Source organism: Massilia sp. Mn16-1_5 (genome assembly GCF_004798585.1).
GTDB lineage: Bacteria > Pseudomonadota > Gammaproteobacteria > Burkholderiales > Burkholderiaceae_D > Telluria.
In genome coordinates this window covers 1-230,686 of record NZ_PPXQ01000003.1, presented here as the reverse complement: position 1 = coordinate 230,686, position 230,686 = coordinate 1, and the positions used below count along the sequence as shown (strand labels likewise).

The 230,686-nt window shown below is 65.5% G+C and carries 187 protein-coding genes, 1 tRNA gene, 1 other RNA gene and 1 pseudogene (1 of these 190 cut by a window edge); 102 read left to right on the top strand and 88 right to left on the bottom strand.

The window, feature by feature from the left end; all coding sequences use genetic code 11:
* Positions 1–768: the 5' portion of an HlyD family secretion protein gene (locus tag C2862_RS04825; protein WP_136218974.1), read on the bottom strand. The gene continues 372 nt to the left of window position 1, outside the view; the window shows 768 of its 1,140 coding nt (coding positions 1–768); it begins with the start codon at positions 766–768; its stop codon lies off the left edge, out of view.
* A 112-nt stretch (positions 769–880) separates the two neighbouring features.
* Between C2862_RS04825 and C2862_RS04820 the strand changes: the two genes are divergently transcribed.
* The 7 genes from C2862_RS04820 (at position 881) to crtB (ending at position 8,054) form a co-directional block, all read left to right on the top strand.
* Positions 881–1,537 carry a TetR/AcrR family transcriptional regulator gene (locus C2862_RS04820; protein ID WP_136218973.1) on the top strand — a complete coding sequence of 219 codons (657 nt, stop codon included), beginning with the start codon at positions 881–883 and terminating at the stop codon, positions 1,535–1,537.
* A gap of 134 nt (positions 1,538–1,671) precedes the next feature.
* On the top strand, positions 1,672–1,857 hold the full coding sequence (locus C2862_RS04815) for a hypothetical protein (protein WP_136218972.1): 186 nt from the start codon (positions 1,672–1,674) through the stop codon (positions 1,855–1,857).
* A gap of 271 nt (positions 1,858–2,128) precedes the next feature.
* Positions 2,129–3,106: a polyprenyl synthetase family protein gene (locus C2862_RS04810; RefSeq protein WP_136218971.1), complete on the top strand. Its 978-nt coding sequence runs from the start codon at positions 2,129–2,131 to the stop codon at positions 3,104–3,106.
* Positions 3,107–3,130: 24 nt separating this feature from the next.
* On the top strand, positions 3,131–4,423 hold the full coding sequence (locus C2862_RS04805) for a glycosyltransferase (RefSeq protein WP_136218970.1): 1,293 nt from the start codon (positions 3,131–3,133) through the stop codon (positions 4,421–4,423).
* Complete coding sequence (gene crtY, locus C2862_RS04800; RefSeq protein WP_136218969.1) at positions 4,416–5,615, top strand: lycopene beta-cyclase CrtY; 1,200 nt, start codon at positions 4,416–4,418, stop codon at positions 5,613–5,615. Before C2862_RS04805 ends, crtY begins: the two co-directional genes overlap by 8 nt.
* A complete protein-coding gene (locus tag C2862_RS04795) occupies positions 5,602–7,089 on the top strand; it encodes a phytoene desaturase (protein WP_136218968.1) in 1,488 nt (495 codons plus the stop codon). Before crtY ends, C2862_RS04795 begins: the two co-directional genes overlap by 14 nt.
* The gene (gene crtB, locus C2862_RS04790; protein WP_136218967.1) at positions 7,086–8,054 is read left to right on the top strand and encodes a 15-cis-phytoene synthase CrtB; all 969 of its coding nucleotides are present in this window, start codon (positions 7,086–7,088) and stop codon (positions 8,052–8,054) included. The genes C2862_RS04795 and crtB overlap by 4 nt, the downstream gene beginning before the upstream one ends.
* Here the strand turns inward: crtB and C2862_RS04785 are convergent.
* A complete protein-coding gene (locus C2862_RS04785; protein WP_136218966.1) occupies positions 7,969–8,484 on the bottom strand; it encodes a sterol desaturase family protein in 516 nt (171 codons plus the stop codon). The genes crtB and C2862_RS04785 overlap by 86 nt on opposite strands.
* An 84-nt stretch (positions 8,485–8,568) precedes the next feature.
* Here C2862_RS04785 and C2862_RS04780 point away from each other — a divergent pair, with 84 nt between their 5' ends.
* Positions 8,569–8,982 (top strand): DUF2141 domain-containing protein, encoded by a 414-nt coding sequence (locus C2862_RS04780; protein ID WP_136218965.1) that lies wholly within the window; start codon positions 8,569–8,571, stop codon positions 8,980–8,982.
* Positions 8,983–8,993: 11 nt separating this feature from the next.
* Here the strand turns inward: C2862_RS04780 and C2862_RS04775 are convergent, their stop codons facing one another.
* The gene (locus C2862_RS04775) at positions 8,994–9,317 is read right to left on the bottom strand and encodes a hypothetical protein (RefSeq protein ID WP_136218964.1); all 324 of its coding nucleotides are present in this window, start codon (positions 9,315–9,317) and stop codon (positions 8,994–8,996) included.
* Positions 9,318–9,518: 201 nt separating this feature from the next.
* On the opposite strand from C2862_RS04775, the gene aqpZ reads away from it, so the two are divergent.
* Positions 9,519–10,286, top strand: a complete 768-nt coding sequence (gene aqpZ / locus C2862_RS04770) for an aquaporin Z (protein ID WP_136218963.1) — start codon at positions 9,519–9,521, stop codon at positions 10,284–10,286.
* Between the two features lie 7 nt (positions 10,287–10,293).
* Here aqpZ and C2862_RS04765 read toward each other — a convergent pair whose 3' ends face one another.
* The 4 genes from C2862_RS04765 to aceE all read right to left on the bottom strand — a co-directional run bounded on the left by C2862_RS04765 (position 10,294) and on the right by aceE (position 17,305).
* The gene (locus C2862_RS04765; protein WP_136218962.1) at positions 10,294–11,166 is read right to left on the bottom strand and encodes an NAD(P)-dependent oxidoreductase; all 873 of its coding nucleotides are present in this window, start codon (positions 11,164–11,166) and stop codon (positions 10,294–10,296) included.
* Between the two features lie 155 nt (positions 11,167–11,321).
* A complete protein-coding gene (gene lpdA, locus C2862_RS04760) occupies positions 11,322–13,178 on the bottom strand; it encodes a dihydrolipoyl dehydrogenase (protein WP_136218961.1) in 1,857 nt (618 codons plus the stop codon).
* Between the two features lie 12 nt (positions 13,179–13,190).
* The gene (gene aceF / locus C2862_RS04755) at positions 13,191–14,534 is read right to left on the bottom strand and encodes a dihydrolipoyllysine-residue acetyltransferase (protein ID WP_136218960.1); all 1,344 of its coding nucleotides are present in this window, start codon (positions 14,532–14,534) and stop codon (positions 13,191–13,193) included.
* 77 nt (positions 14,535–14,611) lie between these two features.
* Positions 14,612–17,305, bottom strand: a complete 2,694-nt coding sequence (gene aceE / locus C2862_RS04750; protein WP_136218959.1) for a pyruvate dehydrogenase (acetyl-transferring), homodimeric type — start codon at positions 17,303–17,305, stop codon at positions 14,612–14,614.
* 467 nt (positions 17,306–17,772) lie between these two features.
* Between aceE and folD the strand changes: the two genes are divergently transcribed.
* The 5 genes from folD to C2862_RS04725 all read left to right on the top strand — a co-directional run bounded on the left by folD (position 17,773) and on the right by C2862_RS04725 (position 23,032).
* On the top strand, positions 17,773–18,681 hold the full coding sequence (gene folD / locus C2862_RS04745; RefSeq protein WP_136218958.1) for a bifunctional methylenetetrahydrofolate dehydrogenase/methenyltetrahydrofolate cyclohydrolase FolD: 909 nt from the start codon (positions 17,773–17,775) through the stop codon (positions 18,679–18,681).
* Positions 18,682–18,701: 20 nt separating this feature from the next.
* Positions 18,702–20,786, top strand: a complete 2,085-nt coding sequence (locus C2862_RS04740) for a M3 family metallopeptidase (protein ID WP_136218957.1) — start codon at positions 18,702–18,704, stop codon at positions 20,784–20,786.
* 92 nt (positions 20,787–20,878) lie between these two features.
* Positions 20,879–21,304: a DNA polymerase III subunit chi gene (locus C2862_RS04735; RefSeq protein WP_136218956.1), complete on the top strand. Its 426-nt coding sequence runs from the start codon at positions 20,879–20,881 to the stop codon at positions 21,302–21,304.
* Entirely contained in the window at positions 21,301–21,678 is a 378-nt protein-coding gene (locus tag C2862_RS04730; protein ID WP_136218955.1) for a hypothetical protein, read from the top strand. The genes C2862_RS04735 and C2862_RS04730 overlap by 4 nt, the downstream gene beginning before the upstream one ends.
* Before the next feature lie 223 nt (positions 21,679–21,901).
* Positions 21,902–23,032, top strand: coding sequence for a branched-chain amino acid ABC transporter substrate-binding protein (locus tag C2862_RS04725; protein ID WP_136218954.1), 1,131 nt, complete (start codon positions 21,902–21,904; stop codon positions 23,030–23,032).
* 78 nt (positions 23,033–23,110) lie between these two features.
* On the opposite strand, the gene C2862_RS04720 is transcribed toward C2862_RS04725, so the two are convergent.
* A complete protein-coding gene (locus tag C2862_RS04720; RefSeq protein WP_136218953.1) occupies positions 23,111–23,419 on the bottom strand; it encodes a c-type cytochrome in 309 nt (102 codons plus the stop codon).
* Positions 23,420–23,591: 172 nt separating this feature from the next.
* Here C2862_RS04720 and C2862_RS04715 point away from each other — a divergent pair, with 172 nt between their 5' ends.
* A complete protein-coding gene (locus tag C2862_RS04715) occupies positions 23,592–23,813 on the top strand; it encodes a TIGR04438 family Trp-rich protein (RefSeq protein ID WP_136218952.1) in 222 nt (73 codons plus the stop codon).
* An 81-nt stretch (positions 23,814–23,894) separates the two neighbouring features.
* Positions 23,895–25,067, top strand: a complete 1,173-nt coding sequence (locus C2862_RS04710; protein WP_136218951.1) for a HAMP domain-containing sensor histidine kinase — start codon at positions 23,895–23,897, stop codon at positions 25,065–25,067.
* A gap of 4 nt (positions 25,068–25,071) precedes the next feature.
* Here C2862_RS04710 and ilvD read toward each other — a convergent pair whose 3' ends face one another.
* Positions 25,072–26,757, bottom strand: a complete 1,686-nt coding sequence (gene ilvD, locus C2862_RS04705) for a dihydroxy-acid dehydratase (protein ID WP_136218950.1) — start codon at positions 26,755–26,757, stop codon at positions 25,072–25,074.
* Between the two features lie 116 nt (positions 26,758–26,873).
* Between ilvD and C2862_RS04700 the strand changes: the two genes are divergently transcribed.
* A complete protein-coding gene (locus C2862_RS04700; RefSeq protein WP_136218949.1) occupies positions 26,874–27,764 on the top strand; it encodes a LysR family transcriptional regulator in 891 nt (296 codons plus the stop codon).
* Position 27,765: 1 nt separating this feature from the next.
* Positions 27,766–28,593 carry a prolipoprotein diacylglyceryl transferase gene (lgt, locus tag C2862_RS04695; protein ID WP_136218948.1) on the top strand — a complete coding sequence of 276 codons (828 nt, stop codon included), beginning with the start codon at positions 27,766–27,768 and terminating at the stop codon, positions 28,591–28,593.
* 56 nt (positions 28,594–28,649) lie between these two features.
* On the opposite strand, the gene C2862_RS04690 is transcribed toward lgt, so the two are convergent.
* The 7 genes from C2862_RS04690 to C2862_RS04660 form a co-directional block, all read right to left on the bottom strand.
* Positions 28,650–29,453, bottom strand: coding sequence for a sulfite exporter TauE/SafE family protein (locus tag C2862_RS04690; RefSeq protein ID WP_136218947.1), 804 nt, complete (start codon positions 29,451–29,453; stop codon positions 28,650–28,652).
* Positions 29,454–29,614: 161 nt separating this feature from the next.
* Complete coding sequence (locus C2862_RS04685; protein WP_136218946.1) at positions 29,615–30,007, bottom strand: hypothetical protein; 393 nt, start codon at positions 30,005–30,007, stop codon at positions 29,615–29,617.
* The gene (locus tag C2862_RS04680) at positions 30,004–30,318 is read right to left on the bottom strand and encodes a metalloregulator ArsR/SmtB family transcription factor (protein ID WP_136218945.1); all 315 of its coding nucleotides are present in this window, start codon (positions 30,316–30,318) and stop codon (positions 30,004–30,006) included. The genes C2862_RS04685 and C2862_RS04680 overlap by 4 nt, the downstream gene beginning before the upstream one ends.
* A 173-nt stretch (positions 30,319–30,491) precedes the next feature.
* Positions 30,492–30,959: an EVE domain-containing protein gene (locus tag C2862_RS04675; RefSeq protein WP_136219072.1), complete on the bottom strand. Its 468-nt coding sequence runs from the start codon at positions 30,957–30,959 to the stop codon at positions 30,492–30,494.
* A 76-nt stretch (positions 30,960–31,035) separates the two neighbouring features.
* Positions 31,036–31,217, bottom strand: a non-coding RNA gene (gene ssrS, locus C2862_RS04670) — 6S RNA.
* Positions 31,218–31,263: 46 nt separating this feature from the next.
* The gene (locus tag C2862_RS04665) at positions 31,264–31,575 is read right to left on the bottom strand and encodes a cell division protein ZapA (RefSeq protein ID WP_136218944.1); all 312 of its coding nucleotides are present in this window, start codon (positions 31,573–31,575) and stop codon (positions 31,264–31,266) included.
* Complete coding sequence (locus C2862_RS04660; protein WP_136218943.1) at positions 31,572–31,817, bottom strand: hypothetical protein; 246 nt, start codon at positions 31,815–31,817, stop codon at positions 31,572–31,574. The genes C2862_RS04665 and C2862_RS04660 overlap by 4 nt, the downstream gene beginning before the upstream one ends.
* Before the next feature lie 376 nt (positions 31,818–32,193).
* Between C2862_RS04660 and groES the strand changes: the two genes are divergently transcribed.
* The 3 genes from groES (at position 32,194) to C2862_RS04645 (ending at position 34,681) form a co-directional block, all read left to right on the top strand.
* Positions 32,194–32,484, top strand: coding sequence for a co-chaperone GroES (gene groES / locus C2862_RS04655; RefSeq protein ID WP_056341632.1), 291 nt, complete (start codon positions 32,194–32,196; stop codon positions 32,482–32,484).
* 35 nt (positions 32,485–32,519) lie between these two features.
* Complete coding sequence (gene groL / locus C2862_RS04650) at positions 32,520–34,166, top strand: chaperonin GroEL (protein ID WP_136218942.1); 1,647 nt, start codon at positions 32,520–32,522, stop codon at positions 34,164–34,166.
* A gap of 95 nt (positions 34,167–34,261) precedes the next feature.
* Entirely contained in the window at positions 34,262–34,681 is a 420-nt protein-coding gene (locus C2862_RS04645) for a UPF0158 family protein (protein WP_136218941.1), read from the top strand.
* 88 nt (positions 34,682–34,769) lie between these two features.
* Here C2862_RS04645 and C2862_RS04640 read toward each other — a convergent pair whose 3' ends face one another.
* Positions 34,770–35,147: a DUF5329 domain-containing protein gene (locus tag C2862_RS04640; RefSeq protein WP_136218940.1), complete on the bottom strand. Its 378-nt coding sequence runs from the start codon at positions 35,145–35,147 to the stop codon at positions 34,770–34,772.
* 148 nt (positions 35,148–35,295) lie between these two features.
* Between C2862_RS04640 and C2862_RS04635 the strand changes: the two genes are divergently transcribed.
* Positions 35,296–36,393 (top strand): NAD(P)-dependent alcohol dehydrogenase, encoded by a 1,098-nt coding sequence (locus C2862_RS04635; protein WP_136218939.1) that lies wholly within the window; start codon positions 35,296–35,298, stop codon positions 36,391–36,393.
* Positions 36,394–36,423: 30 nt separating this feature from the next.
* Here the strand turns inward: C2862_RS04635 and C2862_RS04630 are convergent, their stop codons facing one another.
* Entirely contained in the window at positions 36,424–38,034 is a 1,611-nt protein-coding gene (locus C2862_RS04630) for a methyl-accepting chemotaxis protein (protein WP_136218938.1), read from the bottom strand.
* 231 nt (positions 38,035–38,265) lie between these two features.
* On the opposite strand from C2862_RS04630, the gene C2862_RS04625 reads away from it, so the two are divergent.
* The 5 genes from C2862_RS04625 to C2862_RS04605 are packed head-to-tail and all read left to right on the top strand — an operon-like array spanning position 38,266 to position 43,963.
* Positions 38,266–38,676 (top strand): GntR family transcriptional regulator, encoded by a 411-nt coding sequence (locus C2862_RS04625; protein WP_136218937.1) that lies wholly within the window; start codon positions 38,266–38,268, stop codon positions 38,674–38,676.
* 10 nt (positions 38,677–38,686) lie between these two features.
* Positions 38,687–39,598, top strand: a complete 912-nt coding sequence (locus C2862_RS04620) for an ABC transporter ATP-binding protein (RefSeq protein WP_136218936.1) — start codon at positions 38,687–38,689, stop codon at positions 39,596–39,598.
* A gap of 7 nt (positions 39,599–39,605) precedes the next feature.
* Entirely contained in the window at positions 39,606–41,450 is a 1,845-nt protein-coding gene (locus C2862_RS04615) for a hypothetical protein (protein ID WP_136218935.1), read from the top strand.
* Positions 41,451–41,461: 11 nt separating this feature from the next.
* A complete protein-coding gene (locus C2862_RS04610) occupies positions 41,462–43,450 on the top strand; it encodes a prolyl oligopeptidase family serine peptidase (protein WP_168710005.1) in 1,989 nt (662 codons plus the stop codon).
* Positions 43,451–43,504: 54 nt separating this feature from the next.
* Positions 43,505–43,963 (top strand): hypothetical protein, encoded by a 459-nt coding sequence (locus C2862_RS04605; RefSeq protein WP_229467290.1) that lies wholly within the window; start codon positions 43,505–43,507, stop codon positions 43,961–43,963.
* A gap of 116 nt (positions 43,964–44,079) precedes the next feature.
* Here C2862_RS04605 and C2862_RS04600 read toward each other — a convergent pair whose 3' ends face one another.
* Both C2862_RS04600 and C2862_RS04595 read right to left on the bottom strand, forming a co-directional pair.
* A complete protein-coding gene (locus C2862_RS04600) occupies positions 44,080–45,927 on the bottom strand; it encodes a glucokinase (RefSeq protein ID WP_136218933.1) in 1,848 nt (615 codons plus the stop codon).
* The gene (locus C2862_RS04595; RefSeq protein WP_136218932.1) at positions 45,927–47,567 is read right to left on the bottom strand and encodes an alpha-glucosidase family protein; all 1,641 of its coding nucleotides are present in this window, start codon (positions 47,565–47,567) and stop codon (positions 45,927–45,929) included. The genes C2862_RS04600 and C2862_RS04595 overlap by 1 nt, the downstream gene beginning before the upstream one ends.
* Positions 47,568–47,809: 242 nt before the next feature.
* Here C2862_RS04595 and C2862_RS04590 point away from each other — a divergent pair, with 242 nt between their 5' ends.
* Together C2862_RS04590 and C2862_RS04585 are read left to right on the top strand one after the other, a co-directional pair.
* Positions 47,810–49,405, top strand: coding sequence for an oligopeptide:H+ symporter (locus C2862_RS04590; RefSeq protein WP_229467289.1), 1,596 nt, complete (start codon positions 47,810–47,812; stop codon positions 49,403–49,405).
* Positions 49,406–49,539: 134 nt separating this feature from the next.
* On the top strand, positions 49,540–52,266 hold the full coding sequence (locus tag C2862_RS04585; RefSeq protein WP_136218931.1) for an alpha-1,6-glucosidase domain-containing protein: 2,727 nt from the start codon (positions 49,540–49,542) through the stop codon (positions 52,264–52,266).
* On the opposite strand, the gene C2862_RS04580 is transcribed toward C2862_RS04585, so the two are convergent.
* The 3 genes from C2862_RS04580 to C2862_RS04570 all read right to left on the bottom strand — a co-directional run bounded on the left by C2862_RS04580 (position 52,263) and on the right by C2862_RS04570 (position 57,351).
* On the bottom strand, positions 52,263–53,942 hold the full coding sequence (locus C2862_RS04580) for a response regulator (protein WP_168710004.1): 1,680 nt from the start codon (positions 53,940–53,942) through the stop codon (positions 52,263–52,265). The genes C2862_RS04585 and C2862_RS04580 overlap by 4 nt on opposite strands.
* Positions 53,932–55,377, bottom strand: coding sequence for an ATPase domain-containing protein (locus C2862_RS04575; protein ID WP_136218929.1), 1,446 nt, complete (start codon positions 55,375–55,377; stop codon positions 53,932–53,934). The genes C2862_RS04580 and C2862_RS04575 overlap by 11 nt, the downstream gene beginning before the upstream one ends.
* 123 nt (positions 55,378–55,500) lie before the next feature.
* Positions 55,501–57,351 (bottom strand): sensor histidine kinase, encoded by a 1,851-nt coding sequence (locus tag C2862_RS04570; RefSeq protein ID WP_136218928.1) that lies wholly within the window; start codon positions 57,349–57,351, stop codon positions 55,501–55,503.
* 210 nt (positions 57,352–57,561) lie between these two features.
* Between C2862_RS04570 and C2862_RS04565 the strand changes: the two genes are divergently transcribed.
* Positions 57,562–57,945 (top strand): DUF1622 domain-containing protein, encoded by a 384-nt coding sequence (locus C2862_RS04565; protein WP_136218927.1) that lies wholly within the window; start codon positions 57,562–57,564, stop codon positions 57,943–57,945.
* Positions 57,946–57,981: 36 nt separating this feature from the next.
* Here the strand turns inward: C2862_RS04565 and C2862_RS04560 are convergent.
* Positions 57,982–58,179 (bottom strand): annotated as a pseudogene (locus C2862_RS04560) (hydrolase); the annotation flags it as partial.
* A 62-nt stretch (positions 58,180–58,241) separates the two neighbouring features.
* Entirely contained in the window at positions 58,242–59,108 is an 867-nt protein-coding gene (locus C2862_RS04555; protein WP_136218926.1) for a pirin family protein, read from the bottom strand.
* A 111-nt stretch (positions 59,109–59,219) separates the two neighbouring features.
* On the opposite strand from C2862_RS04555, the gene C2862_RS04550 reads away from it, so the two are divergent.
* Positions 59,220–60,140, top strand: a complete 921-nt coding sequence (locus C2862_RS04550; RefSeq protein WP_136218925.1) for a LysR substrate-binding domain-containing protein — start codon at positions 59,220–59,222, stop codon at positions 60,138–60,140.
* 17 nt (positions 60,141–60,157) lie between these two features.
* Here the strand turns inward: C2862_RS04550 and glk are convergent, their stop codons facing one another.
* The 5 genes from glk to uraH all read right to left on the bottom strand — a co-directional run bounded on the left by glk (position 60,158) and on the right by uraH (position 66,488).
* Positions 60,158–62,011, bottom strand: coding sequence for a glucokinase (glk, locus tag C2862_RS04545; protein WP_136218924.1), 1,854 nt, complete (start codon positions 62,009–62,011; stop codon positions 60,158–60,160).
* A gap of 111 nt (positions 62,012–62,122) precedes the next feature.
* Complete coding sequence (locus C2862_RS04540) at positions 62,123–62,965, bottom strand: outer envelope protein (RefSeq protein WP_136218923.1); 843 nt, start codon at positions 62,963–62,965, stop codon at positions 62,123–62,125.
* Positions 62,962–64,485 carry a nucleobase:cation symporter-2 family protein gene (locus C2862_RS04535; protein WP_136218922.1) on the bottom strand — a complete coding sequence of 508 codons (1,524 nt, stop codon included), beginning with the start codon at positions 64,483–64,485 and terminating at the stop codon, positions 62,962–62,964. Before C2862_RS04535 ends, C2862_RS04540 begins: the two co-directional genes overlap by 4 nt.
* Before the next feature lie 129 nt (positions 64,486–64,614).
* Positions 64,615–65,931, bottom strand: a complete 1,317-nt coding sequence (locus C2862_RS04530; protein WP_136218921.1) for a urate hydroxylase PuuD — start codon at positions 65,929–65,931, stop codon at positions 64,615–64,617.
* Positions 65,932–66,131: 200 nt separating this feature from the next.
* Positions 66,132–66,488, bottom strand: coding sequence for a hydroxyisourate hydrolase (gene uraH, locus C2862_RS04525; RefSeq protein ID WP_136218920.1), 357 nt, complete (start codon positions 66,486–66,488; stop codon positions 66,132–66,134).
* A gap of 133 nt (positions 66,489–66,621) precedes the next feature.
* On the opposite strand from uraH, the gene C2862_RS04520 reads away from it, so the two are divergent.
* From C2862_RS04520 to C2862_RS04505, 4 genes are read left to right on the top strand one after another with little or no spacing between them, the layout of a single operon-like run.
* Positions 66,622–67,335: a GntR family transcriptional regulator gene (locus C2862_RS04520; RefSeq protein ID WP_136218919.1), complete on the top strand. Its 714-nt coding sequence runs from the start codon at positions 66,622–66,624 to the stop codon at positions 67,333–67,335.
* A gap of 26 nt (positions 67,336–67,361) precedes the next feature.
* Positions 67,362–68,306: an allantoinase PuuE gene (gene puuE / locus C2862_RS04515; RefSeq protein WP_136218918.1), complete on the top strand. Its 945-nt coding sequence runs from the start codon at positions 67,362–67,364 to the stop codon at positions 68,304–68,306.
* 2 nt (positions 68,307–68,308) lie between these two features.
* Positions 68,309–70,084: a 2-oxo-4-hydroxy-4-carboxy-5-ureidoimidazoline decarboxylase gene (uraD, locus tag C2862_RS04510; RefSeq protein WP_136218917.1), complete on the top strand. Its 1,776-nt coding sequence runs from the start codon at positions 68,309–68,311 to the stop codon at positions 70,082–70,084.
* The gene (locus C2862_RS04505; RefSeq protein WP_136218916.1) at positions 70,081–71,325 is read left to right on the top strand and encodes a M20/M25/M40 family metallo-hydrolase; all 1,245 of its coding nucleotides are present in this window, start codon (positions 70,081–70,083) and stop codon (positions 71,323–71,325) included. The genes uraD and C2862_RS04505 overlap by 4 nt, the downstream gene beginning before the upstream one ends.
* 251 nt (positions 71,326–71,576) lie before the next feature.
* Here the strand turns inward: C2862_RS04505 and pyk are convergent, their stop codons facing one another.
* The 5 genes from pyk to gcl all read right to left on the bottom strand — a co-directional run bounded on the left by pyk (position 71,577) and on the right by gcl (position 77,872).
* Complete coding sequence (pyk, locus tag C2862_RS04500; RefSeq protein WP_136218915.1) at positions 71,577–73,025, bottom strand: pyruvate kinase; 1,449 nt, start codon at positions 73,023–73,025, stop codon at positions 71,577–71,579.
* 80 nt (positions 73,026–73,105) lie between these two features.
* Positions 73,106–74,380, bottom strand: a complete 1,275-nt coding sequence (locus C2862_RS04495; RefSeq protein WP_136218914.1) for a glycerate kinase — start codon at positions 74,378–74,380, stop codon at positions 73,106–73,108.
* Entirely contained in the window at positions 74,380–75,270 is an 891-nt protein-coding gene (gene glxR / locus C2862_RS04490) for a 2-hydroxy-3-oxopropionate reductase (protein WP_136218913.1), read from the bottom strand. Before glxR ends, C2862_RS04495 begins: the two co-directional genes overlap by 1 nt.
* A gap of 29 nt (positions 75,271–75,299) precedes the next feature.
* Positions 75,300–76,079 (bottom strand): hydroxypyruvate isomerase, encoded by a 780-nt coding sequence (hyi, locus tag C2862_RS04485; RefSeq protein ID WP_136218912.1) that lies wholly within the window; start codon positions 76,077–76,079, stop codon positions 75,300–75,302.
* Between the two features lie 14 nt (positions 76,080–76,093).
* Positions 76,094–77,872, bottom strand: a complete 1,779-nt coding sequence (gcl, locus tag C2862_RS04480; RefSeq protein ID WP_136218911.1) for a glyoxylate carboligase — start codon at positions 77,870–77,872, stop codon at positions 76,094–76,096.
* Between the two features lie 122 nt (positions 77,873–77,994).
* Between gcl and C2862_RS04475 the strand changes: the two genes are divergently transcribed.
* Positions 77,995–78,936, top strand: a complete 942-nt coding sequence (locus tag C2862_RS04475; RefSeq protein ID WP_136218910.1) for a LysR family transcriptional regulator — start codon at positions 77,995–77,997, stop codon at positions 78,934–78,936.
* Between the two features lie 15 nt (positions 78,937–78,951).
* Here the strand turns inward: C2862_RS04475 and C2862_RS04470 are convergent, their stop codons facing one another.
* The 4 genes from C2862_RS04470 to C2862_RS04455 form a co-directional block, all read right to left on the bottom strand.
* Positions 78,952–79,812, bottom strand: a complete 861-nt coding sequence (locus tag C2862_RS04470) for an oxygenase MpaB family protein (RefSeq protein ID WP_136218909.1) — start codon at positions 79,810–79,812, stop codon at positions 78,952–78,954.
* 90 nt (positions 79,813–79,902) lie between these two features.
* Positions 79,903–81,570, bottom strand: coding sequence for an alpha-amylase family glycosyl hydrolase (locus tag C2862_RS04465; RefSeq protein WP_136218908.1), 1,668 nt, complete (start codon positions 81,568–81,570; stop codon positions 79,903–79,905).
* A gap of 22 nt (positions 81,571–81,592) precedes the next feature.
* Positions 81,593–83,224, bottom strand: coding sequence for an alpha-D-glucose phosphate-specific phosphoglucomutase (locus C2862_RS04460; protein WP_136218907.1), 1,632 nt, complete (start codon positions 83,222–83,224; stop codon positions 81,593–81,595).
* 76 nt (positions 83,225–83,300) lie between these two features.
* Entirely contained in the window at positions 83,301–84,623 is a 1,323-nt protein-coding gene (locus C2862_RS04455; RefSeq protein WP_136218906.1) for an MFS transporter, read from the bottom strand.
* Between the two features lie 231 nt (positions 84,624–84,854).
* Between C2862_RS04455 and C2862_RS04450 the strand changes: the two genes are divergently transcribed.
* Positions 84,855–86,129: an MFS transporter gene (locus C2862_RS04450; RefSeq protein ID WP_136218905.1), complete on the top strand. Its 1,275-nt coding sequence runs from the start codon at positions 84,855–84,857 to the stop codon at positions 86,127–86,129.
* Between the two features lie 18 nt (positions 86,130–86,147).
* Complete coding sequence (locus tag C2862_RS04445) at positions 86,148–86,999, top strand: alpha/beta hydrolase (protein ID WP_136218904.1); 852 nt, start codon at positions 86,148–86,150, stop codon at positions 86,997–86,999.
* A gap of 173 nt (positions 87,000–87,172) precedes the next feature.
* On the opposite strand, the gene C2862_RS04440 is transcribed toward C2862_RS04445, so the two are convergent.
* Both C2862_RS04440 and C2862_RS04435 read right to left on the bottom strand, forming a co-directional pair.
* Positions 87,173–88,996, bottom strand: coding sequence for a DEAD/DEAH box helicase (locus tag C2862_RS04440; RefSeq protein ID WP_136218903.1), 1,824 nt, complete (start codon positions 88,994–88,996; stop codon positions 87,173–87,175).
* 165 nt (positions 88,997–89,161) lie between these two features.
* A complete protein-coding gene (locus tag C2862_RS04435) occupies positions 89,162–91,897 on the bottom strand; it encodes a TonB-dependent receptor (protein WP_136218902.1) in 2,736 nt (911 codons plus the stop codon).
* A 570-nt stretch (positions 91,898–92,467) separates the two neighbouring features.
* On the opposite strand from C2862_RS04435, the gene C2862_RS04430 reads away from it, so the two are divergent.
* The 3 genes from C2862_RS04430 to C2862_RS04420 are packed head-to-tail and all read left to right on the top strand — an operon-like array spanning position 92,468 to position 99,523.
* Positions 92,468–94,309, top strand: coding sequence for a glycoside hydrolase family 13 protein (locus tag C2862_RS04430; protein WP_136218901.1), 1,842 nt, complete (start codon positions 92,468–92,470; stop codon positions 94,307–94,309).
* Positions 94,306–96,627 carry an amylo-alpha-1,6-glucosidase gene (locus C2862_RS04425; RefSeq protein WP_136218900.1) on the top strand — a complete coding sequence of 774 codons (2,322 nt, stop codon included), beginning with the start codon at positions 94,306–94,308 and terminating at the stop codon, positions 96,625–96,627. The genes C2862_RS04430 and C2862_RS04425 overlap by 4 nt, the downstream gene beginning before the upstream one ends.
* Positions 96,628–96,640: 13 nt before the next feature.
* The gene (locus C2862_RS04420; protein WP_136218899.1) at positions 96,641–99,523 is read left to right on the top strand and encodes an esterase; all 2,883 of its coding nucleotides are present in this window, start codon (positions 96,641–96,643) and stop codon (positions 99,521–99,523) included.
* Between the two features lie 6 nt (positions 99,524–99,529).
* Here the strand turns inward: C2862_RS04420 and C2862_RS04415 are convergent, their stop codons facing one another.
* The 4 genes from C2862_RS04415 to C2862_RS04400 form a co-directional block, all read right to left on the bottom strand.
* Complete coding sequence (locus C2862_RS04415; protein WP_136218898.1) at positions 99,530–100,678, bottom strand: glycerate kinase; 1,149 nt, start codon at positions 100,676–100,678, stop codon at positions 99,530–99,532.
* Between the two features lie 62 nt (positions 100,679–100,740).
* Positions 100,741–101,697 carry a diacylglycerol kinase family protein gene (locus C2862_RS04410; protein ID WP_136218897.1) on the bottom strand — a complete coding sequence of 319 codons (957 nt, stop codon included), beginning with the start codon at positions 101,695–101,697 and terminating at the stop codon, positions 100,741–100,743.
* Positions 101,698–101,795: 98 nt separating this feature from the next.
* A complete protein-coding gene (locus C2862_RS04405) occupies positions 101,796–102,320 on the bottom strand; it encodes a GNAT family N-acetyltransferase (RefSeq protein WP_136218896.1) in 525 nt (174 codons plus the stop codon).
* 63 nt (positions 102,321–102,383) lie between these two features.
* On the bottom strand, positions 102,384–103,658 hold the full coding sequence (locus C2862_RS04400; protein ID WP_136218895.1) for an amidohydrolase family protein: 1,275 nt from the start codon (positions 103,656–103,658) through the stop codon (positions 102,384–102,386).
* 217 nt (positions 103,659–103,875) lie between these two features.
* On the opposite strand from C2862_RS04400, the gene C2862_RS04395 reads away from it, so the two are divergent.
* From C2862_RS04395 to C2862_RS04385, 3 genes are all read left to right on the top strand, one after another.
* On the top strand, positions 103,876–104,556 hold the full coding sequence (locus C2862_RS04395) for a phasin family protein (RefSeq protein ID WP_168710003.1): 681 nt from the start codon (positions 103,876–103,878) through the stop codon (positions 104,554–104,556).
* A 106-nt stretch (positions 104,557–104,662) separates the two neighbouring features.
* Positions 104,663–106,414: an ABC transporter ATP-binding protein gene (locus C2862_RS04390; protein WP_136218893.1), complete on the top strand. Its 1,752-nt coding sequence runs from the start codon at positions 104,663–104,665 to the stop codon at positions 106,412–106,414.
* Positions 106,401–108,191, top strand: coding sequence for an ABC transporter ATP-binding protein (locus C2862_RS04385; protein ID WP_267873517.1), 1,791 nt, complete (start codon positions 106,401–106,403; stop codon positions 108,189–108,191). The genes C2862_RS04390 and C2862_RS04385 overlap by 14 nt, the downstream gene beginning before the upstream one ends.
* 18 nt (positions 108,192–108,209) lie before the next feature.
* On the opposite strand, the gene C2862_RS04380 is transcribed toward C2862_RS04385, so the two are convergent.
* Both C2862_RS04380 and C2862_RS04375 read right to left on the bottom strand, forming a co-directional pair.
* Positions 108,210–109,439: a sensor histidine kinase KdpD gene (locus C2862_RS04380; RefSeq protein ID WP_136218891.1), complete on the bottom strand. Its 1,230-nt coding sequence runs from the start codon at positions 109,437–109,439 to the stop codon at positions 108,210–108,212.
* A complete protein-coding gene (locus C2862_RS04375; RefSeq protein WP_168710002.1) occupies positions 109,436–110,992 on the bottom strand; it encodes an ATPase domain-containing protein in 1,557 nt (518 codons plus the stop codon). The genes C2862_RS04380 and C2862_RS04375 overlap by 4 nt, the downstream gene beginning before the upstream one ends.
* Before the next feature lie 361 nt (positions 110,993–111,353).
* On the opposite strand from C2862_RS04375, the gene C2862_RS04370 reads away from it, so the two are divergent.
* Complete coding sequence (locus C2862_RS04370) at positions 111,354–113,387, top strand: diguanylate cyclase (RefSeq protein WP_168710001.1); 2,034 nt, start codon at positions 111,354–111,356, stop codon at positions 113,385–113,387.
* Positions 113,388–113,405: 18 nt separating this feature from the next.
* Positions 113,406–113,978 carry a hypothetical protein gene (locus C2862_RS04365; protein ID WP_136218888.1) on the top strand — a complete coding sequence of 191 codons (573 nt, stop codon included), beginning with the start codon at positions 113,406–113,408 and terminating at the stop codon, positions 113,976–113,978.
* Between the two features lie 30 nt (positions 113,979–114,008).
* Here C2862_RS04365 and C2862_RS04360 read toward each other — a convergent pair whose 3' ends face one another.
* The 6 genes from C2862_RS04360 to C2862_RS04335 form a co-directional block, all read right to left on the bottom strand.
* Entirely contained in the window at positions 114,009–114,362 is a 354-nt protein-coding gene (locus C2862_RS04360; RefSeq protein ID WP_229467288.1) for a hypothetical protein, read from the bottom strand.
* A 50-nt stretch (positions 114,363–114,412) separates the two neighbouring features.
* Positions 114,413–115,162, bottom strand: a complete 750-nt coding sequence (locus tag C2862_RS25190) for a hypothetical protein (protein ID WP_168709995.1) — start codon at positions 115,160–115,162, stop codon at positions 114,413–114,415.
* Positions 115,163–115,237: 75 nt separating this feature from the next.
* On the bottom strand, positions 115,238–118,876 hold the full coding sequence (locus C2862_RS04350) for a tubulin-like doman-containing protein (RefSeq protein WP_136218887.1): 3,639 nt from the start codon (positions 118,874–118,876) through the stop codon (positions 115,238–115,240).
* Positions 118,877–118,885: 9 nt separating this feature from the next.
* Positions 118,886–119,311 carry a hypothetical protein gene (locus C2862_RS04345; RefSeq protein WP_136218886.1) on the bottom strand — a complete coding sequence of 142 codons (426 nt, stop codon included), beginning with the start codon at positions 119,309–119,311 and terminating at the stop codon, positions 118,886–118,888.
* Positions 119,312–119,329: 18 nt separating this feature from the next.
* Positions 119,330–120,871, bottom strand: coding sequence for a hypothetical protein (locus C2862_RS04340; protein ID WP_229467287.1), 1,542 nt, complete (start codon positions 120,869–120,871; stop codon positions 119,330–119,332).
* Positions 120,811–122,292, bottom strand: coding sequence for a hypothetical protein (locus C2862_RS04335; protein WP_136218885.1), 1,482 nt, complete (start codon positions 122,290–122,292; stop codon positions 120,811–120,813). Before C2862_RS04335 ends, C2862_RS04340 begins: the two co-directional genes overlap by 61 nt.
* A gap of 199 nt (positions 122,293–122,491) precedes the next feature.
* On the opposite strand from C2862_RS04335, the gene C2862_RS04330 reads away from it, so the two are divergent.
* Entirely contained in the window at positions 122,492–123,568 is a 1,077-nt protein-coding gene (locus tag C2862_RS04330; protein ID WP_136218884.1) for a hypothetical protein, read from the top strand.
* Positions 123,569–123,629: 61 nt separating this feature from the next.
* Here the strand turns inward: C2862_RS04330 and C2862_RS04325 are convergent, their stop codons facing one another.
* On the bottom strand, positions 123,630–124,019 hold the full coding sequence (locus C2862_RS04325; RefSeq protein WP_136218883.1) for a response regulator: 390 nt from the start codon (positions 124,017–124,019) through the stop codon (positions 123,630–123,632).
* Between the two features lie 221 nt (positions 124,020–124,240).
* Here C2862_RS04325 and C2862_RS04320 point away from each other — a divergent pair, with 221 nt between their 5' ends.
* The 3 genes from C2862_RS04320 (at position 124,241) to C2862_RS04310 (ending at position 127,045) form a co-directional block, all read left to right on the top strand.
* Entirely contained in the window at positions 124,241–124,603 is a 363-nt protein-coding gene (locus tag C2862_RS04320; RefSeq protein ID WP_168710000.1) for a response regulator, read from the top strand.
* A 278-nt stretch (positions 124,604–124,881) separates the two neighbouring features.
* On the top strand, positions 124,882–126,444 hold the full coding sequence (locus C2862_RS04315; protein WP_136218881.1) for a DUF4331 domain-containing protein: 1,563 nt from the start codon (positions 124,882–124,884) through the stop codon (positions 126,442–126,444).
* A gap of 22 nt (positions 126,445–126,466) precedes the next feature.
* Positions 126,467–127,045, top strand: coding sequence for a PEP-CTERM sorting domain-containing protein (locus tag C2862_RS04310; RefSeq protein WP_136218880.1), 579 nt, complete (start codon positions 126,467–126,469; stop codon positions 127,043–127,045).
* A 54-nt stretch (positions 127,046–127,099) separates the two neighbouring features.
* Here C2862_RS04310 and C2862_RS04305 read toward each other — a convergent pair whose 3' ends face one another.
* Positions 127,100–127,804: an anti-sigma factor domain-containing protein gene (locus tag C2862_RS04305; RefSeq protein WP_136218879.1), complete on the bottom strand. Its 705-nt coding sequence runs from the start codon at positions 127,802–127,804 to the stop codon at positions 127,100–127,102.
* On the bottom strand, positions 127,801–128,373 hold the full coding sequence (locus C2862_RS04300; RefSeq protein WP_136218878.1) for a sigma-70 family RNA polymerase sigma factor: 573 nt from the start codon (positions 128,371–128,373) through the stop codon (positions 127,801–127,803). Before C2862_RS04300 ends, C2862_RS04305 begins: the two co-directional genes overlap by 4 nt.
* A 257-nt stretch (positions 128,374–128,630) precedes the next feature.
* Between C2862_RS04300 and C2862_RS04295 the strand changes: the two genes are divergently transcribed.
* The 9 genes from C2862_RS04295 to C2862_RS04255 all read left to right on the top strand — a co-directional run bounded on the left by C2862_RS04295 (position 128,631) and on the right by C2862_RS04255 (position 141,203).
* Positions 128,631–130,127 (top strand): DUF4331 domain-containing protein, encoded by a 1,497-nt coding sequence (locus C2862_RS04295; RefSeq protein WP_136218877.1) that lies wholly within the window; start codon positions 128,631–128,633, stop codon positions 130,125–130,127.
* Between the two features lie 12 nt (positions 130,128–130,139).
* A complete protein-coding gene (locus C2862_RS04290) occupies positions 130,140–130,406 on the top strand; it encodes a hypothetical protein (protein ID WP_136218876.1) in 267 nt (88 codons plus the stop codon).
* A 59-nt stretch (positions 130,407–130,465) separates the two neighbouring features.
* Positions 130,466–131,638: a tetratricopeptide repeat protein gene (locus C2862_RS04285; protein WP_136218875.1), complete on the top strand. Its 1,173-nt coding sequence runs from the start codon at positions 130,466–130,468 to the stop codon at positions 131,636–131,638.
* Positions 131,635–132,762, top strand: a complete 1,128-nt coding sequence (locus C2862_RS04280; RefSeq protein WP_136218874.1) for a HupE/UreJ family protein — start codon at positions 131,635–131,637, stop codon at positions 132,760–132,762. Before C2862_RS04285 ends, C2862_RS04280 begins: the two co-directional genes overlap by 4 nt.
* A gap of 190 nt (positions 132,763–132,952) precedes the next feature.
* Entirely contained in the window at positions 132,953–135,349 is a 2,397-nt protein-coding gene (locus C2862_RS04275) for a M1 family metallopeptidase (RefSeq protein WP_136218873.1), read from the top strand.
* Positions 135,350–135,505: 156 nt separating this feature from the next.
* Complete coding sequence (locus C2862_RS04270; protein WP_136218872.1) at positions 135,506–137,872, top strand: M1 family metallopeptidase; 2,367 nt, start codon at positions 135,506–135,508, stop codon at positions 137,870–137,872.
* Positions 137,869–138,360 carry a DUF6702 family protein gene (locus C2862_RS04265; protein WP_229467286.1) on the top strand — a complete coding sequence of 164 codons (492 nt, stop codon included), beginning with the start codon at positions 137,869–137,871 and terminating at the stop codon, positions 138,358–138,360. The genes C2862_RS04270 and C2862_RS04265 overlap by 4 nt, the downstream gene beginning before the upstream one ends.
* Positions 138,361–138,367: 7 nt before the next feature.
* On the top strand, positions 138,368–140,401 hold the full coding sequence (locus tag C2862_RS04260; RefSeq protein ID WP_136218871.1) for a TonB-dependent receptor: 2,034 nt from the start codon (positions 138,368–138,370) through the stop codon (positions 140,399–140,401).
* Between the two features lie 64 nt (positions 140,402–140,465).
* Positions 140,466–141,203, top strand: a complete 738-nt coding sequence (locus C2862_RS04255) for a 2OG-Fe dioxygenase family protein (RefSeq protein ID WP_136218870.1) — start codon at positions 140,466–140,468, stop codon at positions 141,201–141,203.
* 261 nt (positions 141,204–141,464) lie between these two features.
* Here the strand turns inward: C2862_RS04255 and C2862_RS04250 are convergent, their stop codons facing one another.
* Positions 141,465–141,800, bottom strand: a complete 336-nt coding sequence (locus C2862_RS04250) for a hypothetical protein (RefSeq protein ID WP_136218869.1) — start codon at positions 141,798–141,800, stop codon at positions 141,465–141,467.
* A gap of 124 nt (positions 141,801–141,924) precedes the next feature.
* Here C2862_RS04250 and C2862_RS04245 point away from each other — a divergent pair, with 124 nt between their 5' ends.
* A complete protein-coding gene (locus C2862_RS04245) occupies positions 141,925–143,061 on the top strand; it encodes an efflux RND transporter periplasmic adaptor subunit (RefSeq protein WP_136218868.1) in 1,137 nt (378 codons plus the stop codon).
* Positions 143,062–143,071: 10 nt separating this feature from the next.
* Complete coding sequence (locus C2862_RS04240) at positions 143,072–146,185, top strand: efflux RND transporter permease subunit (RefSeq protein ID WP_136218867.1); 3,114 nt, start codon at positions 143,072–143,074, stop codon at positions 146,183–146,185.
* Between the two features lie 194 nt (positions 146,186–146,379).
* Here C2862_RS04240 and C2862_RS04235 read toward each other — a convergent pair whose 3' ends face one another.
* On the bottom strand, positions 146,380–147,309 hold the full coding sequence (locus tag C2862_RS04235; protein WP_229467285.1) for a hypothetical protein: 930 nt from the start codon (positions 147,307–147,309) through the stop codon (positions 146,380–146,382).
* Between the two features lie 90 nt (positions 147,310–147,399).
* A complete protein-coding gene (locus tag C2862_RS25670; protein ID WP_229467284.1) occupies positions 147,400–147,855 on the bottom strand; it encodes a YqjD family protein in 456 nt (151 codons plus the stop codon).
* Here C2862_RS25670 and C2862_RS25665 point away from each other — a divergent pair.
* Entirely contained in the window at positions 147,833–148,309 is a 477-nt protein-coding gene (locus tag C2862_RS25665; RefSeq protein WP_229467283.1) for a hypothetical protein, read from the top strand. The two genes, C2862_RS25670 and C2862_RS25665, sit on opposite strands and share 23 nt — an antisense overlap.
* Before the next feature lie 513 nt (positions 148,310–148,822).
* Here the strand turns inward: C2862_RS25665 and C2862_RS04225 are convergent.
* The 3 genes from C2862_RS04225 to pepN all read right to left on the bottom strand — a co-directional run bounded on the left by C2862_RS04225 (position 148,823) and on the right by pepN (position 152,679).
* Positions 148,823–148,898 (bottom strand) — tRNA-Thr (locus C2862_RS04225).
* 103 nt (positions 148,899–149,001) lie between these two features.
* Entirely contained in the window at positions 149,002–150,003 is a 1,002-nt protein-coding gene (locus tag C2862_RS04220; RefSeq protein ID WP_136218865.1) for a class 1 fructose-bisphosphatase, read from the bottom strand.
* A 30-nt stretch (positions 150,004–150,033) separates the two neighbouring features.
* Positions 150,034–152,679, bottom strand: coding sequence for an aminopeptidase N (gene pepN, locus C2862_RS04215; protein ID WP_136218864.1), 2,646 nt, complete (start codon positions 152,677–152,679; stop codon positions 150,034–150,036).
* 197 nt (positions 152,680–152,876) lie between these two features.
* Here pepN and C2862_RS04210 point away from each other — a divergent pair, with 197 nt between their 5' ends.
* Positions 152,877–153,524: a DUF4136 domain-containing protein gene (locus C2862_RS04210; RefSeq protein ID WP_136218863.1), complete on the top strand. Its 648-nt coding sequence runs from the start codon at positions 152,877–152,879 to the stop codon at positions 153,522–153,524.
* An 88-nt stretch (positions 153,525–153,612) separates the two neighbouring features.
* Here the strand turns inward: C2862_RS04210 and C2862_RS25185 are convergent, their stop codons facing one another.
* From C2862_RS25185 to C2862_RS04195, 4 genes are read right to left on the bottom strand one after another with little or no spacing between them, the layout of a single operon-like run.
* Positions 153,613–153,756, bottom strand: a complete 144-nt coding sequence (locus tag C2862_RS25185; RefSeq protein ID WP_168709999.1) for a hypothetical protein — start codon at positions 153,754–153,756, stop codon at positions 153,613–153,615.
* Complete coding sequence (locus tag C2862_RS04205) at positions 153,753–154,727, bottom strand: quinone oxidoreductase (RefSeq protein ID WP_136219065.1); 975 nt, start codon at positions 154,725–154,727, stop codon at positions 153,753–153,755. Before C2862_RS04205 ends, C2862_RS25185 begins: the two co-directional genes overlap by 4 nt.
* Complete coding sequence (locus tag C2862_RS04200) at positions 154,727–155,119, bottom strand: methylglyoxal synthase (RefSeq protein ID WP_136218862.1); 393 nt, start codon at positions 155,117–155,119, stop codon at positions 154,727–154,729. The genes C2862_RS04205 and C2862_RS04200 overlap by 1 nt, the downstream gene beginning before the upstream one ends.
* 23 nt (positions 155,120–155,142) lie before the next feature.
* Positions 155,143–156,069 (bottom strand): DMT family transporter, encoded by a 927-nt coding sequence (locus C2862_RS04195; RefSeq protein ID WP_136218861.1) that lies wholly within the window; start codon positions 156,067–156,069, stop codon positions 155,143–155,145.
* Between the two features lie 227 nt (positions 156,070–156,296).
* Between C2862_RS04195 and C2862_RS04190 the strand changes: the two genes are divergently transcribed.
* The 13 genes from C2862_RS04190 (at position 156,297) to pepA (ending at position 168,856) form a co-directional block, all read left to right on the top strand.
* Positions 156,297–157,100, top strand: coding sequence for a DUF2182 domain-containing protein (locus C2862_RS04190; protein WP_210735882.1), 804 nt, complete (start codon positions 156,297–156,299; stop codon positions 157,098–157,100).
* 179 nt (positions 157,101–157,279) lie between these two features.
* Positions 157,280–158,005, top strand: coding sequence for a YebC/PmpR family DNA-binding transcriptional regulator (locus C2862_RS04185; RefSeq protein WP_136218860.1), 726 nt, complete (start codon positions 157,280–157,282; stop codon positions 158,003–158,005).
* A gap of 12 nt (positions 158,006–158,017) precedes the next feature.
* Positions 158,018–159,283, top strand: a complete 1,266-nt coding sequence (gene purD, locus C2862_RS04180; protein ID WP_136218859.1) for a phosphoribosylamine--glycine ligase — start codon at positions 158,018–158,020, stop codon at positions 159,281–159,283.
* A gap of 162 nt (positions 159,284–159,445) precedes the next feature.
* The gene (gene hemF, locus C2862_RS04175) at positions 159,446–160,357 is read left to right on the top strand and encodes an oxygen-dependent coproporphyrinogen oxidase (protein WP_136218858.1); all 912 of its coding nucleotides are present in this window, start codon (positions 159,446–159,448) and stop codon (positions 160,355–160,357) included.
* On the top strand, positions 160,354–161,013 hold the full coding sequence (locus C2862_RS04170; protein WP_136218857.1) for a nicotinate-nucleotide adenylyltransferase: 660 nt from the start codon (positions 160,354–160,356) through the stop codon (positions 161,011–161,013). Before hemF ends, C2862_RS04170 begins: the two co-directional genes overlap by 4 nt.
* Positions 161,013–161,705, top strand: coding sequence for a ribosome silencing factor (rsfS, locus tag C2862_RS04165; RefSeq protein WP_136218856.1), 693 nt, complete (start codon positions 161,013–161,015; stop codon positions 161,703–161,705). The genes C2862_RS04170 and rsfS overlap by 1 nt, the downstream gene beginning before the upstream one ends.
* 6 nt (positions 161,706–161,711) lie before the next feature.
* A complete protein-coding gene (gene rlmH / locus C2862_RS04160; protein WP_136218855.1) occupies positions 161,712–162,182 on the top strand; it encodes a 23S rRNA (pseudouridine(1915)-N(3))-methyltransferase RlmH in 471 nt (156 codons plus the stop codon).
* 13 nt (positions 162,183–162,195) lie between these two features.
* On the top strand, positions 162,196–162,816 hold the full coding sequence (locus C2862_RS04155; protein ID WP_136218854.1) for a nucleoside triphosphate pyrophosphatase: 621 nt from the start codon (positions 162,196–162,198) through the stop codon (positions 162,814–162,816).
* A 307-nt stretch (positions 162,817–163,123) separates the two neighbouring features.
* Entirely contained in the window at positions 163,124–164,587 is a 1,464-nt protein-coding gene (gene rng / locus C2862_RS04150; protein WP_136218853.1) for a ribonuclease G, read from the top strand.
* 220 nt (positions 164,588–164,807) lie between these two features.
* The gene (locus C2862_RS04145; protein WP_136218852.1) at positions 164,808–165,695 is read left to right on the top strand and encodes a sensor histidine kinase; all 888 of its coding nucleotides are present in this window, start codon (positions 164,808–164,810) and stop codon (positions 165,693–165,695) included.
* A gap of 127 nt (positions 165,696–165,822) precedes the next feature.
* Entirely contained in the window at positions 165,823–166,215 is a 393-nt protein-coding gene (locus tag C2862_RS04140) for a hypothetical protein (RefSeq protein ID WP_136218851.1), read from the top strand.
* Complete coding sequence (locus C2862_RS04135) at positions 166,212–167,666, top strand: ATPase domain-containing protein (protein WP_136218850.1); 1,455 nt, start codon at positions 166,212–166,214, stop codon at positions 167,664–167,666. Before C2862_RS04140 ends, C2862_RS04135 begins: the two co-directional genes overlap by 4 nt.
* Positions 167,667–167,983: 317 nt before the next feature.
* Positions 167,984–168,856: a flocculation-associated PEP-CTERM protein PepA gene (gene pepA / locus C2862_RS04130; protein ID WP_136218849.1), complete on the top strand. Its 873-nt coding sequence runs from the start codon at positions 167,984–167,986 to the stop codon at positions 168,854–168,856.
* A gap of 55 nt (positions 168,857–168,911) precedes the next feature.
* Here pepA and C2862_RS04125 read toward each other — a convergent pair whose 3' ends face one another.
* From C2862_RS04125 to C2862_RS04100, 6 genes are all read right to left on the bottom strand, one after another.
* Positions 168,912–169,607: an ATP-binding cassette domain-containing protein gene (locus tag C2862_RS04125; RefSeq protein WP_136218848.1), complete on the bottom strand. Its 696-nt coding sequence runs from the start codon at positions 169,605–169,607 to the stop codon at positions 168,912–168,914.
* Positions 169,604–170,311, bottom strand: a complete 708-nt coding sequence (locus C2862_RS04120) for an ABC transporter permease (RefSeq protein WP_136218847.1) — start codon at positions 170,309–170,311, stop codon at positions 169,604–169,606. The genes C2862_RS04125 and C2862_RS04120 overlap by 4 nt, the downstream gene beginning before the upstream one ends.
* Positions 170,312–171,181: a formate dehydrogenase accessory sulfurtransferase FdhD gene (locus C2862_RS04115; protein ID WP_136218846.1), complete on the bottom strand. Its 870-nt coding sequence runs from the start codon at positions 171,179–171,181 to the stop codon at positions 170,312–170,314.
* A complete protein-coding gene (fdhF, locus tag C2862_RS04110; RefSeq protein WP_136218845.1) occupies positions 171,178–173,979 on the bottom strand; it encodes a formate dehydrogenase subunit alpha in 2,802 nt (933 codons plus the stop codon). Before fdhF ends, C2862_RS04115 begins: the two co-directional genes overlap by 4 nt.
* A complete protein-coding gene (locus tag C2862_RS04105; protein WP_136218844.1) occupies positions 173,976–175,691 on the bottom strand; it encodes an NAD(P)H-dependent oxidoreductase subunit E in 1,716 nt (571 codons plus the stop codon). Before C2862_RS04105 ends, fdhF begins: the two co-directional genes overlap by 4 nt.
* A 174-nt stretch (positions 175,692–175,865) precedes the next feature.
* Positions 175,866–177,506, bottom strand: coding sequence for an OFA family MFS transporter (locus tag C2862_RS04100; protein WP_136218843.1), 1,641 nt, complete (start codon positions 177,504–177,506; stop codon positions 175,866–175,868).
* A gap of 118 nt (positions 177,507–177,624) precedes the next feature.
* Between C2862_RS04100 and C2862_RS04095 the strand changes: the two genes are divergently transcribed.
* The 4 genes from C2862_RS04095 to C2862_RS04080 all read left to right on the top strand — a co-directional run bounded on the left by C2862_RS04095 (position 177,625) and on the right by C2862_RS04080 (position 181,208).
* Positions 177,625–178,701: a substrate-binding domain-containing protein gene (locus C2862_RS04095; RefSeq protein ID WP_136218842.1), complete on the top strand. Its 1,077-nt coding sequence runs from the start codon at positions 177,625–177,627 to the stop codon at positions 178,699–178,701.
* Between the two features lie 149 nt (positions 178,702–178,850).
* Entirely contained in the window at positions 178,851–179,408 is a 558-nt protein-coding gene (locus C2862_RS04090) for a PAAR domain-containing protein (RefSeq protein ID WP_136218841.1), read from the top strand.
* Positions 179,409–179,436: 28 nt separating this feature from the next.
* Positions 179,437–180,507, top strand: a complete 1,071-nt coding sequence (locus tag C2862_RS04085; protein WP_136218840.1) for a DUF2515 family protein — start codon at positions 179,437–179,439, stop codon at positions 180,505–180,507.
* Positions 180,504–181,208, top strand: a complete 705-nt coding sequence (locus tag C2862_RS04080; RefSeq protein ID WP_136218839.1) for a hypothetical protein — start codon at positions 180,504–180,506, stop codon at positions 181,206–181,208. The genes C2862_RS04085 and C2862_RS04080 overlap by 4 nt, the downstream gene beginning before the upstream one ends.
* Before the next feature lie 7 nt (positions 181,209–181,215).
* On the opposite strand, the gene C2862_RS04075 is transcribed toward C2862_RS04080, so the two are convergent.
* On the bottom strand, positions 181,216–181,452 hold the full coding sequence (locus C2862_RS04075) for a hypothetical protein (RefSeq protein WP_136218838.1): 237 nt from the start codon (positions 181,450–181,452) through the stop codon (positions 181,216–181,218).
* Positions 181,453–181,697: 245 nt separating this feature from the next.
* On the opposite strand from C2862_RS04075, the gene C2862_RS04070 reads away from it, so the two are divergent.
* Positions 181,698–183,959, top strand: coding sequence for a family 1 glycosylhydrolase (locus C2862_RS04070; RefSeq protein ID WP_136218837.1), 2,262 nt, complete (start codon positions 181,698–181,700; stop codon positions 183,957–183,959).
* Positions 183,960–184,110: 151 nt separating this feature from the next.
* Here the strand turns inward: C2862_RS04070 and waaF are convergent, their stop codons facing one another.
* The 5 genes from waaF to dnaE all read right to left on the bottom strand — a co-directional run bounded on the left by waaF (position 184,111) and on the right by dnaE (position 192,749).
* Positions 184,111–185,139, bottom strand: coding sequence for a lipopolysaccharide heptosyltransferase II (gene waaF / locus C2862_RS04065; RefSeq protein ID WP_136218836.1), 1,029 nt, complete (start codon positions 185,137–185,139; stop codon positions 184,111–184,113).
* Entirely contained in the window at positions 185,136–186,866 is a 1,731-nt protein-coding gene (gene msbA, locus C2862_RS04060; RefSeq protein WP_136218835.1) for a lipid A export permease/ATP-binding protein MsbA, read from the bottom strand. The genes waaF and msbA overlap by 4 nt, the downstream gene beginning before the upstream one ends.
* 8 nt (positions 186,867–186,874) lie before the next feature.
* Positions 186,875–187,903: a glycosyltransferase family 9 protein gene (locus C2862_RS25660; protein ID WP_229467282.1), complete on the bottom strand. Its 1,029-nt coding sequence runs from the start codon at positions 187,901–187,903 to the stop codon at positions 186,875–186,877.
* Positions 187,887–189,173, bottom strand: a complete 1,287-nt coding sequence (locus tag C2862_RS25655; RefSeq protein WP_229467281.1) for an O-antigen ligase — start codon at positions 189,171–189,173, stop codon at positions 187,887–187,889. Before C2862_RS25655 ends, C2862_RS25660 begins: the two co-directional genes overlap by 17 nt.
* 78 nt (positions 189,174–189,251) lie before the next feature.
* Positions 189,252–192,749, bottom strand: a complete 3,498-nt coding sequence (gene dnaE, locus C2862_RS04050; protein WP_136218834.1) for a DNA polymerase III subunit alpha — start codon at positions 192,747–192,749, stop codon at positions 189,252–189,254.
* Between the two features lie 129 nt (positions 192,750–192,878).
* Here dnaE and C2862_RS04045 point away from each other — a divergent pair, with 129 nt between their 5' ends.
* The 17 genes from C2862_RS04045 to C2862_RS03965 all read left to right on the top strand — a co-directional run bounded on the left by C2862_RS04045 (position 192,879) and on the right by C2862_RS03965 (position 214,580).
* Positions 192,879–195,023, top strand: a complete 2,145-nt coding sequence (locus C2862_RS04045) for a glycosyltransferase family 4 protein (protein WP_136218833.1) — start codon at positions 192,879–192,881, stop codon at positions 195,021–195,023.
* Between the two features lie 85 nt (positions 195,024–195,108).
* Positions 195,109–195,999, top strand: a complete 891-nt coding sequence (locus C2862_RS04040; RefSeq protein WP_136218832.1) for a sulfurtransferase — start codon at positions 195,109–195,111, stop codon at positions 195,997–195,999.
* Positions 195,966–196,283: a hypothetical protein gene (locus tag C2862_RS04035; RefSeq protein WP_136218831.1), complete on the top strand. Its 318-nt coding sequence runs from the start codon at positions 195,966–195,968 to the stop codon at positions 196,281–196,283. Before C2862_RS04040 ends, C2862_RS04035 begins: the two co-directional genes overlap by 34 nt.
* A 16-nt stretch (positions 196,284–196,299) precedes the next feature.
* Positions 196,300–199,272 carry a glycosyltransferase gene (locus C2862_RS04030; RefSeq protein WP_136218830.1) on the top strand — a complete coding sequence of 991 codons (2,973 nt, stop codon included), beginning with the start codon at positions 196,300–196,302 and terminating at the stop codon, positions 199,270–199,272.
* 88 nt (positions 199,273–199,360) lie between these two features.
* Positions 199,361–200,350 (top strand): hypothetical protein, encoded by a 990-nt coding sequence (locus C2862_RS04025; protein WP_136218829.1) that lies wholly within the window; start codon positions 199,361–199,363, stop codon positions 200,348–200,350.
* Between the two features lie 10 nt (positions 200,351–200,360).
* Positions 200,361–203,402 carry a glycosyltransferase family 1 protein gene (locus C2862_RS04020; protein ID WP_136218828.1) on the top strand — a complete coding sequence of 1,014 codons (3,042 nt, stop codon included), beginning with the start codon at positions 200,361–200,363 and terminating at the stop codon, positions 203,400–203,402.
* 89 nt (positions 203,403–203,491) lie between these two features.
* Entirely contained in the window at positions 203,492–204,292 is an 801-nt protein-coding gene (locus C2862_RS04015; RefSeq protein WP_136218827.1) for an ABC transporter permease, read from the top strand.
* Between the two features lie 8 nt (positions 204,293–204,300).
* Positions 204,301–205,044 (top strand): ABC transporter ATP-binding protein, encoded by a 744-nt coding sequence (locus C2862_RS04010; protein ID WP_136218826.1) that lies wholly within the window; start codon positions 204,301–204,303, stop codon positions 205,042–205,044.
* Position 205,045: 1 nt separating this feature from the next.
* Positions 205,046–206,497 (top strand): FkbM family methyltransferase, encoded by a 1,452-nt coding sequence (locus C2862_RS04005; RefSeq protein WP_136218825.1) that lies wholly within the window; start codon positions 205,046–205,048, stop codon positions 206,495–206,497.
* Complete coding sequence (locus C2862_RS04000; protein WP_136218824.1) at positions 206,494–207,132, top strand: acetyltransferase; 639 nt, start codon at positions 206,494–206,496, stop codon at positions 207,130–207,132. The genes C2862_RS04005 and C2862_RS04000 overlap by 4 nt, the downstream gene beginning before the upstream one ends.
* 18 nt (positions 207,133–207,150) lie before the next feature.
* Entirely contained in the window at positions 207,151–208,257 is a 1,107-nt protein-coding gene (locus C2862_RS03995) for a DegT/DnrJ/EryC1/StrS aminotransferase family protein (protein ID WP_136218823.1), read from the top strand.
* Positions 208,254–209,288, top strand: a complete 1,035-nt coding sequence (locus C2862_RS03990) for a glycosyltransferase family 4 protein (protein WP_136218822.1) — start codon at positions 208,254–208,256, stop codon at positions 209,286–209,288. The genes C2862_RS03995 and C2862_RS03990 overlap by 4 nt, the downstream gene beginning before the upstream one ends.
* Positions 209,285–210,322 (top strand): glycosyltransferase family 4 protein, encoded by a 1,038-nt coding sequence (locus tag C2862_RS03985; protein WP_136218821.1) that lies wholly within the window; start codon positions 209,285–209,287, stop codon positions 210,320–210,322. The genes C2862_RS03990 and C2862_RS03985 overlap by 4 nt, the downstream gene beginning before the upstream one ends.
* Positions 210,319–211,617: a glycosyltransferase family 4 protein gene (locus C2862_RS03980; RefSeq protein ID WP_168709998.1), complete on the top strand. Its 1,299-nt coding sequence runs from the start codon at positions 210,319–210,321 to the stop codon at positions 211,615–211,617. The genes C2862_RS03985 and C2862_RS03980 overlap by 4 nt, the downstream gene beginning before the upstream one ends.
* Before the next feature lie 42 nt (positions 211,618–211,659).
* Positions 211,660–213,150 (top strand): hypothetical protein, encoded by a 1,491-nt coding sequence (locus tag C2862_RS03975; RefSeq protein WP_136218819.1) that lies wholly within the window; start codon positions 211,660–211,662, stop codon positions 213,148–213,150.
* Between the two features lie 43 nt (positions 213,151–213,193).
* Positions 213,194–214,213 carry a glycosyltransferase family 2 protein gene (locus C2862_RS03970; protein WP_136218818.1) on the top strand — a complete coding sequence of 340 codons (1,020 nt, stop codon included), beginning with the start codon at positions 213,194–213,196 and terminating at the stop codon, positions 214,211–214,213.
* Positions 214,200–214,580 (top strand): GtrA family protein, encoded by a 381-nt coding sequence (locus C2862_RS03965; protein WP_168709997.1) that lies wholly within the window; start codon positions 214,200–214,202, stop codon positions 214,578–214,580. Before C2862_RS03970 ends, C2862_RS03965 begins: the two co-directional genes overlap by 14 nt.
* A gap of 50 nt (positions 214,581–214,630) precedes the next feature.
* Here the strand turns inward: C2862_RS03965 and C2862_RS03960 are convergent, their stop codons facing one another.
* Genes C2862_RS03960 through C2862_RS03930 form a run of 7 tightly spaced genes read right to left on the bottom strand, consistent with a single transcriptional unit; the run spans position 214,631 to position 222,756 of the window.
* Complete coding sequence (locus C2862_RS03960; RefSeq protein WP_210735880.1) at positions 214,631–215,035, bottom strand: GtrA family protein; 405 nt, start codon at positions 215,033–215,035, stop codon at positions 214,631–214,633.
* A gap of 11 nt (positions 215,036–215,046) precedes the next feature.
* On the bottom strand, positions 215,047–216,333 hold the full coding sequence (locus tag C2862_RS03955) for an NAD(P)/FAD-dependent oxidoreductase (RefSeq protein ID WP_136218815.1): 1,287 nt from the start codon (positions 216,331–216,333) through the stop codon (positions 215,047–215,049).
* A 2-nt stretch (positions 216,334–216,335) separates the two neighbouring features.
* Entirely contained in the window at positions 216,336–217,304 is a 969-nt protein-coding gene (locus tag C2862_RS03950) for an NAD(P)-dependent oxidoreductase (RefSeq protein ID WP_136219063.1), read from the bottom strand.
* A complete protein-coding gene (locus tag C2862_RS03945; RefSeq protein WP_136218814.1) occupies positions 217,279–219,288 on the bottom strand; it encodes a hypothetical protein in 2,010 nt (669 codons plus the stop codon). Before C2862_RS03945 ends, C2862_RS03950 begins: the two co-directional genes overlap by 26 nt.
* 2 nt (positions 219,289–219,290) lie before the next feature.
* A complete protein-coding gene (locus C2862_RS03940) occupies positions 219,291–220,046 on the bottom strand; it encodes an SDR family NAD(P)-dependent oxidoreductase (RefSeq protein ID WP_229467280.1) in 756 nt (251 codons plus the stop codon).
* Entirely contained in the window at positions 220,046–221,335 is a 1,290-nt protein-coding gene (locus tag C2862_RS03935; RefSeq protein ID WP_136218812.1) for an FAD-binding oxidoreductase, read from the bottom strand. Before C2862_RS03935 ends, C2862_RS03940 begins: the two co-directional genes overlap by 1 nt.
* Positions 221,329–222,756 (bottom strand): UbiA family prenyltransferase, encoded by a 1,428-nt coding sequence (locus C2862_RS03930; RefSeq protein ID WP_136218811.1) that lies wholly within the window; start codon positions 222,754–222,756, stop codon positions 221,329–221,331. The genes C2862_RS03935 and C2862_RS03930 overlap by 7 nt, the downstream gene beginning before the upstream one ends.
* A gap of 310 nt (positions 222,757–223,066) precedes the next feature.
* Here C2862_RS03930 and C2862_RS03925 point away from each other — a divergent pair, with 310 nt between their 5' ends.
* The 3 genes from C2862_RS03925 (at position 223,067) to C2862_RS03915 (ending at position 226,826) form a co-directional block, all read left to right on the top strand.
* Positions 223,067–223,477, top strand: a complete 411-nt coding sequence (locus C2862_RS03925) for a GtrA family protein (protein WP_136218810.1) — start codon at positions 223,067–223,069, stop codon at positions 223,475–223,477.
* Between the two features lie 17 nt (positions 223,478–223,494).
* Positions 223,495–225,030: a hypothetical protein gene (locus C2862_RS03920; RefSeq protein WP_136218809.1), complete on the top strand. Its 1,536-nt coding sequence runs from the start codon at positions 223,495–223,497 to the stop codon at positions 225,028–225,030.
* Between the two features lie 143 nt (positions 225,031–225,173).
* Positions 225,174–226,826, top strand: a complete 1,653-nt coding sequence (locus C2862_RS03915; RefSeq protein WP_136218808.1) for a histidine kinase famiy protein — start codon at positions 225,174–225,176, stop codon at positions 226,824–226,826.
* Positions 226,827–226,851: 25 nt separating this feature from the next.
* On the opposite strand, the gene C2862_RS03910 is transcribed toward C2862_RS03915, so the two are convergent.
* The 3 genes from C2862_RS03910 to C2862_RS03900 form a co-directional block, all read right to left on the bottom strand.
* Positions 226,852–228,333, bottom strand: a complete 1,482-nt coding sequence (locus C2862_RS03910) for a DEAD/DEAH box helicase (protein WP_136218807.1) — start codon at positions 228,331–228,333, stop codon at positions 226,852–226,854.
* A 321-nt stretch (positions 228,334–228,654) separates the two neighbouring features.
* Positions 228,655–229,851 (bottom strand): RNA-guided endonuclease TnpB family protein, encoded by a 1,197-nt coding sequence (locus C2862_RS03905; protein ID WP_136218806.1) that lies wholly within the window; start codon positions 229,849–229,851, stop codon positions 228,655–228,657.
* Positions 229,845–230,189, bottom strand: a complete 345-nt coding sequence (locus C2862_RS03900; protein WP_136218805.1) for a hypothetical protein — start codon at positions 230,187–230,189, stop codon at positions 229,845–229,847. Before C2862_RS03900 ends, C2862_RS03905 begins: the two co-directional genes overlap by 7 nt.
* Positions 230,190–230,360: 171 nt before the next feature.
* On the opposite strand from C2862_RS03900, the gene C2862_RS25180 reads away from it, so the two are divergent.
* The gene (locus C2862_RS25180) at positions 230,361–230,579 is read left to right on the top strand and encodes a hypothetical protein (protein WP_168709996.1); all 219 of its coding nucleotides are present in this window, start codon (positions 230,361–230,363) and stop codon (positions 230,577–230,579) included.
* Positions 230,580–230,686: the final 107 nt, after the last annotated feature.

The window sequence follows — 230,686 nt, the reverse complement described above, 5'->3', positions numbered from 1 at the left end:
CACGCGCGCGCCCACTTCGACGCTGCGGCGGCCGATGCGGCCGTCGACCGGCGCGACGATGCGGCTGTAGGTGACCTGCTGCTTGGCGTCCTTCAGCTGCGCCTGCAGCACCTTGATTTGCGCTTTCAGCACGTCGCGCGCCGATTGCGCCGCATTGATCTGCGACTTGGCGGCGGCGGCGTTGTCGCGGCGCGCATTCACGTCGGCCGCGGCGGCGGCGCGCGCGGCATTCGCGGCGTCGACTTCGGCCTTCGAGACGGCCTTCATCTGCTTCGTGTAGAGCTGGCCGAAGCGCTCGGCGTCCTGGCGCGCACGCAGGGCCAGGGCCTGCGACTGGCCGACTTGCGCCTGCGCCGCCTGGGCCTGGGCCCGCACCTGCTCGACTTGCGCGTCGGCCTGGATCACCTGCTGCTTGGCGCTGGCGATCTGCGCTTCGATCTGCTCGACGCGTACATGCTGGTCGGCCGGATCGAGTTCGGCGATGACGTCGCCCGCCTTGACGTGCTGGTTGTCTTCCACCAGCACGCGCGTGACGACGCCGGCGATGCGCGCCGACACCGGGTGCACGTGGCCGGCGATGTAGGCATTTTCGGTATCGACGAAGTTATGGCTGCGGTACCACATGCGTCCGCCGGCGGCCAGGGCCGCGATCGCGATCAGGCCGACCACGACGAGGACGCGCTTGTTGGGCGGGGTCTTGCCGGGAGCGGCTGGGGCCACGGAAGGATTACCGAGCGGCTTCTGCTCGAGCGTAGGCGTTTGAGACATGGAGTACTCCGAAAAGGGAATAGGGCAATTTCCCACATTATTCGACAAGCGCTCGGGTTCGTCAAGAAATGAAACGGTTGCATTTCATTTCTGCGTGAATTACAGTGACGCCATGAGCAAATCATCGTTAGCAAGCCGCGTCCCCTGCCTGCGCGGCGCCGGCCGCCCCAAGGCAAGCGACGTCGAAGCCCGCATGCAAGACCTGATCGACGCCGCCGCCCGCCTGTTCCTGACCAACGGCTACACGCGCACCAGCCTGGAATCGATCGCCCGCGCCGCCCGCGTGGCCGTGCGCACCATTTACGTCAAGTTCGGCGGCAAGGCCGGCCTGCTCGAAGCGGTGCTGGTGTCGCGCCGCGAGCAGTTTTTCCAGGTCGGCGACCTGGAACACGACCTGCGCCCTTTCCGCGAGGTGGTCGACGATTTCGCGCACCGTTTTTTCGACCTGCTCTGCGAAGATCAATTGATCGCGATGCAGCGTGTAGTGATCGCGGAAGCCGGCGACAATCCGGAGCTGGCCCACACTTTCTATGACACCGGCCCGCGCATGACGCGCGAGATGCTGGAGCGCTTCTTTGCCCGTCCCGACATCCGCGCCCAGCTGCGCACCGACCTGCCCTTCGAGCAATTGCCCGCCTTTCTCACCAGCTGGATTTCGGGCGACGCCATGCAGCGCTTCGTGTTCCCGCACGATCAGCCGGCGCATGAGGAAGCGCATCGCCAGCTGGCGCAGCGCCTCGAACTGTTCTATCGCGCGGTGCTGAAGTAGGACTGTACTGACGAGCGAATGTGCGGCATCGCACGGACCCGTTATCGATAAAAATGAGAACCTGTCTGCCTTATCAAGGAGGATGTCATGGATCTCAACAAGAACATCGATGCAGGACACTGCAAGGGGGTAGCATGAGCAAGACTTCCCGTTACGAATGGCGCGACCAGCAGGCTGCCCTGCAAGAGCGCATGAAAGGATTTCTCATGAATCCGGGTAATGAACAGCTGGAAGCTGTCGTTGCCGAAATGCGTGCCTATGCCGATGCCGCCAGGTCGGGGCATATCGATATCCCGCAAAGCTGGACCAGTTACGCCTGATTGTCGGCCCAGGCGCCTCGCGCGCCATTGTTCAAATGCCGCCCTGCGCTCGCGCTCGGCGGCATTTCGTTTTCAGGCCTCGCACACGTTACCGGGACAACAGCGGGACATTTACGCCGTTTTTATACACAAATCGCTGGATTTAACGAGAATAGCTAACATCGCCCCGCCGCACGGTTGAAACATTGACGATTACATCAATTCGCTTCCGGTTATGATGAATTACTAATTCATTAATTTTGTCTAACTCTTCAGCATGGGGGATCGGCACATGACTACGATGACTGGACGATTGGACATCCGCGACCTGCGCGGCGATCCGTGGCAGGCCGAGCTGGCCGCCATCCGCCACGAGTTCGAGGAGCGCATGGCCCAGCTGCTGCCCGACAGCGGCAATGGCTCCGACTTGCTCACCGTCGCCATGCGCGCCGGCACCCTCAGCGCCGGCAAGCGCATGCGTCCCCTGCTGCTGATGCTGGTCGCGCGCGACCTCGGCTGCTCCTCTCCCGCGCTGGTCGACATCGCCTGCGCCGTCGAAATGGTGCATGCCGCCTCCCTGATCCTGGACGACCTGCCCTGTATGGACGATGCCAGCCTGCGCCGCGGGCAGCCGACCATCCACGTGCAGTTCGGCGAGGACGTCGCCATCCTCTCTTCCGTCGCCCTGCTCAGCCGCGCCTTTGGTGTGCTGGCAACGGCTCCCGACGTACCGCCCGCGGTACGTGCGCGCTTGGTCGCGAAACTGTCCGAGACGGTCGGCACGGCCGGCCTGGTGCGCGGACAGTTCGAAGACCTGCGCGCCGGCGCCCAGCGCTCGGAGCAGGAAATCGCCACGACCAATGAACTGAAAACCGGCGTGCTGCTGGGCGTCTCGGTCGACATGGCTGCGATCCTGGCCGAGACTGACGACTGCGTCGCCCAGTCGCTGCGCGCTTTTGCCCTGGCCGCCGGCCACGCATTTCAAATCCGCGACGATTTCCAGGACGACGTCGCGATGGACAGCAACGTCACGGGCAAGGACACCGGCAAGGACCTGGGCAAGGCCACCCTGGTCAACGCGCTCGGTTCCGAGGAAGCGAGGAAGCGCCTGATGCGCCACCTCGACGAAGCCGACCGCAATCTGACCGACGCGATCGGCAGCAAGCAGCGCACGCGCCGCTTCGTCGACACCCTGTTCGGACAGGGCGCGGGCTTTCGCTTCGCCGACACGGGGCACGCCGCGGCGGAGCGGCAGCAGGTGCACCATTGATCGTCCGCTAGCCGAGGACAGCCTATGGCCCATTTCGGCGTGGTCGCCCCGGCCTTCTACAGCCATGTCAGCGCCCTGTCGGCGCTCGCAGCGGCTTTGGTCGAGCGCGGCCATCGCGTGACCTTTCTCCAGCGTCCGGACGCGCGCGCCTACCTGAAGGATGCGCGCTTCGGCTTTCATGCTGTCGGCGTTCAAAGCCATCCGCCCGGATCGCTGGCGCAGTCGCTGCGCCGCGCCGCCAACCCCGGCAGTCCGCTCGGGCTGCGCCGCGTCATCCAGGACATGGCCGGCACCACCACCATGCTGTGCGACGAACTGCCCGCCGCCATCGAGACCTTGCGCATCGATGCCGTGCTGGCTGATCAGATGGAAGCGGCCGGCGGCATGGCCGCCGAAGCGCTCGGCCTGCCTTACGTATCGGTCGCCTGCGCGCTGCCGGTCAACCGCGAGCCCGGTGTGCCGCTGCCGGTCATGCCCTTCGACTGGGGCGACAGCGAACGTTCCCTGCACATGTTCGAAGGCAGCACCCGCGTCTACGACTGGATGATGACACCGCACCGGCGCGCCATCGAAGCGGCGTCGCGCCGGCTCGGCATTCCCCTGCGCGGCGCCCTGCACGAATGCCTGTCTCCTTACACGCAGCTGAGCCAGACGGTGGCCGCCTTCGAATTTCCGCGCCGGGAGCTGCCGCCGCACTTCCACCACGTCGGCCCGCTGCGCGCTGCATCGCACGGCGCCCCGGCGCGGACCGACGCGCTGCCGGAAATCGCGCAAGACCGGCCATTCGTCTTCGCGTCGCTCGGCACGCTGCAGGGCCACCGCTTCGACCTGTTCAAACGGATCGCCAAGGCCTGCCGCCGGCTCGACGCCCAGCTCCTGCTGGCCCATTGCGGCGGCCTCGATGCGCGGCAAGTAGCGGCGCTCGAAGGCCTGGGCGCGACCTGGGTATGCGCCTTCGCGCCGCAGGAAGCCGCGCTGGCGCGGGCGGACGCCGTCGTCTCGCACGGCGGCCTGAATACGGTCATGGATGCGGTCGCGACCGACACGCCGATCCTGGCGCTGCCGATCGCTTTCGATCAGCCGGGCGTGGCGGCGCGCATCCGCCACGCGGGCATCGGCCTGTCCGCCTCGCCCCGCTTCACCAGCACCAAGGGCATTGCCCAGCGCCTGCGCCGCCTGCTCGACGAACCGGACTTCCGCCGGCGCTGCGCGCCGCTGGCCGAGAGCGTCAAACAGGCGGGCGGCAGCGCACGCGCGGCGGATATCGTCGAAGCCGCGCTCGGCATCCACACACGCAGCGCGGTGCAGCATGGATAAGCACGTCCTGTATGACCTGATCCTGGTCGGCGGCGGCCTGGCGAACGGCCTGATCGCCTGGCGCCTGCACAGCGCGCGCCCGGAACTGAAGATCCTGCTGCTGGAAGCGGGCGACAGCATCGGCGGCAACCACACCTGGTCCTTCCACGACGGCGACCTCGCGCTCGAGCAGCGCATCTGGATAGCACCGCTGGTCGCACACCGCTGGCCGCAATACCAGGTCCTGTTCCCGAACCATGCGCGTACGCTCGACAGCGGCTATGCGAGCATCGCCTCCAGCGACTTCGTGCGCGTCATCCAAGCGGCGCTCGGCCCTGCCCTGCGCACCGGCGTGCGCGCCGATACCGTCAACCCGACCAGCGTGCGCCTGGAAAGCGGCGAGACCCTGTACGCGCGTGCCGTCATCGACGGCCGCGGCCCGCGGCCCAGCTCGCGCCTGGCGCTCGGCTACCAGACCTTCCTCGGCCAGGAAGTGAGACTGGCCGTCCCACATAAGCTGACATCGCCGGTGATCATGGATGCCGGCGTCGAGCAGCAAGGCGGCTACCGCTTCGTCTACCTGCTGCCCTTCGGGCCCGACCGCGTGCTGATCGAGGACACCCATTACGTCGACACCGGCGTATGGGAGCCGCAGCGTCTGCGCGCCAACATCGCCGCCTATGCGCGCACGCGCGGCTGGAACATCGCCGAGGTGCTGCGCGAGGAACACGGCTCGCTGCCGATCGTGCTGGCCGGCGACATCGAAGGCTTCTGGCAGGACATGCAGGGCCAGCCGGTGTCCGGCCTGCGCGCCGGTCTGTTCCACGCGACCACCGGCTATTCGCTGCCGCACGCGGTGCGCCTGGCCGAGCGCATCGCCGCCCTGCGCGCGCTGAATGCATCCGTACTGTTCGCCGCCATTCGCGATGAAGCGCAGCGGGAATGGCGCGACCAGGGCTTTTTCCGCCTGCTCAACCGCATGCTGTTCATGGCGGCCAATCCGGACCAGCGCTGGCGCGTCATGGAACGTTTTTATCGTCTGCCGGCGCCGCTGATCGCGCGCTTCTACGCCGCGCGCCTGCACCCGCTCGACAAGGCGCGCATCCTCAGCGGCAAGCCGCCGGTGCCCGTGGGCGCGGCGCTACGCGCCGCCTTCTCCAACCCGCAGCGCTCCAACCCCGTCAGATCAGGAATCCAGAATGAATCAAGCTAAAACGGCCGTGGTGATCGGCGCCGGCTTCGGCGGCCTGGCCCTGGCCATCCGCCTGCAGGCCGGCGGCACCCAAACGACGCTGCTGGAAAAGCGCGACAAGCCGGGCGGCCGCGCCTACGTTTACGAAGACCAGGGCTTCGTGTTCGACGCCGGACCGACCGTCATCACCGATCCTTCCTGCATCGAGGAGCTGTTCGCGCTCGCCGGCAAGCGTATCGAGGATTACGTCGAGATGCTGCCCGTCTCGCCCTTCTATCGCCTGTGCTGGGAAGATGGGCGCCATTTCGACTACGCCAACGACCAGGACGCGCTCGACCGCCAGATCCACGACTTCCATCCGGCGGACGTGGCCGGCTACCAGCGCTTCCTCGCCTATTCCAAGGCGGTCTTCGAGGAAGGTTACATCAAGCTGGGCACCGTGCCTTTTCTGTCCTTCCGCGACATGATCGCGGCCGGACCGCAGCTGGCGAAGCTGCAAGCCTGGCGCAGCGTCTACGGCATGGTCTCGCGTTTCGTGCAGGACGAACACCTGCGCCAGGCCTTTTCCTTCCACTCGCTGCTGGTCGGCGGCAACCCGTTCGCGACCTCGTCGATCTACACGCTGATCCATGCACTGGAACGGCGCTGGGGCGTCTGGTTCCCGCGCGGCGGCACCGGCGCTTTGGTGAAAGGGCTGGTGCGCCTGTTCCAGGACATCGGCGGACGCATCGAACTGAATGCCGCGGTGGCGCAGATCGAAACGCGGGCCGAGCGCGCCAGCGGCGTGCGCCTGGCAGACGGCCGCTTCTTCGCCGCCGACGCGGTGGCCTCGAACGCCGACGTGGTGCATACCTACGCGGCGCTGCTGAACCAGCATCCGCGCGGCGAGAGCGAGGCGGCCAGCCTGCGCAAGAAGCGCTTCAGCAATTCGCTGTTCGTCATCTACTTCGGCCTGGACCACCACCACAGCCAGCTGCAGCACCACACCGTCTGCTTCGGCCCGCGCTACCGCGGCCTGATCGACGACATCTTCAAAGGGCCCGCCCTAGCCGAAGACTTCTCGCTCTACCTGCACGCGCCCTGCGTCACCGATCCATCGCTGGCGCCGCCCGGCTGCGGCAGCCATTACGTGCTGGCGCCGGTCCCACACCTGGGCAATGCCGACATCGACTGGGAAGTCGAAGGGCCGCTCTACCGCGACCGCATCTTCGCCTACCTCGAAGAGCGCTATATGCCGGGCCTGCGCAGCCAGCTCGTCACCAGCCGCATCTTTACCCCCTTCGATTTCCGCGACCAGCTCAACGCCCACGTCGGCTCGGCCTTTTCGCTGGAACCGGTGCTGACGCAAAGCGCCTGGTTCCGTCCGCACAACCGCGACAGCGCGCTGGCGAACCTGTACCTGGTCGGCGCCGGCACCCATCCGGGCGCAGGCGTGCCGGGCGTGATCGGCTCGGCCAAGGCGACGGCAGGCCTGATGCTTGGAGAGCCGGCATGAGTGAAGCATTACTGGATCATGCGACAGAGACGATCAAGGTCGGCTCGAAGAGTTTTGCCGCCGCCGCCAAGCTGTTCGATCCCGCCACAAGGCGCAGCGTGCTGATGCTCTATGCCTGGTGCCGCCATTGCGACGACGTCGTCGACGGCCAGGAACTCGGCTTCGGCGCCGTCGCACCGGTCCACGACCCACATGCCGAGCTGGCCCGCCTCCACGACCAGACCCGCCGCGCGTACGCCGGCGAGACGATGCGCGATCCGGCCTTTGCCGCCTTCCAGGAAGTCGCACAGCGCTGCGCCATCGCCCCGCGCTACGCCTTCGACCATCTGGCCGGCTTCGGCATGGACGTCGACCAGGTGCGCTACGAGACCATCGAAGATACCCTGCGCTACTGCTACCACGTGGCCGGCGTAGTCGGCCTGATGATGGCCCAGATCATGGGTGCGCAGGATGAGGCGGTGCTGGACCGCGCCTGCGACCTGGGCCTGGCCTTCCAGCTGACCAACATCGCGCGCGACATCGTCGACGATGCGGCGATTGGACGCTGCTACCTGCCGGCGCAATGGTTGCGCGAAGCCGGCATCCCGCCTGAGGAGCTGGCGCTGCCGCGCCATCGCGTGGCGCTGGCGAAGGTTGCGGCGCGCCTGGTCGAGCATGCCGAACCCTACTACGACTCGGCGCTGGGCGGCATCGCTTCGCTCCCCCTGCGCTCGGCGTGGGCGATCGCCACCGCGCGCCTGGTCTACCGCCAGATCGGAATCAAGGTCAAGGCGCGCGGTCCGGCTGCCTGGGACGAGCGCGTCGGCACTTCGAAGGCGACAAAGTTGCTACTGCTGGCGCGGGGTGGTGTGGACGCGCTGCTGTCGCGCTTGCGACCGCTCAGGCCGCGTCCTGGCGGTCTGTGGCGGCGTCCCGGGATGGACGCCGCGGCGCCCCGCCATGCAGGGCTTGCAGCTGGCGTTTGAGGGTAGCGACGGGCGGCGCGTACAGGAAGCCGAAGGAGACCGCACCGTCCTTGCCCTCGACCGCATGGTGCATGCGGTGCGCCTGGTAGAGCCGCTTGGCGTAGCCGCTGCGCGGCGTGTATTTGAAGGGCCAGCGCTGGTGCACCAGGCCGTCGTGGGCGACGAAGTACAGGAAACCGTAGGCCGTCATGCCGGCGCCGATCCATTGCAGCGGCCAGACGCCCTCGGTGCCGAACCAGATCAGGGCGATGGCCACGCCGGCGAAGACGACGGCATACAAATCGTTCTTCTCGAACCAGCCGGTGCGCGGTTCGTGGTGCGAGCGATGCCAGCCCCAGCCGAAACCGTGCATGATGTACTTGTGCGCCACGATGGAAAAAAGCTCCATGAAGACGACCGTGGCCACGACGATAAGGGTATTGAGCAGCATGGATGCAGCCTACCATAGGGCGCCAGCGCGCACCGCAGCACGCGCAGGGCCGGGCGCGTCAAAACCAGAACAAGGAAAATCTACATGAAACAGCTGTCCCGCATCATCCTGTCCACTGCCCTGTCGCTGGCAGCCGGTACCGCCCTGGCCTCGACTGTCGAGGTGCGTGTCTCGGGCGTCACGGCCAAGGGAAAAGTGAACGTCGCCGTCTGCGACAAGGCGCGCTTCCTCAAGCAATGCGCCTACAGCGCCTCGGTACCCGCCCAGGCCGGGGAAACGACCGTCACGGTCAAGGACGTGCCGCCCGGCACCTGGGCCGTGCTGGCCTACCAGGACAAAAACGGCAACGATGAACTCGACCGCAACCTGATCGGCATCCCAAAGGAAGCCTACGGCTTCAGCCGCGACGCGCGCGGCAAGTTCGGGCCGCCGAGCTTCGAGGACGCCGCCATCGAGGTCGGAGAAACGCCGGCCACGGCCAGCGTGCGCCTGCGCTGAGCCGAAAGCGGTCAGGCAGTCACGGACGCGTCCTGCTGCGCCGGCTGCACGCCGCTGTCGAGTACCCGCATCAGGAAATGCACCTTGCGCGGCGCACGGTGCCGCTCGTGGACGTCGCGGGTCAGGATCTCGACCCGGCGCGGCTGCACGGCCAGCTGGCGCACGTCGATGTGCTCGCCGGCCGCATCGTTGCCGGCAAACTGCGCCGCCAGGTGCTGCGCCACCGTCCCGGTCAGCGTGACCGGCAGGCCGTGCAGCGTCGTGTTGAACTCGAAGGCCCGCGAGGCGGGCAGGACGAACAGCGTCCCGACATATTCAGTGCCATGCTCTTCCATGTCAGTCTCCTGTGACACGCATTGTGCCCGTCCATCATAGCGCGGCTGCGGTCAACCACAACAAGAAAATTGCTGAACGGGCGACAGGCGGGCTGCTGTACGAATCGGCTGGCGTCCAGCGGCCCCGCGCCTAGAATGGAATGGCGGTGCGGGCGCGATTGCCGGCCGCGCCGCTCCCTGCCATTTCCTGGAGGAGTAGCCATGTTGCGCAAGTTGATCGCCGAATTCATCGGCACTTTCTGGCTCGTGCTCGGCGGCTGCGGCAGCGCCGTGCTGGCCGCCGCCTTCCCCGAAGTCGGGATCGGCCTGACCGGGGTCTCGCTCGCCTTCGGGCTGACGGTATTGACCGCCGCCTATTCGCTCGGTCCGATCTCGGGCGGCCACTTCAATCCGGCGGTCACCGTCGGGCTCTGGGCCGGCGGACGCTTCCCGGCCAAGCAGATCGGCCCCTACGTGCTGATCCAGGTCCTCGGCGCCATCGCGGCCGCGGGCGTGCTGTATGCGATTGCCAGCGGCAAGCCGGGCTTCGACGCCACGGCCGGTTTCGCCGCCAACGGTTACGGAGAACATTCGCCGGGCGGCTATGCGCTCGGCTCCGCGCTCATCACCGAAGTCGTGATGACCTTCATGTTCGTGCTCGTCATCCTCGGCGCCACGCATACGCGCGCACCGGTCGGCTTCGCCGGGCTGGCCATTGGTCTCGCGCTGACGCTGGTCCACTTGATCAGCATCCCGGTGACCAACACCTCGGTCAATCCGGCGCGCAGCACGGGACCGGCCCTGTTTGCCGGCACCTGGGCGCTCGGACAGCTGTGGCTGTTCTGGCTCGCACCGCTGCTGGGCGGTTCGCTGGCGGGAGTGCTGTACCGGACCATGCTCGAACACGAGGCAGGCGAGCCGGCGGTGACGGGCGAGCGCCGGCACAGGAGCGGCGAGCGCCGTGGGGCGATGATCCCGGCCCACCGCTAGCACCCGTTCAGGCCGACGGCGGCTTCGACATGCGCGCCAGCCCCGCCAGGTCGAGGTCGCCATCGCCGCGCGCCACGGCTTCCTGCAGCGTTTCGCGCAGCACGGAGCCGAAGCGCAGGCGCAGGCCCTGCGCTTCGGCAGCGTCGTTGGCCAGGCCGACGTCCTTCAGGCCCAGCGAGAGCTTGAAGCCCGCCGGGCTGTAGCGCTCCTCCGCAATCATTGCGCCATAGCCCTTGTAGACCGGCGAGCCGGCGAACAGCGTGCTGGTGATCAGGTCGATGAAACCCGCGGCCTGCACGCCATGGCTGCCCGCCAGCGCCGCGCCCTCGCCCATGGCCTCGATCGCGCAGGCCAGGGTCAGGTTGGAGGCGAGCTTGACGGCGTTGGCCTGTTCCGGCGCCTCGCCGAAGCGCCAGGTCTTCTGTCCCATCAGGTCGAGCAGCGGCTGCACGCGGGCGATCAGCTCGTCGCTGCCGCCGGCCAGGATATTGAGCTTGCCCGCCGCGGCGACATCCACCCGGCCCAGTACCGGCGCGGCGACATAGCCGACGCCCCTCGCCACATGCAGCGCCGCCATCTCGCGCGCAAACGCGACCGAGACCGTGGCCATGTTGACGTGGATGCTGCCGGGGGCCATGGCATCGAGGACGCCTCCGTCGACCAGCACCGAGCGCGTGGCATGGTCGTCGGACAGCATGGTAAACACCACGTCGGCGATGCCGCATTCCGCGGCAGTGGCCGCCGCCTTGGCGCCCTGTTCAGCCAGCGCCTGGACTGGGGCCGGGTCGCGATTCCAGACGTGAACCGGCTGGTTAGAGCGCAGCAGATTGGCGGCCATGTGACGGCCCATGGCGCCGAGGCCGATGAATCCAATGGACATGTCGAATGCTCCTTTGTTTTCAGGTACAGGATGGCGGACGGGGCAGGCCGCCCCAGCGAAAGGGATATTAGACCAGCAATCCCGCCCGCCTGCTGCACGCGAAAAAAAACCGGAACCTCGCGGTTCCGGTTTCGGTGATGACGAAGCGGTGCCGATCAGCGCTTGCGTGCCGGCGGCAGGTCGGTGCAGACGCCCTTGTAGACTTCGGCCGCCATGCCGATCGACTCGCCCAGCGTCGGGTGCGGGTGGATCGTCTTGCCGATGTCGACGCCGTCGGCACCCATCTCGATGGCGAGGGCGATCTCGCCGATCATGTCGCCGGCGTTCGTGCCGACGATGGTGCCGCCGATGATGCGGTGGGTCTCGGCGTCGAACAGCAGCTTGGTGAAGCCTTCGTCGCGGCCGTTGGCGACCGCGCGGCCGCTGGCGTTCCACGGGAAGTGGCCCTTCTCGACCTTGATGCCCTTCTGCTTGGCTTCGTCTTCCGTGATGCCGGCCCATGCCACTTCCGGATCGGTGTAGGCCACCGACGGAATGACTTTGGCGTCGAAGTAGGCCTTCTCGCCGTGCGCGGCTTCCGCTGCGACGTGGGCTTCGTGGACCGCCTTGTGGGCCAGCATCGGCTGGCCGACCAGGTCGCCGATGGCGAAGATGTGCGGCACGTTGGTGCGCATCTGGCCATCCACGCCGATGAAGCCGCGGTCGGTTACCGCCACGCCGGCCTTTTCGGCGGCGATCTTCTTGCCGTTCGGGCTGCGGCCGACGGCCACCAGCACCAGGTCGTACAGCTGCGGTTCCGGTGCGGCTACGCCTGCCTCGGCCGATTCGAAGGTCACCTTGATGCCTTCAGGGAGAGCTTCCACGCCGACGGTCTTCGTTTTCAGCATGATGTTGTCGAAGCGGTGCGCGTTGTACTTCTGCCAGACTTTCACCGCCTCGCGGTCCGCGCCCTGCATCAGGCCGTCCATCATCTCGACGACGTCGATGCGCGCACCGAGGGTCGAGTAGACGGTTGCCATTTCCAGGCCGATGATGCCGCCGCCGATGACCAGCATCTTCTTCGGCACCTGGCGCAGTTCCAGCGCGCCGGTCGAATCGACGATGCGCGGGTCTTCCGGCACGAAGGGCAGTTTCACGACCGCGGAGCCGGCGGCGATGATCGCTTTCGCGAACTTCACGACCTTCTTGGCGCCGTCTGCGCCCGTCACCTCGATGTGGTTCGGGCTGAGGAACTGGCCCACGCCCTGCACCACGTTGACCTTGCGCGCCTTGGCCATGAAGGCCAGGCCGCCGGTCATCTTCTTGATGACGCCGTCCTTGTAGGCGCGCAGCTTGTCGATGTCGACGTCGGGCTTGGCGAAGCTGACGCCCAGATCGGCCATGTGCGCGGTCTCGTCCATGATGTGCGCCACGTGCAGCAGCGCCTTGGACGGGATGCAGCCCACGTTCAGGCAGACGCCGCCCAGGGTGGCGTACTTCTCGACCAGCACCGTGTTCATGCCGAGGTCGGCGGCGCGGAAGGCGGCCGAGTAGCCGCCGGGGCCAGCGCCCAGCACCATCATTTCGCATTCGACGTCGACCTGGCCGCTGTAGCTGGCGGCGTTCGGTGCCGGCACCGCGTTCGGCGCGGCGGCATCGGCCTTATGGGCCGGTGCATAGGAATCGGTCGGACCGGCAGCGGCGGTCGGCGCCACAGCCTGTGCGCCGATTTGCGCGGCAGGCGCAGCAGCTGGTGCGGCGGCCGGTGCAGCAGCAGGAGCCGAAGCACCCGCGCCACTTTCGTCCAGCATCAGCAGCAGCGAACCTTCGTTCACCTTGTCGCCGACCTTCACTTTCAGTTCCTGCACCACGCCGGCGTGGGTCGACGGAATCTCCATCGAGGCCTTGTCCGACTCCACGGTCACCAGCGACTGGTCGACCTTGATCGTGTCGCCCGGCTTGACCATCAGCTCGATGATCTCGACGTCCTTGAAATCGCCGATGTTCGGGACTTTTACTTCAACAGTACTCATGCTCGGCGCTCCTTACAGAAGGGTCTTGCGCAGGTCGGCCAGCACTTCGGCCAGGTAGGCGGCGAAGCGTGCGGCGCCGGCGCCATCGATCACGCGGTGGTCGTAGGACAGCGACAGCGGCAGCATCAGGCGCGGCTGGAAAGTCGAACCGTCCCAGACCGGCTTCATGGCCGACTTCGACAGGCCGAGGATCGCCAGTTCCGGTGCATTGATGATCGGCGTGAAGGCCGTGCCGCCAATGCCGCCTAGCGACGAAATCGTAAAGGTCGCGCCCTGCATGTTGGCAGGCGAGAGCTTGCCTTCGCGTGCCTGTGCGGACAGCTCACCCATCTCGGTGGCGATCTGCGACACCGTCTTCTTGTCGGCATCCTTCACGACCGGGACCACCAGGCCGTTCGGGGTGTCGGCCGCGAAGCCGATGTTGTAGTACTGCTTGAGGATCAGGTTGGCGCCGTCTTCGCTCAGCGAGGCGTTAAATTGCGGGAACTTCTTCAGCGCGGCGACCGATGCCTTGATCACGAAGGCGAGCATGGTCAGCTTGACGGCGGACTTCTGCTTGGCCAGCGCGGCGTTCGAATCGACGCGGAACTGTTCCAGGTCGGTCACGTCGGCTTCGTCGAAGGTCGTCACGTGCGGGATCATGACCCAGTTGCGGTGCAGGTTCGGGCCGGAGATCTTCTTGATGCGCGACAGCGGCAGCAGTTCGGTCGGGCCGAACTTCGAGAAGTCGAGGGACGGCCATGGCAGCAGGTCCAGGCCCACGCCGGAGCCGCCCTTGGCTGGTGCGGCGGCGGTCGGGCCGGCGGACATCACGCCCTTGACGAAGTTCTGCACGTCCTGCTGGGTGATGCGGTTCTTCGGACCGGTGCCCGGCACGCGCGACAGGTCGACGCCGAGTTCGCGCGCGAACTTGCGGATCGATGGCGATGCGTGGGCTTTGCTTGCATCGCCGGCTGGTGCAGCGGCTGGTGCTGGTGCTGGTGCTGGTGCTGGTGCTGGTGCCGGTGCCGGCGCAGGAGCGGCCGCAGGCGCCGGTGCAGCAGCGGCGGGTGCCGGGGCCGGTGCAGCCGCAGGCGCGGCTTCAGCAGCCGGTGCAGGCGCGGCAGCGGCGCCACCTGCCGCTTCCTCGAGCATCAGCACGAGCGAACCTTCGGCGACCTTGTCGCCGACCTTGACTTTCAATTCCTTGACCACGCCCGCATGGCTGGACGGGATCTCCATGCTGGCCTTGTCGGATTCGACGGTGACGAGCGACTGGTCGACCTTGATCGTATCGCCGACTTTCACCATCAGTTCGATGACTTCGACTTCCTTGAAGTCGCCGATGTCCGGGACTTTGACTTCCACAATGCTCATAGTGTTAGCTCCGTTATTTTTTGTATGCGTGCACTGACGCGCACCCACCAGCAGGCAGGCACGCAGTCACGAGCAAATTACTGGGTCACAGGATTCGGCTTGTTCGCATCGATGCCGTACTTGGCGATCGCCTGGGCCACGATCGAACGATCGATCTTGCCTTCGTCGGCCAGCGAACGCAGCGCGGCAACCGTGATGTAGTAACGGTTCACTTCGAAGAACTCGCGCAGCTTGACGCGCGAATCCGAGCGGCCGAAGCCGTCGGTGCCCAGCACCTTATAAGTGCGGTCCTTCGGCATGTAGGCGCGGATCTGCTCGGCGAACATGCGCATGTAGTCGGTGGTCGCCACGATCGGGCCGGTGGTGTCCTGCATCAGCGAGGTCACGTAAGGCACGCGCTGTTCAAGATCCGGGTTGACCATGTTCCAGCGCTCGCAATCCTGGCCGTCGCGCGCCAGCAGCGTCAGCGACGGTGCGGACCAGACGTCGGCGGCGACGCCCCAGTCGGCCAACAAGAGTTCGGCGGCGAAGATCGATTCGCGCAGGATCGTGCCGCAGCCGATCAGCTGGACGCGGTTTTCCGTTTCGCCACCCTTCTTGAGCAGGTACATGCCCTTCAGGATGCCCTCTTCGGTGCCGGCGGTGAGACCAGGCTGCTCGTAGTTCTCGTTCATGATGGTGATGTAGTAGAACACGTCTTCCTGTTCTTCCACCATGCGGCGCAGGCCGTCACGGATGATCACCGCCACTTCGTGGCCAAAGGTCGGGTCGTACGGCAGGCAGTTCGGGACCGTCGCCGCGATGATGTGGCTGTGGCCGTCTTCGTGCTGCAGGCCTTCGCCGTTCAGCGTCGTGCGGCCGGCGGTGCCGCCCATCAGGAAGCCGCGCGCACGGATGTCGCCCGCCAGCCAGACCAGGTCGCCCACGCGCTGCATGCCGAACATCGAGTAGAAGGTATAGAACGGGATCATCGTGCGGTTGTTCGACGAGTAGGACGTCGCCGCGGCGATCCACGAGCTCATGCCGCCCGCTTCGTTGATACCCTCTTGCAGGATCTGGCCGGCCTTGTCTTCGCGGTAGTACATGACCTGGTCTTTGTCCACCGGCTCGTACAGCTGGCCCTGCTGGTTGAAGATGCCGATCTGGCGAAACAGGCCTTCCATGCCGAAGGTACGCGATTCGTCGACCAGGATCGGGACGATGCGCTGGCCCAGGCTCGGGTCCTTCAGCAGGCTCGTAATCACGCGGACGTAGGACTGCGTGGTCGAGATCTCGCGGCCAGGCGCGGTCGGCTCGAGCACGGCCTTGAACGATTCGAGCGGCGGCACGACCAGCTGCTCGTCCGCCTTCTGGCGGCGCTGCGGCAGGTAGCCGCCGAGGGCCGCGCGGCGCTCGTGCAGGTACTTCATTTCAGGCGCATCGTCGGACGGCTTGAAGAACGGGATCTCGGCCAGCTTGTCGTCCGGGATAGGAATGTTGAAGCGGTCGCGCATTTCGCGGATCGCCTCGTCGTCCAGCTTCTTGGTCTGGTGCGCGGTGTTGCGCGCCTCGCCCGACTTGCCCATGCCGAAGCCCTTGACGGTCTTCACCAGCAGGACGGTCGGCGAACCCTTGTTCTCTTGCGCGTTCTTGAAGGCCGCATAGATCTTGTGCGGATCGTGGCCGCCGCGGGTCAGGCGCCAGATGTCGTCGTCGCTCATGTTGGCGACCATCTTCAGCAGCTCAGGATGCTTGCCGAAGAAGTGCTTGCGCACGTAGGCGCCGTCTTTCGCTTTGTAGTTCTGGTATTCGCCGTCGACGGTTTCCATCATCACGCGCTGCAGGATCCCGTCCTTGTCCTTCGACAGCAGGGCATCCCACTGCGAGCCCCAGATGACTTTCACCACGTTCCAGCCGGCGCCGCGGAAGTCCGCTTCCAGTTCCTGGATGATCTTGCCGTTGCCGCGCACCGGACCGTCCAGGCGCTGCAGGTTGCAGTTGACGACCATGACCAGGTTGTCGAGCTGCTCGCGCGCGGCCATGCCGATCGCGCCCATCGATTCCGGCTCGTCCATCTCGCCGTCGCCGCAGAAGACCCAGACCTTGCGATTCGCCGTGTCGGCGATGCCGCGGGCGTGCAGGTACTTCAGGAAGCGCGCCTGGTAAATGGCCATCAAGGGGCCCAGACCCATCGAGACGGTCGGGAACTGCCAGAAGTCCGGCATCAGTTTCGGGTGTGGGTAGGACGAAAGGCCCTTGCCGTCGACTTCGCGGCGGAAGTTGAGCATCTGCTCTTCGCTGATGCGGCCTTCCAGGTAGGCGCGGGCGTAGATGCCCGGCGAGCTGTGGCCCTGGATGTACAGCAGGTCGCCGCCGTGGCCGTCGCTCGGGGCTTTCCAGAAGTGGTTGAAGCCGATGCCGAGCATGTTGGCCAGCGAGGCGAAGGACGAGATATGGCCGCCCAGGTCGCCGTCGGCGCGGTTGGCTTTCACCACCATCGCCATCGCGTTCCAGCGCATCCACGAGCGCAGGCGCTCTTCGTATTCGAGGTTGCCCGGGCAGTTCACGTTCAGGTGCGCCGGGATGGTGTTGACGTAGGCGGTATTGCTGGAGAACGGGATGTGGGCGCCGCGGCGGCGCGCCAGGTCGACCAGGCGCTCCATCAGGTAGTGCGCGCGTTCGGTACCTTCGTTTTCGATGACCGCTTCGAGCGCGTCCAGCCACTCCTTGGTTTCAAGCGAATCGGGGTCATTGGCGGCCTGGGCCGTCAACTGATCGAGTTGAGCTGACATTGGTGCGTCTCCTTGGTTGCGTGGCCCACGTCGATCTCCAGATCGCCGGCGGCGGTTTTGATGAACATGTAATGAGAATTAAGCCATGCGATTCTACCAGTGGAAATGGTCTTTTTCAAATTACGATATATCATTTCATAATATGGAATTGCGCATGCGGACTGCATCTACGACCGGCTTTTTTTACTGTCGCTCCATGTCTGGCATACCCGTAAGGTGGGCGGCTGGCCGCCCACGCGTTCCACTGGTGCCTGCCCAGTGGCGCTGCGAGTTTCATACGTCCGTTAAAGCGTGGGCAGGAGACCCGCCCACCTTACGGTTCCCAGCTATGCGCCCTGGATACGCATGCACCTCATCGCTACCAACTCTGTAAATATGACAACGAACCAGCCGGCGCGGCGCGCGATTCCGCGTGATTCCCCCTGCGCGCCGTATAATTTCATCTTTGTCCAGTGATGAGCCCCACCATGCCTGCCCAACTGATCGACGGAGTCCAACTTTCCCAGCAACTGCGTGCCGAAATCGCCGAGCGCGCAGCCAAACTCACGGCCGCGGGCCAGCAACCGGGGCTCGCCGTGATCCTCGTTGGCGAAGACCCGGCCAGCCAGGTCTACGTGCGCAACAAGGTCAAGGCCTGCGGCGACGTCGGCTTTCACTCGGTCCTGGAAAAATACGATGCGGATCTCACCGAGGCCGCCTTGCTGGCCCGCATCGCCGCGCTGAACGAAGACCCGAGCATCCACGGCATCCTGGTGCAGATGCCCTTGCCGCGCCATATCAATCCGAGCAAGGTGATCGAGGCGATCGCCACCAGCAAGGACGTCGACGGCTACTCGGTACTGTCGGCCGGCGAACTGGTCGCCAACCTGCCGGGCTTCCGCCCCTGCACCCCGTACGGCTGCATGAAGCTGATCGAATCCACGGGCACGGACCTGCGCGGCAAGCACGCCGTCGTGATCGGCCGCTCGAACACGGTCGGCAAGCCAATGGCTTTGCTGCTCTTGCAAGCCAACGCCACCGTCACCATCTGCCATAGCGCGACGCCGGACCTGGGCGTCTATACGCGCCAGGCCGACGTGGTCGTCGCCGCCGTCGGCCGCCGCAATACCGTCACGGCCGACATGGTGAAACCGGGCGCGATCGTGATCGACGTCGGCATGAACCGCGACGATGCCGGCAAGCTGTGCGGCGACGTGGACTTTGCCGGCGTGCGCGAAGTGGCCGCTCACATCACTCCGGTGCCGGGCGGCGTCGGTCCGATGACGATCACCATGCTGCTGATGAATACCGTCGAGTCCGCAGAGCGCGTGCTCGGCAAACGCCAGGAAGTGCTGAACCAGGCCACGGGAATGGATCCAAAGCCTGGCGTTGCATAAACACTTTTGGAAGGAACACCATGAGCATTGATACCAGCAATTCCCTTCTTGATTTCTCGGGCCTGCCACGCTTCGATTCGTTCCACCCGGAACATGTCACGCCGGCCATCGAGCAACTGATCAAGGAAGCCACCGACGTCGTCGCCAGGCTCGAAGCCCCGAGCGACAACGTAACCTGGGACAATTTCGTGGTGCCGCTCGAGGAAGCGACCGAGCGTCTCGGCCGCGCCTGGGGCATCGTCAACCACCTGAACCACGTGGCCGACACGCCGGAACTGCGCGCCACCTACAACGAGAACCAGCCGAAGGTGACCGAGTTCTGGACCACCCTCGGCCAGAACGAAGTCCTGTTCGACAAGTACAAGGCCATCCGCGCCGGCGCCGATTACGACAGCCTGAGCCCGGCCCGTCAACGCATCGTCGAGAACGCCCTGCGCGACTTCCGTTTGGGCGGCGCCGAGCTGCCGGCGGATAAAAAGGAACGCTTTGCCGCGATCCAGGAACAGCATGCGGCGATTTCGACGCGCTTCTCGGAAAACGTGCTCGACGCCACCAACGACTACAAGCTGATCGTCGAGAACGAAAGCGAACTGGCCGGCCTGCCCAAGGACGCCAAGGCCGCAGCGAAAGCCGCGGCGGAAGCGGCCGGCAAGAGCGGCTACCAGTTCACCCTGCACTTCCCCTCCTACTTCCCGGTCCTGCAATTCGCCGACAACCGCCAGCTGCGCGAAACGATTTATCGCGCCAGCGCCACCAAGGCCTCGGACATGGGCGCCGTGTTCAGCGAACTGGAGAAATGGGACAACAGCTCGAACATCGCCCAGCTGCTGAAACTGCGCGACGAGGAAGCGAAATTGCTCGACTACCGCAACTTCGCCGAAGTGTCGCTGGTGCCAAAGATGGCCGAGAGCCCGGAACATGTGATTTCCTTCCTGGAGGACCTGGCGCGCCGCGCGCGTCCGTTCGCCGAGAAGGATCTCGCCGAGCTGCGCGCCTTTGCCAAGGACGAGCTGGGTATCGCGGACATGCAGGCCTGGGACGTGGCCTACGCCTCGGAAAAGCTGAGAGAGAAGCGCTACGCCTTCTCGGCGCAGGAGGTGAAGGAATATTTCCCTGAGCCGAAGGTGATCGAGGGCCTGTTCAAGGTCGTGCAATCGCTGTTCTCGGTAGAGATCCGCCCGGATACCGCGCCGGTCTGGCATCCGGACGTGCGCTTCTACCGCATCGAACGCGACGGCCAGCTGGTCGGCCAGTTCTATTTCGACCTGTACGCGCGTGCCGGCAAGGGCCAGGGCGCCTGGATGGACGACGCGCGCGGCCGCCGCATGACGACGGGCGGCATCGTGCAGACGCCGGTCGCCTATCTGACCTGCAACTTCACGCCGCCGGCCAGCGTCGACGGCAAGCTGCAGCCCTCGCTCTTCACGCATGACGAAGTCACCACGCTGTTCCACGAATTCGGCCACGGCCTGCACCACATGCTAACCGAAGTCGAGGAGTTGTCGGTGTCGGGCATCTCGGGCGTCGAATGGGATGCGGTCGAGCTGCCTTCGCAGTTCATGGAAAACTTCTGCTGGGAGTGGGACGTGCTGCAAGGCATGACCGCGCACTTCCGCACCGGCGAACCGCTGCCGCGCGCGCTCTACGACAAGATGCTCGCCGCAAAGAACTTCCAGTCGGGCATGCAGACCCTGCGCCAGGTGGAGTTCTCGCTGATCGACATGCACCTGCACTACGACTTCGATCCGAACAGCCAGCGCAGCGTGCAGGAACTGATCGACGACGTGCGGAGTAAATTCTCGGTACTGATCCCGCCGTCCTTCAACCGCTTCCAGCACTCCTTCGGCCACATCTTTGCCGGGGGCTATGCGGCGGGCTACTACAGCTACAAGTGGGCGGAAGTGCTGTCGGCCGACGCCTATGCCGCTTTCGAGGAAGCGATCGAAGCCGGCGGTGGAGAACTGTCGGCGGAAACGGGCCGGCGCTTCCAGCGCGAGATCCTGGCGGTGGGCGGTTCGCGTCCGGCGCTGGAATCGTTCAAAGCCTTCCGGGGCCGGGAGCCGTCGATCGACGCTCTGCTGCGCCACAATGGCATGAACGCGTAAGCGTTCGAAGACCTGCGCACCGGCGATAAGTTCGCCGGTGCGCAGCGACGCAAACCAACCGCCTTTCGTCCCTCCGGTTTACAATCTGATCCATGACACGGATCGACTTTCACACCAATATCCCCGACAAGCTCGCCTATGCCTGCCGCCTGGCGCGCAAGGCCTACTCGTCGAAGGCTAAAATCGTCCTGCTGGCCGAGGACGACGCCCAGGCCGCGGCCCTGAACGAGGCGCTGTGGACGCTGTCGAACATCGATTTCCTGCCGCATGTGATGGCCGACGATCCGCTTGCGCCCGAAACCCCGATCATCATCACCGCCAGCGAAGAGGCGGCCCTGCCGCACCACGACATGCTGGTCAACCTCACGCGCCGCACGCCCAGCACCTTTGCCCAGTTCGCACGCGTGTTCGAAATCATCTCCACCGACGAGAGCGACGCCGCCGCCGGGCGCCAGCGCTACGTCGCCTATAAAAAGCAGTCCTATCCGCTCACCCACTTCGTCGCAGGACAATCATGAGCCAGAATCCAGCCTTCGATAGCAGCATTCCCGTGTTGACTGAAGTTGTGCTGGAGCCCGTGGTGACGCCGGCCGAGGCTGGACAGGCCGAGGCGGAAGCGGCGATTGCCGTGGCGGAGGAATTGGCGGAGGCGGAGGCGCCAGTCGAAGCTGCCGCACCTGCAGCCCTGCAGCCGCAGCCCGAACCGAACTGGGACGAGCTCGAAAGCCGCATCGTCGAGCGCGTTGTCGCGCAGCTGCAGCCACAGATCGATGCGGTCGTGCGCAATGCCCTTGCCTCGGCTGGCGACCAGATCCACATCGGCCTGCGCCAGGCGGTCGAGCAGGTCGTCGCCCAGCAAGTCGCAGCAATCCAGTTCGGCCAAAAAAGCTGACCTACGGGCGGTCTCTACGCCCCCCTCAACCGGTGCGCCGGCGTCCAATTTCGCCTTCAAACGGTGCGTGAATTCATGCATACGCACCACGCATGCCCACCCCTCGCAATACCGCTTTCCTCCCTCTCCAAATTGTTGTACCTTTGCTCTGCTGCATCAATCGCAACAGGCGTCCGCCGGCGGTGAATCGGGCGCTCGTCATCCCCACCATTTTGGAGAACGTATGACCACCAAGCTCATTCCCCTCGCCGTCGCGATGCTGTTCGCTGCCAACGCCAGCGCCCAGCAGGTCGTCAAGATCGGCCACGTCGGCCCGGTCTCCGGCCCGAATTCGCACCTCGGCAAGGACAACGAGAACGCCGCGCGCATGGCGATCGACGAGCTCAACGCAAAAGGTTTTGTCGTCAACGGCCAGAAGGTCACGCTGCAGCTGGTGGCCGAGGACGATGCCTCGGATCCGAAGCAAGGCACGGCCGTGGCGCAGAAGCTGGTCGACGCCAAGGTCAAGGGCGTCATCGGCCACCTGAACTCGGGCACCAGCGTGCCTGCATCGAAGATCTACAACGACGCCGGCATCCCGCAGATTTCGCCGGCCACCACCGCCACCCAGTACACCAAGCAGCGCTTCCCGGGCGCCTTCCGCGTGGTCGCGAACGACGCCAAGCTGGGCGGCACGCTGGGCAAGTACGCGGTGGACACGCTGAAGGCGAAGAACATCGCCGTCATCGATGACCGCACGACTTACGGCCAGGGCGTGGCGACCGAATTCCTGAAGGGTGCCAAGGGTCCCGGCGTGAAAATCGTCGGCAAGGAATTCACCAGCGCCACGGCCACCGACTACACGGCCATCCTGACCTCGATCCGCGCCAAGAAGCCGGACCTGGTCTTCTTCGGCGGCATGGATTCGGTCGGCGGTCCGATGCTGAAACAGATGAAGGCGCTCGGCATCGACGCCCGCTTCATGGGCGGCGACGGCATCTGCACCGAATCGCTGGGCCGCCTGGCGGGCGATGCGGTCGGCGAAGGCAAGGTGATTTGCGCCGAGGCCGGCGGCGTGACGGGCGACGAAGAAAAAGCGATGGCCGACTTCCGCGCCCGCTTCAAGCAGAAGACCGGGGTCGACGTGCAGCTGTATGCGCCCTACGTCTACGATGCGGTGATGGTGATGGCGGCGGCCATGCAGAAAGCGAACTCGGTCGAGCCGGCCAAGTACCTGCCGGAACTCAAGAAGATCAACTACAAGGGCGTGACCGGCCAGATCGCCTTCGACCAGAGCGGCGACATCAACAACGGCGCCCTGACCCTGTACACCTTCAAGGGCGGCAAGCGCAGCAAGATGGAGGTGATCCGCTGAGGCGGTTCCGTACTCCTGGAAAACAAAAAGCGCGCCTGGCATTGCCGGCGCGCTTTTTTATCGAGGCTGCCCCTCGGCTTACTTGGTTGCGAGCACCCACTTCACCAGGCTGCGCGCTTCCGCTTCGCTCACCTGTGGATTGGCCGGCATCGGGACCGGGCCCCAGGCGCCGGAACCGCCCTTCATGACTTTGGCGACCAGCTTGTCTTCCGCGCCTTTTTGACCGGCGTATTTAGCCGCCACATCCTTGTAGGCTGGACCGACCAGTTTGGTGCCGACTGCGTGGCAGGCCATGCAATTCTTCGCTTTTGCCAGGTCGGCTTGCGCGAAAGCGCTCGACGATGCCAGGACCGACAACAGACCGCACAAGACCAAAGAACGTTTCATCTGACTCTCCATGTGTAATGCTTGCATTCTACCGCGTTTCCGTCGAGCGAAGACCCTTGTCACACTCTGTAACCTCGCTTACGTTTTGTGGTTGTACGGTTTCCACGGTCCTGCCATATTTTGCCACAGAGCACTATTTTATTTGTAAGATGGCCGGATTCTGGAGAATGACATGCCTTTGATCCTGTTGATTGCCGCGCTCGTCGCGCTGCGTTTTTTTGAAGTCTGGCGCTTTGCCGAGCTGTCCTGGTGGTGGATCGTCGCCCTGATGGTATTCGCCTTCGTTTGGTTCGAATACGTGGAAACCCTGCTCGGCTGGGACAAGAAAAAGGCCCACGACGAGGACGACAAGCGGCGCAAGGCGCGCGTCAAGAATTCCTTCGACAAGCGCTAAATATTACCTGCTAGCAAGCTAAAGCCGTAGCCGATACCGTTTATGTAGAATGAATGACCACGCTACATACGGGAACCGCGCATGCAGGATGTGTTGACCAGCCACTGGACCGAGGAGCAAGCCGCCGCGCTGACGCGCCTTATGCTGGAGGGCACGCAGCAGTACGGCGTGATGTTCTACGACATCGAACGCCGCATTACGGGCTGGAACGAAGGCGCACATACCATCACCGGCTGGACGGCCCAGGAACTGCTGGGCCAGCCGATCGCGACGATCTTCGTGCCCGAAGACCGCGACCGCAAGCTCGACGAACACGAAGCCAACATGGCGCGCCTGCTCGGCGCCGGCGAGGACGAGCGCTGGCACATGCGCAAGGACGGCTCGCGCTTCTGGGCCAGCGGCGTCAGCATCATGCTCAGGGATGCAGCCGGCGAGCCTTGCGGCTTCGTCAAGATCTTTCGCGACGCCACCCACCTGCGCGCGCGCATGAAATACCTGGAAAACATTCTGCAGGAATGCAACGCCCGCCAGAGCGAAAAGGATGTGTTCATCGGCACCATCGCGCACGAGCTGCGCAATCCCCTTTCGCCGCTGAAGACGGCGCTCGAATTGCTCAAGCGCTCGCCCGAGCAGCACGCGCGCTTCGAATACCCGATCAAGATCATGGACCGCCAGGTCGGCTTCCTCGAGCGCCTGGTGGAAGACCTGGTCGACCTGACGCGGGTCCAGGCCGGCAAGATGAGCATCGCCTACGAAACGGTCCAGCTGCAGGCTTTTATCCAGGAAGTGCTCGACAGCTGCTGCCCGGCCGCCCAGGCCAAGGGCCTGCACATCCGCTCGATCGTACCCTCGGTGCCGATCGAGATCGAAGTCGATCCGCGCCGCCTGCAGCAGGTGATGACGAACCTGATGAACAATGCCATCAAGTACACGCCCGGCGGCGGCAGCATCTGGCTGAAAGCCACTACCGACCAGACCCATTTCCTGTGCTACGTGAAGGACAACGGCCAGGGCATCAGCGCCGAACTCTTGCCGCATATTTTCAACGTCTTCACCCAGGCCGAGGACGCGCATGCGGGCCGCGGCGCCGGGCTCGGGATTGGCCTGGCCGTGGTGCGCGAGATCGTCAGCCTGCATCAGGGAACGGTCGAGGTACGCAGCGAAGGGCCGGGCAAGGGAAGCGAATTCAGCATTCGCATTCCCTTGAAGAGGCCGGCGGGATCGGCGCCGGAACCGCTGGACGGGCGCAGATAAGTCTTTACCCCGTCACCGCGCCCTTGCTCGCGCTCGAGGCCAGCGCCGCGAACTTGGCCAGCACCCCGCGCGTGTAGCGCGGGGCCGGCCGGGTCCAGGCGGCGCGCCGGCGTGCCAGCTCCTCGTCCGCCACGTTCAGCTGGATCAGGAGCCGGTTCGCATCGATCGTCACCGAATCGCCTTCCTGCACCAGCGCGATCGTGCCGCCCTCGAAGGCTTCCGGCGAGACGTGTCCGACCACCATACCCCAGGTGCCGCCCGAGAAGCGGCCGTCGGTAATCAAGCCCACCGATTCGCCGAGGCCCTTGCCGATCAGGGCGCCGGTCGGCGCCAGCATTTCCGGCATGCCCGGCCCACCCTTCGGGCCGAGGTAGCGTAGCACCAGCACGTCGCCGGGCCGGATGCGGTCGCCGAGGATGGCGTCCATTGCCGAGTCTTCGTCGTCGAAGACGCGGGCGGGCCCAGTGATCGCGGGATGTTTCAGGCCAGTGATTTTCGCCACCGCCCCTTCCGGCGACAAATTGCCTTTCAGGATAGCCAGGTGTCCCTGGGCATACAGGGCTTGGGAGATGGGCCGGATCACGTCCTGGTCCGCGCGCGGCACGCCCGGCACGTCCGCCAGTTCCTCGGCCAGCGTGCGGCCGGTGATCGTGATGCAGTCGCCGTGCAGCAGGCCGGCGTCGAGCAGCAGCTTCATCACTTGCGGCACGCCACCCGCCTTGTGCAGGTCGGTCGCGACATACTGGCCGGATGGCTTCAGGTTGCAGATCACCGGCACCTTGCGCCGTACGGCCTCGAAATCGTCCAGCGTCCACGGCACGTCGGCGGCGTGGGCAATCGCTAGGTAATGCAGCACGGCGTTGGTCGAGCCGCCGGTCGCCATGATCAGGGACACCGCGTTCTCGATCGATTGTCGAGTGATGATGTCGCGCGGCTTCAGATCGCGTTTCACGGCTTCCACCAGTACGCGCGCCGACTCGGCGCAGGACGCGACTTTTTCCTCGTCCGGATTGGCCATGGTCGAGGAATACAGCAGCGACATGCCCAGCGCCTCGAAGGAGGACGACATCGTGTTCGCCGTGTACATGCCGCCGCAGGAACCGGACGAGGGACAGGCATTGCGCTCGATCCCCTGGAAGTCTTCCTGGCTCATGCGCCCGGCCGTGAATTCGCCGACCGCCTCGAAGCTCGAGACGATGGTCAGGTCCTTTCCCTTCCAGTGGCCCGGCTTGATCGTGCCGCCGTAGACGTAAATGCCCGGCACGTTCGCGCGTGCCAGCGCGATCATCCCGCCCGGCATGTTCTTGTCGCAGCCGCCGATGACGACGACGCCGTCCATCCACTGGCCGTTGACGCAGGTTTCGATGCAGTCGGCAATGACTTCGCGCGAGATCAGCGAAAACTTCATGCCCTCGGTGCCCATCGACATGCCGTCGGAAATGGTCGGCGTGCCGAACACCTGCGGGTTGGCGCCGCTGGCTTTCACCGTGGCGACCGCGGCGTCGGCCAGTTTTTGCAGGCCGGAGTTGCAGGGCGTGATGGTCGAGTGGGCGTTGGCGACGCCAATCATGGGTTTACCGAAGTCTTCTTCCCGATAACCCATCGCGTAGTACATCGAGCGGTTCGGGCTGCGGGCGACGCCTTCGGTGACGTTGCGGGAACGGCTGTTGTAGCGCGGCTGATCAGGCATGGCGACCTCCTCGTAAGCAGTCCTCCGAGAATGCCTTGCGCGCAGGGGAGCGTCAAATATAAGATTGATATGCGAAACATATCAGTCTTCATAAAATCCATGGAAATGCATATCGAATGAATCTTGAACTGCGCCAGCTGCGCTATTTCGTCACCGTCGCCGAAGAGCTGCACTTCGGCCGCGCCGCCGAACGCCTGCACATGACCCAGCCGCCACTGTCGCAGACGATCGCCGCGCTGGAAGAGACCCTGGGCGCGCCCCTGTTCCTGCGCACCCGGCGCCAGGTCGAACTGACGCCGGCCGGCGCCGCCCTGCTGCCCGAGGCGCGCCGCCTGCTCGATGGCGCCGCCGGCCTGCCGGAACTGGTGCGCCGCGCCGCCGCCGGCGAATCGGGGCGCCTCGCGCTGTCCTTCGTCACGCCGGCCGATTACAGCGTCCTGCCCGGCCTGCTGCGCGACTACAGCGCGGCCTATCCGAACGTGCACCTGGTGCTGCAGGAAGCGACGACCGATGTGCAAGTCGACGATCTCCTGCATGAACGCATCGACGCCGGCCTCTTGATCCCGCCGCTGTCGGAAAAGGCGCAGGCCCAGCTGGACTACATGAAAGTGCTGGAAGAACCGCTGGTGCTGTGCGCGCCAGCGGGCCTGCTGCCCGCCGGCGGCAAGCCGGTCGACCTCAAAACGCTGCGCCAGCTGCCCCTGATCATTTTCCCGCGCAAGAGCGCCCCTGCCCTGCACGACGCCATCCTCAGCTGCTTCCACGAGGCGGGCTTGTCGCCAGAAATTGGCCAGGAAGCGATCCAGATGCAAACCATCGTCAGCCTCGTCTCCGCGGGCATGGGCTTGGCACTTGTGCCACAATCCGTGTCGAACCTGATGCGCCCCGGCGTAGAATACCGTGCCCTGGCCAGCGCCACGCCACTCGTGGAACTGGGCCTGGCCTGGCGCCGCGACAAGGTCTCGCCGGTGCTGCGGGGCTTTTTGGAATTAGTGAGGAAAACTTAATATGCTGGTACACCCGAATCCGGACCCGATCGCCTTCTCGATCGGTCCGGTCGACATCCACTGGTACGGCCTGATGTACGTGGTCGCCTTTGCCCAGTTCCTGATGCTGGGCCGCGTGCGCGTGAAGCAGCCGCACATCGCCGCCCAGGGCTGGAAGAACGAGGACCTGGACGATATGCTGTTCTACGGCATGCTCGGGGTCGTGATCGGCGGCCGTCTCGGCGAGGTGCTGTTCTACCAGCCGGCCCATTTCCTTGCGAACCCGATCGAGATCTTCCAGGTCTGGAAAGGCGGCATGTCCTTCCACGGCGGCTTCCTCGGCGTGCTGATCGCGATGGCGCTGTGGGCGCGCAAGGCCGGACGCAACCTGCTCGACGTGTACGACTTCATCGCCCCGATGGTCCCGCTCGGCTACGCCGCCGGCCGCCTGGGCAATTTCATCAACCACGAACTGCCGGGCCGCGTCGCCGACCCGAGCCTGCCGTGGGCCATGCTGTGGCCGAACCCGAACGGCGTCGGCTACCTCGATACCCTGCGCCATCCTTCGCCGATCTACCAGATGCTGGTCGACGGCCTGCTGGTGTTCCTGATCCTGTGGCCGTTTGCGCGCAAGGCGCGTCCGCGCCTGGCGGTCGGCGCGATGTTCACCCTGCTCTATGGCTGCGCCCGCTTCTTTACCGAATGGTTCCGCGTGCCGGATTGGGAAACGACAGTCGCCGGCCTGCCGATCACCTCGGGACAGGTGCTGTCGCTGCCGATGATCGTCGCGGCGCTGGTCATGCTGGCCTGGGCCTACTCGCGAGACGGGAAACAACCGGTACGGGTTTAAACCCAAGACCTGCAAACAACAACAGCGCCGCGGCGCCGTTGTTGTTTGCGGAGATGTTACGTCGCCGCTTTCCAGAACATGTAGGCCGCGAGCGCGTACAGCAGCACCGCAAACACCTTCTGCAGCTGGCGCACCGGCATCCGGTGCGCCGTCCTCGCCCCCAGCGGCGCCGTCATCACGCTGGCCGCGACGATGATCGCCAGCGCCGGCACATAAATGAAACCGAGCGAATAGTCCGGCAAGCCCGGTTCGCCCCATCCATAGAAGACGTTCGCGATCGTGCCCGCGAAGGCGATCGGAAAGCCGAGCGCCGCGCTGGTCGCGACCGCATTATGGATGCGCACGTTACACCAGGTCATGAAGGGCACCGAAATGAATCCGCCGCCGGCGCCGACCAGTCCCGCCAGGATGCCGATCAGGCCGCCCATGCCGAACATGCCGGCCGTGCCGGGCAATTCGCGCGCCGCCGCCGGCTTCTTGTTGATCAGCATTTGCGTGGCCGAGAAGGCGACGAAGGCGCCGAAGAACCAGGCCAGCGTCGACGCATTCATCTGCTTGCCGATCCAGGGTCCGATGACGGAACCAAGCAGGATACCCGGCGCCAGCAGCGCGACGATGCGCCACACCACCGCCCCATGCTTGTGGTGCGCGCGCACCGAGGACAGCGAGGTGAACATGATGGTGGCCAGCGAGGTGGCGATCGCCATGTGCACCACCAGCGCATCGGGCACGCCGCGCGAGGTCAGCACCATGGTGATGAAGGGCACCAGGATCATGCCGCCGCCGATGCCGAGCAGGCCGGCCGCGAAGCCGCCGAAGCAGCCCATGCCCAGCAGGGCCAGGATCAGGAACGGGTCCATGCGGCCTCCCCTGCGGCACGGAGCGCACAGGCACGGCCTGCGGCGGGAGAAAACATCAACGGTGAAGCCATCGGCCAGCCTTATCAAACGGATGAGACCAGCATACTAGCCGAATGTGGGTGCCGCCGTGCGACGTCCTCCCGAATTCGGAGGCCGCTCGCTCAGGCCGTGGCCGAGCGTGCGCCGAAGCAGCGCAGCAGGGCCGCGGCCAGCGCCACGGCCAGCAGCGCGCCCCCGATCAGGTGCATGCTCGCCAATGGAGCGAGCAGCATGGCGAGCATGTAGGCGAGGCCACCCAGCACCAGGCTCCAGCCGGCGAAGCGGCGCGCGGCCTGTTCCGCCTGCGGCGAGCAGCGCAGCCGCGCCAGCTGCGTGAGCGACTTCGGAATCACGTTCGCGTAGAACACGACGATGAAGCCGAGCAGCACACCGGTCAGGCGCTGCGCGCACTCGGGCGACAGGTATGCGGGCGCGGCCCACTTCAGTACGGCAGCGCCGCCGATGACGATTGCTGCGCCCAACAAGGAACGGACCAAGGGGAAAGCTCGCTTCATGACTTCTCCTGTTTCGATTCGACTTCGGGAAGGCCGGATTCCGGCCGCGTGACCTGCAATCCAAACGTTTGCGCAAAAGCGAGCAGCGCTTCTTCCAGCACCGACAACTTCAGGCGGTAGGTGACGTTCCTGCCCTGCTTTTCGGCCTCGATCAGGCCGGCGTTGACCAGCACGGCGAAGTGGGCCGACATGGTCGGCTTCGAGACCTCGAACATGTCGGCCAGTTCCCCCGCGCCGATGGGTCCGGCCTGCAGCAGTTGCAGGACCTTGCGGCGGGTGGGGTCGGACAGGGCTTTGAATACGGTGCTCATGGAATCGATTATTAGCTAAGCATCTAACTATCGTCAAGCGCTTTCGCGCGTGGTCGTGTCAAACCTAACTTAGAGCGTCTTACAAAACTGGCAGGGCAAGGCGAAGCGCCGAAGACAGTACGAGCGTACGGCGAGGCGCTGCAACGCAGCCATGGCAGTTTTGTTAGGCGCTCTTAGTCTTTTGCGCGGACGAACGCGAGGATCGTATTCCACTGCCCGGCGGTCACCGGCGAAATGGAAAGCCTGCTGCCTTTCTGCAGCAAGACCATGTCTTCCAACGCGGGCATCGCGCGCATTTCGGACAATGGCAAATAGCGGCCTTTCTCTTTTGCCCGCACGTCGACCGATATCCAGCGCGGTTGCGCGGGCGTCGCTTTCGGATCGAAGTATTTGCCGGCGCTATCGAATTGGCTGGCGTCCGGATAAGGACCGCTCGCCACTTCCGCAATCCCTGCGACGCCGGGAACGGCGCAACTGGAATGATAAAAGAGGATGCCGTCGCCGATTTGCATGGCGTCGCGCATGAAATTACGGGCCTGGTAGTTGCGCACGCCGAACCAGGCGACGGTCTGTCCGGGCGCTGCGAGAACGTCGTCGAAACTGACTTCATCGGGTTCGGATTTCATCAACCAGTAGCGCATCTGCTCCATACCTTCCAAAATAAGCGGGCATAAAAAAACGGCTGCGTGCATTGTGCCCGCAACCGCTTTTATGGAATGTAGCCCCGCCTGTGCCGTTTTTTGCCGGCATCCCGAACCTGATGGCTCAAGGTGGTCACAGTCAGTCCAATTTCGGGTTCGTCGAACTAGCGACGCTCACGCCCATCAAACACTATCCCGCAACCTATGCATGTAAATGGTTCAAGGAATATATGGCAATCTCGAACACCGCAGGGTGCCTCGCAGTTTACTCGCTTGAAGCCCGGTGTCAAACGAATTTGGCCGCTCAGGACAAATTTTCTTGCGGCGCCAGAGCCTGGTCGAGGACGCTGTGCATCGCCTCGAGTTTTTGTTTCACTTCGAGCATCGTCATGTCCGACAGCGGACCTTGCGGCGACTTGACCGACAGGAATTCGGCGGCCACGCTGAGCGCGGCCATGACGGCGATGCGGTCGTTGCCCTTTACTTTTCCGGAGTCGCGCAGCGCGGTCATCTTGCCGTCGAGGTAGCGCACGGCATCGCGCAGCGTCGCCTGCTCGCCTTCCTTGCAGGCCAGGCGGTAGGGCTGGCCCATGATTGTCACATCCAGGTAAATCATCGGGCGGCCTCGGCATCAACGGGTTCGGCGTCTTCGTCTTCCTCTACTTCCGGCGCGGGCAATTGCTCGATCACGGCTTCGACCCGGTGCTGGACTTCGGTAAGGCGCTCGAGATAGGCCATGTTCTCCTCGCTCAGCAGCTTGTTGGTCTGCTGCAGGAGCGCGTTCTCGCGGCGCAGCGATCCGACCAGCGCAGCAAGGCGCTCGATCTTGTCGGATAGGTCTTGGAATTCGGAAATCATTCGTAACTATAGGTCCGATATGGTTTGACAGTCAACATGATAGCGTGTCATGCGGTTTGACTGGTTTTCTTGATACTTTGATCCCGATCAATCGCCCGCCAACAGTGCGTCAAGTCCTTGTCCATCGGTGCTAGTCTCTCCGCTTTGTCTCTGTGCCATGGCGAACCGGCAAGCCATCCAGCCTGCATGACTTGAGCCTGATCAGAGCGGTGCAGTTTATTTCGCAACATCGCAGCTTGAAATGCCCCATTATCGTCCCTATAATTAGCACTCGTTAGATGAGAGTGCTAACAACCTCTTCCCGCCGCAGCGCAGATGCGAAGCGGCACACAACGCAAACAAAGCTAGTCCAAACCACTGAATAAAGGAGTTTTGCATGAACCTTCGCCCTCTGCACGATCGCGTTATCGTGAAGCGTCTCGACCAGGAAACCAAGACTGCCTCCGGCCTGATCATCCCTGATGCAGCCGCCGAGAAGCCGGACCAGGGCGAGATCCTGGCTGTCGGCAACGGCAAAGTCCAGGACAACGGTCAAGTCCGTGCACTGGAAGTCCAGGTTGGCGACCGCGTCCTGTTTGGCAAGTACTCGGGCCAGACCGTCAAGGTCGACGGCCAGGAACTGCTGGTGATGCGCGAAGAAGACATCATGGCCGTGCTGGTCAAGTAATCCTCCCCTCAGAAACTCTCTCGGAGAAATAAAAAATGGCAGCTAAAGAAGTTATTTTCGGCGACGCAGCGCGCGCCAAGATGGTTGAAGGCGTCAACATCCTCGCCAACGCAGTCAAGGTTACCCTGGGTCCTAAGGGCCGCAACGTCGTGCTGGACCGCGCCTTCGGCGCCCCGACCGTCACCAAGGACGGCGTCTCGGTCGCGAAAGAGATCGAACTCAAAGACAAGCTCATGAACATGGGCGCGCAGATGGTCAAGGAAGTCGCCTCTAAAACCAGCGACAACGCCGGCGACGGCACCACCACCGCGACCGTGCTGGCACAAGCCATCGTGCGCGAAGGCATGAAGTTCGTTGCCGCAGGCATGAACCCGATGGACCTGAAGCGCGGCATCGACAAGGCCGTTGCTGCCACCGTCGAAGAACTGCAGAAGATCGCCAAGCCATGCACCACCTCGAAGGAAATCGCGCAAGTCGGCGCCATCTCCGCGAACTCGGACTACTCGATCGGCGAGCGCATCGCTGAAGCGATGGAAAAGGTCGGCAAGGAAGGCGTCATCACCGTCGAAGACGGCAAGTCGCTGAACGACGAACTCGACATCGTCGAAGGCATGCAGTTCGACCGCGGCTACCTGTCGCCTTACTTCATCAATAACCCGGACAAGCAAGTCGCCATCCACGACAATCCGTTCGTCCTGCTGTGCGACAAGAAGATCTCGAACATCCGTGACCTGCTGCCGGTGCTGGAGCAAGTTGCAAAAGCCGGCCGTCCGCTGGTCATCATCGCCGAAGACATCGAAGGCGAAGCGCTGGCGACCCTGGTCGTCAACAACATCCGCGGCATCCTGAAGACCGTTGCTGTCAAGGCTCCAGGCTTCGGCGACCGTCGCAAGGCCATGCTGGAAGACATCGCCGTCCTGACCGGCGGCCAGGTGATCGCAGAAGAAGTCGGCCTGACCCTGGAAAAGGTCACGCTGGCGGAACTGGGCCAGGCCAAGCGTATCGAAGTCGGCAAGGAAAACACCATCATCATCGACGGTGCAGGTTCGGCTGAGAACATCGAAGCGCGCGTCAAGCAAGTGCGTATCCAGATCGAAGAAGCGACCTCGGACTACGACCGCGAGAAGCTGCAAGAGCGCGTGGCCAAGCTGGCCGGCGGCGTTGCCGTGATCAAGGTCGGCGCTGCCACCGAAGTCGAAATGAAGGAAAAGAAAGCACGCGTGGAAGACGCGCTGCACGCCACCCGCGCTGCGGTTGAAGAAGGCATCGTGCCAGGCGGCGGCGTCGCCCTGCTGCGTGCCCGCGCCAACCTGCAAGTGCAAGGCGACAATCCTGACCAGGAAGCCGGCATCAAGATCGTCCTGCGCGCAATGGAAGAGCCGCTGCGCATGATCGTCCAGAACGCAGGCGAAGAAGCATCGGTCGTCGTCTCGGGCGTGCTGGCCGGCCAGGGCAACTACGGCTACAACGCCGCCAACGGCACCTACGGCGACATGGTCGAAATGGGCGTGCTGGACCCAGCCAAGGTCACCCGCTCGGCCCTGCAGAACGCAGCGTCGATCGCCGGCCTGATGCTGACCACCGACTGCATGGTCTCGGAAGTCGTCGAAGACAAGCCGGCCGGCGGCATGGGCGGCATGGGTGGTATGGGCGGCATGGGCGGCATGGACGGCATGATGTAATAGCCGCATCCGGGCGCCGCTTCGCCGGCGCCTTGCTGCACAATCAAGCCTGCAGGGTTCGCGCCTTGCAGGCTTTTTACTTTTTGGAGAAGACGATGCCTACTGTGGATGCAAACGACCTCGAAGACGCCGTGCTGATCGTATCGGAGTCAGGCACCTCCGATCAGGCCTGGGTATCCCTGGATACGGGCCAGGTGCTGATCCGCTCGGAGATGGTGGACGAGGAGCTGGCGCCTTTGCCGGACGATATCGATACCTCGCCGCGCTACATTCCGGTGCCGCATATGCGTACGCTCGACCTCGGGCTCGAACTGGTCTTCGATTTCGCCGATGCGGCCATGCCGGACGACGCCGATGACGTGCGCCAGATGTTCAAGCGCTCGGAGGCGTATCGCCATTTCTCGGAGCTGGTCGAGGAGCGTGGACTGACGGACCGCTGGCATGATTTCCGCGAGGCGCAGACGCGTGCAGTATTGGCGGGGTGGTGCGAAGAGAACGGCTTGCAGCTGGGCTAAAAATCGGCGGGCATGCCCGCCCTACGATACCCGTGGCCGAGGTGCACCGTAGGGCGGGCATGCCCGCCGAATGTATGGCCGCGAACCGTCACTGGCCCGCCCGCCCCCGAAACCGCGTCAACTCTTCCGTCAAATACGGCCCGCTGGCCACCGCCTTCCCTCCCCCGCACTTTACCTGGTACGGCTTCCCACTCATGCTGCTTTCGGTCGCCGCACGTTCGATGAAGGACTCGGCATTCGGCACCAGATCGCGCTTGAGCAGATAGTCATATTTCTTCTTCAAATGCGCCCGCGCCTCCGCGCCCTCATGCCAACTGCCGTTGCGGTTGAACTGGCAGCCCGGCGTCGCGACGTAGTCGAGCAGGTGCGCGATCTCGGCCTGGGCCTTCGCATCGGGCGCGGCAAAGGCCGCGCCGTGCAGGCCCACGGCGAGCAGGATGATGCCGGCATATCGGTTGAGTCGCATGGTTCCTCCTGATGGCAAGCGATATGCCGAGTCTAGCATTCGTACGATCCGCACCGAATACATTGCGGCTACGCCCTGAGCGCGTCACCTAACAGACGCGAGCGTACGTGCAGCCTATCGTCCCCGCTCCATTCACAGAGGAGCGAACATGATCAAGGTCACCGGCTACGCGGCCAAGCATTCCTACAGCCGCCTGAAACCCTACGAATTCGAGCGCGAGGAAGCGGGCGCGCACGAGGTCGAAATCGATGTGCTGTATTGCGGCGTCTGCCATTCGGACATCCACCAGGTCAAGAACGAGTGGTCGAATACGGTCTATCCCTGCGTGCCCGGGCACGAGATCGTAGGCCGCGTCACGAAAGTCGGCCCGGCCGTGAAGCGCCATGCGGTGGGCGACATCGTCGGCGTCGGCTGCATGGTCGACAGCTGCGGCCAGTGCGAAGCCTGCAAGTGCGGCGACCAGAATTACTGCGGTAGCCCGAACAGCTGGCTGGCGACCTACAACGGTCCGATGATCCCGAAGGCGAAGGCCGGCGAAAACATCTACGGCAAGGACAACACCTTCGGCGGCTATTCGAACGTACTCGTGGTGAAGGAAGACTTCGTACTGAAGATCCCGGCAGCTTTGCAGCCGGAAGTCGCGGCGCCGATCCTGTGCGCCGGCGTGACGACCTACTCTCCGATGAAGCATTGGGGCGTGAAGGCCGGCGACAAGGTCGGCATCATCGGCATGGGCGGTCTCGGCCACATGGCCGCAAAAATCGCCAAGGCGATGGGCGCCGAGGTGACGCTGTTCACGACGACGAAGGAAAAGATCGAGGAAGCGCAGAAGCTCGGCTTCCAGGCGGTGCTGGAGAAGGACAAGAAGGCGCTGGAAGAACTGGAGAAGAGCTTCGACTTCATGCTCTCGACCGTGCCCGAGAAGCACGACCTGAATCCCTTCGTCGAACTGCTCAAGCGCGACAGCGTGCTGTGCGTGGTCGGCGCGCTCGAGCCGCTGGCGCCGACGGACAACATGGCCATGGCGCAGATGCGCCGTTCGGTGGCCGGCTCCCTGATCGGCAACCTGGCCGAGACCCAGGAAATCCTGGACTTCTGCGCCGAGCACGGCATCGGCCCGGAGATCGAGATGATCCGCATCCAGGACGTGAACGATGCGTATAAAAAGGTCGAGAAAGGCGAGGTGCGTTTCCGCTACGTGATCGACATGGCCTCGCTCAAGGAGGAGATCGCGGGCGAACAGTAATCGGCTGCAAAGCGCACCCGCGACGCGTCATTACGCCAGGGCCGGGCGCCGCGCCACCGCGAAGGCGGCGCGTGCCGCCGGCTGCTGCGCGTCGTCGGCCAGCTTGAACACGCTGACCGCCTGCAGCAGCTGGTCCGCCTGTTCGTGCATGGCGTTCGAGGCGGCGGCGGCCTGCTCGACCAGGGCCGCGTTCTGCTGGGTCACCTGGTCCATCTGGCTGATGGCCCCGTTGATCTGGCCGATGCCGGCGGTCTGCTCGTTGGTGGCAACCGTGATCTCGCCGATGATGTCGGTCACGCGCTGGACACTGCCGACGATCTCGTTCATCGTCGCGCCGGCCTGGTCGACCAGCCTGGCGCCATCGTCGACGCGGGTGACCGAAGCATCGATCAGGACCTTGATTTCCTTGGCCGCCGCGGCCGAGCGGTGCGCCAGGTTGCGCACTTCGCTGGCGACGACCGCGAAGCCGCGGCCCTGTTCGCCCGCCCGGGCAGCTTCGACGGCCGCATTCAGCGCCAGGATATTCGTCTGGAAGGCGATGCTGTCGATGACGCCGACGATGTCGGCGATCTTCTTCGACGATTCGTTAATCGCCGCCATGGTCTCGACCACCTGCGACACCACGACGCCGCCGCGGCCCGCCACTTCGCTGGCCGAGGTCGCGAGCAGGCTGGCCTGGCGCGCATTGCCGGCGTTCTGGGCGACCGTCGAGGTCAGCTCTTCCATCGAGCTGGCCGTCTCTTCCAGCGATCCGGCCTGCTCTTCGGTACGCGCCGAGAGATCGAGGTTGCCGGCGGCGATTTCCGAGGAGGCCGTGGCGATCGCATGTGAACCGCTGCGGATCTCCGTGACGAGGCCGAGCAGGTGCTCGTTCATGTCGGCCAGCGCGTCCTGCAGGGCGCCGATTTCATCCTTCGCACTCGCCTGGCGGCGGCTGGTCAGGTCGCCGGCGGCGACGCGGCGCGCCAGGCTGACTGCGGCCTGCACCGGACGCGTGATCGAGCGGGTCAGCCACCATGCGCACAGGGCGCCGAAGGCCACGCTCAGGACACCGAGCAGGACCACCGTGCGGCGGCTGTCTTCCTTGACGTGCTGGATCTGCTGCTGCAGCTCGTCGACCTGCTTGCGCTGCAGGGCCACCAGGGACTGGATGTTGGCCTGGTAGGCCTGGGCGGCCGGGATGTAGACCTTGTCGTGCACCTGCATCGATTCTTCGATCTTGCCCTCGCTCTTCAGGCGCACGGCTTCGGCGCGCCCGCCCGCATACGCGCCGCGCAGCGAGATCATCCTGGCGAAGGTCTCCTTTTCTTCCGGCGTGCTGAGGAGCTTCTCGACTTCCTTCAGGTAGGTCGCCGCCTTGGCGTTGGTTTCCTCGGTGTTCTTGGCGAAGAACTCGGTCAGCGAGGTATCGCTGCTCTTGATGATGGCCGAGGTGCGGATCACGGCGACGGCGATGTTGGCGCTCCAGTCGCTGATCATGCGTTCCTTCTTGACCGGCTGGTCGAGCATCTGCTCGGCGGCATCGGCGACCGCATTCAGTTTCAGGATGCCGATCACCGTGATCAGAATCGACAGGGCCAGCACGACGGCGAAGCCAAGGGCCAGGCGCTGGCCGATCTTCATGTTGGATAACAAATTCATGACGTGTACTTATGTGCTTTCAGTGGAGAGACGCATCGGTTTGACGAGAAACGCCGAATAACCGATATATCGTTTATGAATTACTACGTTCTATTTCATCAATTCTACGCATAAAATCAAATGTTGGCTTAGAGCAACAAGTGTTTTACTTAAATTAACGCGTTTCATATTGCTTGACCCCGGCGCATGTCGGGGCTACTGTACTATCAATACTAGTACAGATAGACAGCCATGACCCGACGCACTCTTCTCCTCATCAACATCAGCCCCGGCGACCCGCGCCCGATCGCACGCCAGATCGTGGACGGCGTCCGGCGCCTGGTCGCCAGCGGCGAGCTGCCGGTCGGCGCCGCCGTGCCCAGCGTGCGCGGCCTGGCGCAGCAGCTGACGATCAACCCGAACACGGTGGCCAAGGCCTATAACGAACTCACCAGCGAAGGCTGGCTCGACGCCCGCCCCGGCCTTGGCCTGTTCGTGGCGCCGCCGCGCCAGCGCCTGTCGGAAGACGAGCGCGCGCGCCGCCTCGACGAAGCGGTGGTGCGTTTCACGGGAGACGTCATCGGCCTGGGTTACGCGCCCGACACGGTGCTGCGCCGCGTCGCCGACGAACTGGCGCAGTGCGCGCCGAAGAAGACCGCGTGAGGAGCGCACGATGTATGCCATCGATACCCGTGCGCTGTGCCTGCGCTACCGCGGCAAGAGCGCGCTCGACCACTTGACGCTGGCCCTGCCGCGCGGCGGCATCCATGCCATTGTCGGCGCCAACGGCGCCGGCAAATCCTCGCTGTTTCGCATCCTGCTCGGTTTTACCGCGCCCACCAGCGGCAGCGCACGCGTGCTCGATTGCGACAGCGGCGCGCTCACGCCGGCCCTGCGCGGCCGCATCGGCTTCGTCAACGAAGAGCACACCCTGCCCGGCTGGATGCGCATCGCCGAACTGGCCGCGATGCAGGCGCGCCAGTACCCGCGCTGGAACGGCGAGCGCTACGCCCAGGTCCTGCGCAACTTCAACGTGCACGCCGACCAGAAGATCGCCCAGCTTTCGCGCGGCGAACGCGCCGGCGTAAACCTGGCACTGGCCCTGGCGCAAAGCCCGGACCTCTTGATCCTCGACGAACCGACCCTGGGCCTGGACGTCGTCGCCAAGCGCGCCTTCCTCGAGGCGCTGCTCTTCATCACGCTCGAAGAAGACGCCACCATCGTCTACTGCTCGCACCAGATGGAAGAGATCGAGCGCGTCGCCGACAACCTGGTGATCCTCGAACGCGGCGCGCTGCGCCACATGTCCCCGCCCGGCGACTTCTGCGAACGTGTGCACCTGTGGGTGGCGGAGTTCCCGTTCCGCGTGCCGGACCTGTCATCCCTGCCCGGCCTGCTCGAGGTGCGCCTCATCGACGGCCTGACGCACCTGATGGTGTTCGACCAGGGCGACGACTTCGGCAGCCGCCTGCGCCTGCTCGGCGCACGCAGCGTGCACCAGTCGGCGGTCGGCCTGGACCGCGCCATCAACGGTTTCCTGGCGCGTGGCCACGTGGCCAATGCCTCCCTTCCCACCGCAGCCTGAGGCTCCCATGAAAGAACTGTTCCTGAGCGAGCTGCGGCGCTTCCGCGCCGCGGCCCTCGTCGCCACCGCCATCCACCTGGTGCTGCAACTGTGCGCCGGCCGCCTGGCGGACCCGCTGCTGCTGTCCTGGCAGCCGCACGCCGTGTTCCTGTTGTTTTATGTGCTGTGCGGCTTCGGCTTCGCCGTCTACCAGTTCGGCACCTACCGCCAGCCCAGCCGCTGGATCTGGCTGCTGCACCGCCCGCTCGCACCGCAGCGCGTGGGCGCCGCCCTGGCGCTGGCTTCAAGCTGCCTGATCCTGCTGGCCATCGGCCTGCCCCTGCTGCTCGCGGTCGGCCTCACGGACGTCCTCAGCACCCGCACGGTCGATGCGCGTCACTATCTGATGGTGCTGTTCGTCGTGCTGTTCTGCCTGAACGGCTGGCTGGCCGGCGCCTACGTCATGCTGAACGGACGCCTGAGCGCGACCGTCGTCGTGCTGCTGCCGGTGCTGCTGATGGGGCGCCTGGCCGCGGGCGCCGACCTGCTGCTGCCCGGCGCGATCTGCACCGCCCTGCTGGCCGGCCTGGCGCTGGGCGCATTCAAACCCGAACGCACGGCGCCGCCGCAGCGCCTGCCGGCCCTGCTGGCGGCCGGCCTGCCCCTGCAGCTGGGCTTTTATTTCACCCTGCTGTGGACCGGCTCGCTGGCCTTCCAGTACGGCGAGATGCTGCTTGGGGTGCATCCGCTGAACCGCCCGGTGCCGCCGGCAGGAGGACACACCGAACTGGCGCGCGCCGACGGCCGCGCCGCCTTCGAGCTCGGGCTGGCGGCATCGACCGACCCGCGCGCCGCGCATTGGGCGCGCCAGGTACCGCTGCTCGACATCGAATCCGTGTCGCCCATGACGCGCCAGTTCCCGGTGCGCCACCAGATCACGAACCTGGACAGCCTGCAGTGGATCGACGAGGAACGCCATACGGCCTGGACTTTCAGCCACGACAGCATGCGCTTCGAAGGCGCCGACCTGCACACCGGCGCCGCGCGCGGCAGCTTCGGTGCCGGCGGCGAAGGCTCGCCGCTGCCCTTCGATGCGGTGCCCTTCGTCTTCGAGAACTGGATCATGACGCCGCATCGCCTGTACCGGCGTGACCCGGTCGCGCGGCGCTTCACCGACGTGCTGTCGGTGCCGGCGCCCGAGACGCTGCTCAGCGCCCCGAAGGAGATCGGCCCGCGCTGGTACGTGCTGACCGACCGCCGCCTGCTGGTGTTCGCGCGCCCCGACGATTCGCTGGCGCAGCCGGTACGCCTTCTTTACAGCATCGCGCTGCCGGGACGCGTCACTGGCCTCGAACGCGTCGACGTCGCCCCGCTGCTGGACGGCACCCTGCTCTCCTTCAACCATGGGCGCAAGATGGCCGAGGGCGAACCCGATGCGCGCCAGACCGTATTGTTCGTGGACGAGGCGGGACACGCGCAGCCGGTCGCGGACCGCGCGCTCACTCACGATTTCGCGGCGCCCTTCGAACACAAGGCCTGGTGGCTGTCGCCGGTGACGCATGCGGTGCTGGCGCTGCCGGCCCTGTTCGAGAACGGCGACGTCGGTGTCCCGCAGCGCAGTGCCTTCGCCGACATCGTCGGCCAGCGCCGTCCGCCGGAGGTGGTTGCCTGGGCCATCGGCGCCGCGCTGCTGTCAAGTTTCGCCGCCTGGACCTGGCTGCGCCGCGCCCGCGTATCGCCGGCGCGCCGCTATGGCTGGACGCTGGCCGTCCTGCTGCTCGGCCTTCCCGGCCTGGGCGTGCTCGCGCTGTTGCAGCCGCGCGGCGCGGCGGCACGTGCACCTGCGCCGGCCGGCGTACCGGTGGCTGCCTGATGCGCCCGGCCATGCGGTTTTTATTCGGCATGCTGTGCTGCCTGGGCGCCGCAAGCTGCACCGCCGCGCCCTCGCTGGCCACGGCCGTCGCGGCCAATGCGCGCCTCGCGCCCGCGCCCCTGTTTGATGCCGAGGATTTCCAGCGGCCGCTGCGGCTGCGTCAGGTGCACCTGTCGCCCGACGGCAGCCGGCTGGCCTATCTGGATGCGCAAGGCGATACGGCGACGCTGATCGTGCTCGACACGGCCACGCGCCAGCCGCGGCGCCTGCTGGCGATCGGCCCCGACACCGAACTGCACTGGTCGCGCGACGGCACCCTCCTGTTCGCAGTCAACGCGTCCGGCGTCTCGGCCCTCGCGCTGACGGACGGCTCCAGCCGGCGCGTGAGTGCCCTCGGCGGCGAACGCGCGCGGCGCTTCGCCGGCGTCGATCCGTCCTTGCCACAGCACCTGCTGCTGCGCGAACGCGATCCGGCCAGCAAGCGCTACCGGCTGCTGCGCATCCAGGCCGACGGCAGCGCGCAACTGCTGCACGAAGACACGCGGCCCATCGACGATTTCCTGGCCGACGCGGCCGGCGCGCTGCGCCTGGTCAGGGTGCGCGACGCGCAGCAGCGCCAACTGGTGCTGCGCCGTGAAGGCGGCAAGTGGATCGAGAACACGCGCTGCCTGCCGTTTCGCGCCTGCGACCTGCTCGCGCTGAGCGGCGACGGCCGGCGCGTCCTGATGCGCACGGTGCAGGACCGGCAAGTGCTGTCCGAGCAGCCGCTTGCCGGCGGCGCAGCGCGCCTGCTGCATGGCGATCCGCAGTCCGTGGCCGACCTCGACACCGTCGTCTTCGATGCGCGCACGGGGCGAGCGCTGCTGGCCGCCTACGACTTGCCGGCACGGCGCCACTACGGCCTCGATCCGGCCGCGCGGCAGGCGGCGGCCGACGTCGCGCGCCTGCTGCCGGGCGCCGCGCTGAGCATCGAAGCGGCCGGCCGCACCTGGCTGCTGGCCGAACGCGGGGCGCGCCTCAGCCAGCCGCGCTTCTGGCTCTACGATACGCAGACGCGCGGCCTCACGGAAATCCTGCGCACCGAAGCTGCCCAGGCGCTGCCGGAAGCGCAACTGGCCGCCAGCATCCCCCTGCAATACAAGGCATCGGACGGGGCCACCGTGCATGGCTACCTGACCCTGCCGCCGGGCCGCGCGGCCGCGACGCTGCCGCTGCTGACGCTCGTGCACGGCGGGCCGTGGAACCATGTCGACGGCGATTATTCGGCGCTGGTGCAGCTGCTGGCCAATCGCGGCTACGCCGTGTTCCAGCCGAATTTCCGTGCCTCGACCGGCTATGGCGAACGCTATATGCGTGCGCCCGGCGCCGACTTCGGCAATGGCCGGGTGCAGGCCGACATCGTCGACGGCGTGCGCTGGCTGCTGGCGCAAGGCGTGGGCGATCCGCGCCGGCTCGGTATCCTGGGTTCTTCCTTCGGCGGCTATGCGGCGCTGCTGGCCCTGAGCCATACCCCCAAGCTGTTCCAGCTCGGGATCGCGCTGCAGCCGCCGCCCGACTTCGCGCGCTCGCTCCAGCTTGCCGCCACGGCCCCGGTACGCGAAGGCGAAGCGCCATTCGGCGCCAGGCTGGCGGAACTCGGCATCCGGCTCGATGACGCGCAGGCGCTGCAGCGCATCGCGGCGGACGCGCCCCTGCTGCACACGAAGGCAGTACGCAAGCCGCTGCTGTTGACGGCCGGCGGCAGCGACGAGAAGGTCGAGATCGGCGCCGTGACCGATTACGTGGCGCGCCTGCTGGGACGCGGCCATCCGGTCAGCCTGCTGGTCGCGCCGGGCGAGGGACACGGTTCGCGCAACGCCCTGGCCCGGCGCGCCCAGCTGCACCTGATCCTGCGCATGCTGCAGCGCCACCTGGGCGGCCCGCCCATACCGGCGCCCGACAAGGAGCTGGCCGACTACCTGGCTCGCAACCTGCGTGCCAACAGGGCGCTGGCGCCTTGATGGAGAGCCTGCACATCGGCTAGTATGGCCCCACGATTTTCACGAGGCCAGACCATGACTCCACGCGGCGCACACCTGCTCACTCTTTTTCTGCTGGCGACGGCCCTGCTTGCCGCCTGCAAGGACAAGCAGCCCGCGCCTCCTCCGCCGCCCGCCAAGCCGGCCGTACAGCAGCAGGCCGAGCCGGCCGTGACGCGCGACCAGGCGATGGCCGCGCTGCTGGCGCTGCCGGAAGTGAAGAGCTGGTCGCAGGAGATCGAAAAGCGCTCGCGCGGCAAGGCGCACGGCGCCATCATCGAAGACGACCCGACGCCGCGCGTCATTAACGGCACCGCTTACTGGCAGCTGAGTTTTGTCGAGAACCGCGCGGACAAGGTGCAGCGGCGCGAGAGTTTTCTGGTGGCGCGGACGGGGAACCAGATTCTGGTCGAGGACACGGCTACCGACACCGTGGTGTCGCTCGACGAGTGGCGCCGTGGAATCCGCCGCGTCGAAACCAAATCCGCCGATTGATATTCGTTGGCCGTGGCGTAACGTAGGGTGGGCATTCATGCCCACGCGGTCGAACGGGTGAACAAACGCGCCGCGTGGGTGCACGCGGTGACCCCGCGTGGGCATGAATGCCCACCCTACGAATCGAGGTGTGAGATCAGCAGCCTACGCTGCTCGGCATCCCCTTCGCGATTCTGCCCATCGACCGACAAGCCCACCGCCATGATGTCGATGAACAGCAGCTGCAAGATCCGCGAAATCATCGACAGGAACACCGTACTGTCCTCCGCGTGATCCACGGCCAGGCAAACACTCGCCTTGCGCGCCAGCGGCGACTGGCTGTTGCCGATCACGATCACGTCGGCCCCGCGCGAGCGGGCGATGTCGACCGCCTGCAGCAGCTCCGGCAAGCGTCCCGAATTCGAGATCGCGATCACCAGGTCGCCCGGCCCCAATAAATCCGCAGCCAGTGCGAACAGGTGCGCGTCGCCATACAAGGCGGTCGGAATCCGGAAGCGGAAGAATTTATGTTGGCCATCGAGCGCCACCACGCGCGCATTGCCCATCGCGTAGAACTCGACGCGGCGCGCGCGGCTCACCAGTTCGATCGCGCGGTCGAGCGTGTGCACGTCCAGGCCGTCGCGGAATTTCAGGATCGCCGAGACCGTGTTGTCGATCACCTTGGCCGACAGATCGTGGGTGCTGTCGCTATTGCGCACCTGGCTGTGGCGCACCGGGATGGCGCCGGTCAGGCTGCTCGCGAATTTCAGTTTGAAATCGGCCAGGCCCAGGAAGCCGAGCGAGCGGCAGAAGCGGATCACGGTCGGCTGCGAGACCTCGGCGCCGCGTGCGATCTCCGCGATCGGTTCGTTCAGCACCAGGCGCGGCTGCTCCAGCACGAGGGTGGCGACGCGCTGCTCGGCGGGCGTGAGTTCGTGGCGCAGCTGCTTGATGCGGTCCATCAGCGTGTTCGCGCCGCTGCGTCCGCGCAGGTGTTCCGAGAGGATGGTCGCCACGCCATGGAAGGCGGGATTCGGCGTGGTGATGACGTAGGTCGGGATGTCGGCCAGGTAGTGCGAGAAGCGCCCCTTGGCTTCGAAGCGCGCGCGGAAGGGAGAGCGTGCGAACCACTCCCCCATCCGTGGCACGATGCCACCGCCAATGAAGATGCCGCCGAAGGCGCCCAGCGTCACGGCGAGGTTCGCCGCGGCGCCACCCAGCATGCCGCAGAAGACCTCCAGCACCTCGCTGCACAGCGCATCGTTTTCATCGAGCGCCGCGGCCAGGATGTCGGCGGCCGTACGGTTCGCAACCTGCACGCCGTTGTGGAGCGCCAGCGCCTCGTGGATCAGCTCCATGCCCGGCCCGGAAATCAGGCGTTCGTTCGACACGTGCCGCCAGGCGCGCCAGGCATGCTGCAGGACGGCGAACTCGCGTTCGTCGCTGGGCGCGAAGTTGACGTGGCCGCCTTCGCTGCCGAGGGTGACGAAGCCGTCGCTGGTCGGGATCAGGCCAGACACGCCCAGGCCGGTTCCCGGTCCGAGCACGCCGATGACGGCGTTCGCCGCCGGCTTGCCGCCGCCGACCTGCAGCAGGTCTTGCGGGGTCAGCACGGGGATCGCCATCGCCAGCGCCGTGAAGTCGTTCACCACCAGCAGCGTCGACAGGCCGAGTTCGCGCCGCAGCGCCTCGGTCGAGAATTCCCAGGCGCGATTCGTCATGCGCACCTGGTCGCCGTTGACCGGATTGGCCACGGCAAAGGCGGCGTGCTGCGGATTCAGGTCCGCGTGCTCGCGCAGGTAGGACCGCACCAGCGCACTCACGCCCTCGAAGTCTTCGCACTTCAGGACGGCGACGTGGCGGAACACGCCCGGCGCCGTCTGCAGCGCGAAGCGGGCATGGGTCGCGCCGATGTCGGCCAGCAGGCGCGGGCCGTCGGCAAAGGCGGTACGCGCCAGTTTCTCCGTCTCGGGCGCGTTACCCATCAAGCCAAGGTACCGAACCAGGCGCCGTAGGCCGGCAGCGTGACGCTGCCGTTGGCGGCTTCGCCCGGCAGGCCGTGGCCCTCGAGCTTCTGCGCGCCGGCGGTTTCCGGCCACTCGATCGTGACAGGCGCGTTCGACAGGTTGAAGGCGGCCAGCACGGTCGCTTCGCCTTCCAAGGTACGGCGCAGCGCCAGCACCGGTTCCGGCGCGTCGAAGAAGGAGATGTCGCCACGGGTCAGCTGCGGCAGGCTCTGGCGCCAGTGGATGATGCGGCGCGCCGCGTTCAGGCTCGAGGCGGAGTCGAACTCCTGCTGCGATACGGATGCCGCAAGATGCGGCACCGCGACCGGCAGCCATGGCGTGCCAGTCGTGAAGCCGGCGTTCGGCGCCGCATTCGTCCACGGCATCGGCGTGCGGCAGCCGTCGCGGCCCTTGAACTCGGGCCAGAAGGTGATGCCGTACGGGTCCTGCAGCAGCTCATACGGCACGTCCGCTTCCGGCAGCGCCAGTTCGTCGCCCTGGTACAGGCAAGGCGTTCCCTTCAGGGCCAGCTGCATCGCCAGCACCATCGACGCAAAGGCGACCGGCGCGTCTTCGCCGCGCCAGCGCGTGACCACGCGGATCGCGTCGTGGTTGCCGACCGACCAGGACGCCCAGCCGCCCTTGACGCGCGCTTCGAATTCTTCCACTTGCGTGCGGATGTGCTTTGCAGTGAATTCCGGCGTCAGCAAATTAAAACTGTAGGCCATGTGCAGCTTGTCGCCGTCGGCCGTGTACTCGGCCATGCAGGCCAGGGCGTCGTCGGCGCCGACTTCGCCGATCGACACGGCGCCGAATTCGTTCAGCAGCGCGCGGATCTGCTGCAGGAAGGCGATGTTTTCCGGACGCGTCTTGTCGTAGATGTGGGCCTGCATGCCGTAGGGGTTGACGTCGGTGACCGAGGCCGTATCACGCGTGGTGGCAGGCGGATTGCTGCGCAATTGCGTGTCGTGGAAGTGGTAGTTGCAGGCGTCCATGCGCACGCCGTCGACGCCGCGTTCGAGCCAGAAGCGCAGCGCCGCCAGGTGGGCCTTCTGCACCTCCGGGTTGTGGAAGTTCAGTTGCGGCTGGCTGACCAGGAAGTTGTGCATGTAGTACTGCTTGCGGCGCGTGTCCCACTGCCAGGCGGAGCCGCCGAAGACCGACATCCAGTTGTTCGGCGGGTTGCCGTCCGGGGCGGCGTCGGCCCACACATACCAGTCGGCCTTCGGGTTGTCGCGGCTGGAACGGCTCTCGACGAACCACGGGTGCGCGTCGGCGGTGTGCGCCATGACCTGATCGATCATGATTTTAAGGCCGAGCGAGTGCGCCTTGGCGACCATCGCGTCGAAATCGGCCAGGGTGCCGAACAGCGGATCGACGTCGCAGTAGTCGGAGATGTCGTAGCCGAAGTCCTTCATCGGCGACTTGAAGTACGGGGACAGCCAGACGATGTTCACGCCCAGGCTCGCGATGTAATCGAGTTTCGCGGTGATGCCCGGGATATCGCCCACGCCGTCGCCGTTGGTGTCGAGGTAGCTGCGCGGGTATACCTGGTAGATGATGGCTTCGCGCCACCATTCGGGCTTTTGCGTAAAGTTTTGCGTGGCGGTCTGGGTCATGGCAAGGTCCGGTTGTTCGATTTTAGGCAATATACAGCAGGATTTTCGATTTTACAATCCGCTCCGCACTGCAATCTGAAGGCATATTTCCTTTGCATTCAACGACTTAAATACAAATAATATTTGCATCGCCTTTCCACAAAGTAGCAAAACTACGAAGCCGCCTGATGAGCTGATTTTTTTAGTTGCAAAGACCCCAACGGCATCATAGGATTGCGCGTTACTTTTTCCAGGACGCGCCCATGAGCCAGCCGACGACGACCGCCAGCAGCGGACGCATGCCCCGCCAGATCCCCTACATCATCGCCAACGAAGGCTGCGAGCGCTTCAGCTTCTATGGCATGCGCAACATCCTCACGCCCTTCCTGATCTCCACGCTGCTGCTGTTCCTGCCGGAGTCCGAGCGCACCGGTGAAGCCAAGCACGTGTTCCACACCTTCGTCATCGGCGTCTACTTTTTCCCGCTGCTGGGCGGCTGGCTGGCCGACCGCTTCTTCGGCAAGTACAACACGGTGTTCTGGCTCAGCCTCGTGTACTGCGCGGGTCACGCCTGCCTCGCCATCTTCGAGGACAACGTCAAGGGTTTCTATCTCGGCCTGGGCCTGATCGCGCTCGGCTCGGGCGGCATCAAGCCGCTGGTCTCCTCCTTCGTTGGCGACCAGTTCGACCAGACTAATAAAGGAAAGGCGAAGATCGTCTTCGACGCCTTCTACTGGATCATCAACTTCGGCTCCTTCTTCGCCTCGCTGCTGATGCCGCTGTTCCTGAAGAACTACGGACCGGCAGTCGCCTTCGGCATCCCGGGCATCATGATGTTCATCGCGACCATGGTGTTCTGGAGCGGGAAGAAGAAGTACGTGCACGTGCCGCCAAGCGCACCGAATCCGCACTCGTTCTCGCGCGTGGCGCGCACGGCGCTCGCGACCAACGGCCCGGGCCGCACCGTCGCCATGGTCGGCCTCTTCGGCGCCATCGCCTCGCTGCTGATGTCGCCCTCGTGGGGCTTCGTGATCGCCGCCTGCACGGCGCTGGTCCTGCTGCTGGGCTTTGTCGGCGCCGGCATCTCGATGCAGCTCGAACGCGCGCGCGGCCTGCATCCGGACGAAGCGGTCGACGGCGTGCGCGCCGTGCTGCGCATCCTGGTCGTGTTCGCGCTGGTGACGCCCTTCTGGTCCCTGTTCGACCAGAAGGCGTCGACCTGGGTGGTGCAGGCCAATTCGATGATCACCACCTTCTCCGTCTTCGGTAAGGAGTTCACGCTGCTGCCGGCCCAGATGCAGGCCCTGAACCCGCTACTGGTGATGCTGCTCATCCCCTTCAACAACCTGGTGCTGTTCCCGATGCTGCAGAGAATCGGCATCACGCCGACCCCGCTGCGCCGCATGACGGCCGGTATCGCCTTCTCGGCCCTGTCCTGGCTGGTCATCGGCACCATCCAGGTCTCGATGGACGCCGGCACGCCGACCTCGATGGCCTGGCAGATCCTGCCGTACGCGCTGCTGACGATGGGCGAGGTGCTGGTCTCGGCCACCGGCCTCGAATTCGCCTACAGCCAGGCGCCGGCCTCGATGAAGGGCGCGATCATGGCCCTGTGGAGCCTGGCCGTCACGGTCGGCAACCTGTGGGTGCTGGTGGTGAACGCGGCCGTCAAGAACGACGCCGTGCTGGGCACCATCGCCACCTCGGGGGTCAGCGTGATCGCCTTCCAGATGTACTTCTTCGCGGCCTTTGCGCTCCTTGCGGCGATCGCGTTCGGGCTCTACGCGAAACGCTACAAGATGGTGGACCATTACCGCAGCATCGAGAGTGCGAAAGCACTGGCGGCCGTCAAGGCCTAAACCAGCAAAGCCCGCCTCGCGCGGGCTTTTTTACATGCTGCCGCCTGCGTTCAAACTAGTCAAATTACACTTTATGGATTCGATTTTTGTGCAATACCGGGCATACTGTAGCTAAACTACGATATGAGACCCGCATGATTTCGTTCCCGCGCCACGCCGCCCTGCTCGCCTTCCTCGGCCTTTCCAGCACCGCCCACGCCGCTATCCCCCTGCAAGCCTGCGACGCTCCCGGGTTCGCGACCACTCTGCATGCGGCACCGACCACGCTGGAAGCCCGCGCCGTCTGGCTCGACCGCCGCCTCATCCAATGGCCCGGCATGGCAAGCGCGGGCCGCTTCCGCCTGTACCACTCCCCTGACGGCGCCATCGTCGCCAGGGCCGGCGCAAAGGTGCAAGGCGCGGCCGGCGCGTTTGAACTCGTGCGGAACACAGGCGCCGTTCCCGCAGCGGCAGCCCAGCGTTTTAAATACGTCGGCACCGGCCCCGTGCTGGCCGTGAACGATGCCGACCTCGCCCAGCTGCAGCGCGAACAACTGGTGCTGGTGCGCGAAGACCTCGATGGCACCGTACTCGCCGCCACCCGCCTGCAAGCGGCCGGCGCCCTCGACGACCTGTACGCGGCCGCGCAGCAGATTCCCGACCTCGGCGTTACACCGCGTGCAAGCGGCACCGGCTTCGCGCTGTGGGCGCCTACCGCGCAACAGGCCGCCGTCTGCGTCTACGACAAACCAGCCGGCCGTGCGCGCGCAATCCACCCGCTGGCCTTCGACGCCACAACCGGCGCCTGGCGCGCCCGTGTGCCGGCCGACCTCTCGGGCCGCTATTACACCTACCTGGTCGACGTCGTCGCCGACGGCACCGGACTGGTGCGCAACCGCGTCACCGATCCGTATTCGGTCAGCCTGAACGCGGACTCGCAGCGCAGCTACATCGCCGACCTCGATGCGGCGAAGCTCAAGCCGGCAGGCTGGGATACCCACAAAGCGCCTGCCACCGTCAAGGCGCAGACGGACATGTCGGTCTACGAACTGCACGTTCGCGACTTCTCGCGCGACGACACCAGCGTGCCCTTGAACAAACGCGGCAAGTACGCGGCCTTCGGCGAAACGCGTTCGAACGGCATGCGCCACCTGCGGGCGCTGGCCCAGGCCGGCCTGACCGACATCCACCTGCTGCCCGTCTACGACATCGCCAGCGTGCCCGAACGCGGCTGCGCCGTACCCAGGCCGGCGGGTGCGCCGGACAGCGAGCGCCAGCAGGCGCTGGTCATGAAGACCGCGCACGGCGACTGCTACAACTGGGGCTACGATCCCTTCCACTACAACGCGCCCGAAGGCAGCTACGCCAGCGACCCGGACGACGGCGCGCGCCGCATCGTCGAGCTGCGCGAAATGGTAATGAACCTGCACCGCGCCGGCCTGCGGGTCGGCATGGACGTGGTCTACAACCATACTTTCGCCGCTGGCCAGCAGGAAAAGTCGGTCCTCGACCGCATCGTGCCCGGCTACTACCACCGGCTCGATGCAAACGGCAAGGTGGCGCAATCGACCTGCTGCGACAACACCGCCACCGAGAACGCGATGATGGGCAAGCTGATGATCGAGTCAAGCGTGCTGTGGGCCCGGCACTACCGCATGGATTCCTTCCGCTTCGACCTGATGGGCCACCAGCCACGCGCCACGATGGAACGGCTGCAGGCGGCGGTAAACGCGGCCACCGGCCGCAGCGTGCAGCTGATCGGCGAAGGCTGGAACTTCGGCGAAGTGGAAAACGGCGCACGCTTCGTCCAGGCCTCGCAGCTGTCCCTGAACGGCAGCGGCATCGGCACCTTCAGCGACCGCGCCCGCGACGCCGCGCGCGGCGGCGGGGCCGGCGATTCCGGCGACGCCGTGCTCAAGCAGCAGGGCTGGATCAATGGTCTCGTCTACGACCCGAATGCCAAAGCGGACCAGCGCCCGCGCAGCGACCTGCTGCAGGCCGCCGACCTGATCCGCCTCGGCCTGGCCGGCACCCTGCGCAGCTACGCCTTCGTGAATGCGGACGGCGTCGCCCGCACGGGCGAACAGATGGCCTATGGCGGCCAGCCGGCCGGCTACGCCAGCGCGCCGGGCGAGACCGTCAACTACGTCGAAAACCACGACAACCAGACCCTGTACGACGCGAATGCCCTGAAGCTGCCGCTCGCCACCTCGAGTGCCGACCGTGCGCGCGTACAAGTGCTGGGCCTGGCCCTGACCGCCTTCAGCCAGGGCGTGGCCTATTACCACGCCGGCTCCGACATCCTGCGTTCCAAGTCGCTGGACCGCAACAGCTTCAATTCGGGCGACTGGTTCAATCGCCTCGACTGGACCTACAAGACTAATTTCTTCGGCACCGGCCTGCCGCCCGCGCCCGACAACGCCAAGGACTGGTTGCTGTTCCAGCCCCTGCTGGCCAATCCTGCCCTTCGCCCGCAACCGCAAGACATCGCCTTCACCCGCGACGCCTTCCGCGACCTGCTGGCAATCCGCGCCAGTTCGACCCTGTTCCGCCTGCGCACGGCGGACGAGGTGGCGCAGCGCCTGCGCTTCTTCAACGTCGGGCCGCAGCAGGAGCCGACCGTGATCGCCGCGCACCTGGACGGCCGCGGCTACGCCGGCGCGGGTTTCGGCAGCATCCGCTACTTCATCAACGTGGACAAGGTCACGCACGTGGTGAGCGACGAGCAGGCGCGCGGCAAGCGATTGCGGCTGCATCCGGTGCACACGGCGGCAAGCGCCGGCGACAAACGTGCGGGCGAGGCGCGTTTCGATGCGGCGAGCGGCAGCTTCAGCATCCCTGCGCGCACGGCGGTGGTCTTCGTCGAGGAGCAGGCGCCTTAACTGGCCCGCCCATCGCGCCCGGCCAGCGCCAGCGCCATCGCGTTGGCCAGCGCCTCGAGCGTGTAGGGCTTGCGCAGGAACTGGACCTGCAGCTTCTCCAGCCGCCCGGGATCGACCATGTAGCCGCTGGCCAGTACGACCGGCATGTCGGGATGATGGCTGGCCAGCCAGTGCACCAGCCCGATGCCGTCGGTACTCCCCGGCATCATCACGTCCGACAGCACCAGGTCGATGCCGCTGAAGTCGGCCGCGAAGGCGGCGTCGGCGCTGTCGACGACGGTGATCTCGGCGTCGAGCACGGACAGCAGCGAAGCCGTCGTTTCAGCCACCACCGGATCGTCCTCGACGCACAGGATGCGCACGCCCTTCAGCGCGTGCAGCTCGCTGGCCGAAGCGCCCCCCTGGACAGCCTGGATTTCCTCGCAACTGCGCGGCAGCAGGATACCGATCGTGGTGCCCCGCTGCTCGCGCCGGATGAAGGCCGTGCCATGGCTCTGGCTCGCAAACCCATACACCTGAGACAAGCCCAGGCCCGTGCCCTTGCCGACCGATTTCGTCGTGAAGAAGGGTTCGAACGCCTGGCGTGCGGTCTTTTCGGACATGCCCTCGCCATCGTCGGTAAGCGTGATGCAGACATACTCGCCGGCCAGGTCTGCTCCTTGCGGCAGCGCCGGGTCGGGCAAGTGGACGTTGGAAGCGGCCAGCTCCAACATGCCCTGTCCGTCCATCGCGTCGCGTGCATTGGTCGCCACGTTGAGCAGCGCCGCGTCGAGCTGGGCGGGATCGACCGATACCGGCCACAGGCCAGGTGGGATCCGCAGGCGCATCGCGATACCGGCGCCGACGGCGCCGCTGAGCAGTTCCGCGCTTGCGTGCAGGTAGAGCGGCAGGTCGAGCGCGACGTTATTCAAGGGCTGGCGCCGCGCGTAAGCCAGCAACTGCTGCGTCAAGGCCGCGCCGTGGCCGGAGGCCCGGCGGATCGCATCGAGCGCACGCACGACGCGCTCATTGGCTTCCTTGGCAAGCAACATCCGCAATAAGGTCTCCGAGCCGGAGATGACCTGCAGGATGTTATTGAAATCATGGGCGACGCCGCCTGTCAGGCGCCCCAGCGATTCCAGTCGCCGTGCTTCGGCCAGGGCACGCTCGACGCGGCGCCGCTCATTCACTTCGCGCTCGAGCGACAGGGTGCGTTCCTTGACCGCACTCTCGAGCGCATCCGCATGCTGCTCAAGTGCGCGCCACTGGTCACGCATGTCGAACTGCAGGCGCCGCGTGCGCAAGGCCGATCGGATCGCCATCAGCAGCACTTCACGCGAGGTCGGACGCTCGATCAGGGTGATGTTGCCGATCCGCGCCAGGCGCGAAAAACGGTTGCTGTCCACCTGTTCGCTGACCGAGCCGGCGAGCGTCAGGATCGGCAGGTTGGACCAGGCGGGCTGGCGCCGCAGGCTGGTATCGAGTCCCTCGAGCGAGCAGCGGTCCAGTCCTTCCTCGGTGACGATGGCACACCAGGCCCGTTCGTCCAGGCAGGCATACAGGCCCTGCGCATCGCGGCAGGCGTGTACCGCGACGCCCTCCTCTTCGAGCAGGGTGCGCAGGGCTGCCGCATCGCCCTCGATCGGCGCAAACACGACCGCGATCGGCGGCGCGGCGTGACCTTCCTCAGGCTTCAAGGGAAGCCACTCCCGACTCGTCGATCGGTACGCCGACTTTCGCGCCGATCTCGATGCCGGCATCGGTCAGGCGGAATTCCCGCACCTCGTGCTCGTGCCGTCCCTGGCGCCGCTTCAGGGCGCAGATGGCCTTGCAGACGACGTTGTCGTGCTCGTAGTAGCGCAGCGAGATGATGTTGTCGGTGATGATGCTGAGGGCATCGGGCTCCTTCGACGTATCCAGGCGTGCCGAATGCGCGCCGATGATGATCGACGTGACCCGCATGTTGCTCAGGTAGGAGAACAGCTCATTCATCTGCAGCAGCAGCGATTTTTCCTCGCGTATCACGTCGAGATAGGAGTTGATGCAGTCGATGATGATCAGGCGCGCACCCACGTCCTCGACGATGCGCCTGACATTCCAGATGAATTCGCCGGGAGAGATGCGCGACGGATTGATGCGGCGGAGATGAAATAGCCGCTCTTCGCCGCTCGCGTGGTCCTCGTTCATGTGCCCGACCATCCGCGAGCGCAAGGTGGTTTCCGATTCGTCGAAAGTGAAGTAGCCGACGTGCTGCCCGCCGCGTACGGCAGCCAGTGCGTATTGCAGGGCCAGCGTCGACTTGCCGACACCGGATGGTCCCAACAGCATCGTCGAGCTGCCCGCCACCAAAGGACCGCCCAGCAGCCGATCGAGGCTATCGACGGTGCTCAGCATGTCGGGGGCAGCGTCGTCGCGGTGATGCTCCTGCGCGATCAGGCTCGGAAAGACCAGGATCTCGTTCTTCTTGATCGCATAGTCGTGCCAGCCGCTCTGGAAATCGCCGCCGCGCAGCTTGACGACACGCAGGCGGCGCCGGGTCGCACCGAAGCTGCGCTCCAGCTGTTCCAGCGTCAGCACGCCGTGCACGGCGCTTTGCAGCTCGAATTCGCGCCCGTCCGAGGTCAGGTCGTCGAGCAGCATGACGGTGGCATGCGTGGCGGCGAGGCGCTGGCGCAGGTCGATGATCTGGCGCCGGTAATGCGCGCTGTCGCGCGCCAGCAGGCGCACCTCGACCATCGAATCGATGACGACCCGGTCGGCCTCGCTGGCAATGATCCTGTCGGCGATCGTGTCCACTAGGGCGGACAGCTCGGAATCGGTGGGCAACAGAATCGTTTGCGGCGATGCGGCGTTCTCGCCCATCGGCGAAATCTCTTCGATGTCGATGCCTTCCAGCGACCAGCCATGGCTGATCGCGGCGGCCAACAATTCCTCGCGGCTTTCCGACAGCGTCAGGTAGAGGCAGCGGTCGCCGACCGACCTGCCATAAATCAGGTAGCGCAAACCCAGTGTCGTCTTGCCGGTGCCGGGCCGTCCTTCGATGAGGTGGACACGCTGGCGAATCAGGCCGCCACGCAGGACGGCGTCGAGCTCGGGAATACCGGTTTGAATACGTTCAATATCAGCGTGCATGGTCGTGCCTTACATGAGAGAGCAAATAGCGCTGCCGTCGACAGGCTCCATGCCGCCGATTGTAAGTTATGCAATCTGCATCTTATGTGGTGTGACTAACCGATGCCGCAAATGGCCGCGAGCTCAGTCGGGCAGCGGGTCTGCTGCCGGCATACCGGGCTCCGCCGCTACCTGGGACGCATCGGCCAGCGGCAGGCGCACGACAAAGCGACTGCCCTTGCCTACCCCCTCGCTGTGCGCCGCGATGGTCCCGCCATGCAGCTCGACCAGCCCCTTCGCGATCGACAGGCCCAGCCCCAGTCCGCCGAGCGAGCGGTCGATCGTGGTCGGGCCCTGCACCAGCGAATCGAAGATGGTCGGCAGCACCTCCGCCTCCATGCCGACGCCGTGGTCGAGCACCTCGATCACCGCCATGCCGTCCAGCGTGGTGTTGCGCACGCTGATCCTGCTGCCCTCCGGCGAATACTTGATGGCGTTTACCAGCAGGTTGTCGAGCACCTGCTCGAGACGCGTCTTGTCGCCCACGACCCAGGCGTCCTCGGTCTGGATGTCCCACTCGTGCGAGGAGGACGTGGCGGCGGTTGCCATGATCCTGGAGTCGCAGCAGAAGCGCACGACGGCACCGACGTTCACGCGCGTCTTCTCGAGCACGACCTTGCCGGACAGGACCCGGCGCACGTCGAGCAGGTCTTCCACCATCCGGGTCAGGTGACGCAGCTGGCGCGTCGCGATCTCCCAGGCCTTGTCGATTTTCGCCGCCGGCATCGATGGCAGGCGGATCACCGAGAGCGCCGCGCTGATGGCGGCCAGGGGGTTACGCAGTTCGTGGCTCAGCATCGAGATGAAATGGTCCTTGGCCTCGCTCTGGGCCTCGGCCTGTTTCCTGGCCGCGCGCTCGCTCTCCAGCAGGCGTTCGCGTTCGCGCTCGAGGCCCTGGCGGGCCGCGCTTTCCTGGGCCAGGGACTGGCTGCTGCGCTGGAGTTCTTCCAGCAGCACGTTGACTTCGTTCAGCTGCGAGCGCGTCGCCGGGGTCACGCGGCCGAGCGCCAGCGCATGGGCCGCCAGGGTGGCATTCCGGAGCGACTTGTCGATGCGATGGCCGAAGAATACGGCGATGCCGACCGCGCCGCCCAGCACGACCAGCAGGGAGGTGGCGGCAAGCCAGGTCGTGACTCGCGCGGCCGCTTCGATTTCCGCGACCGGCACACCGACGGCCACGGTCCAGCCGGTCAATTCCGAGCGCACGAAGGTATCGTAGACCTCGACCCCGTCGCGCGTCAGGTGGCGCACGATTCCCTCGCGCTCGCGGCGCGAAGCCTCGAACAGTTCGGGGCGCACCTTCCCGCCGACCATCTTCTCCGGCTGGCGATTGCGCGCGATCGAGATTCCGTCCGCATCGAACACGCCGACGATCCAGCTGTCCTGCAAGGTGTTCCTGCTGAAGACCTTGTTGAAATAATGCGGATCGAAGATCTGGGCGACGACGTAGCGTTTGCCGGCCGCCGTGGGAGCGGGAACGTTGACGGAGACGACACCACGCTTCGAACGCGTGCCGATGAAATAGCCGCCCACCTTCGTCTTTTGCTGATCGTAGATGCGCGCGGCCCAGTCGCCCGAGCGCCGGGTCAAGGGTGTACCGTAGGGGACCAGCGTGTTGATCACGCCATTGCCGTCGTAGTCGGCAACCAGGGTCCAGGTCAGGGGCGAGGTGGTGGTCGCCGACAGCAGCGTGTGCAGGCGCTCGAACTGGTCGGTCTGCAGGTCGTGCGAATAGGCGATCGTGCGCAGGGAGGCTTCGGCGGCCGCGATTTCGCCGTCGATCAGGAGCGAAGTCGACTTCGCGACTTCCTCGATGCTGCGGAAACGCGACTCCTGCTCGAAGCGCAGCAGCATCGACAGCCCGAGCATCGACAGGCAGGCGACCGGCACGATGATCGCGACCAGCATCAGGAGGAGGTAACTGCGTGTCTTCATCGGTCTCTGGCTACGGGGATGGCATCGCAGCGGGAGCGCAGCTGGATATTGTCATTGTAAAACCGTCCATGTTACCACTCTAGCATGGCCTGGTGCCAGCGTAGCGGCTGACCGGCAAGAAACCCATGTGCGCCATTCCTCCTGCAAGCTTGCTATGCTGAGCAGTCGAGTAATTCCGTACGAATCCGGAGATGCGCACGCGAGGCAGATATGTTTGAAACCATCGAACGCCAGGTGCAGGCCGGCGTCGAGTGGCTGCGCCTGCTGGTCGAGACGCTGGGCGCGCTGGTGATCGCGATCGGCATCGTGGTCGTCGTGGTGGGGCTGGTACGCCATTTCGCGAATGGCCGCGGCAGCAGCTTCGTGCCGATCCGCCTGGCCTTCGCGCGCTACCTGACGCTGGCCCTGGAGCTGCAGCTGGCCGCCGACATCCTCTCGACCTCGGTGGCGCCGACCTGGGACCGGATCGGCAAGCTGGCGGCGATCGCCGTCATCCGGACCGCCCTGAATTACTTCCTCAGCAAGGAGATCGGACAAGAGCAGGAGCGCGACAAGCCTGCCGGGCTGGAGGCCGCCGCGCGCGATGCGAGATGAAGGCAGCCGTTTGCCTTACTCGCTGCGGTCGTACTTCACGGTGGAGTGCACGATCGGCAGCTTGTAGGCGATCGCCGCCTTGGCGCAGCCCACGATGTTGTTCAGCATGAGCTGCCGGTCCATCGATGCGATCGAGTTCACCTGCACCGGCTGGTAGTCGATGATGACGAAGGCCGCGTTCTGCGGCGTCAGGAGCTGGTCGGCCTTCGGGTCACGGATGGTTTCGCTTGCCATGATGATGTCCTTTCATTGATCCTTGCGTCTAAACAGCCCGGCCGGGATGGCCGGGCCACTCCTTACGCCGCTTTGCCGAAGCGGCCCTTGCTGAAGTCGTCGAAGGCCTGGCGGATCTCGTCCTCGGTGTTCATGACGAAGGGACCATGGCCCACGATCGGCTCGTCGATCGGCTCGCCGCTCAGGACCAGCACGGTCGCGTCGCCATCGGCGCGCAGGGCCAGTTCGCCGCCCTCGCGGCTGAGCAGCACCACTTCCGCCGCACCCGCCTGCTCGCTGCCGTTGACGGTCACGTGGCCGCCCAGGACCACCAGCATGGTCGTGTGCCCCTCGGGCACCGGCAGCACCAGGTCGGCGTCCCTGGCCAGGCGCAGGTCCCACATGTTGATGGGCGTGAAGGTGCGTGCCGGTCCCTGCGCACCGAGCAGTTCGCCGGCGATCACGCGCGCCTTGCCGGCGCCGCCGGGCAGCTCGACCACGGGAATGTCGCTCGAGACGATGCCCTGGTAGCCGCCGGGCGTCATCTTGTCCTTCGCCGGCAGGTTGACCCAGAGCTGGACCATCTGGAACGGCCCGCCGGTTTTCGCGAAGGCCGGCGCATGGTATTCCTCGTGCAGGATGCCGGCGCCGGCCGTCATCCACTGGACGTCGCCGGGTCCGATCACGCCGCCGTTGCCGGCCGAATCCTTGTGCTCGACCTGGCCGTCGTACACGATCGTCACCGTCTCGAAGCCGCGGTGCGGGTGCTGGCCTACGCCGCGGCGCTTCGTCGTCGGCTCGAAATAATGCGGGCCGGCGAAGTCGAGCAGCAGGAAGGGGCTGACGTGCTGGCCCAGGTTGTTGTACGAGAACAGTGAACGCACCGGAAAGCCATCGCCTACCCAATGGCTGCGGTTGTTGCCGAAACGTCCGAGAATTGTCTTACTCATCATGATCTCCAATGAACAGCGCGTCGAACTACGACCATGCATTGAGATTACTACGAGGACGATCCCACTAAAAGATTGCAATTCCCGACGCATCGTCCTGATAATAGGACGATGCAAGACCTTAACGATCTTTATTACTTTGCCCAGGTTGTCGAGCACGGCGGCTTTGCCGCGGCGGCGCGGGTTACGGGCGTCCAGAAATCCAAGCTTAGTCGGCGCGTGATGGCATTGGAAGAACGGGTCGGCGTACGCCTGCTCAACCGCTCCTCGCGGCGCTTTTCGCTGACCGAGATCGGCCGTGCCTATTACGAGCGCTGCGTCGCCATGCTGGTGGAGGCCGAGGCCGCCGACCAGGTTATCGCGCAGGTGCAGGCCGAGCCGCGCGGCGTCATCCGCGTGAGCTGCCCGGTCGCGCTGATCAACTTCCAGTTCGGCGAACTGTTCGCGCGCTTCCTGACCGCCTACCCTGCCGTGACCCTGCACCTGGAAAGCACCAACCGGCGCGTCGACGTGATCGGCGAAGGCATCGACATCGCCATCCGCGTGCGCTTCCCGCCCCTCGAGCCGAGCGAGCTGGTGATGCGCAGGCTCGACACCAGCACGCAATGCCTGGTCGCCAGCCCGGCCTTCCTGGCGCAGCGCGCGATCGCCTCGCCCGCCGACCTGCACGGCGCGCCCAGCGTGACGCTCGGGCCGGCACGGCGCGACTACCACTGGGAGCTGCAGCACGCCGACGGCCAGAGCGCGCACCTGTCGCATGCGCCGCGCCTGGTCAGCGACGACATGGCGGCCCTGCGCGAGGCCGCGATCGCGGGCGTGGGGATCGCCGCGCTGCCGACGATGATGGTGTGGCGCCAGATCGAAGCCGGGCAGCTTGTCCACGTGTTACCCGACTGGCGCCCCGCGCCCGGCATCGTCCACGCCGTGTTTCCGTCGCGGCGCGGCCTGCTGCCCTCGATCCGCACGCTGCTCGATTTCCTCGCGGCCGAATGCGCCGAAGCGCGCCGCGTGGCGGCGGGGCCGGCCGGTTGATACGGGAAAGGCGGCGCTTACACGTCCAGGTGCGAAATCAGCAGCTTCCTGGCCTCGATATCCCCATCCTGCTCCGCCTGCGCCCCGAGCGAGATCCCGACCGCCATGATGTCGATCAGGAGCAGCTGCAGGATGCGCGAAATCATCGACAGGAAGGTCGTGCTGTCTTCGGCGTGATCGACCGCCAGGCAGACGTCCGCCTTCTTCGCCAGCGCCGATTTGCTGCTGGTGATGGCGATCACGCTGGCGCCAACGCGGCGCGCGGCGTCGACGGCGGCCAGCAGTTCCGGGGCTTGCCCCGCCGTCGAGATGGCGATGACGACGTCGTTCGGTTTCAGCAGTTCGGCGGCGAGCTGGAACAGGTGGGCGTCGCCGTGGGCCGTGGTCGGGATGCGGAAGCGGAAGAACTTGTGCTGGCCGTCGAGTGCGACGACGCGCGCATTGCCCATCGCGTAGAACTCGACCTTGCCGGCATTGCGCAGGAGTGCGATGGCGCGGTCGATCGCGTGCACGTCCAGCGCGTCACGGAATTTCAGGATGGCGGAGACCGTGTTGTCGATCACCTTGGCCGACAGGTCATGGGTACTGTCGCTCATGCGCACCTGGCTGTGGCGCACCGGGATGGAACCGGTCAGGCTGCCGGCGAATTTCAGCTTGAATTCGGCCAGGCCCTGGAAGCCGAGCGAGCGGCAGAAGCGAATCACGGTCGGCTGGCTGACGTCGGCCAGGCGCGCGATCTCGGCGATCGGCTCGGACAGGACTTTGCGCGGGTGCTCGAGCACCAGGCTTGCCACGCGCTGCTCGGCCGGCGAGAGTTCGTGCTGCAGGTGCTGCACGCGCTCCATCAGGGTATTCGCGCCGCTGCGCCCGCGCAGGTGTTCGGACAGGATCGTCGACACGCCACGCAAGGCGGGATTCGGCGTCATGATCACATAGGTCGGGATCTCGGCCAGGTATTCGGTGAAGCGCCCTTTCGCCTCGAAGCGCGCACGGAAGGGAGAACCGGCGAACCACTGCGCAATGCGCGGCACGATGCCGCCGCCAATAAAAATGCCGCCGAAGGCGCCCAGCGTCAGCGCCAGGTTGGCCGCGGCGCCGCCCAGCATGCCGGCGAAGCACTCCAGCACTTCCAGGCACAGCGCGTCGCGTTCGTCGAGCGCGCAGGCGACGATCTCGGCCGCGGTGCGCACCGGGGCCTGCACGCCGTTGCGTTCGGCCAGCGCGCGGTAGATCAGCTCCATGCCGGGACCGGACAGGATGCGCTCGTTCGAGACGTGCGGCCACTCGCGCCAGGCGGTCTGCAGGATCGCGAACTCGCGCTCGTCGCTCGGCGCGAAGGCGACGTGGCCGCCTTCGCTGCCGAGGGTGACGAAGCCATCCGCGGTCGGGATCACGCCCGACACGCCGAGCCCGGTACCGGCGCCGAGTACGCCCGCCACCGCATGCGGCTGGGCCTTGCCGCCGCCCACCTGCAGCACGTCGCCCGCCTGCAGGCCCGGCAGCGCCATCGCCAGCGCCGTGAAGTCGTTGACGATGACGAGGGTCGACCAGCCCATCGTGCGCCGCACCTCGTCGGTCGAGAACTGCCAGTCGCGGTTGGTCATGCGCACCAGGTCGCCGCTGACCGGATTGGCCATGGCGAAGGCCGCGTGCGTGATGCGCTCGCCCTTCTGCTCGCCCAGATAGGCATTCAGCAGCGGCACGATGCCGTCGTAGTCGTCGCAGCGCAGCACCGCCGTCTGGCGGAACACGCCTGGCGCCGTCTCGAGCGTGAAGCGGGCATGGGTGGCGCCGATGTCGGCCAGCAGGCGCGGGCCGTCGGCGTAGGAGGCACGGCCGGATTTTTGTTCGGTATCTGGTTCGGTGATCATCGGTGCTAACGGCTGGGATACGTCTGGAGCCGCACAGGATAGCATTGTTTGAATGCCATGAGACGGGTATCGGCGGCCGCAGGCCCCAGCCTGGCCGGCGCCGCCGACGTACTAGAACTGGTACTGGGCCTTGACCATCGGCGTGCGCGCAGTCGCACCGGCAATCGTGCGGCTGTCGTTGCCGAATTTGTTGCGCCAGTACTGGTAAGCGAGCCCTGCCCTGAAGCGCTTCGGCTTGGCGTCGACCAGGGTGCCGACGTCATACATCAGCTGCATGTCGATATTGGTCTCCGGCGCCGTGTCCCTGCCGAACTCGTTCTTCCCCTTGGCCCCGATGAAATTGGCATAGCCTTCGAACGACAGCCTGGTCGAGCCCAGCGGGAAGGCCCATACCGCGCCCAGCATGGGATGGGTGTCGTAGCGGTAGCGCGGCGTGCTGACCTGGGTGAACGTGCTGTAGGGGGCATTGCTTTCCCATAAGCCGTAGATGCCGACGTTGAGCAGGCCCGGCACATCGAAGGCGAAGGTGGGCCCGGCGACCAGCATGCGCTTCTTCGAGTTGTAGCCGGCGTCGTTCTTGGTGTTCAGGTCGAAGCCCGCGGTCAGGCCGACGTCGCGCACGGGGCCGAACCCGAGCGCCTTGCCCGTGATCTTGCCCCACTCGAGCGTATGGCGGTAGACGACATAGAACTCCTGGGCGCCCGAACTCGCTCCCTTGGACGAGGGATCGGTTTTATCGGACAGCAGGACGTCGAGATTGACGAAGTTGGTGCCATACGTGTAGCCGCTGGCATGGGTCAACTGGAGGATGTCCTTGCGGATGTCCTCCTGATTGAAAGGCTCGGCGAAGCGGCTGCCGGTGCGGTAGGCCAGCGAGGTATTGCTCCAGTCCGCAGCCTGGCTTGTCGATGCGAAGCCGGCGGCGAGCGCCATCGTGACAATGGCGCGCTTCATGCGGCACCGCCCTGGACCATCGGATGCTCGACGGCGCAGGCTTCGTCGTGGCTCTCGGCCGGGATGTCGCGGGCGCCGTTGAAGAACAGGTTCAGGGCCACCGCGGCCACGGCCGTCAGCAGGATGCCGGATTCGAGCAGCGGATGCAGGCTGTGCGCCATCTGCGCGGCCCAGTGCGGCGCCACCAGCGGAATCAGGCCGAAGCCGATCGACATGGCGACGATGTAGAGATTGAAGCGGTTGGCCTTGAAATCGACCCGGGTCAGGATGCGGATACCGGCCGCCGCGACCATGCCGAACATGACCAGCCCGGCGCCGCCCAGTACGAACTGGGGAATCGCCTCGACCAGTGCCGCCATCTTCGGCAACATGCCGAGCACCATCATGATGATGCCGCCCGCAACGCAGACCCAGCGGCTCTTCACGCCCGTGACCGCCACCAGGCCGACGTTCTGCGAAAAGCTCGTGTGCGGAAAGGTATTCAGGATGCCGCCGAGCAGGGTTCCCAGCCCGTCGGTACGCAGGCCCGCCGCCAGCTGCTTCTGGTCGATGTTCTTGCCCGTCATGTCCGACAGCGCCAGGAACATGCCTGCGGACTCGATCATGACCACGACCATGACGACCGTGAGGGTCAGGATCATGACGATATCGAAGGTCGGCATGCCGAAGGCGAAGGGGGTGACGACGTCGAACCAGGCAGCCTTGCCCAGCTTGGCGAAGTTCATCTTGCCGGCCGCGAAGGCAATCGTGCAGCCGGCCAGGATGCCGACCAGGACCGAGATATTCGAGAGAAAACCACGCACGTATTTCACCAGGCCCAGCACGACCAGCAGCACGAATCCGGCGATCGCCATGTTGTCGAGCGCGCCGTAGGCCGGGTTCGGGTTCATCGGGACCGGGCCCGCCAGTTTCAATACGGGCGGCGCCGCGCCGGCAGGCAGGGTCGACGCGGCCATGGCCGCGCTCGCCTTTGCATCCTCGACCATGGCGGCCAGCTTGGCCACGTCGACGGTTTGCGAGGCCGAGTCCGGACCGCCCATGGCCCAGCTGACGCCGACCCGCATCAGGGTCACGCCGATGACGAGGATGATGCTGCCGGTGACGACCGGGGGGAAGAAGCGCAGCATCCGGCTCATCAGGGGCGCCAGCAGCAAGGCCAGCACGCCGGCGCCGATGCCGGCACCGAAGATGGCGCGCGCGCCCTCGATCCCGGGGACGGCGTTCGCGATCGCCACCATCGGCCCGACGGCCGCGAAGGTCACGCCCATCATCACCGGCAGCTTGATGCCGAACCAGGATGTCATCCCGAAGGACTGGATCAGGGTCACCAGGCCGCAGCAGAACAGGTCGGCGGAGATCAGCATCGTGACCTCTTCGGGCGACAGCTTGAGGGCCCGCCCCACGATCAGCGGCACGGCGATGGCACCGGCATACATCACCAGTACGTGTTGCAGACCAAGTGCGGTCAAGCGCCCGATGGGCAGTTTCTCATCCACCGGATGGCGGCTGTGATGATTCATGCTTGTCTCCTGATTATTTTTGACGAATGTCCGAAACCAAAGAATGCATGCTGCTTGTCGGGCGCCATCCGGCCGCAGGGGGAGCGGGGAGCGCTCCCCCTGCGGTCACCACCTCAGTTACTACCTCACTTACTGGGCCGGTGCTCCCGCTTCGTACCAACGCTTGATCACGTCCCGCTCTCCGGCGGTCATCTGTGTCGCGTTGTTCAGTGGCATGAGTTTCATGACCACTGCCTGCTGGTAGATCTGCTGCGCGTGGCGGCCGATCGCTCCCGCCGCCTCGAAGGAAATGTTCTTGCTCTGCACCTGGGCCGAGTGGCACATGACACAGCGCTGGTCGATCACGCTCTTGACCTGCGCGAAGCCCGTATCCTGGGCGGCGGCGCCGGCCGCGGCCGCAGCTGCACCTGCAGCCGCCATCGGTGCCGCGCCGCCCCCGCCTGGCGCGGCCACGGTGTGGATCGCGCCCTGTCCGCCTGCCCGGGGTGCGGCCGCCATCGCGGGAACTTCGGGTTCCGGCGCCGGCTTGAGCCAGACCATCATGACCAGCAGCGCCAGCACGCCGCCCGCCGCATGTTCCCAGGGCACGCGCTTGCCCAGCACCAGCGCCTTGTGGCGCGCCACGAAACTATGGCGGATCAAGGCGCCGACCAGCATCAGCAGCACCAGCACGACCCAGTTGTGCTCGCCCGAATACAGCCAGCCGTAGTGGTTCGAGAGCATGGCCAGCAGGACCGGCAAGGTGAAATAGGTGTTGTGGACGCTGCGCTGTTTGGCGCGCCAGCCGTAGACCGGATCGACCGGCTGGCCGGCCTTGAGCTGGGCCACGACCTTGCGCTGCCCCGGAATGATCCAGACGAAGACATTCGCGCTCATCGCCGTGGCGAGCATGGCGCCCACCAGCAAGAAGGCGGCGCGGCCCGCGAACAGCTGGCAGGCCAGCCAGGCGGCGAACACGACGAAGACGAACACGCCCGCGCCGACGATCAGGTCGCCGTTCTTCTTGCGCCCGAAGAGCCGGCAGATGGTGTCGTAGACGAACCAGAACGCCACCAGGAAGCCGAGCGCCGCGCTCACGGCGGCGCCGGACGACCAGTCGTGCACCGTCTTGTCGACCATGAAGGTGCCGGCGTTGAACAGGTACAGGACCGTAAACAGGCCGAAGCCCGACAGCCAGGTGGCGTAGCTTTCCCAATAAAACCAGTGCAGGTTCTCGGGCATGGCCTTGGGTGCGACCAGGTATTTCTGCGGGTGGTAGAAGCCGCCGCCGTGCACGGCCCAGAGCTCGCCGTCCACCCCTTTCTTTACCAGGTCGGGAGCGGTCGGCTTGTGCAGCGAGTTGTCGAGGAAGACGAAGTAGAAGGATGCGCCGATCCAGGCGATCGCGGTGATGACGTGGGTCCAGCGCAGCAACAGGTTGACCCAATCGAGCAAATAGGATTCCATAAAGCCTCGAGCGAAGAGAGAGCACCGCGTCATGACGGTGCTGTCCCATCACCACAGCGGGCTCTGTGAAGGGCGAACATCGCAAACCACCGGTGGCAGGACTGGCCTGCAAACCCCGGTGCGCTCCGCGGCGATGCAAAAATAACTGTATACGATCTTTTTATTTTTGCATATGGATTTTTTAACGAATCCGGTCCCGCTCAGGATCCGCGGTAGGTCGAGTAGGTCCAGGGGCTGACCAGCAGCGGGACGTGGTAGTGCCCGGCGGCGTCGGCGATCCCGAACTCGATCGGCACTTCATCGATGAAGGCCGGCTCGGGCAGCGCCACGCCGCGCTCGCGGAAGTACTGTGCCACCGAGAACAGCAGGCGGTAGCGGCCGACTGCCATGCCGCCCGCATCGAGCAGCGGTCCGCCGTCGGTACGGCCGTCCGCATTCAACACGAGCGTCCTGATCGTCCTGGCGCCGCCGGCGTCGAGCGCCTGCAGGGTGACGCGCATGCCGGCGGCCGGGCAGCCGTGCATCAGGTCGAGCACGTGGGTGCTGAGGTGTCCCATCGATTCTCCTTTCGTTGAGAAGAGTGCATACAGGATTGCATACACTTTGTGTTTTCAATTCCAAAAAAAGTGTATACACTTCAAACACGATGTCAACCGTTTATTCTTTTTCCCGCATTCCTTTGCCGATCTTATGACCCGCACGCGCACGCCGCTCAAGATCGTTCCGCCACCTGCCGACGCGCCCGCCGCCAGCGCCACCCAGCGCATCGTCGATTCGATCACCAACGCCATTGCCGAGCGCCGCCTGATGCCCGGCACCAAACTGTCGGAACAGAAGATCGGCGATATCTTCAAGGTCTCGCGCACCGTGGTGCGGCAGGCCTTCAACCAGCTCAGCCGCGACCGGCTGGTGATGCTCGAACCGGCGCGCGGCGCCTTCGTCGCCACCCCCACGGCCGAGGAAGCACGCGACGTCTTTGAAGTACGCAGCATCCTCGAGACGGCCGTGACGAAGCAGCTGTGCGCCGTGATCACCGACGCGCAGATTCGCGAGCTGCGCGCGCACCTGGAACTCGAACGCGCCGCCGTCAACAATGCCGCGGTCCCGGGCCGCACCCGCCTGCTGGGCGACTTCCACATCGTCCTCGCCCAGATGCTCGGCAACCAGGTGCTGGTGCAGATGCTGGGCGAACTGATGACGCGCTCGTCCCTGGTCGCCCTGATGCGCCAGTCGACCCAGTCGGCCGAAGAGTCGCACGACGAGCACGTGGCCATCGTCGACGCCTTCGAGCGGCGCGACACGCGCGCCGCGGTGCGCCTGATCGGCAGGCACTTGGCCAACGTCCAGCACAACCTCGACCTCGACCCGCAGCGCGTCGACCTGGCCAACGTCCTCGATCACTGAATCCTTCATCTGACTAAAGGCGCCCCATGACCCTATCCTATCCACGCGACCTGCAAGGCTATGGCCGCCGTCCGCCGCACGCGGACTGGCCCGGGCAGGCGCGCGTCGCCGTGCAGTTCGTGCTCAATTTCGAGGAAGGCGGCGAGAACAGCGTGCTGCACGGCGACGCCGGCAGCGAGCAGTTCCTCTCCGAGATGTTCAACCCGGCCGCCTTCCCTGCCCGGCACCTGAGCATGGAGGGCATCTATGAATACGGCTCGCGGGTCGGCGTCTGGCGCCTGCTGCGCGAGTTCGAGCGGCGCGGCCTGCCGTTGACCGTGTTCGGGGTCGGCATGGCGCTCGAACGCTGCCCGGACGTCACCGCCGCGTTCAAGGAAGGGGGCCACGAGATCGCCTGCCACGGCTGGCGCTGGATCAGTTACCAGAACGTGGACGAGGCGACCGAACGCGAGCACATGGCGCGCGGCATGGCGGCGATCGAGCGCCTGACCGGCGAGCGCCCGCTCGGCTGGTATACCGGGCGCGACAGCCCGAACACGCGGCGCCTGGTCGCCGACTACGGCGGCTTCGAGTACGACAGCGACTACTACGGCGACGATCTGCCGTTCTGGCTGCGCGTGCGCAAGACCGACGGCACCGAAGCGCCGCAGCTGGTGGTGCCCTATACCCTCGACTGTAACGACATGCGCTTCGCCCTGCCCCAGGGCTTCTCGCACGGCGACCCTTTCCTCTCCTACCTGCGCGACGCCTTCGACGTGCATTACGAGGAAGGCGCCGACCGGCCATCGATCATGAGCATCGGCCTGCACTGCCGGCTGCTCGGCCGGCCCGGGCGCTTCCGCGCGCTGCAGCGCTTCCTCGACTATATCGAACAGCACGACCGGGTGTGGGTCGCGCGCCGCATCGACATCGCGCGCCACTGGAAGCGCCTTTACCCCTTCGACCCAAGCACCGCTTTTCTGTGGGAGTGACCATGCTGACCCTTGACGACCTGAACGCCGCCGACCAGGCGCAATTTACCGCCCTGCTCGACGGCGTGTACGAACACTCGCCCTGGATCGCAGCCGGCGCCTGGCAAGCCCGGCCCTTTACCAGCCTGGCCCAGCTCAAGCACGCCCTGATCGCGGTCCTGCGCGCGGCGCCGGACGAAGCGAAGCTGGGCCTGATCCGCGCACACCCCGAGCTGGCCGGCAAGGCCATGGTGTCGAAGTCGCTCACGGCGGAATCGACCAACGAACAGAACAAGGCGGGACTCACCGACTGCACCCCGGACGAATTCGCCACGATCCAGCGCCTGAACGCCGATTACAACACCAAGTTCGGCTTTCCCTTCATCCTGGCCGTGCGCGGTCCGCGCGGCACCGGGCTGGCCAAGCGCGAGATCATCGCGACGTTCGCGCGCCGCCTGTCCAACGGAGCCGATGTCGAATTTGCCGAAGCCCTGCGCAACATCCACCGCATCGCCGAGATCCGCCTGAACGACAAGTTCGGCGTCGACCCCGTGCTCGGCAACCTGGTCTGGGACTGGGCCGAGCGCCTGGCCGTGCACAGCGACCCCGGCTACGCCGAACGCGGCGAACTGTGCGTCACCTACCTCACCGACGCCCACCGCGCCTGCGCGGCCCAGCTGGCGCGCTGGATGAGCGACGAGTGCGGCTTCGACGAGGTGCACATCGACGCCGTCGGCAATGTCGTCGGCGTCTACCACGGGACCGACCCGCAGGCCCTGCGCCTGCTGACCGGCTCCCACTACGACACCGTGCGCAACGGCGGCAAATACGACGGACGCCTGGGCATCCTGGTACCGATGGCCTGCGTGCGCGAGCTGCGCCGCCAGGGACGGCGCCTGCCCTACGGCATCGAGGTGGTGGGCTTCGCCGAAGAGGAAGGCCAGCGCTACAAGGCGGTGTTCCTCGGTTCGGGCGCGCTGACCGGCGACTTCGACATGAACTGGCTCGAGCAGCAGGATGCCGACGGCATCACGATGCGCTCGGCGATCGAAGGGGCCGGCCTGCGCGTGGACGACATCGCGGCCTTGCGGCGCGACCCGGCGCGCTACCTGGGCTTCGTCGAGGCGCACATCGAACAGGGACCGGTCCTGAACGAGGCCGACCTGCCGCTGGGCGTGGTCACTTCCATCAACGGCAGCGTGCGTTTCATGGGCGAGATCGTCGGCATGGCCAGCCACGCCGGCACCACGCCGATGAGGATGCGGCGCGACGCCGCCGCCGGCGCCGCCGAGCTGCTGCTGTATGCCGAGGAGCGCGCCGCGGCCGAGCCGGACCTGGTGGCCACGGTCGGCATGCTGGAGGTGCCGGCCGGTTCGATCAACGTGGTGCCCGGACGCTGCCGCTTCAGCCTGGACGTGCGCGCCACCACGGACGCCGTGCGCGACGCCTGTGCCCAGGATATCCAGGCCGAGCTGCGCGCACTCTGCGCGCGGCGCGGCCTGCAGTACACGCTCGAAGAAACGATGCGCGCGGCCGCGGCGCCCTGCGATCCGGCCTGGCGCCGGCGCTGGGAAGCCGTCGTCGAGGCGCTCGGCCTGCCGGTCTTCCGGCTGCCCAGCGGCGCCGGACACGACGCCATGAAACTGCACCAGCTGATGCCGCAGGCCATGCTGTTCCTGCGCGGCCTGAATGGCGGCATCAGCCACAATCCGCTGGAGGCGATCACCAACGACGACACCGACCTGTGCGTGCGCGCCTTCCAGACCTTCCTTGACCACCTTGCCACGGATCCGACATGAACCCTACTTCGCCTTACGATCGCCTGGACGCCTGGGTTGACGCCCATTTCGACGAGGAGGTGCGCTTCCTGCAGGAGCTGGTGCGCGTCCCGACAGACACCCCGCCGGGCAACAACGCGCCGCACGCCGAGCGCACCGCGCAACTGCTGCAGGATTTCGGCTTCGAAGCCGAGCAGCATGCCGTACCGGCCGGCGTGGTCGAGGATGCCGGCCTGCAGAGCATCACCAACCTGGTCGTGCGCCGCAGCTACGGCGCCGGCCGCACCGTCGCCCTCAACGCCCACGGCGACGTGGTTCCGCCCGGCGAAGGCTGGACCCATCCGCCCTACGGCGGCGAGATCCACGATGGCAAGCTGTATGGCCGCGCCGCCGCCGTCAGCAAATGCGACTTCGCGACATTCACGTTTGCCACCCGCGCCCTGGAAGCGCTGGCGGGGTCGCGTCCCTCCCCGCTGAAGGGCGGCGTCGAACTGTATTTCACCTACGACGAGGAGTTCGGCGGCGAGCTCGGTCCCGGCTGGCTGCTCGGACAGGGCCTGGTCAAGCCCGACCTCCTGATCGCGGCCGGCTTCAGCTACCAGGTGATCACCGCCCACAACGGCTGCCTGCAGATGGAAGTGACCGTCAACGGCAAGATGGGCCATGCGGCCGTGCCGGAGACCGGCGTCGACGCCTTGCAGGCGGCGAACCTGATCCTGACGGCGCTGTACCGCCAGAACACGCTGTACAAGCAGACCCGCAGCCAGGTCAAGGGCATCAACCACCCCTACCTGAACGTCGGCTTGATCCAGGGCGGCACCAACACCAACGTGGTACCGGGCAAGGTCGTGCTCAAGCTCGACCGCCGCATGATCCCCGAGGAGAACCCGGCCGAGGTCGAGGCGGCGCTGCGCCAGTTGATTGCGGACGCCGTGGCGGACTGCCCGGGCATCACGATCGACATCCGGCGCCTGCTGCTGGCCAATGCACTGCAGCCCCTGCCCGGCAACGCACCGATGGTCGACGCCCTGTCGCGCCACGCCAGCGCCGTGTTCGACGAGCCGATCGAGGCGGCGGGTACGCCCCTGTACACCGATGCGCGCCTGTTCGGCGAACACGGGATTCCGGCCGTGCTGTACGGCTGCGGCCCGCGCACGGTCTCGGAGAGCAATGCCAAGCGCGCCGACGAGCACATCGACCTGGAAGACCTGCGCCGCGCCACCAAGGTGATCGCCCGCACCCTGTTCGACCTGCTCGACTGAGCGTGACGAACAACGGGCGCCGCCAGGGCGCCCGTTGCAACTGAATCACGCCCCGCAACAATGTTAGTCAACTAAGCCGGTAACAGCTGCGCACCGTAGGGTGGGCATGCCCACGCGTGATACGTAGCGGCTCCGACGTCGTACACGACGATCTTGAGGGCACGTATCACCGCGTGGGCATGCCCACCCTACGGTATACAACGGCCAACGAAACAGTTCTAGCTTAACTGGCCGGCATTATGCCTTGCCCCTTATTGCGCCTCTGCCAGCACGTCGCGCACGCGCACCACGTGCAGCAGGTTGGTGGCGCCGGCCTGGCCCGAAGGGAAGCCGGCCACAACGACCACCTGGTCGCCCTCTCCCGCCAGCCCGTGCCGCAGCGCGGCCGCGGCGCCGTCGGCCACCATCCCGCCCAGCGTGCGCGCCTCCTCGAAAGGCAGCGGATGCACGCCCCAGGCCAGCGTCAGGCGGCGCGCGATGGCGGCATGCGGGGTCAGGGCCAGGATCGGCGTGGCGGGGCGTTCACGGCTGGCGCGCAGGCTGGTCGCGCCGCTGCGGGTGTAGGTGACGGTGGCCGCCGGCGCCAGCACGGTGGCGACCCGGCGCAGCGCGCAGCAGATCGCGTCGGCGGTGCTGGCGTCGGCCGCGCTGTCCCGAGGAACGTGGCTGGCATCGAGGCCGGCGCGCCAGCCGGGATCGCGCTCGACTTCGCCGATCACGCTGTCCATCACGGCCACCGCCTCGACCGGATACTGGCCCGATGCCGATTCGGCCGAGAGCATCACCGCGTCCGCCCCCTCGTAGATCGCGCTGGCGACATCGGACACCTCGGCCCGGGTCGGCACCGGCGCCGCGATCATCGATTCGAGCATCTGCGTCGCCACCACGACCGGGCGCCCGGCCGCGCGCGCGGCATGCACGATGCGGCGCTGCAGGACCGGCACCTGCTGCGGCGGCAGTTCAACGCCGAGGTCGCCGCGCGCCACCATGACGCCGTCGGCCACGGCGACGATCTCGTCGAGCATCTCGATCGCGGCCGGCTTTTCCAGCTTGGCCATGATCCAGGCGCGCCCGTCCACCAGGGCGCGCGCCTCGCGCACGTCGTCGGCGCGCTGCACGAAGGAGAGCGCGACCCAGTCGACGCCCAGCTCCAGGCCGAAGGCCAGATCGGAACGGTCCTTGGCGGTCAGCGGAGAAATCGGCAGCAGCACGCCGGGAACGTTGACGCCCTTGCGGTCCGACAGCATGCCGCCGACCAGCACCGTCGTCTCGGCGTGCTCGACGCCACAGGCGTCGACACGCAGGCGCAGCTTGCCGTCGTCGAGCAGCAGTTCGGCGCCGGGCCGCAGCGCCGCGAAGATTTCGGGGTGCGGCAGCTGCACCCGCGCCGCGCTGCCCGCGGCCGGGTCGAGGTCCAGGCGCAGGCGCCCTCCCGCTTCCAGCCAGGCCTTGCCGTCGGCCAGGCGGCCGACGCGCAGCTTCGGCCCCTGCAAATCCATCAGCACCCCGATCGGCCGTCCGAGCGCACGCTCGACTTCGCGGATGGCGCCGTAGCGCGCGGCGTGGTCGGCATGGCTGCCGTGGCTGAAGTTCAGGCGGAATACGTCGGCGCCGGCCTCGGCCAACGCGCGGATGCGCTCGAAGCTGGAACTGGACGGGCCGAGGGTGGCGAGGATGCGGGAACGGCGTTGGCGTAGCATCGGATACTCCTGTCTAGTGCGTGGAAAAAATCAGGCGCGGCGGCGCGGCGCCGCACCCGCAAGGAGGAAACGGCGCCTGATCAGGCGATCAGGATGGCGCGGAAATCGTTGACGTTGGTGAGCGTCGGTCCCGTCACCAGCGAGTCGCCGAGAGAAGCGAAGAAGCTGTGGGCATCGTTGTCGTCGAGGCTGTCGCGCGGGCGCATTCCGTTCGCGCGGGCGCGCGCCAGCGTGTGTGGCGCCATGAAGGCGCCCGCCACCTCTTCCGCGCCGTCGACGCCGTCGGTATCGGCGGCCAGCGCGTGGATCGCGGGACCGGAGCCCGCTGGCTCCCCCAGCGCCAGCGCGAGCGCCAGCAGGAACTCGACGTTGCGCCCGCCGCGCCCGCCCCCGCGCAGCGTCACCGTGGTCTCGCCGCCGGACAGCAGCACGCAGGGCGGCGCCAGCGGCTGGCCATGGCGGCGCACCTGCAGCGCGATGCCGGCCATGACCCTGGCCACCTCGCGCGCCTCGCCTTCGATGCTGTCGCCCAGGATCAGGGGGGTGATGCCGGCCGCACGCGCGACCTGCGCCGCCGCCTCGAGCGCCATCTGGGGCGAGGCGATCAGGTGGGTCGTGACCCGCGCCAGGCGCGGATCGCCCGGCTTGACCGTCTCGCCGGCCCCGCTCTCCAGCAGGCGCTGCGCAGCGGGCGGCAGGACGAGGCCATAGCGGCGCACGATCGCCAGCGCGTCAGCGCAGGTGCTCGGGTCGGCCACGGTCGGGCCGGACGCGATGTCGATCGGATCGTCGCCCGGCACGTCGGAGATCAGCAGGTTCACCACCCGCGCCGGATGGCAGGCAGCGGCCAGGCGGCCACCCTTGATGCCGGATAAATGGCGGCGCACGCAGTTCATCTCGGTGATGCCGGCGCCGGACGCAAGCAGCGCGCGGTTGATCGCCTGCTTGTCTTCCAGCGTGACGCCCTCCCCCGGCAGCGGTAGCAGGGCCGAGCCGCCGCCCGAAACCAGGCAGATGACGAGGTCGTCCTCGCCCAGTCCTTGCACCAGCTCCAGCATCCGGCGGGCGACCGCGAGGCCGGCGGCGTCGGGGACCGGGTGCGCCGCTTCGACGATCCGGATGCGCTCGCAGGGCACGGCATAGCCGTAGCGGGTGACGACCAGGCCGGTCAGCGGCGTGGTCCAGTGGCGCTCGAGCGCCTGCGCCATCGCGGCCGAGGCCTTGCCGGCCCCGATCACGAGGGTGCGCCCTTTGGGCGGCGCCGGCAGGAAGGGCGCGATCCGGTGCGCGGGCTGGGCTGCTTCGACCGCCGCCTTGAACATGCGTTCGAGCAGTTCGCGCGGGACGGTCGTCATCAGGCTTCCTGGCCGATCGTGAAATTGGCCATGATTTCCAGCGCCCGCACCATGGCCGAATGGTCCCAGCCGCCGCCCTCATGGGCCGCGCAGGTGTTGAACAGCTCCTGCGCGGTGGCGGTATTCGGCAGCGCCACGCCGAGCTGGCGCGCGGTGGTCAACGCCAGGTTCAGGTCCTTGCGGTGCAGGTCGATCCGGAAGCCCGGCGCGAAGCTGCGCTTGATCATGCGCTCGCCGTGCACTTCGAGGATGCGCGAGGAAGCGAAGCCTCCCATCAGCGCCTCGCGCACCCGCGCCGGATCGGCGCCCGCTTTGGCCGCCAGCAGCAGCGCTTCGCCGACCGCCTCGATGGTCAAGGCGACGATGATCTGGTTGGCGACCTTGGTGACCTGGCCGTCGCCATTGCCGCCGACCAGGGTGATGTTCTTGCCCATCAGCTGGAACAGCGGCCGCACCCGGTCGAAGGCCGCTTCGCTGCCGCCGACCATGATGGTCAGGGTGCCCGCCTTGGCGCCCACTTCGCCGCCCGACACCGGGGCATCGAGGTAGTCGCAGCCGAGTTCGCGGATACGGCGTGCGAAGTCCTTGGTCGCGACTGGAGAAATGGAACTCATGTCGACCACGACCTTCCCCGCAGAGAGTCCTGCCGCGACGCCGTCTTCCGCGAACAGCACTTCCTCGACCTGCGGCGTGTCCGGCACCATGATGAAGATCACGTCCGCCTGCCGCGCCACCTCGGCGCTGGTCGCGCAGACGGTGGCGCCGGCGTCGACCAGCTCGGCCGGCACCGCGCCGCGCGTGCAGGCGAACAGGCGGTGCCCGTGTTGGATGAGATGTCCCGCCATCGGGGTGCCCATGATGCCCAGGCCGATGAAACCGATCGTTGTCATGTCGTTCTCCTATGTTGTTCTTGAATCGTTCAGCCGGCGAGCGCTTTCATCCAGCCCAGTCCGGCCTGCGTGGTGGTGGCCGGCTTGTATTCGCAGCCGATCCAGCCCTCGTAGCCGAGTTGGTCGATATGCCGGAACAGCCACGGATAGTTGATCTCGCCGCTGCCCGGCTCCCCGCGTCCAGGGTTGTCCGCCAGCTGGATGTGGCCGATACGGGCCAGGTGCCTGGCGACCGTGTTGCCGATCTCGCCCTCCATGCGCTGGGCGTGATAGATGTCGTACTGCAGGAACAGGTTGTCGGACCCGACCTCGTCGATGAGCGCGATGGCCTGGTCGGTGCGGTTCAGGTAGAAGCCGGGGATGTCGCGGGTATTGACCGGCTCGACCAGCAGGCGGATGCCCGCTTCCTTCAGCCTGGCCGCGGCGAAGCGCAGGTTGTCGACGAAGACCGCGCGTACGGCATCGTCATCGGCGTTAGCGGGCGCGATGCCGGCCAGGCAGTTGAGCTGCCCGCAGCCGAGTACGCGCGCATACTCGATGGCGCGTCCCACGCCGTCCCGGAACTCGGTTTCGCGGCCCGGAAGGCAGGCGATGCCGCGCTCTCCTCCTGCCCAGTCGCCAGCCGGCAGGTTGTGCAGGACCTGCACCAGCCGGTGGCGGTCGAGCTGCTCGGCCAGGGCGCCGGCCTCGACCGCATAGGGAAACAGGTACTCGACACCCTTGAAGCCGGCTGCTGCGGCGGCCCCGAAGCGCTCGAGGAAAGGCAGCTCGGTGAACAGCATGGTGAGGTTGGCGGCAAATCGTGGCATGTTCGTGACTCCTTTCAAGGGATGGCGTGGGCGATCGCGGTAGGTGCGTCCGCCTCATGTTCGGCCAGCGCTTCGAACTCGTTGACGGCGTCGATCTCGGTGCCCATCGCGACGTTGGTCACGCGCTCGAGGATGATCTCGACGACGACCGGCACGCGGTGCTCGCGCATCCAGGCCCGCGCCTGCGCAAAGGCATCCTGAATGTCGTCGGCCCGGCGTACGCGGATCGCCTTGCAGCCCAGTCCTTCGGCGACGGCGACATGGTCGACGCCATAGTTCTCCAGCGCCGGCGCATTGATGTTTTCGAACGCGAGCTGCACGCAGTAATCCATGTCGAAGCCGCGCTGGGCCTGGCGAATCAGCCCCAGGTAGGCGTTGTTGACCACCACGTGCAGGTAGGGAAGCTTGAACTGGGCGCCGACCGCCAGCTCCTCGACCATGAACTGGAAATCGTAGTCGCCGGAGATGGCGACGACTTCGCGCTGCGTATCGGCGGCGCACACGCCCAGCGCGGCCGGAATCGTCCATCCGAGGGGACCGGCCTGGCCGCAGTTGATCCAGTGGCGCGGCTTGTACACGTGCAGGAACTGGGCGGCGGCGATCTGCGACAGGCCGATCGTGCTGACGTAGCAGGTCTCGGGACCGAAGGCCCGGTTCATTTCCTCGTACACGCGCTGCGGCTTGACCGGCGTCGTCTCGAAGTGGGACTTGCGCAGCATGGTGCGCTTGCGCGCCTGGCACTCGGCCACCCAGCTGCTCCGGTCGGGCAAGGCCCCGATCAGCTTCAGGCCGCGCGCCACCTCGATCATCAGGTCGAGGGCGGCGCCGGCATCGGACACGATGCCGTAATCCGGGCCGAACACGCGTCCGATCTGGGTCGGTTCGATGTCGATATGGACGAACGTGCGTCCGGCCGTATACACCTCGACCGAACCGGTATGGCGGTTGGCCCAGCGGTTGCCGATGCCGATGACGAAGTCCGAGGCCAGCATGGTGGCGTTGCCGTAGCGGTGCGAAGTCTGCAGGCCGACCATGCCGGCCATGAGCGGATGGTCGTCCGGAATGGCGCCCCAGCCCATCAGGGTCGGGATCACCGGTACGCCGACGATCTCGGCGAACTCCTGCAGGCGCGCGGCCGCGTCGGCGTTGATCACGCCGCCGCCGCAGACGATCAGCGGCCGCTCGGCGGCGCACAGCATGGCGAGCGCCTTCTCGGCCTGGGCGCGGGTGGCGGCGGGCTTGTAGGGCGGCAGCGGTTCGTAGGTGTCGATGTCGAACTCGATTTCCGCCATCTGGACGTCGAACGGCAGGTCGACCAGCACCGGCCCCGGACGGCCGGAGCGCATCAGGTGGAAGGCTTGCTGGAAGACGCGCGGCACCAGGGCCGGCTCGCGCACCGTGACCGCCCACTTGGTGACCGGTTTGGCGATCGATTCGATGTCGACCGCCTGGAAGTCTTCCTTGTACAGGCGGGCCCGGGGGGCCTGCCCGGTAATGCATAGGATAGGTATCGAATCGGCCCAGGCGGAGTAGAGACCGGTGATCATGTCGGTGCCGGCCGGACCGGAGGTGCCGATGCAGACGCCGATGTTGCCGGCGCGGGCGCGGGTATAGCCCTCGGCCATGTGCGACGCGCCCTCGACATGGCGCGCCAGCACGTGATCGAAGCCGCCGTTCTTCTTCATCGCCGAATAAAACGGGTTGATCGCGGCGCCCGGCACGCCGAACACCTTGCTGACGCCTTCCCTGCGCAACACGGCTGCCGCCGCGTCGATTGCCCTCATACGGGCCATAGTCGCCTCTGTTCGAATGATAAATCGGAACCCAGTGAACGGAGGATAGCGACAAAGCGAAAAAGCTTGAATTGCTGCTACTATTCGCTCTGCCGATACTTTAAGTATTGATTGGAGGGTGCATGGACCGACATACCGAGATCCGCAGCTTCGTGCTGGTGACCGAGAAAGGCAGTTTTGCCGCCGCCGCCCTGGTGGAAGGCGTGACGCCGGTCGTGATGGGACGGCGCCTGGACGCGCTGGAACGGCGCCTTGGCGTGCGCCTGATGCATCGCTCGACCCGCGGCTTGGCCTTGACGGCGCTGGGCGAACAGTTCATCGAACCGTGCCGCCAGCTGCTGCGCGATTTCGACATCACCGAGAACAGCATCAGCGCCGGGCGCAATACGGTGCGCGGGCACCTGGTGGTCTCGGCGCCGGCGGCCTTCGGCCGCTCGCATGTCGCGCCGCACGCACCGGCCTTCCGGGCGATCCACCCGGACCTGAAAATGTCGTTCAATTTCACCGACAGCGTGGTCGACCTGGTACGCGAAGGTTACGACATGGCGATCCGTATCGGCGAAGTACAGGACCCGAACTACGTCGCCGTGCCGCTCTTTCCGAACCGCCGGGTGGTGTGCGGCACGCCCGCGTATTTCGAGCGCCATGGCGTTCCCGCGATCCCGGAAGACCTCGTGCGCCACAACTGCCTCGCCTTCAACCTGCAGGGCGGACAGCAGCGCGGATGGACCTTCCAGCGCGACGGCAAGCTGTTCGCGGTACGTGTCGACGGCGACCTCGCCTGCAACGACGGCGAACTGCTGTTCGACTGGGTCAGGCAGGGACTCGGCATCGGCTGGCGTTCGACCTGGGAAATCCAGGCCGAACTCAAGCGGGGGGAACTCGTGACCATGCTCGACGACTATGCGGTACACGACTATCCGATCCAGGCGGTCTATCCCCAGCAGCGCTACCTGCCCGCCAAGATCCGGCACTTCATCGACTACCTGAAGGACATCTACCGGCGGCCGGGGTACTGGGAAAAGCTTGGAGCGGCAGATGGGATCGGGATGGCTGCCCCGTAAGGAAGCCGTCGAGGCTCAGGTGTTCGCGTTCCGCCTTGCCAGACGCCGGGCCGCCTGTACCTGCGGCGTATCGCCCAGCGGCAGCAGCGCGGCCGAACGCGCCAGCCCACGCACCAGCCGCGCCTCGCCGAAGCGCAGGCCTTGCCCTTGCAGCTGCGGCAGCGAGCGCACGGGCTCCGGCGCGATCTCGACGGCGGCGCGCACCAGCAGGCGCTGGAGCGGGCGCAGCGGAGCCGGCAAGATTGGCGCTTCACGCATGATCCGCAGGAAATCGGCGAGGATGTTCGAGCCCTCCAGCGCGGGCGCGGTGGCGCCGAGCAGCGCTTCCCACCCGGCCCAGGTACGCGGCACGCCGGTCGCGCCGTACAGCTGCGCGGCGGGTTCGCCTTCGGCGAAGACCGCATCCTTCTCAAACGGCGACAGGTGCTGCACGTAGGCGTGATAAGCCTCCGCGAATCCGAACACGGCGGTGGCCTGCACCCAGTCGAGCAGGCGCGGATCGTTGGCGTGGTAGGCGGTGCCATCGGGTGTGGTGCCGCGCACGTGCTCGTGCATGCGCACCACGCGCGCGATCAGCTGCTGCGCCGCCGAGCGCGGGCCATACACGGTCATCAGGGCCGCGAAGCCGGTGCGGCGCAGGCGCGTCAAGGGATCGCGCGCGAAGCTGCTGTGGTTCCAGACGCCCGAGCGGACCGAGGGTTCGGCCAGTTCAAGCAGTACCGCCGCCACCCCGCCGATGAACAGCGAGACCGGATTGGCGAACACGCGCCAGGCGACGCTGTCCGGGGATGCGAGTGCGGGCTCGCCCGCCGGCTGGCTGAAATCGAAGGCCATGCCGGGGGGCGGCTGCAGCAGTTCGCGGAGCGCTTTGAGCATTACTGGCCTCCTGCCAATTCATGCGGTGGCTGGACGCGTGGGCGGCGCATACGCTACAGGTCCGCAAGCCGGCGGGTGGAGCCGACCACCCTACTCCTGCCCGATCAGCACCACCGGATTACGCGCATCGAACTGCACCTTGCCGCCCTTGACGATCGCCGTCTTCCCCGAATACCAGTCGCGCACGGTCTGGCCGTCCAGGAAGACGCCGGTCACCGGTACGGCGGTCGGTTTGTCCGTCGGCAGGCCGAGCGCGACAACCACGCGGTCGGTCACGTCGCCCTTCTCGTAGGTGCGCTTGAAGGTGTAGGGATAGTGCTGGATCATGCGGTGCACGCCGGCGCCGACCGCCGGATGGGCCTGACGGAAGCGGCCCAGCCTGGCCCAGTGCTCGCGCACGTCGCGCACGCGGTTCAGGCCGCGCTGGGTGTTGGCGGCCAGCTCGTCCCAGTTCATGAAGGAGCGCAGCGTGGCGTCGCCTTGCGCGCCCTCGATCTGCAGGAGGCGCGCCGTTTCGTCGCCGTAGTAGATCTGCGCCGCGCCCGGCGCCAGCAGCAGTTTATTGGCGGTCTCATAGGGACGCTGGCGCAGCGCGTCGTAGGGCTGGCCGTCGTCGTGCGAGCTGAGATAGTTCAGCACCGACGCCCCCTTCATTGGCCCCTGCAGCGCTTCCGAATAGGTGCTGAACAGCTTTTCGTAGGATTCGACGGCGTCCGTCTTCATCGCGAAGTTGATCATGCTGTCGAAGCCCTGGGCCGGATAATCGACCTTCATGCCGCCGAGGTCGAAGGCGCGGCCGTGCTGAATGGCGTAGTTGTAGACCTCGGCCGTCATGTAGAACGGCGTGTTATCGAGCTTCTTGGCCGGATTCGCCTTTTTCCAGTCCTCGAAGGCGGCACTGGCCACCTTTTTCAGTTCCTTCCACACGCCCGGCTCGGTGTGCTTCACCGTGTCGGCCCTGAAACCGTCGACGCCGAACTTGCGCACCCAGTCGGCATGCCACTTCATCAGGTAGTAGCGCGGCGCGCGCGGATAGCCGGTGCGCTTGAAGAAGGCGTCGAGCTCCTGCACTTCGCGCTCGTAGCGCCCTTCCTTCTTCCACTTCTCGACCAGCGCAGGCGGCAGCGCGACCGGCTTGTTGTCGCCGGTGCGAATGTCCGGCAGGTTCTTGACGAGCGTGCAGTCGATGGTGGTGCGCGCGTCCTTGTAGGTGCAGGTCGGGCTTGTCCGCACCCATTCCGCCGGCCATACCGGATCGCTCCCGGTAACCGGGCCCGTGTGGTTCATGACCACGTCGAACAGCACGCGCAGGCCGTGCGCATGGGCGGTATCGACCAGGGTGCGCAGTTCCCCCTCGGTGCCGAGGTTGGCGTCGATCGCCGTGAAGTCGCGCGCCCAGTAGCCGTGGAAGCCGTAGCTTTTGCCGGTCCCCTCGTCGGTGCCGGCGTGGATCTGCTCGACCGGCGGCGTGATCCATAGCGCCGTCACGCCCAGCTCGGTGAAGTACCCCTCCTTGATCTTGGCCGTGACGCCGGCGAAGTCGCCGCCCATGAAGCCGCGCAGCGTGGCCGCGTCATCCTTGCGGCCGTAGGCATGGTCATTGTCCGGATTGCCGTTGTTGAAGCGATCCGTCAGCAGGAAGTAGACGGTCGCGTTCTCCCACACGAAGGGCTTGGTCGGCGCCGCCCAGGGTGCCGGGGCGGCATGGGCCGCGTTCAGGGCAAACAGCAGGGAGACGGCAAGTGCGGACAATTTCATGCAGGGGTTCCTGTAAGTGGGGTCAGGTGATGACGCTCGGCTGCGCACGGCCGGTGCGCCGACGCAGTTCGGATACGCCGTCGGCGATCGCCACCAGGCCGGACAAGGCCTGCTGGGTCTCGAGATTGTGGCGGCTTGGATCGGCCTCGTAGCGTTCGAGGTAGAGACGGATGGTGGCGCCTTCGGTGCCGGTGCCGGACAGGCGGAACACGATGCGCGAGCCATCGAGCATGACGATGCGCACGCCCTGCCTGGTGGCGATCGAGCCGTCGACCGGGTCGGTGTAGACGAAATCGTCGGCCAGCGCCACGCGATAGTCGCCCAGGGTCTGGCCTGCCAGTTTCGGCAGCTTCTCGCGCAGCGCGGCCATCATGGCGTCGGCAGCGGTCGCGTCGACGGCTTCGTAGTCGTGGCGCGAATAGTAGTTGCGGCCGAAACGGGCCCAGTGCTCGGCCACGATCTGCTCGACGGACTTGCCGGTCGCGGCCAGCATGTTCAGCCAGAACAGCACGGCCCACAGGCCATCCTTTTCGCGCACGTGGTTCGAGCCGGTGCCGTAGCTTTCTTCGCCGCAGAGCGTGACCATGCCTGCGTCCATCAGGTTGCCGAAGTACTTCCAGCCGGTCGGCGTCTCGAAGCAGGACACGCCCAGCGCTGCGGCCACGCGGTCGGCCGCGGTGGAGGTCGGCATCGAACGCGCGATGCCCTTGATGCCGGCCGCGTAGCCCGGCGCCAGCGTCGCATTCGCGGCGATGATGGCCAGGCTGTCGGACGGCGTGACCGCGATGCCGCGGCCGACGATCATGTTGCGGTCGGCATCGCCGTCGGATGCGGCGCCGAAGTCGGGCGCATCGGGCGCGCTCATCAGGCCGATCAGTTCGGCCGCGTTGACCGGATTCGGGTCGGGATGGTGGCCGCCGAAGTCTTCCAGCGGCTCGCCGTTGATCACGGTCCCAAGAGGCGCGCCCAGCACGCCTTCGATGATGGCCTTCGCATACGGCCCGGAGACGGCGCTCATGCCGTCGAATTTCATGGTGAAGCCGCGTTTGAAGAGCGCGCGGATGGCGTCGAAGTCGAACAGGCGTCCCATCAGTTCCGCGTAGTCGGCGACCGGGTCGATCACCTCGACCTGCATGCCCTCGAGCGTGGTCGTGCCGATGTCATCGAGGTTGACGGCGGGCGCGTCGCTGATGCGGTAGGAAGACAGGGTCTGCGTATGCGCGAAGATCGCCTCGGTGACCTTCTCCGGCGCCGGGCCGCCGTTCTCGATGTTGTACTTGATACCGAAGTCGCCGTCCGGTCCGCCGGGGTTGTGGCTGGCCGACAGCACGATGCCGCCGAAAGCGCCGTGCTTGCGGATCACGCAGCTCACCGCCGGCGTGGAGAGGATGCCGCCGCGTCCGACCAGCATGCGCGCCATGCCATGGGCGGCGGCCATGTGCAGGATGGTCTGGATGGCCTGGCGGTTGAAGTAGCGGCCGTCGCCGCCGAGCACCAGGGTGCGGCCGGCGCAGTCGCCCAGGGTCAGGAAAATCGCTTCGACAAAGTTCTCGAGGTAGCCGGGCTGCTGGAACTCGGTCACCTTCTTGCGCAGGCCCGAGGTGCCCGGACGCTGGCCCGCGAATGGCGTCGTTGCCACGGTCTGAATCGTCATGCTTCGCTCCTGTGATCGCATTTGTTTGTTAATAAAACATTACGATACGATAGGAGCGAAAAGCATGGCGCAGGCTTTAGTTACCAGCCTTGTCAGTCACCATCAAGGTCAATACGCCGGCCAGCAGCATGCAGCCGCCACCCAGCGCGAGGGTTTGCACCGTGTGGCCGTTGAAAAATTCGCGCGTGACGAAACCGAGCAGCAGGCCGCTGACGATCTGCGGGATCACGACGAAGAAGTTGAACAGGCCCATGAAATAACCCATGCGCTTGGCCGGCAAGGCGCCCGCCAGGATCGCGTACGGCATGGTCAAAATGCTGGCCCAGGCGATGCCGACGCCAATCATCGGCAGCATCAGCATTTCCTTGGTATCGATGGCGGCGATGCTGGCCAGGCTCACTCCCCCGATGGCGAGGCAGGTGGCGTGCACGATCTTGCGGCTGGTGGCGCGGGCGAACACCGGCAGGATGAAGGCGGCCAGCGCCGACACGCCGCTGTACACCGCGAACATGATGCCGACCCAGTTGCCGGCATCCTGGAAGGCAGCCGACTGGGCGTCGCGGGTGCCGTAGATGGAGTCCGCAATCGCGCTGCCGGTGTAGATCCACATCGCGAACAGGGCGATCCAGGTGAAGAACTGGACAAAGGCCAGCTGCACCATGGTCTTCGGCATCTTCGCAAAACCGCTGAAGATTTCGGTGAAGGCGACGCCCATGCGGCGCGCGTGCTGGCGTTCGCTGTTGAACGAATCCATATCGGCCGGCGGCAGTTCGTCGGCGGTGAACACGGTCCAGCTGACGGCGACGATGAAGACCAGCGCGCCGGCGTAGAAGGAATAGCGCACGGTGTCGGGAATCGTGCCGTCCACCGGCACGTTCGACACGCCCAGGTGCGTGAAGATGGTTGGCAGCAGCGACGCGATCACGGCGCCGCAGCCGATGAAGAAGGTCTGCATCGCATAGCCGGCGGTCTGCTGCGAGACGTCGAGCTTGTCGCCGACGAAAGCGCGGAAGGGCTCCATCGAGACGTTGATTGCCGCATCCATCATCCACAGCACGGCCACCGCCATCCACAGCGCCGAGGAGTTCGGCATCAGGAACATGGCGATCGCGGCGAGCAGCGCGCCGATGAAGAAGAAGGGACGGCGCCGGCCCCACTTCGGGTGCCAGGTGTTGTCGCTCATGTAGCCGATCACGGGCTGCACCAGCAGGCCGGTCACGGGCGCGGCCAGCCAGAACAGGGCCAGGTCGTCCGGGTTGGCGCCGAGCGTCGAGAAGATGCGGCTGGTGTTGGCGTTCTGCAGGGCGAAGCCGAACTGGATGCCGAAGAAGCCGAAGCTCATGTTCCACAACTGCCAGAACGACAGGCGTGGTTTGAGCGCCTTGGTGTGCATGTCCATCTGTGTCCCCAATGGCCCGGCGTCCTGCCAGGCTCGAAGTTATGTGGCGAACGCGCCACCTTGGCGAGTCCCCGCCCCCAGGCCAGAGGACGGACTATTACAGGATAAATTTGTAGCAAAATAACATGGCGTTTTCCGAGTGTCAATCTCGCTAAGTGGTAGTAGAATCACCACGCCCGGCCGTTTGCCGATGGCATTTGTAGTCAAATAACACGACAACACGGAGACACCATGCTCGACATGCAGCGCCGGCTGAGCAATTCCTTTTACGCCCTCACCAGCTTGCCGGCCACGGCCATGGGCTTCGCCCTGTGCATCCAGATTTCGGCCCTCAGCTGGCTGCTGAGCACCAAGTACCACCTCGACACCCACGAGATCGGCATCGTCTGGGCCGCCGGCCCGACGGCTGGCATCCTGGGCCAGGTGATCATCGGCTTCATCAGCGACAAGACCTGGTTCTGGGGCGGACGGCGCCGTCCGTTCATATTGATCGGCGGCGTGCTGGCGGCGCTGTCCGTGTTCCTGCTGCCGCGGATCGAGGTCGTCGCGGATTTGCTCGGCATCGGCAACCTGCTGGTGGTCGCCGTGATCATCGCGCTCACGCTCGACCTGTCGATCAATATCGGCTTCAATCCGACCCGCTCGCTGATCGCCGACGTCACGCCGGATGGCGAAGCGCGCACGCGCGGCTATACCTGGATGCAGACCGTCTCGGGTTTCTGGGGCGTGATGGCCTACCTGATCGGCGCCTTCATCGACAATTACGCGCTGATCTCGGTCGGTGTCGTGCTGGTGCTGGTGTTTTCGATCGTGCCGGCCCTGCTGATCGAGGAACCGCGCGACATCGCCCCGCCCGAGACGGCAGCCGCCTCCATCACCGACTGGCCGCAATTCTGGCGCCTGTGTGCAGCCCATGCGTTTACCTGGTTCGGGGTGCAGGCGATGTTCGTCTACATCATCTCCTTCATCCAGCAGCATGTGGTCACTGCCGGCGCCACGGCTGACCAGGCGGCGGCGCAGTCGGGCCACGTGATCGCGATTTCCTTTGCCGTCATGAACGTGGTCGGCTTCCTGCTGCCGGCCCTGGTGCTGGCGCCGCTGGTGACGCGCTTCGGGCGTGTGCGCACGCAGGCCACCTGCATCGGCATCATGGCCTTGGCCTATTTCGCGATCGCCCTGTTCGCGCGCTCGCCCGCCGCGCTGTATGTGCTGATGGCGGTGGTCGGCATCGGCTGGGCGGCGGTGGTCAGCCTGCCCTTCGCGATCATGAGCGAGAAAGTGGACAAGAGCCGCATGGGTTACTTCATGGGCCTGTTCAACCTGTCGGTGGTGCTGCCGCAGCTGGCCACCACAAGCGTCGGTTTTGTGCTGAACACGGCGGCCGATAAAAGCCTGCTGTTCTTCATCTGCGGCGGCTGCCTGGCCGTCTCGAGCGTGCTGTGGCTGCTGGTGCGCGAGAACACGGCGGCGCTGCGCGCCGCACCCACGCTTGCGGCCTCACATTAACAACAACAGAGACATTTCATGCGATTCTGCTTCCTTCCCCTCCTGCTGGCCGCCTCGCTCGCGTCAGCTGCCGATACGCCTGCGCCTTCCAAAGCGTCGACCGCCCTGCCCGGCGTCAGCCTGCTGCCCGAGCTGGTCGAGATCCCGGCGTTGCACCGCAAGCGCCAGATCCGCCTTTACCTGCCGCCGAACTACGCCACCTCCGGCAAGCGCTATCCGGTGCTCTACATGCACGACGCCCAGAACCTGTTCGACGACGCCACCGCCTTTGCCGGCGAGTGGAAGGTCGACGAGACGCTGGACGCACTGTCAAAAGAGGGCAAGCTGGAACTGATCGTGGTCGGCATCGACAACGGCGGCGACAAGCGCATCACGGAACTGAACGCCTGGGACAACGCGCGCTTCGGGCAAGCCGAGGGCAAGCAGTACACGGACTTCATCGTCAACACCCTGAAACCCGCGATTGACGCCAAGTACCGCACCTTGCCCGACCGCGCGCACACGGCCATCATGGGCAGCTCGATGGGCGGCCTGGCCTCGCACTATGCGATCGCGCAGTACCCGCAGGTGTTCAGCAAGGCCGGCGTGTTTTCGCCGGCCTACTGGACGGCCACGCCTTCCTTCGACTTCATGGCCCGGCACCCGCTGCCCAAGGATGCACGTGTCTACCTGCTGATGGGAGAAAAGGAAGGCGACTCGATGGTGCCGGACGTGCAGCGCATGGCGCAGGTAGTGAAAAAGAGCGGGCATCCGGCGAAGAACACGGTCTTGAAGATCGTGCCGGAGCAGCAGCACAACGAGGCGTTCTGGAGCGGCGAGTTGCGCGAGGCGCTGCTGTGGATGTTTGCGGACCAGAAGGTCTCGCGTTAATCGAGACGGCCGCGCACCCTAGGGTGGGCACTCGTGCCCACGCGGATGCGGCCCGTGCATATCGAAACATCGCCGGGCCACCGGAAACACAATAATGATGGTGCCACGGCTCAACCGGTGAGACCGCGTGGGCACAGAGTGCCCACCCTACGCGACTCACCTTTCGCGAAAGATCAGCCCTTACGCGGCGCCTTTTTAAACCCCGGCTTCTCGTTGAAGCGGCGCTCCGCACCGAACGACTTCTTCGGCCCCGTCTTCTTCGGCGGCGGCGTCTCGCCATCGCGCGTGATCTGCAGCTGCTGGCCCGCCACCCACACCGTTTTCAGGTGGTCGATCAGGTCCGGCGGCAGGTCGGCCGGTAAATCCAGCGTACTGAAGTCGTCGTAGATCTCGATGCGGCCGATCAGCTTCGAATCGATGTTCGCTTCGTTGGCGATCGCGCCGACGATGTTGCCCGGCTTGACGCCGTTGATGTGGCCGACTTCGATGCGGAAGGTGGCCATGCCCTCTTCCGGCGCGCGCATCACGCGCTCCTTCTTGAAGCCCGGCTCGCGGGCCGGGCGCGGCGGACGGTCGTCCCAGCCGCCGTCGTCGCGCGGGGAGCGCGGCGGACGCTCGACGAAGTCGGCGCGCGCCGGACGCTCGTCCCAGGTCGACGCCTTTGGTTCGCGGTCCGGCTTTTCCAGCAGCAGCGGCACGTCGCCGCGGCTCAGTTTTGCCAGCGCGGCGGCGATGTCGACCGCCGGCACATTGGCTTCACGCTCGAATTCCTCGATCAGGTTGCGGAACTGCTCGAGGCCGCCGCCGGCCAGGGTCTGCGCGATCTGTTCCTTGAACCGGGCGATGCGCACGTCGTTCACGGCCTTCACGGTCGGCAGCGTCAGCGGCGCGACCGGTTGACGGGTAGCGCGCTCGATCGCCTTCAGCAGACCGCGTTCGCGCGGGGTGATGAAGAGGATGGCGTCGCCGCTGCGGCCCGCGCGGCCGGTGCGGCCGATGCGGTGGGTGTAGCTTTCCGGGTCGGACGGCACGTCGTAGTTGATCACGTGGCTGATGCGCTCGACGTCCAGGCCGCGCGCGGCGACGTCGGTGGCGACCAGGATGTCGATCTTGCCGTTCTTGAGCTGCTCGATGGTGCGCTCGCGCTGCTGCTGCGCCATGTCGCCGTTGATGGCGGTCGCCGCGAAGCCGCGCGCCTGCAGCTTGGTCGCCAGTTCTTCGGTACCGAGCTTGGTACGCGCGAAGATGATCATGCCGTCGAAAGGCTCGGCTTCCAGGATACGCGTCAGCGCGTCCAGCTTCTGCATGCCGGCCACCAGCCAGTAGCGCTGGGTGATGTTGTCGGCGGTGCCGGTTTTCGCCGCGACCGTGACTTCGCTCGGGTCGCGCAGATAGGTCTTGGCGATGCGTTTAATGGCCGGCGGCATGGTGGCCGAGAACAGCGCAATTTGGCGCTCTTCAGGGATCTGCTGCAGGATCTGCTCGACGTCGTCGATGAAGCCCATGCGCAGCATCTCGTCGGCTTCGTCCAGCACCAGCGTCTTCAGCTGCGACAGGTCGAGCGAGCCCTTTTCGATATGGTCGATCACGCGGCCCGGGGTGCCGACGATGATCTGCACGCCGCGGCGCAGTGCCGACAGCTGCGGGCCGTAGGCCTGGCCGCCGTAGATCGGCAGCACGTGGAAATTCTTCATGTGCGCGGCATAGCTCTGGAAGGCTTCCGCCACCTGGATCGCCAGTTCGCGCGTCGGCGCCAGCACCAGGGCTTGCGGCGCGACCTGCTTGGTGTCAATGCGCGACAGGACCGGCAGCGCGAAGGCGGCGGTCTTGCCGGTGCCCGTCTGCGCCTGTCCCAGCACGTCGCGGCCTTCCATCAACAGGGGAATGGTGGCGGCCTGGATCGGCGACGGCGTTTCGTAACCGACGTCCTTCAGCGCCCTGAGGATGGGCGCAGGGATATTCAGGTCGGCAAACGATGGGATGGGGGTGTCGGACATGGATGACTTTCGAAAGACAAAACTAAAGCGCTAGTTTACTCGCTTGGGGCGGGCTACGTGCGCAATCCCCGGCAAACGGGACAGGCGGCCCTGAATGGATGAGCCAGAAAGAAAAAACCCCGCCGCTGGTGCGACGGGGTTTCCAGGGTAAAAACGCGGTGTGGCTTAGAACTTGTAATTCGCGCCCAGCAGGACGGTGCGGCCGTACTTCTGGTACTCGAGCGGCTGGTCGCGGCGGGCCGCATAGGTCTCGTATGCCGCGTTGGTGATGTTGTTCACCTGCAGCAACAGACCCAGGCCCTTCAGGCTGCCGGTCTCGAAGTTGTAGCCGATCTGGAAGTCGACCACGTTTTCGCCGACCACGTAGCGCAGGCTGCGGTTGCCGTTGAAGTTGCCGATCTCGCCGACGAAGTCGGAGCGGCGGCGCTGGCTGACGCGAGTCTCAAAGCCATTCTTCTCGTAGTACACGGTCAGGTTGGTCACGCGCTTGGACAGACCTGGCAGCGGGATATCTTCGCCGATGCTGCCACCCGGATCCTTGATCGAGATGGTGCTGTCGCTGAAGGTCGCGCTGGCGCTGACGCCGAAGCCGTCGAACATCGGGCTTGCCAGGTTCAGCGGCATCGAACCCGACAGCTCCAGGCCCTTCAGCGTACCACCCTGGCCGTTGTAGGGCGCAGTGTAGTTACCGATCGGGGTCGTGGCGATCGTACCCGGCACGAACTTCGCGAAGTCGTACGAGTCGTTGGTCTGGGTGTAAATGTAGCTCGTCAGCTTCTTGTGGAATGCCGCAGCGGCCAGGTAAGCCTTCTTGCCGAAGTACTTCTCGTAAGAGATGTCGAAGGCATTCGCGCGCCACGGATCGAGCTGCGCATTGCCGCCGCTACCGCCCGGCTTGAAGTTGGTCTTGTCGACGCCGAAGTCCAGTGCCGAACGCAGCTGGTCGACGCGCGGACGCGCTACCTGCTTGGCTGCGGCGAAGCGCAAGGTCTGATCGCCAGGGAACAGCAGCGCCAGGTTCAAGCTCGGGAGCACGTCGGTATAGGTCTTACCGTCGTCGACTGGCTTCACCTGGCTGCCGACTGGTGCGGTGCCGTCCCAGTAGTTCGCTTGCGACGACTGGTCGGTGCGCTGGACTTGCACACCGATGTTACCGCGCAGGCTCACCGAGCCGACTTCATGCTCGATGTTGGCCTTGACGAAGGAGGTCGTGATCTTCTCGTTCACATCCCATGCTTTGGCGATGAGGTAATCTTTCGTGTCGCTCGGCTGGAACACCATGCCGTAGGCGACAACGCCCGGCACGTTCCATGACGGGATGAGGCCGGCGCCGGCGAAGCCCAGGTCGACCGGTGCGTACTGCAGGTCAGCCGGCACCGTGAAGGCAGCACCCTTCAGGGTGATGTCGCCTTCCGGCTGGCGCTTCTTCTTGCTGCGGTCGGAGTAATTGATACCGACGTCCACGCTCGAGAAGAAGGTGGCCATCGAATCCGGCAGCGGGATGTTGGCGGCCAGCTTGGCCGACTTCAGTTCGTCTTCGACGCTCGGAACCTTGCCGTAGCCGGAACCGTAGATCGTGCCGCGCACATACAGGTTGGCCGGATTGCTGTAGTCACGGTTGGCGCGAATGGTCGGGAAGGCGCCACCGGCGAAGGACAGTGCGACACTGTCCAGGAACGGATCGCCAGCGGCATTGGTGAACTGGGTGTTGTTTTCCAGGTTCAGCTCTTTACGCTCGGCCTTCGAGATGCTCAGGTCGGCGTTCAGGGTGACGGTACCGAGCTTGACCAGGTTGTTCCAGCCGGCCGCGCGGATCTTGTCTTCGCGGTCGTTGTACATGCCGCGCACCAGCGGGTACACGTTGTTGATGGTGCCGCCGGTCAGGACGCCGTTGGCGGTGGTGACCGGGTTGAACTGCACGGTAGGCGTATAGTTGCCGTTGTAGCCGCCGAGATTGATTTCGATCTGGTTCGCGGTTTCTTCACGCTGGAACTTCGAGGCGTAGACATCCAGGGTGCTGGTCCACTCTTTCGATGGACGGTATTGCAGCACACCCATGATACCGTCGCGCTTGTTGTCGCCGCTACGGCCGACTGCCTTGATGCCCTCGGTGATGTAGGTGTTCGCAGGCACGCCTGGAATGCCTTGGATTTTCCATGGTTCGTACAGGCCGGTCTCATTGGACAGTACCGGCGAGTCGAGGTGGGCGAAGCCGATCGCCACACCCAGGGTGCGGTTCAGGAACTGGTCGATGTAGCTGATGCTGAAGCGGTTGCCGGTCGATTTCGCGTTCGAGATCGAACCCAGCGAGTTCTTTTCGGCGCGCGCGTTCATGGCCACGGTACGGCCGGCAAAGGACAGCGGACGCACGGTCTGCATGTCGACCGTGCCCGACAGGCCCTGGCCGATCAGTGCCGCGTCAGGGGTTTTGTAAATGGTGACGCCGCTCAGCAGCTCGGATGGATACTGGTCGAATTCGACGCTGCGGTTGTCGCCGGTACTGACCTGCTCGCGGCCGTTGAGCAGCGTGGTCGAGAAGTCGGGGGACAGGCCGCGCACGCTGATGACCTGGGCACGGCCGCCGACGCGCTGGGCCGCCAGGCCTGGTAGGCGCGCGATCGATTCGGCGATGCTGACGTCAGGCAGTTTGCCGATGTCTTCTGCGGAAATGGCTTCGACAATCGAGGTCGAATCCTTCTTGACCGAGATCGCGTCTTCGATACCACGGCGGATACCGGTGACCTTGACGGTCGCGACGCCCGGTTCGGCTTGCTCGGTAGTGGTCTGTGCGGCGGCGTTGCCGGCGATTGCCGACACGAAGATGGCGCAGCCGACAGCGACCGGGCTCAGGTTAAAGACAAGGCCCGTACCAGCGGCGCGCTTGTTTGCGGAGTTATTCATGTGTCCCCTCAGATCGAACATTTAATTTCCCGAAAGACAGACTGCTACGGCACGGGATCCAGAATCAACGTCTTTTTAGACGTTCTGGCAAGAATTCTGTACTAAAACTAGATGCACTGTCAACGGGAGTTCATTTGCACTACGTTCTGCCGGCAATTCCTGCGCTCTTATATAGAATGACACGCCCTTGCGTTGTATTGGAGCTACAAGGGCCATCGTATGGACGTGTAGTCGTACTACATCTTGCTTGCTTTTCACCAATTGGGTGCGGAAATGCACCTTTTTGGTGCAAATTTCCGAATGGTATCGATGTCATTTATTTCGGCGGTAAGTGCACCGCGATTCGGCCAGCAGCGCGCCCTTTGCCGACCAGTCCTGACCGGTGCCATTCCTCTGTTTGTGTATGTACCTAAACTAGAAAAATTAATGAATCCTTATTGCTGAAGATGTCACAGCTTCCTTGCGCGTGATAGAGTGACAAGCTGTGTATTAGCCTGTTTAGCGTGTAGGCAAACTACTAGTTTTTAGTCCGCAGCCCTGCGCCCCATCCTTTTTTAGCCGAGTCCCGCCATGCGACGCTCTTTTGCAACACTTTTCCTTGCTGCCGCCCTGCTCGACCCAGCCATGGCCGCGCCCGCCATCGAGCACCTGGATCCGCCCTTCTGGTGGACCGGCATGCAGCACAGCGGTGTGCAGCTGATGGTGCACGGCGCCGGCATCGGCAAGCTGGCGCCGGCGATCGACTATCCCGGCGTACGCATCGCCTCCAGCACGCGTGTCGCCAACCCCAATTACCTGTTCGTCGACCTCGAGATCGCGCCCAACGCGCAGCCCGGCCGTTTCGACATCGTGTTCGGGGGTGAGGGCACCGGCGTGCGCTATCCATATGAGCTGCGTGCCCGTGCGCCCGGCTCGCGCCTGCGCCAGGGCTTCGGCAATGCCGATGCCATCTACCAGCTCATGCCGGACCGCTTCGCCAACGGCGACCCAAGCAACGACAGCGTGCCCGGCATGCTGGAAAAGGCCGACCGCAGCCACCCGGGCGGACGCCACGGCGGCGACATCGCGGGCATCGTCAAGCACCTCGACTACATCGCGCAGCTCGGTTTCACCCAATTGTGGCCCACGCCGCTGGTCGAGAACGACATGCCGGGCTATTCCTATCACGGCTACGCGGCCACCGATCACTACCGGATCGATCCGCGCTACGGCAGCAACGAGGATTTCGTGCGCTTGTCGAACGAAGCGAAGCGGCGCGGCATCGGCCTGATCCAGGACGTGGTGCTGTCGCACATCGGGAAGAATCATTGGTGGATGAAGGACCTGCCGACGCCGGACTGGGTCAACTTCGGCCGCTACGTGCCGACCGCGCACCACCGCGTCGCCGTGCAGGGCAAGTATGCTTCCCGGGCCGACAGTATCAACTTCACGGCCGGCTGGTTCGGCCCTTCGATGCCCGACCTGAACCAGACCAATCCGCTGGTGGCGAATTACCTCATCCAGAACAACATCTGGTGGATCGAGTACGCCGGCCTGTCGGGACTGCGCATCGATACCTACGGCTATTCCGACGGCGCCTTCCTGACGCGCTACACGCGCCACATCATGGACGAGTACCCGAACCTGAACATGGTCGGCGAGGAGTGGAGCACGCAGGTGCCGACCGTGGCGCGCTGGCAGCGCGGCAAGGTCAACTTCGACGGCTACACCTCCTCGCTCCCGAGCCTGATGGACTTCCCGCTGGTGGACAGCATGCGCAGCGCCCTTTCCGACCCCGACAAGGGTTTCAACGAGGTCTACCAGACGCTCGCGCTCGACTACCTGTACCCGGAACCGGAAAAACTCGTCCTCTTCGGCAGCAACCACGACATGGCGCGCATGTACAGCGCCGTGGGCGAAGACTTCGACCGCTATCGCATGAACCTCGTGTTCCTGATGACGATGCCGCGCATCCCCCAGTTCTACACGGGCGACGAGATCCTCATGACCAGCACCGTCAAGGGCCGCGACGACGCCAGCTACCGGCGCGACTTCCCGGGCGGCTGGGCCGGCGACAAGGTCGACGCCTTCCAGGGCAAGGGCCTCGCTGCCCGCCAGCGCGCGGCCCAGGAACTGGTGCGCAAGCTCGCCACCTGGCGCAAGGGCGAACCCGCCATCCACAGCGGCAAACTCATGCACTTCGGCCCCGAAAACAATACCTGGGTCTACTTCCGCTATAACGAAAACAAACGCATCATGATCGCCATGAACGACAACGCCAAAGAGATGGTCCTGCCCACCGCCCGCTTCCAGGAGATCCTGAAAGGGACAACTGCCGGCACCGACATCCTGAGCGGCCGCGCCATCGACCTGACCCGCGAACTGCGCCTTTCTCCGAAGGCGACGCTGGTGATCGAACTGCCGGGGGCATGATGCGCCGCTGCCTGCTTGCACTCTCCCTCTCCTTGGCCCTGGCATCGGCGGCGGCCGTCGAGAAGCCGGGCGTCGACGCCTTTTTCGACGCGATGGCGATCGAGGCCGCGCCCGGCCAGCAGGCCCGCTTCGTGGCCGGCGACAACCTGGCCGGCTACTTCGAAGGGTTTACGCACGACTATGAGCGCGGGGCCGGCTACGTGTTCAAGAGCGGGACGGTCTTCCGCAACTATATGAGCTACGTCGGCGGCGTGCGCAACGAACGCGACCTGGGGCGCGAACAGGTGCTGCCCTTCGGGCACCGCGTCGCTTATGCCAACGGCAGCGTCGAGGAACTGGTACTGCTCTCGAAAAAGCATGCGCTCGCGCTGCGCGTGACGCACCCGCAGCCGGCGCTGCTGGCCATCCAGCCGCTGCTGAAGACGGCCGGCGTGATCAGTCAGGACCGGGACGTGCTGCTGGTCGCCCCAGGCAAGGGCGCTACCCAGTTCATGGCCCTGGCCGCCGACCGCCCCTTCACGGTGGAGGACGGCATGCTGCGTGCGGACACTCCCACCAAGACCCTGACCGTGGTCGCGGCCTTCGGCACGACGGCTGGCGAGGCGACGCAGCGCGCACGCACCCTGGTGGCGGGCGATCCGATTGGCGATGAGCGCCGCGCCACCTACACAGCGCTGACAACGAGCTACCTCGCCACCAGCGACCTAGAATACAACAAGGCGCTGAACTGGGCCAAGGCGGCATCGAAGCTGTTCGTGGTCGAGGAATACGGCGCCGGCATCTGGGCCGGCCTGCCCTGGTTCCGCGAGAACTGGGGCCGCGACACCTTCATCGCCCTGCCCGGCACCCTGCTGGTCTCGGGCCAGTTCGCCGATGCGCGCGCCGTGCTGGCCAACTTCGCGCGCTTCCAGAACCTCAAGACACCCCGCGACAAGGATTACGGCCGCATCCCGAACCGGGTCTCGCCCGACGAGATCATCTACAACACGGTCGACGGCACGCCCTGGATGCTGCGCGAAGCCTATGAATACATCCGCTACACGGGCGACCGGGCTTTTGCACGCGAGATGTACAAGCTCGCTGTGCCCTACTTCGAGGGCGCGATCGCGAATTACGCCGATGCCGACGGCCTGCTGGAGCATGCGGCATCCGACACCTGGATGGACGCGCGCGTCGAGAATCCGACCCACCAGCCCTGGTCCGACCGCGGTCCGCGCGCCAACGACATCCAGGCGCTCTGGTACACGGCCCTGGACACCGGCGCCTGGCTGGCCGAACAGGCCGGCGACATGCAGCGCGCCGCCGAGTGGCGCGCCCTGGCCGGCAAGGCGCGCGCCAGCTTCCTGCGCCTGTTCTGGGACGGCAGCATCATGGCCGACCGCCTGCGCGCGGACGGCAGCCGCGATATCAAGGTCCGGCCGAACCAGCTGATGCTGGCGACCATTCCCTTCGACGATTTCCTCCCCGGCGCGGTGCAGGCACGCGTCACGAAGAATGCCGTATCGACGCTGCTCTACCCCTACGGCATCGCTTCGCTCAGCCAGGACGATCCTACCTTCCACCCGCGCCACGAGAACCCGGCCTTTCACCACAAGGACGCCGCCTACCACAACGGCACCATCTGGGGCTGGAACGCCGGCTTCACGGTGACGGCCCTGAACCGCTTCGGCTACCAGGATCTGAGCTGGCAGCTGACGCAAAACCTCGGCAAGCAAATCCTTGGCCTGGGCATCGACGGAACACTCGGCAGCATGAGCGAGAACCTCGACGCCCTGCCCCACGAAGATGGACGCCTGAAACCGAGCGGCACCTTCGCCCAGTCCTGGAGCGTGGCCGAGTATGCGCGCAACGGATACCAGGATTACGTCGGCTTCCGGCCCGACCTGCCGCAGGACACGCTCGCCTTCGAGCCGGCCATTCCCGCCGGGTGGTCGCGCTTCGGCGCCCTGCTGCCCTTCGGCGCGGGCGAACAGCTCGCCGTCGATTTCAAACGTGCGAAAGGTGAAGAGCGCTGGACCTTCACCCTGCGCGGCACGCAACCGCGCACGCTGCGCATGGCTTGGCTGAACAAGGATAAAAGCCGCTCGCAGACGGTGTTCACGCTGGCGCCCGGCAAGGCGGTGACGCTGGCGCTCAGCACGCGCCGCGCTACGCTGGACGGCCGCAAGCTGGCGGTGCGGGAGGCGCGTCCTTCCTACGCCGGCATCATCGGCACGCTGCGCTTCGTCCGGCCGCGCGTGTATCGTCCCGAGGACTTCCCGATGCTGCGCGGGCAGGACACGCTGCGCGGCATCATCGAACGACACGAATACCGTTAAATTAAGGCTTCCCATGCATCCGTCCCGCTGGCTGCTGCCCGCCCTCCTCGCCGCCAGCAGCGCGGTCGCCGCCGATCCCGGCCCGCTGCGCGAATCCTTTTATATCCGCGGCGGCTTCAACGCCTGGGGCACGGAGAACGCCCTCCAGTACCAGGGACAGGGCGTCTACCAGGCCGACATCCTGGTCCCGCCGGGGAACCACGGCTTCAAGATCGGCACGCGCGACTGGAGCCGCGAGTGGGTACCAAGCCTGAGCGCCAGCGTCGCCGTCAAACCAGGGCAGCCGCAGCGCCTGGCGACCAGTGCCGGACCGGAAGCGACCCTCTTCGTGCGCAGCACCGCCACCTACCGCTTCACGCTGGACGTGAAGCAGCCCGGCGCGCCGGTCCTGCGCGTCACGCGCCTGGCGGCACGCAAGAGCGGCCCAGCGGTGGATCCGCATGCCGGCCGCGCGCGCGTCGCCACGCTGGCCTTCGCCACCTGGGACGGCAAGCAGGAAACCGCACGCTTCTCGATCGTCGATCCGGAAGCCCAGCTGCGCAGCTATACCCACTCGACGACAATGCCCCTGCGCGACCCGGTGCCGCAGCACGCGACCTATCCCGAGAGCGCGGCCCTGCCTTACCTGCGCAGCGGGAACCTGGCCTTCGACGCCCTGTTCGCGCTGGCCACCAGCGAGATGCGCCAGGATGCGGTGAGCGAGATCCGCGACGGCAATTACAACGCGGGCGCGGCGATCCCCTGCGACTGCTTCGAGACCGGCGAAAAATGGCATTACGTGTGGACGCGCGACCTGTCCTACGCGGCCGACCTCGGCCTGGCCCTGCTCGATCCGCAGCGGGTGCGCAACTCGCTCGACTTCAAGCTGGCCGGATTCCGTACGGGCTTGCCGAAGGCGCCGCAGGTGGCCGGCACGCCGGACGGCCTGCAGATCGTGCAGGACACGGGCAGCGGCGGCAGCTGGCCGGTCAGCACCGACCGCGTCAGCTGGGCCTTCGCGGCCGAGGAAACCCTGCGCATGCTGGCGCCAACCGAGCGCGCCGCCTTTGCCGCACGCGCCCTGGTGGCCCTGACGAACACGATCGAGAACGACCGCATCGCCGCCTTCGACCCACGCGATGGCCTGTACACGGGCGAACAATCCTTCCTCGACTGGCGCGACCAGAGCTACGCCGGCTGGATCGTGGACGACCTGGCCTCGATGGCCGGCAGCAAATCGGTCTCGACCAACGCCGCGCACTACCAGGCCTTAAAACTGACGGCGCGCCTGGCCCGGGAGGCCGGAGACAATGCGCGCGCCACCCGTTACGACGCCTGGGCCGCGCAGCTGAAAGCGGCAATCAACGCCCGCCTCTGGCTGCCCGATGCCGGCATGTACAGCAGCCTCACCGCCGCCCACTTCGACGACGCGCCGCTGCACAAGTTCGACTGGCTGGGACAGTCGCTCGCCATCCTGACCGGCATCGCCGACGGAAGCCAAGCCCGCAGCATCCTGGCGCGCTATCCGCACGGCCCGATGGGCCCGCCCGTGATCTGGCCGCAGCAGCCGGGCGTCCCCGTGTACCACAACCGCGCGATCTGGCCTTTCGTGACCGGCTATGGCCTGAAGGCCGCCGCGATGAGCGGCAACGCGGCCGTCGCCGACGCCGCCTACGATTCGCTGGTGCGCGGCGCCGCGCTGAACGTGTCGAACATGGAAAACCTCGAGTGGCTGAGCGGCCAGCCGCTGCTGCTCGACGAGAAGCATCCGCATTTGATCGGCCCCGTCATCAATTCGCGGCGCCAGTTGTGGTCGGTCGGCGCCTATCTCGGCATGGTGACCGAGAACGTGTTCGGCGTGACGGCGACGGACGAGGGCATCCGCCTGCAGCCCTTCGTAACCACGAAGCTGCGCCGCGACACCTTTGCCGGCACCAGCCAGGCCACACTGCATCACCTGCGCCTGCGCGGTGCGCGTGTCAGCGTGCGCCTGCTGCTGCCGGCCGCCAGCCAGGAACAGGGCTATCACAAGATCGACAAGGTGCTGCTCAACGGCGCCCCGAGCGGCGCCGTCATCCCGTGGACGACTTTGCGCGACGGCGACGTGATCGAGATCGCGCTTGGCGCCGCGGTCAAGGGCGACAACGGGATCCGCCGCGTGAGCGCCGATCCCTACGTCGAAGCACCAAGCGTCTTCGGACCGCGCGAGCCGGTCATCGCGTCCCTCGAACGCGATGCAGGGGGCCATGCACGCCTGCGCTTCGCCGGCAAGGACGAAGGCGCCGTGTACCACATCTACCGCGACGGCAAGCAGGTAGCCACCAACATCAAGGCCGGCGAATGGCGCGACCGCGAAGCGCATCCCTACGCCTGCTATGCCATCGAAGCGCAGTTCAGCGCCAGCGGCAACCGCAGCCACCACAGCGTGCCGCGTTGCCTCGATCCGGCAACGGAGATCGGCGTGCTTGATGCGCGCGTTTCCTCGAACCTCAAGCCAAGCGGCACCGGCACGCCACGCTTGATCGGCTGGGGCGCGCCGCAAGACCGGCTGGAAGTGCGCGAGCTGCGCATCGGGCAGGCGGGCAGGTATGCGTTCCAGCTGCGCTACCGGAACGAGGCGAACCAGATCAACCTCGGCATCAGCGGCGGCGTGAAGTGGATGACACTGGAAGACGCAGCAGGACGCGCGGTGGCGCAAGGCGTGGTCCAGCTGCCGCACACGAAGCCGGGCGGCACGGCGCCCCTGTCGACGCCGCTCACCGCCTCCCTGCAGCCAGGCGCCTACCGCCTGCGCCTGAGCGATTTTTATAACATGAGCTACCTGGAGAGCAATGCCAGCTTCACCGGCACGGGCGGCACGACAGGTCCGTCGAATCGCTTCGACCTCTACGGCGTGCGTGTTCAGCGAACGGAGTAAACCCGCTCAGCCGCGGGCCTTCATGAAGAGCGCGGCGACCTGCCTGGCCGTCTGCTGCAGCAAGGTCCCGGCATTCTGCATCGCATACTCCAGGCTCACCGGCCCGGGCTGGATCGACAGGCAGCCATCGAAGGCCGCTTCCAGTGCCGGATCGAATTCGACCGCGCCCGAGAGCAGCGTCACCGGGATGCCGCTGTCGCGCGCCAGGCGCGCCACCATGGCCGGGCCTTTGCCGAGCAGGGTCTGCGCGTCCGAGCGCCCTTCGCCCGTGATGACCCAGTCGTAGTCGATTGCGCCCGGCACCAGGCGGTGCGCCTCGAGCACGAATTGCGCGCCGGGCCGCAGGCTGCCGCCGAGTACCGTCACGGCGAAGCCCAGTCCGCCGGCGGCGCCGGCACCTGCAGCGCGGCTACGATCCTCGCCCAGCAGCCGCGTGCAGCAGGCGGCGAAGTGCGCCAGCACGCCATCGGCCTGGGCGAGATCCCCGAAACCTTTCTGGCGGCCGAAGATCATGCTCCCGCCTTCAGGGCCGTTCAAGGGACTGGTCACGTCGGTCAGGCCGATCAGCGCGAGTTCAGCCAGCCATTCGCTGCCCGGCCTTCTTTCCACCGAATCCACCTGCATCAGATTGTCGAAGACCGGATCGAGCTCGCGGCCGGCCGCATCGCGGCAAATAAAAGCCAGTTCGGCCAGCAGGCCGGCCCCGGCATCGTTGGTGGACGAGCCGCCCAGGCCGAGCGCGATGGTGCGAAAGCCCCGTTCGTGGATCGCGCGGATCGCCTGCCCCACGCCGCGCGTGCTGCGCGCACCTGGCGGCGCGACGGCGGCCGGCAGGCCGACGATCTCGGCGACGTCGAGGACGGCGAAGCTGCCGAGCGCGGGGCTGGTGCAGGCGGCGAAGGGCATCTCGATCCTGCGGCCGTTGGCGTCCTGCACGGCGACCTGCTGCCAGCTCCCGCCCAGACCCTGTGCGATGGCGCTGGCGGAACCCTCGCCGCCATCGGCCATCGGCGCTTCGGTCACCAGCGCGTCCGGGATGGCGCCGCGCACGCCGGCGGCGATACTGGCGGCCACGCTGCTCGCCGGCAGGCTGCCCTTGAAGGAATCGGGGGCGACCAGCACCCGCAATGGTTTGCGTTCACGCGACGACGTCATGGTGTTCTCCTGGATGGACGCTCGATCATAGCGCACCCGGCGGGAGAAAGAACTCAGCTGCGCTACTCCGCGGCCGGCGACGCGGAGGGCTTCAACAGTTTCAGCCGGCCCTCGACCACCCGGAACTCGAGCGGCATGTCCATGTGCGTGACTTCGCCGTCGGTGGCGACCTTGATGCGTTTGCGCGGCGACAGGCGCGCATGCTTCACCGTCAGGCGCTTGAAAGAAAAGGCGATCACGTTCTCGGCCTCGCCCAGGCGGCCCAGTGCGCCGCGCAGCATCAGGCCGAGCATGGCGAGCTTGCCGACCGAGCGCGGGGCGATGGCCGCCAGTTCGCCGTCCTCGACGGCGTCGGTGAGCGGTTCCATGCCCACCTGCTCCATCTGCAGCCGATTGTTGCCGACGAATAGCGTCGGCGTGCGCAGCTTGCGCGTGATGCCCTCGGTGTCGAGCGTAATGCGCAAGGGGCGGTAGCGTCCCAGCGCCGTTTTCAGGGCCGAGAAAATCGCGACGAAGCGGCTGCGCCCGTACTGGCGCTTGTCCTGCTCGCGCGCTTCCAGCAGCTGCGGGTACAGGCCGACGCTGGCGTTGACGAGGAAGATGCGGTCGTTGACCATCCCGATCTGGACCGGCGTGACGCGCGCGTCGAGCAGCGCGCGCACGGCGTCGGCCAGGTCTTCGGGAATGCCATGGGTGCGGCCGAAATAATTGAAGGTCCCCTGCGGCAGCACGCCGAACAGGCAGCCCTGCCGCACCGCCTCGTGCGCCACGGTGTTGATGGTGCCGTCGCCGCCGGCTGCGACCACGACGCCTTCGTTTTCCTTCGCCTGCCTTGCCATGTGGCGTGCGATCTCGCCCAATTTGGAAGGATCGTCGACGACTTCGAGATGGCAGGTGCGGCCGGCTTCCTGCAGCACGTCACGGATGGTCGACTTGCGCAGTTCGGTTTCGGAATGGCCGGAGCCGGCGTTCATGACGACGTAGAAGGCTGCGTTCGGACCGGGTTCGGCGGAGTACATGGACGTAAGGCTGCTCTCAAGGATGATCGAATTGACAATCTCATCCTACCATTGCACAGAACGCCACGCTGCACCGCAGCCTGACGGAAATACCGGTCTTACTCGTCAGTGGTCGGCCAGTGGTCGGGATCCTGCAAGAGTTGATACATGACATAGGCATCGACGAAGCCCAGGCGCCTGTGGCGGAACGCCTTCGGCAGCGTGCCGACGATGGAAAAGCCGAGCTTCTTCCACAGCATGACGGCCGCCGTATTCGTGCTGACCACGTAGTTGAACTGCATCGCCAGGTATCCCTGGCTGCGCGCTTCCTCGAGGCTGTGCTCCCCGAGCAGGCGGCCCACGCCGACACCCTGCGCCGCCGGGCTGACCATGTAGGAGGCGTTGGCGACGTGGCCTCCACGTCCAAGCTGGTTCGGCACCACGCGGTACATGCCCAGCACGCGGTCGCCGAGCGTGGCGACGCGGCTGGTTACGCCGTTCCCGAACCAGTACATCTGCGCGTTTTCGCGCGTGACGTCGGGACCGAAGGGATAGGTCTCGCCGGCGCTGACGTGGGCGCTGAAGATATGCCACATGGCGTCGAAATCGGCGCTGGTGGCGGGACGGATCTGGATGTCTTTCACGGCTGCTCAATACTTGATGAATCGATAAACAAGCTGGCGATTCTAGCACTCGGCTCGGCGCGTTCAGCGTTCGATACGGAAATCGACCGCGCCGGGCCGTCCGGGCAGATTCAGGCGCGCGGCCGCACGGGGCGCTTCGGCCACCACCGCCCCGCGCCGCACCACGGCACGCCGCGCCGCACGCAGGCGGATCGCCTCCACGGGGTCACGCGCATCGAGCAGCACGAAGTCGGCGTTGCAGCCGGGCGCGATGCCGTAGTCTTCCAGCCCGAGGATGCGCGCCGGCGTCTCGGTGACGGCCAGGAAGCACTGGCGCATGGCCTCCTGCCCCGTCATCTGCGCCACGTGCAGGCCCATATGCGCCACTTCCAGCATGTCGCCGGAACCGAGGCCGTACCACGGGTCCATCACGCAGTCGTGGCCGAAGGCGACGTCGATGCCGGCCGCAAGCAGTTCCGGCACACGCGTCATGCCGCGCCGCTTCGGATACGTGTCGTGGCGGCCCTGCAGGGTGATGTTAATTAATGGATTTGCGATCGCCGCCACGCCCGACTCCTTCATCAGGGGCAGCAGCTTGCTCACATAGTAGTTGTCCATCGAATGCATCGAGGTCAAGTGCGAGCCGGCGACGCGTCCTTGCAGGCCGAGGCGCCAGGTTTCATAAGCGAGGGTCTCGATGTGGCGCGAGAGCGGATCGTCGGTCTCGTCGCAATGCATGTCCACGCGCAGGCCCTTATCCGCCGCGAACTCGCACAGCAGGCGCACCGACTCCGCTCCCTGCGCCATGGTGCGTTCGAAATGGGGGATGCCGCCGACCACGTCCACGCCCATGGCGATCGCCCGCTTCAGCTTATCGAAGGCACCCGGGCTGCGCAGCAGGCCATCCTGGGGAAAGGCCACCAGCTGCAGGTCGAGGTAGGGCGCAACCGTGCGCTTCACCTCGAGCAAGGCTTCCACCGCCAGCAGGCGGTCGTCGCAGATGTCGACGTGGGTGCGGATCGCCAGCAGGCCGCGCGCGACGGCCCAGTCGCAATAATGCAACGCTCGTTCGAGCAAGGCTTCCTGCTCCAGCTGCGGTTTGAGTTCGCCCCACAGCGCAATGCCTTCGAGCAAGGTTCCGGATTCGTTAACGCGCGGCAAACCGTAGCTGAGCGTGGAATCCATGTGGAAGTGGGCGTCCACAAAAGGCGGCGTGACCAGGTCGCCCCCGGCATCGATTTCGCGTATGCCCTGTGCGGACAGGGCAGGCTCGACGGCGGCGATGCGCCCATCCAACACCCCGATGTCGATCCCGCGACGGCCGTCGGGCAAGCTGGCATTGCGAATGACAAGATCCATGGACGCTCCTGTTCAGAACGACCAATTGTAGCGATTTCGCTTCGTTTGGGATGTTGTTTAGCGTGTCAATTTGTAACGGTGCTGCAACGCAATATTACCCTGATGACATAACGGCAAATTTCGCTTTGCAGCGCTCCGGAACGGCACTACACTAGTTATGTTGCAGTGCGCCATAAACGACAAGCCGAACGATAAGCCGAACGATAAGGAAATACCGATGACCTCACTTCCAGAACAGTTCTCCGCAGCCCGCCTTGCCCAGCTCGACAATGGATTCAAGCTGATGAGCAGTTTCAGCGACCAGGCCTTTGACCGCACCAGCCGCGTCCTCGCGCTCCAGTTCGAGGCGTCGCGCACCGCCATCGAACAATCTTCGAAGGCCCTGCGCCAGCTGCTTGAGGTGCGCGACCCGCGCGACCTGCTCGCCCTGGGCGCGCAATCCCAGCACAACCTGCGCACCTTCTTCGACTACGGCCGCGAACTGTTCAGCGTCGCCGCCGGCGCCGGCTCCGCGCCACTGCGCAGCTACAGCGTCGACGCCTTGAACGCCATCACCACGGCAAATGCCGCTGCGGCGCAGCAAACCGTCGACGCGGCGGTGGCCAGCATCACGCCGGCCGCACCGGCGCCGGAAGCCGTAGCCGAGAGCATCCCGGTCGTCACCTCCGACGTCGAGCCGGAAGCAGAGCCGACCGCCATCGCCAAGGCCGCCAGCGAAGTGCTGGACGTGCCGGTCGCGCCGCCGCACCCGGTGGCTGCCAGCGTTCCGGTCGAAGTCTCGGTCGAGATCGAACTGCCGAAGGTCGAGCCGGTCGATGCGACGCCGCCGGTCGTGATCCCGGCCACCACCAAGGTCACGGAAATCCGCGGCACCAAGGGGCGCCGCAAGCAGCCCTGAGCGGTAAGCTGAGGCGCGCTGCGCCTCGCTCCTAAAGACAGTAAACTGGCGGGCTTCGGCCCGCCTTCTTTTTTTGTGCTGCGCGGGCGCTAACGCAAGGAATCATATGAGTTTAGCGAGCCTGGTCGGCGGCTTCGTGCTGCGCCACTGGAAAGCCTATGCGTCGTCGGGGGTGATGCTGATCGGCGTCGCCATCTGCACCGTCTGGATACCGCGCAAGGTCGGCGCCATGATCGACGGCCTGGCCGCGCACAGTCTCTCCAGCCGGGATCTCACCGTCGGCATCCTCCAGCTGCTGGCCCTCGGCGTGGCGATCTACGTGCTGCGCGTGAGCTGGCGCATCCGCCTGTATTCGGCCGCCTACCGCCTCGGCGTCGAGCTGCGCACGCGCCTGTATGCGCGCCTGTCGAACCAGGGCCCTGCCTTCTACCAGAAGCAGCGCACCGGCGACCTGATGGCGCTGGCCACCAACGACATCGACGCCATCGAGATGGCCGCCGGCGAAGCGATGCTGGCCGGCTTCGACGGTACGCTCACCCTGGTGATGGTACTGGGCGTGATGCTGCTCGGCGTCGACTACCGCCTGGCCCTGATCGCGCTGCTGCCCTTTCCGCTCATGGGCCTGGCCTTCTGGTACATCTCGCGCCACATCCACACGGCGGAAACGGATTCGCTAAAACGTTTCTCGGCGCTGAACGACCACGTGCAGGAGTCGCTGTCCGGCGTGCGCACGGTGCGTGCGCTGGGCCTGGAAGCGCGCAGCAGCCAGCAGTTCTCGGAACTGGCCGGCAAGGCGGCCGACGCCAGCCTGAGTGCGCAGAAATGGGAAGCGGCCTATGAACCGGCCGTCGGCCTGACCCTCACCGCGGCGAGCACCTTGACCCTTGGATTGGGCGGCTATCTGGTCTGGCACAACCAGCTCACCATCGGCGCGCTCACCAGTTTCACGATGTACCTCGGCCAGCTGATCTGGCCGATGTTCGCGGCCGGCTGGGTGCTGTCCCTGATCGAACGCGGCCGCGCGGGTCTCGCGCGCCTGCAGCCGATGCTCGATGCGCCACTCACCGTGGAAGACGAAGGCAGCTTGACCCACATCGAGGACGGGCCGCTGGTGCTGCGCGACGTGCGCTTCAGTTACGGCGGCGCCGAGCGCCCGGCGCTCGACGGCGTCTCGGTGGCGCTGCGTCCCGGCATGACGCTGGGCCTGGTCGGTCCGACCGGCGCCGGCAAGTCGACCCTGCTGCGCGTGCTGCTGCGCCAGGCCACGCCGCAACAGGGTTCGGTAAGCTGGGGCGGCCACCCTTTGGAGAACTATAAGCTCGATGCGCTGCGCGCGGCCACCAGCTGGGTGCCGCAGGAATCCTTCCTGTTCTCGGCCAGCATCGCCGAGAACATCGCCCTCGCCCGCCCCGGCGCCAGCCGCAAGGAAGTCGAGCAGGCGGCCGACATGGCGGCCATCCACGACGACATCCTGCGCTTCCCGCACGGTTACGACACGCCGGTCGGCGAAAAGGGCATCACGCTTTCCGGCGGCCAGCGCCAGCGCGTGGCGATCGCCCGCTCGCTGCTGGCCGAAAGTTCGCTGCTGCTGCTGGACGACGCCCTGTCGGCAGTCGACACCGGCACCGAGACGCGTATCCTCGAGCACCTGGCCGAGCTGCGCGCCGCGCGCCCCGAACTGACGGCCATCATCGCCAGCCACCGCCTGTCGGCGGTCGTCAACGCCGATCTGATCGTCGTGCTGAAGGATGGCCGCATCGTCGAATCGGGCGACCACGACGCCCTCATCGCATTGGATGGCTGGTATGCCAGCCAGTGGCGCTACCAACAACTGGAGGCCAGCCTTGACGCAGCCTGACACCATCGAAAAAGCCGGCCGCGCCCAGGTCACGCAAGCCGCTTCGCTGCTACGCCGCGCTGCCTGGCCCGACCGGCGCCAGCTGATGCTGGCCACGCTGTGGCTGATGCTCTCGGCCTTCCTAGAAGTGATCGGCCCGATCCTGGGTAAAGCCCTGATCGACGAGCACCTGGTCCCGCGCCACGCCGACTGGCCGCGCATGGCGCTGCTGCTGGCGGGCGTGCTGGTGACCGGCTGCGCGGCGAGCTGGCTGCGCTACCTGCAGCTGATCCGCCTGTCCGGCATGGCGATGCGCTCGGTGCGCCGCCTGAGGGAGTGGGTGTATGGCCACGTGATGCGCCTGCCGATGGCCTTTTTTGATCGCGCCATCACGGGTCAACTGGTCAGCCGCGTGACCAACGACACCGAAGCGGTGAAGACCCTGTACATCCAGGTGCTGTTCGTGCTGCTCGATTCGACCATCGTCCTGGTCGGCACCATGATCGCCATGGCCTGGCTCGACTGGCGCCTGATGCTGATCGTGCTGGCCCTGCTGCCGGCAGTCCTGATCATCGTCTGGCTCTACCAGCGCCTCTCCGCCCCGGCGGTGACGCGCGCGCGCGCCCTGCGCAGCGACATCAACGGCCAGATGGCCGAATCGATCGGCGGCATGACCGTGCTCCAGGCCAGCAACGCCGCCGGCCGCTTCGGCGAACGCTTCGCGTCCACCAACGACAAGCACTATTACGCGCGCCTGTCCGAGCTAAAGGCGAATGCCTTCCTGCTGCGTCCCGCCCTCGATTTGCTGAACGTGATCCTGCTGGCGGTCGTCATCTTCAGCTTCGGCCAGCGCAACATCGGCGCCGTCGAAGTCGGCATCCTGTATGCCTTCATCAGCTACATCGCGCGCGTGGTCGAGCCGCTCATCCAGATCACGATGCAGTTCAGCGGCCTGCAGCAGGCGGTGGTGGCGACCGCGCGCGTGGCCAGCCTGCTCGACGAAGCCGGCGCCGCCGAACACGCCCACGATCGCGCAGCCGGCTCGCGCCTGGAAGCGCGTCCCGACGCACCGGCCGTGCGCGTACGCGACCTGAGTTTTGCTTACGTGCCGGGTCAGAACGTCCTGCACGACATCAACCTCGACATCCCGCAAGGCGCCTTCTTCGGCATCGTCGGCCACACCGGCAGCGGCAAGTCGACCCTGCTCTCCCTGCTGCTGCGCTACTACCCGGCCGAGAACGGCCGCATCGAGATCTGCGGCGAACCGATCGCCGGCATCGACAACGAGCGCTTCCGAAACGAAGTCGGCCTGGTGCCGCAGGATCCGTTCATCCTGGCCGCATCGGCGCGCGAGAACATCGACATGGGGCGCGGGCTGCCGCTCGACCGCATCGAGGCCGCCGCCCGTGCAGCCCATGCGCACGACTTCATCGCGGCGCTGGAACAGGGTTACGAGACCTCGCTCGGCGAAGGCGGCTCGCGCCTGTCCTCGGGCCAGAAGCAGCTGATCGCGATCGCCCGCGCGCTGGCCGGCGAGCCGCGGATCCTGTTATTGGACGAAGCGACCTCGCGCATCGACAGCGCGACCGAGCAGATCGTGCAGGAAGCGCTGGACGAATTGCGCGGCCATGTGACGATCATCGCGATTGCGCACCGGCTCTCGACGATTCGGGATGCGGATCGGATCGTGGTGCTGAACCATGGGCGGATTACGGAATCCGGGGCGCATGAGGAGCTGATGCGGATCGAGGGGGGCTTGTATCAGAGGTTGTATCTGTTGCAGCAACTGGCGGTGTGAAGCGGCGGCTGCGGGCCCTTATTCGCCCGCAACCGGCAGCCGGATCGCAAACGTCGCTCCCTGCCCGCGCCCCGCGCTGCTGACGCTGAGCGTTCCCGTGTGCAGCTCGACGATCCGGCGCGCGATGTAGAGCCCGAGTCCGAGCCCCGTGGCGTTGCCGTGTTCCTGCAGCGTGAAGGCGCCGAACACGTGTGGCAGGTCCTCGGGCTCGATACCCTGCCCGGAGTCGGCGATGTCGATCGCGACCATGCCGTCGAGGCGCTCGATCATGATGCGGATGACGCCGCCCTCCGGGGTGAACTTGACGGCATTGAACAGCAGGTTCCAGATCACCTGCTGTAGGCGGCGGCCGTCCGCTTCGAGACGGATATGCTCGCCGCAGTCGCTCGGCGTGACAAGCAGGCGGATGTTCTTCGCGTGCGCGGCCGTTTCCACGGTCGAGATGGCGTCGCGCACGACCTGTCCCAGCATGATCGGCGAGCGGGCGATCGACATCTGCCCGGTCAGGGTGCGCGCGGCATCGATCAGGTCTTCGACCATGCCCGCTTCCTGGCGCACGTGCACGCGCATCGCTTCCAGGCCGCTGGCGACCTTCGGCGGCAGGTCGGGCACCGTGCGCAGCAGCAGTTCGATACGCATCGACAGCGCCGACAGCGGGGTGCGCATCTCGTGCGACACGGTGGCCAGGAACAGTTCGCGCGTGCGGTTCACGCGTGTCAGGTCGTCGATGGTTTCGCGCTGGCGGTCGAGCGTGCGCGACAGCGTGCCGAGCAAGGCCGAATAGGTTTCCATGCGCTTTTCGGACACCGGGGCGTCCAGGCGCACCTCGTTCCACAACAGGTGGCCCGGTACGCCGATCTCCCTGGCGATGCGTTCGCACTCGAGCGGCGAACTGAAATCGGCGAAGCGCCAGCCGAACACCAGCACGCCATACACCTCGCCGCGCAGCAGCAGCGGCAGCGCACACACACGCAAGCCGCCAAACTGGTCCGAGGCGGCCTTGCCGTCGGCGCACACCGCCCGCACCAGGGCGCGTTCGAGCGCCGTGCCGGGACCGTCTTCGGCCCACAGCCGCGAACCTGCCAGCAGGCCTCCCAGGCGCGACGCCGTCCGCGGACCGATGCGGCGCATGCCGTCCGTGTCGAAAGCGGAAGTCACCAGGCCTGTCGCTTCCGTGAACTGCTTCAGCGGCGTCTCCCAGTCCTCCCAGTCGACCGGCGCATTGGCCGGCAGCTTGACTGTTATCACCGCGGCTTTTCGGCAGGCAGATCCGCTGACGCAGGCAAAGGAGCGCCGGTGACGACGGCTTCCTCGATCAGCGGACTTTGACGCGACGGGGAGCGCGACAGCAGGCCGTAGTACGAGGAGAACGGCAGCTGCGGTACGGCGCCCGACGCGTCGCTGCCGTCCTCTTCGACCAGCAGCAGGCCGCCGACGCCGATGGTGTACTCGCGCGTGACCTGCGTGTTGCGGCTGCCGCGCACCTTGGGTACGGCGATCGCGCGGCGCAGGACGGTGGACACTTCAACGTAATTGAGCAGGATGATGTTGTCGACCAGGTGCGAGCCCTTGAGTTCTTCGCTGATCTGGGATACGCCCAGCAGCTCCGGGCTCTCGTAGTTGAACAGCGTGGTCGCCAGCCGGTTCTTGAAGAAGGTCGCCAGCGCGTACAGGTAGTCGGCCACTTCGTTGCGGCTGGTCATCTCGTAGACGGCGATCGAATCGAACACCACGCAGTCGATGTCCTGCTCCTCGACCAGCTTGACGATGCGGTCGAAGTGGACATCGAGTTCCAGTTCCAGCGGCGACTCGTAGTGGATGAACAGCTGGCCCGCCTCGACCATGCCTTGCAGGTCGAAGCCGAGCGACTTGGCGTTGCGCATCAACTGCGCCGGGTGTTCGTCCAGGCTCACCAGCAGGGCCTTGTGGCCCTCCCGGATCGCATTCGTCAGGAACTGCACGCTCAGCACCGTCTTGCCGGTGCCGGAGATGCCGCTCACCAGGGTCACCGATCCCTTGTAGACGCCGCCGTCCATCATGGCGTCGATCGATGCGGAACCGGTCGACAGGCGCTCTTCCGAGGTCGGCTGGACCAGCGAACCGAGGGGGCGCGACTGGGCGCGGCGGTAGACATGCACGCCCTTACCCGGCTCGATGCGCATGGTATGGCTGCCTTCAATGAAATCCTGGCCGCGCGACTTCATCACCGTCAGGCGGCGATGCGCACGGCGGCGGTTCTCTTCGCGAGTGAGCGAAATGATGGTGTCGAAGACGAAGCGTTCGTGCGCCAGCACGCCGGTCAAGGACTCGTCCTTCTCGGCCGTGACCATTGTCGTCACACCCAGGCGGGTCAGGCCTTCGATCAGCAGATGCACGTCTTCGCGGAAGGGCTTGTCGTTCACTTCCGCATACAGGCGCAGCGGCGTGAGGCCGTCGATCAGCAGGCGCTTGGCACCCATCGCCACCAGCGAGGCGGCGAAGGCGCCGTCGTCGCTGCGAAATTCGCTCAGCAGCACTGCGGGACTGGTCTGGATGATCTTGATCTTGCCCACGTCGATCAGGCCTTGCAGGTTCCAGTCGAAGCCCGCCGCGTCGCGCAGCAGCTTGGCGGGATCGAGTTCGAAGGAGACGATGGCACCCGGCTCGTCGCAGTCGAGCGCGCCATGGTAGATGAAGCCCAGGCCAAGCGTGGTCTTGCCCGAGCCAGGCGGCCCTTCCACGATCAGGTTGTTGTTGCGAGGAATGCCGCCGTGCAGTATTTCGTCGAGGCCGAGAATCCCCGTCTTCACCAGTTCGTTCATTGCGCATTTCCTTTGTGAATAGCGGGTCAGCTTAACACGCGCGCCGGAATGAGATGGGGCGACAGCTCTTCCATATCGAATCGGGTAACTGGGTAATTGTCGGAGGGAAAATATGGAAGAAGAATCAAACGAACTCATCGTTTTTTTCCGGGACCGATCCTGGCATGACCTATTGCCAACATTGCCCTTTCGGCGTCGCATTTTTGCGATATCCGGCCAAAAAAAACGATATTTCTGTCTTGCAACAAGAATATAATGACAGATGGGCGCGCGTACGTACGCGATACCGACCACCCCATCGAGGACATTTATGCCGGCAGCACGCAAGACCAGACAGCCACGCCGTCGCAGCACGACGCTCATGGCCTCCTTGTTGCTGGCGCTGCCCATGCTGGCAGCCTCGCCTGCCCGGGCCGAGGCCACGCCGAGCCTGACTGCGCGCCTGGCCGAGATCCGCGAGATCAACCGCTTTACCCCCGAACGCGCCCTGCCGATGCTGCTCAGGATCGAGGCGGAGGCGCGTGCGGCATCCGTCGAAGAGACGGGCGAGATGCTGGCGCAGTTGTGCGTCGCCTACCAGAAGGTGGGCAAGCAGGAGCTGGCGCTGGCCACCTGCGACGAGCTGATCGCCTTCGGCCGCGCGCACAAGAATAACGGCGCCCTCGCCAAGGGCCTGGTCCGCAAGGGCTACATCAAGTACGACCAGAACGAGCTGGCCGTGTCGCACGACCTGATCTGGGAAGCGGAGCGCCTGGCGAATACGACGGACGACGTCGAGCTGCGCGTGCGCGTCGGCGTGTCGGCTGCCGAGTCCTTCGCCGAGGACGGCAACTTCCCGCATGCGCTGGAAAAGATGCAGGCGACGCTGGCCTATACGCGCCAGCATGGCGGGCCGGTCCACCTGGTCATCGTGCTCAATTCGATGGCGCGGCTGTATCGCCAGATGCGCGAGTACGACAAGGGCTTCGAAGCGCTCGACGAGGCGCTGGTCGCGGCCGAGAAGACGAATTCGCCGGGCCGCCTGGCGACCCTGAAGGGCACCGAATACGGCCTGGCGGTGGAATCCGGACAGCTGGAGCGCGCCCTGAAGGCGCAGACGGCGGCGCTTGCGCTGGAACGCCAGATCGGCGCCCAGGCGATGGCCGCGCGCTCGCTGGTCAACCTGTCGGACTGCTACCTGCGCATGCGCGACTACGCCCATGCGGCGTCCTATGCCAACCAGGCAATCGCAGCGGCGCTTGCCATCCATGACGAAAACGGCCTGGCGACCGCGCGCATCAACCTGGGCCAGGCCTATCTCGCCACCGGCCGCCTGGCCGAGGGCAAGCGCAGCTTCGAAGCGGGCCTGACGTCCTACGAAAAGAGCGGCGACAAGCCGGAGCTGCAGGCCGTGCTGGCCGAATACGGCGAAGCGCTCGAGCGTGCCGGCGATTACGCCGCCGCGGTCCAGGCCTATCACCGCGAACGCAGCCTGTCGAACGAACTGTTCGAAAAGCGCCGCCAGAAGGCGATGCTCGAACTGCAGGAAAAATACGACGCCGACAAGAAGCAGCGCCAGATCGAACTGCTGGAACGCGAGAACCAGGTCAAGTCGGTCGAGATCGACAACCGCCGCCTGCAGCAGCGCGTCTGGTGGCTGCTGGCCGTGGTGTTCGGCCTGGCGTCGGTCGTGGTCGGCCTCCTGTACCGCAAGGTGCGCCATGCGAATGCCCAGCTGTTCCTGAAGAACCAGGAGCTGAAGCAGCAGAGCGTGCGCGATCCGTTGACGGGCCTGTACAACCGCCGCCACTTCCAGGAATTCATGCGCAATCACCGCGTCGACGAGAAGCGCGGCGCCGGCACCACGGGCGAGGAGATGGTCAGCGCGCTGTTCCTGATGGACGTCGACCATTTCAAGCACATCAACGACACCTGGGGCCATGGCGCCGGCGACGCGGTGCTGATCAGGATCGCCGAGAGCCTGCGCGAGATCCTGCGCGAGACCGACATGATCGTGCGCTGGGGCGGCGAGGAATTCCTCGCCTTCCTGCCGGCGATCCCGCAAAGTGGCCTGGACGAAGTCGCGCGCCGCCTGCTGAACGGCATCAGCGAGACCAGCATCGAATTCCAGGGCACGACGCTGAACGTCAACGTCTCGATCGGCTACGCGCCCTACCCGCTGGCGCCGGGCGGCAAGCCACTGCCGTGGGAGCGCGCCGTCAACCTGGTCGACATGGCGCTGTACATGGCCAAGGGGCATGGCCGTAACCGTGCATATGGCGTGCGCGGGTTTGCCAATTTCGGAAAGACCTCGATGGAAGAGATCGAGCAGAACCTGGAGCAGGCCTGGCGCGCCGGGTTTGTCGATATGGCGATCGTGACGGGTGGGTATCCGGATTTGAGGGCGAGCGCGTAAACGAGCTACCACTGAGCCATGTTCCAGAAACTCGCCCAGCTTCAAACCTGCTGCCCCCCACCCGATTTGCCGCGCGACATCCTCTCCGACCAGGAGTGGAACAGCGAATTCCGCGCCATCGGCACCCGATTGCCCCAGGAACTCGTCCAGCTCAACCGCACTTACGGGACCGGCCATTTCGTCTCGGTCGCCAGTCCTACCAATGGGTCGTTCGGTTTTCGTATGGCGACGGTTTCTGCCTACGCGATCACCCGTCTCGCCGAACTGCGGGAAAAGAAACTGAAACGGAAGAATACCTTCCCTGTACCCCTGTACTTCGAACCCGGTGGCCTGTTGCCGATTGGCTGGATAGGTAGCGGAATCGACCTGTGCTTGCGCACGGATGGCGATAATCCGGACAAATGGCTGGTTTCCTTGCTCTTGGCGACGACTAACCGTGTCGATCACCTGTCGCTGTCAGTACTCGACGTCGCGCTCGCCCTCGTGCGTGGTGAGCTCGAGTCGGAGTTGTTTCCGGCGGCCTTGCCCAGCAAGAAGGGCTATGGTTTTAAGGTTTCTGGTGAACCTCTCAAGGTCTGGCACGCCGGCTGAAATCACGGCGAGTCGGTACACGCATACTAGCTAGCGCGCCGCGTCCTGCATCTTTTCGCCGGCCTGCTCGACCTTTTCGCCGACCTTGCCGGTCACCTTCTGTAGACCACGGCCGGCTTCCTCGGTCGCGTCCTTGATCTTTTCGCGTGCGTCCTCGGTACGTTCGGCGAGCTGGCGCCGTTCTTCCTCGGCGCGCTCGGCCAGTTTTTTCGCGGCCTCGTCCGCTTTTTCCAGCGGGGCGCGCAATTCGCGGGCGACCTTGTCGCCGGCTTCGTCGACGGCCTTGCCGGCCTTTTGCGCCGGGCCCATGCCGTCCTCCTCGCGCGAGCAGCCGGCCGCCAGGGCCAGGACCAGCAGCTCAGTGAACATGGTCGTCGTTTTCATGCTTCGCTCCTGTGATCGTGTTCTTGAGAGCATACACCCGGCGGCGCCGGTCAGCGCGTCACTTCGTCGGCGCGGCGGTGTTCGGGCGCGCGGGTGTCGATCTCGTCCTGCAGCGCGCGCGTCTCCTCGTCCTCGCCCCAGCGCTTGGTAAAGGCGCGCAGGCGGGTACGGGCGCGCTCGAAGGACGACGAGGCCAAGGCCGATTGAATGCCCGGCTTGGCCTCGCGCCACGCCTTGTCGCGCTGGCGCTTGCGGGTGCAGGCGGCGCTGGCTTCGTTGAGCGCCTTCTGCACCTTCTGCAGCTGCTCGGGCGTGGCCTTGGTCTTGCGTAGCGCGATCAGCTCGCTCTGGGCGTCGCGCGCCTTGCATTCGGTCGCCAGCGCGATCGCCTTGTCCATCTGAGCCTCGATGCGCCGGTTCGAGGGTTTGGCGATCAGCCAGATCGCCCACAGCAGGGCCAGCGCCAGCAGCCACCAGCGCAGGCGCACGGGTTCGCGCCTGGGCGGCGCGCCGGCCGCGGAACCGTTGCGCAGGTGCGGCGTTGGCGGCGGTAATGGCGGTGGCGGTGGCGGTGGCGGTGGCGGCACACGTGGTGCGGCAGCCGGTGGCGGGACCGGCGCCGCCGGCTTGGGCGGCTGAACCGGCGCCGGCGGAACCGGAATGGGCGGTGGCACATCGGCAGCCGGCGTCTCCGCGTGCGCCGGCACCGCAGCAACCGGCGGCTGCACGGGCGCCGCTACCGGCGGCACGCGCGTAACACCCTCCCCTTGCGCCGTCCCGCAATACGGGCAGAAATTCACCCGGCGCGGCAGGCGATGCCCGCACGCGGCCTGGATGCAGCGGACTATAGTCTCGTCTTGCAAAACCGTCCCCTGTTATTCCGGATCCGGAACGCCGTCGTCCGGATCGGGTATCGATGGCGCCCCCGCCACCCCGGCGATACCCGGAATGTCCGACACCAATCCCCACTTGCCGGTTTTCGGGTCTTGCGCCATGTTCCAGGCGCGCGTGCCGAGGTCGATCTCGCCGCGCGCCAGCTGCCGCGCCACCTCTTCCAACGTGAACGGCCCGCGCTGGGCGCCTGCCACGAACAGCTTATAGCGCGCGTCGGATGATGCGGGCAGCGGATCGGGAATCGGCACCGCGGTCGAGCCCAGGCCGCGCACTTCCAGCGCCGCCGCCGCGCGCGCTTCGCTGGCCAGGATCTCGGGCTTGACGATGCGCTTGTCGATCGGACGCTCGACTTCCCAGCTGTAGGCGTCCGCAGCCGAATCGGGCACGGTGTCGGTCCACGCCGCGATCGCCGCCAGCGCCGCGTCCACCGCGGCGTTCGACAAGGTCGGATCGAGCGCCTGCGCGCGGCGCAGCCAGGCCTCGAACAGGCGGCGCGCCGTGATGTTGGGCAGCGAAGGCGACGGCAACTGGGCGCCGGTTTCGTCCATCTCGAGGCGCGGCTCGTACACGCGCAGCTGGTAGTGGCGCATCAGCGCGGCCAGCAGCAGCAACTGGTACGGACCCAGTCCGGCCAGGCGATTGCGCACGGCGGCGATCACCTGCTCGCGATAGTAGGGCGGCAGGCCGTTGGAACGGATCGCGTACTCGTTACCAATTTGAAGCCATTCGCCGGAGCCCGGCTCGACCTCGAACAGGTATTGCCCGCGCGGCTGGAAGGCCGCTTCGCGATCGCCCGCATCCCCCTTGCGGCGGATGACGCCGAGCGCGATCGCTTGCAAAAACCACTCGTAGTCGTCGGCCAGGCGATTCAGTTCGTCCATCGAGGGCGAGATCGGATGGCGGAAACGGGTGGAGTCGAAATGCAGGTGGGTCGGGATCTTCGGGTTCTCGATCTGGTAAGAGGCGCGCCAGGTCGGCAGGCCGCGCAGGATCGTCATCGGGAAGCCCGACAGCTCGATGTAGCAGACCGCGCGCCCCGGGATGCCGGTGTTGACCACCGAGACCAGGTCGCCATGAAAATACCCGGTCGGCACGGCGGCGCGGATCTCCCCTTCCATCCTGCGCCAGGCGGCCACGTCGCCGACGCCGATGAAACACTTGAACTGGTCGGCGTTCGGCGTGAACTCGGCCGAGAAACGCGCGTTCACCCAGGGCATGGCACTTCTGATCCATTCGGCGAAGACGCGTTGCCGCTCCTGTGGCGTCATCGCATTCAGGCGCTCGAGCAGCGGGTCGCCCGGCTCGCCCTGCAGCTCCGTGTTCGAGAGCTGGGTCTGGGCGCGCCTGAACAGTTTTAACAGGAGCTCGGCGCGGGTGCGCTCGTCGCCCAGTTGCGGGAACAGTTTTCCGGAGCCGCCGAATTCGAGCAGCACCTCTTCGCTCCAGGCGCTGACGTCACCGGTCAGGCGCACCGGCGCCGGCTGCAGGTCGCCGGCCAGCTTGATGTAGGTGGCGTGCTCCTGGCGCGCATCCGCGCGCAGCTGGCTGATGCGGCCGTCGACCGCGCGCAGGATGTCCTGCACGTGGCGCCGCCCTTCCTGGAATTCGCCGGCGATGCCGCTCCACTGGGCATTGCCGTATTCGTCGGTCGACTGCGGCTCGCCCAGCCAGGCCGACATGCCGCGCATGACCTCGATCGCCTGGCCGGCGGCGACCGCCAGCAGGTGGAAGCGCAGGTAGTCGGCGATGTCGCGTTTCAGGTGCGCCATGACTTCACGCGCCTGCGCATCCTTGCCAAACAGGCGGCCCGCGGCCTGCGACAGGTTGCCCAGCGATTCCTCGACTTGCCGTGTGCGCAGCGCGTCGCGGATGTCGCGGTAACGGCGGCCATTGCGCTCGGCGTGGGCCAGGTCGCGCTGCTGCAGGCGTGCCTTCACCTGCTCGAGCAGCGACAGCACGAATTCCAGCCCGCCCTGCTTGCGATCGTCCAGCAGCGCGTACAGGCGCTCGCGCACCCGCGCCTTCAGGCCGTTGGTGAGTTCGATCGTGTGGCGCTTGATGCGGTCTTCGCTGGTCTCGGCGCTGGCGCCGGCCTCGCGGATGGCGTCGCGCTCGAGGTTGGGCAGCAGCTCGGCCACGCGTTCTCTCCACTGCGGCACGTCGAAGGCGGCCATGATGCGGTCCATCTCCAGGTTCACCTTGCTCTCGACGCGCTCCAACAGCGAGCGCCCTTCCTTGTCGCGCAGGAGCAGGCCGGTCAATGCGTATTCCTGGAAAGGCGTGACGTCCACCGTCCCCTTTTTAAAATCGGGGAATTCGTCGAAGGGCAGCTCGCGCATGTCCATGTGCTCGCGCATGAAGCCGTCGCGCTCCTGGTCGCCGGCACGGCGCGCCAATGCGCCGTCGCGTCCGACCAGGCCGAAGAATTCCTTCACCATCAGCGCCGCCAGCTCGTAGGCGCGGATGTCTTCGCGCAGGCTTTGCTGGGTGTCGAGCACCGATTGGCCGAAGGCCGAATACACCTTCGAATAGGACAGGCGCATGTCGCCGAAGCGGCTTTCCGGCACGCGCGGATTGTAGGGCCCGAGCTTGTGCTGCTGCTGGTTGACCGCGACCGAGCGCTTGCGGTTCGCGAAATCGGCCGAAGCGAAATCCTCGAACAGGGTGTCGGCCACCATCTGGTAGACATCCTTGACGTCCTGGGTCGCCTTGTTGGCCAGGTTCGCCGTGTCGACGAAATAGACGTCGTCGAAAGGCGCGCCGCGGCCCGTGATGCTGTCCGGGTCCATCCATTTCACCTGCGCGTTCATGTCGCGCATGGTGGTTTCCAGCTCCATCATGGTCGCATAGGCGTTGGCCTCGGTGCGTTCCTTGTTGGCCTTGGCGAAACCGGAAGGCATGAACATCACGAGATCGACCTGGCTGTCGGCCACTTCCTGGCGCGCGATGGCTTTCGCCATCCAGCCCAGGTCGATCGCGCTGCCGGCGCCGGTGCCGCCCGCGTTCGAGGCGATGACGACGATGCGGAATTTCGAGGTGTCCACCTGCAGGCCGAGGCGCTGATAGTTCTCCTTGCGCTCGATGCCGGCGTTACTCCCCAGGTAGTTCAGTGCGCCCTTGATGCGGCCGCGCAGTTTTGGATATTTGTCGAACAGGTACAGCCGCGCCACGGCGCGGATCTGCCCTGCCCCTTTCGACGGATCGATGCCGAGCGAGCGCAGTTTTTTCGGGCGCAGCGGCATCCACTTTTCAATCAAGGGAAAGCGCGCCAGGCTGTCGTCGGACTCGTGGTACTGCGGCAGGTCGAGCGGTTCCACGAGCCGCTCTTCGTCGGTCAGCTTCACCAGTTCGTACCAGGGATCGGTGCGCTGCGACTTGCCCTCGTCGATGACGGCGTTCGAATCGAGGTCGAAATGCAGGAAGCGCGCCACCGGGAAGTCGGCGATCGATTCGACGCGGGTCGGATGGTGGCGGTTCCAGACCGCCGACAGAATGCGCCGCCGGATGCGCATCATGACTTCCATGCCGGTGCCGCCGGCGCCGATGAAGAGCGTCGGCCGCAGGTCGACCTTCAGTTCGGATTTGCGGTTGATCTGGTCCGCGGTAGGGATGTCTGCCATGTCGTTTCCTTAGCGGCGGCCGATGACAAGCGCCGCAATCAGCGCCACGATGCCGATCACCACCAGCGGTGCGGTGACGCCAAACGTCAGGTACTTGCTCGCGTTGACGACGGCCAGCACCACCGCGGCCGAGATGAAGGCCAGGCCGACGAAGAGCATCCAGCCGGCGCTGCCCGCGGTAGACGGCGCCACCCGGCGCACGACCATATGGTGCACGTAAGCGTTGCGGACAAAGAAGTACACCACCAGCAGCACCAGGAACACGGCGCCGCCAATCATCACGTCGCGCGTGGAGGTGTCGGTGGCGGGCGGCAGCGCGCCCGGTACCACTTCGACCGGACCGGTGGCCGTCTCGGGCGTGGTCTTCGGCCGCGGGTCGTCGGGCGTGGCTTTGTCTGCGGGGAGTTTGAATCCGGGATCGGTCTGGGCTTGCATCGTGTTTAATCCTTGAAATCAGCGGCCGAGCCGGACTTGCGCACCTTCGCGCAGGTCGATCAGCTGGTGGCCGAACAGGGTGGTCTTCAGGCGGGCCACTTCATTGCCCGCCTTGTCGTAAATCGGTTGAATCGTGCCGGTACGCGCATGCATGGTGCGCTGCTCGTCCTCGACCGTCACCAGCGCGCGGCGCGGACGCATCCAGCCATACGCCGCCGCCGCGCCTGCCGCCAGCAGCGCCAGCAAGGCGCCGCCCGCGGCCAGCAGCGGACCGGAGCCGTAATGCACGCGCACTTCGATCGGCAGCACCGCGGTCGATGCCTGTACCTGGGCGGGCGGCGTGAAGATGTCGGGCAGCGGGTCGCCCGGGAACAGTTCGCGCATGCGCTCCCGAAAACCGTTCGACAGGGCCAGCTGCTGGTCGGCCAGGTGTACTTCGATCGTCCCCGGCAGCACATAGGCGGAACCTGCAGCCTTAAAGGCTGCCATCGACCATTTGCCGGGCAGTTGCGCCACCGGCAGCTGCAGGGTCGAACCCAAGGGCTGCGGCTTGCCCGGCGCCAGCGCCGCGACGCGCGTGCTGGCCAGTGTGACGGGGCGGTTCTCGCCGCCCAGCTTCGAGCGCGCGGACAGCGTGGCGCTGACGATCGTGTACGGGTACATCGTGTTCTCGAGGTGCCAGGCGATCTTCGCATTCGGCGAGCGCGCATCCGGCGCCACGTCGGCACGCAGCACGCCGTTCTGGCCCATGGCAAAGGAAACGCCGGGCGCGTTCTCGACCTTGCGCGGCACCAGGCGCACGGTATTGCGGTCCAGCGGTTTCAGGCGCGCAGGCGGTTCGGTGATGATGCTGCGCACCGCGTTTGATGCCAGCAGGCCGTCGAGCGCGCGCGCCCCGCCTTCTCCGATCGCGAAGGCGTAGACCATCAGGCCGTTGGCGTTGTAGTGCCGGCCCTTGACCGGCATGCGCAGCGGGAAAGCGAGGGCCGTGCGGATCTTGTCGCCCTGGTGGATCAGCTGGTAGAACTCGCGGTTGCGCTGCGCGGTCGCCTGGTCGTTGTTCGGGCTGTTGCGGTTGTTGGTGACGAGCCAGACGATGCCGTCGCGGCCGCCCAGCGCCTGGGTCATGGCGGCACTGACCGCTTCGCCCAGATCGGTGTCGGCCAGCGCACCGCCGGCCTTGCGTGCGGTGTCGAGGCCTGCCAGGGCGCGCGTCACCGCCATGCGCGTACTCTTGTCGACCGTGGTCGAGACCAGCGCCCGCGGCGACGGCGCGTTCGGCTGCGACTGGTTGAAGGCGGCCAGCACCAGGGCGTCGCCCGGCTGCGCCACGCTTAGCGCCAGTTCGGTCACCAGCGGCTTGAATTGCGATTGCGGGTCGCTGTAGAAGGGCTCCATCCAGCCGGAGTTCTGGACCAGGAAGACGTGCGGTGTCGCGCGCGCAAGGGCCGCGGCTCCCAGCAGCACGAACAGCGCGAGGATGCGGAAACGGGCCGCCATCACGTCACGGCTTCCAGGCGCCAGCCGCGCACCGCGTTCCAGTCCGGGTGATGCAGCCACAGCGCGCCGGCGTAGACAAAGGGCACGCACTCCAGCGGCCGCGCCAGGCGTGCGACCTCGTCCAGGATCAGGTTGCGCTTGCCGATCCATTCGATCGTGGTGCGCGCGATCGTGCGGCCGGCCAGCGCTTCCTCGGCGCGCCCGGTGTAGGCGTGGAAGCGCAGCACCAGGCCGCTCGGCTGACTGCGGTTGTTGTTAAAGCTGCGCAGCAGCGGCAGCACCAGGGTGTCGTCCTGCGCCGCGTCTTCGATGTGTTCGGCCGACCAGGGCTGGTCGAGCACCGGATGGCCGCGCCGGAACAGGAAGTTGGCAAAGCCCAGGCGGCCGCCGTCGATCGGTTCGACCTGCGGATTCTCGGCCCCCAGTTCGAGAAATGAATAGGCCTGGCCATCGTGCCCGATGTGCCACAGGCGGCCGTCGCGGCTTTGCGTGGGGCCGCCGAAGTCGAGCTTCGGGGTCCAGCCGCGCGGCCACGGGGTCCAGCGCGGCTCCTCGCCCGGACGCCAGACCAGCTGTCCTTGCGGATGCAGCCAGAACAGGCGGTTGTCGTAGCCGATCGGGCGCGTCCAGCCCGAGGTAGGCGCATCCGGGCATTCCCAGGTGGTGCCGTTGACGAAATCGAGTTGGGCGTCGAGCAGGGTCAGTACGCCATCCTCGACATACAGGCAGCCGACCTGGCGCCGCATGACGCCGGGACTCGAGGCGAGGCGCCCGCCGAACAGCAGCTCGAGGCGGTAGCTTTCGTTGACCGGATTGATCCACAGGCGCGACAGCCCGCTGTCGAGCGGCACGATGCCGACTTCGCCGCGTGCGGGATTCAGCGCGGGCAGCCAGTTGTAGCTGCCGCTGTTGAAGCGCAGCTCGCTGCCGGCCTCCTCGGCGCCCATCACGTGCCACAGTTGGGCCAGCGGATCCCAGTACTGCAGCACGCCGCGCGCCGGAGCCAGCGCCAGCAAGCGCTGTTCGGGAAAGCCGTAGCTGCCGGCGATGAAGACGCAGTGGGCATTCGGCGGCGCCGGCATCGATAGCTCGGCGCGGTTGACGACCGGCGCGGCGGGCCGGCCTTCGAGGCGGTCGCCCAGGGCCAGCGAGGTGACCGGCAAGCCGTGCGGCACGTGGCGCGGCAAGGCCTGGTCGCTGGCGGCGCCCCACCAGTCGGGCTGGTGACCGATGCGCCCTTGCAGGCGTTCGAGCGGCGCGCCGCAAGTCGGGCAAAAACTGAAACCTTCCGGGTAGATGCCGGCGTGGGCGCAGGCGGTCGGGAGCGAGGCGCCGAGCAGGTGGGCGACGTCCGGCAGCCGGCCGCGCGCATGCGCCTGCCAGTCGATCGGGCCCAGGCCTTGCGTGGCCTGCAGCGCGAACTGTCCGCTCGTCTCGTCTTCCAGCCAGGTGCTGGTGGGCGTGTCCCATCGTGTTGCCATCGTGCTGCGCCGCTCCCGGAAGTGATTGAGATATGCATGCCGCCCGGGTATCGCGGGGCGTCATTGCTGTCTAAATCATAACTGCCCCGGGTCCTGAGCGGCGCGCCGTTCGCCCGGTAGCGCCTGGCGGCACCGCAAGGGGCGACGCATGCGCCCGCGGGAAAATTCCGACCGTGAAAAGCGCGCTTGAAACCTTATAATGCCGGGTCCATCCGTGCCCTCTCCCGCCATGACCGCTCCCGCCCTCGCCCCTTTTCCCGACCTGCCCGCGCACGCCGTCGACGCCGCCGCCAGCCACCTGGAAAACGTCCTCGCCATCGCCATCGAACACGGCCCGGCGCAGCATGCGCTGGTCGTCTTCGACACCCGAACGGGCCTGGCGCGCGCGCTGGTGGAGGCATACCGGCGCACGCTGCCGCAGGCCGACTTCCTTGACTTCGACAGCGTCGAACACGCCGAGGTATTGAAACGCTTCCGCGCGCTGGCGCCGCAGGACCTGGTGGTGCTGGTCCAGTCCACCAATTTCCGCCTCGAGGCCTTCCGGATTCGGGTCGAGCTGTTCAAGCTGGGGCTGAAAGTGATCGAGCACGTGCACCTGTCGCGCATGCCCGGCGTGCAGGGCGAGCACTACATCGAAGCGCTGGCCTACGATCCGGCCTACTTCCGCGGCGTCGGCCGCGCGCTCAAGTCGCGCATCGACGCGGCCCCATACGCGCGCGTCTGCGGCGGCGGCGAGGAGCTGCGCTTCGCCTCGAAGCTGGAGCCGGCCAAGCTGAACGTGGGCGACTACAGCGAGATGAACAACGTCGGCGGCCAGTTCCCGATCGGCGAAGTGTTTACCGAGGCCCTCGACCTGGAAGCGGTCAACGGACGCGCGCAGATCCACGTGTTCGGCGACACCTCGTATTTGTCGAACCGGCCCGAGGTGCCGGTGACGATCGTCGTCGAGCGCGGGCGCGTGGTCGCCACCGAACACGCGACGCCCGCCTTCCAGCAGGTCCTCGACAACATCCGCGCCGATGAGGGAGAAGTCTGGGTACGCGAACTGGGCTTCGGCATGAACCGCGCCTTTACCCGCGAGCGCCGCGTCGACGACATCGGGACGTATGAGCGCATGTGCGGCATCCACCTCTCGCTCGGCGCGAAGCACGGCGTGTATCCGAAGCCGGGCTTCAGAAGGAAGGATGCGCGCTACCACATCGACGTGTTCGTGGTGACCGATGCCGTCTACCTGGGCGAGGAATGCGTCTACCGGGATGGGGCCTGGACCGTGTGAAGGGCCTCGTCTGGTATCCGGGCCGTTGCGCTTGCGGCCGCCTTGCGCGACCGTGGATCGCTCACGCGAACCCGAACTGCGCCAGCGCCCGCGTCAGGTCCGCCTTGAACACCGAGTAATCGATGGCCTTCTCGACGAAATCCCCGGCGCCGAGCACGCGCGTGCGCATGCGGTCGGCTTCGTTGCGCGAGCTCGACAGCACGATGACGGGGATATCGGACAGGAAGGGCTTGGAGGAGATTTCCTTGAGGACTTCGAAACCGTCCACCTTGGGCAGCTTCAAGTCGAGCAGGACGACGTCGAAGTCCGGCTCCTTGTTCAGTTCGCGCAGTGCTTCTTCGCCGTCCGAGACCACCACGATTTCATGGTCGTCGGTGCAGCTCTGCAGGACGCGGCGCGTCAATTCGGCGTCGAAGGGGAAGTCATCGACAATCAGGGCTTTTTTGACCATGCTCCATCCTACAGCACCTGTATTGTGTGGTGACGTGACAATGTGAATGTTTTACATAATGCATTGGCGTCGTGCCCGCTCTTTTTTCGTAGATTGCGGCAAAAACCTTGCGTTCGGAGGCAGGCAGCGCCCATACTGGGCTTCGATGTTAACGAGCAGCAATAAGGAAAGGCAATACGATGCTTCCAAGGACATGTGGAGAGCAGCCTTTCCGGATTCTTTTGGCCGACCGCAGCGAGGAAACGCGCGACCTGTTCGCGGCCCTGTTCCTGAGCATGGGCTATGAAGTCAAGACCGTCACCACTGGCACCAAGGCCCTTGCCTGGGCTCCCCTGTTCCGTCCGCACGCCATCTTCACCGCGATTCACCTGCCCGACCAGAACGGCTTCGAGCTGTGCGCGGCACTGCGCCGCATGCCGCAGACGGCGAACGTGTTGATCGTGGCCATCACCGGTCATCTTGCGCGCGACTGCGCCCAACGCGCGCGGGCGGCGGGCTTCGATCATTACCTGGTCAAGCCCGTGAAACTCGAGGCCATCCTGGCGACGATGGGCCCCTGGGCGGCTGAACCAGCCGCCCGCTGACGTCCCTTCCCCGTCCAGCTGTGCCCGCTTCCCCGCAGCACTGTTTCTTTTCATTCCACTCAATTTCCTAGCGCAATTTGTCGGAATCTTTTACAGATGCCCCGCCGATTTCCAGCGTGCTGTAAACGTTTCATAGGCATTCCAGGCCGTGGCACATTTTATGCTCGGGTCTCAAAAAGCCGCAATTTTGGCAAATTCAAGGGATGCATCTCAGCCGGAGACAAAAAAAAAAGCAATATTTGATTATTTGGCACTTAAATTCATCAAGGAGACGCATCATGGTTGACCACGCCGTACGCCGTCCATCGTTCCGTGAATTACTCATCGCCGCAAGCTGTCCTTTCCTGGCCATCGTGGCGGCGCTGCCCGCCCAGGCATCGAGCCACCGCGAAGCGCCCTTCATTACCACCCAGCCGAAAGTCGACGGCACCGATCTCTACGCCTTCAACAGCTATGAACAGGGACGCTCCGGCTATGTGACCCTGATTGCGAACTACCAGCCCTTGCAGGATCCGTTCGGCGGGCCGAATTATTTCAAAATGGATCCGAACGCCCTCTACGAGATTCACGTCGACAATAACGGCGATGCGAAGGAAGACCTGACCTTCCAGTTCCGCTTCCAGAATGTCTTCAACCGCATCGCGCTGCCGATCGGCACCCAAAGCGTACCGATTCCACTGACCCAGGCCGGCCAGGTGCAGGGACCGAATTCGCCGGCGCTGAACGTCAACGAAAAATTCACCGTCACCCTGATCCGCGGCGACCGGCGCAGCGGCCAGGCAGCGGCGCTGGCGCGGGTGGGCAGCGGCGCCACCAGTTTCGACAAGCCGGTCGACAATATCGGCACCAAGACCATCCCGCAGTATGCTGCGTATGCGGCCCAGCACATCTATGACGTGAGCATTCCCGGCTGCTCGGTGCCGGGCCGCGTGTTTGCCGGACAGCGGCGCGAAGGATTTGCCGTCAACCTCGGCACGGTGTTCGACCTGATCAACGCGCCGCTGTCGGTGATCACCGATCCGTCCAAGATCAACGCGGCGCCCAATCCGCTGGCCAACAAGAACGTGACCTCGCTGGCGGTCGAAGTCCACAAGAGCTGCCTGCTGTCGAAGACGACGGCCGATCCGGTGATCGGCACCTGGACCACGGCCAGCATCCGGCAAAGCCAGCTGGTCAATGCGAACCCGCCCTCCGGCCACCAGACCACGGTCAGCTATGGCGGCGCTTTCGTCCAGGTATCGCGTCTCGGCATGCCGCTCGTGAATGAAGTGATCATCGGCCTGCCGGACAAGGATCGCTTCAACAGCTCGCTGCCGCAAAACGACGGCCAGTTCGCCACCTATGTCACCAACCCGACGCTGCCGAAACTCGTGGAGATCGCGATGGGACTGGCGCCGGGCAGCGCCGCGCCGCGCAACCTGCCGCGCCAGGACCTGGTGACCGCCTTCCTGACCGGCATCGCGAACGTCAACCGTCCGCTCAATCCGACGCCATCCGAAATGCTGCGCCTGAACACGTCGATCCCGGCCGTGCCGTTTGCCCAGCAGAACCGGCTCGGCATCGTGGGCAATGTGCTCGCCGGCGGCTCCGACAACGCCGGCTATCCGAACGGCCGCCGTCCGAAGGACGACGTGGTCGACATCTCGCTGGTGGTGGCGATGGGTGGACTGTGCATGGCCAACGGGAACAACAACGCGTTCGGCTTCGGCGCGGCCTGCAACCCGTCCGCCGTACCGCTGGGCGCTACCGCTTTCCGGCTCCACGATGCGGTCGACCAGGCAGTCCAGCCCTTCCTGTCCGGCTTCCCGTACCTGAACACGCCGCTTCCGGGCGCGCAATAAGCGTCCATCACAGGAGACCGACATGAAAAAACTACTTGGAACACTGGCTGCCGCCTGCGCCCTCGGCGCAAGCGGGCTGGCCGGGGCGGCCGTCGTCAACTTCGACAACCCCGCACTCATCGATATCGACAACGCCAGCGGCCGCGCCGTCTACCAGGAAGCCGGCTTCGCCCTGAGCGGCGAGGCCGCCGGCTTCCTCACCATCGACGGCCTGGGCACGGCCATGAGCGGCGCCCTCGTCCTGCTCGACGGCAGCACGGTCAGCCTGATGGCGCAGGGCGGTGGGACCTTCAGCTTCGCCGGCCTGGCGGCCGCCCCCCTCGATCCGCAAGGGAATGCCACGCTGCGCATCACCGGCATCTTCGGCGACAGCAGCCAGCTCAGCACCCTGCTGGCGCTGTCGCAATTGTCCGCGATTCAGGCGCCCATGTGGAGCGGCTTGACCGAGCTGCGCTTCATGGCCGGCGGCGACCTGGTGGTGGACGACATCCGCCTCGCCGCCGGCGAGGTGCCGGAGCCGGCCTCGGCCGCCCTGCTGCTGCTCGGGGCAGGCCTGCTGCTTGGGGTGCGCAGGAGCGCCGCGGTACGCCCGGGAGCGTGACCGACAGCGCTGCCGCGCGCTTCGCGGCAGCGCTGCCGGTACGGCCTGGCGCGCTTACAACAAGTGCGCCCAGCCGCCTTTGTACAGGATCGGGCCGCTTGGTCCGTTCGGATCGGGGGAGCCGCCTTTCGGCTCGAGGCTGACCGCAAGGAGGGCGACGTCGGCGCCGATGGCATGCGCCGGCAGCGGCAAGGTCAGCTCGCGGCCCGCGCCCAGCACGCCGAGCGAGCGCGGCTTGCCGGCGCGCGGCACGGCCCAGAGTTGCAGCGCCTGCTGCGGCGTCAGGGCGACGCTCGCAACGACTTTGACCGTCATCAGCTGGCGTTGACGGTCGGCGCTGACCACCAGGACCGGACGCGCCGCTGCATCGGTCAGGCTGGCGACGTCGCTCACGTGCGCCGTATCGGGCCGCAGGGCCAGCACCGCGACCAGCAGCAATGCGGCGGCGGCCGACGAGGCCAGGCCGAGCGAGCGCCACATCGCCAGCGAACCGTGGCGCCAGAACTGCCAGCGCGGAGCCGCCGGCCGCAGGTCCAGGCGCGCCTCGATGACGCGCCAGACCCGCTTGTCGGGCACCGCCGCCGGTGCGAATTCGGCCATCGCGCCCAAGCGCTCGTTCCATTCGCGGGTGGTGCGGCGCAGGGCGGCGTCGTCGTGCATCAGGCCCTCGAATCGGCGCCGCGCGCGGCCGCGCAGGGTACCGAGCACATATTCGGCCGCCAGGCGCTCGCGCAATGCTTCGTTCCCGCGCAGCTTCATGCGGCACCCCGCGCGCTCAGGCAGGCGTGCAGGCGCGCCAGGCTGCGCCGGATCCAGGTCTTGACGGTCCCCAGCGGCAGCATCAGCCGATCGGCGACGTCGCTGTGCGACAGGTCGTGGAAGAAGGCCATGCCCACCACTTCGCGGTGTTTATCGTCCAGCGCCGCCATGCAGTCGGCCAGCGCCTGCGCTTCGCTGCTCATCTGCATGCGCTCGGCGGGCGTGGCCGCCAGGTCGGGCAGGGAGGCGAGCGCCTCGCTGTCGGCGCCATCGGCCTCGCCTTCGCTGCGGGTGCGGCGCAGCACATCGAAGGCGCGGTTGCGCACGATCGCCGTCATCCAGGTCATCGGCGCCGACAGCGCGCTCTCGTAGTCGACCGCGTGGTGCCAGATCGCGACGAAGCTCTCCTGCAGCACCTCTTCCGCCAGTTCGCGCCGGCCGAGGATGCGCAACGCCAGGCCATACAGCCGGGGTGCGCTGGCGTCATAGAGCGCGCGGAAGGCCATGCGGTCGCGCCGCGCAGCCCCGTGCAGCCAGGCGCGCAGCTGCGCCGGATCCGATGCTGCCATTGCCGTGCTCAAGCTGTGTCCTTCGAAGAAATCATGGTCGCGCCCGTGTTGATGACGCGACGAAAAATACCATATTTAAAGCCGAGACATTGCGAGAAAAATATTTTGAATCCAATAAGCCGGGCGCTGCGTATATACCCTTACAACCAGTGTGCGAACGCAGCAATTCAATCGCGCGCCACGGTTGCCACATAATCAATATCCTCAGATTTCAAACTTAAACGAAACTTAAATCGAATAATCAACCGGAGAGCGAGATGCGACAAGTGCAGAAGAAATCCCTATGGACGGCAGCCATTTTAACGGGAACGGCGCTTGCTGCGCTGTCCGGACCGGTGCTTGCCTCGAGTCACCGCGAGGCACCATTTTTGACGAATTCACCGAAAGTCGACGGTACCGACTTCTACATGTTCCGCAGCTACGCGCCAGGGCGCAGCGGCTTCGTGACGATGATCGCCAACTTCATTCCCTTCCAGGATCCGCAAGGCGGCCCGAACTTCTACCAGTTCGACCAGAACGCCCTGTATGAAATTCACGTCGACAACAACGGCGACGCCAAGGAAGACATCAGCTTCCAGATCCGCTTCAAGAACACGTCCAAGCGCACGGCCCTGAACATCGGCGGCAAGCAGGTCCTGATCCCGCTGATCAATTCGTCGACGATCAGCGGCGTCAACCCGGCCTCCCTGAACGTACGCGAGACCTACACCATCGACATGGTCAAGGGCGACCGCCGCAGCGGCACCCGCACCCGTCTGGCCGGCACCAGCGGCGCCACCGAATTCGACAAGCCGGTCGACAACATCGGCGACAAGGTCTTCGGCGGCACCAGCGGCTACGAAACCTACGCCAACCAGCACATCTACGACATCAACGTGCCGGGCTGCGGCACGGGACGCGTGTTCGTCGGCCAGCGCAAGGAGCCCTTCTACATCGCGGTCGGCAAGATCTTCGACCTGTTCAACCTGAATCCGCTCGGCCCTGAGGCGGGCGGCAACAAGAACGACCTGGAAAACAAGAACGTCAGCACGATCGCGCTCGAACTGCCGGTGGGCTGCCTGGCGACCGCCGCCGATCCGGTGATCGGTGCCTACGCCACGGCCAGCATGCGCCAGGCGCGCCTGGTCAATCCGAATCCGGCCTCGGGCATCAACAACGCCGTCAAGGAAGGCGGCGCCTGGACCCAGGTCTCGCGCGTCGGCATGCCGCTGGTGAACGAAGTCATCATCGGCATGGACGACAAGGACCGCTTCAATACCTCGAAGCCGAAGGACGACGCCCAGTGGGCCAACTACGTCACCAACCCGGTGCTGCCGGCCGTGGTGGAAACGCTGTTCCCTTCGGCCAAGGCACCGACCAACTTCCCGCGCACTGACCTGGTGACTGCCTTCCTCAAGGGCCTGCCCGGCGTGAACCAGCCGAAGAACGTGGTCGCTTCCGAAATGCTGCGCCTGAATACCAGCATCGAGCCGACCGCCCAGGCTTCGCAGAATCCGCTCGGCGTGGCCGCCGGCGACAATGCCGGCTTCCCCAACGGACGCCGTCCGGGCGACGACATCGTCGACGTCTCGCTGCGGGTCGCGATGGGCGCCCTGTGCGCGCTGACCGGTACCGGCGACGCGCTCGGCGTGGGCTGCAAGCCGACCGACGCACCGGCCGGCGCACTGCCGCTGACCGACGGCGTACGCAAGGATGCCAACAGCTTCAAGGCGGCCTTCCCCTACCTGAACACGCCGCTGCCGGGCAACCAGTAAAGGAGCGCATCCATGTCCACCTCTCCCTTATCTCGCCTGGCACGCGGCGCCGCCCTGTGCACGGTCCTCGCGCTGACGGCCTGCGGCGGTCTCGACAAGCCGGAGTCCGACGGCTCGCCGGGCGGCGGTACGACACCGCCGCCGGTGGCGGCGAACGACTCCTTCTTCGACTACGTGATGGCCCGCGTTGGGGCCCTGATCGATAACGAGGAACCGGCGTCGATCGACGGCGTGACCGAAACCAAACCCGAGGACACCGAGCCGAAGCCGGTCGGCTGATCTCGTGTTCTCTGCGCGGAACGGCTTGGCCGTTCCGCGCATTTCTTTTCGGAGTACGCATGCTCGGCAAGATCATCGTTTCACTCGCCTGCGCAGTTGCCGCCGCCAGCGCCGGCGCGGCGCCTCATATCCCGGCCAGCGGCGCCGAGGTGCTCGAACGCCTGCCGGGCGGCCTCGATCCCGCGCGGCGCCAGCTGCAAGGCCTGCGCACGGCACTCGCCGCCGATCCGCACAAGCTGGGCCTGGCGACCACGCTGGCCCAGCGCTACATCGAACAAAGCCGGCGCGACGGCGATCCGCGCTATCTCGGCTATGCCCAGGCGGCGCTGGCGCCATGGTGGAACCAGGCGCAGCCCCCTTCATCGGTGCTGGTGCTGCGCGCGACCCTGCGCCAGAGCACCCACCAGTTCGGTCCGGCACTGGCCGATCTCGACACCGTCCTCAAGCGCGACAGCGGCAATGCCCAGGCCTGGCTGACGCGCGCCACGGTGCAGCTGATCACGGGCGATTTCGCAGGGGCGCGCACCAGCTGCATGCGCCTGTATTCGCGCGCGCCCGAGCTGGTGGTGCAGGCCTGCCTGGCCAACGTCGGCAGCGTCAGCGGCCAGGCTGGGGCAAGCTACGAACGCCTGCGCCAGACCTATGTTGCCCGCGCCGACAGCCCGGCCGCACTGCGTGCCTGGGTGGCAACGCTGCTCGGCGAGATGGCGGCGCGCCTGGGCCGCCTCGACGCGGCCGAGGCACATTACCGCGAAGCGCTCGCCCTCGATCCGCAAGACAGCTACCTGCTGGGCGCGTATGCCGATTTCCTGCTCGAGCGCGGCCGCTCGCCCGAGGTCATCGCGCTCCTCAAGGACAAGACCCAGGCCGATGCCCTGCTGCTGCGCTACGCCATCGCCCTCAAGACCGCGGGCCGGCCCGACGCCGCCCGCGCGACGGCCGAGCTGGCAGCCCGTTTCGACGCCGCCATGCGCCGCCGCGACAGCGTCCACCAGCGCGAGCAGGCGCGCTTCGAGCTGGACCTGCGCGGCGACGCGGCGGCCGCCGTGCGCCTGGCAAAGCTGAACTGGGCGGTGCAAAAAGAGCCCGCCGACCTGCGCATCCTGGCCCAGGCGGCCCTGGCCAGCGGCGACGGCGAAGCACGGGCGCTGGTGCGCGCATGGATCAAGAACAGCCGCATCGAAGACGCCAGCCTCGCCGCCGCCCTGGCCCGGCTCGGGAGCGCGGCATGATCGCGCGCTGGCTGATATCGGTCATGCTGCTGCTGGCCTGGACCCTGCCCGCGCAGGCGCACAAGGCCAGCGACAGTTACCTCAGCCTGGCCGTGCAGGACGAACGCATCGAGGGCCAGTGGGACATCGCCCTGCGCGACCTCGAGATGGCCGTCGGGCTCGACGCCAATGGCGACGCCGCCATCACCTGGGACGAAGTGCGCGCGCGCCACGAGGCGATCGCCGCCTACGCGCTGGCGCGCCTGCACCTGTCCAGCGACGGCGTCGCCTGTCCGCTGCGCGTGACGCAGCACCTGGTCGACACCCATACCGACGGCGCCTACGCGGTGCTGCGCCTGCAAGGCAGCTGTGCGGCGCCGGTCAAGGCGCTGGGCGTCGAATACGGCCTGCTGTTCGACATCGACCCGCAGCACAAGGGCCTGTTGCGCCTGACCCGCGGCGCCACGACGAGCACGGCCATCTTCGCGCCCGACGCATCGAGCCAGGTGCTGCAGCTGGCGGCACCCTCGCGCTGGCGCCAGTTCAGCGACTACGTGCGCCACGGCGTCTGGCACATCTGGATCGGCTTCGACCACATCCTGTTCCTGGTCTCGCTGCTGCTGCCGGCGGTCCTGGTGCGCCAGGGGGGGCGCTGGCAGGAGCGCGAGACCCTGAAGGCCTCCGTGCTCGACGTGGTCAGGATCGTGACCGCCTTCACGCTGGCCCATTCGCTGACCCTGACCCTGGCGGCGCTCGGCGCGCTCAGCCTGCCTTCGCGCCTGGTCGAATCGGCGATCGCGGCCTCGGTCGTCCTCGCGGCCCTGAACAACCTGTGGCCGCTGGTGCACCGCTGGCGCGCGGCGGTCGCTTTCGCCTTCGGCCTGATCCACGGCTTCGGCTTTGCCAGCGTGCTGGCCGACCTCGGACTGCCGCAGGAGGCGCTGGTGGTCTCGCTGGTCGGATTCAACGTCGGCGTCGAACTCGGGCAGCTGGCGATCGTCGCCGCCTTCCTGCCGCTGGCGCACACCTTGCGGCGCGGCCTGTTCTACCGGCGCGTGGTGCTGGGCGGCGGCTCGGCCCTGATCGCGTTGCTCGCCATGGTGTGGCTGGCCGAACGGGCGCTCGACCTGAAACTGCTGGCCTGAGCCAGTGCCCGGGCCAGTGCGCGAACGGACGCCTGCAGTCCGGATCCTTCGACGTGCCTTTCAAGCGGGCCGGCTGATTCATGTTGCATATGCGTCCATGTATCAGGTTTTTTACAAATCCACGCCAAGCTTGCTTGAAAGATACGCTTAGAATACTTTTTCCTAAATCCATCATAAAAACAGGGGAAACATGATCCGTTTGCCAATCGCCTTGGCCGCGCTGTGCCTCGGCGCGTCCGCTTTCGCGGCCGAGCCATTCGACGACAAGTTCCGCCAGCTCGACGAGCTGCTGCCGACGGCGTCCACCATCCGCACCGCTTCCGGTGCACCCGGCCATGCCTACTGGCAGCAGCGCGCGGACTACACGATCCGCGCCACGCTCGACGAAGCGAACCGTGCGATCCGCGGCGCCGAGACGATCACGTACCACAACAATTCCCCGGATACCCTCAATTACCTCTGGCTGCAACTCGACCAGAACATCTACAAGCCGAATTCGGACGCGCGCATGTCGGCGACCTCCGTCTCGCGCGAGGCCTGGGCCAAGCCGCGCAGCCCGGAAGAAGGCATGAAGTTCGACGCCCTGCGCACGACCTTCGAAGGCCTGACCTTCGACGGCGGCTTCAACATCACCAAGGTCAATTCGGGCGGACGCAAGCTGGCCTACGTCATCAACCGCACGATGATGCGCATCGACCTGCCGCAGCCCCTGAAACCGGGCCAGCGCTTCAGTTTCGAGGTCGAGTGGAACTACAAGATCAACGAGCAGAAGGTGCTCGGCGGCCGCTCGGGCTTTGAAAAATTCGACGACAAGAACGACCTGTTCGAGATCGCCCAGTGGTTCCCGCGCATGGCGGCCTACTACGACGTCTATGGCTGGCAGCACAAGCAGTTCCTGGGCGCCGGCGAATTCACGCTGGAGTTCGGCGACTACGACGTCGAGATCACGGTCCCGTCCGATCACATCGTCGCCTCGACCGGCGTGCTGCAAAATCCCGGCTCCGTCCTGACTTCGGCCCAGCGCGACCGCCTGGCGAAAGCGAAGAATGCGAAGACGCCGGTGATCATCGTCACCCAGGCCGAGGCCGAAGCGGCCGAGAAGACCCGCGCCACCACGAATAAAACCTGGCACTTTAAGGCGAAGAACGTGCGCGACTTCGCGTTCGCCTCGAGCCGCAAGTTCATCTGGGACGCGCAAGGCATCAAGAGCGGCGACACCGACGTGATGGCCATGTCCTACTATCCGAAGGAAGGCAACCCGCTGTGGGAGAAGTACTCGACCCAGGCCGTGGTCCACACCATCGAACAGTACAACAAGTATTCCTTCGACTATCCGTACCCGACCGCCATCTCGGTGAACGGCCCGGTGGGCGGCATGGAATACCCGATGATCTCGTTTAACGGCCCGCGTCCGACCAAGGACAAGAAGACCGGCGAACTGACCTACGGCAAGCGCACCAAGTATGGCCTGATCGGCGTGATCATCCACGAGGTCGGCCACAACTACTTCCCGATGATCGTCAACTCGGACGAGCGCCAGTGGACCTGGATGGACGAGGGCCTGAACTCCTTCGTGCAGACCCTGGCCCAGGAAGCCTGGGAAGAGCAATGGCCGGAAATGCGCGGCGAACCGCGCCTGATCACCGACTACATGAAGAGCCGTAACCAGGTGCCGATCATGACCAACTCGGAATCGCTCCTCCAGTTCGGCAACAACGCCTACGCCAAGCCGGCCGCCGCGCTGACCGTGCTGCGCGAGACGGTGCTGGGCCGCGAACTGTTCGACTTCGCCTTCCGTGAATACGCGCAGCGCTGGAAGTTCAAGCGCCCGACGCCGGCCGACTTCTTCCGCACCATGGAAGACGCCTCGGGCACGGACCTCGACTGGTTCTGGCGCGGCTGGTTCTACACCACCGACCCGGTGGACGTGAGCATCGACGGCATCAGCGAGTACACCGTCAGCACCCAGAATCCGGAAATCGAAAAGGCATGGCGCAAGAAGCTCAAGGACGCCGAGCCGATGTCGCTGACCGACCAGCGCAACAAGGGCATGCCGCGCCGCGTCGACGCGCATCCCGAGCTCAAGGATTTTTATAACGAGCACGACGACTTCACCGTCACGAATGCCGACCGCAACAAGTTCAACGAGTCCCAGGAAAAGCTGGAAGACTGGGAAAAGGCCCTGCTTGCATCGGGCAAGCACCTGTACCTGGTGGACTTCACCAACGTCGGTGGCCTCGTCACCCCGCTGGTACTGGAGATCCAGCTCGCCAGCGGCAAGAAGTACATCGAGCGTATCCCGGCCGAAGTGTGGCGCTACTCGCCGAAGAAGATCACGAAACTGATCGTCACCGACGAGCCGATGACGAGCCTGGTCCAGGATCCATTCTGGGAAACCGCCGACATCGACCAGAGCAACAACGCCTGGCCGCGCAAGGCGACCCCTTCGCGCCTGGAGCTGTTCAAGTCCGAACGTGGTCAGGGCAATGACATGATGAAAGACTTCAATGCCAAGTTGAAGACCAAGGAAGAGAAGGCGGCGACGGCCGAGGAACCGAAGAAGGACACGGTGCCGAAGGTGCAATAAGACCTTGTAGGGTGGGCATTCCATGCCCACGCGGTATCACAGTTCGAACAGCCATACCGCGTGGGCACAGAGTGCCCACCCTACGTCCAGCCGGTAGCTGCGTCAAAAGCGCGGCTGCCGGTTTCGTTTTTCAGAACAGATCATAGAAACATCAAAATGAAGCACCTCGCCCGCCTCGCCGCACTGACCCTGGCCCTGTCCACCGGCGCCCACGCCGCCGACCAATTCGACGACAAGTTCCGCCAGCTCGACGAGCTACTGCCGACGCCGTCCACGACCCGCACCGCCTCGGGCGCGCCGGGCCACGCCTACTGGCAGCAGCGCGCCGACTACAAGCTGCGCGCGCGGCTCGACGAAGCCAGGCGCGCGATCACGGGCGCGGGCACCATCACCTATTACAACAACTCGCCCGACACCCTGCATTACCTGTGGGTGCAGCTGGACCAGAACATGTTCCGCCCCGATTCGGACAACCGCAACATCTCGACCCTGCCCTCGCGCGAGGCCTGGCAGAAGACCGGTCCAGAGGGCGTGAAGTTCGACGCGCTGCGCGCCAATTTCGACAGCCGCGCCTTCGACGGCGGCATCCAGGTGGCGAACGTGAAGGCCTCTGGTGGCGGTGCGCTGCACTATGTCGTCAACAAGACGATGATGCGCATCGACCTGCCCCAGCCCCTGAAGCCGGGCGCGCGCTTCTCGTTCGCACTCGAATGGCGCTTCAATATTCCCGAAGCGAACATCGTCGGCCGCCGCACCGGCTACGAGCGTTTCGATAAAGAAAACAAGAACGACATCTTCGAAGTCGCCCAGTGGTTCCCGCGCATGGCGGCCTACTACGACATCGCCGGCTGGCAGAACAAGCAGTACCTGGGCGACGGCGAATTCACGCTGGAATTCGGCGACTACGAGGTCGAGCTCACGGTCCCGGCCGACCACATCGTCGCCTCCACCGGCGAACTGCAGAATCCGAACGAGGTCCTGAGCGCCGCCCAGCGCGAACGCCTGGCGCGTGCGCGTACCGCCGGCAAGCCGGTCCTCATCGTCACCCAGGCGGAGGCCGAGGCCAACGAGAAAGACCGCGCGAGCGGCACCAAAACCTGGCGCTACAAGGCGAAGAACGTGCGCGATTTCGCCTTCGCCTCGAGCCGCAAGTTCATCTGGGACGCGCAAGGCATCCAGAGCGGCGCCAACAAGGTCATGGCGATGTCCTACTATCCGAAGGAAGGCAATCCGCTGTGGGAGAAGTACTCGACCCAGGCCGTGATCCACACCATCGAGCAGTACAGCAAATACTCCTTCGACTACCCGTATCCGACCGCGATCTCGGTGAACGGCCCGGTCGGCGGCATGGAATACCCGATGATCTCGTTCAACGGCGGCCGTCCGACGAAAGATAAAAAAACCGGAGAGCTGACCTATTCGAAGGCGACCAAGTATGGCCTGATCAGCGTGATCATCCACGAGGTCGGCCACAACTACTATCCGATGATCGTCAACTCGGACGAGCGCCAGTGGACCTGGATGGACGAGGGCCTGAATTCCTTCCTGCAGTTCCTGGCCGAGGAAGCCTGGGAAGAGAACTATCCGTCGCGCCGCGGCGAAGCGCGCGACATCACTGACTACATGCGCAGCAAGAACCAGACGCCGATCATGACCAACTCGGAGTCGGTCCTGCAGCGCGGCCCGAACGCCTACGGCAAACCGGCCACCGCCCTGAACATCCTGCGCGAGACGGTGCTGGGCCGCGAACTGTTCGACTTCGCGTTCAAGGAATACGGCCGCCGCTGGAAGTTCAAGCGCCCGACCCCGGCGGACCTGTTCCGCACCATGGAGGACGCCTCCGGCACGGACCTCGACTGGTTCTGGCGCGGCTGGTTCTACACGACCGACGCGGTCGACGTCAGCGTGGACGGCATCAGCGAGTACACGGTCAGCACCCAGGATCCGGAGATCGAAAAGGCGTGGCGCAAGAAGCTGCGCGATGCCGAGCCGATGTCGCTCACCGAGCAGCGCAACAAGGGCACGCCGCGCCGCGTCGACGCGCATCCCGAGCTGAAGGATTTTTATAACGAGCATGACGACTTCACGGTCACGAATGCCGACCGCAACAAGTTCAACGAGTCGCAGGAAAAGCTGGAAGACTGGGAAAAGGCCCTGCTCTCTTCCGGCAAGCACCTGTATCTGGTGGACTTCACCAACGTCGGCGGCCTGGTGACGCCGCTGGTGCTGGAGATCCAGCTCGCCAGCGGCAAGAAAACCATCGAGCGCATCCCGGCCGAAGTGTGGCGTTACTCGCCGAAGAAGATCACGAAGCTGATCGTCACCGACGAGCCGATGACGGGCCTGGTCCAGGATCCGTTCTGGGAAACGGCGGACATCAACGTCGACAACAACGCCTGGCCGCGCAAGCTGACGCCGTCGCGCCTGGAGCTGTTCAAGACCCAGCGTCCGCAAAACGACATGATGAAGGACTTTAATGCACCGTTGAAGAAGCCTGATGCGGAAACGAAGGTCTCGCCATGATGCGTCGTTTGAAAACCCTCTTTGCCGCCGCGCTGCTGCTGGCCAGCGCGGCGGCATCCGCGCACCGCTTCCATGCGGGGATGACCGACGTCTCCTTCAATGCCCGCACCGGCAATACCGAGATCGTCCACACCTACATGGCGCACGACATCGAGGCCTTGCTGGCCAACCTGTACGGGCGCCAGTTCGACCTGAACGACGAGGAAGACCAGGATGCGCTGCGCAAGTATGTCGAGAACCGCTTCTGGATCGCCGGACAGGACAAGGCGAAGCTGAACCTGCGCTGGGTCGGCATGACGGCCGACGCCGAGAAGGTGACCGTGTTCCAGGAAATCGAACAGACCCCGCTGTGGAAGGCGGGCGCCATCCATGACACGGTATTGATAGACTTCATTGCTGAGCAGGTCAACACGGTTAACCTCAATGAAGGCAATGTCGTACGCACGCTGACTTTCGATCGCAATCACCAGGAGCAGCCGACGCGCTGATCAAGAGATGCCCATTCTTCGCCCGCTTCCCTGCGCACTGGCCGCGCTCTTCGTCTCTTCGCCCGTCCTCGCCGACGACCTCGTCCTGCAGCGCGTGCTGGTCGAAGGCTCGCGCCTGTCCCAGCTCGGGATCGCCGATTCGGCCAATGCCGGCAGCGTCGGCCAGAAGGAATTGGCCGCGCGGCCGTCCTACCGCCCCGGCGAAATGCTGGAAGCCATGCCCGGCCTGATCGCCAGCCAGCACAGCGGGGAGGGCAAGGCCAACCAGTTCTACCTGCGCGGCTTCAATCTCGACCACGGCACCGACCTCGCCACCTGGGTCGACGGCATGCCCGTCAACCAGCGCAGCCATGCGCACGGCCAGGGCTGGACCGACGTCAACTTCCTGATCCCGGAACTGGTCGGCCGCCTGGACTACCGCAAAGGCCCGTATTCGGCGCGCGACAGCGACTTCGCCTCGGCCGGCAGCGCGGAGATCAGCTATGCGAACCGCCTGGCGAAAGACATCGCCAGCGTCACGCTGGGCCAGGACGGTTTCAAACGCGCCATGATCGCCGGCTCGCCCGATCTGTTGGGAGGCACCCTGCTCTACGCGCTGGAAGCGATGGACAACGAGGGACCGTGGACCCGCCCCGACGACTACCGCAAGCGCAACGGCATGCTGCGCTACAGCCGCGGCTATGCCAACAACGGCTGGAGCGTCACCGCCATGGCCTACCGGGGCAAGTGGAACGCGACCGACCAGATCCCCCTGCGCGCGGTGGAAGACGGGACGCTGGGCCGCTTCGACGCGATCGACGACAGCGACGGCGGCAACGCGCGCCGTTACAGCCTGTCGGGCATCTGGCGCCAGACCGGGCAGGAGTCCGCATCGAAAGTCAGCGCCTACGTGATCCGCAACCAGCTCGACCTGTATTCGAACTTCACGTACTTCATGAACGACCCGGTGAACGGCGACCAGTTCGCCCAGCCCGACCGGCGCGTCACCAGCGGCATGGATGCGGCCCACACCTGGCACCTGCACCGCGGCGAGACGGCGGCCTCGGACCTGACGGTCGGCGCCCGCCTCCAGAACGACAACATCTTCAACGGCCTGTACGACACCCGTGCGCGCCAGCGCATCGCCACCACGCGCGAAGACCACATCGTCGAGACCAGCGGCGGCGTCTTCATCGAAAGCGCAACGCGCTGGAACGAGGTCGTGCGCACGCTGGCAGGCATCCGCGCGGACCGCTACCGCTTCGACGTGACGAGCGACCTGGCCGCGAACTCCGGCCGCGCCAACGATACGCAAGTCAGCCCCTCGTTCAGCCTGATCCTGGCGCCACTCGCCTCGACCGAGTTCTACCTGAACTATGGCCACGGCTTCCACAGCAACGACGCGCGCGGCACGGTGGCGGCAATCGATCCGAAGACGCTCGACCCGCTGGAACGCGCGCCGGGGCTGGTGCGCTCGCGCGGCATGGAACTGGGCATGCGTACGGAAGCGCTTCCCAAGATGCAGACGGCCGTCTCGCTATACCGCCTCGACTTCGACTCCGAGCTGACCTATATCGGTGATGCCGGCATGACCGAAGCGGGCGACGCCAGCCGCCGCACCGGCATCGAGTTCTCGAACTACTGGCGGCCCCTGAAATGGCTGGCCGTGGACTTCGACGCGGCCTATGCGCGGGCGCGCTCGCGCAACAGAGACCGGATTCCAGGCGCCGTGGAAGGCGTGGGCCAGCTGGCACTCAGCGTGGACAAGCTCGGACCGTGGTCCGGCGCGCTGCGCCTGCGCTACTTCGGTCCGCGTGCGCTCATCGAAGACAACAGTGTGCGCTCGCAGGGCAGCGCCACGCTCAACGGGCGTCTCGGCTACAAGGTCGGCAAGAACCTGCAGCTCGAACTGGAAGGCTTTAACCTGACCAACCGGCGCGACTCGGCCATCGACTACTACTATGCATCGCAACTGGCCGGCGAGTTGTCGCCACGCGACGATATTCACTTCCACCCGATCGAACCGCGCTCCTTCCGTTTGACGCTCACCAAGACCTGGTAAAGGTAACAAATAGAAGCAGGGCCGGTTTTCACCGGCCCCTGTGAAAACTGCTACGCTAGCGGGCATGACACCGAACGAACTGCCCTACACCGATCCTTCCCGCCTGGCCGAAGCCCTGCTCGGCAATGGCTATGCCCTGCTGCGTCCAGAAGACGTCGCGCGTCTCGCCGGCTGCCTACTTTCCGACCTCGACGCGCTGGTGCCGAGCTGGGACCACCTGGAACTCGACAACTACCTGAAGGACGGCGGCCGCTACCGGCGGCGGCGCCACTCCTGCTTCATCGATGACGGCAAGACCTTGAGCCTGACGCCGCACCGCGCGCACTGGCAGCCGGTCGAGTACAACGCCCTGCACGGCGGCATGCACCGCCTGTTCGCGCCGATGGACCCAGGCACGGTCGCCCAGCCGGCCTGGCAGCAGCTGGTGCGCTCGCTCGGCGCGGTCTGCTCGCAAGCCAAACCGGCCAAGCCCTGGTATGTGGAAGCGCACCAGTTCCGCATCGATACCGCCGACGGCATCGGCCGCCCGACGCCGGAAGGCGCGCACCGCGACGGCGTCGATTTCGTCGCCGTCATTTTGATCGGCCGCACCGGCATCAAGGGCGGCGAGACGCGTGTCTTCGATGCCCATGGCCCGCGCGGCCAGCGCTTCACGATGCTCGAACCCTGGACCCTGCTGCTGCTCGACGACGCCGCCGTGATCCACGAGTCGACGCCGATCCAGCCCTTGAAAGAGCATGGCTACCGCGACACCCTGGTCCTGACCTGGCGCGCGCATGCCTTCCAGGGCGAGGACGCTTGACCTCTCCACCGGCAAAAAAAACGCCCGCGTACCTGGCGGTAGCGGGCGGCAATCCAGAATTTCGGAGAAAAACTGGAGGAGACGGGTTCACTATAGCGCGCTTTATGGTGCGTCGCAATACAGTAAAACTACCGGATAGCTGGGATTACTCCCCCTGATTTCGTAGGCGTTTTCTGACGGCTTATGCTGAGCGCGTCAGTTCATGATGCACTGCACCACAAGCAGGCATATTAGAGGCATTACCGCTTTGCAAGAGGGCGTTCAGTCCTTGCGGGGCTTTTGCCTGCACTTTTTCGGTGCAGCTTCTTCGCTCTGCTCTTCCAGCATCTTTTTTTGATCATCCGTGTTTTTTTCGTCTCGCGCCGCCGCTGCCGCCATGGCACGGCGCGATGGCGTGTCTGTCCACGAGGGCACGGGGGCGTTCGGCGCGACCGTTCCCAACTGCGGAGCCGGCGCGGCGGCGGCGCGTGCCGGCAAGGCGCTGTCCGCACGCGCTGCGCAGGACAGGTCGGCGCAAGCCGCAGGTGGGGCCTGCGCGCCGAGCAAAGCGGCCAGCAAGAGAGTTCCGTCCATTGCCACCTCCTTTAAAGGGAGCATTCTAAATCCTTGCCGCTGCGACGCAGCATCGCTATTCTTGAATTTGCTTCAACATTGCCTGCGCTTTGATAGACTGCGCTACTGCCGTCATCGTATGGCATCTTGCTCTCTTATGAACCGGACCATGTACATGCCATCGATCACGCCCCGCATCGCCCTACTCGGCTCGGCCGCCCTGCTCTCGCTGTTCCTGACCGCCTGCGGCAAGGACGACGACAAGAAGAACGCACCGGCGACGCCCGCGTTGACCGTCACCACGGCGCGGCCCAGCACGGCCAGCCTGCCGCTCAAGCTCGGCGCCAACGGCAACGTCGCGGCCTGGCAGGAAGCGGTCATCGGCAGCGAGTCGGGCGGACTGCGCCTGCTGGAAGTGCGCGTGAACGTGGGCGACGTCGTCAAGAAGGGCGAAGTGCTGGCGGTGTTCTCGGCCGATACGGTCAATGCCGACGTCGAGCAGGCGCGCGCCGCGCTGCAGGAAGCGCAGGCAAACGCCGCCGAAGCCCAGGCCAACGCCAAGCGTGCCGAGTCCTTGAAGAGTTCCGGAGCGATGAGCGAACAGCAGGTGACCCAGTATGTCACAGCGGCGCGCACGGCGGCGGCGCGGGTGGCGGCCGCGAAGGCCACGCTCACCCAGCAGCAGCTGCGCCTGAAATACACGCAGGTGGTGGCGCCCGACAGCGGCATCATCTCGGCACGCAGCGCCACCGTCGGCGCCGTGGTCGGCGTCGGCACCGAACTCTTTCGCCTGATCCGCCAGGGCCGCCTCGAATGGCGCGCCGAGCTGCCGGCGTCCGATATCGGCCGCGTCAAGCCCGGCGCGCGCGTGCGTGTAAAGGGCGCGAACGGCAGCGAGGTGGTGGGCAAGGTGCGCACGGTCGCGCCGACGGTCGATGCGCAAACGCGCACCACGCTGGTCTACGTCGACCTGCCGCCGAACCTGTCGGGCAGCGCGCCCCTGAAAGCGGGGATGTTCGCGGGCGGCGAATTCGAACTCGGCGCCTCCAAGGCGCTGACCGTGCCGCAGCAGGCAGTCGCCGTGCGCGACGGTTTCAGTTATGTCTTCCGCATCAATCCCGACAGCCGCGTGAGCCAGGTGAAGATCGGCACTGGGCGCCGCCTGGGCGAGCGCATCGAGGTCGTCTCGGGCCTGGCGCCGGACGCGCAGATCGTGATCGAGGGCGCCGGCTTCCTGAACGACGGGGACCTGGTGAAGAACGTCCAGGCGCAGCCGGCCGCACCGGCCAAGGTCGCGGCGCGCTGAGGACGGCATCATGAATTTTTCCGCCCTCTCGATCCGCAATCCGATTCCCGCGATCCTGCTGTTCGCCCTGCTGACGCTGGCCGGCCTGCTCGCCTTCAAGGCCAATAAAGTCCAGTTCTTCCCCGATATCGAACTGCCGATCGTGACCGTCACCGCCACCCTGGATGGCGCCGCACCGGCCCAGCTGGAGACCGAGGTCGCGCGCAAGATCGAGGATTCGGTCGCCACGCTGCAGGGCGTAAAGAACATCTATACCAAGGTGCTCGACGGCGTGGCCACGATCACCGTCGAATTCATCCTCGAGAAGAACCTGTCGGACGCGGAAAACGACGTGCGCGGCGCCGTCTCCCAGGTGCGCGCCGACATGCCGGCCGAGATGCGCGAGCCGAGCGTGACCAAGGCGGCCACCGCCGGGCGCTCGATCCTCACCTTCACCGCCTCCGCCAAACCGGGCGCCAACGGCCTGGACGACCAGGAACTGTCCTGGTTCGTCGACAATACCGTCTCCAAGCGCCTGCTCAGCGTGCCCGGCCTGGGCGCCGTCAAACGCGTGGGCGGCGTCGACCGCGAAGTGCGGGTCGAACTCAATAATGAGCGCATGGCCGCGCTGCGCGTATCGGCGCTGGACGTGTCGCGCCAGCTGCGCAACGTGCAGAGGGAAGCGCCGGGCGGGCGCGGCGACGTCAGCGGCGCCGAGCAGTCGGTACGGACCCTGGCGACGGTGGCCAGCGCGCAGGAGCTGGCGCGCATGGACATTCCGCTGCCGGACGGCCGCCGCGTGCGTCTGGATGAAATCGCGACTGTGAGCGACACGGTGTCGGAGCCGCGCGCGCTGGCCGAGCAGGACGGGAAAAAAGTCGTCGCCTTCGAAGTCTTCCGCACGCGCGGTGCCAGCGAGACCGAGATTGCCGAAGGCGCGCGCGCGGCCGTGGCCGAACTGCAGAAAGCGCATCCGAACGTGGTGCTGAAGGAAGTGGTCGACAACGCCGAGCCGGTGCAGGAAAACTTCGACGCTTCGATGGAGATGCTGTACGAAGGCGCGGTGCTGGCGGTGCTGGTGGTGTGGTGGTTCCTGCGCGACTGGCGCGCCACCATCGTGGCCGCCGCCGCCCTGCCGCTGTCGGTGATTCCCGCCTTCCTGGGCCAGTACCTGTTCGGCTACACGCTCAACATGGTGACCTTGCTGTCGCTGGCGCTGGTGGTCGGGGTGCTGGTCGACGACGCCATCGTCGAGATCGAGAACATCGCGCGCCACCTGCACATGGGGAAAACGCCGATGCAGGCGGCGCTGGAGGCGGCCGACGAAATCGGCATGGCGGTGATCGCGACGACCTTCTCGCTGGTGGCGGTGTTCCTGCCGACCGCCTTCATGGGCGGCATTCCGGGGCGCTTCTTCAAGCAGTTCGGCTGGACCGCGGTGCTGGCCATCCTGGCCTCGCTGATCGTGGCGCGCCTGCTGACGCCGATGATGGCGGCCTACATCATGAAGCCGGCGAAACCGCACGTCGAGGAAGACGGTCCGCTCATGCGCCGCTACATGAAGACCATGCAGTGGTGCCTGCGCCACCGCCGCATCACGGCGATCGCCTCGCTGCTGTTCTTCGCCGCCTCCATTTCCCTGGTGCCGCTGCTGCCGACCGGCTTCGTGCCGGCGGCCGACCGCGGCCAGACCATCGTCAACGTCGAGCTGCCGCCCGGTTCGACGCTGGCGCAGACCCATGGCGTGGCCGAACAGGCGCGCCTGGCGGCGATGCGCGTGCCCGGCGTGAAGAGCGTCTTCAGCTCGATCGGCGGCGGCTCCAGCGGCGACGCCTTCGCGCCCGGTGCCGCGGCCGAAGCGCGCCGCGCGGTGCTGACGGTGACGACCTCGCACCGCAGCGACCGCGACGAGTCACTGTCCGAACTGGAACGCCAGATCCGGACACAGTTGTCCAGTATCCCGGGCGCGCGCTTCAGTGTCGGCCAGGCCGACACCGGCGGCAAGCTGCAGCTGGTGCTGCGCAGCGAAGATGCGCAGGCGCTGGCCGCTGCCGCCCAGCGCGCCGAGCGCGAGCTGCGCGGCCTGCAGGGCATCGGCAACGTCAGCTCGAGCGCCTCGCTGGTGCGCCCCGAGATCATCGTGCGTCCCGACTTCGCCCGTGCGGCCGACCTGGGCGTGACGGCAGCAAGCATCGGCGAAACGGTGCGCGTCGCCACCGCCGGCGACTACGAACAGGCGCTGGCGAAGATGAACCTGTCCGAGCGCCAGGTGCCGATCCGGGTGAAGCTGCCCGACGCCGTGCGCGCCGACCTCGATGCCATCGGCCGCCTGACGGTACCGGGCAAGAATGGCCCTGTGCTGCTCTCGACCGTCGCCGACATCACGATGGAAAGCGGCCCGGCCGAGATCAGCCGCCTGAACCGCAGCCGCAACGTCACGCTCAACGTCGAACTGGGCGCACGCACGCTGGGCGAGGTCAACAAGGAAGCGCGCGCCCTGCCCGCGTTTACCAATCTGCCGGCCTCGGTACAGATCGCGGAACTGGGCGACGCCCAGGAAATGCAGGCGCTGTTCGCCAGCTTCGGCGTGGCGATGGCGATCGGCGTGCTGTGCATCTACGGCGTGCTGGTGCTGCTGTTCCACGACTTCATGCAGCCGATCACGATTCTCGCCGCGTTACCGCTGTCGATCGGCGGTGCCTTCATCGCCCTGCTCGTCACCCGCAGCGCCCTGTCGATGCCGACCATGATCGGCCTGATCATGCTGATGGGGATCGTGACCAAGAACTCGATCCTGCTGGTCGACTATGCGATCCTCGCGCGCGAAGCAGGCATGGCCCGCTTCGAGGCGCTGGTCGACGCCTGCCACAAGCGCAGCCGGCCGATCGTCATGACGACCATTGCAATGGGCGCGGGCATGCTGCCGCTGGCGCTCGGCCTGTCGGGCGACCCGAGTTTCAGGTCGCCGATGGCGATTGCCGTGATCGGCGGCCTGATCACCTCGACGCTACTCAGCTTGCTGGTGGTGCCGGCGGTGTTCACCTATGTCGACGATTTCAAGGGCTGGCTGAATCGCGGGGTGCGCAGGCTGCGGAAGCATCCGAAGGAACCGGTGCGCAAGGCCGAGACGGCGGCGATGAAGTAAGGTGCGGCGATATTGACGGTGCAAACGCGTGGACTCGGGAGTCCACGCGTTACGTGCACCAAACAAAACGCCGGCATCGCTGCCGGCGTTGTCGTTTCTACGCACTGCTCAGAATATGATCGCGAGCAGGATGATGATGGGAATTGGAATCCCGATCAGCCACAAAAGAATCGAACGCATACGTCCTCCTTGATTTAACGATGGGACACGTGGGCTACGCCGTCGCGCAGCTTGCCGCCCAGGGTGGCGCACCAGCTGGCGACGAAAGCGCCGATCAGCAGGGCAACCGTGAGCCAGAGCGCCGTACCGGCGGCCGCCTTGCGGGCGGTATCGGCGGCGTCCTTGGCCGTGGCCTTGGCTTTCGCAGCGGCGGCCGCGCTACGGGCGTAGACGTCGTCGACGCGCTTTTCGGCCGTGGCCTGGTCGAGACCGGTACGGGCGGCGATGCGGCTGGCGAGATAGGCGCGGTCATCGGCGGCCAGGCTGCCGTTTTTCACGCTGTTGGCGAGGATGCGCATGGTTTCCTGGCGCAGGTCGCCGCTATTGCCCGTTGTATCCGGCTTGTCGGTGCGCAGCATCATGTCCGAGAAGTAGTCGAGCGGGTTGGCACCGGCGCTGTCGCCATTGTCCTTGACCGCCGCGGCGGTTGCGGCCGCGCCGCTGGCCATGGTTGCCTTCGCCACGCCGGCGCCGGCATCGACGGCTTTCCCCGTCATCGTGCCGATCACACCGGAAAACAGGGCCGCGGCCAGCATGGTCGACACGGCCCAGGTCAGGAAGCCGTGCGCGGTATCGCGGAAATAGACTTCGTCGGTATGCAGGCTGGTCCATTTGGTGCGCAGGCGGCCGGCCATGTAGCCGCCGATGGCCGAGGCCGCCAGCTGGGTCAGCGTAATCCACAGGATGGCGCCGATGCCGAAGGCGACGCCGCTATTGTCGGACCATGGCGACGCGGCCGACAGGCCCAGCCCGGAGCCGAGCAGGTACAGGACGAGCGAAAGCGCGGTGGCAGCCGCGGCACCCGCCAGGATCGCGCCCCAGGATACGCCTGAGCGCGCCGCTTCGACCGCATCGATGCCCTGGGTAGGGACGTGCGTCGCCGAACTCGTTGATTGAGCTTGCATATTACTCCCTCGGATTGTTCTTATTGGAATGGAACCGGACCCCGGCCGAGCGTCGTGTCGGCCGGGATATGTCCGGAGAAGCGCTACCGATTAGTAGTCGCGACGACGGCTACCGCCGAGCAGCTTGGCCAGGATGTAACCGGCGCCCAGGGCGATCGCCACGGCGGTACCCGGCTTGTTGCGCACGTATTCGCGACCCGAATCAGCCAGTTGCTGGTAGGTGTCGTTCATCTGTGCGGAACGGTTGCTGAACTGGGTCGACGCGCCGCTGAGCAGGCCGCTCAGCTTGTCGACGCCGGCGTGGGCCGAGGAAACAACACGGTCGACCATCGGCTGGGCTGCCTCGGCGGCCTTGTCGATCGACTTGTGCATCTCTTCCGGCTTCATCGAGGCCATCATCCCCTGGTTCGAGGACGAATCGCTGCCCGAGCTGGCGCCGGTCGAACCGCCCTGCGCACCCGAGGACGACGAACCGCCGGTCGAGCCCGAACCGCCGGTGACGGACGAGCTGCCCAGCGCGCCGGTGCCCGACGACGAGCTGCTCATCGAACCCGACGACGAGCCGCCCTGCGCGCCCGACGAACCGGCGCTCGATGCGCCGCCCGATGCACCGGTCGAACCGGTGTTGGCCGAACCCGACAGCGACGAGCCGCTGATGCTGGAGTTCGACGAACCCGAGCCCGACGACGATCCGAGCGACGACGAGCCGCTCGAGCCGCTCGACGACGATCCCATCGACGACGATCCCATCGACGACGACAACCCCGACGAGGCCGTTCCGGCCCCGCCGCTTGCGCCGCTCGACGAGCCGCTCAGGCCACCGCTGCTGCCGGCGCCGCTGCTCGAACCCGTGGACGGGCTGGCGCTCTGCGACGAGCCGCCCGACAGGCTGCCCGACGAAGCGCTGCTGCTCTTGTTCAGGTTGCTCGACTTGTCGTCCTTGCCCATGCTGTTGCCGCTTTTGCTGGCGTCAACGCCTTTTCCCTCGCTCGACTTCTGATTATCCATGACTTTTGTCCTTGTAAAATAGTGACCAAACGCGGAATAGACCGGTACCCGACCTCACCACATTCTTCCTCGATTCCGCTCGAAACAAAACGGAGGCGCGAAAATGAACTGTGCTACATCAATGGATCAATCGGATCATGCCTTCGGTCAATGATTTGCATCGACGACCTCGGGCAAGCTCAAAAGTTCCTCAACAAGCCATGTCACTTTCGCATCCCGTTTTGCAAGAGTACGCCACTGAGGCGTAGCGCACGATTGCAGCTGTCGGGTTACCGCCTCGCGATACAAAAAATATAACGTCTGGGGTAGCGGGACCGTGCGTTGACTAACAGAGTTGCCGGATCGATGGCGTTCGACGCAAAATAAGAGCCGTTACAAGGCGTTTAAGTGAGTAAAGGAAATGAAAACGGACTGCGAGCAAGATCTCTGCTGCAAGAAAACTGGCGGCAAAAGCGCCGGACGAAAAAAAAGCCCAGCGTGAAGCTGGGCTTTTCTTGTAAATCCTTGGTGCCGCTGACCGGAATCGAACTGGTGACCTTCGCATTACGAATGCGCTGCTCTACCGACTGAGCTACAGCGGCTCTACGCCGGGCGATCCCGACGAAGAGCCGTATTCTAGCAAACAACCCGCCAAACTTGCTAGTCCGACTCGGCAATTTCACCAAGAATTTGCCAAATTAGCACTTATTCGGCGTGGTAGCCGGTGACCAGCTCGACTTCTTCCTTCGAACCGAGGAACACCGGCACGCGCTGGTGCAGCTTGGTCGGCTGGATCTCCATGATGCGCCGGGTGCCGTCGGTGGCGGCGCCGCCGGCTTGCTCGACGATCATCGCCATCGGGTTCGCTTCGTACATCAGGCGCAGCTTGCCCGGCTGCGAAGGATCGCGCATGTCGGCCGGATACATGAAGACGCCGCCGCGGTTCAGGATGCGGTGCACGTCGGCCACCATCGAGGCGATCCAGCGCATGTTGAAATCCTTGCCGCGCGCCCCGGTCTTGCCAAGCAGCATTTCGTCGACATAGCGCTGGACCGGCGCATGCCAGTGGCGCTTGTTCGACATGTTGATCGCGAACTCCTTGGTCGAGGATGGGATCTGCATATTGCTCTGGGTGCGCACCCAGGAACCCATTTCACGGTCGAGCGTGAAGCAGTGCACGCCGTCGCCGGTGGTCAGCACCAGCATGGTTTGCGGGCCGTACACGGCATAGCCGGCGGCGACCTGCGCCGTACCTGGCTGCAGGAAGGCTTCCTCGGTCGGTTCGCCCATGCCTTCCGGCGCCTTCAGCACCGAGAAGATGGTGCCGATCGAGACGTTGACGTCGATGTTCGACGAGCCGTCCAGCGGATCGAAGAGCAGCATGTATTCGCCCTTCGGATAGCGGTTCGGAATCGGGTGGATGCTTTCCATTTCTTCCGATGCCATGGCCGCCAGGTGGCCGCCCCACTCGTTGGCTTCCAGCAGGATCTCGTTCGAGATCACGTCCAGCTTCTTCTGGACTTCGCCCTGGATGTTCTCGGTGTCGGCGCTGCCGAGGATGTCGCCCAGCGCGCCTTTGCTGACTTCATAGCTGATGCGTTTGCAGGCGCGGGCCACGACCTCGATCAGGAGGCGCAGCTCGGCCGGGATGGTGTTGTGGAGGCGTTGCTCTTCCACGAGGTGTTGCGTGAGACTGACGCGTTTCATGAACTTCCTTTTTGGATTGAATACTTGTAATTAATTTGCCAAAGCCTTGCCGACGACCTCGCGGACGTCGTTCGACAGGCGCTGCTGGCCGGCGACCTGCTGCAGCGCCTTCTTCATGTGCTCCTGCAGTTCCGGCGTGTAGCGGCGCCAGCGGTCCATCGCGCGGGCCAGGCGGCTGGCCACTTGCGGGTTCAGGGCGTCGAGGGCGATCACCTGCTCGGCCCAGAAGGCGTAGCCGCTGCCGTCCGGTGCGTGGAACTGGACCGGGTTGCCGGCACAGAAGCTCGAAATCAGGCTGCGCGCGCGGTTCGGGTTGCGCAGGTTGAAGGCCGGGTGGCGCATCAGGCCGCGCACGGCGGCCACGTCGGTGATCGCGCTCGAAGCCTGCAGCATGAACCACTTGTCGATGACCAGGGCTTCGTCCTCGAACTCGTCGTAGAAGCGCTGCAGGGCTGCATCCGCGCCCGGTGCGCGGGCATGGATCAGTGCGCTCAGCGCGGCGACGCGGTCGGTCATGTTGCCGGCTTCGTCGAATTGCCTCTGCGCCAGCGCCAGGCCCTCCTCGTCCTGCGCCGCGGTGAGATAGGCCAGGCACAGGTTTTTGAGGGCGCGCTTGCCGATCGACAGCGCATCCGGGCTGTATTCGCCCGGGGTCTGGTTCGCTTCGTACTGCGCCAGCAATTCGGTGCGCAGGCGGGCGCCGATATTCGCGCGCATGAACTGGCGCGCCAGGTGGATCGACAGCGGGTTCACGACCTCGATCTGCTCGGCCACCATGCCCTCCGAGGGCAGCAGCAGGGCCTGTTCGCGGAAGGAAGGGTCGAGCGTCTCGTCGCTCAGTATCTTGCCCAGCGCCAGCAGGAAGGTGTCGTCCAGCATCAACGGTGCGCCGACGCCGGCTTCGCCCGTCAATTTCAACAGCCGCCCCATGGCCAGGCGCTGGCCGGCTTCCCAGCGGTTCACGGCATCGCTGTCGTGGTTGAACAGGTGCAGCAGGTCGGCATCGCCGTAGTTGTAGTCGAGGATGATCGGCGCGGAAAAGTCGCGCAGGATCGATGGCGTCGGCTGTTCCTGCACGTTGTCGAAGACGAAGCTTTGTTCGGATTCAGTCAGTTCCAGCACGGTGGTCGTACCCTTCTCTTCGCCGCCGATGCTCAGCGGCAGGTCGCGCCCATCCGCACCCAGCAGGCCGACGGCGATCGGGATGTGGAAAGGGAACTTGCTGGTCTGGCCGGGCGTTGCCGGGCAGGACTGGAAGAAGGTCAGCGTATAGGTCTTGGCGACATCGTCGTAGCGGGTTTCGACGCGCACCACCGGGGTGCCGGCTTGGCTGTACCAGCGCTCGAACAGGGACAGGTCGCGACCGTTCGCATCGGCCATGGCGCGACGGAAATCGTCGCAGGTCACGGCCTGGCCGTCATGGCGCTCGAAGTACAGGTCCATGCCCTTGCGGAAGCCTTCGCGGCCGAGCAGGGTCTGGTACATGCGCACGACTTCGGCGCCCTTCTCGTACACGGTGACCGTATAAAAATTGTTGATCTCGACGAAGGAGTCGGGACGCACCGGGTGGGCCATCGGGCCGGCGTCTTCCGGGAACTGGGCCTGGCGCAAGGTGCGCACCTGGTCGATGCGGCCGACGGCGCGGCCGCTCTCGGTGCCGATCATGTCGGCCGAGAATTCCTGGTCGCGGAACACTGTCAGGCCTTCCTTCAGCGACAGCTGGAACCAGTCGCGGCAGGTGACGCGGTTGCCGGTCCAGTTGTGGAAGTATTCGTGGCCGACGACGGCTTCGATGCCCTGGAAATCGATGTCGGTGGCGACACGCGGATTGGCCAGCACGAACTTCGTGTTGAAGATGTTCAGGCCCTTGTTTTCCATCGCGCCCATGTTGAAGTCGCCGACGGCGACGATCATGAAGCGGTCCAGGTCGAGCTCGAGGTTCCAGCGCTCCTCGTCCCAGCGGATGCTGTTCTTGAGCGACTGCATCGCGTAGTCGGTCTTGTCGAGGTTGCCCTCTTCCACCCAGACTTGCAGCAGGGCGTCGCGCCCGTCCGCCAGGCGGAAGGTTTCTTCCTGACAGACCAGGCGTGCGGCCACCAGCGCGAACAGGTAAGACGGCTTCTTGAACGGGTCTTCCCACTTGGCATAGTGGCGGCCGTCGCCGAGATCGCCTTCTTCGACCAGGTTACCGTTCGACAGCAGCACCGGATACTTGTCTTTGTCGGCACGCAGCATGACGGTGAAGACGGCCATGACGTCCGGGCGATCCGGGAAATAAGTAATCGCGCGGAAGCCCTCGGCTTCGCACTGCGTATAAAAACTGCCGTTCGAGGTGTACAGGCCGTTCAGGGTCGTGTTCTGTTCGGGCACGCAGATCGTCTCGATCTCGAGCGTGACTTCTTCCGGCGTATCCGGAATCGTCAGCAGGCTGCCTTCGATGCGGTAATCCTGATCGGTCAGGGTGTTGCCGTTCATGCGCAGCGCCACCAGTTCCAGGTTCTCGCCGTAGAGCTCGATTTCGCGCTGGGCACTGTCGGGATTGCGCCGCAGCGTCATCCGGTTGGCGACAATGGTGCGCGCGGGATCGAGGTCGAAGCCGAGCTCGACGGTCTCAACGAGGTAGCTGGGCGGGGTGTAATCTTTCCTGTAAATCGTCTGGGGCGTGTCGGTGCGCATGGGATGTCCGGAAAATACAGTCGAAGAAGGGCTTATTTTACCAACAAGATTTATCGCGGCTCGCGCGATTTCGGTGCGGCGGAATGTGTCGGCATGTGCAGAGGGTAACCATGTGTAAATTATTCTGCGAAAATTAGCGGAAAGGCGCAGTCTGAGGCTGGGCAAAGACCGTCTAAAAAAATCGGAGAGAAATCGAAATGAAACGCTTGATTGCAGCAGGCATGGCGCTCACGGCGCTGTTGCTCGGCGGGTGTGCCACCACCATCCGCTCGGACGTGACGACCTTCCATCAATGGCCGGCCCAGCTCGAGGACAAGAGCTACGTGTTCGAGGCGCCGCCGAGCTTCGACAATACGCTGGAATACCAGAGCTACCAGAACCTGGTGCGCGGGCAACTCGCCCAACTCGGCTTCAATGAGGCCAACACGGGGGCGGCCGCGCTGAAGGTCGGCATGCGCTTTACCACCACCGACGTGCCGGTGCGCGTGATCCAGCCGGTGTCGCCGATGTTCTACGACTACCCCTATTACCGTTTCGGCCCGCGCTACTACTCGCGCTTCGGTCCGCGCGGCCGCCTGGCGGGCTGGTACCACCCGTTCTACGATCCGTTCTGGAGCCCCTTCCCCCAGTACCAGGTCTCGATCGAGCACCAGTACCGGCGCGAGCTGCAGGTGTCGATCAAGGACAAGGGCGACAAGCGCCTGTTCGACGTCACCGTGCACAACATGAGCCGCGAACTGTCGACCCCGGCCGTGATGCCGGCCCTGGTGCAGAGCGCGTTCACCGGCTTCCCGGGACCGAACGGCCAGGTGCGGCGCGTGGAGTTGCAGCGTAAGGAAGGTTGAGGTCTAGCTGTCCGCTTGAAAGAAGAAAGCCGGAACCAAGGTTCCGGCTTTTTTACGTAGGGTGGGCTCAGGGAGCCCACCCTACGAATTACGAAAAATACGCTTCGGACGCGAAGGTAATCACAATAATCAGCAGCACCGCCAGCAGCAGCACGATCAATAAACGCCCGAACTTCGGCGCGCCGACCGTGTCCGGCTCCTGTGGCTCGTTGTCGTCGCTAAACTCCCTCATGGCAGCAAAATCGTCGAGCCGGTGGTGCGGCGCGCTTCGAGCGCGGTGTGGGCGGCGGCGGCTTCGGCCAGCGGGAAGCGCTGGCGGATGTCGATCTTCACTTTGCCGCTTTCGACCATCCGGAACAGGTCGGCCGCGCGCTCTTCCAGCTCGGCACGGGTGGCGCTGTAGGCCGCCAGCGACGGGCGCGTGAGGTAGAGCGAGCCGCGCGAGGCCAGTTCGTTCATCGAGAACGGCGGCACGGCGCCCGAGGAATTGCCGAAGCTGACCATCAGGCCGCGCGGCTGCAGGCAGTCGAGCGAGCGAATAAAAGTGTCCTTGCCGACCGAATCGTAGACGACGGGGACCTTCTTGCCGTTCGTGATGTCCAGCACGCGCGCCACGATGTCCTCCTCGTTGTAGTTGATCACGTGGGCAGCGCCCGCCGCCTTCGCCAATTCTCCCTTTTCCTTGGACCCGACCGTGCCGATGAGGTTCACGCCGAGTGCGCGCGCCCATTGGCAGGCGATCAGGCCGACACCGCCGGCGGCCGCATGGAACAGGATGGTCTGGCCCGGCTTCACCTGATACGTGCCGTTGAACAGGTACTGGACCGTCAGCCCCTGCAGCATCATCGCCGCGCCGGTCTCGAAGTCGATGCCGCTTGGTAGCTTCACGAGGACGTCGGCCGGCATGGTGCGCAGTTCGCTGTAGGCGCCATTCGGGCGTCCGGCATAGGCGACGCGGTCGCCCGGCTGCACGTGGGTCACGCCCTCGCCTACCGCCTCGACGATACCCGCGCCTTCCTGGCCCAGGCCCGAAGGCAGCGGCATCGGATACAGGCCGGTACGGAAATACACGTCGATGAAGTTCAGGCCGATCGCATGCTGGCGCACGCGCGCCTCGCCCGGACCCGGCTCTCCTACCTCGACGTCGACGTATTCCAGTACTTCGGGCCCGCCGGTGCGGGTCATGCGGATTGCCTTGGCCATCATGCTGTGGTCTCCTTGTTGGTGGTAATCAGGCGGCCCAGCACCAGGCGAGCCGTGGATACGTTGGTGGCGCAGGCGATGTCGTGGACGTCGCAGGCGCGCACCAGGGCGTTGATGTCGGGTTCGTGCGGCTGCGGCGTCATCGGGTCGCGCAGGAAGATCACGCAATCGATCTCGCCGGTGACGAGGCGGGCGCCGATCTGCAGGTCGCCTCCGAAGGGGCCGGAATGCATGCATTCGACGGCGAGGCCGAGTTCGTTGATCAGGCGCGAACCCGTGGTGCCGGTGGCAACCAGGTTGCAGCCGGCCAGGAAGTCGCGGTATTCGCCGGCCAGGGCGATCATGTCGTCCTTCTTCTTGTCGTGGGCAATGAGGGCGATGCGTGGTTTCATGGTTTCTCGTCTTTCTCGTCTCTTTACTGTTTTTTCAAGGACAGCAGCGCGATTCCCGCCAGCACCAGGCCGGTGCCGAGCAGCTGCACCGCGGTGAGCGGCTCGCCCAGCACGAGGAAGCCCAGGAACAGCGTCGACACCGGGCCGATCATCCCGGCCTGGGAGGCAGTCGCCGCGCCGATGCGCTGCACCGCGGCCATGGTCATGAACACCGGGAGGATAGTACAGAAAACCCCGTTCACGAGCGAGAGGCCATACACGGGGAGCGGTTGCACCAGCAGTTCGACAGGACGCAAGATAAAGAATTGCGCCAGGCAGGCCACGCTCGAGACGCACATCGCGTAGGCCACCAGGCGCAGCGAACCGATGCGGCGCACCATCTCGCCCGAGCCGAGCAGGTAGAAGGCGTAGCTGACGGCCGAACCCAGCACGAACAAGGCACCGATGGCCGTGCTGGCCGTGTCGCCGCCGGCCAGGTCGTGCAGGAAGACCAGCACGATGCCGCAATACGACAACGCCAGCGCGCCCCACTCGGCCGCGCCAATACGGCGCTTGAAGAAGGTGGCCGTGATCACCAGCACGAAGGTCGGCGTCAGGAACAGGATCAGCCGCTCGAGGCCGACGGAAATATATTGAAGGCCGAGAAAATCCAGGTAGCTCGAGAGGTAATAGCCGATCAGGCCGAGCCCGGTGATGCGCCAGCGGTCCGCCGGGCTGAGCGGCGCTTCGGTGCGCATCTTCCAGAGCGCGACCGCAGCAAACACCGGAAGTGAGAACAGCATTCTGAACGCGATCAATGTCACTGCATCGATGTGGTATCGGTACAGCAGTTTGGCGACTACTGCTTTAGTCGAAAACAAGACCGCACCGCCAATCGCGATCGCCAAGCCGGCGACATAGGCCGGGCGCGGCATGGAGGTGGCGGTCGTGGCGGATTCAGGCTGGCTCATCCGACGATTGTACGTCGTGGCACGAAATCGAGCTCGGCAGGGGCCCGGAACGCAAGGGCGCGCTTCCGGTCCAACCTCGACAATCTTGATCGGCGAGGAGGAACAATGCTGAACTGGAGCATGAGGCAGCTGCCCGGCCGGCGCGCGCCTCGTTTGCCTGTGCGCCGGCGTTTATGCCTCCGTTTGTGCCTGCATGCCAGCCTGCCGGCCGGCCACGGAGCGTTCCGATGACGGCCCTGATCCGCGTCGACACCCAGCCCGGCCGCGAACGGCCGCTCGTCATCGCCTGCCTGGCGATGCTGGTCGCGATCTGCTGGGCCTGCCTCGTGTTTCGCGCCCTGCGCATCGCGACGCTCGAACCGGCCGTTCTCGCGGCCGGGCCGCTGCCGGAGGGTGCGCTCGGCGCGGCGCCGCTGCCCTACCGCGCGCCCGAACTGTTGCTGCTGCTGGGGATGTGGGGCGCGATGCTGTCGGCGATCACCCTGCCTGCGGCCACGCCGGTCATCCTGCTGTTCGCCCACATCAGCCGGCTGGCGCACGTGGTGCGCTTCCCGAACATCGGTACCTTCTTCTTCGTGCTCGGCTACCTGGCCGCCTGGAGCGGCTTCGGCGCCATCGCCACGCTCGCGCAATGGGCGCTGCACGACGCCGGCGCCCTCGATGCCGGCATGGCCATCGTCAACCCGAGCGTCTGCGGCCTGGCCCTGGTTGCAGCCGGCACTTACCAGTGGACGCCGGCCAAACACCGTTGCCTGCAGCACTGCCGGGCGCCGCTTTCCTTCGTGGTGGCGGGCTGGCGGCCGGGCCTGGCGGGTGCGCTGCGCATGGGCGGCGCGCATGGCCTGCACTGCATCGGCTGCTGCTGGCTCCTGATGCTGCTGCTGTTCGCCGCCGGGGTGACCAACCTCGGCGCCCTGCTCGCCCTGGCGGGCTTGATCCTGGCCGAAAAGCTGTTGCCGAGCGGTCCGGTGCTGGCCTGTATCAGCGGTTTGGCGCTTGTTGCGTGGGGCACACTATTGTTGTTTCCATAATATGGAGCGTCTTACAGCATGCTCAGGGCAAGGCGCATCGTCGAAGACAGTACGCCTGTACGGCGAGACGGTGCAACGCAGCCATGAGCGTGTTGTAAGGCGCTCCGAGAGACCTTGGCGGACGGGGGCGCATGTTAGAATGTCGCCCACTCTTGCATACCGTCTAAGGAATTCTCGACATGGCTGGACACAGCAAATGGGCCAATATCAAGCACAAGAAAGCCGCCACTGACGCCAAGCGCGGCAAGATCTGGACCCGACTGATCAAGGAAATCACGGTCGCCGCGCGCATGGGCGGCGGCGACATCGACGCCAACCCGCGCCTGCGCCTGGCGGTCGACAAGGCGGCCGACGCCAATATGCCGAAGGACAACGTCACGCGCGCGATCCAGCGCGGTTCGGGCAGCCTCGAAGGTGTGGACTACGAAGAGATCCGCTACGAAGGCTACGGCATCGGCGGCGCGGCCATCATCGTCGACTGCATGACCGACAACCGCGTGCGTACCGTGGCCGAAGTGCGCCACGCCTTCAGCAAGTTCGGCGGCAACATGGGTACCGAGGGTTCGGTCGCCTTCATGTTCAAGCACACCGGCCAGTTCCTGTTCGCGCCGGGCGTGGACGAAGACAAGCTGATGGAAGCGGCGCTGGAAGCCGGTGCCGACGACGTGGTGCAGGACGAGGAAGGCGGCTTCGAAGTGCTGTGCGATCCGTTCGCCTTCTCGAGCGTCAAGGATGCACTGGAAAAGGCCGGCTTCAAGGCCGAGGTGGCCGAAGTCATCATGAAGCCTGCAACCGAAACCGTCTTCACCGGCGAAGATGCGATCAAGATGCAGAAACTGCTCGACGCGCTGGAAAACCTGGACGACGTGCAGGAAATCTATACCAACGCCGTCATCGAAGAATAAGGTGTGAGCCCCATGAAGATCCTGGTAGTCGGCTCCGGTGGCCGCGAACACGCCCTGGCCTGGAAACTGGCCCAATCCGAACGCGTCCAGATGGTGTACGTGGCGCCGGGCAACGGCGGCACCGCGGCCGACGCGCGCCTGGTGAATGTCGACATCACCGACCCGGCCGCGCTGGCCGATTTCGTCGTGGCCGAACACATCGCGCTGACCCTGGTCGGCCCGGAAGCCCCGCTGGCCGCCGGCATCGTCAACCTGTTCCGTTCGCGCGGCCTCAAGATCTTCGGACCGACGCGCGAAGCGGCGCAACTGGAAAGTTCCAAAGACTTCGCCAAGGCATTCATGCAGCGTCACGGCATCCCGACCGCGACATACCAGAGCTTCTCGGATGCCGCGCAAGCCCACGCCTACGTCGACGCCAACGGCGCGCCGATCGTCATCAAGGCCGACGGCCTGGCGGCCGGCAAGGGTGTCGTCGTCGCGATGTCGCTCGAGGAAGCGCACGCGGCAGTCGACCACATGCTGTCCGATAACGCCTTCGGCGACGCCGGCGCGCGCATCGTGATCGAGGAATTCCTGGCCGGCGAAGAAGCCAGCTTCATCGTCATGTGCGACGGCAAGCACGTCCTGCCGATGGCCACCTCGCAAGACCACAAGCGCCTGAAGGACCAGGACCAGGGTCCGAACACGGGCGGCATGGGCGCCTATTCGCCGGCGCCGATCGTGACCCCGGCGATGCATGCGCGCGTGATGCGCGAGATCATCAACCCGACCATCCAGGGCATGGCCAAGGACGGGATCACGTTCACCGGCTTCCTGTACGCCGGCCTGATGATCGATGCCGAGGGCAATCCGCGTACGCTGGAATTCAATTGCCGCATGGGCGATCCGGAAACCCAGCCGATCATGGCGCGCCTGAAAAGCGACTATGTGACGGTGCTGGAACACGCCTGCAACGGCACGCTCGACCAGGTCGAACTCGAATGGGACCGCCGCACCGCGGTCGGCGTGGTGATGGCCGCCGCCGGCTATCCGGACAGCCCGCGCAAGGGCGATGTCATCGAGGGCATCCCGGTCGAGACGCCGGAATGCGTGACCTTCCATGCCGGCACCCAGGTGGTGGACGGCAAGCTGCAGACCAATGGCGGGCGCGTGCTGTGCGTGGTCGGCCTGGGCGACAGCGTCAAGATGGCGCAGAAGCAGGCCTACGAGGGCGTCGACAAGATCCGCTTCGATGGCGCGCAGTTCCGGCGTGACATCGGCTGGCGTGGAGTCAGATAAGCGCGTTTCGATTTCGGAAGCCGTGTACCGCGTGGAGTCGGGACTCCACCCTACGATCTGTGGCTATTCGTAGGGTGGAGTCCCGACTCCACGCGTTTACACCATCCGATCTGTCCCGCAGTGTACAATCCCCCTCTTATTTTTCCGTCACCACCGCATTCCATGTCCACGCCCTCCCCGTCCGCCATCAAAGCCTGGCTGCTCGACCTGCAGCAACGCATCGTCGCGGGCCTGGAAGCGGTGGACGGCAAGCCTTTCCTGCGCGACAGCTGGGAACGCCCGGAAGGCGGCGGCGGTATCTCGCGCCTGATCGAGGAAGGCAATGTGCTGGAACGCGGCGGGGTGAATTTCTCGCACGTGACCGGCACCAGCCTGCCGCCGTCGGCGGCGGCCGCCCGTCCCGAATTGGCCGGCCGTGCATGGGAAGCGATGGGCGTCTCGCTGGTGCTGCATCCGCGTAACCCCTACGCCCCGACCGTCCACATGAACGTGCGCTTTTTCGAAGCGACGGCCGAGGGGAAGGAACCGGTCTGGTGGTTCGGCGGCGGCATGGACCTGACGCCCTACTACGGCCACCTGGACGACGCGCGCCATTTCCACCAGGTCTGCCACGACGCGCTGGCGCCCTACGGCGACGGCCTGTATCCGCGTTTCAAGAAGTGGTGCGACGAGTATTTCTATATCAAGCACCGCAAGGAAGCGCGCGGCGTCGGCGGCATCTTCTTCGACGACTTCAACGAGCTGCCTTTCGACGAGGCCTTCGCGATGGTGCGCAGTGCCGGCGGCGCCTTCCTCGACGCCTATCTGCCGATCCTGGAACGGCGCAAGGACACGCCCTACGGCGAACGCGAGCGCGACTTCCAAGCGTATCGGCGCGGCCGCTATGTCGAGTTCAACCTGGTCTGGGACCGTGGCACCCATTTCGGCTTGCAATCGGGCGGACGCACCGAGGCGATCCTGATGTCGCTGCCGCCGATCGTGAAATGGCGCTACGACTGGCATCCGGAACCGGGCAGCCCTGAGGCGGCGCTGTATTCGGACTTCCTGCCGCACCGCGACTGGCTTGCCAAGTGACCGCATGCATCGCCCTGCTCGGGGGTAGCTTCGATCCTGTCCACCACGGCCACGTCGCGCTGGCGCGGCTGTTCTGCGACCTGCTGCAACCGGGCGAGCTGCGCGTGCTCCCTGCAAAACCCTGGCAAAAAGCGTCCCTCCAGGCAAGCGACGCCGACCGCGTCGCGATGCTGGAACGGGCATTCGAGGAAACCGGGCTGCCGGTCGTGATCGACCAGCGTGAACTCGTGCGCGGCACGGCCACCTATACGGTCGAGACCCTGCGCGGCCTGCGTGCGGAACTGGGGCCGCAGGCCTCGATCGTGTTCCTGATGGGAGCCGACCAGCTGCAAAACCTGGACAGCTGGCGCGAATGGCAGCAGCTGTTCGAACTGGCCAATATCGGGGTGGCGGCGCGGCCGGGCTACACCCTGGATCAACATGCGCTGCCGCCGGCGGTGGCGCGTGAACTGGCGCCGCGCCTGGCGCCGCCCGAACAAGTGCGCACCACGCCTGCCGGCCTGGTGTGCCTGGCGCATACCCTGGCGGTCGATATCTCGGCCACGCAGGTGCGCGCCCTGCTGCGTGGAGGGAGTGAAGAGCGTACAGACGCGAACTCGCTCGTCCCGCCGGTAGTGCTAGACTATATTCAACAACATCATTTATACAAGAACTAATGGATATCAAAAAACTGCAAACGGTCGTCGTCGACGCCCTCGAAGACGTCAAGGGCCAGGAGATCATGCTGTTCGACACGACCGGGCTGACCAGCCTGTTCGACCGGATTGCGGTCGTTTCGGGTACGTCGAACCGCCAGACGAAGGCGCTGGCCGCCTCGGTGCGCGACAAGGTCAAGGAAGCAGGCGGCGACGTCGTCGGCATGGAAGGCGAGGACACCGGTGAATGGGTGCTGGTCGACCTGGGCGACATGATCGTCCACATCATGCAGCCGGCGATCCGCCAGTACTACCGTCTCGAGGAAATCTGGGGCGAGAAGCCGGTCAAGCTGGGCGCGGCCAAGCGCAAGTCGACGCCGGAAGCGGCTGAAGCGGCCGAGCCGAAAGTGAAATCGAAGCACCTGGCCGCGAACCAGGACGCGCCGGAAGCCAAGCCGGTCAACGAGCGCAAGCCGGCCGCCAAGAAGGCTGCGGCGACCAAGACCGCCGCCGCCAAGGCGCCGGCGAAGAAACCAGCCGCCAAGGCCGTCGGCAAGACCGTGCGCGTCGCCCCGAGCAAGACCGAGATCGCCGCCGTCGAGGCGACCAAGGCCAAGCCGCCGAAGCGTACGCCGAAAGCCGCCCCGGCAGCCGAAGGCGCCGCACCGGCCAAGAAGGTCATCAAGCGCGTGACCAAGAAGGCTGCAGAGTAAGCTTCAATGCAACTGATCATCGCCGCGGTCGGCCATAAAATGCCGGCCTGGATCGAAACCGGTTTCGCCGAGTACACGAAGCGCATGCCGCCCGAGCTGCGCATCGTGCTCAAGGAAATCAAGCCGGTCGAACGCTCCGGCAGCAAGACGGCCGCCACCGCGATGGCGCTCGAACGCGAGCGCATCGAAGCGGCATTGCCGAAAGGCGTGCGCATCATCGCGCTCGACGAGCGCGGCAAGGACCTGACCAGCGTCGGCCTGTCCCAGCAATTGCAGGCCTGGCAGCAAGATGGCCGCGACACCGCTTTCCTGATTGGCGGCGCCGACGGCCTCGATCCGGAACTCAAGGCCCGGGCCGAAGGTCTGATTCGTATTTCCAGTATGACCTTGCCGCATGGAGTGGTCCGGGTCATGCTGGCGGAGCAGCTCTACCGGGCCTGGACCATCACCCAGAACCATCCGTACCACCGCGTCTGACGGCATCCATCCCATGAAAGTCCTCGACAAGAAAATCTACCTCGCCTCGAAAAGCCCGCGGCGGCGCGAATTACTGCGCCAGGTCGGCGTGGATTTCGACCTGTTGATGCTGCGCAGCGATCCCGCACGCGGCGCCGTCGACGTCACCGAAGACGTGCACGCGGGCGAACTGGCCCACGATTACGTGGTGCGCGTCGCGCTCGAGAAAGGCGCCTTTGCCTGGCGCGTCCTGCAGCAACGCCGCCAGCCGCTGCGTCCGGTGCTGACGGCCGACACGACCGTGACGGTGGACGACGAGATTCTCGGCAAGCCGGCCGATCCGGCAGAGGCAGCAGCGATGCTGGAACGCCTGTCGGGCCGCACCCACCAGGTGCTGACCACCGTGGCCGTGCACTTCACCGATATGGCGGAACACGTGACGCAGGTGTCGAACGTGCGCTTCGCCAAGCTCACGCCGCAAGCCATCCGCGCCTACTGCGCCACGCCCGAACCCTACGACAAGGCCGGCGCCTACGGCATCCAGGGCCTGGGCGCGCTGTTCGTCGAGCACATCGAAGGCAGCCACTCGGGCATCATGGGCCTGCCCTTGTTCGAAACCGCGGCGCTGCTGCGCAAGGCGGGGGTGGTGATTTAATCGCGTGTTTGCGGGGCATGAAGCGATCACTCCGCCTGAATGGCGGCGTTTATAGCCTGGACTCGTACTTCAGGCCCCCAGCTTGAACTACTCCACGCGCTGCAGCGTCTGCTCAACGATAGCCTGATTGAGATTACGGTGGGGCTGATCAGCCGCCGTACCGCGTGGAGTCAGGACTCCACCCTACGTACGGTCATCCGTCCCGCTCTTGCCCCGTTTCGCCCTTCGTAAAACCGCTTTCCCCTGCCGACGCTTCTGCCGGGCGTGTATCATGGCACTCTGAACAATATCCCGTAGCCGGCGTGCCATGAACGAAGACATCCTCATCAATATCACCCCGCAGGAAACGCGCGTGGCGCTGGTCCTGCAGGGCGCGGTGCAGGAGTTGCATATCGAGCGTACGCTGACGCGCGGGCTGGCCGGTAACGTGTACTCGGGCAAGGTCGTGCGCGTCCTGCCGGGCATGCAGTCGGCCTTCATCGACATCGGCCTCGAGCGCGCGGCCTTCCTGCACGTCGCCGATATCTGGGAAGCGCGCCCGCACGACAATTCGAACACGCCGCCCACGCCCATCGAAAAGCTGCTCTACGACGGCCAGGTGCTGACGGTGCAGGTGATCAAGGACCCGATCGGCACCAAGGGCGCGCGCCTGTCGACCCAGATCTCGATCGCCGGGCGCATGCTGGTTTACTTGCCGCAGGACAACCACATCGGCATCTCGCAAAAGATCGAGAAGGAAGCCGATCGCGAACTGCTGCGCACGCGTATGGCGGGCCTGCTGCCGCCTGAAGAAAAAGGCGGCTACATCGTGCGCACCCAGGCCGAGGAAGCGTCCGACGCCGACCTCGCCGCCGACATCGATTACCTGCGCAAGACCTGGGCCGCGATCCAGCACGGCGCCCGTACCCGTCCAGCCACGAGCCTGCTGTACCAGGACCTGAACCTGGCCCAGCGCGTGCTGCGCGATTTCGTGCACGACGAGACGGCCACGATCCAGGTCGATTCGCGCGAAAACCACGCCATGCTCGTCGAGTTCGCCAAGGTCTATACGCCGAGCGTGCTGGCGCGCCTGCAGCACTACACGGGCGAGCGTCCACTGTTCGACCTCTACGGCGTCGAGGAAGAAATCCTGCGCGCGCTGGGCCGGCGCGTCGACCTGAAAAGCGGCGGCTACCTGATCGTCGACCAGACGGAGGCGATGACCACCATCGACGTCAACACCGGCGGCTATGTGGGCGGTCGCAACTTTGCCGACACGATCTTCAAGACCAACCTCGAGGCGGCGCACGCCATCGCGCGCCAGCTGCGCCTGCGCAACCTGGGCGGCATCATCATCCTCGACTTCATCGACATGGAAAACAACGAGCACCGCAACGCCGTGCTCGCCGAGCTGAAGAAGACGCTGGCGCGCGACCGTACCAAGGTCTCGGTCAGCGGCTTCTCGGCCCTGGGCCTGGTCGAGATGACGAGGAAGCGCACGCGCGAGTCGCTCGCCCACATCCTGTGCGAGCCCTGCCCGGCCTGCGCCGGCAAGGGGCAAGTCAAAACCTCGCGCACGATCTGCTACGAGATCCTGCGCGAACTGCTGCGCGAAGCGAAGCAGTTCAATCCGCGCGAATTCCGCATCCTGGCCTCGCAGGAAGTGGTGGACCTGTTCCTCGAAGAAGAGTCGCAGCACCTGGCCATGCTGGGCGACTTCATCGGCAAGAAAATCTCCTTGCAGGTCGAAAAAGGTTACCACCAGGAACAGTACGACGTGATCCTGATGTAAAGGCAATCGAAAGCCTGCTCAGGCGTGAACCAAAGAGCGCGGCCAGGTTCAAACCTCTATCGGAATGCTCCGGTCGGCCCCAATCCGATACGTTTGAAAATCTTGAATTGTTTGCAGATCGCTTCTTTTTGTTGACTTGACCGCTGAACCTGTCTTAGCGTCTGATAAGTAGCTGTTTGTGTCAGAGCGTTCTCTGCAGCCAGTCAAACTGCTTTCGTTCATGCCTACACCACCACCCGGCCGCAGCAAGGCGCATGGCCCGCGCCAGCCAAGGCAGCCTGAAGCGCACGGCGCGCATGCCGCGGCCCCTTTCGACGACGAGCGCGAAGCGGAGATGCTGCGCGTGACCCAGGACCAGATGCTGGTCAACCAGGCGCTGGTGGAAAAGATCTTCGCCTGCGAGCGGGCCGAGCTCGCCCTGCGCCAATCCGAACAGAAGCTGCACGACCTGCTCGCGCACCAGCACGCCATCCGCGAAGACGAACGCAAGCAGATTTCCCGCCGCCTGCACGATTCGCTGGCCCAGAACCTGCTGGCATTGCGCATGGATATCGTCATGATGCACCAGCAAACGACCGGCCGGCATGTCCGCCTGCGTGACCGCATCGGCGCCGCGCTCGACAATGTCGACGTCACGCTGCGCTCGGTGAAGGAATTGCTGGGAGAATTACGGCCGGCCTGCCTTGAACTCGGCTTGCTGGCCACCATCGAGATGGAACTGCGCAAGTTCTCGCGCGCCAGCGGCGTCGCCTACGACTTGCGCGCCCATCCGCCCCTAAATGACCTGGTCCTCGACGAAGAGCAGGTGCTGACCGTACACCGGGTCCTGCAGGAAGCACTCAACAACGTGTGCCGGCATTCGCTGGCCAGCCGGGTCGTCGCGCATCTCGAGACCGGCGCGGGCGTGCTGACCATGACGATCACCGACAACGGCATCGGTTTCGACCAGGCCGCGCCGCGCAAGCCGAACAGCTTCGGCCTGCTCGACCTGGTCGAGCGCGTCGCCGTCCACCGCGGCCAGCTCGTCGTGAACAGTGCGCGCGGACACGGCACCGAGCTACGCCTGCAGCTTCCCCTTACCTTGGACTGCGCGAATGATCCGGCCTAGCGCCAATCGGATAGAATCATGCCCTGAAATCATCTATCCACCTGGCCGGAACGTGGCGACCGCATGCCCGTCGGCGTGCCTTGCTCATGATTGCTGAACGCTGATGCCCATACCGACCGAGCTGCTCGTGAAGATCACCAGCAAGCTTGCACCCGACGACGGCCCCGCGACCGCGGAGGATGCACTGCACGTGTGGCGTACGCTGTTCGGCAAACTTGCCCCCCTGCTCGGCCCCCTGAGCACCGAACTGATGTTTGCGCGCAGCCTCGCGGCGCGGCAGCCTGCCTTTCCCTGGCTGCCCCGGCTGGCACCCGATGCCGAACCGGCCGCCTTTTCGCGCTTTGCGCCCTGCCTCGACGGCCGCTCCCCCGACGACATCCTGGCCGCCAACCGTGTCCTGCTGGAAACCTTCACATCCGCATTGGCCGAGCTGATCGGCGTGCCTCTGGCCACGCGCCTGTTGCACGCGGCCTTCCCCGATGACGATGCCAACAAGAATACTTTGGAGAAATCGGCATGACCGACAAAATTGAGCTGCGCCTGCTGGACAGTGGCGTCCCTGGACTCGATACGATCCTCGGTGGCGGCTTGCCCGAGCTGTCGTTCAACATCATTGGCGGCGCCCCCGGCAGCGGCAAGACTACCTTCGCCCAGCAGATGATGTTCGGCATGGCGACGCCCCAGCGCAAGGCGCTGTTCTTCACCGCCATGGGCGAGCCGCCGGTCAAGATGCTGCGCTACCAGCAGCAGTTCGATTTCTTTGACTTCGACAAGATCGGCAACGAGGTCAACTTCATCAGCCTGGCCGCCTCGGTCGAAAAGGGCAACTACGATGTCGTGCTGACCGAGATCCTGGATGCCGTGCGCCAGCACTCCCCGGCGCTGGTCTTCTTCGACTCCTTCCGCTCCTTCATCCAGGGCGCGCGCGGCGACCAGCAGGAAGCGGCGGCGCTGCAGATCTTCGTCCAGCGTCTCGTCTCGCACATGACCAGCTGGAACGCGACCAGCTTCCTGATCGGCGAATACCTCGCCAACGAAGCGGACCAGAACCCGATCTTTACCGTGGCCGACGGCATTTTCTGGCTGACCCAGCATGTGGAGCGCAACGCAATGTCGCGCAAGATCCAGGTGGTCAAGATGCGCGGCCAGAAGCAACGCTCGGGCCTGCATGCCTTCCGCATCGACCGCGGCGGCGTGCAGGTGTTCCCGCGCATTATTCCGGAAATGGCGCCGCAGCGTCCCGCACCGCTGGCCGGCAGCAAGCGCCTGTCCTCGGGTGTGCCGGTTCTCGACGACATGCTTGGAGGCGGCATCCCGCCCGGCTATTCGGTATTGCTGGTCGGCCCGGCAGGCTCCGGCAAGAGTATCCTGTCCACCGAATTCCTGGATGCGGGTGCGCAAAACGGCGAAACCGGGGTGGTGGCGCTGTTCGAGCGCGCCCCCGACCAGATCATGAATCCCAAGCTGAAGGTCCTGGTCGACGCCGGCCAGGTCGGCATGGTGACCGTGCGCGCGCTCGACGTGTCGATTGACGAGGTCCTCTACGAGCTGATGAACGAGATCGACGCGCGCAAGGCCACCCGCCTCGTGCTCGATTCGCTGACCGGTTTCGAGATGGCGCTCTCGCCCGCGTACCGCGACGACTTCCGCGAGTCGCTGTACCGCATGGCGACGGTGCTGAACGCCAAGGGCGTCACCGTCGTCATGACCAGCGAACTGGAAGACCGCTACGACGAGCTGCGCTTCAGTCCCTACGGCAGCGCGATCCTGGTCGATGCCGTCATCATGCAGCGTTTCGTCGAGTGGGAATCCGAACTGCATACGGTCATTTCCGTCATCAAGGTCCGCGGCAGCAGGCATAGCCGCCAGATCCGGGTGTTCGAGGTCACCGACGAGGGCGTGCGCATCAGCGCCACACCGGCGCCCTTCGCTGGCGTGCTGACCGGGTGCGCGCAGGTGCGCAACGCCTGACTGTCAGGCACACTGCCTGCGTCACATCGCACAACGCCAGCCTTCGCGCTGGCGTTTTTGTTAGGCGATCAGCCCGGCTGTTTTCAGAAAAAGCAAGATGTTAAATTTGAAAACGACTCATTTCAGTTTGCTAATATATTCATACAAATTTGCGTTCTTAACGGAAATGCCGATTTGTCGGGATTTTTTACACGTATTTACGGAGTACGATTTAAATTCCTGTAATCAATTGATTCTTAAGACTAATGTTTTCAGGCATGAGTATTGCTTTACTTAAGGCACTACCCGCCCACTAACATTCTGCCGAAAGAGAAACAATGAAATTTGTTAAACAACTGATCTGCGCCGCAGCCCTCGCACTCGGCTCAACCGGTGCCGCAATCGCGGAGCCGGTACTCAACAATTGGGTATTCAATCCGGCCGGCGGCGGCTTCAAGAGCGGCCAGGTCATCAACGAATACCTGGACATCAATGGCAATGCCTTCATCCAGCTGAGCCGGACCGGCACCACTTCCTTCTCGTTCAAGGAAACCGCCGTGTTCAACATCACGCAGGCGGACAGCAACGGTAAACTGTTCCCGCTGAACTACCGCGGTGGCAACATCACGGCCACCTTCGAGGCATCCGGCAGCGGCACCTTCAGCGGCGCCTTCAGCTTCAGCGGCGGCACCATCCGCATGTACCAGAATCCGACCAACGGCCAGTACGGCGGCACGAACGGCTTCTACGGCGCCAATCTGGGCGAGATGATCGCCGAGTTCAACGTACTGGCGGGCGGTGGCGGACTGGTCGATGCCACCGGCAGCCCGGTGCGCAACGGACAGGTCAGCGTCTTTGCCGAAGCCGCGCCAGGCAAGCTCGACGCCGGGTACTTCTTCAACAGCGCCGGCCGCGACCTGTCGACCTCCTCGGTCCTGGCTTTCGCCTTCACCAACGCCAACACGATCGGCTCGCCGACCAAGCGCCTGGTGAGCGAAGTGGCCTGCCAATTCGCGGGCTTCACCGGTCCAGGCTGCCCTATCGGCACGTATCGCAACCGTCCGGGCGAGTATTTCTTCCTCGGTACGAACGGCCAGTTCAAGCTGGCCGAAGTGAAGGAAGTGCCGGAGCCGGGCTCGATCGCCCTGTTCGGCATCGCCCTGCTGGCGGCGGGCGCGGTGTCGCGCAAGCGCAAGGCGGCGCAGCGCTAAACGACGATCGCAGAACAAGAAAGCGGCCACTGGCCGCTTTTTTTTACGCTGCGCGCTAGGGCGCCTCGTCGTGTTCGCCCTCGTATTTTTCCTTGTGTGGCCGGTATTCGAGATGGCCGTCGCGCAATTTGAGGCGCCGCACGCCGGGCAGTCCGATCAGGTCGCGGTCGTGGCAGGCCATGACCACCGTCGTGCCCTGCTCCATCAGGGTCGGGATCAGCGCGATCACCTGCTCACGCGCCGCGCCGTCGAGGTTCGAGGTCGGCTCGTCCAGCAACAGGAGGCGCGGCCGCAGCACGCGCGCCCGCGCCAGCGCCACACGCTGCTTCTCGCCGCCCGACAGCCTGGCCGGATCGGTGCCGCGCAGGTAGGCCACGCCGGCCCAGTCCATCGCCTCTTCCACGATGGCCGCCACGCGCGCCCTGGGCTCGCCGCGCGCAACCAGGCCATAGCCGATGTTCTGGGCGACGCTGGTCGAGAACATGACCGGATGCTGGTGCACGTAGACGATGGCGCGGCGCAGCGCCTGCGGGTAGGGATGCAGCGACACGGGCTTGCCCTCGAACTCGACGGCACCCGCCTGCACCGGCTCGAGTCCCGCCAGCGCGCGCAGCAGCGTGCTCTTGCCGACGCCGTTGGCGCCGGTCAGCACGTAGGCGCTGGCGGCCTCCAGGGTCAGCTCATCGATGTCGAACAGCAGGCGCTCGCCATGGCGTTTCACGAGGCCGCGCACCGTCAACAAGGGCCTCATGCGCGTCCTCCCGCCGTGTGGGCCTCGCCCTGCAGCAGCATCAGCGCGCCATTCATCAGCAGCGCCAGCGCGACCAGCACGATGCCCAGTGCGATCCCCTGCGCGAACTCGCCCTTGCTCGTTTCCAGCGCGATGGCCGTGGTGATGGTGCGCGTCTCGCCTTCGATGTTCCCGCCTACCATCAGGGCGCAGCCGACTTCCGAAATGACGCGTCCAAAACCGCTGATCACGGCCGCCATCACGCCGTAGCGCGCCTCATGCAACACGGTGCTCATGATGCGCCAGCGCGAAGCGCCCAGCGCGCGCGCCGTCTCGGCATAGCGGGGATCGAGCGCCTGCACCGCCGCCAGCGTGAAGGCCAGCAGCACCGGCAGGCCGACCACGAACTGGCCCGCGATGATGCCCGACTGCGAGAACAGCCACTCCAGGGACCCAAGCGGGCCGCGGCGCGACAGCAGCAGATACAGCAACAAGCCGATGAGGACCGTCGGCAGCGACAAGGCGCATTGCGCCAGCCAGATGGCGATGCGGCGGCCCGGGAAGCGGTGCATGGCGATCGCGTACCCCAGCAGCACGGCGGGCGGCGTGGCCAGCAGCAGGCCGATGACGCTGGTTTTGATCGAGACCCAGATGATGCGCCACAGGGCCGCATCGCCCGAGAACAGCAATCCGAAGGCGTGCGCCGTGGCGTCGAACAGGGACATTCAGGCTGGACGTGGAACGGGCGGAAGATCGAGCAGTTCGGGTTCGAACACGAGCCGCTCCTGCCCGGCCAGCAGCAGGAAGTGCTTGCCGGTGCAGCGCGCCAGCAGCGACATGCCGACCTTTTCGGCCACCATGTGCCCCATCTGCGTGGTGCCCGAGCGCGACAGCAGGAAAGGAATACCCATCTGCGCGCCCTTGATCACCATCTCCGAGGTGAGCCTGCCGGTGGTGTAGAACACCTTGTCGTCGCCGCGCATCCCCTCCAGCCACATCAGGCCGGCGATGGCGTCGACCGCATTGTGGCGGCCCACGTCTTCGACGAAGTAGAGCAGTTCGCCCTTGTTCGAGAATAGCGCGCAGCCGTGCACCGAGCCGGCCTGTTTATAAATCGACTGCTGGGTGCGGATGGTATCGACGATGCGGTAGACCACCGACTGGGTGAGGCGCGCACTATCACTCAGGGAAATAGTCTCGACCTCATCCATTAATCCGCCAAATACCGAGCCCTGCCCGCAGCCGGTGGTGACGACCTTCTTCGCGGTGCGCTCTTCCACATCCGCGATGCCGTTGCGGGTGACGACCGCCACCGCATCGACCGACCAGTCGACCTGCACCGAGACCACGTCCTCGATACTGCGCACCAGGCGCTGGTTGCGCAGGTAGCCCAGGGTCAGGGCTTCCGGCGCGCCGCCCAGCGTCATCAGGGTGACCAGCTCGCGCTTGTCCACGTACACCGTCAGCGGGCGTTCGGCCGGAATCGAGATCGTCGAAGCACGGCCCCGCTCGTCCAGCGCGCTTACCTCGTGCGTGAGGTGGGCGCGTGCATCGGAGAGGAGCGGGCGGTAGCGTAGCAAGTCTTGTTGGTTCATGTTGCCGATTGTGCCATGCCGGCGAGGATTTGGCCGCCACCATAGCTGCTCTGGTGTGCGACTTCTCCGCCCGGCGTGACCTTGATGGCGCAGTACTTGAACTCCGGGATCTTGCCGAAGGGGTCGAGCGCGGCATTCGTGAGGCGGTTGATCGCCGCTTCGTAGTAGCAGAACGGGACAAAAATCGCCCCCACCGGCGAGCTGTCGTCGGCACGCGCATACAGCACCACTTCGCCGCGGCGCGAAGCGATCGTGATCGGCGCGCCCGGCTGGACGCCCATGCGTTCGAGGTCGAGCGGGTGCACCAGCGCTACCGGATCGGGCTCGATCGCGTCCAGCACGGTGGCGCGGCGGGTCATGCTGCCGGTGTGCCAGTGCTCGAGCTGGCGGCCCGTGATCAGCACCATCGGGTATTCAAGATCCGGACGCTCGTCGGCCGGGATGATGTCGGCCGGGACGAAACGCGCCCTGCCCCCTTCGCGCGGGAACAGCTCGGTGAACACGACCGGCTGGCCGACATCGCCCTCGTTCATGCACGGGTAGACGACGGCGCCGTTCTTTTCCAGGCGCTCCCAGGTGATGCCGCCGATGGAAGGCATCGTATGGCGCATCTCGTCGAACACTTCGGCCACGTGGCCGTAGTTCCACGGCAGGCCGAGGCGGTTGGCGATCTGCTGGATGATCCACAGGTCCTGCTTCGCTTCGCCCGGCGGGTCGATCGCCTGCCGGCCCAGCTGGACCAGGCGGTCGGTATTCGTAAACGTGCCGGTCTTTTCCGGGAAGGCGGAGGCCGGCAGGATCACGTCGGCCAGGTACGCGGTCTCGGTCAGGAAGATGTCCTGCACCACCAGGTGCTCGAGCGCGGCCAGCGCGGCGCGCGCATGGTTGGCGTCCGGATCCGACATCGCCGGATTCTCGCCCATGATGTACATGCCGCGGATCTGGCCATGGTCGATCGCATCCATGATCTCGACCACGGTCAAGCCCGGCTTCGGATCGAGCTTGGTGCCCCAGGCCTGCTCGAACTTCTCGCGCGCCTGCGCGTTGTCGACGCGCTGGTAGTCCGGCAGCATCATCGGGATCAGGCCGGCGTCGGACGCGCCCTGCACGTTGTTCTGGCCGCGCAGCGGATGCAGGCCGGTGCCGGGACGGCCGATCTGGCCCGTCATCAGCGAGAGCGCGATCAGGCAGCGCGCGTTGTCCGTGCCGTGGATGTGCTGCGACACGCCCATGCCCCACAGGATCATCGATCCCTTCGAGGTCGCGTACAGGCGCGCGACATAGCGGATCGTCTCGGCATCGATGCCGCAGATCGGCGCCATCGCTTCCGGGCTGTACTCGGCGACGTTCTTTTCCAGCTCTTCGTAGCCGATGGTGCGGCTGGCGATGAAGGCCTCGTCTACCAGGCGTTCGCTGACGATCACGTGCATCATCGCGTTCAGCAGCGCGACGTCGGTGTCGGGTTTGAACTGCAGGTAGCGGTGCGCGTGGCGCGCCAGTTCCGAGCGGCGCGGGTCGAGCACGATGAGTTTCGCACCCGTGCGCACGGCGTTCTTGATCCAGGTGGCGGCCACCGGATGGTTCACGGTCGGATTGGCGCCGATGATGAGGATGACCTCGGCGCGCGTCACGTCCATGACCGGGTTCGACACGGCGCCCGAGCCGATCCCTTCCAGCAGGGCCGAGACCGAGGAGGCGTGGCACAGGCGCGTGCAGTGGTCGACGTTATTCGTGCCGAAGCCGGTACGCACCAGCTTCTGGAACAAATACGCTTCCTCGTTGCTGCCCTTGGCCGAGCCGAAGCCGGCCAGCGCGGCACCGCCGTGCGTGTCACGGATCTGCGCCAGCTTGCCGCCGGCCAGCGCCAGCGCTTCTTCCCACGTCGCTTCGCGGAACACGTCCAGCACGCGGTCCGGGTCCATCGTGAAGTCGCCCGTCTTCGGCACGCCCGCGCGGCGGATCAGCGGTTTCGTGAGGCGATGCGGATGGTGCGCGTAATCGAAGCCGTAGCGGCCCTTGACGCACAGGCGGCCCAGGTTGGCCGGGCCATTGCGGCCTTCCACGTACAGGATCTTGTTGTCCTTGACGTTATAAGTCAGCTGGCAGCCGACGCCGCAGTACGGGCAGACCGAATCGACCTGTTTATCCGGGATGTTCAGCGCCACTTCGCGCGCCGGCATCAAGGCGCCGGTCGGGCAGGCCTGCACGCATTCGCCGCAGGCCACGCAGGTGGAGTTGCCCATCGGGTCGTCCTGGTCGAACACGATCTTGGCGTTCTCGCCGCGGAAGGCCAGGCCGATGACGTCGTTGACCTGCTCGTCGCGGCAGGCGCGCACGCAGCGCGTGCACTGGATGCAGGCGTCGAGATTGACGGTGATCGCGGCATGCGACTCGTCGCGCTGCGGCTGGCGGCGCGTCGACACGAAACGCGGCTTGCCGACGCCGAGCTTTTCGGCCCACAGGTCGACTTCGTTCTTTCTCGTGTACTCGGCTTCCGGCATGTCGGCCAGCAGCAGTTCGAGCACCATCTTCTGCGCGGCCGTTGCGCGGGCGCTGTCGGTGCTGACCTTCATGCCCTGGCTCGGATGGCGGCAGCAGGACGGCGCCAGCGTGCGCTCGCCGTCGATCTCGACCATGCAGGAGCGGCAGTTGCCGACGGCCTCGAAGCCTTCCTTGTAGCACAGGCGCGGAATCTCGATGCCTTCGCGGCCGGCGACCTCGATCAGGGTCTCGTGCGGCAGCGCCTCGACGGCGCGGCCATTGAGTTCGAATGTGATGGTTTGGATAGGAGCGTTCATGATTTGCCTGTCTCCAGCTCATGCGGGAAGTATTTGATGACGCAGTCGAATGGATTCGGCGCGGCCTGGCCGAGGCCGCAGATCGAGGCGTCGCGCATCACCTGCGACAGTTCGCCCAGCAGCGGCACGTCCCAGACCGGCTTGTTGATGATGTCGAGCGCCTTGGCGGTGCCGTTGCGGCAGGGCGTGCACTGGCCGCAGGACTCGTCCTTGAAGAAGGCCAGCGTATTGCGGGCGGCGGCGGTGGCGCTGTCCCGGTCGGACAGCACGACCACGGCGGCCGAGCCGATGAAGCAGCCGTAGGGCTGCAGCGTATCGAAGTCGAGCGGGATGTCGCCCATGGCGGCCGGCAGGATGCCGCCCGAGGCGCCGCCCGGCAGGTAGGCATAGAAGCTGTGGCCGTCCTGCATGCCGCCGCAGTATTCGGCGATCAGTTCGGTGATCGTGATGCCGGCCGGGGCGAGTTTGACGCCCGGCTCCTTCACGCGGCCCGAGACCGAGAACGAACGCAGGCCGCGCCGGCCGTTGCGGCCGAAACTGGCGAACCAGTCGCCGCCACGTTCCAGGATCTCGCGCACCCAGTGCAGGGACTCGAAATTGTGTTCCAGCGTAGGCCGGCCGAACAGGCCGACCTGGGCCACGTACGGTGGACGCAGGCGTGGCATGCCGCGCTTGCCCTCGATCGATTCGATCATGGCCGACTCTTCGCCGCAGATGTAGGCGCCGGCGCCGCGGCGCAAGTAAATCGGCGGCATGCCCTGCACCGGCGGATCCGCGCGCAGCTTGTCGAGCTCGGCTTCCAGCATGGCGCGGCAGCCGTGGTATTCGTCGCGCAGGTAGATGTAGATGGCCTCGATGCCGACCGCCCAGGCGGCGATCAGCGCGCCTTCCAGGAAGCGGTGCGGGTCGCGCTCGAGGTAGACGCGGTCCTTGAAGGTGCCGGGTTCGCCTTCGTCGATGTTAATCGCCATCAGGCGCGGGCCAGGCTCGGCGCGCACGATGCGCCACTTGCGGCCCAGCGGGAAGCCGGCGCCGCCGAGGCCGCGCAGGCCGGAGGCTTCCAGCGTCTTGATCACGTCCTCGACTTCGTGCTGGCCGGCGACACAGGCGCGCAGCAGCTGGTAGCCGCCGTTGGCGCGGTAGTCCATGAAGCCGATGTGATTGGTCACCTGATCTGTCGTCTCGCCGGCGGCGGCCTTCGCCGCGACCTTCTCGACGGTCGCATTCGGGATCGCATGCTGCCCCACCACCGCGGCCGGCGCCTGTTCGCAGCGGCCGACGCAGGGCGCCTCCAGCAGGCGCACCTCGCGGCCCAGCAGGCTTGGGAGCTTGTCCAGCAGCTCGCGCGCGCCCGCCATCTCGCAGGACAGGCCGGCGCAGACGCGCACCGTCAGCGCGCTTGGTGCCGCCTCGCCTTCCTTGACCACGTCGAAGTGGTGGTAGAAGGTCGCGACCTCGTAGACCTCGGTCTGGGCCAGGCGCATCTCCTGCGCCAGCGCCGCCAGGTGGGCGCTCGACAGGCAGCCGAAACGGTCCTGGATCTTGTGCAGGTGTTCGATCAGGAGGTCGCGCTTGCGCGATTCGGCGCCCAGCAGGGCCTGGACTTCGGCGAGAGCCTGCGGCTCGACGCGGCGGCCCTTCGGGGCTTCGCGCTTGCGCTGGCGGCTGGCGCCGGCGTTGGCGACGGCGATCGGGATGATGGGGTGGTTCATGATGTTGTCCCGGTTGATCTGTGTTGCGTTGGTTTGTTGTGGCGATGCGGCGTGCGAGCGCCGCGACGCGCGGGCATGCCCGCCCTACGTTACGCCACAGTCCGTGGTATCGGTCCGCGGCGGCGGTGTACCGTAGGGCGGGCATGCCCGCGCGGTACACCGCCTGAACAGAACTTATTTGAAGAGCACCGACGCCTTCTGCAGCGTCACCCACACGCCGAACATCAGCGGAATGCCGACCGCCAGCCAGGCAAAGGCCGTCACCAGCGGGCTGCTGGCCACGGCGCTGCCGCCATTGCCGCCGCGTCCAGCGCTCATCGTGCTGATGTCGCGCTCCTGCGCCAGCTTCTTTTCATGCGCCAGTTCGGCATCGGTCATGAAATGCTTGTCCGCCAGCGGACGGATCATTGCATTGAGCACGATGCCCACCACGATGAGACCGGCCAGCACGTACATCGTCACGTCGTAAGCTTGCGCCTTCGGCACGCCGTGCGCAATCTGGTACTCGCGGATGTAGTTGATCAGGACCGGACCGAGCACGCCCGCCGCAGCCCAGGCCGTCAGCAGGCGACCGTGGATCGCGCCCACCATCTGGGTACCGAACAGGTCGGCCAGGTAGGCCGGCACGGTCGCGAAGCCGCCGCCGTACATCGACAGGATGATGCAGATGGCAGCAACGAACAGCCCCTTGTTGCCCACGTGCGCCAGCGACGGAATCGACACATACAGGAAGAAGCCGAGGATCAGGAACACGAAATAGGTCGCCTTGCGGCCGATGAAGTCCGAGCACGAGGCCCAGGCGAAGCGGCCGCCGATGTTGAACAGCGACAGCAGGCCGGTGAAGCCGGCGGCGATCGCCGCGATCTGGCTCTTCTGCGCCGCGTCGAGTTCGTTGAAGCCGAGGTCGACGCCGATCAGCTTGCCGCCGAAGACTTCCTGCAGCAGCGGCGAAGCCATGCCCAGGATGCCGATGCCGGCCGAGACGTTCAGGAACAGCACGCCCCAGATCAGCCAGAACTGCGGGATGCCCCAGACGCGGCTGGCGTGCACGTGGCGCGTGGTCACCATCGTATTGGCGCTCTTGGCCGGCGGAGTCCAGCCTTCCGGCTTCCAGCCGTTGGCAGGCACGCGGTAGGCCAGTGCGCCGGCAATCATGAACACGAAGTAGATCGCAGCCAGGGCCAGGAAGGTTTCCCACACGCCGACCGAGGTGGCGGTAGCAAAATGCTTCATCAGCTTGTCGGCCAGCGGTGCGCCGATCATGGCGCCGCCGCCGAAGCCCATGATGGCCATGCCGGTCGCCATGCCGCGGCGGTCCGGGAACCACTTGATGAGCGTCGACACGGGCGAAATGTAGCCGAGACCGAGGCCAATCCCGCCGATCACGCCGGAACCGAGCCACATCAGCCAGATCTGGTGGCTATAGATGCCGAAGGCGGAGATCACCAGGCCGCCGCACCAGCACACGGCCGACACGACGCCGGCTTTGCGCGGACCCGCATGCTCGAGCCAGCCGCCGAACAGCCAGGCCGCGAGACCGAGGAAGAGGAAGAAGATCGTGAAGATCCAGCCCAGCATCGAGATCTTCCAGTCGCAGGTGGTCGAGAAGATCTCGGCCATGAAGCCCATCTCGGGCGAGCAGGCGACCGATTCGGTGATGCCGATCGCTTTCGACAGCGGCAACCAGAACACCGAGAAGCCGTAGGCCATGCCGATACACAGGTGAATCGCCAGCGCCGCCGGCGGCACCAGCCAGCGGTTGAAACCGGCGCCCGCGATCGTGCGCTCTTTATCTAAAAAACTGAACAAACCCATGTCCCCTCCGTTTTATAAGTATGTAATATGCTTTTTAAAGCATATCTATTGGGCATCTTTTATTGCCCGCCGAGGGTATCATGATGTTTTTGACAGCGAAATAGGCTATTTTTAGCATATGCTCACCGTTCATATCCGGCCCCACTGGGAAATCAGTGTCAAGGGAGAAGCGCCGCTCGACACGGCCGATTTGCTCGGCCTGCTACTCTCGATCCAGGATACGGGTTCGATCGCGCAGGCCGCCAAAAGTGTCGGCCTGTCCTACCGTTACGCCTGGGGCTTGCTGCGCTCGGCGGAAAGCCTGTTCGGCGAACAATTGCTGCAAACGGGACGCGGGCGCGGCACGGCCCTCACGCCGCTGGCGCAAAAGCTGGTCTGGGCCGACCGCCGCATCGCCGCGCGCCTTTCCCCTACCCTGCACAGCCTGGCCTCGGAACTCGAAGCGGAACTCGCGCGCATCACGGCGAATAAACTGCGCACCCTGCGCATGGATGCCAGCCACGGCTTCGCGGTCGCCGCGCTCACCGGCTGCATCGACCGGGATGCGTTACCGCTCGACCTGCGCTACCGCACCAGCACCGACGCCGTGGCGGCGCTGGCGCGGCGCGAATGCGACCTGGCCGGCTTCCACATCCCGCTGGGCCGCTTCGAGGCGCAAACAGTCGCCTGGTACCTGCGCTGGCTCGATCCGCAGCAGCATTGCCTGGTGCGCGTCGCGGACCGCCAGCAAGGCCTGATCATGGCGCGCGGCAATCCGCTCGGCCTGCGCGGGTTGGCGGACCTGGCGCGCCCGGAAGTGCGCTTCGTGAATCGCCAGGCCGGTTCCGGCACGCGCATGCTGCTGGAAATGATGCTGGCCGCCGACGGCCCGCCGCTCGAATCGATCAACGGCTACAACAGCGCCGAGTTCACCCATTCGGCGGTGGCCGCTTACATCGCCAGCGGCATGGCCGACGCCGGCATCGGCATGCGCGCAGCAAGCGCTCAGTTCAAGCTCGACTTCCTGCCGCTGGTGCGCGAACACTATTATTTCGCGCTGCGCCAGGATGCCGTCGATGAACCTGCCATGCGCCAGTTGCTCGAGCTGATGCGCGATCCGGCCTACCACAAGCTGGTGAATGCCCTGCCCGGCTACGATGCCAGCGGCACGGGCGAACTGGTGTCGATCGCCGAAGCATTCTCGTTGCCGTCCTGAGCTGCTGTCGTTTCCAGCCAGCCTGTCCTGTGCCGGGGATGCGACGGGTTCCGCCCTCGTCATGGCGTCTCCTGCGCTCCCTCAAATAAGCGGCCTCGTCCATCGTTAGGCTGGAGTCTTTGCCTCGCGAGGCGCGGGGAAAGGACGCCATGCCCGACAGATATTTCATCACGCTCGGCGCCGCTACCACGGCGGGGGGCAAGGTCGTGTCGGGCAGCCGCTTCGAGACGATCGATGGCGTACCGCTGGCGGTCGAAGGCGATGTCTGCTGGTGCCCGAAATGCCTGTCGGAAGGCGTGATCCAGCCCGACGGACCGCGCCTGCACGACGCCATCGACGGCCGCCTGGCCGCCCTGCATGACGACCTGTGCATCTGCAAGTGCACGCCCCCGCCGCGCCTGGTCGCCACCCAGAGCCTGATGTGCCAGTCGGTCGACGGCGACTGGTATGCCGGCCAGGTGGCCGTGGCCGCGCAAAAGGTAGCCGATGCCAACGCCGCCGCCATCCCGCCGCCGGCCGAGGACTACCTTCCCCTCGCGCTGGTCGACATCGGTACGCAGGAGCCTCTCGGTAACCGCCCCTACCGGCTCGCGCTGCCGACCCGGGTGGTCGAAGGAACGCTCGACCAGAACGGCTGGACCGAGCCCCTGAGCGCGGACGAACGCGAGGCGGTCCGCACGGGCCGCGCCGAAACGACCATCGCCTGATCCCTGTTGCATGCCGAGGAGTGTGTCCATGCAGGCCAGCTATGTCCCTGGAATGAAGAATCCCTGGTTCCCCAGGCACACCTACCACGGCATCCCCATCGGCAGGAACGTCAAGCCGGCAGCGGAGTGCACGCTGCTCCACTGCGTCGGGCCGGCCGCCACGGTGGAACGGGCGGTCGCCGTCCCCATCCTGACGCCCGAACACCTGTGGCGCAGCTTCCAGGCCGAGGCCGAGGACATTCTCAAGGTGAACGGCAGCTTCGAGGGCAACGACCGCGAGCGGAACAGGCGCATCAACGCGGCCTATGCGAAATTATGGCTGGCCGACAACCGTTTTCAGTGGGCAGGACTGGCGGCCTTCGCGTCGAAGCAGGTGGGGTGCGGGCTGCTGCATTCGGCCGAGGTCAGCGAGAAGAACCGCCGCGTGCGTGAGCTGGTGGGGCGGGCCTTTGCCGCGTATCCCGGCGCGGGGGCGTCCACGATGGTGCAATCCGGCACGGAAGCCGCGGCACAGTACATGTATCGAAAGCTGGGCTTCGGGAATGCGCACCTGTTTTTGGATATTTATCCGCTGCACAGGTTTTTTATGGAACGGGGGTGGGAGGAGTTCAATGCTTATCTCGCCAAGCGGCAGAACGATAAGTATCCGGTGCATTGGGCGGTGGATAGGAACACGCTTCGGTTTGGGACACCGTTCGCCGAGATTAAGGAAGGATTCGATCTCATCAACTCGGGAGACCTAAAGCGAAGCGTTGACCGGCTCGCCCAGCATGAGCAGGTCAATATTTTGCAAAGGATTATGTACAACGATCCTGTCCTGCAGAGACTACTTGCCTTGAACCAGTATGCCTGGGCAACCGGGTTCCCAACGGGTGACTATGAGGAGATAAAACTGACACTATCAGCCGAATGCAGGGCCAAGTCGGGTTTCACATCGTGGTTCTCACAACACAAGAACGCGGAGCTGTGGATGGTGAAGCAACGCATGCCATTCGTACTGGCCGCCGCCAACCAATTTCACCAGCTCCTGCATGGACCCGAGCGTCCTTATGTCGAGGCATCGATCCGGACGATCGCCGCCGGTGGAGGTGTCGCATGACGCGCTGGTATCATCGCTTTGCCTTACTGGCTGGCCTCGTCGTCGCAACCGTCTGGTGGCATTCCCGCCCGCCTGAGCCGACGATCCTGGCCTTCCGACTCGGCCAGACCTTCGAGCAGGTCGTCAACGATTCCACCTATCCGGTCCTGGAGCGATCAAACCACCCCGCTGACGATCCGGGTGGAGACAAGTTCGGTGCGACCTGGGTCACGGAGCCGTCCGTGATTATCCGCTTCACCGATCCGAGGCACGGGTTCACGCTCCCGCCAACCAAGTTTGCTGCACTTACCTTCTCGGAAAACCAGGCGGTTTCGCTTGCCACGTCGCCCATGCTGGACCCGCTGCCCTTCGACGAAGCCGTGACCATCCTGGAAAACCTGCAGAACCAGTTTAAGGCAGGCGGCTGGGAGCCTTGGGAAAAGGACGATAGTACCTGGTTCGACCTGACACCGGAGGGCAAGAAGCGGCTGCATGCACGCATGTTCGAATCGGCCTACTCGCAGGAGGCAACGCTCCGCATTCCCAAGCTGTACGGCATGATCTTCCGGCTGAAATGCAGCGAAGGTTGCTGGACGAAGGAACCGCCGTATCTGTTTCTCATCGATATTGGATTAGGCAGCGATGTTCATGGACGGGAGCCGGGCGAGCCGAGGAGGTGGGAGCAACCCGAGAATGCCCTCACAGGGAGTGCCGTGCAATAAACACGCCTTATCTCCGCCGCTTCTTCCAGTTGTAATCCGCCCCCGTCACATCCACCCCCGGATGCCCCACCAGGTCCGGATGTTCGGAACACATCGTGATGAAGCGCACGCCTTCGCCTTCGCGCTGACGGCGCCGCAGGTCTTCCATGAAGCCCATCGCCTTGACCATCTCGTCGGTACCAAAGGCCTGGGCGTACGGGCGGCTATCGGTTTCCTCAATGACTGTCCAATACACCATATACATTTGCCGCTCCGAAAGTGATTTTGACGAAATTGCTGAACAAACAACAATGTCTCAAATTTTGCGCCCGCTTAAAAACATGAAGCGCACCGTTTCATTGAAGATAGCATATATTTAGCAGAGGAAATGGATACGTTGACAAAAAGTAGGACTAGTCCGAAATGTCCTCTATATGTTCGCCATTTCACATAACAGCCTGCGTCACGCCGTTAGTCTAGGGCCTGTCTCATTACTAGCAGGTATTTCTCATGAACATCGACAAGCAGATCCAGCCTGAGACCGCAACCGAGCTGGCGCTTTGGGGCGGACTTGAATGCACGGTCAACCGTGTACGCGACAATTACTTCAGCCAGATGGACCGCAATGGCCACGCCGACCGGGTCGACGACATCGAACGTTTCGCTTCCCTCGGCATCAAGGCAATCCGTTATCCCGTGCTTTGGGAACGCACCGCACCGAACGGCATCGAGAGTGCCGACTGGTCCTGGTCCGATGCGCGCCTGCCCGCCCTGCAGCGCCTGGGCGTCACGCCGATCGTAGGCCTGATCCACCACGGCAGCGGTCCCGAACACACAAGCCTGGTCGATCCAGCCTTCCCCGAAAAGCTCGCCGAGTACGCCGGCGCGGTAGCCCGGCGCTACCCCTGGGCCGAGTACTACACCCCCGTCAACGAGATATTGACGACGGCGCGCTTCTCCGGTCTGGCAGGCGTCTGGTACCCGCACGGGACGAGCCACACGACCTTCATCCGCGCCCTGCTGAATCAATGCAAGGCCACCGTGCTGTCGATGCGTGCGATCCGCGCCGTCAATCCGGACGCGAAACTGGTGCAGACCGACGACCTGTCGAAGACCTACAGTACGCCCGAGATGGCATGGCTGGCGAACTTCTTCAACGAACGGCGCTGGCTGGCCTGGGACATCCTGTGCGGGAAAGTCGATCCCGAACACAAGCTGTGGGGCTACCTCACCGAATCGGGCGCCACGCCTGAAGAACTGCTCTGGTTCCGCGAAAACACCTGCCCGCCCGACGTCATCGGCGTCAACTACTACATCACCAGCGAACGCTGGCTCGATCACCGTGTCGAGCGCTATCCGAAGTCGCACTGCCACGAGTACGACGGCGTCATGCATGCCGACATCGAGACCCCGCGCGCGCTGGCCACGCCCACGCCCGGTATCGGCCCGCTGCTGATGGAAACCTGGGAGCGCTACGGCCTGCCGATCGCCATCACCGAAGCCCATATCGACGCCAACCGCGAAGACCAGCTGCGCTGGCTGCTCGAGATCTGGAATGCCGCGCAGAAGGCCAGGACCCAGGGCGCCGACGTGCGCGCCGTCACGGTCTGGGCCCTGCTCGGTTCCTACGACTGGAACTGCCTGGTCACCGAATGCCGCGGCTACTACGAGCCGGGTCCCTTCGACGTGCGCGGCCCGCAGCCGCGTCCGACGGCAGTGGCCAAGCTGATGCGCGAACTGGCCAGCGGCCGTCCGCTCTCGAACCCCGTGCTGCAGGGCCAGGGCTGGTGGCGCCGGCCGGGCCGCTTCCTGTGCAAGCCGGTCGCCACGCGCACGGCGGTGGCCGACATCGCGGTGCGCAGCCAGTTCAAGTCGAACCACGTGCAGCCGATCCTGATCACGGGCGCCACCGGCACCCTCGGCTCCGCGTTTGCGCGCATCTGCGAGAAGCGCAACCTCGCGCACCACGTCCTGACGCGCCAGGAGATGGACATCACCGATCCGGCTTCGGTCGAAGCGGCGATCCAGCGTTTTAAACCCTGGGCGATCATCAATGCCGGCGGCTATGTGCGCGTCGACGAGGCGGAAACGGACGTCGAAGGCTGCATGAACGGGAACACCCATGGACCGACCGTGCTGGCCCTGGCCTGCATCCGCCACGCGCTGCGCTTCATGACCTTCTCGAGCGACCTGGTGTTCGACGGCGGCAAGGACACACCCTACCTCGAATCGGACCCGCTGGCGCCGCTCGGCGTGTACGGCCGCAGCAAGGCCGAATCCGAACGGCGCGTGCTGGAAGCCGATCCCCAGGCGCTCGTGATCCGCACCAGCTCTTTCTTCGGTCCGTGGGACAAGCACAACTTCGTCACGCAGGCGCTGGCCGCCTTGCGGGCCGGCCAGCCGTTCACGGCCTCGAACGACCTGGTGGTGACGCCAACCTATGTGCCGGACCTGGTGAACGTGAGCCTGGACCTGCTGATCGACCGCGAGCGCGGCGTCTGGCACCTGAGCAACGGCGAAGCCGTGACCTGGGCCGAGCTGGCGCGCAAGGCCTGCGAGGTGGCCGGGGTCGATGCAAAGACCTTGCAGGAGCGGCCGGCGACCGAACTCGGCTACGTGGCCGTGCGACCGCACTACTCGGCCCTGGGCAGCGAACGCGGCATGCTGCTGCCCTCGCTCGACGACGCGCTGGCGCGCTACATCAAGGCGCTGGAGGAGCATGCGGTGGACGACGGCGAGATGGTGGGGGAAGCGGCGCATTACGCCAGCTGATGCGCGTTGATCAGCCGCCGCGGCTGTGCGGCTGATCTACTGTTTCAACCGCGTGGGCATGCCCACCCTACGGTGCACGATGGCCACGGGCTGAAGCGTAACGTAGGGTGGGCATGCCCACGCGTTTTCGTGTCCTAAAACACTCGAACGCTTATCGCGCCAACATCGGCGCCAACTCCTTCCACACGATCGGCGCCTCCATCTGCTCGAGACAATTGTGATGCCCCAGCGGGCACTCCCGCTGCCGGCAGGGCGAGCAATCGAGACGCAGCGACAGCGCGCGCGCCATGTCGGAAAACGGCGGCGCATGTTCGGGATCGGTCGGCCCATACAAGGCGACCACCGGCCGGTTCAGGCTCGACGCAATGTGCAGCAAGCCCGAATCGTTCGCCACCACGGCCGCTGCGCGCGCAATCAAGGCGATCGCTTCGTCGAGCTGGGTCTGGCCGGCGAGGTTCAGCATGGCGGCCGCCGCGGGGCCCGCGTGCGCCACGACTTCATCGCAGGTCTCGCGATCCTTGGGAGAGCCGAGCAGCGCGATCCGCGCGTCCGCCTGCTGCACCAGGATCGCCTGCGCCAATTCTCCGAAGTGGCGCGGCGGCCAGCGCTTGGCCGGACCGAATTCGGCGCCCGGCGCGAACACGATCAGGGGACGCCCCGCCTCGACGCCATGGCGCGCGCAGGCCGCGGCGATGCGCTCATCCGGCACCTGCAGGCGCGGACGCGGCGCGGGGGCCAGCGGCGCGTTTGGCTCCAGCGCCAGCGCCGCATAGAACGGCACCATCGGCCGCGGCGGCGTGTCGTCCAGGTGCATGACGTTCACCAGGCCATAGCGCATCTCTCCCTTGTAGCCGACCCGGCGCGGTATCCCGGCCAGCCAGGGAATCAGCGCGTATTTCAGCGTGTTGGGGAGTACGTAGGCAGCGAGATAGCCGCGCGCGCGCAGCACCTGCGCATATTTCCAGCGCTCGCGCAGCTGCAGCGCCTTGTGCCGGAACGGCGTCTCGAGCACCGTGTCGACTTCCGGCACCGCGCGCCAGACCGGCGCCACCGAAGGCGGGGACAGCACGTCGATCGGGCGCTCGGGATGCTGCGCCTTCAGCCGCTGCAGCAGCGGCTGCGCCATCACCGCGTCGCCGATCCAGTTCGGCGAAATGACCAGCGTGCGCCCGTTCTTCATTGTTCGGCCGTCGTGGCCGCGAACTGCAGCCGGTAGAGATTGGCGTACATGCCGCCCTGGGCCAGCAGCTCGTCGTGGGTGCCCTGCTCGACGATGCGGCCGGCCTCCATCACCACGATGCGGTCGGCGCGCTCGATGGTGGACAGGCGGTGCGCGATCACGATCGTGGTGCGGCCCGCCATCAGGGTGTCGAGCGCGGCCTGGACGGCGCGTTCGGATTCGTTGTCGAGCGCGGAAGTCGCTTCGTCGAGGATCAGGATCGGCGCGTCCTTGTAGATCGCGCGCGCGATCGCCACGCGCTGGCGCTGGCCGCCCGAGAGGCGCATGCCGTTCTCGCCGATCATCGATTCGACGCCGTCCGGCAGGCGCGCCACCACGTCGGTGAGGTGCGCCGCCTTGATCGCCGCGGCCAGGCGCTCGTAGTCGATACGTTCGACGCCGTAGGCGATGTTGGCCGCCAGCGTGTCGTCGAACAGCACCACGTTCTGGCTCACCATCGCCAGCTGCGCGCGCAGGCTGGTCAGCTTGATGTCGCGGTAGGGCACGCCGTCGAGCAGGAGGCGCCCGCCCTCGGGGTCGTAGAAGCGCGTGACCAGGTTCACGAAAGTGGATTTGCCGCCGCCCGAGACGCCGACCAGGGCCACCGTCTTGCCGGGCTGGATGTCGAGCGACACGTCGTGCAGCGCCAGGCCGGGCGCGTTCGGATAGCGGAACGCCACGTTCTCCAGGCGCAGGTGGCCCTTCACCTCTTTCAGCTCAAGGGTGCCGGTGTCTTCCTCAACCTTCGAATCGATCATCTCGAACACGGTTTCGGCGGCGGCGATCCCGCGCTGCATCGGGCCGTTCACTTCGGCCAGCGATTTCAGGGGCGTCAGCAGCATCAGCATCATCGTCACGAACTGGGTGAACTCGCCGACCGTCATGTTCGAGCGGATCGCCAGCACGATCACCAGCGACAGGGTCATGGCGGTGGCGATTTGCGTGATCGGCGTGGTGGCGGCAAAGGCGACCGTGCTGCGCTGGGAGAAGCCGAGCAGCGCGGCGCTGCGCATGTCGAAGCGACGCCGCTCGTAGCGCTCGCCCGAGAACACGCGGATCACCTGGTGGCCGCGCGCCGCCTCCTCGACCACTTGCGTCATCTCGGCGGTGACGCGCTGGTTTTCGCGGTTCAGGCGGCGCAGGCGCTTGGTGGTCGTGCGCACGATGACGGCGGTCAGCGGCATGACGACGACGGCGACCAGGGTCAGTTTCCAGTTCAGGTAGAGCAAGGTGCCGAGCAGGCCGGCCACCACCAGCACGTCGCGAACAAAAGCGATGAAGACCGAGTTGATCATGTCGACCACCTGGCGCACGTCGCCGATTACGGTGTTGATGATCTTGCCGGTCGACTCCTCATGAAAACGCGCGACCGGCAGGCGCAGCAGGCGGTCGAACAGGCGCGCGCGCAAGTCGTTCAGCACCCGGCTGATCACCCAGTTGTTCAGGTAGGCGGTGGCGAAAGTGCCGATCCCGCGCAGGACGAAGATCGACACCAGGATGGCCGGGATCCACCACAGCGAAAAGTCGACCTTGTTGTCGAAGCCGCGGTCGAGCAGCAGCTGCAGCGCCTTGCCCAGCAGCGGCTGGGTTGCCGCCGTGAGCGCCATCGCCAGCAGCGCCATGTAGGCGCGGCCGCGGTAGGGGCGGATGAACGCCCACAGGCGTTTGACGATCGTACTGTTTTCCATAAAGTCCTTCAGTTGCGGGCGGCGCCCTGGCTTGGCGCACCCCAGGCGCGCACCTGCGCGGCCACTGCCTGCGGGGTGATCGCGCGCATGCAGGCGCAGGCGGCGGGGTCGGCGCAGGCGGCGCAGGGTTGCGGCGCGACCAATACCGTGGCTTGCGCGCCGAGCGCGCCCCAGCGCGCCGGATCGATCGGTTTGATCGGCGGGAACAGCCCCAGGGTCGGCCGGCCCAGGGCGGCGGACAGGTGCAGCGGCCCGGTGCCGCTCGCTACCAGGCCGTCGCAGGCGCCGATCAGGGCGACCAGGCCGTCCAGACTGAGCGCACCGCACAGGTTACTGACGTTTGGCAGCGCCAGCAAGTCCGGCGCCTGTTGTGCGAGCAGGCGTCCCTCGGCTTGGCTGCCGGTGACGAACAGGCGAATGTCCGGCGTCGCCGCGAGCTCGCGCGCCAGCGCCGTGTAATGGTCGAGCGGCCATTCGCGCCCGTTGCCGTTCGATTTCGGGTGCAGGATGACGTGGCGTTTGCCGTGTTCCAGCAGGGCGTCGACGGCGGGGTCGCGCGGCGCGGCCAGGCCGTACAGGGCCGGGATCTCGCCAAGGGGCGGCAGATGGTCGATGCCGAGCGGGCGCAGCAGGGCGAAGTTCAGCTGCGCTTCGTGCAGGTCCGACTTCACGCGGCTGAAGTGGGCCAGCCGGTTGCAGGTGAACCAGTGGTAGACACGGTGGCTGGTGCCGACCCGGTTCGGCACCCGGGCGCGGCGCGCGGCCTTGGCCAGGCGCCGGTCCGGATAGGCGAAGATCACGGTGTCGTAGCCGCCTTCCTTGAAGAAGGCTTCGAGCTCCCCCGCTTCTTCCACCGCGATCACGCGATCCAGGAAGCGGCAATGGCGCATCGCCGGCGCGACGTAGGCGCGGCACAGCAGGTCGACCTGCGCCTGCGGGAAGCGCGACTTCAGGTAGCCGGCCAGCGGCAGGGTCAGGACGACGTCACCGATGTTGTCGGTGCGGCAGATCAGGATACGTTCAGGTGCGAAGCGCATGGGGAACCTGGGAAGCGTTGGAGGCGGACTGCGCTGCCAGGCAGAACCCTGCCAGCACGCACACCATGGTCGCGTAGAACGCCTGGGTCCTCATCAGCCAGAACATCACGTCGGTCAGGCCGAAGGCGACGAAGAGGATCACGAGCAGCATGCCGGCCAGCGCGGGGGCGGCCGCGGCCTGCGGGCCGTGGTGCAGCATACGCGAAAAGAAAACGAAAGGCGCGCCGTACATCAGCAGCAGGAAAACCAGATCGAGCAGGCCGCCGGTGGCGAGCGTGTGCAGCACGTCGTTATGCGCGCTGCTGTAGGTGAGCGCGATGCTGTGTTGCAGCCGCCCTTCCTTCTCGAAGGCCAGCAGGGTGGGACGGAAGTTCTCGCGCCCGACGCCGGCAAACGGGTGCTCGGCGATCATCATGCCGGCCGCCTTCCACAACTCGAGGCGGGTGCCGACGTTGGTGCTGGCATCGTGCACGCTGTAATAGCGCTCGACGTCCGACACGGCATCGGCGGCCCGGCCCGCGATGCCGGTCTGCGGCACCAGGTAGCCGACCGCGCAGGCCAGCAGCACCAGGCCGACCACCCAGCGCATCGTCTTGCCGTGCATGCGGCTGCCGTATTTGAGCATCGGCCACAGCACCAGCAGGAAACCGAGCCAGGCGCCGCGCGAGCCGGAGAAGATCGCCGCCAGCATGCCGCACAGCAGGGCCAGCGGCGGCAGCCAGGCCAGGCGCGTGCCGCGGAAATCCGACAGCGCGCAGAAGGACATGACGCCCATCGCCACCGCCAGGTCGCCGTAGGTGATCGCATGGTGGGTGATGCCCGTCACCCGCTCTTCGCCCAGCACCACGAACTGCCAGCCGCCCTGGACGGCCGCGACGATCGTGCCGATGCACATGCCGACCCAGAACAGGCGGATATTCGGGCGCAGGATACCGACGAAGCCGATGCAGGCCAGCGCGAACAGCAGCCGCGAGGGCCCGTCCATGACGTTGATCGGATGGCCGAACCAGAGCATGCGCAGCAGCGTGACCAGCACGAAGCCGCCGAAGCCGAGGAAGATATAACGGAGTACGCGCGCGTGGGTGCGGTGGAAGTCTGTGAAGCCGCGCCGCACCAGCAGGCCCAGCGACAGCAGCACCAGCAGCAGGGTCAGGTGCACGCCGAAGTTGGTCGTCAGCGCGGAGGCCGACAGCAGCAGCATGAGCCAGCTTGCCCAGGTGCTGGCGCGGTCGTTCGCGCGCGCGGGCGCTGCCGGTCTTGTTGTTTCCATCGTCATTGGGCGGCGCCGGGCGCGGCGTGTGGAGAAGGCCGGATTATAGACGAAGCGCCTGCGCGCAGGGCTTGCACGTCAATACTCGACCGCCACGTCCTTCGCTCCCAGCGTCAGCTCCAGCGCCTGCTTGAGCGCATCCGACGGCGCCACGCGCCATTCGTCGCCCAGCTGCACGATGCAGTCCACGTTCTGCGGCTTGATGCGCAGGCTGACCGGCAGGCCGTCCGGGTTCTTATACGGCGCCAGCACTTCGGCCAGCTTGGCCGGGCTGGCCGTGCAGGCCAGGTCCATCTCCAGCTTGTGGCCGTAGTGGATACGCGAGGCGGCAATGTCGAACACCTTTTCGGCCGTGATGCGCAGGCCGCCGTTGAAGCGGTCTTCCGACACTTTACCCACCACCATCAGGAATTCGTCTTCCTTGAAGATGTTCTTATTGGCCTCGAACACTTCGTTGTAGACGGTGACCTCGACCACGCCGGTCTTGTCGTCGAGCGCGACGATCAGGATCTTGCCGCGCTGGGTCATCTGGGTGCGCACGCCGGTGATCACGCCGCACAGCATGCGCGGGTCGCGCGAGGGCTCCAGGTCCTTCAGCTTGGTCTTGGCGAAGCGGCGCACTTCCTGGGCGTAGGAATCGAACATGTGGCCCGAGAGGTAGTAGCCGAGCGCGATCTTCTCTTCGGCCAGCTTCTGCCGGTCGGTCCAGGGCGTCGCTTTCACGTATTCCGGCGGGGCCACGAGATCCGAGTCGTCGCCGCCGAACAGGCTGACCTGGTTGGCGGCGGCCGCTTCCTGGCCCGCCACTTCCATCGCGAAGCTGACCGAAGCGAGCAGGATCGCACGGTCGACGCCGAAGCAGTCCATGGCGCCGGCGCGGATCAAGGATTCGATGGTGCGGCGGTTGATCTGCTTGCGGTCGACGCGCTTGCAGAAGTCGAACAGGTCCTTGAACTTGCCCCCTTCCTTGCGCGCGGCGATGATCGCCTCGATCGCGCCCTGCCCCGCGCCCTTCACGCCGCCCAGGCCGTAGCGGATGTTCGACACCTGCTTGCCGGTGACGGACTTCGGCTCGCCTTCCGGCGTAAAGCGGTAATGCGATTCGTTGACGTCGGGCGGCAGCAGCGTGAGTTTACAGACGTCGATCGCGTCCTCGACCAGGATCTTGATCTTGTCCGTGTCTTCCATCGCCAGCGACATGTTGGCTGCCATGAAGGCGGCCGTATGGTGCACTTTCAGATAGGCGGTGTGATACGACAGCAGCGCGTAGGCGGCGGCGTGCGATTTATTGAAACCGTAGCCTGCGAACTTCTCCATCAAGTCGAAGATTTCGTCCGCCTTTTCCGTCGACAGGCCGTCCTTGGCGGCGCCGGCGCGGAAGATCTCGCGGTGCTCGGCCATTTCCTCGGCCTTCTTCTTGCCCATCGCGCGGCGCAGCATGTCGGCGCCGCCCAGCGAGTAGCCGCCGACGATCTGCGCCATCTGCATGACCTGCTCCTGGTAGACCATGATGCCGTAGGTCTCGGACAGGATCGACTCGGTACGCGGGTCGGGGTAGTCGAACTTCTCGCCGTGTTTACGCTTGCAGAAGTCGGGAATCAGGTCCATCGGGCCCGGACGATACAAGGCGACGAGCGCAATGATGTCCTCGAAGCGGTCGGGACGCGCATCCTTCAGCATGCCCTGCATGCCGCGCGACTCCAGCTGGAAGATCGCGACCGTCTTCGCATCCGACAGCAGCTTGTAGGACGGCCGGTCGTTCAGCGGCAGCGTCTCGAGGTTGAATTCGGCATCAAGCGGGTCGAGCGCGCGGATGTAGTTCACGGCGCGGTCGAGGATGGTCAGCGTAGTCAGGCCCAGGAAGTCGAACTTCACCAGGCCGACGGCCTCGACGTCGTCCTTGTCGTACTGCGAGACCACGCCGGCGTCGCCGCCCTGGGTGTAGAGCGGACAGAAGTCGGTCAGTTTGCCCGGCGCGATCAGCACGCCGCCGGCGTGCATGCCGATGTTACGGGTGATGCCCTCGACCTGCTGCGCGAGGTCCAGCACCTGCTTCACCTCTTCTTCGTTCTCGAGGCGCTCCTTGAGCAGCGGTTCCTCTTCGATCGCTTCGGCGATCGAGACCGGCTTACCGGGCTTGAACGGGATCAGTTTCGAAATACCGTCGCAGAAGTTGTAGCCGTAGTCGAGCACGCGGCCGACGTCGCGGATCGCGCCCTTGGCGGCCATGGTACCGAAGGTGGCGATCTGCGAGACCGCCTCGCGGCCATACAGGTCCTTCACGTGCTGGATGACGAGTTCGCGCTTTTCCTGGCAGAAGTCGATGTCGAAGTCGGGCATCGAGACGCGTTCCGGGTTCAGGAAGCGCTCGAACAGCAGGTTGTATTTCAGCGGATCGAGGTCCGTGATCTTCAGCGCATACGCCACCAGCGAGCCCGCGCCCGAGCCGCGGCCCGGGCCGATCGGCACGCCGTTGTTCTTGCCCCACTGGATGAACTCCGCAACGATCAGGAAGTAGCCCGGGAACTTCATCTTGATGATGGTCTGGTTCTCGAACTCGAGGCGCGCCTCGTAGCGCGGGCGCTCGGCCTCGCGCTTGGCGGGATCCGGGAACAGCTGCACCAGGCGCTCTTCCAGGCCCTTCTTGGTTTCGGCGACGAGGAACTCGTCGATGGTCATGCCCGGCGGCGTCGGGAAGTCCGGCAGCTGCGGTTTACCGAGGGTGAGCACGACGTTGCAGCGCTTGGCGATTTCGACGGAATTGGCGAGCGCGCCCGGCAGGTCGGCGAACAATTCCGCCATCTCGGCCTGCGTTTTAAAACGCATCTCCTCGTTGAAGCGGCGCACGCGCTTGGCGTTGGCCAGCATCTCGCCTTCGGCGATACAGGTGCGCGCCTCGTGGGCGATGAATTCGTCCTTGCTGATGAACTGCACCGGGTGCGTTGCGACCACCGGCAGCCCGAGGCGCGAAGCCAGCGCCACCGAATGGCGCACGGCCTGCTCCTGGTTGGCTTGCCCGGCGCGCTGGATCTCGATGTAGAAGTGGCCCGGGAAGATGCGTGCCCAGCGCTCGGCATTGCGCTCGGCGCGTTCGATGTCGCCGTTGTCGATGGCCTGGCCGACGTCGCCGAAGCAGGCGCCCGAGAGCACGATCAGGGCGTTCGCCTGGTTGACCTCCGGCTCCAGCGTCGAGACCGACGTCGCCAGCGCTTCCAGCCATTCGACGCGGATTTCGGCCCGGCCTTTGTACTGGTTGGTGAGCCAGGCTTTCGACAGCAGCTCGCACAGCTGCAGGTAGCCGGTGCGGTTCTTCGCAAGAATCAGCAGGCGCGACGGCTTGTCGCGGTTGTCGTCGTTGGTGATCCAGGCGTCGACCCCGACGATCGGCTTGATCCCCTTCCCGCGCGCCGCCTTGTAGAAGCGCACCATGCAGAACATGTTGGCAAGGTCGGTGACGGCGAGCGCCGGTTGCTTGTCCTTGGCGGCGGCGCCGACCAGGTCGTCGATGCGTACCAGGCCGTCCACGATCGAGTATTCGGAGTGGACGCGCAGGTGGGTGAAAGTCGGGGAAGTCATACCGTATTTTAACCCGGCGGCGGCTCATCGGCAGCGCCGGCGGACGCAGTTGCAATCAGACAACAACGTGTTTTGGAGACCGCCTCTTATAATACTGTCCATGCCATTCGCACCCTGCTCCCTGTCCCGATGACGCTGCCGCCCGCGCGCGAAACCGCGTCCCCTACCCTGCTCGAACTACTGACGGCCGATGCAGCCGCCGGCACGATCGCCGTTCTGCCGCCGTCCCGTCCCGCCACGATGCCGACGAGCGCGCCGATCGCCCGTGCCGGCCTGGCCGCGCCCCTGCTGCTGGCCGCGCGCCTGGTGCTGCGCCGGCCACGGGTGCGCCAGCTGGCGCTGCGCATCCTGAAGCGCTTCCCCGGCCTGTACGCACGCGCTTACGAGATGATGATGGCCTCCGGCAGCGCCCCGTCCGCGCCCGTGCAGGCCGATCCCGGCCAGGTCGACACGCTGTCGCCGCGCGCGAACACGATTTTGCGTACGCTGCACCGCCTGCAGGACGTGCCGCCACGTCCCGCGGGCGCGCGTCCGCGCCTGGCCTTCATCGCGCCGATGCCGCCCGAGCGCACCGGCGTCGCCACCTATTCGGTCGAACTGCTGGCCGAACTGGGGGCCCACTTCGAGATCGAGCTCGTGGTCGCCCAGCCTGAGGTGTCGCTGCCTCCCGCGCTGGCCCATTTGCCGGTGCGCCAGGCCGCCTGGTTCGCCGAGCATGGCGGCGAGTATGACCAGGTGCTCTACCAGTTCGGCAACAGCCCCTTCCACAGCCACATGTTCGCCCTGCTGGCGCGCTTTTCCGGTGTCGTCGTGCTGCACGACTTCTTCCTCGGCGGCGCGCTGGTGCATGCCCAGATGAGCGGCGGCGATCCGCGCGCCTGGGGCGACGCCCTCTTGCACTCGCACGGCTACGCCGCCGTGCGCACCACGCAGACGGCCGAGGGACGCGCGCAGGCCCACAAGGACTGGCCGGCCAGCCTGCCGGTGCTGGAAAACGCGACCCGGGTCATCGTCCATTCCCGGCATGCGCGCCAGCTTGCGGCCGACTGGTTCGGCCCCGGCATCACGGACAAGATCGACGTGATTCCCCATCCGCGCACGCCGCCGGCGCAGATCGACCGCGCCAGCGCACGCGCCGCGCTCGGCATCGATCCCGACACCTTCCTCGTCTGCAGCTTCGGCTTCGTCGCGCCGAACAAGCTGACCCACGAGCTGCTGCGCGCCTGGATCGGCTCCAGCCTGCACCTTGAGCGCCGCTGCGCGCTGGTACTGGCCGGCGCCAACCACGACAGCCCTTACGGCGTCGAGGTCGAGGCCCTGATCCGCAGTGCCGGACCAAGCGCCAACATCCGCATCGCCGGCTGGCTCGACGCCGAGGTGTATCGCCAGTACCTGCAGGCCGCCGACGTGGGTGTGCAGTTGCGTACGAATGCGCACGGCGAAAGCTCGGGCGCGGTCCTCGACTGCATGAACTACGGCTTGCCGACGATCGTCAACGCGAATGGGTCGATGGCCGAGTTCCCGCCGGACGCGGTCTGGCGCCTGCCGGATGCGTTCGAGGAGTCGGAATTGCGCGCGGCCCTGGAAACCCTGCGCGCCGATCCGGCACGGCGCGCGGCTTTGGGCCAGGGTGCGGTGGCACTGCTCGACGCCCGGTTCCGCCCTGCCCGCTGCGCCGGATTGTATTTGTCGACGCTGGCATCGGCACACGCGGCCGGTGAGGCGCGGCACACGGCCTGGCGCGCGGCGCTGGCCCAGGCGCAGGACGAGACCGCGCTGCGGCGCCTTGCCGCGGCGCTGGCCGAACAGGAAGCGTCGGCGCGGCGCCAGCTGCTGGTCGACGTCAGCGCCTGGGCCGCGCCCGGCGCCGTACCCGATCCGCTCGCCGCGCGCCAATTGGCGGAGCTGCTGGCGCAAGCGCACGCCGGATGGCGGATCGAACCGGTGTTCCTCGATACCGCGATCTTGCAATGGCGCCAGGCGCGCAATGCCACCGGACGCCTGCTTGGCCTGGGCTGGGCGGAACAGGACGAGCCGGTGATCGACGTCCACGCCGGCGACGTCTTCTATGCGCCGGACGCCGCGTCCGCCGCCGTGGCTGCGGCCTTCGACGCCGGGCTGCTGGCCGCCTGGCGCGCCCGCGGCGTCAGTATCAACCTGTTAATGCGCGGCGCGGACGATGCTGCATTGCCGCCCGCGGCGGCCGCGGCCGACCGCCTGCTGTGCCTTTCGGAGGCGATTGCACAACAGTTGGCAGCCCGATCCGCAGCCTGAGGCCGTCCGAGGCCGGCACAGCAATTTCCGCCGGAGCCCGACGGCTTATAATAGCGGTTGACCAGAATTGAGCTACTTGGCAATCATGCAAACCACCACCAACCAAACGTCTGCGGCGACGGCAGCACCGGCCACGGGCCACTACGTCAACATCGCCGCCTACAAATTCGTCAGCTTCGACGACACCGAAGAAAAACGTCCGGAGTTCCAGGCGATTTGCGCGGAACTGAAGCTGCGCGGCACCATCCTGCTGACGCCGGAAGGCATCAACATGTTCCTGTCCGGCCTGCCGGCCGACATCGAGGCGTATCTCGCCTGGCTGCGCCGCGACCCGCGTTTCGCCGACATCGAAGTGAAATACAGCTATTCGGACGAGCAGTCGCACAAGCGCATGCTGGTGAAGATCAAGAAGGAGATCATCACCATGCGTATGCCGCTGATTAAGCCGGAACTGGGCCGCGCGCCGTCGGTCGAAGCGGCCACGCTCAAGCGCTGGCTCGACCAGGGCCACGACGACAAGGGCAAGCCGGTCGTGATGGTCGACACCCGCAACGACTTCGAGGTCGACGTCGGCACCTTCGAGAACACGGTCGACTACCGCATCGCCAAGTTCACCGAGTTCCCGGAGGTGATCGCGGCGCACAAGGACGATTTCGCCGGCAAGACCGTGGTCACCTTCTGCACCGGCGGCATCCGCTGCGAAAAGGCGGCGATCCACATGCAGAACATCGGCTACGACAATGTCTACCAGCTGGAAGGCGGCATCCTCAAGTATTTCGAGGAAGTCGGCGGCGCGCACTACACGGGCGACTGCTTCGTCTTCGATTACCGCACCGCGCTCAATCCGAAGCTCGAGCCGACCGTCACCACCCAGTGCTTCGCCTGCCGCGCCGTGGTGACGCCGCGCGAGCAGCTGTCGCCGCAGTATGTGTACGGGGTGTCGTGTCCGCATTGCGCGGATACGCCGGCGGCCTGACGATGGCGCGCGCGAAGCGGTTGTTGCGCCAGGCGATCAAGTCGGCGGCCCTGCGTGTGGTTGCGTTTGTCGTGGCGCGCCCGCGGCTGGACGAATTCCTGCGCCGCCAGATCTACCGTTTCCCCGCCCTTGCGGGAAGGGTACGCGCGGCCGTTGCCAACTCGCGGCGGGCAGACTGGCAGAGCCTGCCTGTTTTGCTGGCCGATGAAGCCGAATTGAGCGAAAGCGCGCGCCAGGTCCTCCAGGACCTGCGTCGCAGCCTGGGCCGTACCCGCACTCCGTAACCCGACTTTCGATTCCATGCGTATTCTCCTCGACCTGCAAGCCTGCCAGGCTTCCAGCATGCACCGTGGCATTGGCCGCTATTCGATCGCGCTGGCACAGGCCATGGCGCGCCAACGCGGCCGGCATGAGCTGCATATCGTCCTCAACGAGGAGTACCCCGACAGTGTCGATGCCCTCAGGAGAGCCTTCCAGGACCTGGTTCCGCCGTCGCATATCACGACCTTTGCCACGCCCGTGCCTGCTAGCGAAGTCGATCCGCGCAATGCCTGGCGCGTACGCGCCGCCGAACGAGTCCGGGAACATCACCTCGCCAGCTTACGCCCCGATGTGGTGCACGTCGCCAGCCTGTTCGAGGGCCTGAGCGACAATTCGGTCACTTCCGTGCCGGCCGACGCAGGCCGCTTCGACACCGCCGTCACGCTCTACGACCTGATTCCGCTGATGCGCAAGGAGCGCTACCTGAGCGATCCGAACGTCGCAGCCTGGTATTACCGCAAGCTCGACGGCATGAAGAAAGCCGGGCTGCTGCTGGCCATTTCCGGCTCGGCGCGCCAGGAAGGCATCGATTTGCTCGACCTGCCGCCCGAGCGGATCGTGAACATCTCGTCGGCAGTCGACGCGAGCTTCCGCCCGCGCAGCCTCGCGCCCGGGGCGCGCGCCGACCTGCTGGGGCGCCACGGCCTGCGCCGCCCCTTCATCATGTACACCGGCGGCATCGACTACCGCAAGAACATCGAGGGGCTGATCGAGGCCTACGCGCGCCTGCCCGGCGCACTGCGCGCCCAGTACCAGCTCGCCGTCGTCTGCAGCATCCAGGAATCGGACCGGCTACGCCTGCAGCGCCTGGCCGCCAGGCTGAAGCTGGCCGAGGACGACCTGGTCCTGACCGGCTTCGTCTCGGACGACGATCTGATCTCCCTGTACAACACCACGGCGCTGTTCGTGTTCCCATCCCTGCATGAAGGTTTCGGCCTGCCGGCCCTGGAAGCGATGGCCTGCGGCGCGCCGGTGATCGGATCGAATACCAGCAGCATTCCGGAAGTGATCGGCCGCGTCGACGCCATGTTCGACCCGGCCAGCATTGAGGCGATCAATGGCGCGATTGCCCGCGTATTGCTCGATCCGGCCTTGCAGGCCGACCTGCGCTCCCACGGCCTGGCCCAGGCAGCCCGGTTCTCCTGGGACGCCAGCGCGCAGCGCGCCATCGCGGCGTTCGAAAACTTGCACGAGCGCCGGGCCGGATCGGCGCGGGTGGCGGCCGCTGTCCCTGCGACCGTGCGCAAGCCACGCCTCGCCTATGTCTCGCCGCTGCCGCCGCAGCGCTCCGGGATCGCCGTCTACAGCAGCGACCTGCTGCCCGAGCTGGCGCGCCATTACGACATCGTGCTGATCCTGGCCCAGGCCAGCATCGACGATCCGCGCCTGGATCCCGGCTTCGAACAGCGTTCCGTGGAATGGTTCGACGCCCATGCCCATACCTTCGACCGCATCCTCTACCAGTTCGGCAATTCCGCCTTCCATACGCACATGTTCGGGCTGCTGGAGCGCCATCCGGGCGTCGTCGTGCTGCACGACTTCTTCCTGAGCGGCGTCATCAGCCATGACGAAGCCGAGCATCCCCTGCCCAACCAGTATTGCCGCTCACTTTACCTGGCGCACGGCTACGGCGCGCTGGCCGAGGAAAAAGAGACTGGCCGCGCCGCGTCGGTCATGAGCTACCCGTGCAACAAGACCGTGCTCGACCGCGCTACCGGCGTCATCGTGCATTCCTCGCATGCGCTGACGCTCGCAAACCGCTGGTACGGCCCCGGCTTCGCCGAGCACTGGCGCGTGATGCCGCTGGTCTGCCTGCGCCCCGGCGCCGGTGACGACCGCCAGGCCGCCCGCGCCGAGCTCGGCTTCGCCGACGACGATTTCGTCGTCTGCTCGTTCGGCATCCTGTCGGCGCCCAAGTGCAACGACCGGCTGGTCGAAGCATGGATCGACAGCAACCTGGCGCGCGATCCGCGCTGCCTGCTGGTCTTCGTCGGAGAGGTCGCTCCCGGCCGTTTCGGCATCGCCCTGCGCGACCGCATTGCCGCGCACCCGCGCATCCGCATCACGGGCTATGCCAGCCCGGCCCTGTATCGCCGGCACCTGGCCGCGGCGGATGCCGCCGTGCAATTGCGTGCAGGATCACGTGGCGAAAGTTCAGGTGCCTTCCTCGACTGCCTTTCCTTCGGCCTGCCCACCATCGTCAACGCACATGGCTCGTCCGCGGAAGTGCCCCAGGAAGCCTGCCTGCGCCTGGAGGACGCCTTCAGCCAGGAGGCGCTGCGCCAGGCGCTCGAGCAGCTCCACGGCGATGCCGCGCTGCGCCGGCGCATCGGCAGTGCCGCGGCGGCGCATATGAACGCGAAGCACGGCCACGATCATGTAGCGGCGCTGTACCACGACGCCATCGAGCACTTTGCGCATGACAGCCGCGGTGCGGCGGAACAGGCCCTGCTGGCGTCGATTGCCGCCTTGGGCAGTGACGCTGCGGAATCCGACCTGCTGCAAACGGCTGCGGCGATTGCCGCCAACCGTCCGCGCACCGGCCTGCGCCAGCTGCTGGTCGATGTCGGCAGTGTCGACGCAAGCGCCACATCCGCTGAAGGCACGCTGATCCGGGCCCTGATCGCGCAGCCACCGGCCGGATGGCGCATAGAGCCGGTCCGCCACGACGGCAAGCGGCACCGCTATGCACGCCGCTTCACGCTCGACCTGATCGGCCGCGCGGACCTGCTGATGGAAGATGCCGTCGCCGAAGCCGGCGCCGGCGACCTGCTGCTGGCGCTCGGCCATGGCGCCGGCGCCGTGATGCCGCCGAAATGGCGCGCACGCGGGGTGGCCTGGCTGCAGGTCGACGCGGCCGCGACAGCGGACGCCCCGGATCTCGAAAGACGGATCGCAGGGGCATGTGAAGCAGCCAGCCCGGCTCAGGGGCAGCACATGGCTGCTCTATAATATTGCCCTGTCAATCAACCACAAACGATTTCATGCCGCCCGTCATCCGATCCGCCGCTCCTGTCGCTCTTTTCGTCCTGCGCGCGCCATGAACGCCGGGCTCGAGGCAAGCGCCCTCCTGGCGGTACTGCGCACGCAGCCCGCCGGCCAGTACCTGGAAGTCGGACCAGCCGGCGCGCTGGCGTCCGGTGTGACGCGCGAATTCGACCAGGCGGGCTGGCGCGGGCGACAGCTGACGCTCGCCGACGGCGGCGCCGGGATCGACGACTTACTGGCTGCGGCAGGCGACGCGCGGGCTCACTGGATGGTGGTGCGCGGCGATGCCGCCATGCGCGCCCTCGAAAGCTGGCAGGGGCGCGCCTGCCGCCCTCTGGTGGTGCTTGTCGAAACCGGGCCGCTCGCCTTCCCGAGCGTTCATGCGCCGGCCTGGCGCGACACCCTGACGCGTAATGGCTACCTGTTCGCCGTCAGTGACGCCGGCTTCCACCACTTCGTGCGCAGCGACCAGCCCGCACTCCATGCGCGCATCGCCGAATATGCGAGCCTGGCCTGGCGCGAGCAGCTGCAGGCGAGCCGTCGCGCGCTGGCACTGGCGCAACGCGAAGCCGAGCAGGCACGCAGCGCCTTGTTGACGGCGCAGGCGAACGGCATGGCGGCCAATGCGCGCGCTACGATGCTGCAACAACAGATCGACGCCATCTACGCGAGCACCTCCTGGCAAAGCACGAAATTGCTGCGCTGGAGCGGACGCTTGCGCCGGGAGCCGGGCCCGGCCTTGCGCCAGTTGCGCAGCGTTGCACGCGTGCGGCTGGCGGCGCTGGTGCGCAAGCTGCTGGCGCGCGCGGCGGCCAGGGTCGAGGCCAGTCCCGGCCTGCGCCATCGCGTCGCCGTACTGGCAAGCCGCCATCCCGTCCTGACGCGGCGGGTGAAAGACCTGCTGCGGCCGGGCACGCCCTTGTCGAACGCAATCGCCCAGACGCTGCCCCCGCCAATCGACCCCAACAACATCATCGGGCCGCAGTTCAAGACGCTGCTGCTCGACGAACTCGGCCGTGGCCAGCCGCCCTCGCCCGACTAAGGATTTTCGCTTGCGCCTGATATTCGACCTCTTTCCCTGCCAGACCGAATCCCGCCTGCGCGGCATTGGCCGGTACTGCCTGTCGCTGGCAAAAGCAATGGCCGCCGAACGCGGCCAGCATGAGCTGCGCCTGTTTGCCAACGGCCTGTATCCCGACAGCGCAGCGGAACTGCGTCATGCCTTTGGCGCCCTGGTGAGGCCGGGCGCCCTGTCGTCGTACACCCATCCGCCGCTCAGCGCCGCGGGCCTCGACGGCCCGGAAGAAGAGAGCGTGGCGTCGGCGATCATTCAGGCCGCCTACCAGGCCGCACGCGCCGACGCGACGCTGTGCGCCAGTCCTTTCGAGGGATGGTGCGAGCGCGGCATGGCGGCACAGCCGGATCCCTCCCTGCCCGGCGGCCTGCGCGTGGCGATCCTGTACGACTTCATTCCCCTGTTGTTCCAGGACCAGCACCTGACGCCCTCGCCAGCCTACGCCGACTGGTACCGCCGCCGCCTCGACGGCCTGCGGCATGTCGACCTGTTCCTGGCCATTTCGGAAGCCACGCGCGCCGATGCCATTCGGCTGCTTGGCGTTGCGCCCGAACGGGTGGTCAATATCGGCGGCGCGGCCGATCCGCACTTCCGTGTGCAGACGGACCGCGAAGCTGTCGCCGCCGCCGTACAGCGGCTCGGCGTCACCCGCCCCTTCGTCCTGTACACCGGCAACGGCGACTACCGCAAGAACCTGGGTGGCATGCTGCAGGCCTATGCGCAGCTCGATCCGATGCTGCGCCGCAGCCACCAGCTGGTAGTGAACCAGGTCGGCGACATCGGCCAGTTCCGCGATCGGATGCGCGAGGCAGGACTGGGCGACGACGAGGTGGTCATCACCGGCCGCGTCGACGACAGCGACCTCGTTGCGCTGTACAACGCGTGTACCGTCTTCGTCTTTCCATCCCTGTACGAAGGCTTCGGCCTGCCGGTGCTGGAAGCGATGCGTTGCGGCGCGCCCGTGATCGCAGCCGATAATTCGTCGATTCCAGAAGTGCTGGAGCGGGAAGACGCCCTGTTCGACGCGTCGAGCCCGGGCAGCATCGCCGCCAGCCTAGGCAGAGTCCTGGCCGACCACGCCTGGCGCGCCGAACTGGCACGCCACAGTCTCCAGCGTGCGCCTGCCTTCAGCTGGGCACATAGCGCACAACGCGCCTGGGACGCGATCGAACGCGCGCAGGCGGCCCGGCCGCCCGCCGCGGGCCTGAACATCGCGGTGGTCGACGCCGCCGGCAGTGATGCAACCCGGACCGTACTCGCCGGGCTGGAGCAGCATCACGTTCTGGTCTTCTTCGACGCAGGCGACCTCGTCGCCACGGGCCTGCCCGGCGCTGCCGAACGTGCCCGCGCCGCCCTCGGCGCGCGCCTCAACAGTTTCGACGCCGTGCTGTATGTCGCCGGGACCGACGCGCTGTCTCCGGCCTTGGTGCAGCTGATGCGCAGCGCGCCCGGCGTGCTGTGGCTGGCCGGCGCGGCCACGGACGTGCCGGCGCATGCGCCCGACCCCGGCCTGCTGCTGCGCGACGCCGGCCTCCAGGGCTTGCATGCCTGGCTGTCGACCGGTACGGCGCTGCCGCCGACACGCAGCATGCACGAGGCGCTGCATGCGCTGGCGGTTGACGACGGCGGCACGGCGCTTGCCTTGCGGCGCCGCCATGGCCCGCTCCTGCCACCGCTGGCCTCGCTCGACGTGGCCTCCAGCACCGCCGGCGAGCAGGCCGCGCAGCTCGCCGCGCTGCTTGTCGACGCCCATGGCCGCCACCGGCGCGCCATTGCGGCCCGCATCGCCGCCGCCTGGCGCCAGCGGCCGGCGCGTCCCGATGAAGTGGAGGCCGTCGCCGCGCACGTCCAGGCCAACCTGATGAGCGGGCATGCGCCACGGCTGCTGATCGATGTCACCCAGCTGGTGCGAACCGACGCCCTGAGCGGCATCCAGCGCGTGGTGCGCAACATCGCGCGCGAGCTGTGCCTGCTCGGCAGCGACCTGCCGCCGATCGAGCTGGTGCACTTGCACGAAGGCGGCCTGCGCCGTGCCGGCGCGATCGCGGCGCGCCTGCTCGGCCATCCAGCCGACGCGGTACCCGACGGCGTCATCGACATTCATCCGGGCGACCTGCTGTTCATGATCGACTCGTCATGGGAACAGTATCCGCAATTCGTTCCAGTCTTCGAGAGCGTGCGCCGGCTGGGCGGGCGCATCGTCACCGTCATCTACGACCTGATCCCGCTGCGCATGCCGCAGTTCTGCAGCGCGGGCCTGGTGGCGGTATTCGGGCGCTGGTTCGGCATGGCCGTGCAGCACAGCGACATGTTGCTGTGCATCTCAGACGCGGTGCGCGCCGACGTCGCGCTCTACCTGGACCAGCACGGCATGCGCCCCGCGCACCGCCTGCAACTGGAATACTGGCGCCTCGGCGCCGACATCGTCCCGGAAAGCCATGACCAGGCGATCCGTCCTGAAGTGGCGGCCATGGCGGCCGACACGGCCAGCCCGCTGTTCCTGATGGTCGGAACGATCGAGCCGCGCAAAGGTCATAATGCAGTGCTCGATGCCTTTGATGCGTTGTGGGCCCAAGGCTGCGACGCGCGCCTGTGCCTGGCGGGCAAGGAAGGCTGGGAGGTCGACGAACTGATGCGCCGCATCCGGCATCATCCCGAGCTGAACCGGCGCCTGTTCTTCGTCGAGCGCTTCACCGATGCCGAGATCAACCTGTGCTACAGCCGCGCGCAAGCCCTGCTGGCGGCATCGGTCGCGGAAGGTTACGGCTTGCCGATTGTCGAAGCGGCGCAACATCGGGTGCCGGTGATCGCCACCGACATTCCGGTGTTCCGCGAGGTCGCCGGGGCCGGCGGCGCCTATTTTCCGCTGGGCGACCGCGACGCCCTGATGGCGCTCGTGCGGCGCTTCTGCACGCTCAGCGTAGCCGAACGGCAGGCGCTGGCGGACCAGGTGGAGATCCTGAGCTGGCGCGACAGCGCACGCCAGGCATGGCGGAAACTCGCCCTTTCTTATGCTTAGCAGCTAAGAATTGCTTACAGAAAAATTGTCGCACTAGCGAAGTCAGCAGGTTACAATGCCCCCCTTTGATTGTTGTCGTATTTTAAATAATGAGTAACCGTTCTACTGCGAGCGCCGTGCTGGATATCGTCGCCGCCATCAAGCGCATGCCGCTCGTCGGCGTGCTCGGCTGGCAAGACGTGCGTGCGCGCTACCGCCGCTCCGCGCTCGGCCCGTTCTGGATCACACTCAGCATGGGCGTCATGATCGGCACGATCGGCATTGTGTTCGGCCAGATCTTCAATTCGCCCATGCAGGAATTCCTGCCCTTCCTGACGATCGGGATGATTTTCTGGACCTTCATCGCATCGGTGGTCACCGAAGGGGCAACCGGCTTCATCAGCGCGGAAGGCATCATCAAGCAATTGCCGATCCCGCTCTTCGTCCACATCATGCGCATGATCTGGCGTAATTTCCTGATCCTGCTGCACAACCTCGTCATTTTCCCCATCGTGCTGCTCATCGTCGGCAAGCCGCTGGGATGGGTCGCGCTGCTGAGCATTCCCGGGCTGCTGCTCGACCTCCTCAACCTTGGCTGGATCGTGCTGATCCTCGCCATCGTCTGCGCGCGCTATCGCGACCTGCCGCAGATGGTGACCAGCGTCCTGCAGGTGATCTTCTACCTGACCCCGGTCATGTGGATGCCGTCGCTGCTGCCCTCGCGTGCCGGCGCCTACCTGCTCGACCTGAACCCGGTATTCCACATGCTGGAAATCGCCCGTGCGCCCCTGCTCGGCCAGTTGCCGAGCACGACGAACTGGGTCGTCGCGGCCGTGATGGCCGTCCTGGGATGGGGCGTGGCCCTGTTGATCTTCGGCCGCTACAAGCGCCGTATCGCCTACTGGCTGTGAAGTGAATTATGGCGTCTATCGAATTCAAGGATGTTGCGGTCGATTTCCCGATCTATAACGCAAGCGGGCGCTCGCTCAAGAAGCGCCTGATCTCGGTCGCTACCGGCGGCCAGCTCGGTTCCGACCCGCTCGGCCGGGTGGTGGTGCGTGCGCTCGAAGGCCTGAGCTTTACGCTGCGCGACGGCGACCGCGTCGGCCTGCTGGGGCATAACGGCGCCGGCAAGAGCACCCTGCTGCGCCTGCTCAGCGGCGTCTACGTGCCTTCGCACGGCAGCGCCCATATCGATGGCGAGATCGGCTCGCTGATCGACATTTCGCTGGGCATCGACCCGGAAGCCACCGGACGCGAGAACATCTACCTGCGCGGCGCGCTGCTGGGCATGGGCAAGGCCGAACTGGCCCAGCGCATGGAAGAGATCATCGCGTTTTCCGAACTGGGCGATTTCATCGACATGCCCCTGCGTACCTATTCGACCGGCATGCACCTGCGCCTGGCGTTCGCCGTGTCGACCACCGTCCGTCCCGAGATCCTCCTGATGGACGAGTGGCTGGCCGTCGGCGACGAAGGATTCAAGCACAAGGCCGAGGAACGCATGCGCGAGCTGGTGCAGGCGACCAACATCCTGGTGATCGCCAGCCATTCGCGCGACCTCATCCTGGAAACCTGCAACCGGGTACTATGGCTGGAACACGGCAAGATTCGCATGGACGGTCCGGCCGCGGAAGTGGCCGCCGCTTATTTCGGACATTGAAATGGAACGAACCTATCGTACCGGCCTGAACATTGACGTTGCGCTGACGGCGGCGTCAAGGCGTGCTCTGGCCGCGGCCAGCCAGCCGTCCCAGGCCGCCGCCATGGCCGCCGTCGATGCGGGCGCAGCGGATGGCTCCGTCCCCCCAGCCACGCATGACATGACACGGCAGGACCTGCGCGGCCGCGTCAAGCGCTGGCTGCGCCGTCCGGCCGCAGCCGGATTCCGCCTGCTGAAACCGTTCCTGCGGCCGATCGCGTTTCGCACGCGTCGCTACCTGACCGAAGCACTGCATCAGGACACGCTGCGCATGCTGGCTGACACCCAGCGCGAAGTGCAGCGCGCCTCCTCCGATATGCTGCGCGAGGTGCAGTCCGCGCGTGAGATGCTGCGTCAGGAAATCCATGCCGTCCAGGCACGGCCAATGCAGGAGCAGCGCCACCTGTTCGCCGGCCTGTTGCAGGAGCAGCAGGCAACCCGCGACCTTCTGCGCAGGCTGTTGAATGAAGGCTTCCAGCGCAACGCCGCCGAAGTCATGAAGGCGGTCAGTATCGGCCAGACCCAGTTTGCCAATATCGCCGAGCAGGTGGCAACGACCCTGGCCCCGCGCCTGGACCGTCTTGAACAATATGGCTACGCCAGCGCGCGACGCTCAATGCTGCACTGCGCGGCCGGCGAAGTGATGGTCAAGACCGAAGTCGGCTATGTGATGTGCTCGGACAGCGACCTTGCGCTGCTGGCGTGCCTGGCCGACACGGGTGACCTCGAACGTGGCACCCGCCTGTTGATCGAACGCCTGCTGCAGCCTGGCGACACTTTCGTCGACGTCGGCGCCAACGTCGGCATGCACACGCTCGCCGCCAGTCGCGCCTTGCATGGCCAGGGCCGCATCGTCGCCTTCGAACCCTTCGCAGCTACCCGCCAGCTCCTCGAAAAGACTGTCTGGATCAACGGCCTCGACGCACTGACCGAGATTCATGGCAGCGCCGTATCGGACCACGAAGGCGTGCAGACCTTGTTCCTCGGCGCCAGCAGCGGTCACCATTCTCTCTACCAGCTCGCTGATGACGCGCCGGCGGAGGCGCGCGTCGACGTGTCGACGGTCCGGCTCGAATCGGTGATTCGCCCCGGACAAGCTGTCGCCCTGCTCAAGATCGACGCGGAGGGTGCCGAACTGGAGGTCCTGCGTGGCGCCCTCACCGTCGTTACTGCCAATCCCGACATCGCGTTGATCGTCGAATTCGGCCCTGCGCACCTGCGGCGCACTGGACAGAGGGGCTCGGACTGGCTCGCCGCTTTCACCCGCCTCGGCCTCGAGTACCGGGCGATCGACGCGGTCAGCGGGACCCTTAGCGACATCACCCTGGCGCAGCTCGAGGCAGCGGAATCGACCAATCTGTTGTTCGCCCGTCCGGGCGCAGCGCCATGGACCCGGATCGGGGTGCCAGCATGAAGCCGCCAGTAATCGTTGTCGGCGCCAGCGGGCACGCCAAGGTCTGCATCGAACTGCTGCAGGCCATTGGCGAGACCGTGTTGTGCTGCGTCGGCGCCGGTGACGACGGCGCGACCTGCCTCGGCATACCGGTCCTCGATGGCGACCACCACCTGGCGCGCTTACGTGACGAAGGCCAGTCCCGGGCTTTCGTCGCGCTGGGTTCGAACCGGCTGCGGGCGCGGCTCGGCGGGTATCTGCGCGAACTCGGCTTCGAACTGGTCAACGCCATCAGCCCGCACGCCGTCGTGTCGCCCTCGGCGACGCTCGGCAGCGGCATCGCCATCATGGCCGGCGCCGTTGTCAACGCGGATGCGACGATCGGCGACCTCGCCATCGTCAACACCGGCGCGACCGTCGACCACGATTGCATCATCGGCGTGGCCGCGCACGTGGCGCCGCAATGTGCGCTGGCTGGCAATGTCAGTATCGGCGACGGCGCCTTCCTCGGCGTCGGCTGCAAGGCGGTTCCTTGGGTCGAAGTTGGTGCGCAATCGACCGTCGGCGCTGGCGCCGTCATCATTTCTGCCATTCCACCGCGCGTCACCGCCGTCGGCGTACCGGCACGTGTCTTGAACAAACAACCAAACAAATAATCAGTTATGGAGCCATCAATGAGCCGCATTTCAGTTGCCCAGCCTACCCTTAACGGCAAGGAACGCGAGTATGTATTGGATTGCATCGATACGAGCTGGATTTCGTCGAACGGCAAGTACATCGGCCTGTTCGAGCGTGCTTTTGCTGATTTCTGCGGCGTCAAGCACGCGATTGCAACGAATAACGGCACGACCGCGCTGCACTTGGCGCTGATCGGCATGGACTTGCAGCCGGGCGACGAGGTGATCATCCCGACCGTGACCTACATCGCCACCGCGAACGCGGTGCGTTACTGCGGTGCGACGCCGGTGCTGGTCGACGTCTGCCGTGAAACGATGAATATCGATCCGGCCGCCATCGAAGCCAAGATCACCCCACGCACGCGCGGCATCATTCCGGTGCACCTGTATGGCCACCCGGCGGACATGGATGCGGTCAATGCCGTCGCCGAGAAGCACAAGCTGTGGGTGGTCGAAGACGCGGCCGAGGCACACGGCGCCGAAGTGCGCGGCCGTCGCGTCGGCGGCCTCGGCACCTGCGCGATCTTCTCGTTCTTCGGCAACAAGATCATCACCACCGGCGAAGGTGGCATGATCACCACGAACGACGACGCACTGGCCGAGAAGCTGCGCCTGTTCCGTGGCCAGGGTATGGACCCGCAACGCCGCTACTGGTTCCAGGTGATCGGCTACAACTACCGCATGACCAATATCCAGGCCGCCATCGGCACTGCACAAATGGAAACCATCGACCGCGCGATTGCCGACCGCAATACGCTGGCTGGTTGGTACAACGAAGCACTGGCCGACCTGAGCGGTGACTTGGTCTTGCCGACCGAGCAGTCGTGGGCCAAGCAGGTGGTTTGGATGTACACCGTCTACGTCAAGGAAGGCGGCGAAGCGCGGCGCGACAGCATCATGCGTGCGCTCGACGAAGCCGGCATCGAAACCCGTCCTGTCTTCTATCCGATGCATGTGCTGCCGCCTTACCTCGAGCAGACCACTTACCCGGTGGCAGACACCTGGGCCGGACGCGGCATCAACCTGCCTACCCATCAGGGCATGACGCGCGACGACGTGCAGCGCATCGCCGGACAGCTGCGCTCCCTGCTCGCGCGCGCATGAAGATTGCCCTGTGCTCCTCGTTCGTGCCTTTCCTGTATGGCGGGGCACGCAACATCGTCGAGTGGCTCCAGGCAATGCTCGAGAAAGAGGGCCACCAGGTCGAGCGCATCTATCTCCCGGAGATTGATGCGCCCGATTTGCTGTTCCAGCAAATGGCCGCCTTCCGCTGGATCGACCTGTCGGCCGCCGACCGCGTCATCTGCTTCCGGCCGCAATCGCACCTGATCCAGCACCCACACAAGATCCTCTGGTTCATCCACCACCTGCGCGTCTTCTACGACCTGTGGGACAGCCCCTATCGCGGCTTCGAGGACGACCTGCGCCACCGCGGGCTGCGCGACGCATTGCACCAGGCCGATACCGCGGCGCTGAAGGAAGCGCGCCACATCTTCACCAACTCGCAAGTCGTTTCCGACCGCCTCAAGCATTTCAACGGCATCGACAGCGAAGTGCTGTATCCGCCGGTGTTCGACGCGGAACGATTTCATTCGCGCGGCCTGAGCGACGAGATCGTGTACGTGTGCCGCCTCGAGCACCATAAGCGCCAGCACCTGCTGGTAGAGGCGATGGCGCAAACCCGTACCCCGGTGCGCCTGCGCCTGTGCGGCGCCAGCTCGGGCAGCGGCTATCCCGACGGCTTGAACGAACAGATCGTGCGCCTCGGCCTGCAGGACCGCGTGATCCTCGAAAACCGCTGGATTACCGAGGAGGAGAAAGTCGACTACCTGGCCGATTGCCTGGCGGCGGCCTACCTCCCGCTCGATGAGGATTCCTACGGCTACCCCAGCGTCGAAGCCAGCCATGCGCGCAAGGCGCTGCTGACGACGACCGACTCCGGCGGCGTTCTCGAGCTGGTGCGCGACGGCGACAACGGCTTCGTCGCCGAGCCGACCCCGCAGGCGCTGGCGGTGGCCATGGACAAGCTCTACGCCGACCGCGGCCGTACGGCGGCCATGGGCGAACGTGCGCTGGCCCGCCTCGACGAACTGAACATTTCCTGGTCCCACGTCGTGAAAAGGCTCCTCGCATGAAGGTGCTGATCGTAAATAACATGGCGCCCTTCGTCTGGGGCGGCGCCGAAGAACTGGCCGTCCACCTGCAGAAGAACGTGATCGCCGCCGGCCACGAGGCCGAAGTCCTGCGCATCCCCTTCCAGTGGGAACCGGCCGCGCGCATTCCGTCGCAAATGCTGATGGTGCGCGCGTTCGAATTGTGGAACGTCGATCATGTGATCGCGTTGAAGTTCCCGGCCTACCTGATCCGGCACCCCAAGAAAACGCTCTGGCTGCTGCACCAGTACCGCCAGGCCTACGACCTGTTCGACGTCGGCCAGACCAACCTGCCGCCCGGCGCTGCAGGCGACGAACTGCGCACCGTGATCCGCAATGCCGACAACGAAAGCTTTGCCGAGAGCCGCAAGATCTTCACGAATTCGGAAGTGACGCGCCAGCGTCTGCGGCACTACAACGGCTTCGATGCCGAAGTGCTGCTGCCGCCCATTAACGATGCCGAACTGTTTGGCGGCGGCGCGACCGGCGACTACATCTTCGCGGGCGGCCGCATCAACGACATGAAGCGCCAGTTCCTGCTGCTCGAAGCGATGCGCCACGCGCCGCGCCACGTCAAGCTGCTGATTGCCGGGCCACCCGACAGCCCGGCCGACGGCGAACGCCTGCGCGCAGCCGTGGAGCGGCTGGGCCTGGCCGATCGCGTACGCCTCGACCTGCGCTTCCTGCCGCGCGCCACCTACGCCGAGTACCTGAACGGCGCCGCGGCGGTCGCCTATCTGCCCTTCGACGAGGATTCGCTCGGCTACGTTTCGATGGAAGCGGCGCTGGCAGGCAAGGCACTGATCACCACCACCGACAGCGGCGGCATTCTGAGCCTGGTGAAGCACGACGAAACCGGCTGGGTCGCCGAGCCGCACGCTGAAGCGCTGGCGCCCGTGCTGGCGGAGGCATGCGGCAATGCCCAGCGCGCGGCATCCCGCGGCGCCGCGGCGCGGGCCCTGTGGCTCAGCCTTGGTATCGACTGGCCGCACACAGTGGAGAAATTATTGCGATGAAGGTAGTCATGTTCACCCCGGGCCTGCAGGCCTCGGCGATCGGCCGCATGGCCACGCTTGTCGTGCACGCGTTGCGTGCGGCGGGGCACGAGGTCACCATCGTGCGCAGCGAGCAGGAAACATTGATGCGACAGGCGCCGCACGACTTCGGCGGCGAAGTGCTTGCCTGGACCGACCAGGCACGCGTCGGCGCCGTGATCGGCAGCGCCGACAGCGTCATCTACCAGGTCGGCGACAATTACGAATTCCACGTCGGCTGCCTCGAGTGGCTGGAACGCGCGCCCGGCATCGTCTGCCTGCACGACTTTTTCCTTGGACATTTGTTCTGGGCCTGGGCCCAGCGCCATCCCGCCCGCGCCGAAGCCGTATTGAAGGCATGGTATGGCGATACGGTCGCCACCGGTTATTTCGGACACCCCGACTCGGGCGCGTTTATCGCCGCCACGGCCGATACCGCGCCGATGACCGAATGGATCGGCGCAATGGCACTCGGCGTCGTCACGCACAGTAACTGGGGCGCGCAGCGCCTGTGCCGGTCCTGCCCGGGTCCGGTGCAGGTCATGCCCCTGCCGTACAACGCCCCGGCCGGAGGCGCGCAGGTGTCAACCGCCGACCAGCGCAACTTCCGTGTTCTGACTGTCGGCCATGTCAACCCGAACAAGCGCGTCGCCAGCGTCATCCGCGCCATCGGCAACAGCACGGAACTGCGCGACCATGCGGTGTATCGCCTGGTCGGCCACGTCCAGACCGAGACCGTCGTTTCCCTGTCCAGCCTGGCGCGCAATCACCAGGTCAACCTGGTCATTTCGGACGAACTCGATAACGCGGCCCTGATCACCGCGATCGACCAGGCCGACGTCGTCACCTGCCTGCGCTGGCCGAGCCTGGAGGCGGCATCGGCATCGGCAATCGAGGCAATGCTGTACGGCAAACCCGTGATCGTCACCGACGTGCACTTCTACAGCGAGCTGCCGGACGACTGCGTACTCAAGATCGACCCGGACGATGAAGTCGCCTCGCTACAGCGCGCGCTCGAGCAGCTCTACCATTCGCCGGAGTTGCGGCGCCAGCTCGGCGCACGTGCCCGGGAGTGGGCGAATGCCACGTTCCGGGCCGACCGCTACGCCGACTGTCTGATCGTGATGGCACAGGATACGAGCCGGGTACGCCCGGCATTGGCAGCCGTCGAGCAATTCACTCAGACATTAAGCCGCTGGGGAGCGACCAGCAGCCTCCTTGAAGAGCCACACACGCGTGACGCACTGCGCCTGTTCGCTATCACTCCGGCTCAATAAAGAGTCGCCTCGTCACTTTGACCATTTCGCGCAATTATCCTGATGCAACAAGCAGATACTGTTCCATTTACCCGCCGACCGCCGCTCCTTATTGAGATCGGCGTCGTATTCGTACTTGTCCTGCTTTGTGCTCTTGCTGTTCGCCCATTGCTTGAGGAGTGGGCGCTGCTCAACGCATTCCAAACATTCGGTCTCTCATATATTCCGATGTTTGCCTCATCGATTCCCATGCGGCCCTTGCATCTGGTTCCCGCAGCGCTGTACTGGCTGCTCGGCAATGGCCAGCCGATGGGGGTAGCGGCCGGCACAGCCCTGATGTTCGCACTGCGTTACCTGGTCGCACGCTGGGCGGTGACACCCCTGTTAGGAGGCCACGAGCGTTGGATCGTCGCCTCGCTTGCGGCCGTGTTGGTGGCCTGGCCCGGCGCGTGGATGGGCCGTTATAGCGCGGCGCAGGCGACCGCGGTGCTGGTGTTCGTGATTCTCGGCGCCTGTATCCGCTTGTATGCGCGTTGGCAGTGGCGCTGGATGCTCGTTTGCGTAGGCGGCGTGTTTGCGCTGCTGTGTGTCTATCAAGCTCTCGCGCTTTGCCTGCTTGCACTACCTTTGCTTGCGTTGTTGTGGCGACCGCTTGGCCCTGCGTCCGAGGGTGCACCGGCTCTGCCGGTCCGCGAAGCAGTGCGCGTTGCCGTATCCCTGACGATTGGCGCGCTTGCCTACGGCATCTATGCGTTTGTCGTCACCCGCAATCTGGGCAGCGGCGGCTATGAAGCCGGCCTGGCAGGCGACGCCGCTCGCTTGCTGACGGTAAATGGTCTGTCGTCTCATATCGTTCAGGCGTACACGACGGGCTTCGGCAATGGCTCCCAGGTGCTGCCTGTGCTGTTGCTACTCGGCGCCGCCATGCTGGCTCCTGCTGTGATCGCGTTGAAGCAGCAGCGCCAACGGATTCTGCTGACACTGCTGACCCTGGTCCTCATTCTGGCACTACCGTTGTGCTCGATGATTTACGTCAGCGAAGCGCATATTCGCGATGTCGACCGTGTACTGTTCCCGTTGACGACAGGTTTCGTGCTCGTCTGCATATCTTTGCTGGCATGGGTACGCGAAATCCCCGGTGCGCGCGTCGGCCGTCCCGTTGCCTCGGCAATCGTTGCCGTCCTGCTCGTCAGCGCCCTGCTATCGGCTGTCGAGGTACGCCGCTACGCAGTCATCCAGCGTTCGGTGTTAAAGCAGACAATCAGCGCAATCCAGAACCGCAAACCGGCATCCGTCCTGCTCGTGGATACAACGGGTAGCCTGGGTGACGTCTATACCTTCCTGAACCCGACCCTGGGCGACGCGCTTGCCAACCGTGGTTTCCCGATCCCGGCGTCGATTTGCACTCCGGTTCCGGTCGACCGGTTTCATCCGGTAGCGCGCCGTTTTCCGTTCGAGGCAACGCCGCGTTGCGACAAGGCCCCGGCAATGGCCGCCCCGACACTGGTACTGACAGCAGGGTGGAACAATGGGAAGATCGAGATCAGGCCTTGATCGACGAGACCGTCCGTTGTTCCATGAGATGCCACCGTCATAAATGAATACGATGCACACCGATATCCCCAAGACCAGCACGCCGCAGCTCAGCATCGTTGTACCGATGTATAACGAAGAAGAGAATATCAAGCACTTCGTGAAGCGGGTAGTGCAGGTGGTTGCCCCGCTGGAGCTGGATTACGAACTGTTGTTGGTCGATGACGGCAGCCGCGACGGCACGTGGTTGGAGATCCAGACTGCTGCCCAACTCTTCAAGACCGTCCGCGGCATTCGGTTAGCCCGCAATTTCGGGCATCAATCGGCTTTGCTGGCAGGCTTGCGTGCAGCGAAGGGCCAGGCAGTCATCAGCATGGACGGAGATTTGCAGCATCCACCAGAAATGATTCCGGAACTGCTGAAGGCGTGGAAAGACGGGGCACGTGTCGTATCGACCACGCGGACGTACAGCAAGACCACCAGTGCGTTCAAGAGGTTCACTTCCTCCCTCTACTACCGTATATTTTCTTACTTGTCTGAAGTGCCAATGAAGTCGGGACAGTCCGATTTCAGGCTGCTTGATCGCAGTGCGCTCGAACAGCTCTTATCGATTCGACAGAGCGATATTTTCCTGCGGGGCGCGGTCAGCTGGCTGAATTACCCTGAAACGACAATCCCGTTCGTCGCTGCCGACCGCCTGCACGGGGAGAGCAAGTATCCATTGAGTAAAATGCTGCGCTTTGCGCGTGGCGGCATCCTGGCGTTTTCGACCAAACCGCTGCAAATCGGTATCGCCATGGGGTTGATGACGAGCGTATTTTCGTTCGCCTATCTCGTGTACATCCTTGTCCAGCACGCCCGAGGACAAACTGTAGAGGGCTGGTCGTCGACGCTCGGTTTGTTATCCCTATTGTTCGGCGTCCTATTCATTATGCTTGGCATTGTCGGTACTTATCTGGGACGCATTTATATCATGCTTCAACAGCGCCCCCAGTATGTCCTCGAGGACGACGACCGACTGCTTCGAAAAAACGAATCCGATGTGCAGTCGGAGCCCCAAAAGGCAAAAAGTGCAAATTCTTAAGTTTCTCGTCGTTGGCGTCAGCAATACCTGCGTGTCCCTGGCTGTTTTCAGTGGATTGATGCGCCTATTGCCTTCCACGCCTGAAATGGCTGCCCTGAGCCAAGTCGCCTCTTACGCGAGCGGTATGGTGTTAAGTTACCTGCTGAATAATTTCTGGGTCTTCCGGGGCAAGCGGGATGCCGCCAAGGCACTACCAGGCTTCGTCGGCTCGCAAGTGGGACTCATGCTGCTCAGCGCGATGTCGATTGCGGTGGCCACGCACTTCTTTGATGCTCCACCGGAGATGATCTGGATGGTGGTCATGACACTAATTACGCTAATCAATTTCACTGTGCTGAAACAATGGGTGTTCAAGGAAGCGCAATGACCTGCCAGCTTCTGCTGCCGGCAGGATGGTGAATCACCAGCACCGACGTGTCAGCGGTGCTCCGGTGCGCTACCGAAAGACCAGCGTTTGTGGCCGAGATAGCTGGTAAATACGGGAATGACGACCCCTACCCCATGCGCCAATTCAGGCGCAAACCGCGTTACTCCCATCCGTGGCAGTACGATGTGCAACAGCAAAAGGCTGACGATCCAGGTTTGGGCGACCGCCAACAGGTTCACCAGTATGAAAAAGCCGGCGGAACGCCGGGCCGACTGGGTACTGTCACGAAACACGAACGCGCGTGCAAGGAAAAAAGCCGTCGCCATGCCGCACAGGTAGGCAAGCACGACGGCTATCGAAAAATCCATCCACTGGTTCAGCACGATGCGCGAACCGAAATTGACGCCCGCTGCGACGCCGCCTGTCACGAGGAAGACGGCGAACTGGCGTGACATGAAGTGCCTGATCACGCCGCCGCATCCTTCGCCATCTTGCGGCCGAAGTCGATACTCTCCGAGATCCCGCGGTCTTCCGGGTAGTAGTACGAGGTGTCAGCCACCCACAGTCCCTTGACTGGCAGCTTCGGCGCAGGCAGGCGATCGAGGTAGCCGGGTTCGCAGATCGGCTGTGCATAGCGATAGCGGCTGGCCCGCATGTCCAGGAAGTCGGCGTCGCTCAGGGCCGGATTGATCTTCTTCAGGTAACGACGCACCTTGTCGAGGAAGACCTGGTCATCATCGGCAAACTTCGGATGCTCGCCCGGCATATAGAACGGCACATACACCACGTGCTCGGCCAGCGGACGCAGGTTGGAATACTCGACCAGGCCAGGAATATCCATCTCCGGATCGTTGGTGTTGACCCAGAAATTCTCCGACACAGCACGGCGCAGCTTGGCAATCACACACACGACGGCGATGTTCTTCTTCGAGCTGAACGCCGCCAGCAGGTCCGGCGGCAGGTCCGGCATCACACGCGCTACGTAGGGCAAGGGGATGGTGCTGATCACCTTGTCGAAGGCTTCAACCTGTCCCCCCGCTTCCACGCCCCGCACGGCGCCCCCTTCGATCACGACTTTCGTGGCTGGCGTCTTCAGACGCAGCTCGCCGCCACGCTGTTCGATGTCGGCGCGCATCGCTTGCAGCAGGGTTTCCGAGCCGCCATCCAGGTAACCGAGCTTTTCCTCGAACAGGCTGGAACGCGAACGGCCGATACGGCGGATACGGCTCCAGATCCAGGCCGCCGACAGGTTACTGCTGTAGTCGTAGAACTTGTAGTCGAACAGGCGCCGCCACAGTACTTCCCAGGCCTCTTCCCCGACCGCGCGGCGAATCCAGCCGCCTGCCTCGACATGATCGAGGGGTTTCCAGTCGTCACGCTTGGTGGAGAGGAAGGCATGCAGCCCGTAGCGGAACTTGGCGACCATGCTCAAGCCCTTGAACTTGAGCAGCGCAATCGGATTGCCCCAGGCTTGCAGGCGGTTCTGGTACCAGTAGCCCATTTTGGTCGCGACCCAGTGCATCTTGTGCGCAATGCCGAGTTCGTCGAGCACCTTCAGGAAGGCGTGGTCCGAGATGCAGTGGAAGTGGTAATAGCGTTCGATCTCGAGGCCGGAAAAATCAAAGGCGGCAGCCATGCCGCCGACGCGATCGTCGGCTTCGTAAATGACCGGGGTATGACCATCGCGAACCAGCTGGTACGCCACTGCGAGGCCCATCGGGCCTGCGCCCAGCACTGCGATACGTTGTCCCATATTTAAAACTCCAGCTCGACCCTGGAATAGGTCGGATCTTTGAAGGTCTCGGTCAGCGCGTCGGCGAAGGCCGTGGAACGCACGCCGAAAATGCCCGGCCAGTCGATCACCTCGAAGCGGTCCGGCGTACTCAGCGCGGCCAGCTGCTGGGTCGTGAACGGCGGATTCTTGTCGAACCGCGACCAGGTCCACAACAAGGCATAAAACAGGCTGTAGGGAATGCGCACGATCGGCGTGCGGGCGCCGGTGACACGCTTGATCTGGCGGATGATGTCGATGTAGTCGACTTCTTCGTGACCGGAAATATTGTAGATCCCCGGTGCGACATCCTTTTCGATGCAGCTGATGATGATGCTGCAGAAGTCGCCGACATACAGCGGCTGGCGCATGTAGCGGCCGTGGCCCGGAATCGGGAAGACCGGCACCTTGCGCATGAAGCGGGACAGCCAGCCCAGGTGCTTGCGGTCGAACCAGCCGAACATCAGCGTCGGGCGCAGGATCGGGCAGGGAATGCCGCTGGCCAGCACCAGCTCTTCCTGTGCCTTCTTACTGCGCGTGTAAAAGTCATCGGCTGCCGACTCGACGACGGACGAACTGATATGCACCAGGCGCGGCACGGCATTGGCCTTGATCGCATCGAGGATATGGCTGCTGGCCGTCACGTTGTTGCGGACGAACTCCTGGTAGTCGATGCCGCCGATCTGTGCCTGCAGCATCACCACCACGCCGGCGCCGGCGAAATGACGTTGCCATTCGCCGGGCTCGGCGAGGTCGCCATACTCCACGACAATGCCCGGCTGCACCTTGCGCAACACCTCGAGATTCGCGCGATGCTTGTCAATCACCACGATGTTGCGATAGCCCTGCTTGAGAAGCCGCGCCACCAGGTTTTGCCCAACCAGGCCAGCGCCTCCCGGCAATACGATTTTTGTCGCTTTGTCCACGTTATTGTCTTTCCAACTTGATTCCATACAGGGATACGCCCAGGGCACGCGCGTCTTCCGACATGCCTACCTGCTTGGGCGAGACCGGATGATCGATGTGCAGGACGATCGTTACGATGCCGTCGCCATCCGCCTGGACCGGGACACGGATGCGCTTGCGCTGCTCGGTGCTGACGAAGCGATGCGGACCGCTGGGCGCCGCTCCCGCCTCGACCGTCAGGACCTGATCGGCCTCCGGGCGCGGGATGAAGGAGCCGAGGTCGAGTTCGGCGACACCGGCGAAGTTCGATGGCAGCCGCAGCACCAGTCGCGATGTTTTGCCTTCAGACCAGACAAACTGGTTTTCCAGCGCCGACCAGCCGCTATCGAGAATAAAATTGTTGAAGAGCTCGGGGCGGGCTGCCACCGTGACCTCACTGAGGGCGGCAAGATCGGGCAACTCGAAACGATAGACGCCGAGTCCCATGCCCTGTGCCAGCGGCGGCGCCATGCCTTCCACGACCTTGCGTATCTGGTAGCGCTGCCCACGGATCACTTCGTCCGGCGTACAGCGGCCGGCACGGGTATTCGAAATATGCCAGTTCTTGTTTACACAGAAGAAGTCGTCGCCTTTGCGCTTCGCATACGCTTGCAAACCAAGAACATTCGTCCAGATGAAACCCTGGTCCTGGGCGAAGTCCAGGTCCAGCACGAGGCGCCCCTGGCGCGGCAATGCACGCATGGTCTTGTACAAGTGCTGCACCTCCGGCTGGTTGTACTGCGGGAGGTACTCGACTGGCTTCTGGATCTTTTGCCAGGTCGCAACGCCGAATACCGCGACCAGCACGAATGCCAGGACATGCTTGCCGCGCCATTGCATGGCCTGGTACAGGCAGGCTGCCGCCGTAGCGATAGCCAGGGCCGGCACCGCATAATAGAAAAGGCCGATGTAGGAAAATTCAAGCAGGTCTATACCGACTTTGGCATAGAACAACAGTGCGAGCGTCGCGCCGACCCCGGCCGCCAGCAGCGCGCATACCGCGCGCCCTACGTCTCCGCCGCTGCGGCGCGCATGGATGAAGAGCATGCCGGCAAGACCGGCGGCAAGCATCGCCGCAAACACGGTACCGCCCCAATACACCCCGGTATACTGGATCGCCTGCAGGAGCGAGTTATGTTTGGTGTGGCCGCCAAAAGCGGCGTACTCGGCGACCGGCCCGGGAAAACGCCGCACCGTTTCGATTGCCAGAGGCAGCAGGAACACGCCGATGATGGCGAAAAAGCGCAGGACGGGCCCCTTGTTCGCGCCCAGGAAGCCCTTGTGCAGGATCAGCCTGTTTGCCTGGCCGCGCTGGGCCAGGTAATTCGCTGCGGCCACGGTCAGGAACACGATGCCAAGGATGGCAACGAAGGAAACGTGACCGTTCATCAGGAACCCGCAGGCGATACCGAGTCCGGGCAGCGCATCGGTATGGCCGTCGACCAGCCGCGCCCCCGTCACCAGCATTGCAGCGAACGGAAACAGGTAAAGATGCGGAAACCAGATTCCCGTGAAGATCTGGTAGTCGAGAAAGGCCAGCGCCAGCGCCAGCACCGATACCGTCAGCATGGCGGCGACGCGCGAACGCAGCATCTTCGCCAGCGTCGTGAAGATCAGTATCATCCAGGCCGCGTTATACAGCGTCACGGCCATCAACTGGCCGGAAAACGGCGAGCGGGCAACATGGAGCCAATCATGAAAGACGACCTCGCCTGCCGCCAGGACGTAGAGGATCGCCGGCCCCGGATGGTTGAAACCGACGCGCGAATAATTGCCTGTAAACAGAGCCAGGGACTTCGCGTCCTGGATCAGCAAACTGTTGGCTGCGAAGTCGCCGAGCTCGTAATTGACCGTCCCGATCACACTCCAGTTACTCGCCACGAGGACGGCAGCAAGCAGCAGGACCAGGGCCAGACGCTGCCACCATGGCGGCGCGAACGCCGGCGCAGACACCGCCTGCGGCAGTTGCTTGGTATCGTAAAGACTTGCCATGATCAAATGTTCATCTTGTTGAAAACGACCGAAGGCAGGTGGCGAATGATCATCATGATCAGTGCCCATTTTTTCGGAGCATAGACGACTGGCTTACCGTGGGCAGCGCCATCGACGATCAGGTGCGCCACCTCTTCCGGTGTGGCCATGCGGGTACCCTGCTGCTTCAGATGCGAGGTCATGGGCGTATCGGTCGGGCCCGGCTTGACCAGGACCACCTTGATGGCCGTACCCGCGAACCGGTGCTGCAAGCCCTGGGCATAGCGCGTGACGAGTCCCTTGGCGGCACCGTAGACATAGTTCGAACGGCGCCCGCGGTCGCCTGCAACCGAACCGATCAGCACCAGCGTTCCGCGCCCGGCGGCATCGAAGGCGGCGGCGAAGGCTTCGGCGAACAGGACCGGCGAGACACCGTTGACCGAGAGGGCGGACGCGCAGGCGTCCAGGTCGCGCTGGCAGCTCGGCTGGTCCGGCAAGGAGCCGTGGGCGATCAGGACCAGGTCGATCGGGCCGGAGGTGGCCAGGCCGGCAGCCAGCGAGGCGATGGCGCGCGCATCCTCGAAGTCGACGGTTTCGACGGCAACGCTGGCCTGGCTGCCGCGCACGCGCAGGTCCGCCGCCACCGATTCGGTACGGGCGCGGTCGCGTCCGACCAGGGTCAGCGCGGCCGCGCCCTGGGCCACCCAGAGCCGGGCGCAGTGTTCGGCCATCGACGAGGTCGCGCCGATGATGACGATTTTCTTCAGTGGTGTGGACATTAGGATCCCATGAGTCGTCGCGACAGGGCGGAACTGATGCCCGGATCGCGGTAAGGCAAGAATTCGGCAAGGCGCGGATAGCCGGCCTCGAACAGCGTACGCGGCATGCGCGCGTCCTTGGCCAGGTACAGGCGCCCGCCGGTGCCGGCGACGATGGCGTCGAGGCGTTCGAACAGTGCTTCGGTGCGGGGGCCGTGGTTCGGGAAGTCGAGCGCCAGGGTCGCGCCTGGCTGCGCAAAACTCAGCATTCCCGGTGCGCTACGGTCGCCGAAGGTCTTGAGCACGGCCAGGAACGATCCCTGCCCGCTACGCCGGATTTCGCGCAGCATGGCCTGGACCGCATCCTGCGCGTCCGCGCGCGGAATCACGCACTGATACTGGTAAAAGCCGCGCGGACCGTACATGCGGTTCCACTCGAGCAGACTGTCGAGCGGATAGAAAAACGCTTCATAGTGCGCCCTCGCCGCCCCGGCGCGCCACTGGTGCATGCGAAAATACGCTTCGTTGAAGGCGCGCAGCGACAGCTTGTTGACGAGCGAGACCGGCGGCGTGACAGGCAGGCGGCGCTCGCGGCGCGGCGGCTGTGGCGCATCGGCCGGCACCGGGTTAGCGCGCATGAACAAGCCGCGTCCGTCACCCGACAGGCAATCGATCCACGAGACCGTGTATTCCCATTGCGCCTCGGAGGCGTCGGCGAGCGTGAAAAATTCGCGCAGGTTGGCATAGGGGATGGTCTCCGTCGCCAGCCATGGACCTGGGACCGGCTGCAATTGCAGTTCTGCTTCGGTGATCAATCCGGTCAATCCGGCGCCGCCGACGGTCGCGGCAAACCAGGCGGGTTCTTGGCCGGGTCCGCAGACGATGCGCCGGCCGTCGGTGCGCAGCAGCATCAGCGAACGCACATGGTCGCCGAAGGAACCGCACACATGGTGGTTCTTGCCGTGCACGTCGTTGGCGATGGCGCCGCCTACGGTGACGATTTGCGTTCCGGGCGTGACCGGCAGCGCCCAACCGCGCGGGATCATCAAGCGCTGGATATCGCGCAACAGGACGCCCGGTTCGCAGACCAGGCGCCCGGTGGCCTGGTCGAAGGACAGCAGGCGGTCGAGTCCGCGCGTCTGCCACAGCGTGCCGCCAGGATTCAGGCAGACGTCGCCGTAGCTGCGCCCCATGCCATGGGCAAGCCCCGGCAGCGGCGCGGCGATCTGCGCTGCCAGGCCATTGCGGCCGAGCACGCGGACCTCATGCCGTGCCGCCGACAGGCGGCCCCATGACGAAACAGTTACCATGTCCAGCCAATGGCGCCGAGAGCGATGACGACACCGAATGCGGCGCCGGCGGCCAGGCTGACCTTGTCCTTGACGGCAAAGACGACCGGGTCGTCATGCATGTTGCCGCGGTGCGCCTGCAGCCAGATCCAACTGATCCAGAATAGCATCACCGGGACGGCGCCCCATACCATTTCCGGCATCGCATACTGGGCGATTACGGCGTCGCTGTTCAGGTACAGCGCAAGCACGATCACGGCTGCGACGCCGGTGTTCACGCCGAGCATTTGAATCAGCGGCGCATCGGAGGTCGAATAGCCGCGGCCATGCACCTTGCCCTTGCCGTGCAAGAGCTGCAATTGCAGCTCGGCGTAGCGCTTGACAAAGGCCAGCGACAGGAACAGGAACACTGAAAAGGCGAGCAGCCAGAACGACATGGGAAGCCCGGCCGCGGCGCCGCCGGCAATGATACGCAAGGTGTACAGGATGGCCAGGGTCAGGCAGTCGACCAGTACCAGCTGCTTAAGGCGCCACGAATACACGCAGGTCACGGCGAAATACACGAGCAGCCAGAACATGAAGTCAGGACCGACGCGGCTGCCGATCAGCAGGCTTAACCCGAACAGGAAGGGCGCCGCCACGACGCCCATCCAGGCGGGCACCGTACCGGAAGCAAAAGGCCGGGCACGCTTGCGCGGATGGGCGCGGTCGCTTTCGAGGTCGAACAGGTCATTGGCGATGTACACGGTCGACGCGCACAGGCTGAACGAGACAAAGGCGAGCAGCAGGCCGATCCAGCTCGCGCTGTTGAAAATCTCATGCGCCGCCAGCAGCGGGATGAACAGCAGCGCATTCTTCAGCCACTGGTGGGCACGCAACACGCGGCGCAAAGCGCCCAAGCCGAGCGCCGGAGCAGGAAATTCTTTCTCGACGTCGCACAGCTTGCCTGCCTGGCGCGCCAGACGGTCGCCGGCATTGACGACGATGGCCCGGCGCGCGCCCTGCCAGACGTGCAGGTCGGCGCTCGAGTTGCCCACATAATCGTAACCGCGGCGTCCGAAGCGCGCCTCCAGCGCGGCTGCCTTGTTGCGCCCGGCCAGGTTAGACAGGCCGTCGCTGGCCATGACTTCATCGAACAAACCAAGGTGCGCGGCGATCGGTTCGGCAATCGTGCGGTCCGATGCGGTGCACAGGATCAGGCGGCGCCCTGCCGCGCGCTGGCCCCGGAGCCAGGTCAGCAGGTCTTCGTTATATGGAAGCGAGGTCGGGTCGAACTCGGTTTGGTTGGCCAGGTTGCTCTTGAGGACAGCCTTGCCGCGCGCCAGCCAGTACGGAATACGGAGCAGGTGCAGGGGCTTATCGCGCATCACGCGCAATGCTGACTCGTGCAGCATGTCGGTACGAATGAGCGTACCGTCCAGATCAACGACAATCGGAAGCAATTTCTTTTCCTAAGCGCATTCACAAATTACGTCAACGGACTCACAACCCGGGACGCAGTGCAATGTCCTGATCGACTCCGAAAGTGGGAAGATGTTTATTTTTTAACCCATCCATTATACCCGACTCCCCCCCCAATAGGAATCGCCGCCCGGGTGCGGTTGAACTCCCGCACCAGGGCAAATACGGTGATTTGCACTTAGGAAAATGGCAGAGTAATATCGCCAGCCGGATGGGCGTACGTACTGGGAACTCGGCTTTAACAACAGAATCAAATCTGGTTTAATCGTATTGCGACGAAAGCGGCGAATTGTGAAACTGATTATCGTCTACACACTGCTTGCGCTGGCGGCAACTGTCGTCAATATCGGCACGCAGGATGTGGTCGGGCGCCTCTACAAGGGGCCGTTCGCGCTCGCACTCGCCATGCTCATCGGCACCGCCATCGGGCTGGTCATCAAATATGTGCTCGACAAGCGCTACATTTTCCATTTCCAAGCGTGCGGCATCGGGCACGATAGCCGCACATTCGCTCTGTATACACTGATGGGCTTGATCACCACGGCAATGTTTTGGAGTGTCGAACTCGGTTTCGAGCAGCTGTTCGGATCGCGCAGCATGCGCTATCTGGGCGCGGTGCTCGGCCTGGGCGTCGGCTACGTCGCAAAGTACCATCTGGACAAACGGTATGTGTTTCGCACCGCCGCAAGTCCGTTCGAATAACCTGCCTGCTTTCCTTTATGTCGAAGACCAATCTGTTGGCGCTCGCGTGCGCCCTTGTCGCGCTCGTTTCGCTGTTCGCCACCCTGCATGCCGGCCACCCGGTGCAGGCGCACCTGGTCCATTCGGACGCCCTGTACCTGCCGGTCCTGTTCGACGACGTGTTGCACCGCGGCGGCAGCCTGGCCGACTGGTACCTGACACCTGCGCCCTATTTCTTCCCCGATTTTCCTCTCTACCTGCTGGCCTGGCTGGGCGCCGATGGCGTGTTCGGACAAACGACGGCCTTCGCCCTGCTGCAAACCCTGCTAATGGCGGCCGCCATATTCTTCCTGGCGCGCGAAGCCCTGGAAAAGAGCCGCGTGCTCGCAGCAGCGGCGCTGATCATCCTGTTCGTCTGGCTGGGGCTGCATGTCGACGACCCCTTCGTGCGCCTCTATTCAAGCGCCCACCACTACGGCGCCTTCATCGCCGCCGTGCTGCTTGCCGCACTCTGGCTCAGGCTCGACGCCGGCGGCCTGGATGGCCGGCACGAACACATCGTGACGGTGGCAATCGTCGCCCTGGTCTACCTGACGACGCTGTCCGATGCCCTGTTTCTAGTCCAGGCAGTCGCGCCGCTGCTGGCTGCCGCGCTGCTGCACCGGCCGGGCGGCCTGTCAGGCACCAGGCCACGTCATGCTGCTCTGCTGCTGTTCCTGCCTGCCGTCCTGGCAATGGTCTCGTATCGCTTCGTCGTCGCGCATCCGACACGCTATAAATCGCGGCTTGGCCTGAGCAAATTGTCTGCCAATCTGGACGAACTTGGGACGATCTGCGCTACGCTGCTCGGCCAGCGTCCCTTGCTTGCAGCGGCGCTGCTGCTGGCGCTGCTGGCCGGGGTAGCCTCCATTGCAGCCTGTCTGTTTCGGAAAGCACCAGCGTTCCCGACACGTCCCTTGCGGCTGCTGATGACGTTCGCCACGCTCTCGTGTGCGGCAACGGTGGCAGCGATGCTGTTGTCGACCACAGTGCAACCGGCGCCCCGCTACCTGATCGCAGCCCTGTCCTTGCCGCTGGTAGCCGGCATGTTTGCCCTGGCACACCAGTTTGGCGGGCACTTCCGCTATGCCGGGGCCAGCCTCGCAATCATGTTCGCAAGCCTGCTGGCCGCCGATGCATGGCACACGCGCCACCATCGGGATGCCAATGCTTTTTACTACCCAGAACAAATTGCCTGTATTGACCGTGCACTCGCATCGACCAACGCGCGGCACGGCATCGCTCAGTACTGGGATGCCAAACGCGTGCAGGCGCTCAGCCGTCATCCCTTGATCCTGGCGCAGTATCACGGCGAGCTAGCGCCGATGCCGTGGATCACGTCGGAGCGTTACTTCGGTACAGGCTACGACTTCGCCATCATCGCCGAGCAGGAGCTTCCACAATACCGTCTGTCGCGGGCGCAGCTGACAACCATCAATGGCGAGCCTGTGCAAACCGTGATATGCGGTGACCGCAGTGTCCTGCTGTTCGCGCCCGGCCGCCTGCGCACTAGCCCCGCAGCCCCAGCGTACTGAGCAGGGGACGCCACCTCGACGGCCCCGGGACCCACTATCGTCCTTGCGTGAACCGACGCACAGTCGGGCACTGCCTCGCCGGGTAGCATGAAGACCTGCTCGACGCAAGGCTAGTGTAAACCCATCCCCGCGGAAAGGATCCAATGGCAACCGGCTCCACCCCCGAAGAAAACGAAGACAAGCCCCTCGACATCCAGGGAGACGGGCAAAGCGTCGGCGTGCCCGCGTCGGGCGAAGTCGAGGGTAACGCCTTCAATCCGATGGGCAATCCCGGCGAGAAGCACTGGCAGGCCGGCTACATTCAGGAACCGGGCCTGGAAGACCGCGGTAATATTTTCTTCGCCGCCGTCGAGATGACGCGCATGCCCATGATCGTCACCGACCCGCGCCAGCCGGACGATCCGATCGTCTTCGCCAACCGCGCCTTCCTTGACCTCACGCTGTACGAAGAAAAGGACCTCATCGGCCGCAACTGCCGTCTGTTGCAGGGGCCGGATACCAACCGCGACACCGTCGCCGAAATCCGCGCAGCCCTGGCCGAACGGCGCGCCATCGCCGTCGACATCCTGAATTACAAGGCTGACGGCACGCCCTTCTGGAACGCGCTCTATATTGGCCCGATCTTCGACAAGGAAGGCGAACTCCTGTATTTCTTTGCCTCCCAGATGGACATCACTCAGCGCCGCGCGAGCGAGCAATCCTCGATGCAGGCGCAAAAGATGGAAGCGATCGGCCAGCTGACGGCCGGCATGGCGCACGACTTCAACAACCTGCTGCAGGTCATCAACGGCAACCTGGAGCTGGCCCTGCTGGCCGTGAACAATACGGGCGCCGCCGCCGATCCGATCCGGCGCGCCCAGCGCGCGGCGATGAAAGCGGGCAAGCTGACCCAACAACTGCTGACCTTTGCGCGCAAGCAGCGGCTAGAGCCGAAACGGGTCAACCTGAATGCCTTGCTGGTCGAATTTTCGGAGCTGCTGGTGCGCACCCTGGGCGACCGGGTCGAGATGCAGCTCGACCTGAAACCGGGTTTGCCTTCCTGCAAGCTCGACCCGACGCATTTCGAGATGGCCTTGCTGAACGTCCTGATCAACGCGCGCGACGCCATGCCGAACGGCGGCCGGGTGCGCGTCAGCACCACCGTCGTGACCGGCGACCAGGTGGCCGTCTGCGTCAGCGACGAAGGCGAAGGCATGGCACCGGAGGTGGTGCGCCGGGCAACGGAACCGTTCTTCACCACCAAGGGACCGGGCACGGGCCTGGGCCTGGCGATGGTGCACGGCTTCGTGCAGCAGTCGCGCGGCCGGCTCGAGATCGACAGCACGCCCGGGCAAGGCACGACGGTGCGCATGGTGTTCCCGGTCGACGGTGCCCGCGAGCTTGCGGCACATGGGGAGGACGAAGCCGAGAGTGCCGCGCTGGAGAGCGCGAAGGCACGCATCCTGGTGGTCGAGGACAACGAAGACGTACGCGAACTGGCCGAAACGATGCTCGAATCCGCCGGTTATGCCGTGGTATCGGCACCGAGCGGAGAACAGGCCCTGAACGTGCTCGACGAGGGGGCCGAGATCGACCTGGTGTTTACGGATGTAATGATGCCGGGCGGGATGAACGGCTTGCAGCTGGCGGACCACGTGCGCTTGCGGCGGCCCGGCACGCCGATCCTCGTCACCACCGGCTACATGGACGAGTTGCCGGCCGCGCGTGGGCAGCGGCTCGATATACTGAGCAAGCCGTATCGCCAGGAAGATTTACTGGCCCGGGTGCGGGCCATCCTGCCGCAGGCGAACGGCTAAGCGTCACGCCAGCAGGCCCTGTTAATCAGGCCTGCTGCTTGGGCAAACCGCCCAGCAAGGCCGCGATCTTCTGCTTCGGCTTGGCCGGCGCCGCGTTCACGCCTGGATTGCCGTCCTGACGCTGGGCGGTGGTGCTCGGCTCGTAGGGCTTGAGGAACCAGGGATCGACCTTTTCGCGGCGCGGCAAGGCGCCGGCGCCATAGCTGCGTGGCGCGCGTTCGCTGCGCTCGGCATCGCCGCGGCGCGGGCCGCGCTCGCTGCGTTCGCCACGCTCGCTACGTGGGCCGCGCTCGCCGCGTTCGGCATCGCGGCCGCGTCCACGCACCACGAAGCCGGTCAGCTCGCCGCGCGTGATGGTCTGCTTGATCAGCTTTTCGATGTCGGCCAGCAGGCGCTCGTCCTTGTCCGAGTACACGGACAAGGCGTCGCCCGAGGCGCCGGCGCGGCCGGTGCGGCCGATGCGGTGCACGTAGTCCTCGGCATTGTAGGGCAGATCGAAATTGATCACGCACGGCAGGTCGGAGATGTCGAGGCCGCGGGCGGCGACGTCGGTCGCGACCAGCACTTCGATCTCGCCGCGCTTGAACGCGTCGAGCGCGGCCATGCGTTCCTGCTGGGTTTTGTCGCCGTGGATCGCCGAGGCCTTGATGCCGGTCTGCTCGAGGTGGCGCGACAGACGCGAGGCGCCGATCTTCGTGTTCGAGAACACGATCACCTGCTTCAGTTCGCGCTGGCGGATCAGGAACTCGACGACGTCGCGCTTCTGCTCGTCCTCGACCTTGTAGACGATTTGCGTGACCTTGTCGGCGGTGGCATTGCTGCGCGCGACTTCGATCAGCACCGGTTGCTGCAGGAAGCTGTTGGCCAGCTTCTTGATCTCCGGCGAGAAGGTAGCCGAGAACATCAGGTTCTGACGCTTCTTCGGCAGCAGATTGATGATGCGCTGCAGGTCGGGCAGGAAGCCCATGTCCAGCATGCGGTCGGCTTCGTCCATCACCAGCATCTGCACCTGCGCCAGGCTGACGTTCTTCTGCTCGATGTGGTCGAGCAGGCGGCCGGGCGTGGCGATGACGATCTCGACGCCGCCCTTCAGGATGGTGGTCTGGCCCTTCATGTCCATGCCGCCGAAGACGACGGTCGAACGCAGCGGGGTGTGCTGGGCGTAGGCCTTGACGTTGTCGGCGACCTGCACGGCCAGCTCGCGCGTCGGGGTCAGCACCAGGGCGCGCACCGGGTGGCGCGCCGGCGACATGCTGTTGTTGGCGTGGGCCAGCAGCAGCTGGATGATCGGCAGCGAGAAGCCGGCGGTTTTACCCGTACCGGTCTGGGCCGCGCCCATGACGTCGCGGCCTTGCAGCACGACGGGGATCGCCTGGGCCTGGATCGGGGTTGGGTGGACGTAGCCCTGGTCGGACAGCGCGCGCAGGATGTCCGGCGCCAGGCCGAAATCGGCAAAGGTCACGCTCGGTTCGACAGCCGCGGCTGCGGTATTCACAGTTTCAGACATTATTCTTTCCGATGAAGGAAGGCTCGCCCTGCTCGATGCGGGTACGCGCTTCCTTGACTCTCAATTTGGTCTACGGGTAGGCACCCACGCGGGCCCAGCAGGCGTGGCCGGCACTGACAACTCCTGGAGGGGCGGGCGAGCCGCCGGCTGGGAACACGGCCCAAGGGCCGGCTTGGTGGGCACGTCGCGTCGGCAAAACCCGGGCGCGCGGACGTAGAGACACACTATATCGCCCACAAGGTTACCTGAAATCCACGGCAGTGTATATGGAATCGTGCGCGAACCGTTCCTCCAGACTTCCGCAAAGCTGGTCGTAAATGCTTAAACCTGCCTGCTGCTGGATTCCTGCTTCACCGGGGCCGGTTTCGCACCGTGCTTGCGCACAGCGCCAGCGCCTGCCCCTCCACAGGCCGTCGCGGTAGAACTTACCGCCTTGTTCTTCAAATTCACGGCCGCATTGACGTCGCGGTCGTGGACAGTCCCGCAGTCCGGGCACGTCCACCGCCTGGCGCCCAGGTCCAGCCTGTCGAGCAGATGGCCGCAGATTGAACATGTCTTGCTACTCGGGTACCAGCGGTCGACCGCCACCACCCGACCGCCGCGCCAGGTCGCCTTGTAGGTCAACTGGCGGCGCAATTCGTACCAGCCCATGCCTGCTATCGCACGGGCTAGGTTCCGGTTGCCCAACATGCCGCGCACGTTCAGGTCCTCAATGCCGATGGTGTGGAAGCGGCGCGCGATGCTGCTGGTGAGCTGGTGCAAGCCATCGCGGCGCAGGTTACCGATCCTGGCGTGCAGACGCGCCAACTTCAGTTTCGCTTTGGTCCGGTTGCGCGACCCCTTGACTTTGCGCGAGAGCGAGCGCGACAGCCGGCGCAGCCGCTCCAGCAGGGTTCGCAGCGCCTTCGGGCCGGTCCACACTTCGCCGTTGGACAGGGTAGCCAGCGCCGACACCCCGAGGTCGAGCCCGACCGCGCCTTGGTTTTCGGCGGGCGGCAGGTGTGACGCTTCTACGGTATCGACGGTGATGCTGACGTCCCAGCGATTGGCGCGGCGCGAGACCGTGGCCGAGACGATCCGGCCGGCAAAGCGCAGGTCTTCCCGCATCCGCACCCAGCCCAGCTTCGGGATCTGGATGCGTTTACCATCGAGCCGGAACTGGTCGTTGGTCAAAGTAAAACGGTCGTGCTGTCCCTTCTTCCGAAACGTCGGGTAGCGCGCCCGGCGTGCGAAGAAATTCTTGAATGCTTCGCCGAGCTGGATGATCGCCATCTGCGGGGCGTTCTTCGTCACCTCTAGCATCCAGGGAAACTGCTCGCGTTTGATCGCATTGATCTGGCGGCGCAGCGCCAACTGGGACGGTGTCGGCAGGGCAGGATTGGCCTTGCGCGCTTCATACTGGCGCTGCCACTCGGCCAAGGCCCAGTTGTAGGCAAAGCGGGCGATGCCGGCTGCCCGGGCGAGATATGTCGCCTGGACGTTGTTCGGATTGAGACGAATACGGTGCGCGATCAGCACTGCGCCTCCCGGACAGCCTGGCGCCCCCCTTCGATCAGTTTTTGGTTGCGGTAGCTGCGGCTGCCGTACAGCCGTGCGCAGTACAGTTCCAACACCTGCTTCTGGCGTTCCAGGTCGGTGCGCTGGTCGTGGCTGTAGAAGCGCGCATAGGCGATCATCAGGCGCGGCGCGGAAGCGGTGTAGGCAAACCCGTGACATAGTGCCGTGAGGTCGTGGCGGCGTTGTCCGACCTCGGTGCGCAGCAGCACGGGGCGCCTAGTTGCCTCCCAGCGCCGTAGCGTGCTGGTCGAGACGCCGAGCGCCGTGTCGGCAACCCTGATTGGAACAAGCTTGCTCATAATGCATCAGACTGAGCAAGGATGCGCAAGTTCCGGCCAACTGTAAGGAACCCGACCGCAGGCTTGCAGTTTCGACATGATCGGCTTTACCCGGCTTTACATCCCCCGCCCTGCTGTCCGCCCCCCGTGCTGCCGTTAATCAGGACACGACACATTGCAAAGGACAAAACCATGGTTTCATCGATCGGCAGTACCAGCCTGGCGCAATCGCTGCTGGCGCGGGTGGAAAGCCGCACGGCCCAGGCGGCGCAGGATACGGCGGCCGCGGCAAGCGTCACGCCGGCGGACGACGCGGACAGCGGCACGGCCAGCGCGCAGAGCGCGCAGTCGGCGGCGGCGGCGCGCGTGGGCGGGCAGCTCGATGCCCAGTTCGATGCGGCCATCGCTTAGCCGCCCCAGGGTCAGCTCGTCGGACCACAGGCGCCAGCCGCGCGCCACCAGGGCCGCGCACAGGGTGCTTTTGCCGGAACCGGGGGGCGCCGGCAGGATCACGGCCG

Coding starts and splice junctions, on each gene's coding strand:
- C2862_RS04100 (WP_136218843.1), bottom strand. CDS start 177,506: ATGGGTTTGTTCAGTTTTTTAGATAAAGAGCGCACGATCGCGGGCGCC.
- C2862_RS04635 (WP_136218939.1), top strand. CDS start 35,296: ATGATCAAGGTCACCGGCTACGCGGCCAAGCATTCCTACAGCCGCCTG.
- C2862_RS04585 (WP_136218931.1), top strand. CDS start 49,540: ATGATTTCGTTCCCGCGCCACGCCGCCCTGCTCGCCTTCCTCGGCCTT.
- pyk (WP_136218915.1), bottom strand. CDS start 73,025: ATGCTACGCCAACGCCGTTCCCGCATCCTCGCCACCCTCGGCCCGTCC.
- waaF (WP_136218836.1), bottom strand. CDS start 185,139: ATGAAGAACGGGCGCACGCTGGTCATTTCGCCGAACTGGATCGGCGAC.
- C2862_RS04295 (WP_136218877.1), top strand. CDS start 128,631: ATGCGACAAGTGCAGAAGAAATCCCTATGGACGGCAGCCATTTTAACG.
- C2862_RS04310 (WP_136218880.1), top strand. CDS start 126,467: ATGAAAAAACTACTTGGAACACTGGCTGCCGCCTGCGCCCTCGGCGCA.
- C2862_RS04185 (WP_136218860.1), top strand. CDS start 157,280: ATGGCTGGACACAGCAAATGGGCCAATATCAAGCACAAGAAAGCCGCC.
- C2862_RS04000 (WP_136218824.1), top strand. CDS start 206,494: ATGAAGCCGCCAGTAATCGTTGTCGGCGCCAGCGGGCACGCCAAGGTC.
- C2862_RS04455 (WP_136218906.1), bottom strand. CDS start 84,623: ATGGACATGCACACCAAGGCGCTCAAACCACGCCTGTCGTTCTGGCAG.
- C2862_RS04465 (WP_136218908.1), bottom strand. CDS start 81,570: ATGAAATTGTCCGCACTTGCCGTCTCCCTGCTGTTTGCCCTGAACGCG.
- C2862_RS04345 (WP_136218886.1), bottom strand. CDS start 119,311: ATGCAAGCCCAGACCGATCCCGGATTCAAACTCCCCGCAGACAAAGCC.
- C2862_RS04630 (WP_136218938.1), bottom strand. CDS start 38,034: ATGAATTTGTTATCCAACATGAAGATCGGCCAGCGCCTGGCCCTTGGC.
- C2862_RS04095 (WP_136218842.1), top strand. CDS start 177,625: ATGCTCACCGTTCATATCCGGCCCCACTGGGAAATCAGTGTCAAGGGA.
- C2862_RS04425 (WP_136218900.1), top strand. CDS start 94,306: ATGATGCGCCGCTGCCTGCTTGCACTCTCCCTCTCCTTGGCCCTGGCA.
- C2862_RS03970 (WP_136218818.1), top strand. CDS start 213,194: ATGAATACGATGCACACCGATATCCCCAAGACCAGCACGCCGCAGCTC.
- puuE (WP_136218918.1), top strand. CDS start 67,362: ATGACCCTATCCTATCCACGCGACCTGCAAGGCTATGGCCGCCGTCCG.
- glxR (WP_136218913.1), bottom strand. CDS start 75,270: ATGACAACGATCGGTTTCATCGGCCTGGGCATCATGGGCACCCCGATG.
- C2862_RS04575 (WP_136218929.1), bottom strand. CDS start 55,377: ATGCACGCTGATATTGAACGTATTCAAACCGGTATTCCCGAGCTCGAC.
- C2862_RS04360 (WP_229467288.1), bottom strand. CDS start 114,362: ATGAAAACGACGACCATGTTCACTGAGCTGCTGGTCCTGGCCCTGGCG.
- C2862_RS04045 (WP_136218833.1), top strand. CDS start 192,879: ATGACGCTGCCGCCCGCGCGCGAAACCGCGTCCCCTACCCTGCTCGAA.
- gcl (WP_136218911.1), bottom strand. CDS start 77,872: ATGGCCCGTATGAGGGCAATCGACGCGGCGGCAGCCGTGTTGCGCAGG.
- C2862_RS04415 (WP_136218898.1), bottom strand. CDS start 100,678: ATGACGTCGTCGCGTGAACGCAAACCATTGCGGGTGCTGGTCGCCCCC.
- C2862_RS04780 (WP_136218965.1), top strand. CDS start 8,569: ATGAAACAGCTGTCCCGCATCATCCTGTCCACTGCCCTGTCGCTGGCA.
- C2862_RS03995 (WP_136218823.1), top strand. CDS start 207,151: ATGAGCCGCATTTCAGTTGCCCAGCCTACCCTTAACGGCAAGGAACGC.
- C2862_RS04520 (WP_136218919.1), top strand. CDS start 66,622: ATGACCCGCACGCGCACGCCGCTCAAGATCGTTCCGCCACCTGCCGAC.
- C2862_RS04330 (WP_136218884.1), top strand. CDS start 122,492: ATGCCGGGTCCATCCGTGCCCTCTCCCGCCATGACCGCTCCCGCCCTC.
- C2862_RS04115 (WP_136218846.1), bottom strand. CDS start 171,181: ATGAACCAACAAGACTTGCTACGCTACCGCCCGCTCCTCTCCGATGCA.
- crtB (WP_136218967.1), top strand. CDS start 7,086: ATGAGTGAAGCATTACTGGATCATGCGACAGAGACGATCAAGGTCGGC.
- C2862_RS03920 (WP_136218809.1), top strand. CDS start 223,495: ATGTCGAAGACCAATCTGTTGGCGCTCGCGTGCGCCCTTGTCGCGCTC.
- hyi (WP_136218912.1), bottom strand. CDS start 76,079: ATGCCACGATTTGCCGCCAACCTCACCATGCTGTTCACCGAGCTGCCT.
- C2862_RS04395 (WP_168710003.1), top strand. CDS start 103,876: ATGACCTCACTTCCAGAACAGTTCTCCGCAGCCCGCCTTGCCCAGCTC.
- C2862_RS04350 (WP_136218887.1), bottom strand. CDS start 118,876: ATGGCAGACATCCCTACCGCGGACCAGATCAACCGCAAATCCGAACTG.
- C2862_RS04675 (WP_136219072.1), bottom strand. CDS start 30,959: ATGCGCTACTGGTTGATGAAATCCGAACCCGATGAAGTCAGTTTCGAC.
- C2862_RS04730 (WP_136218955.1), top strand. CDS start 21,301: ATGAGCCAGAATCCAGCCTTCGATAGCAGCATTCCCGTGTTGACTGAA.
- C2862_RS04260 (WP_136218871.1), top strand. CDS start 138,368: ATGCCCATTCTTCGCCCGCTTCCCTGCGCACTGGCCGCGCTCTTCGTC.
- rsfS (WP_136218856.1), top strand. CDS start 161,013: ATGGATATCAAAAAACTGCAAACGGTCGTCGTCGACGCCCTCGAAGAC.
- groES (WP_056341632.1), top strand. CDS start 32,194: ATGAACCTTCGCCCTCTGCACGATCGCGTTATCGTGAAGCGTCTCGAC.
- C2862_RS04445 (WP_136218904.1), top strand. CDS start 86,148: ATGCGATTCTGCTTCCTTCCCCTCCTGCTGGCCGCCTCGCTCGCGTCA.
- C2862_RS04155 (WP_136218854.1), top strand. CDS start 162,196: ATGAAAGTCCTCGACAAGAAAATCTACCTCGCCTCGAAAAGCCCGCGG.
- C2862_RS04075 (WP_136218838.1), bottom strand. CDS start 181,452: ATGTATATGGTGTATTGGACAGTCATTGAGGAAACCGATAGCCGCCCG.
- C2862_RS04210 (WP_136218863.1), top strand. CDS start 152,877: ATGAAACGCTTGATTGCAGCAGGCATGGCGCTCACGGCGCTGTTGCTC.
- C2862_RS04765 (WP_136218962.1), bottom strand. CDS start 11,166: ATGTCCATTGGATTCATCGGCCTCGGCGCCATGGGCCGTCACATGGCC.
- C2862_RS04200 (WP_136218862.1), bottom strand. CDS start 155,119: ATGAAACCACGCATCGCCCTCATTGCCCACGACAAGAAGAAGGACGAC.
- C2862_RS03910 (WP_136218807.1), bottom strand. CDS start 228,333: ATGTCTGAAACTGTGAATACCGCAGCCGCGGCTGTCGAACCGAGCGTG.
- C2862_RS03900 (WP_136218805.1), bottom strand. CDS start 230,189: ATGAGCAAGCTTGTTCCAATCAGGGTTGCCGACACGGCGCTCGGCGTC.
- C2862_RS04040 (WP_136218832.1), top strand. CDS start 195,109: ATGCAAACCACCACCAACCAAACGTCTGCGGCGACGGCAGCACCGGCC.
- C2862_RS04550 (WP_136218925.1), top strand. CDS start 59,220: ATGCAAGACCTTAACGATCTTTATTACTTTGCCCAGGTTGTCGAGCAC.
- C2862_RS04105 (WP_136218844.1), bottom strand. CDS start 175,691: ATGAACCACCCCATCATCCCGATCGCCGTCGCCAACGCCGGCGCCAGC.
- C2862_RS04290 (WP_136218876.1), top strand. CDS start 130,140: ATGTCCACCTCTCCCTTATCTCGCCTGGCACGCGGCGCCGCCCTGTGC.
- lpdA (WP_136218961.1), bottom strand. CDS start 13,178: ATGAGTACTGTTGAAGTAAAAGTCCCGAACATCGGCGATTTCAAGGAC.
- C2862_RS04620 (WP_136218936.1), top strand. CDS start 38,687: ATGTATGCCATCGATACCCGTGCGCTGTGCCTGCGCTACCGCGGCAAG.
- C2862_RS04275 (WP_136218873.1), top strand. CDS start 132,953: ATGATCCGTTTGCCAATCGCCTTGGCCGCGCTGTGCCTCGGCGCGTCC.
- aqpZ (WP_136218963.1), top strand. CDS start 9,519: ATGTTGCGCAAGTTGATCGCCGAATTCATCGGCACTTTCTGGCTCGTG.
- C2862_RS04715 (WP_136218952.1), top strand. CDS start 23,592: ATGCCTTTGATCCTGTTGATTGCCGCGCTCGTCGCGCTGCGTTTTTTT.
- C2862_RS04625 (WP_136218937.1), top strand. CDS start 38,266: ATGACCCGACGCACTCTTCTCCTCATCAACATCAGCCCCGGCGACCCG.
- C2862_RS03980 (WP_168709998.1), top strand. CDS start 210,319: ATGAAGGTAGTCATGTTCACCCCGGGCCTGCAGGCCTCGGCGATCGGC.
- C2862_RS04325 (WP_136218883.1), bottom strand. CDS start 124,019: ATGGTCAAAAAAGCCCTGATTGTCGATGACTTCCCCTTCGACGCCGAA.
- C2862_RS04235 (WP_229467285.1), bottom strand. CDS start 147,309: ATGCAAGCTCAATCAACGAGTTCGGCGACGCACGTCCCTACCCAGGGC.
- C2862_RS04430 (WP_136218901.1), top strand. CDS start 92,468: ATGCGACGCTCTTTTGCAACACTTTTCCTTGCTGCCGCCCTGCTCGAC.
- C2862_RS04725 (WP_136218954.1), top strand. CDS start 21,902: ATGACCACCAAGCTCATTCCCCTCGCCGTCGCGATGCTGTTCGCTGCC.
- C2862_RS04420 (WP_136218899.1), top strand. CDS start 96,641: ATGCATCCGTCCCGCTGGCTGCTGCCCGCCCTCCTCGCCGCCAGCAGC.
- C2862_RS04665 (WP_136218944.1), bottom strand. CDS start 31,575: ATGATTTACCTGGATGTGACAATCATGGGCCAGCCCTACCGCCTGGCC.
- aceE (WP_136218959.1), bottom strand. CDS start 17,305: ATGTCAGCTCAACTCGATCAGTTGACGGCCCAGGCCGCCAATGACCCC.
- C2862_RS04070 (WP_136218837.1), top strand. CDS start 181,698: ATGAACATCGACAAGCAGATCCAGCCTGAGACCGCAACCGAGCTGGCG.
- C2862_RS04645 (WP_136218941.1), top strand. CDS start 34,262: ATGCCTACTGTGGATGCAAACGACCTCGAAGACGCCGTGCTGATCGTA.
- C2862_RS04010 (WP_136218826.1), top strand. CDS start 204,301: ATGGCGTCTATCGAATTCAAGGATGTTGCGGTCGATTTCCCGATCTAT.
- C2862_RS04005 (WP_136218825.1), top strand. CDS start 205,046: ATGGAACGAACCTATCGTACCGGCCTGAACATTGACGTTGCGCTGACG.
- C2862_RS04505 (WP_136218916.1), top strand. CDS start 70,081: ATGAACCCTACTTCGCCTTACGATCGCCTGGACGCCTGGGTTGACGCC.
- C2862_RS04700 (WP_136218949.1), top strand. CDS start 26,874: ATGAATCTTGAACTGCGCCAGCTGCGCTATTTCGTCACCGTCGCCGAA.
- C2862_RS04530 (WP_136218921.1), bottom strand. CDS start 65,931: ATGGAATCCTATTTGCTCGATTGGGTCAACCTGTTGCTGCGCTGGACC.
- C2862_RS04400 (WP_136218895.1), bottom strand. CDS start 103,658: ATGGATCTTGTCATTCGCAATGCCAGCTTGCCCGACGGCCGTCGCGGG.
- C2862_RS04390 (WP_136218893.1), top strand. CDS start 104,663: ATGAGTTTAGCGAGCCTGGTCGGCGGCTTCGTGCTGCGCCACTGGAAA.
- C2862_RS04220 (WP_136218865.1), bottom strand. CDS start 150,003: ATGAAACGCGTCAGTCTCACGCAACACCTCGTGGAAGAGCAACGCCTC.
- C2862_RS04600 (WP_136218933.1), bottom strand. CDS start 45,927: ATGGGTAACGCGCCCGAGACGGAGAAACTGGCGCGTACCGCCTTTGCC.
- glk (WP_136218924.1), bottom strand. CDS start 62,011: ATGATCACCGAACCAGATACCGAACAAAAATCCGGCCGTGCCTCCTAC.
- C2862_RS04030 (WP_136218830.1), top strand. CDS start 196,300: ATGCGTATTCTCCTCGACCTGCAAGCCTGCCAGGCTTCCAGCATGCAC.
- C2862_RS25185 (WP_168709999.1), bottom strand. CDS start 153,756: ATGAGGGAGTTTAGCGACGACAACGAGCCACAGGAGCCGGACACGGTC.
- C2862_RS04775 (WP_136218964.1), bottom strand. CDS start 9,317: ATGGAAGAGCATGGCACTGAATATGTCGGGACGCTGTTCGTCCTGCCC.
- C2862_RS04570 (WP_136218928.1), bottom strand. CDS start 57,351: ATGAAGACACGCAGTTACCTCCTCCTGATGCTGGTCGCGATCATCGTG.
- C2862_RS04410 (WP_136218897.1), bottom strand. CDS start 101,697: ATGTACTCCGCCGAACCCGGTCCGAACGCAGCCTTCTACGTCGTCATG.
- C2862_RS04265 (WP_229467286.1), top strand. CDS start 137,869: ATGATGCGTCGTTTGAAAACCCTCTTTGCCGCCGCGCTGCTGCTGGCC.
- C2862_RS04540 (WP_136218923.1), bottom strand. CDS start 62,965: ATGAAGCGCGCCATTGTCACGATGGCGCTCGCCGCCGGCTTCGCATCG.
- C2862_RS04015 (WP_136218827.1), top strand. CDS start 203,492: ATGAGTAACCGTTCTACTGCGAGCGCCGTGCTGGATATCGTCGCCGCC.
- uraD (WP_136218917.1), top strand. CDS start 68,309: ATGCTGACCCTTGACGACCTGAACGCCGCCGACCAGGCGCAATTTACC.
- C2862_RS25660 (WP_229467282.1), bottom strand. CDS start 187,903: ATGCGCTTCGCACCTGAACGTATCCTGATCTGCCGCACCGACAACATC.
- C2862_RS04815 (WP_136218972.1), top strand. CDS start 1,672: ATGAGCAAGACTTCCCGTTACGAATGGCGCGACCAGCAGGCTGCCCTG.
- C2862_RS04605 (WP_229467290.1), top strand. CDS start 43,505: ATGACTCCACGCGGCGCACACCTGCTCACTCTTTTTCTGCTGGCGACG.
- C2862_RS04315 (WP_136218881.1), top strand. CDS start 124,882: ATGGTTGACCACGCCGTACGCCGTCCATCGTTCCGTGAATTACTCATC.
- C2862_RS04365 (WP_136218888.1), top strand. CDS start 113,406: ATGTTCCAGAAACTCGCCCAGCTTCAAACCTGCTGCCCCCCACCCGAT.
- C2862_RS04610 (WP_168710005.1), top strand. CDS start 41,462: ATGCGGTTTTTATTCGGCATGCTGTGCTGCCTGGGCGCCGCAAGCTGC.
- C2862_RS04375 (WP_168710002.1), bottom strand. CDS start 110,992: ATGAACGAACTGGTGAAGACGGGGATTCTCGGCCTCGACGAAATACTG.
- C2862_RS04495 (WP_136218914.1), bottom strand. CDS start 74,380: ATGACGACCGTCCCGCGCGAACTGCTCGAACGCATGTTCAAGGCGGCG.
- C2862_RS04470 (WP_136218909.1), bottom strand. CDS start 79,812: ATGCTCAAAGCGCTCCGCGAACTGCTGCAGCCGCCCCCCGGCATGGCC.
- C2862_RS03955 (WP_136218815.1), bottom strand. CDS start 216,333: ATGGGACAACGTATCGCAGTGCTGGGCGCAGGCCCGATGGGCCTCGCA.
- C2862_RS04590 (WP_229467289.1), top strand. CDS start 47,810: ATGAGCCAGCCGACGACGACCGCCAGCAGCGGACGCATGCCCCGCCAG.
- rng (WP_136218853.1), top strand. CDS start 163,124: ATGAACGAAGACATCCTCATCAATATCACCCCGCAGGAAACGCGCGTG.
- C2862_RS04080 (WP_136218839.1), top strand. CDS start 180,504: ATGACGCGCTGGTATCATCGCTTTGCCTTACTGGCTGGCCTCGTCGTC.
- pepN (WP_136218864.1), bottom strand. CDS start 152,679: ATGCGCACCGACACGCCCCAGACGATTTACAGGAAAGATTACACCCCG.
- crtY (WP_136218969.1), top strand. CDS start 4,416: ATGGATAAGCACGTCCTGTATGACCTGATCCTGGTCGGCGGCGGCCTG.
- C2862_RS04555 (WP_136218926.1), bottom strand. CDS start 59,108: ATGAGTAAGACAATTCTCGGACGTTTCGGCAACAACCGCAGCCATTGG.
- C2862_RS03975 (WP_136218819.1), top strand. CDS start 211,660: ATGCAACAAGCAGATACTGTTCCATTTACCCGCCGACCGCCGCTCCTT.
- C2862_RS04280 (WP_136218874.1), top strand. CDS start 131,635: ATGATCGCGCGCTGGCTGATATCGGTCATGCTGCTGCTGGCCTGGACC.
- C2862_RS04720 (WP_136218953.1), bottom strand. CDS start 23,419: ATGAAACGTTCTTTGGTCTTGTGCGGTCTGTTGTCGGTCCTGGCATCG.
- dnaE (WP_136218834.1), bottom strand. CDS start 192,749: ATGACTTCCCCGACTTTCACCCACCTGCGCGTCCACTCCGAATACTCG.
- C2862_RS04820 (WP_136218973.1), top strand. CDS start 881: ATGAGCAAATCATCGTTAGCAAGCCGCGTCCCCTGCCTGCGCGGCGCC.
- C2862_RS04250 (WP_136218869.1), bottom strand. CDS start 141,800: ATGCTCCCTTTAAAGGAGGTGGCAATGGACGGAACTCTCTTGCTGGCC.
- C2862_RS04090 (WP_136218841.1), top strand. CDS start 178,851: ATGCCCGACAGATATTTCATCACGCTCGGCGCCGCTACCACGGCGGGG.
- C2862_RS04125 (WP_136218848.1), bottom strand. CDS start 169,607: ATGAGGCCCTTGTTGACGGTGCGCGGCCTCGTGAAACGCCATGGCGAG.
- hemF (WP_136218858.1), top strand. CDS start 159,446: ATGTCCACGCCCTCCCCGTCCGCCATCAAAGCCTGGCTGCTCGACCTG.
- C2862_RS04680 (WP_136218945.1), bottom strand. CDS start 30,318: ATGAGCACCGTATTCAAAGCCCTGTCCGACCCCACCCGCCGCAAGGTC.
- C2862_RS04460 (WP_136218907.1), bottom strand. CDS start 83,224: ATGACGATTCAGACCGTGGCAACGACGCCATTCGCGGGCCAGCGTCCG.
- C2862_RS04435 (WP_136218902.1), bottom strand. CDS start 91,897: ATGAATAACTCCGCAAACAAGCGCGCCGCTGGTACGGGCCTTGTCTTT.
- aceF (WP_136218960.1), bottom strand. CDS start 14,534: ATGAGCATTGTGGAAGTCAAAGTCCCGGACATCGGCGACTTCAAGGAA.
- C2862_RS04285 (WP_136218875.1), top strand. CDS start 130,466: ATGCTCGGCAAGATCATCGTTTCACTCGCCTGCGCAGTTGCCGCCGCC.
- C2862_RS25655 (WP_229467281.1), bottom strand. CDS start 189,173: ATGGAAACAACAAGACCGGCAGCGCCCGCGCGCGCGAACGACCGCGCC.
- C2862_RS04710 (WP_136218951.1), top strand. CDS start 23,895: ATGCAGGATGTGTTGACCAGCCACTGGACCGAGGAGCAAGCCGCCGCG.
- uraH (WP_136218920.1), bottom strand. CDS start 66,488: ATGGGACACCTCAGCACCCACGTGCTCGACCTGATGCACGGCTGCCCG.
- C2862_RS03985 (WP_136218821.1), top strand. CDS start 209,285: ATGAAGGTGCTGATCGTAAATAACATGGCGCCCTTCGTCTGGGGCGGC.
- C2862_RS04270 (WP_136218872.1), top strand. CDS start 135,506: ATGAAGCACCTCGCCCGCCTCGCCGCACTGACCCTGGCCCTGTCCACC.
- C2862_RS04685 (WP_136218946.1), bottom strand. CDS start 30,007: ATGAAGCGAGCTTTCCCCTTGGTCCGTTCCTTGTTGGGCGCAGCAATC.
- C2862_RS03935 (WP_136218812.1), bottom strand. CDS start 221,335: ATGGTAACTGTTTCGTCATGGGGCCGCCTGTCGGCGGCACGGCATGAG.
- C2862_RS04740 (WP_136218957.1), top strand. CDS start 18,702: ATGAGCATTGATACCAGCAATTCCCTTCTTGATTTCTCGGGCCTGCCA.
- fdhF (WP_136218845.1), bottom strand. CDS start 173,979: ATGAACGCTCCTATCCAAACCATCACATTCGAACTCAATGGCCGCGCC.
- C2862_RS04535 (WP_136218922.1), bottom strand. CDS start 64,485: ATGAATCATCACAGCCGCCATCCGGTGGATGAGAAACTGCCCATCGGG.
- C2862_RS25670 (WP_229467284.1), bottom strand. CDS start 147,855: ATGAGCAGCTCGTCGTCGGGCACCGGCGCGCTGGGCAGCTCGTCCGTC.
- C2862_RS04120 (WP_136218847.1), bottom strand. CDS start 170,311: ATGTCCCTGTTCGACGCCACGGCGCACGCCTTCGGATTGCTGTTCTCG.
- pepA (WP_136218849.1), top strand. CDS start 167,984: ATGAAATTTGTTAAACAACTGATCTGCGCCGCAGCCCTCGCACTCGGC.
- C2862_RS04135 (WP_136218850.1), top strand. CDS start 166,212: ATGACCGACAAAATTGAGCTGCGCCTGCTGGACAGTGGCGTCCCTGGA.
- C2862_RS04190 (WP_210735882.1), top strand. CDS start 156,297: ATGACGGCCCTGATCCGCGTCGACACCCAGCCCGGCCGCGAACGGCCG.
- C2862_RS04615 (WP_136218935.1), top strand. CDS start 39,606: ATGAAAGAACTGTTCCTGAGCGAGCTGCGGCGCTTCCGCGCCGCGGCC.
- C2862_RS04565 (WP_136218927.1), top strand. CDS start 57,562: ATGTTTGAAACCATCGAACGCCAGGTGCAGGCCGGCGTCGAGTGGCTG.
- C2862_RS04450 (WP_136218905.1), top strand. CDS start 84,855: ATGCTCGACATGCAGCGCCGGCTGAGCAATTCCTTTTACGCCCTCACC.
- C2862_RS03990 (WP_136218822.1), top strand. CDS start 208,254: ATGAAGATTGCCCTGTGCTCCTCGTTCGTGCCTTTCCTGTATGGCGGG.
- C2862_RS04025 (WP_136218829.1), top strand. CDS start 199,361: ATGAACGCCGGGCTCGAGGCAAGCGCCCTCCTGGCGGTACTGCGCACG.
- C2862_RS04440 (WP_136218903.1), bottom strand. CDS start 88,996: ATGTCCGACACCCCCATCCCATCGTTTGCCGACCTGAATATCCCTGCG.
- C2862_RS04785 (WP_136218966.1), bottom strand. CDS start 8,484: ATGCTGCTCAATACCCTTATCGTCGTGGCCACGGTCGTCTTCATGGAG.
- C2862_RS04245 (WP_136218868.1), top strand. CDS start 141,925: ATGTACATGCCATCGATCACGCCCCGCATCGCCCTACTCGGCTCGGCC.
- C2862_RS04690 (WP_136218947.1), bottom strand. CDS start 29,453: ATGGACCCGTTCCTGATCCTGGCCCTGCTGGGCATGGGCTGCTTCGGC.
- C2862_RS04805 (WP_136218970.1), top strand. CDS start 3,131: ATGGCCCATTTCGGCGTGGTCGCCCCGGCCTTCTACAGCCATGTCAGC.
- rlmH (WP_136218855.1), top strand. CDS start 161,712: ATGCAACTGATCATCGCCGCGGTCGGCCATAAAATGCCGGCCTGGATC.
- C2862_RS04305 (WP_136218879.1), bottom strand. CDS start 127,804: ATGAAGCTGCGCGGGAACGAAGCATTGCGCGAGCGCCTGGCGGCCGAA.
- C2862_RS04475 (WP_136218910.1), top strand. CDS start 77,995: ATGGACCGACATACCGAGATCCGCAGCTTCGTGCTGGTGACCGAGAAA.
- C2862_RS03945 (WP_136218814.1), bottom strand. CDS start 219,288: ATGGCAAGTCTTTACGATACCAAGCAACTGCCGCAGGCGGTGTCTGCG.
- C2862_RS04255 (WP_136218870.1), top strand. CDS start 140,466: ATGACACCGAACGAACTGCCCTACACCGATCCTTCCCGCCTGGCCGAA.
- C2862_RS04595 (WP_136218932.1), bottom strand. CDS start 47,567: ATGACCCAGACCGCCACGCAAAACTTTACGCAAAAGCCCGAATGGTGG.
- C2862_RS04735 (WP_136218956.1), top strand. CDS start 20,879: ATGACACGGATCGACTTTCACACCAATATCCCCGACAAGCTCGCCTAT.
- C2862_RS03940 (WP_229467280.1), bottom strand. CDS start 220,046: ATGTCCACACCACTGAAGAAAATCGTCATCATCGGCGCGACCTCGTCG.
- C2862_RS04335 (WP_136218885.1), bottom strand. CDS start 122,292: ATGGCAACACGATGGGACACGCCCACCAGCACCTGGCTGGAAGACGAG.
- C2862_RS04240 (WP_136218867.1), top strand. CDS start 143,072: ATGAATTTTTCCGCCCTCTCGATCCGCAATCCGATTCCCGCGATCCTG.
- C2862_RS03950 (WP_136219063.1), bottom strand. CDS start 217,304: ATGGAATCAAGTTGGAAAGACAATAACGTGGACAAAGCGACAAAAATC.
- purD (WP_136218859.1), top strand. CDS start 158,018: ATGAAGATCCTGGTAGTCGGCTCCGGTGGCCGCGAACACGCCCTGGCC.
- ilvD (WP_136218950.1), bottom strand. CDS start 26,757: ATGCCTGATCAGCCGCGCTACAACAGCCGTTCCCGCAACGTCACCGAA.
- C2862_RS04810 (WP_136218971.1), top strand. CDS start 2,129: ATGACTACGATGACTGGACGATTGGACATCCGCGACCTGCGCGGCGAT.
- C2862_RS25180 (WP_168709996.1), top strand. CDS start 230,361: ATGGTTTCATCGATCGGCAGTACCAGCCTGGCGCAATCGCTGCTGGCG.
- groL (WP_136218942.1), top strand. CDS start 32,520: ATGGCAGCTAAAGAAGTTATTTTCGGCGACGCAGCGCGCGCCAAGATG.
- C2862_RS03960 (WP_210735880.1), bottom strand. CDS start 215,035: ATGTCACGCCAGTTCGCCGTCTTCCTCGTGACAGGCGGCGTCGCAGCG.
- C2862_RS03915 (WP_136218808.1), top strand. CDS start 225,174: ATGGCAACCGGCTCCACCCCCGAAGAAAACGAAGACAAGCCCCTCGAC.
- folD (WP_136218958.1), top strand. CDS start 17,773: ATGCCTGCCCAACTGATCGACGGAGTCCAACTTTCCCAGCAACTGCGT.
- C2862_RS04370 (WP_168710001.1), top strand. CDS start 111,354: ATGGCCTCCTTGTTGCTGGCGCTGCCCATGCTGGCAGCCTCGCCTGCC.
- C2862_RS04195 (WP_136218861.1), bottom strand. CDS start 156,069: ATGAGCCAGCCTGAATCCGCCACGACCGCCACCTCCATGCCGCGCCCG.
- C2862_RS04300 (WP_136218878.1), bottom strand. CDS start 128,373: ATGGCAGCATCGGATCCGGCGCAGCTGCGCGCCTGGCTGCACGGGGCT.
- C2862_RS04145 (WP_136218852.1), top strand. CDS start 164,808: ATGCCTACACCACCACCCGGCCGCAGCAAGGCGCATGGCCCGCGCCAG.
- C2862_RS04085 (WP_136218840.1), top strand. CDS start 179,437: ATGCAGGCCAGCTATGTCCCTGGAATGAAGAATCCCTGGTTCCCCAGG.
- C2862_RS04660 (WP_136218943.1), bottom strand. CDS start 31,817: ATGATTTCCGAATTCCAAGACCTATCCGACAAGATCGAGCGCCTTGCT.
- msbA (WP_136218835.1), bottom strand. CDS start 186,866: ATGGAAAACAGTACGATCGTCAAACGCCTGTGGGCGTTCATCCGCCCC.
- lgt (WP_136218948.1), top strand. CDS start 27,766: ATGCTGGTACACCCGAATCCGGACCCGATCGCCTTCTCGATCGGTCCG.
- C2862_RS04640 (WP_136218940.1), bottom strand. CDS start 35,147: ATGCGACTCAACCGATATGCCGGCATCATCCTGCTCGCCGTGGGCCTG.
- C2862_RS04795 (WP_136218968.1), top strand. CDS start 5,602: ATGAATCAAGCTAAAACGGCCGTGGTGATCGGCGCCGGCTTCGGCGGC.
- C2862_RS04205 (WP_136219065.1), bottom strand. CDS start 154,727: ATGGCCAAGGCAATCCGCATGACCCGCACCGGCGGGCCCGAAGTACTG.